The following is a 226,299-nucleotide window of genomic DNA, read 5'->3' on the forward strand; positions in this document are numbered from 1 at the left end:
AAGCCGACGAACAGCACCGGCAGAAGCGCATGTCGTACCGGCTTCATGGCCAGTCCTCGTTTCACGGCCAGTCCTCGGATCACGTCAGTGTTCGATCACACAGAGTATCAAGATACCGGGGTGTGGTGCTGCCCGTCGCCGTCGTGCCGGTCCCCGTCCGGCGACCGGTCGTGCGGTCACCGGACAGGGCCGTCGGCTCCGTCCTACAGGTCACGCCAGTAGACGAAGTTGTTGAACACGGACTCGGTGATCCGCGGTCCGCTGTTGTGGTTGTTGTTCGGCGCGCCGCTGCCGTGGAGGCCGTGCGCGTGCACCGCCACCGCGCAGGGGCCACAGTCGGTCACGGAATATGTGTAGACAGGTCCGCCACTGTTACCGCCGACCGTGTCGTGAAGGTAGAACAACTCGGTGGACTGGGTCGCCCGGATCTGGTCGGAGCTGGCCCACTGGGTGCCGAAGGTCTTGTCCCCGCTGTAGCCCCGGTTGTAGGTCGACGTGCCATTCTGGCTGGCGGAGGTCCACATGAAACCGAAGGTTCCGGTGCTGTTGCCGACCGTGCAGTTGAGTTTCATCGCACCGTAGTCGTAGCCGTTGGTGAAGCTGTTCACCCACCCCCCGACCGAGTGCAGACTGGCCACGGTGCACGAGCCGTACGGCGTGGAACTGCCGTCGCGTCCCGGCCAGACCCTGAACTCGTTACGCGGGTACCACGCGGTGCCGTTACGGGGGTAGACGCAGTGCCCAGCGGTGATCAGCGTGTCGGCACCGATCATCCAGCCGGTGCAGTGCCCCCGGGTGACCCCACCGGAGGTACGGGTGATCTGGACCGTGGAGCTCGCCGGCCACCAGTTCGCCGGGGTCGTCTGGTACCGGCTGTCCGTACCGATGATGCTGCTGATGCCGATCTCGCCCGGCTCGGTCTTGCCTTCGACCTGACCGGCAGGCGCCCGGTCCGTCCCGTCGGCGCCGCGTCGCAGCGCCGGACCGGTGGCCCGGACCATCGTCTCGTCGATCCGCTCGGCGAGGACCGCCGGGTTGATGGTTACGCCCGTGTCGGAGACCGGGGTGACCGGGTCGACAGTGCCGGTGGGTGTGGCCGCAGCGGGTGTCGCCGCGGCGGCCAGCGTCAACGCCGCCGTCGCGACGAGGACGCCGAGCGTCCGGCGCGCCTTGTTCTCCATGGAACCTCCCGATGATGAGGTGGGCGTCCGGTGATCTCCACTCGAACGTATTCCCGTAGGTGAATCTTCATCGCCTTCTGCCCGCTGGCGAGACTTCTGTCCATGAACCAACAGTTATTCGACCATCATCGATAAGATCATCGGGCGGCAGCCATCGACGTTGCCTGGCCGAACCGGAGGCAGTTGAATCCACTGCCCGCCCGCCAGGTCGCCGCGTACGTCACCGAGGTGCTGCCGCTGTCATCGACCGGGAGCACGAAAATCCATTGCCGGGCGTACGGCGGCCGGCCTTAGCATGAGCGACTATGACTGACACCTCTGCGGGCTTCGCCGTGCCGTCGGCACCGTCGTTGAACGGGCTGGAAGACAAGTGGGCGCGTCGCTGGGAGCAGCAGGGCGTATACCGGTTCGACCGGTCCGCCGACCGGGCCGGGGTGTACTCCATCGACACTCCGCCGCCCACGGTGAGCGGGTCGCTGCACGTCGGTCACGTCTTCTCGTACACCCACACCGACGTCATCGCCCGCTATCAGCGGATGCGCGGCAAGGCGGTGTTCTACCCGATGGGCTGGGACGACAACGGCCTGCCCACCGAGCGTCGGGTGCAGAACTTCTTCGGGGTGCGCTGCGACCCCTCCCTGCCATACGACCCGGACTTCACCCCACCGGAGCGGCCAGGGAAGTCGGAGATCAGTGTGTCCCGGCGCAACTTCATCGAGTTGTGCGAACGGCTGACCGTCGCCGACGAGCAGGTGTTCGAGCAACTGTGGCGGCGGCTCGGGCTGTCGGTCGACTGGCAGCTGACCTATCAGACCATCGACGCCGACGCCCGGCGGGTGTCGCAGCGGGCATTCCTGCGCAACGTGGCGCGCGGTGAGGCGTACCTGTCCGAGGCGCCGACGCTGTGGGACGTCACGTACCGGACCGCCGTCGCGCAGGCGGAACTGGAGGACCGGGAGCGGCCCGGCGCGCAGCACCGGGTGGCATTCCACCGGCCGGACGGCAGCCCGGTCCACATCATGACCACCCGACCGGAGCTGCTGCCGGCATGCGTGGCACTGGTGGCGCATCCGGACGACGAGCGGTACCGCGACCTGGTCGGCACCACCGTCCGTACCCCCTTGTTCGGGGTCGAGGTCCCGGTCACCGCGCACCGGCTCGCGGCGCCCGACAAGGGCACCGGCATCGCCATGATCTGCACGTTCGGCGACCTGACCGACGTGCTGTGGTGGCGCGAGCTGCAGCTGGCCACCCGGCCGGTCGTCGGCCGCGACGGCCGCGTCCTGGCCGACCCGCCGCCCGGCCTGGACGACCCGCAGGGACGTGCGACCTACGCCGAGCTGGTCGGGGCCACCATGCACACCGCCCGGGAACGGGTGGTGGAGCTGCTGCGCGCCTGCGGGGACCTGGTCGGCGAGCCGGAGAAGATCACCCATCCGGTCAAGTTCTACGAGCGCGGCGACAAGCCGCTGGAGATCGTCACAACCCGGCAGTGGTACCTGCGCAACGGGGGCCGCGACACCGACCTGCGGGAGGCGCTGTTGGCCCGGGGCCGGGAGCTGGCCTGGCAGCCGGAGTACATGCGGGCCCGCTACGACAGCTGGGTCGGCGGCCTGACCGGGGACTGGCTGGTCAGCCGGCAGCGGTTCTTCGGCGTGCCGATCCCGGTGTGGTACCCACTCGACGAGCAGGGCGAGCCGCTCCACGACCAGCCGATCCTGCCCGACGAGGCGACGCTGCCGGTGGACCCGAGCGTGGACGCCCCGCCGGGCTACCAGGCCGGGCAGCGGGGAACCCCGGGCGGCTTCGTCGGTGACCCAGACGTGATGGACACCTGGGCGACGTCCTCGCTGACCCCGCAGATCGCCGGCAAGTGGGGCACCGACGACGACCTGTTCCAGCGGGTGTTCCCGATGGATCTGCGCCCCCAGGCGCACGAGATCATCCGGACCTGGCTGTTCTCCAGCGTCGTCCGGTCGCATCTGGAGCATGACAGCCTGCCGTGGTCGCACGCCGCGATCTCCGGTTGGGTCCTGGATCCGGACCGCAAGAAGATGTCGAAATCCAAGGGCAACGTCGTCACTCCGCTGGCGCTGCTGGAGGAGTACGGATCCGACGCGGCCCGCTACTGGGCGGTCAACGGCCGGCCCGGCACCGACACCGCGTTCGACACCGGGCAGATGAAGGTCGGCCGCCGGCTCGCGATGAAGATCCTCAACGCCAGCCGGTTCGTGCTCGGCCTGGGTGCTCCGGTCGAGTCGGCCACGGTGACCGAGGCGTTGGACCGGGCGATGCTGGCGGACCTGGCCACCGTGGTCGACGACGCAACCGCCGCGCTGGAAAGCTACGACTACGCCCGCGCCCTGGAGCGGATCGAGCAGTTCTTCTGGCGGTTCTGCGACGACTACCTGGAGCTGGCCAAGAGCCGGGGGTACGGCGAACGCGGCTCCGCGCCGGCCGAGTCCGCCCGCGCCGCGCTGACCATCGCCCTGGCGACGCTGCTGCGGCTGTTCGCGCCGTTCCTGCCCTTCGTCGCCGAGGAGGTGTGGTCCTGGTGGCGCACCGGCACGGTGCACCGGGCCGCCTGGCCGACGGGTGACGAGCTGCGCACGGCGGTCGACGGCGCCGACGCCACCGCGCTGACCGTCGCCAGCCAGGTCATCGCCGCGATCCGCAAAGCCAAGTCGGAAGCGAAGCTGTCCATGCGGGCGGACGTCTCGAAGGTCCTGGTCCGTGCCGAGCCGGCGATGCTGGTCGCACTCGGCGGTGTCGCGGAAGATCTGCGGGCCGCCGGCCGGGTCGCGTCGCTCGACACGGAGAAAGGTGACCAGCCGGGCCTGAGCACCCTGGTGACGTTGTAGCAGCGTGTCCGCGTGCTGCACAACCGGTGCGGCGTCGAGGGTTACCGCGACCGTGACAGCCACCGTCGCACCCGCAAGCATTCGGGCTCTGCCGGAAGCGCCCGCCCGGGGCACGACGCAGCAGCAGCTGACACCGCAGCCGACCCGAGCATGATCACCTCGATCATCAGGACGTCATCGTGGTGCGACGCCGGGGCGTGACCATTGCGCGGTGGGGCGGCCGTCGAGACGCCACGGGTGCCCGGTGACCCGCGGCCAGCCTTCAGGCGAGTTTTCCCAGTTCTCCTGCCGGCCGTACACTGTGAGGTCCAGGGCGTGGTAGGTGGTCATCAACGCCTCCACACCCCGCCCGGTGGTCCAGTAGGTCTCGTAGACCTGGTCGCCGTCGCGCAGGTAGCACGCGATGAACCCGAAATTGCGACCGTCGGCCAGAGCCGCGTCAGAGTCTTTCGCCGAATACCAGGGGAACCTATAGCCCATGAACTCCGCGAACGGGGCACTTTCGTCGTAGGGCCCCTCGCAGAACACGGCGTAGGTGACGTCCCGAGCGTGCAGGTAGTCCAGCATCTGCATGTGACAGGTCGAGAAGGTACACCCCTCACACTGATGCTCGTACGGCTTGCCGTCGTGCCACATGTGGAAGTAGGCGATGAGCATCCGGCGACCCTCGAACACCTCCACCAGCGAGGTGTCCCCGCCAGGGCCCCGCACCGTCACCGCCGGCATCAAGGTCATCGGCAGCTGACGACGAGCAGCTGCGATCGCGTCTCCTTCGCGGGTATGGGCCTTCTCCCGGACCAGCAGTTCTTCGCGCTCGCGCAGCCAGGTCTCCCGGTCGACGACCGGAGGCGCGGCGGCGCTGGACGCGGGGGTTGCCGTCATGGCTGTCTCCTTCGTGGAGTGGGGATCGGTCACAGGTACAGACGACAGAGTCGGCGATCGTCATCGGTAACCGATGATGGATGGGTCCGCAGTCGTCAGTACGGTCGTGAGGACCACTCAGCTCCGGGGGAACCACATGTCCGACTCGTCTGACGAGCAGGCGATCTGGCTGCAGCGCGCCTTCGGCGAGCACCGGCGTGAGCTACACGTCCACTGCTACCGCCTCGCCGGGAACGTCACCGACGCGGAGGACCTTGTGCAGGAGACCTTCCTCCGTGCCTGGCGGGCTCGCGACCGCTTTGAGGGTCGGGCGTCAGCGCGCACCTGGCTCTACCGGATCGCCACGAACGTCTTCCTCGACAGCCGCAAGGCGGCCGGTCACCGGACAGTTCCGTACGGTGATCCGCTGGAATGGTCCACCGAGCTCGGCCCCTATCCCGACGCACTGCTCGCCGACGATCCGCAGACCGGACTCGCCGCCCGGGAGACCGTCGAGCTGGCCGTGATCGCAGCGCTCATGTACCTGCCGCCGCGGCAGCGGGCGGCCTTCGTGCTGCGCGACGTCCTAAGCTGGACGCCGCAGGAAATCGCCGCCGCGCTCGACACCGCCGTAGCGGCCGTAAACAGCCTCATCCAGCGGGCCCGCCACACCCTCCGGCGGCACGCTCCGTCGGACCCGGAGGACTGGCGCCGCCCACGGCTCACCAGTGAGGACGAGGAGGTCCTGCGCCGCTACGCCAACGCCAAGGACCCGGAGACGATCCGGGCACTGTTTGCCGAGGACGTACGGATCACGATGCCCCCCGAGCCGCCGGTCGTCGGGATCGACGCGGCTGCGGAGTTCCTCGGCCGACCGCTCGACTGGCGTACGTTCCCCACCTCCGCCAACGGGCGCCCGGCACTGATCAACTATCTCCGCCGGCCCGGTAGCCCGCGCTACGAGGCGTTGGTCGTCGACGTACTCCGGATCGAGAACGGGAAGATCGTAGAGAGCAACGCCTTCTGGGCTGTGTCAAGGATCTTGGACAGGTCTTCGTAGGTTTGCTGGTCAGGCGGCTATCAGGGCCTGGTAGCCGGTGAGGGCTTCGGCCGGGGTGCGGTAGTCAAGGCTGGAGTGCAGCCGTTGTCTGTTGTAGAACACCTCGATGTACTCGGCGACGGCGAACCGGGCGCGGGCACGGGTGTCGAAGCGTTCCCGGTGGTACATCTCGTTCTTCATGGTGGCGAAGAACGATTCGGCGGCGGCGTTGTCCCAGCAGACACCGGTACGTCCCACGCTCACCCGCACCTGGTTGTCGGCGCAGTGGCGGGCGAACCTGGCCGAGGTGTACTGCGCGCCCCGGTCGGAATGGAACACCGCATCCGGGCGGACGTGGCCGTGTCGGATGGCCATGGCCAGGGCGTCGACCACCAGGCTCGTGCGCATGTGCTCGGCGGTCTGCCAGCCCACGACCATCCGGGTGGCCAGGTCGATGACGGTGGCCAGGTACAGCCAGCCCTCACCCGTCCTCAGGTAGGTGATGTCGCCGACCAGGCGGGTGCCCGGGGTGTCGGCGGTGAAGTCCCTGTCGATCAGATCCTTCGCGGTGACCGGGTCCCGGCCGGGCACCGTGGTCCGCTTGTACGCCCTGGGTTGACAGGCCCGCAGGCCGAGCTCGCGCATCAGGTCGGCGACGAGCCCGACGCTGCACGCGACACCCTTGCGGTTGAGCGCGGCGGTCACCCGCCGGCAGCCGTAGGTGCCCCGGGAGGCGTCGAAGACCCGCCGCACGTGGTCGGCGAGGGTCCGACGTCGGGCGGCGGTGACCGTCTCGGCGCGTTCCCGCCAGGCGTAGTAGGTGGAGCGGGGCACGCCCAGCAGGCGGCACATCCAGGCGATCGGGTAGGTGGCCTTCTCCGCGTCGATCACCGCGCACCGCAGGGCTACGGGTGCGTCCGGGCGAAGAAGGCCGCGGCTTTTTTCAGGAACTCGTTCTCCATCCGCAGGCGGCGGATCTCGTCTTCCATCTCCTTCACACGGGTGTCCTCGGTCCGGTCGGTGTGCGGCGGTACGGGCGTGGCGTGTTCACGGCGCCAGGTGTTGACCCAGTTGCCCAGGGTGGCTTCGTGGACCTCCAGATCACGGGCCACCGCGGCGATCGGTCTACCGGTCTCGACGACCATCTGCACAGCCTCGGCCTTGAACTGCGGACTGTATCGACGACGTTGCTCGGACATGGATCCATCCTCTCAACTCGGAGGACATGTCCAAGATCCTTGGTACACCTCAGTAGGTGAATCGCGGCGGCACGCCCAACGCGGTAAGGGTGCGGATGGCCAGGGCGTTCTGCTCGCCGGTGGTCTCCTTGTTGAAGCGGTCCAGTATCGAGGTCACCCCCGATTCCACGCCGAACAGGCAGCGCCGCAGCTTCCGCTCGACCAGGCCCCGCCAGAGGTGACCGCGGTCAAGATTCCAGGCTCGGTCGCGGTCGGGGCGGACGACCTGGTCCACCCGGCAACTCGTCTCCCAGGTGAAGCCCGTCTGGGCGAGTATGTCCGCGACCTGCAGGGCGCGGTTGACAGCGTCATCGCCGCGTCCGATGAACTCCTCGTCGACCAGGTAGATCGTCCTGTTCAGATCCGGGTATCGGTCAAACACCGCCCCCATCTGACGCAGGAGCCAGGGCAACGCGTCGGGACGCGCCCCCGCCCATTGCCCCTTGTGCCCGCGGGGACAGAACGAACAGTAGTTGGTACAGCCCCTCGACGACTCGAGTTGGGCGACCCCACGGTGCGCGAAGGTGCGGTCAAGCAGATCCAGTTCCGGCCACATGTCGGTCTGCGACCGGTTCGCCACTGTCGCGGTCCGGCGCGAAAAATTGATCGGCAGCACGGTACGCGACCGCTCGGTGCCCCGGAAACCAATGCCGCGTATCTGCCCGACGTCCAGGTCGCCATGCCAGTGGGCCAACACGTCGGCGATCGTGGGCTCTCCCGCTCCCCTACAGATGAGCAGGTTCGGATAGCGGTCCAGCAAGATCTGCTCGTTGCGGACGGTTAGCGAGCCGCCGGCGATCACCAGAGGCGGCCGGTCGAGGACCGTGACTGCGTCCAGCAGCCGGACGGCGAGGTCATGCTGGCCGAAGGTCACCGACACGCCCAGCACCTCCACCCCGTCGCGGACCCGATCGACGATGTCGTCCAGTCCGAAACCGAGCTGCATATCCATCAACTCGACCTGTCCAAGCAGGGTCGACCGAGCAGCTCGGGCCAAATCGGAGATTGCCAGCGGAAACCGGGGAAGCGGGAAGTGCTCCGGGTGGTACAGCGACGCCAACAGCAGCCGGGGCCGCAGCAGCCGTCGCTGGCCCGCTGGAGTGAGTTGCGCGGTGGACAGCCAACTGTCCGGGTCGGTCACCGTCAAGTGGCCGGCGGTCCACGCCGGCCATGCCCGGCTGCCGTGCGGCTGCCCGGAAAGGTCGGCGGCTGTCCATTGTCCTGACGGTTGTTGGATGAGGACCAGCCTGCGGTCCAGGGTCCCGGTCACCACCGCAGTTCGCTCCTCGCCCATTGTCATGCTCAAGGCGGCGCGTAGGGCGTTCGGGTCCTCCAACGGTACCGCCGCCAACGGCTCGCGACGGGGCGGGATACATCTGGTGGCGTGAGCGCAGGCGTACAACAGCCGGTCGTGTACGGACGGGAGCAGGTCGCGCATGGAACACCTCCGTGACGAACAGGGGTTGGGCATGGGCATGCGTCGCCAGCCCTGTGACAGCGGCGGGAAAGGAGCGGTGAATGGTGTGGAAGGGCGCGCTCAGGGCGGCGTGGTGGATCTGGCCCCGCCGTGGTGTCGGACGGGCCAGCCGAGGAACCGGTCGAACAGGTCCGTGGCGTCGCCGGTAGCGCTCGGGTTGAGCCGGTGCAGGTCGTCGATGGCCTCATAGAGCCGGCCGGCCATATGGAGGAAGAGACCGATAGCGTTGTCGCGGTGCCCGGCGATCAGTGCCAGCCGCGCTTGTCCGCAGGGCCACGGCTGCCCGCAACGGCGGCACAGCCAGAGCGGACGCAGCGGCAGATGCTCCGTCGGTACTGCCCGGCCCAGTTCCGCCGGTCTTGCTCCGTTGCCGATCATCAGCGGTCGCGCTTCCGCGCCTGCTGCTCGAACACGATTCGCCAAGCGTGCGTCAGCAGCGGCAGATCGGCCACCGGCCGTTCCACCGGTTGATCGCGATCCGTGAGGTCCCGGGACAGTTCACCGGTCGCGGCATACCGCGAGATATACACGGTCATGGCCGACCCCGGACCGGCGCTGGCCCCGGTGCGTGGTGGGCTTGCCGGCGCGCCGGCAAGCCCACCACGGTCGGCCAGCGGCAGGGAGCGGACCGCCGGTCACCAGCCCTCGCAGCCTCGGTGGCAGTACGCGAACGGGGAGTCACCCGTGCGGCCGACGGGGTGCCGGGCGTGAGCACTTGCCGGTGCGTCGGGTCGCCTTCCGACCTGCCGCCCAATGGCACGTCCATCTGCATCTCCCTGGCGTGTGAGTGCCGCTGGCCCGTCGGCGTGCCATGGAGTCAAGGTGAACCTGGACCGGCCCGCCGACGTGTTCTGCGTTAACGATCGCTGGAATGTCAGGGCGGAAATAGACGCACGGTGGTGGGCCACGGTGCACCTCACCGTGTCTGAACTGGGCTGACGCCTAGGGGACGGGCGGCACACGTCCCCTAGACCTGGAAGGCTCGCTTCAGAGGATCCGCCACTGGCGCAGATCCGCCCCGTCGTCAACGAGGCCGGCAATCCGGCGATGCACTTCGTCGGCGGCCTCGGTTCCGGGGCGGGACTTTCGGGCGTTGGTAGCGATCATTTGCAGCTCGCGTAGCTGGCACAGCTCCTCGAACTGGGACCAGGAGGTGACATCCCAGCCGTAGGCGGCGGTGAAATCGGCGAAGGCTCCCTGGCCGGGCGGGTCGAATCGGCGGCAGTGAACAGCGACCGTAGCGATGTCCCACTCCCTGGGTCCGACGGCGGCGCCGTCCCAGTCAGCCAGTACGGGCGTGCCGTCGAAGCGCCGCAGCGCGTTACGGATCTGCGGATCAGACTGGATCAGGCTCGTACCCAGGGGAAACCGCATTGCTTCCCAGCTGACCGCCAGCGTCTCGAGCCGGCCCATCAGCAGATCCTGTTCCTTGCCGTTCAGGACCTCAGAACGGGCGACGGACCATTCGATGCTGCGGATCGGTCGCAGTACCGGCAGCGGCATCGGCGGAGCCGGCAGGGCGTGCAGAACTCGGAGAAGCGTTCCGAGCTCGGAGACGGTGATGGGGTTGTCGTGCGCCGCGTCCAGACGCTGCCAGACCGTGACGGCGTGCCCACCCACCCGCAAGGGCTGGGACAGTCCTGGGTGGAGGCCCACCGTGGGGAAACCGTGGTCCACCAGCCAGTCGACCGCAGCCACCATCACACGCACCCGTTCCAGGTCATGGTCGCCGGGGGCGATCTTGATAACCACGTCACCGACTGCGTAGACGGCGTTGGTGTGGTGCCGCAGCAGAGTCGCGTTCGAGTCGGGGTAGCCGAGGAGACGACATACCTCGGCGAGCACCGGCCGGGTGCGCGCCTCGACGAACATGGGGCTCCTAAGGACCGAGTGGGGCTGTGGTCCCAAGCCTACGGGCGCTTTCGCGGCACACCCGCACATAGTCCGTCAAGACGGCGACCTCACCACGATGGCTCTCGTCAGGGATCGCCGTTGCCACGTCGGTCGCCCTGGTCAAGATGATCTCCGTCCGCTGCGCCTCGGGCAGGTCCGCGACGGCATCACGCGCGGTCACCGCCGCCTCGGTCGCCCGCCGGTCCCGCGCAAGGCACATCGACCGGTCCAGGGCGATGAGCGCCGCATCGATCGGTACGGTCGGAGCGGCACCGTAGAGCCGCAGCGCCTCCTCCTGGACCCGATACGCCTCACCCGTGTCACCGAGCCAGGTGTACGCGCCGGAGAGGTAGAACAACAGCCGCTTCGCCGGAAACCTGAAGGCGACGTCGGTGTCCTCGTCGCCAGCCTGATCGAACAGCCGACGCGCCTGGCCGATGGCCGACCGTGCCTGCTCGGCGGCGCCGATCCGGGCCAGGGCACGCGCCCGACCTGCGGCTGCCAGGGCACCCGGCGGCGATGCGATCGATGTGACCGCCAAAGCCGCGTCAGCCAACGCCACAGTTTGGGTGGGATCGCCGAAGTAGTACGGCAGCATCGCCGCTTGGGCCCGCACGAGCACCCTGAAACGAGGCTCCCCGCTGTCGTCCGCCGCGTTGATTGCCGTGCCGTACCACCGCCGAGCCTCAGCCACATCTCCGAGCCGCATCAACGCATCAGCGCACATCGTCGCCAGCAACGCCGCCACCCCGGACAGCCGGGACTGGACCGCCGCCGGCTGCCGCCGCTGCGACAGCATCTGAACCTCGCGGCAGTCGGCAGCCAGAGACGACAGCATGACCTGGGGCGAAGCCGAGGGATAGACCCTCATGTGCTCGCTGGCGGACTCTTCGATCAACTCTAGTTGTGGAGGAGCGACGCTCGACGCCGCCAGAGCCTCGTCCAATCCCAGACGAAGTCTCACCAGATCGCTGACCTCCACGCTGGTACCCACACCGGCCAGCGACCGGTCCGCTCCACCCTCCACGGCGACACGGCCAAGGTCAACAGGCACAACCGCGTCCTCGTCGCGGCCGAGCCCCATCACCGGACGCGGAATGTTCAGACCGTCGGCTATCCGTTCCAACACCTCGTAGGCCGTGACCTGCCGGACGCCCTTGGCTATCTCAGCAGCGCGGTTGGACGAGACACCGACAAGAGCTGCGAGCCTGCCGTACGACACGCCCCGCGCGTGGAGGAAGCGGAAGACAGCAGTGATATCGCGCCGCCGCAGAGACTCGCTGATCGGTCGGCCGTTCCAAAATCCCGAGTTCCACCACTCAGGGTCCACCTGCACGGCCACGAGCACCCCCGATCAAACGACGGCCACTCGCCAGCACAGCGCATCCGCGCCGTCACATCAAGTCAAGGCGGCCAAGTCGACGGCATCCACCCCCAGTGTCGGCACATGCAGCAACTCCCGGAACACCCACGATGGGCCCTCACGATGTCGCCACCTGGGATCAAGCAATCAGCCTGCCCTACATCGAGCGCAGGGCCTCCTTGTTGGAAGAGATGAACTCGGTCAGCCCTTCCGGCTTTAGATCTACCGCAGGCAGCTCGTCGATCCTCATCCGGTCCAACTGGTAGCCACCACGCGACGGCTCAGCGAACTCCTGCCCCGTGCGGGCGTCCTCGTTGAGCCGAAGTAGCCGGCAAGCGAAGAAGTGCTGGACGGAAACGCCCTCACCAGCGGGAGCGGTGAACAGGAACACCTGAGCGAACCGATCGACCTCGGCACCGAGTTCTTCCTGCAACTCCCGACGAAGCGCAGCCTCCAGGGAGACATCCGTCGGCTCCACGCCACCGCCCGGCGTCGTCCAGTACGGCGCCTGGCCTGGCTTGATCCGCTTGATCAGCACGAGGCGGTCAGCCATTTGATCTTCGAGCCTGACTGCTGGCATCACACCGTGTCCGCAACGGTCCAGCGGCTCCCGAGCGCCCGGCGAGCACCCAGCCGGCCGTACGGCGTACGGCAAAAGGCCCCGACCGGGCGGAAACCGCCGGTCGGGGCCTTGTTGTCTGGTACGCCGCGTAGGACTTGAACCTACAACCCGCGGATTAAGAGTCCGCTGCTCTGCCAGTTGAGCTAGCGGCGCTCGCTGACAACGTCGGCAACCGTAGCACGGCGGCCCGCCCGTCTTCCAACCGGTTGCCGGGTACGAGCCGACTGTCCGGCCGACCTGCCCACGTGCACGGATCTGGCACCCTTCCGGATCAGGCACGAAGGGCGTAGCGGGTGATGCACGATGTCGGCAGGGACGGAACAAGGAACGGGGACTGGGATGGACAGGGTCAGGAGGCGTTGGTCGGTCGCGGTGACACTGGCAGTCATCGCACCGGCCGCACTGGCAGGGTGCGGAGCGGACAAGGAGGCACCACGGTTCGTCAGCGGTCAGGTGGCGTCGGCGAGTCCGACTCCGCCGCCGGAGCCGTTCGAGTTCGCCATCTCGCCGGAGGCTGACGCGAAGGACCTGCCGATCAGCACGGAGATCGGCACCTCGGTCAGCGGCGGGGAGGTGACCTCGGTGACGCTCGTCGAGGACGGCGGCGGCGAGGTCAGCGGCAGCATGCGCGACGACGGCACCTCCTGGGTGCCGGACAAGCCGCTGAAGAACAACAAGAAGTACACCGCGACGGTGGTCGCGACGAGCGCCACCGGGGACGAGGAGAAGAAGACCACCACGTTCAGCACGATGGGCAAGTCGGGATCGCAGACCGGCACCGGGCTCTACCTGTTCGACGGGCGTACGTACGGGGTGGCGATGCCCGTGGTGGTGGAGTTCTTCCCGGGCGTTCCGGAGAAGGAGCGGGCCAACGTGCAGAAGCGGATGTTCGTCTCGACGGACCCGCCGCAGCCGGGCACCTGGTACTGGGTGGCCAACGGCAGTCAGGCGTTCTACCGGGCACCGGACTACTGGCAGCCCGGCACCAGCCTGACCGCGCGGATCGCGCTCGCCGGGCATCCGACGGGTGACGGCCGGTACGGCGACCAGGACCGTGGTGCCACCGCCACGATCGGCGACAAGGTGACGATGGAGGTGGACAACGCCACCAAGCAGCTGTCGATGTTCAAGGACGACAAGCTGGTCAAGCAGATGCCGGTGAGTCTCGGCAAGCCGAGTACGCCGTCGTCGAGTGGCACGATGGTGGTGATGGACAAGCAGGCGCAGACCGTCTTCGACACCTTCGCGGAGCTGGGCCCGGAGGAGGGCTACCGGACGGACATCTCGTTCGCGCAGCGGATCACCTGGGGTGGCGAGTTCATTCACGCGGCGCCGTGGTCGGTCGGTGACCAGGGGGTACGTAACGTGTCGCACGGCTGCGTCAACCTGTCGATGGCGAACGCGGAGTGGCTGTTCAGTCAGACCAAGGTCGGCGATCCGATCACGGTCAAGGGGACCGAGCGCAAGCTGGCCGACGGCAACGGGTGGACGGCGTGGAACCTGACCTGGGAGGAGTTCGTCAAGGGCAGTGCGCTGCCGGTGCCGGCTGATCTCGCGCCGAAGCAGCGGTCCGGCTCGCCAGCGCCCTCAGGTGGGGGCACGCCGACCCCGGCACCCTCGGTGACGTCCGGATGACATCGGGGCGAGGTGTCGCAGTGAGGTATGACATCTGAACAAACGCAAACAACGGACTAATCTGACGTGACCGATCGAAAATGCCCCGAACAATCGGGAATTTCGGTCGGTCGTGTCAGTGTTTGAACCGTTCAGGCACGAACCCGGGAGTTGCCCTGCCGCGTCATTGATGGACGATGGGAGCCGGGGACCGAACTTTCCGTGAGGAGATCATGCGAGTGCGAGTCAGCCGCAATCAGGCACCGTCGGGCACCGGACGGGCGCGCCCACCCGTACCGCAGGCGCTCGTGGCCCTCGTGGCGACCGCCGCGCTCGCCCTGACCGGTGCCTGCACTGGCGGCGGCGACGCGCCCACCTGGCAGGGTGGCAGCGGCGTCGAGGCCGAGCCCAGTCCGAAGGCACAGGCGACGATCACCGGGCCGGCCGCAGACGCCACCGACGTGCCGGCCTCGACCGGGGTCACGTTCACGGCGACCGGGGCGGTCGAGACGACGGTCGAGTTGACCGACGCCGCCGGCAACGCGGTGGAGGGCGAGGTCACCGCCGACGGCGGCCAGTTCCTGCCGACCAGTCAACTTGCCTGGGACACCGCGTACACCGCGACGGTGACGGTGACCGGGGACGACGACAAGACGACCACCGTCAGCCACAGCTTCCGCACGATGGCCGAGCCGGCCAACCAGGTCCGGGTCTCCAGTTTCCTCGGCGACGGCAACGTGGTCGGGGTCGCGATGCCGCTGATCCTGCGGTTCAGCCGGGACATCCCGCAGGAGCAGCGCGACGACGTGCAGCGCCGGCTGAGCGTACGGACCGAGCCCGCCCAGGAGGGCGTCTGGTACTGGGTCAGCCCCACCGAGGTCCAGTTCCGGCCCAAGGAGTACTGGCAGGCCGGCACGAAGCTGTTCTACAAGGCGCAGACCGGCGGACTGCCGATGGGCGACGGCTGGTACGGCCGCAACGACCTGACGATCGACGCCGAAGTCGGCTCCGCGCTGGTCATGACCGTGGACAACGCGACAAAGAAGATGACGGTCACCAAGGACGGGCAGACGATCAAGGAGATCCCGGTCAGCCTCGGCAAGCCGAAGACCCCGTCGTCGAGCGGCACCATGATCGTGATGGAGAAGCTCAAGGAGACCGTCTTCGACACATACGAGGAGCTGGGCCCGGAGGAGGGCTACCGGACCGACATCGAGTACGCCCAGCGGCTCACCTGGGGCGGCGAGTTCATCCACGCCGCACCGTGGTCCGTGGCCGACCAGGGGGTACGCAACGTGTCGCACGGCTGCATCAACATGTCGATCGCCAACGCCGAGTGGCTGTTCAACCAGACCAAGGTGGGTGACCCGGTGACCGTCAAGGGCACCGAGGTGCAGCTCGCCAACGGCAACGGCTGGACCGTCTGGAACCTCAGCTGGGACGAGCTGGTGGCCGGCAGCGCCCTGCCGTACGAACCGCCGACGGCAGACCCATCCTCGACCGACACCGACACCGACACCGGAACCGACACCGACGGGGGCAGCGCGGCCGGGGACGGGCAGTGACGACCGCGAACGGATGACGGACAGCGAAAGGGCCGGTCAGGATCATCCTGACCGGCCCTTTGTGTTGGGGTGACTGAAGGGACTTGAACCCTCGACACCCGGGACCACAACCCGGTGCTCTACCTGCTGAGCTACAGCCACCATGAACCTCACCCGACAGACTGCCGCGTGCGGTGCCGCCCAATGATAGCCCTACCCGGGCGGTTCCCGTCGAGCGGGTTCACCCGGCAGGTCAGCGACGGGCCGGGCCGGGCACCAGGCGGGTCACAGGCCGGCGGCGATCGCCTTGGCCGCGTCGACGTCTGGGCCGGGCAGCGGTACGAAGATCGCCCGTCGGTAGTACTCCAGCTCCCGAATGCTCTCCTGGATGTCGGCCAGCGCCCGGTGCGACAGCCCCTTGGCCGGCTGGCCGAAATAGACCCGGGGGTACCAGCGCCGGCACAGCTCCTTGATCGACGACACGTCGATCATGCGGTAGTGCAGGTGGGCGTCGAGCCGCGGCATGTCCCGGGCCAGGAAGCCCCGGTCGGTGGCGATCGAGTTCCCGCACAGCGGGGCGGTCTTCGGCTCCCGGACGAAACTGGTGACGTACTCCAGGATCCGGTCCTCGGCCTCGGCCAGGGTGACCGCCGAACGGCGTACCTCCTCGGTCAGCCCGGACCTGGCGTGCATCTCGCGGACCACGTCCGGCATCCCGGCGAGCGCCTCCTCGTCGGCGTGAATGACCAGGTCGACGCCGTCGCCGAGCACGTTGAGGTCCGAATCGGTGACCAGCGCGGCCACCTCGATCAACGCGTCCTTGCCGAGGTCCAGCCCGGTCATCTCACAGTCGATCCAGACAAGAAGATCCGCCACGCCGACAGCCTACGCGCCGACGTCCAGCCTGCGCCCAGCCCACGACCGGCCCACGACCGGCCCACGACCGGTCACCGTCGCCGGACCGACGCGACCGCTAGGCTCGCGGTCGTGCCCGCCGACACCGTTCCGGACCGCCCTGCCCCCCACCCGGCCGGCGGCCGACCGCACACCGCCCGTCGGATCGGCGTCATCGTCGGCCTGGCCGCCGCCGTGGTCACGGCCCTGCTCTGGTACGGCAACCGGCACGACTTCTACGACCTGAAGATCTACCTGAACGCGATGCGCTGGTGGGCCGAGGGCAACCCGCTCTACGACTACGTCCAACCCGACGTCGTGCAGGGTGAGCTCTACTTCACCTATCCGCCGTTCACCGCACTGCTGCTGCGCCCGTTCGCGGCGCTGAGCGACGTGGACACCGCGACCGTGTTCACCGTCGGCTCCCTGCTGGCGGTGGTGGTCACCACGGTCTGGCTGGTCACCCCGATCGCCCGCCGCCGGGGTCTGCCGCGCTGGTGGCTGGCCGGTCTGGCGGTGCCGCTGGTGGTGCTGATCGAGCCGACCCGGGAGACGATCTTCCTCGGTCAGATCAACATGCTGCTGGTGGTGCTGATCCTGGCCGACCTGCTGTTCGCCGTACCGCAGCGGTCCCGCTGGGCCGGCGTCGGCATCGGGCTGGCGACGGCGATCAAGCTGTTCCCGGGCATCTTCATCGTCTACCTGCTGGTCACCCGGCGGTGGCGGGCGGCGCTGGTGTCCTGCGTCGCGGCGGCCGGCGCGACGCTGCTCGCGGCGGCGGTCCTGCCGGCCGAGTCGTGGCGGTTCTGGACCCGGGAGCTGTGGAGCACCGACCGGGTCGGCCGCAGCGACTACACCGGCAACCAGTCGCTGCAGGGGCTGCTGGGCCGCCTCGTCGCGCCGGACGAGCCGAACCGGCTGGTCTGGCTGGCGCTGGTCGCTGTCGTTGCCGGCTACGGGCTGTGGCGGGCCGCCCGGGCGGTACGGGCCGGCGACGAACTGGCCGGGCTGACCCTGACCGGGCTGGTCGCCGCGCTGATCGCGCCGATCACCTGGCCACACCACGTCTACTGGTTCGTCCCGGCGCTGATCCTGCTGGTCGACGCGGCGGTACGGCAGCCGCACCAACCTGACGCGACGCGACAGCCTGCCGCGCCGGCGGTCCGCAGCGGGGTCCAGGCCACCGGCGCGGCGCTGGTCGCGGCGGTCACGTTCGCGGTGCTGGTCTTCGGGGTGGTGTCGCTGATCGACTGGGGGCACGACAAGGTGCCGACCGACGACCCGGCGACGTTCCTGCTGCGCAACCTGTACGTGCTGACCGCCGCGCTGCTGCTGGTCAGTCTGCCGATCCGCCACCACTCGACGACGCCTCCGACGCCGGAGCCGAAGCTGTAACGGGCGCGGGTCGCCGGGTCCGGTCGAACGCCAGGCCACCGAGTGCCAACCCGCCGAGGCCGGCGAGCAGTCCGGCGAGGCCGAGCCCGAGCGCCACTGGGGAGTCACCGGTGTCGGTGCCGGGCTGTGCCTCGGCGGCCGGCGCCTCGTCGACGGTCTCCGCACCACCACCGGCCGCGGGGGCCTGCGCGCCCTCCGGCACCAGGGTCAGCACGCTCGCCGGGGTGGCCGGTTCGTCCTGGCCGGGAACCGGCACCTCGATCCACCGCACCACGGTGCCGTCGGAGTAGGTCTGCAGCGACTTGAACACCAGTTGCTCGGCGTCGGGCAGCGGGCCGAGGGAGACCGGGAACTCCAGGAACTCGCCCGGTTGGACCCCGGCCTGCGGGTCGTCGGCGGTCCAGACGATCCGGGCCACCGCCTCGGTGACCTGGGCGCCGTGCACCTCCAACGGCGGGTCGACCGGCTGGTTCTGCACCTGGGCCGTCCAGCCGGGCACCCGGGCCAGGGTGACCGACGCGATCGGCGCGTCCTCCGGCATCACCACCTCCACCTGGGTGGTGCTGTGCTCGTCGCTCTCGTTCGGCACCCGGAACGCCAGCCGGGCGTAGTCGCCGACGACCGCCTCCGACGGGTTGACGGTGATGTGCGCGGCTGCGGGAGCGGCCAGTCCGATGACGCCGGCGACGACGGTCGCGCCGGTGAGCGCCACGGCGCGGGCCAGCGTGCGTCGGTGACGGAGCATGAAGGAACCCTTTCTAGCTGATCGCCACCGTGGTGGACACGGTGGCCTGGTCGATGTCGGAGATCCGGACGGTGATCCGCAGCTCCCAGTCTCCCGCAGTCGGCAGACTGATCTCACCGGTGGCGTGGTTGTCGGTCAACGGCAGCAGCGGAATCTCGATCGGTTCCACCCCGCTGGCCGGCAACGCCGCCGTCGCCTGCCACTCGATGACCGGCTGTGGGCGGTTGTCCGGGGTGTAGGCGTACAGGTGGACCGAGTTGTTGCCGCGTCGGGCCGGATCCACCTCGATCTGCAGCGAGTAGATGTCGCTGGTCAGGGTGGTGGAGAAGTAGGTGCTGGTGGCCCGCAGATCGTCGGCGACAGCGGTCCGCGCCGGGGTGGTCTGCACCAGCACCGCGGTCACCGCCAGCACCACTGCGGTCACCGCCAACTCGGCGACGATCGCCTGGCGCATCCGACCGGGCTGCCCGGCGGCGGTCCGGTTGCGCACCAGCTGCCGCGAGTACGCCGCCACCGCCAGCACCACGAGGAACAGCCCGATCTTGGCCAGCAGCAGTCGACCGTACGTGGTGCCGACCAGCGCGCCGAACGTCCCGACCTCGATCAACGCCTGGACGGTGCCGGCCAGCAGCAGGCCGCACACGGCCAACGCGGCCCACCGCGACCAGATCGGCAGGATCGCGCCGAGCTCCCGCTCGTCGGCCTGACGCAGCAGGAACACCGCGAGCATCAGCAGCCCGCCGAGCCAGACGGCCATCCCGGCCAGGTGCACGGCGTCGACCACCACCGACACGGCGGGCACCGGGGAGGCCGCGGGGTGCCCGGCCAGCGGCCAGGTGAACGCGCCGATCACCGCCAGCACGCCGAGCAGGATCCGGTCGCTGCTGCCGTCCGTACCGGCCAGCAGGGGGCGGATCAGGACGGCGGCGGCGGCCAGCACACCGAGGCGGACCAGCATGGCCGCGCCGATACTGCTGCCCAGAACGTCGCGCAGGGCCGCGCCGTCGGCATCGGCCAGCCCACCGCCGGTGACGTACGGGGCCTGCAGCCAGATGGCCGCCAGGGTGGCCGCCGCGACCAGCCCGAGCCCGGCCCAGACCAGCCGCCCCGGGCCGGCCCGCGACAGCCGCCGGGGCCAGAGCATGGTGAGCACCAGCACCGGGCCGACGATCAGCAGCAGGCCGACGTACCCGGCGAACTTGGCGACCTGGATCAGCCGGCTGACCAGCGGGTCGGTCTCGGCGCCGCCGGAGTCGGTCGGCACCGCCGACGGCGCGCCGACCGAATAGGTGAAGCCGCCGGTGACCGGGTGGCCGTCGGCGGAGATGACCCGGTAGCTGACCAGGTACGTGCCCCGGGAGGTCTGCTGGTCGACCGTGACGCTGACCACTGCCCCGTTGAACACCGGCTCGCCCTGGTCGACCCGCTGCCCGTCCGGTGCGATCACCCGGACCCGGTCGGGCACCTGCCGCACCGACTCGGAGAAGGTGAGCACCACCTCGGCCGGGGCGTTCGGCAGCACCGCGTCGGCCACCGGGCTGGTGCTGACCAGTACGGCGTGGGCGCTGGCCGGGGTGGCGGGCAGCAGGACGACCGGCAACGCCGCCAGCACCAGTGCGGCGATGGCGGCGAGCCGGGAGGTCCACCTGTGGGAAGCGGCAGTCATGGGGAACATGCTCGCCGGTCCACCCCGGTCCGCGCGACCCGGCTCCGCCTCATTCGTTGTTGGTCGGTACGACGGGCGGAAAAGTTCCCGCCGGACCGGGTGTGACGAAGGACATCCGAGTTCCCGGTTTGTTGTCACATCCGCCGGGAACCCGGCGCCGGGTGGGAGGCGACCAATAGACATGACAGCTGGTACGGGCGGACGCTGGCCGGTGGTGGTGCCCTGGCTCGGCACCGCCGCCCGCCTGGGGCTGGCCGCCGTGTGGCTGTACGCCGGCGGGTCCAAGGTCACCGACCTGGCCGGTTCCGGCCGGGCGGTCAACGCGTACCAGATCTTCCCGTACGACCTGGCGATGGTGATCGGCGCGGCGCTGCCGCTCGTCGAACTGGCTCTCGGGGTGCTGCTGCTGATCGGGCTGGCCACCCGGCTCTGCGCGGTGCTGTCGGCCGGATTGCTGGTGGTCTTCGTCGCCGGAATCGCCTCGGCCTGGGCTCGGGGGCTGCGCATCGACTGCGGATGCTTCGGCGTCGGCGGTGAGCTGACCGCCGGGCAGGACCCCAGCTACGGCCCGGAGATCCTGCGCGACCTGGCGTTTCTCGCGCTGGCCGGGTTCCTGATCTGGTTCCCCCGGACGAGGTGGTCAGCCGACATGGCCATGTTCGACCGCAGATAGCGATGAACACCTTGATTGTCACTGATCCTCAGATCGGCGGGTGACGGCGATGAGCCGGCGAGTGGAGCAGAAGAAGGCCGCCCGGGTGGTCCGCGAACAGATCGCCCGGGAACGACGGCGCCAACGCGCCCTGTGGACGTCGGTCGCGGCCGCCGTGGCGGTGGTCCTCGCCGGGATGATCGGCTGGGCCGTCTACCAGACCCAGCGCAGCGGCGAGTACACCGCACCACCCGGCGTCGTCGCCAACGACTCCGGCATCCCGATCGGCGACGGCCCGGTCACCGTCGACCTCTACGCCGACTTCCTCTGCCCCGCCTGCCGGCAGTTCGAACAGCAGGTCGGGCCGACCCTGGACCAGCTCGTCGAAGATGGCAGGATCACCCTCGTGTTCCACCCTGTCGCGATCCTCGACCGGCTCAGCGACGACGCGTACTCGACGCGGGCGTCCGCCGCGTCCGGCTGCGCGGCCGCCGGCGGCAAGTTCAGCGAGTACGCCGCCGCGCTGTACGAGCAGCAGCCGGCCGAAGGTGGCCCCGGCCTGAGCACCGACCAGCTGATCGCCATCGGCGGAGACGTCGGCCTGGACACCGGCAGCTTCGGCCAGTGCGTCCGCGACGACACCTACCGGGGCTGGCCCGCCCACGTCACCGAGCAGGCCGGCCGGGCCGGCGTCAGCGGCACCCCGACCGTGCAGGTCGACGGCGAGACCGTCGGATCCAGCGCAGACGCCATCACCGCCGCAGTGGACGCGGCCGGCTGACCGTGCGGCGACCCGGGCGACTGGCCGTACTGGCCGCCGCGGCGAGCGCGGTGCTCGTCGGCACCGCCGCACCGGCCGCCGCGCACGGCGCGGACGCCCCCGCCGCCACCGACTACCGGATCGCGGTGACCGGCACCGTCCCGGCCCTCGACGCCGTCACGGTACGGGTCGTCGAGGCCGGCGCCCGCCTCGAACTGACCAACCGTGGCGACCGGCCGGTCGAGGTGCTCGGCTACGACGGGGAGCCGTACCTGGAGATCCGCCCGGACGGGGTCTACCAGAACCGCCGCTCCCCCACCGCGTACCGCAACGAGACCCTCGCCGGCGACACCCCGGTGCCGGCCGACGCCGACCCGACCGCGGCACCGGACTGGCGCCGGATCAGCACCGAGCCGGTCGTCCGCTGGCACGACCAGCGGACCTACTGGTTGGCCGACGGACCACCGGAGGCGGTGCGCGCCGCACCCGACCAGCCGCACCGGGTACGGGACTGGGTCGTGCCGCTGCGCGTCGGCGTCACCCCGGTCGAACTTCGCGGCACCCTCGACTGGGTGCCGCCACCGGACCCGTGGCGCTGGTGGGGCGGCACGCTGCTCGGCGCCGTACTCATGATGTCGGGTCTGCTGGCCGCGGCCCGGCGCGGACCGCGCACCGCGCACCGGCTGTCGGCCGTCGGGCTCGCCGTCGGCGGCGCGATCGCCGCCGGCTACGTCGTCACCCGCGCGGTGACCGCCGGCGCCGGCAGCGGGTTCGGCGGCGTCCTCGACGCGCTGCTCGCCGGGCCGGTCTGGGCGCTGGTCACCGGCGTGGCCGCGCTGGTCGCCGCCGGGTACGCGGTGCGCCGCCGCCCCGGGGTCGAACTGGCCCTGGCGCTGGGCGGCGCCTGCCTGGCGATCTTCGCCGGGGCGGCGAACGCCGCCGTCTTCGCCCGGGCGATCGCGCCGGTGCCCGGCCCCGGCTGGTGGCCCCGGGTCGCCGTCGCCGTCGTCGTCGCCGTCGGCGCGGCGGTCGCGCTCGGCGCGGTGCTGCGACTACGCGCCGAGCCCTCCATCGTCGGACCCGACAGTGCCTCGGGCGGCGGCGAGCTGATCGGCGGCGAGCAGCGGGTCGAAGCCGACCGGTAGCTCCAACCGGTGCCGGGCCAGCAACCGCTGGTCCGCCAGCAACTGCGCGGTCGGCCCGTCCGCCACCACCCGACCGGCGTCCAGAATGACCGACCGCTCGCACAGCTGGATCGCGTACGGCAGATCGTGGGTGACCATCAGGATCGTCACCGACAGCCCGTGCAGGATCTCGGCCAGCTCCCGGCGGGCCGCCGGATCCAGGTTCGACGATGGCTCGTCGAGCACCAGGATCTCCGGGCGCATCGCCAGCACCGTCGCCACCGCCACCCGCCGACGCTGGCCGAAGGACAGGTGCTGCGGCGTACGGTCCCGGTGCTCGGACATCCCGACGGCGGCCAACGCCTCGTCGACCCGCGCCGCGAGCTGCGCCCCGCGCAGCCCCAGGTTCGCCGGCCCGAACGCCACGTCCTCGGCGACCGTCGGCAGGAACAACTGGTCGTCCGGGTCCTGGAAGACGATCCCGACCCGGCGGCGTACCTCGGCCAGGGTGGCCCGCCGGTCGTCCACCGTCAGCCCGGCCACCTCGACCTGCCCGGACCCGCCCCGCAGTACGCCGTTGAGGTGCAGCACCAGGGTGGTCTTGCCGGCCCCGTTCGGCCCCAGCAACGCCACCCGGGCACCGGCGGGCACCGTCAGGTCCACGCCGTGCAACGCCGGGTGCCCGTCCGGGTAGCTGAAGTGCAGATCCCGTACCCGCAGCGACGGTGGGCCGGGCTGCTCGTCGCCGGCAGGCGGGCCGGACTGCTCGCCGCCGGCAGGCCGGCTGTCCGGGTCGCCGCCGGCGATCGTGGTCATCGCAGTACCGCCACGGCGGCGATCGTAGCCGCCGTGGCCGGCACCGACGCCGCCACCGCCCACTGCCGGACCGTCGCACCACCGGTGGCGTGCCAGGCGGCCGGCATCCGACCGGTGTAACCCCGGGAGATCATCGCCAGGTAGACCCGCTCGCCGCGTTCGAACGCCCGCAGGAACAGCGCCCCGACGCCGGCAGCGAAACCACGGACCTGCCAGAGGAAGCGGGGATCGTCGCCCCGGGAGATCCGGGCGATACGCATCCGCCGGGCCTCGTCGACCAGCACGTCGACGTAGCGCAGCATGAACGTGGCGATCTGCGTGATGATCGCCGGGCAGCGCAGCCGGTCCAGGCCGACCAGCAGGTCACGGCCGGTGGTGGTGGCCGCCAGCAGCAACGAGGCGAGCACCCCGAGGGTCGCCTTGGCCAGGATGTTCCAGCCGCCGTAGAGGCCCTCGACCGACAGGCTGAGCCCGCCGACGACGACCTGCTCGCCGCCGGCCAGCCACGGCAGCGCCACCGCGAAGGCCACGAACGGGACCTCGATCAGTGATCGGCGGGCCAGCCAGCCGGCCGGCACCCGGGCCAGGGCGGCCACCACCGCCACCAGTACGGCGTACCCGCCGAAGGCCCACAGCTGCTCGCGCGGGGTGGCCACCACCACCAGGGTGAAGGCCACCATCGCCGCGATCTTGGTCTCCGGGGCGAGCCGGTGCACCGGAGAATCCCGCTCCAGGTGCAGCACCTGTGAGTGCCCTGCGCCCACGGTGGACCCGGCCCCTACCGCTCGCCGGTCGAGGCGTCGGCGGGCTCCTGCGGCCGGCGGCTGCGGGTCAGCCAGAACAGGCCGCCGGCGACCGCGAAGGTGAGCAGCACCCCGACGACGCCGGCGGCCGCCGTGCCGAGGAAGGCGTTGTCCACGGCGGCCAGGCCGTAGTCGGCGAACGGGCTGTCGGACAGCTCATGCTCGCGGGCACCGGACGCCATGCAGGCCCCGCCGACGATCTCCTCGCCGTCGACCTCGCAGCCCTGGGTCGAGGCCGAGTCCAGCCCGTCGGGCGAGCCGGAGGCGAAGTTGCTCACCACCCCGGCGAGCAGCAGCGAGACGAGCAGCCCGGCCAGGATGAACCCGGTGTTGCGTTTCATGCGGCACCTCCGGCGGATGCGGGCTGGCTGGTCGTCGGCGTGGCCGCAGCGGCCGGGGTGGTGGGAGCAGCCGGCGGGCGCGGCGCGGTCGGGCGGCGCAGGCCGCGCAGGGCGTACACCAGGTCCGGGCGGGTCCGGGCGACGGTCAGTACGGTGACCGCGGCGATCAGCCCTTCGCCGATCCCGATGAGGGCGTGGGTGCCGGTCATCAGCGCCAGCACCTGGCCGAGGCCGAACTCCTGCAGGGCGGTGGTGCCGCCGAGGGCGTACTGCAGCACGAAGCTCAACGCGGCGGCGACCACACTGACCACCGACGCGACGAAGGCGGTCACCGCCAGGCCGGTCGGGGTGCGCGGCAGCACCCGCAGCAGGACGAAGATCAGCCCGTACGCGGCGGCGGTGCCGACCAGGGCCATGTTCGTGACGTTCGGGCCGATCGCGGTGACCCCACCGTCGGCGAACAGCAACGCCTGCACGATCAGCACGATCGACACGCAGAGCGCACCGACCCAGGGTCCGACCAGCAGCGCGGCGAGCGCGCCACCGAGCAGGTGGCCGCTGACCCCGGGCAGGACCGGGAAGTTGAGCATCTGGACGGCGAAGATGAATGCGGCGACCAGGCCGGCCATCGGGGCGAGCCGGTCGTCGAGGTCGCGGCGACCCCGGACCACGCAGTACGCGAAGGCGACCGCGGCGAGGACGGCGTAACTGATCGCTACGGGGCCGTTGAGCACCCCGTTCTGAATGTGGAGCGCGAGGGGATCCAGGTCCACTGAGTGCCTCCCGGCAGGGGAACGGTGATCGCCAGCTGAGCGTATTGCGACGTGGGCGCTCTTGCATAGAGATGGCAAGTGGCAGATGGTGGCGACGGCTCGCCGGCCGGGGCGGCGGGTAGGCTCCGGCCATGACCACCGCAGCCCACGAGGGCCCCGCCCGCCTCGCACCGGGCGATCCGGCCCCGGAATTCACCCTGCCGACCGACACCGGTGACCAGTTGTCCCTCAAAGAGCTACGCGGCCGCAACGTGGTGCTGTACGCGTACCCGTCGGCGATGACTCCGGGCTGCACCAAGCAGGCATGTGATTTCCGCGACTCATTGGCCTCGCTGCAGGCCGCCGGCTACGAGGTGGTCGGCATCTCCCCCGACAAACCGGAGAAACTGGCCAAGTTCCGGGAGCGCGACGGGCTGACCTTCCCGCTGGTGTCCGACCCGGACAAGGCCGTGCTCACCGCGTACGGCGCCTACGGCGAGAAGCAGCTGTACGGAAAGACCGTCACCGGGGTGATCCGGTCGACCTTCGTGATCGACGGTGACGGGCGCATCACCAAGGCGCTCTACAACGTCAAGGCGACCGGTCACGTGGCCAAGCTCCGCCGCGACCTCGGCCTCGACTGAGGCGTCACCGAATCCCGGCCTCCGGGGATGGAACCTCCAGCCCTCGGTCCTCGATCGAAGACAATGTCACACCCCACCGATAGCGTTCGGTCATGGGGAGGGAAAAATACACGCGTGAGCGACTTGCCGCTGCCGCCGCACAGTGCCGCAACGTCACCGATTTGCTGCGCCATCTGGGGATCCGGGTCAGCGGGGGCTCACACGCGCATATCAGTCGCCGCCTGAAGTTCTATGGCATCAATACGTCACACTTCACCGGCAGCGCCCACAATCGAGGTCAACGTGGCTATTACCGATTGACCCCACCGATGCTGTTGACCAGGCTCCCGAAAGGATCTCGACGGACACCGGGGTTTCGACTGAAGCGGGCACTGCTGTCGCTCGGCGTCCCGGAGCAGTGCGCGATCTGCGGGACCGGCCCCATCTGGCAGAACACCCCGTTGACGTTGCACGTGGACCACATCGACGGCGACTTCCTGAACAACGGCGCGGCCAACCTGCGGCTGCTCTGCCCCAACTGCCACAGCCAGACGGAGACCTACGCCGGATCGCGTCGCAACACGACGACACACGAGCCGCAGGACGCGCCCGCTGCGACCAAGCCGGAGGATCGAACGGTCGCTGGACCGCCCGAGATTCGACTACCGTATCCTCGGAGCGTAACCTAGAGGCGTTTGGGGCCGTAGTCCAATTGGCAGAGACACACGGTTTAGGTCCGTGACGGTGCGGGTTCGAGTCCCGCCGGCCCTACTCAGGAACGTGTCACCCAGGCCCGTACGGAGTCAGCAAATCGCAATGAGTTGCCCACCGTCCGTACAGCTGGGTTTCATCCTCGATCCGCCACTCGACGACGACCTGCGTGAGCGGATCATCGCGGTCTGGGTGGCGGCCACCAACGCCGGTGGGGCGGTCGGGTTCGTCGCCCCGGTGACCGCCGTGCAGGTCCGCCCGACCGCCGAGGCCGCGTTCGCCGGGGTGGCCGCCGGCATCGACCGGCTGCTCATCGGCGTCGACGCTGACGGGCTGGCCGCGTTCGTCTTCGTCACCAGCAACCGGTTCGGTCTGAAGGAGCACTGGCGCGTGCTCAAGCGGGTGGTCGTGGCACCGGACCGGCAGGGTCGTGGCTACGGGCTGGCCCTGATGGCCGAGGCGGAGCGGGTCGGCCGCGCGCTCGGCCTGGCGGCGCTGCAGGTCACCGTTCGCGACGGGCACGGGCTGTCCGCGTTCTACCAGCGGTGCGGCTACCGCGAGGTGGGCCGGCTGCCGGGGGCGCTGCGGGTGGCCGACGGCGACGACCGCGACGAGATCATCATGTGGCGGGACCTGACCGGGCCGGTGCCCGAGCGCCGCGACGTCGGACCGGCATCCGACTGACCGGGCCGGTGCCCGGCCCGCACCGGTCAGCCGCAGGCTGCTGACGGTGGGTCGGCCAGTGCGGCGACCGGCTCCACCGACGGGGTGGTCGCCGCGCCGAGCCCTGCTGTACCGGCGGCTGGCGTCGCACCCGGCGTGGCCGACCCGGTGGGCGTGGCACCGGGCGTCGGCGCTTCGGTGGGTGCCGTGGTCCGCGCCGCCGTCGACCGCTCACCGGAGTCGCCGCCTGACGATGACGTACCGGTCCGTGCAGGCGAGTCGGCACCGCCGGAGTCGCCGGCCGAGCCCGACCCGGAGCCGCTGCCGTACAGCCGTACGCCGGTCGTCTGGGTCTGCTCCGGGGCGAGCTTGACGCCGGAGACGCTGGCCTGGTTGCCGTACACGTCGGTGATCCGCAGCGTGTACGGGCCGGGGCCGAGCCCGCTGTCGGCGAGCCAGTAGTTGTAGTCGTGCCGGACCAGTTTGCGGTAGCCGGAGCCGACCTTCGCCTCGACCGCCGCCAACGGGTTGCCGAGGTTGGTGACCCGTACGGCGAACCACCATTGTGAGGAGCCTTCCTTGACCCGCAACGCCAGTGGCCCGGTCGGCGGGTCGACCACCGCCCGGTAGGTGACGGCGACGATGCCCTGCACCGGGTCGGCGATGCGGGCGAACGCCTCCCGGGACAGGTCGATGTGGCCGGTGGCGCATTCCGGGCACTGGTCCATGACGACGACCCGGACGCTGCCCCGTGGGCCGGTGACGTCGAGGTGTCCGCCGCAGGCGGCGGCGTCGGCGTACTCGCTCGGGCCGAGCGCGACGTACATCCGGTCGGCCGGGGCGCTGTCGAACGAGCAGTTGCCGCCCTGGCCCTGCGAGTCGTAGAAGGTCGCCTTGCCCTGGTAGGTGTTGCCGCCGGCCGGCGGTGCGGCGCAGGCCGGGCTGGCGCCGACCTGGGCGGCGAGCAGCAGGCCGAGCAGGGCGGTGCCGGTGGCGACGCCGCCGCCGGCGAGCCAGCGGCTCCGGGCGGTCCACCTGGACCAGGTGGTCCTGCGGGCATGGGAACCACGGCCGTCGTCGGTCACATCCGGTGATGCTGCCCTACTGCGACGTACCGGGGCAACGGTCCTAAGTGAGACCTAAGAGTCCGGGCCGGTCGCGCTGCTCACCGGGTCGGCGGGACCGGCCACCGGGTCGCCGACAGCGATCCGGCCGGTACCGTCCGGGATCAGGTTCATCCCGAACAGGACACCTTTCGGGCCGCGCCGGTGCTGGCCGAGGATCCGCAGCGGCTGCGGGCCCCGTTCGCCGGTGTCCTGGTCGGTGGTGGTGACGACGCACCGCGCGCAGGTCTTGGCCACCCGGAAGGTGACCGCACCGATCCGGATCCGCTGCCCCAGCCAGCCGTCCTCGGCCCAGGCCGGCGCTCCGGTGAGGACCACGTTGGGGCGGAACCGGTGCATCGGCAGGGGTGCCGCAGGGTCACCGGACCCGACGAGCCAGTCGTTCACCGCGTCGAGTGAGGCGGTGCTGGTCAGCAGCACCGGGTACCCGTCGGCGAAGCTGACCGTGTCGCCGGGTCGGCTGAAGTCGGGGTCGACCGCCCGTACCGTCGGGTCGGCGAGCCAGACCAGCCGGGCCGGGCGCTCGAGCAGGTCGCTGAGCCAGTCGTGCGCGGTGGGTGCGGCGAGCCGGGCCGGCACCGCGACCTTGGACCGGAAGACCCGGACCGGCACCGGTTCGCCGTCGACCGGCGCGGGCACGTCGAGCGTGGGCCGGCCGGCGCCGCGCAGGGTGAGGCCGACAGCGCTGGCCAGGTCGGAACCGTCGGCGGCGGGTCCGGGGTGGACGGTGACCAGGGCGGGGACCTCCCGCTGGGTGAGTCCGACGCCGTCGGGGTCGACGATCATCCAGCGTCGGTCGCCGGCCAGGCCCCAGGGTTCGACGCGGGCGGCGTCGTGGTCGAGGCGGCGACAACCCTTCACCGGGTACGTGTGCAGTGCAGCGACCCGCATGCCGGTAACGATAGCGGCCGCGTTGCCGACTGAATGATTTTATGCATACAGTACGCCCGTGAATAACAGCGACGTCGCGGCGGCCGGCTCGGCCGAACGGGTGCTCGACCTGTTCACCGGCGTCCGTCTCACCCCCACCCAACGACGGATCGCACACAGCCTGGTGCAGCACGCCGGATCCGCCGCGTTCCTGTCCGCCGCCGAGGTCGCCGAACTGGCCCGGGTCAGCCAACCGTCGGTCACCCGGTTCGCCATGGCGCTCGGCTACGACGGCTACCCGGCGCTGCGACGCCGGTTGCGTGAGTTCGCCACCGGCACCAGCGCCACCGGCTCCGACGGCGCCGGTGCCGGTGCCGGGCTGCCGACGCCGCGCGGCGGTGGCCGCCGGGGCACCCGACGGCCCTACGCCGCCGACAACGAGATGCAGCGAGCGGTCCGCGCCGAGGCCGACCACCTGAGTCAGCTGGCCGACCAGCTCGCCGACCGGGACCGGCTCACCGCCGCCGGCACGGTCCTGGCCGACAGCGTCCCGCTGCCCGTGCTGGGGCTGCGGGCCGCCGCCCCACTGGCGCACTACTTCGGCTTCTTCGCCGCCAAGGTCCGCCCCGACGTACGGGTTCTCGACAGCGGCGGCAGCCTACTGCCCGAACGCCTCGAACAGGCCCGGGAGGCCGGCGCCAGCGCGTTGCTGGCGATCGTGCTGCCCCGCTGCCCCCGGGAGGCGGTGGACGCGCTGGTCGAAGCGCGGGCCATCGGCCTGACCATCGTGCTGATCACCGACTCGGCGCTGAGCCCGGCCGCCGAACACGCCGATCTGGTACTGCCCGCCCCGGTCGGCGACCAGCTCGTCTTCGACCTGCACGCCGCGCCGATGGCGTTGGCGATGGTGCTGCTGCAGGCGATCTGCGACGCCGCGCCCGGCGAGGCGCAGCGCCGGCTGGAGCAGTTCGAACGCTCCGCCGCCGCGCGCAACGTCTTCATCGGCTGACCACCCGGAAGGGAACCGCGACATGGCTGAACTGATCCGCGCGGCGCGCGGCACCACCCGTACCGCCAAGGGGTGGCCGCAGGAGGCCGCGCTGCGGATGCTGATGAACAACCTCGACCCGGACGTCGCCGAACGCCCCGACGACCTGGTGGTGTACGGCGGCACCGGCCGGGCGGCCCGGGACTGGCCGTCCTACCACGCCCTGGTCCGCACGTTGACCGAGCTGGCCGACGACGAGACGCTGCTGGTCCAGTCGGGCCGGCCGGTCGGGGTGCTGCGCACCCACGAGTGGGCGCCCCGGGTGCTGCTGGCCAACTCCAACCTGGTCGGTGACTGGGCCACCTGGCCGGAGTTCCGCCGGCTGGAGCAGCTCGGGCTGACCATGTACGGGCAGATGACCGCCGGCTCCTGGATCTACATCGGCACCCAGGGCATCCTGCAGGGCACCTACGAGACGTTCGCGGCGGTCGCCGCGAAACTGGCGGCGGGCGCTGGCGGCGCGCCGACCGACCCGACCGCCCCGCCGCCCTGGATCGACCGGGTCGGTACGGCGTCGCTGGCCGGCACGCTGACCCTGACCGCCGGCTGCGGCGGGATGGGCGGGGCGCAGCCGCTCGCCGTCACCATGAACGGCGGGGTGTGCCTGATCGTCGACGTCGACCCGCAGCGGCTCGCCCGTCGGGTCGCCACCCGCTACCTGGACACCGTCGCCGGTTCGCTGGACGAGGCGGTCGCCCTGGCCCGGGCGGCCCGCCGGGACCGGCGGGCGCTGTCGGTCGGCGTGGTCGGCAACGCGGCGACGGTCTTCCCGCAGCTGCTCGCCGCCGGCGTCGAGATCGACATCGTCACCGACCAGACCAGCGCCCACGACCCGCTCAGCTACCTGCCGGAAGGTGCCGAGCTGGCCGACGCGGCCGGTTACGCCCGCCGGGCACCGCAGGAGTACACCGAACGGGCCCGGGAGTCGATGGCCCGGCACGTGGCGGCGATGGTCGGCTTCGCCGACGCCGGTGCGGAGGTCTTCGACTACGGCAACTCGATCCGCGACGAGGCCCGCCTCGGCGGCTTCGACCGGGCGTTCGACTTCCCCGGTTTCGTCCCGGCGTACATCCGGCCGTTGTTCTGCGCCGGCAAGGGGCCGTTCCGGTGGGCTGCGCTGTCCGGTGACCCGGCGGACATCGCCGCCACCGACCGGGCGATCCTCGACCTGTTCGGCGACAACGAGGCGCTGGCCCGCTGGATCCGGCTGGCCGGTGAGCGGGTGGCGTTCCAGGGGCTGCCGGCCCGGATCTGCTGGCTCGGGTACGGCGAACGGGAACTCGCCGGGGTGCGGTTCAACGAGATGGTCGCCCGCGGTGATCTGGCCGCCCCGGTGGTGATCGGCCGGGACCATCTGGACTGCGGGTCGGTGGCGTCGCCGTACCGGGAGACCGAGGCGATGGCCGACGGCTCGGACGCGATCGCCGACTGGCCGCTGCTCAACGCCCTGGTCAACACGGCCAGCGGCGCGTCCTGGGTGAGCATCCACCACGGCGGCGGGGTCGGCATCGGCCGGTCGCTGCACGCCGGTCAGGTCTGCGTCGCCGACGGGTCGACGCTGGCCGGGCAGAAGATCGAACGGGTGCTGCGCAACGACCCGGCGACCGGGGTGCTGCGCCACGTCGACGCCGGCTACCAGTTGGCCGGCGACGTCGCCACCGCGCACGACCTGCCGGTGCCGATGAGGCAGCGATGAGCGCCGACGGCGATCCGCTGGTCGCACGGTTCCGGGCGATGTGGGCGGAGCTGGCCGGCATCGGCCGTGATCCGGCCACCGGCGGCTACCTGCGGTACGCGTGGTCACCGGCCGAGCTGGCCTGCCGGGAGTGGTTCGTCGCCGAGGCGACCGGTCGGGGGCTGGTGGTGCAGGCCGACGGCAACGGCAACCTGTGGGCCGACTGGGTGCCGCCGGGGGTCGACCCGGCCGCCCCGGCGGTCGTCACCGGCAGCCACTTCGACTCGGTGCCGTACGGCGGCGGCTACGACGGCCCGCTCGGCATCGTGTCGGCGCTGCTCGCCGTCGACGTCCTGCGGGAGCAGGGGGTCGTGCCGGCCCGGCCGGTCACCGTCGCCGCGTTCGTCGAGGAGGAGGGGGCCCGGTTCGGCCTGGCCTGCCTCGGGTCGCGGCTGCTGACCGGCGCGGTACCACCGGATCGGGCGCTGGCCCTGGCCGACGCGGCCGGGGTGACGCTGGCCGAGGCGATGCGGGCGGCCGGTGCCGACCCGGCGGCGGTCGGGCCGGATCCGACGCGGCTGGCCCGCATCGGGGTCTTCGTCGAGTTGCACGTCGAGCAGGGTCGGGCGCTGGTGGACCTCGGTGTCCCGGTCGGGGTGGCGAGCATGATCTGGCCGCACGGGCGGTGGCGGCTGGAGTTCACCGGTGCCGGCGACCACGCCGGCACCACCCGGATGGTCGACCGCCGGGATCCGATGCTGACCTGCGCGCACACGGTGCTCGCCGCCGACGCGCAGGCCCGGCGGCGCGGCGGGCACGCCACCATCGGCCGGGTCGAGGTCCGGCCGAACGCCACCAACGCGGTCCCGGCCCAGGTGCACGCCTGGTTGGACGCGCGGGCCGCCGACCCGGCGACCCTGGCCGAGCTGGTCGAGGCGATCACCGCCGACGCGGCGACGCGGGCCGCGGCGGACGGCACGACGGTCACCGTGACGGCCGAGTCGGACAGTCCACTGGTGGCGTTCGACCCGGCGTTGGCCGAGCGGGCGCGTACGGCGGTCGGGTCGGGGCTGCGCGTCGACGCGCCGGTGCTGCCGACCGCCGCCGGGCACGACGCCGGTGTTCTCGCCGGGCACGTACCGACCGCGATGATCTTCGTACGGAATCCGACCGGGGTGTCGCACGCCCCCGGCGAGTACGCCACCGACGACGACTGTGCCGCCGGGGTCCGGGCCCTGGCGGCCGCGCTCGCCGAACTGGCCGCCGGATGAGCGGGCCACACCGGGTGCACGGGGGCGCGGCATGAGGTGGTACGCCGAGTACGCGTGGCTGGGCGGGCCGGGCCCGGCCGCCGGGGTGCTGATCGAGGCCGAGGGGGGCCGGTTCACTGCGGTCACCGCCGACGTCACGCCGCCGCCGGGCGTGCCGAGGCTGGCCGGGGTGACCCTGCCCGGCCTGGCCAACGCCCACTCGCACGCCTTCCACCGGGCGCTGCGCGGGCGGACCCACGACGACCGGGGCAGTTTCTGGACCTGGCGGGACCGGATGTACGCGGTCGCCGGCCGGCTCGACCCGGACAGCTACCTGGCGCTGGCCCGCGCGGTCTACGCCGAGCTGGCGCTCGCCGGGGTGACCTGCGTCGGCGAGTTCCACTACCTGCACCACGACCCGCAGGGCCGACGGTACGCCGACCCGAACGTGATGGCGGACGCGCTGGCGCAGGCGGCCGCCGACGCCGGGGTGCGGATCACGCTGTTGGACACCTGCTACCTGACCGCCGGGGTGGACGGCGCCCCGCTGGCCGGGACGCAGCGCCGATTCGGCGACGCCGACGTGGCGGCCTGGGCCGACCGGTCCGGCAGCTGGCGGCCGGCCGGTGCGCACGTCCGAGCGGCGGCGGCGGTCCATTCGGTACGGGCGGTGCCGGCCGCCGAACTGCCGGTCGTCGCGGACTGGGCGGCGCGTCGGCGGACTCCGCTGCACGTACACCTGTCTGAGCAGCCGGCCGAGAACGCGGCCTGTCTGGCCCGGTACGGCCGGACCCCGACGGCGGTGCTGGCCGACGCCGGGGCGCTCGGCCCGGCGACGACGGCGGTGCACGCCACCCACCTGACCGACGCCGACGTGGCGCTGCTCGGCGACGCCGCGACCGGGGTCTGTCTCTGCCCGACGACCGAGCGGGACCTGGCCGACGGGATCGGCCCGGCCGGGCCGCTGTCCGCCGCCGGGGTCACGCTGAGCGTCGGCAGCGACAGCCACGCGGTGATCGACCTGTTCGAGGAGGCGCGGGCGGTGGAGACGCACGAGCGGCTGCGCACCGGCCGGCGCAGGCACTTCTCCCCCGCGCAGCTGCTGGCCATGGCGTCGCAGGCGGGGCACGCCGCGCTGGGCTGGGCCGATGCCGGTCGGATCGCCGTCGGGGCGCGCGCCGACCTGGTCACCGTCCGGTGCAACAGCGTCCGTACCGCCGGGGTCGACCCGGCCGGGCTGGTCTTCGCGGCGACCGCCGCCGACGTCACCGACGTGGTCGTCGACGGCCGGCCGGTGGTCGCCGACGGCCGGCACCTGCACGTCGACGTACCGGCCGAGCTGGCCGCCGCGATCCGGGCGGTGACGGCCGGATGACGGGCGCGATCCGGGCGGTGACCGGGTGACGACGGCGGCAGGCACCCTGCTGGTGACCGGCATCGGCGAGCTGGTCACCAACGATCCGACGCACGACGGCGGCCCGCTGGGGCTGCTGACCGACGCGGCGGTGCTGGTCGACGGCGACCGGATCGCCTGGGTGGGGCACGCGGCGCAGGCCCCGGCCGCCGACCGACGGCTCGACGCCGACGGCCGGGCCGGGCTGCCGGGTTTCGTGGACAGCCACGCGCATCTGGTCTTCGCCGGGGACCGGGCGGGCGAGTTCGCCGCCCGGATGGCCGGAGTCCGCTACGACGGCGGCGGCATCCGGACCACGGTGGCGGCGACCCGCGCCGCCGACGACGCGACGCTGCGCGCCACCGCCGGGCGGCTGCGCCGCGAGGCGCTGCGCCAGGGCAGCACCACGATCGAGATCAAGAGCGGGTACGGGCTCAGCGTCACCGACGAGGCCCGATCGTTGCGGGTGGCGGCCGAGTTCAGCACCGAGACGACGTTCCTCGGCGCCCACGTGGTGCCGGCCGAGTACACCGATCGCCCGGACGACTACGTCGACCTGGTCACCGGGCCGATGCTGGCGGCTGCGGCCCCGTACGCCCGGTGGGTGGACGTGTTCTGCGAGCGTGGCGCGTTCGACGGCGACCAGGCCCGCGCGGTGCTCGCCGCCGGTGCGGCGGCCGGTCTGGGGTTGCGGGTGCACGCCAACCAGCTGGGGCCCGGACCGGGGGTGGCGGTTGCGGTGGAGCTGGGGGCGGCCAGTGCCGACCACTGCACCCACCTGTCCGACGCGGACGTGACGGCGCTGGCCGGGTCGTCGACGGTGGCGACGCTGCTGCCGGGGGCGGAGTTCGCCACGAGGTCGCCGTACCCGGATGCCCGCCGGCTGCTCGACGCCGGGGTGACGGTCGCGTTGGCCAGCGACTGCAACCCGGGGTCGTCGTACACCACGTCGATGCCGTTCTGTGTGGCGCTGGCGGTGCGCGAGATGGGGATGACCCCGGCGGAGGCGGTCTGGGCGGCGACCGCCGGCGGCGCGCGGGCGTTGCGCCGCACCGACGTCGGCGTGCTGCGCCCCGGTGCCCGCGCCGATCTGCTGCTGCTCGACGCGCCCTCCTATCTGCACCTGGCCTACCGGCCGGGCGTGCCACTGATCAGCCAGGTCCTGCACGACGGGGAGCCACAATGTCCACTGTGATCATCGAACCGACCGGGATGACCCCCGAGCAGGTACGGGCGGTGGCCCGCGACGGCGCGCGGGCGCAGCTGCACCCGGCGGCGCTCGCGGCGATGACCCGCAGCCGCGACATCGTGGAGTCGATCGAACGCGACGGCCGACCCGTGTACGGCGTCTCCACCGGGTTCGGCGCCCTGGCCAGCAGTTTCGTCGCGCCGGACCGGCGTTCGGAGCTGCAGCACGCGTTGATCCGCTCGCACGCGGCCGGGATCGGCGACCCGATGCCCGACGAGGTGGTCCGGGCCATGCTGGTGCTGCGGGTCCGGTCGCTGGCGATGGGCCGCTCCGGGGTACGCCCGCTGCTGGCGCAGGCGCTGCTGGACCTGCTCAACCACCAGGTGACGCCGTGGGTGCCCCGGCACGGTTCGCTCGGCGCCTCCGGTGACCTGGCGCCGCTGGCACACTGCGCGATGGTGCTCCTCGGCGAGGGCTGGGTGCGGGATCCCGACACCGGGGAACGGATCGACGGTGGGGCGGCGCTGCGTCGGGCCGGGCTGACCCCGGTCGAGCTGGCCGCCAAGGAGGGGCTGGCGCTGATCAACGGCACCGACGGCATGCTCGGCATGCTGCTGCTGGCCATCGACGACGCCCGGCACCTGTTCACCATGGCGGACGTGACGGCGGCGCTGGCGATCGAGGCGATGCTCGGCTCGGACCGGCCGTTCCAGGCCGAGCTGCACACCATCCGGCCGCATCCCGGTCAGGCGGTGTCGGCCGGCAACATCCACCGGCTGTTGCAAGGCTCGGCGGTGATGGACTCGCACCGCGACGACCTGATGCACGCGGTGCAGGACGCCTACTCGATGCGGTGCGCGCCGCAGGTCGCCGGCGCGGCCCGGGACACGCTGACGTTCGCCGGCACGGTCGCCGGCCGGGAGCTGCGGTCGGTGGTGGACAACCCGGTGGTGCTGCCGGACGGGCGGGTCGAGTCGACCGGCAACTTCCACGGCGCGCCACTCGGCTTCGCCGCCGACTTCCTGGCCATCGCGGCCGCCGAGGTCGGGTCGATCAGCGAACGCCGGGTGGACCGGCTGCTGGACGTCAACCGGTCCCGTGGCCTGCCGGCGTTCCTGTCCCCGGACGCCGGGGTCAACTCCGGGCTGATGATCGCCCAGTACACCGCCGCCGGCATCGTCGCGGAGAACCGCCGGCTGGCCTCGCCGGCCTCGGTGGACTCGGTGCCCACCTCCGGCATGCAGGAGGACCACGTGTCGATGGGCTGGGCGGCCGCCGTCAAGCTGCGTACGGTGCTGGACAACCTGACCAGCCTGCTCGCCGTGGAGCTGCTTTCCGCCGTACGCGGCCTGCAGTTGCGCGCCCCGCTGCGGCCGTCACCGGCCGGGCAGGCGGCGGTCGAGATCGTCGACAAGCTCGCCGGCGAGCCCGGGCCGGACGTCTTCCTGGCCCCGGTGCTGGAAGCCGTCCGGGGGGTGGTGGCCGGCCGGGAACTGCGTGCGGCGATCGAGGCCGAGATCGGCCCGCTGCGCTGACCGAGGTCGATGACCGATTCGTACGCCGAGTACGCAGTCTGCCAATCGCGGACGTTCTGGTCTGCCAATCGCAGGCTGCGTTTCCCCCGCTTTGCTGGAGCGGTGGTTACCTGCTGGCGTACACCTGCCAAGCTGCCTCGTCAGATTCCCCGGCCGCGCCGGTGCAGGCTGCGCAGTACGGTGTCCGGGCGCACGGCCCGGCTGGCGACGGCGAGCGCCAGGTAGGCGCGGGGCTCCTTCGGATTGCGGGCCAGGGTGTGCCGGGCCCAGCGCAGCGCGTCCCGCCGGTGCCCGGCGGCGGCCTGGGCGAAGGCGATCTGCCCGGCCACCCGGGCCTCACCGGCCGGCTGGGTGGCGAACTCGGGGTAGCGCTCCAGCAGCCACTGCAGGGCGGTGGAGATGGTGTCCCAGCGTTGCGCGAAGTAGGAGCGCTTGTGCCAGCGGACCAGCACGTACGGGGTGCGAAGGTTACGCAGCGGGGCGCTGCGGGCGGCCCGCAGCAGGAACTCGTAGTCCTCGGCGTAGCTGCCGGGGATCTCCTCGTCGACCAGACCGAAGCCGTCGACCAGAGCCGACCGGCGGATCAGGAACGTGGACGGGTGCAGCTCGGTCATCCGGTCGCGCAGCAGCGCGTCGAGCGGCACCGTGTCGCGGTCGAGCACCCGGTCGGTGGTGGCACCGTCGTAGCTGACCGTGATGCCACAGCTGACGAACTCGGCCTCCGGATGCCGGCCGAGCTCGGCCACCTGGGCGGTGAGCTTGCCCGGCAGCCAGCGGTCGTCGTCGTCGCAGAAGGCGACCAGCTCGCCGGTGGCGACGAGGATGCCACAGTTGCGGGCACCGGCCAGGCCGGCGGACCGGTCGTTGACGACCACCCGGACCGGCCGACGGGGGTCGTCGTCGGCCAACTGCGGGTCCGGAGTGGACTGGTCGTAGACCACGACGATCTCGATGGTCCCTGGGTAGTCCTGCCCACGGATCGCCTCGACGGTGTCACGCAGCAGTTCCGGACGGTCCCGGGTCGGCACCACCACGCTGACCGTCGGCACCGACCCGGCACCTGCCGGGTCGACGGCGGACCCGGCGGCTACCGGGTCGACGGCGGTCATCGGGCCCGCCGGGCAAGGGTGCGTCGCGGGTGCGCCGACGAGATCAGCCCTTCGATGATCTCGCCGACCCGGGCGACGGCCGCCAGCCGGGCGGTGTCGGAGCCGGGCTCCGCGCCGATGCGGAACCTGGCCGGCTCGCGCAGTCCGGCGTCCAGGGCGGCGGCCAGCTCCGCCGGCGACTCGCAGAGCCGGACCAGCCCGGCGGCGGCCAGCCGTCGGGCGAACAGCATCTGGTGGTCGTCGACGTGCTCGCCCAGCGTGGGATCGCGCGGCACCACGATCGGCAGGTGCCGGTGCCGCCGTGCTTCGAGGATGGTCGCCGGCCCGCCGTGGCAGACCACCAGGCTGGCCCGGGCCATGGCCTGCTGCAGCGCGTCGTGGTCGAGGAAGGCGGTGGCGCCGGCCAGCGCCGGGGTGCGGCTGTGCCCGTACTGCACGATCAGCTCGGCCCGGTCGGCGACCGCCGGGTACCACTCCTCCAGCCAGCCGATCAGCCGGTCGAACCGGTGCCGGTCGGTCCCGACCGCGACCAGGACGGTGCCGGTACGCGGCGCGCTGCGCTGCCGGGGAATCCGGACGGTCGCGTGCACAGATCCGGATCTTGACAGGGCGGATTCCACCACGACCAACTCCCTGAATCAACTGCCACTTGTTTGTTTCGCCAATATGTCATTGGCATGTACGAATACGTTTGTTTACAGCAGGTTACCAACGACGGTGGCCTCCGGGTACTGTCGCCGCTGCTCCTCCCACTGCACGAGCATCGCGGAGAGAAATGGCCGACACAGGCGCGCGGTGAGGGTCGGGGTGTCGATCCGGTCGTACACCTCGATGTAGACCGCCGGCACCCGACGCAGCCAGGCCAGGACCACGAAGGGAACGGCGACACCGGCCCCGGTGGTCACCACCGCCGCGACGCTGCGCCGTCGGAAGATCCGCACCGCCAGCCAGGTGTTGCGCACCAGGTTACGAAGGTTGCGCGTGGTGGGATGGTGTGCCCACAACACATCCTCGCCGCGCAGCAGCGATGTGGCGTCCGGGGTGTCGAAGGTCACCCAGCACCGTCGACGGTCGCCGTACCAGGGTTCGAGCGCGAGCAACTGCGCGAGGTGGCCGCCGCTGGAGCCGACGAGCAGGACAGTGCGCTCCGTGTCGCCGCCGTCCATATTGTTGGCCACATGCGCCCCCAGAGTTCACTAGCCGGCCAACCACTGTTTGGATAGCCAATATATAAGACCTCGCCAGGAAAGAAAATTGGCGACCGTCGCTTACCGCGACCACGGTGGAGCGCCTGACCTGCGACCACCCTCGGGCATCGACCCGTCACTACACCGCCGCACCGCCGCGACTTCGATGATCCAGCGGCACCGATATCACTTTCCGCACACTCCGGACGTGAAACATTTTCTATCGCCCCAGTAGGATTAGTGGGACTCAAGCAACGGTATCGGTCCACGCTGGGCAGGCAGTCTGGTCCGCGACCCTCCGCCGGTCAGCCTTCAGACACACTTCTCCCATTCTGCGGGATGCCTACGCACCTCCGTCAGTCAACGCTGCGTCGCTCGATCTCGTCGAGCAGATGCGGATGCAGGGCGGGGTTCCAGCCGGCCCCGCCCACCGCCAGCCGCCAGGTCCGCAACCACATCTCAATCAGATAACTCTGGACGATCATCCGACGCTGGGTAGGCTCCACAGCCAACTCCGCCGCCACCAGGTCCAACCGATGATCCACTGCGGCCGCCGCAGCGGCCGCTGACGCGCCGCCCAGCACCAACGATCGCTGGAACGCGTCGTGTGCCAGGTCGAAACCGAGCGGTACGTCGGGGCCACTGTGCTCCCAGTCCCAGGCCACCAGCTGTCCGGCGTGCTCACCGAGGTTCCACGGTACCCAGTCGCCGTGCCAGTGCCCGAACTCGACGGACACGTCGCCGAAGCGATCCGCCAGCCGCTGCACCGTTGCCACCGCCCGTCGACCGGCCGGCAGGTCCATCGCCGACGCGGCGAACTCCGGCGGCCCGGCCGTCCCGAGCGGCCCGGCGTCCGCAACGGCCCCCGTCCCGGCGGCAGCAACGACCCCCGTCCCGGCGGCAGCGGCGGCCAGCCGGCGCAGCCGGTCGAGAAACGCCGAACCGGCCAACGGGCGCGCTGCCGTCGGCGGACCACCCCGCCGGGCGATCGCCGACGTCGCCGCCACCCGGGGCGGGTCACCGGTGCCGACGCCACGCACCCGGGCCGGCAACGGCTCGACCACGGTGACCGCCTGCCCGGACCAGTCACCCGCCATCAGCACCCCCGGCACCAACGGGTGGTCGCCCACCGCGCTCGCCGACGCGGCCCGCGCCAACGCCGCCGCCTCGGCCCGGGCCAGATCCCGGGTCGCGCCGTTCCACCCGATCTTGGCGTAGCCACGCGGACGACCCGCGGCGTCGAACAACTGCACCGTCGGCTTGTGGTTCGGATCCGGCGGCCGGACCCCGATCGCCGCATACCAGCGGCCGCCGCCGAGACGCGCCGACACGTGGTCGACAAGCGTCAGATCCTCCTCCGGTACGCCGTCCACCGGCGCCGACACGGTCAGCGTCCCGGGTCGCGTCGCCCCCAACGCCCCCACCCGGGCGGCCAGGCCGAGCAGCGCCCGGGGCAGCCGTACCGGCACCGGACGCAGCGCGTTGTACGCCCAGACCGACGCGGCGGTGACCCGGCGCGGGCCCAGCGGCAACAGAAACCGGGCGGCCGCCGCCGACGGCACCACCGCGTACCGGGCCAGCAGCCGCTCCCCCCGCGCCGGCTCCGTCCGCTGCGGGCCGTCGGTCAGCGTCAACCGCAGCCGTTCGTCCGGAAAGACCGCCCGCGACACCCAGCCGAGTCCGTCGTCACGCCCCCGAGGGTCGAGACCCACGCTCACCGCTGCGACCCGGCCCAGTCCAGCCGCAGCCCCAGCCGCTGCGCGAGCGCCTCGTTGTGCGGCCGGTAGTAGTCGGTCAGCTCGGCCCGCAACTGCTCGTCCATCGGCGCCGACCGGCGGTCGTTGTAGACCTTGAAAGTCGGCAGCTCGTGCTGCGGCAGGCCGAGGAACTCCAGCGTCCGCAGGTAGGCGGCGCGGGTGTCGCCGTAGAACTCCTCGCTGGTCAGGAAGAGGAACTGGGACCGGTCGAACCGCTCCAGCCAGGGGTCGAGATGCTCCAGGTAGCGGCCCCGCGCCCGGTAGGTGTACCAGTCGTACGGCTCGGAGAAGTAGTTCGGGTCGGCGATCAGCCGCTCCCGCTCCCCCGCCGTGCGCTCCGCCTCACTCGCCAGGGCCTGCGCGAAGTCCAACGGCTCCGTACCCTCGGTGCGGCGTTCCTTCCAGTGCGAGTACGCCCGTTCGACCGGATCCCGCAGCAGCACGATCAGCCGTACCTGCGGCAGCAACGCCTGCACCCGGTGCGCCGCAGTCGGGTGGAACATGTACAGCGGCGCCGCCTCGCCGGCCCGTACCGGCCCGCCGTGGCGGGCGGCCAGCGCGTCGCGCTGCCGCTGGGTGGGGAAGTGCGACCGGTACCACGCCTCCCCCCGGGACCAGTGCTCCTCGAAGTAGTGCGTGGCCTTGGTGTTCCAGGCCGGGAAGAGCCGGGGCACCAGCGGATGCTGGATCAGGTAGTTCCACAACGACGTGGTGCCGCCCCGTTTGGTGCCGATGATCAGAAAGTCCGGCAGCGGGCGACGGCCGCTGGTACGCACCCCGTAGTGCACCAGCGACTCGCGTACCCGGTCGGTCACCTGGACCGGCACGGCCTTCTTGATCCGGTCCCTGATGGACGCCATGGTCGACTCACCCACCTCTCTGTCTGACAATTCGCCACAACCGGCGCTGCACCCCGGGCAGCGCCAGCCCCACGAGCACCGCCAGGGCGATCAGCCCCAGCGCGACGCCGAGGCCCGGCACACCCCGGCCGGCGGCCAGCACCCCGACCCCGCTGGCCGCGCCGACCCCGGCCAGCACCGCCCCGGCGGCCAGCAGCACCGACCGGTCCACCAGCGGATGGCCGACCACGACCCGGGCGGCGGTGACCGCGATCAGGTTCTCCACCACGATCCCGGCCGCCCAGGCGACCGCCACCCCGAGCACGCCGTGCCGGGGCGCCAGCCACAACGCCAGCGACACCGTCGTCGTCAGGTTCGCCGACGCGGCCAGCAGGTGCAGTCCGCTGCGGCCGCTCATCAGCAGCAGGGTCTGTACGTTGCCGACCGCGATGTTCACCAGCATCGCCACCGCCAGCACGGTCATCGCGGTGGCGCCAGCGGCGAACTCGGGGCCGAAGATCGCCAGGAAACCCGGCGCGAAGACCGCCAGCAGCAGGTACACCGGCCAGGACAGGGCGATCGCCCAGGTGGTGGTCTGCCGGTGCACCGCCGCCGCCTCCGCCGGACGGTCCTGCCCCAGCAGCCGGGACAGCTGCGGCGCGACCGCCACCCGCAGGCCCTGCAGCGCGAGCTGCCCAGCCAGGATGTACCGGCCCACCGCGCCGAAGATGCCGGCCTCGACCGGCCCGGCCAGCGCCACCGCGAGCAGCACCCCGGTCCACATGCTGCCGGCGTCGATCGCCGCCGACCCGGCCCGGGGCAACGCGAACCGCCAGAAGGAGGTCCAGTCGGCCCGATGCGGCCGCCACCGCGCGCCACGGCCGGCACCGAGCGGCCCGGCGACCAGGACGCCGCAGACCGCCACCGCCACCAGGGCCGGCACCAGCCAACCGGCGAGGCCGAACAGCACCGAGGCACCGACGAACGCAGCCGCGCCGACCAGCGCCGGCCGACCGATCGGCAGCAGGAAGAACTGCACCGCGACGTACGGACCGATCGACCGCACCCCTCGGACGGCGGCCAGCCCCAACCCGGCGGCGACCAGAACGGGCAGCCCGACCGCGCACAGCCGCACCAGCCGTACGCCGTCCATGGTGGTCCCGTCGAACAGCACCTCGGCCAGCCACGGCGCGGCCACCAGCCCGACGGCGGCCAGTCCGAGCGCGCACAGCAGCGGCGGCAGTACCGCCACCGGTAGCACCCGGGCGGCGTCGCCGGCCGGGCCGGTCCGCCGCCGGGGCAGCGACCAGAGCAGGCCCGTCTCGGCGCCCAGGGTGCAGATCGCGGTGACGACGGTCAACAGGCCGACGGCGGCGAAGAACACGCCCGCGCCGGCCGGGCCGTACCCCCGGGTGACGACGACGGCCAGAACGAACCCGAAGAGGCCGCTGACGGCGGCCCCGGCCAGGCCGATGACGCCGCTGCGGGCGCTGCGCCGGGTCTCCGACCGATCAGCCGGGCCGATGCCGGACGGCGGCCGCGCGGTCGCGTCCGTCGGGCCGGTCACCGGACACCGCCGAGCACCGGTCGGGGCGCGGCCGGCACCGGCGGCGCGGTCAGCGCGACGCCCCGCCGTTCCCGCTCCACGGCGACCAGGGCCACCGCCGACACGAAGAAGACCGCGGTCAGATTCTGGTTGACCAGTCCGTAGAAGGGCAGCTGGACCAGCGCGATCAGCGGCACCACCGACAACCACTGCGCCGCCGCCGAGCTCGCCCGCCAGCAGACGGCGGCGACCAGCACGAACCAGCCGACGAAGCAGATCAGCGCCGGGACGCCGTGGCTGAACAGCACCGTCCACACCTGCCCCTGGGTGCCCAGCGGCGCGTCGGCGGAGACGGTGTCCACCTGCACCGGCGTGCCGAATCCCAGCAGCGGGGAGCGCTGCACCCAGCGCAGCACCTCGAGGTAGAGCGACATCCGGTCGACGTTGGTGTTGCTGGAGCTGACCCGCTGGTCGATCAGGTCACCGATGGGGATGAACAGGGTCGCCAGCCCGCCGATCACCAGGACCCCCAGCATCGAGGCCAGCACCCGCAGGTTGCCCCGGATCGCGGCCCGCACCCCGAGAACCGCCAGCCCGACGCCGAGGCTGAGGAACATCCCCCGGTTGAGGGTCAGGAACGCCGGCGGCAACGACATCGGCAGCGCGACCAGCAGTACGGTACGGGCCGGGCCGCGTACGCCGAGCAGCAGGCAGGCCACCACCGCCGGCAGGGTGATCGCGTAGGTGCTGCCGAAGGTGTTGGTGTACGCGAACGGCGCGGACGGTCGATAGATCGGGTTGAGCGACCGGGCGCTGTACTCGGTCGCCTCGGCGTGCACCATGTCCCGGATGAACGGGTTGCCGGCCAGCCCGCCGGGCAGCAGCACCTCGAAGGGTGTGGTCATCGAGAACCGGGGCATCAGCACCCCGAGCCAGCCGAGGACGACCAGCGCGACGAAGAAGGCGCACAGCGGGCCCAGCACCACGGTGAGCGAGGCCCGCTCCCGGGCGACGCTGTACACGTAGCAGCAGACGATCAGCGCGGTGAGGTAGAAGGCCAGCCGCAGGCCGAAGGTCAGCAGGCTGGACGGTCCGGGCAGCTGGGTGGCGCTGGCCACCACCAGGGCGAGGAAGGCCAGCCAGATCCCGCTGCCGGCGGGCAGCGGAATCCGCCCTCTGATCATCATGATCAGCAACAGCAGGGTGCCGAACAGCGGCCAGCCGAAGTAGAACAGTCCACTGATCCACCAGAGCGGAACCAGGCCGAACATCAACCACAGCGGCCAGACCGGCAGCGCCGTGGTGGGCCGGGTGGACTCAGCCACGGCCGCTGCCGAGCAGCACGAAGCCGAGCGGCTCGGCGCCGGAGGCACGCAGCCGGTCGGTCAGTCGACGCAGGTCGGCCAGTCGGGTCCGGTCCCGTTCGACCACGACGATGGCGGTGCCGGCGCGGGCCTCCCGCACGCCGCGTTCGTCGGATTCGGCCGGTGGGGCGTTGAACAGCACGATGCTGCCGTCGCGCGGCGCCTGGGCGTACAGCCCGATCCGGACCATGCCGGCGCCAACGGTCAGCGCGTCGGCCGGCAGCGTCCGTACCGGGATGGTGCCCACGACCGAACCGCCGGCCGCCCGTTCGCCCGCCGGGTGGGCACCGCCGGACCGGTCGCCGTCGGTGTCGGAACGGGCCGGTGGGCCGCTGGTCGGCGAGGGCCGGGGCGACGGTCGACGCGGTGCGGCCGGGCTGTCCGCCGATTCGGTGACCCGGGGCAGGATGACGGTGTGGTCCTGGTCCGCCCGGGGCAGCGAGAAGATCAACGTACTCTCCGGGTCGCCGTCGACGCCCGGGTTCCCGCCGGTGCCGGACGGGTTCGGGGCTCCCGACGGACGGGTGCCGCCCGACGTCGGTGCCGGCGGACCACCGGGTGGCGGGGTCGGGCCGCCGCTGGCCGTCGCGGCCGACTGCTCGGGCACGAACGGACCGGACGGCACCCGCCGCCGGTCGGCGAGCAGCGCCTCGCGCAGCGCCGCGACCCGGTGGCTGTCGTCGCCGACGTAGACGTCCTGGCCGTCGGCGGCGAGCGCCACGGCGAGACTGGCGGTCATCGGGGTGGTGTCCTCCCGGTTCCGGGAGGAGATCACCACCACCGGGGTGCGTACCGCCTGACGCAGTTGCTCCGCGATGGCCATACCGACGTAGCGCACGTCGGCGTCGACGGTCCGGGCGTCGACCCGCAGCCCACGGCGCCGTACGGTGCCGAGCAGCGGCAGCCCGGAGGCGTCGAGCGCGTCCGACTCGCTGCGCACCCGGCGGTCGGCCGACTCCCGCAGATAGGTCAGCAGAATCCCCAGCAGGGCGCCGGCCAGCAGCCCGGCCAGCAGGTAGACCACCCGTGGCTGGCCGGCGGTGGACAACTGCTGCTGGGCGCGCTGGGTGATCCAGCCCGGGGTGACGTCGATCGCCGCGATCTCGGTACGGGCACCGTTGAGCTGGGTGAGCTGATTGCTCAGCGAAGCGAACTCGGCAAGCGCCGCGTCGGCCGCCGGCCCGCTGGTGTCCGAGTCGGCGGCCCGCCGCCCGGCCGCCGCCTGCTGCTCGGCGACCGTGGCGATGCGCTCGTCGTACGAGGCCAGCATGTCGGCGCGCTGCCGCTCGTACATCTCCTGACGCACCTGCAGGTAGGTTGCGGCGGCGAGGTTGACCGACTCGACGGCGGAGTCGATCGAGTCGGCGGAGTAGGTGAACCGCAGAACCTGACCGCCGGTGGGTACCTCGATCTCCAGGGCCCGCCGGATCGCCACCACGTCGACCGCCCGGGACTCGGCGATCCGCGACAGCACGTCGGTGCTGGTGGCGATGCCGCTCTCGACGTTCATGTTGATCGACCGGTCGGCGCCGGCACCGGGGGTGGTGAACGCGTCGGTGACCACCGGCCGGATCGCGACGACCGCGGCCGCGGTGGCGGCGGGCGGGGCCACCACCAGGTAGCCGATCGCGAGCAGGCAACCGGCCACCGCGCCGCCGGCGACCAGTTTCCAGCGCAGCAGCGGGATCCGCAGCAGCTCGGTGAGGGTCACGGTCCGCTGTGGTTGCTCACTCATCGAATCGCTTCACAATCTGTTGCGGGTTGCCGATCACCACGACACCGTCGGGTACGTCGGTGCGGACGATGGTCCCGGCACCGACGACACTGTCGCTGCCGATCCGGACCCCTTTCATCACCAGGACGTGCGCACCGATCCAGACGTTGTCGCCGACGACGATCGGAGCCCTGGTCGCCGGGCTGGCCGGGGCGTGCCGCAGCGCCGGCGCGAGGTTGTGGAAGTCGTTGTCCATCAGCTCACAGTCGGACAGCAGACAGCGGTCGCCGACCTGCACGGTCGTCCAGCAACCGATCCAGGTGGCGTTGAGCAGGCAGTCGGCACCGACCTGAACCTCGCCCGGACCGGCGAACCGGACCAGTTTGTTGAGCCGGGTACGGTCGCCGATCGTCACCCGTACCCCGCGGCGCAGCCGCACCCGGCCGCGGATCTCGACGTCGCGGCCGAGCCGCAGGCCGGGATAGCGCAGCTGGTAGTAGCGGCGCTTGACCGCGAAGACGGTCCGCAGCAGCAAGCCGTGCCGGCGCGTGGTCGACAACCCGCCCGCCTTTCCATCGATTGGCGTTCAACCATACAAAATGGCCGGTGGGCCGGCAGCAGCGCAGCCGGCCCACCGGGGATACCAGGTTGGTGGTTTCCGCTTCGTTACTCGGCTGCGAAGAACATCGAACGGTTGGTCCAGTCGAGTGCCGGATCCGGTTCGGCCAGGACGACCGCGGCTGTCCCGTCCACCGCGAAGTCCGCCGTGGGATCGAACGGAATGCTGCGCAGCCGACCGTCGGTCGAGCCGTAGACGATGTTTCCGCCCACCCAGGCCATGCCCCGTACGCCGGTCCAGGTGACGCCGCTGGTCGGCAGGGCGAACTCGGTGGCACCGAGATAGTTGCCGTCGAGCTCGAAGTACCGGTAGAACAGCTGGTTGCTGCCGGAACCGGTGCGGGTGTAGTAGAGCCGGCCGTCGAGGTAGAACGCCCCGGTCAGCGACAACGCGTTGAACCACTCGTTGTAGCCCGAGCTCTCCCAGGGCGCACCGACCGTGTTGCCGTTGAACAGCGAGATGTCCAGCCGGCTGCCGGTCGTGGTGCCGGTGACCGGTCGGGCCCAGAAGATCCGGTCGTGCACCCGCCAGACGGCGCCGGCGTCGACCAGGTTGGGCTGGTTGGTCACCGCCGCCGCCCCGAGCGTCGACCCGTCGAACGGAATCTTCGTCAGGTCGCCGGTCGCCGACGGCAGGTAGAGGTAGCCGGTGGTGTCCGTCGGCGGGTTGCGCGGGATGATCGTGCGCCCGCCGGCGTGCGGGAACATGCCGAGCCGGCCGTGGTACTCGTTGCCCATGCCGTCGGAGTTGTGCCCGAAGTAGAGCCCGTCGGAGCCGATCCACAGCACCGGCACGGCCGAGCCCCAGCTGAGCGCTCCGGCCGGCAGGGCCGAGCCACCGCTGCGGCGCGGGTTCCAGTTGACCGGCATGCCGGTCGCCACCGAGACCGCGCCGATGCCGAGCCGGTCGATCGCGCCGTTGCCGGCGTTGTCGCTGCGGTTCGGGTTGTTCAGCCAGCGGAAGTGCCCGCCGGTGTAGGCGATGCCGTCGTGGACCACGACCGAGGTGATCGTGTCGTTGCCGGTGAAGTTGAGCCAGGTGCCGTCCAGGTTGGTGCCCCGGCTCGCGGTCTCGTAGCGGACCAGCGCGTCGCAGTACGCCACCGGCCAGCCGGTGCCGCCGTTGGTGCCGACGACGAAGAAGCTGCTGTCCTCGGCGAAGCTGAGGTCCTGCACGTAGTGGGTGAACGATCGGGAGGAGCAGCCCGGCGCGAACCGGTGGTTGCTGTCCCAGTCGACCAGCGTCGGCGTACCGGTCAGGTCGACCATCGCGAGCTGCTCGCGGGGCAGCCCCTCGACCTCCCGGAAGTTGCCACCGAAGACCAGCGTCGTGCCGTCCGGCGAGACGTCCAGGGTCCACACGTACGGGGAGACCTCGTGCCGGCCGACGGCGATGTCGATGTCGAAGGTCGGGTCGATCGCCCCGGTGGCCACGTCGAGCCGGGCAACGCCGGCGTGCGCCGTACCGTTGACCCAGTTGAACGCGCCACCGATGTAGAGCCAGTCGCCGCTGACGTCCATGTCGCGGACCACGCCGCCGTCGGAGCGGCCCTCCCAGCCCGGCACGGTCGCGCCGGTGGCCGGGTCGAGCGCCACCAGGTTGCGGCGGGCCTCGCCGTTGACGTTGCGGAACACGCCGCCGACGATCAGCTCGCCGGCCGGGGTGACCGCGAGCGTGTTCACCGCGCCGTCGAGAACCGGCTGGAAGCCGGCGACCGTGGCCCCGGTGGACCGCTGGTACGCGAACAGGTACGGGCGGGCCTCCCAGGTGGCCGAGCTGACCGGTCGTACCTCGGTGAAGGTGCCACCGACGAAGATGACGCCGCCGATCTCGGCGAAGGCGCGCGCCTCACCGTTGCGGGCATGTGGGGTGTGGTCGGCCGGGTTGGTCGAGACCAGCGTGGCCGTACCGGGTACGGGCATGACGGCGGCCGTTGCCGCGGTGGCACTCAGTGCCAGGGCCGTCGCCGCCACGCCGGCCGTCAGAGCTGTCGTCCATACACGACGCCGGCTGGGCAGGGACCAGCCAGGCTGAGATTGGTTCACGCTTCCCTCCAGATGGGAAATTATCTCAGACAGCGTGAACCAACCTCAGCCGGGTCGGGCATCCACCGATCGGTCGGCGGATTATCTGGTTCCTATCAGTTACCGGTCGGATCTCCTCAGTGTCCGGTCAGCGGTTGACCGGGAGCGGTTGGTTGAAATAGGGGTCCTTGCCGGCCCGGGTGAACCCGGTCAGGGCGGACGGGGTGTGGTTCATGGTCATGTTGCAGGTCGCCGAGGTGGTGGTCGACCCGGCGGAATTGAAGTAGATCACCGCTTTGATCTTCGGGTGGGCCTTGATCGCCGCCGGGAACTGCTCGAACCACCGTTGCTTGGCTCCCGCGTCGGCCGGGTCGAAGTTCGTGCCGTACTCCGCCAACATCCGTGGCTTTCCGACGCCGATACGGTTGTCGTCGAGCCAGCGGTAGAAGCCGTTGACCGTGGTGTGCGGGTCCTTCCAGGTCTTTCCGCCGTTGCAGGCGTAGAAGTTGTACGGGTCGTAGCTCACCCAGTCCACGTAGGCGTCGCCCGGGTAGAGGCCGGCGTACCGGTCGTAATGCCCGGACCAGCCCATCATCACCCAGACCCAGACGGCGTTGTCCGCGCCGGCCTTGGCGAACCGTTCGTAGACGTAGCGCCAGGCCCGGACGAAGTCGGCGTCGCTGCCCTTCGCCGGCTCGTCCTCCGGCTCGTGGTCGAAGCCCATGAACACCGGCACACCGGTCGCCTTGATCCGGCCGGCCACATCGTCGATGACCGAGTCGTACCGGCCGCTGTAGACGTCACGCCAGGTCAACGTCGTGCCGGTGGAGAAGATCCGGGACTCCCAGGCGAAGAACATCAGCCGGCCTTCGCGCATCTGCTGCTGCTCGAACTCGTCGGGGAACGCCCCGTTGCTGCCGGTGTTGGAGAAGTCGTGGTAGCGGTGCACCAGGTCGAACTTGCGCCCCACCTGTGCCTCCACCTCGGCCACCGCGCCGCCGTGGTTCCAGCCCTTGGCGGCGCTGGTCGGCGAGTACATCCCCCACCAGGCACCGCAGGACGGCACCAGCAGGTCGGACACCGCGCCGCAGCCGACTCCGGACGCCGGCGGCGTGGCCGACGGACTCGGTGGTGCCGTCGGTCCGGCCGTCGGCGACGCCGTGGCGGCCGGCGTGGTCGGCACCGGAGCGCTCGGTGGCGGTGTCGGCGCGGCGGTCGGCGACGCCGGCGGGCTGGTCGGGGCGGCAGCGGCCGCCTCGTAGCTGATCACCAGCCGGGGTCGGATCGACGGGTCCCGGTACTCCGTCGACGGCCAGTACACCCGCTGCGACAGCTCCTGCTGACGCAGCGCCAGGGTGTACGTGCCGTTGCCGGTGACCAGTGCGGACAGGTCCCATTCGTTGTAGCCCTTGCGGACCGTCGGCACGGTCGCCAGTGGCTCGTCGGCGGCCCCACCAGTGCCCGAGGTGGCCAGTGGCGGCCGGGCGGCCCGGGCGTCCAACGAGGTGGAATGCACCGCTACCCGGGCACCGAGGTCCTGCCAGGAGTACATCTGCAGGCGGACCCGCACGTCACGGGCACCGGCCGGGATCCGGTCCACGACGAACTCCACGACCGCGTCCCGGGCCCCCCTCGGGTTGCGCTCACACAGCGCGGGACAGGTGGCCAGGGTCGCCTTGACCGCGTTGTCACCGTCCTGTGGAACGTCGGTCGCGGTGGTGTCGGCGACCGCGACGACGGCGATCTCGTCGTCGGCGAACAGCGGCAGTGCGGTCACCACCATGCCGGCCAGCAGCGCGGCGCTGACCCCGCCGACGATCAACCGTCGCCGGCCGGAACCGGTCCGCGCGACGACCTTGCTCAATCTGTGTCTACTCAAGATCCAGCCCCCCTGTGGCACGAGCTTGCGGCGCGAGCGTATCGGGGGTCAACTCAGATGTACGCCGAGTAACCGGAGATCTAAGCACTAATTAAATCTACCGGCGTCATCCCAGCGTCTTGGCGATCACCTTCGCCATCAACCGGAAAGCCTTTCCACGATGGCTGATCGCGTCCTTCTCCTGCGGACTGAGCTCGGCGTTCGTCCGCTCCTGCCCGTCACCGAGGAAGATCGGATCGTAGCCGAACCCGCCGTCGCCCCGGGCGGCCCGCAACAGCCGGCCGGACTGGCGTCCCTCCACCAGGTGCTCCTTGCCGCCGGGCAGCACCAGTGCGGCCGCGCAGACGAACGACGCCGCCCGGTGCTCGTCGGCGACATCGGTCAGCTGGGCCAGGACGAGGTCCAGGTTGGCCTGGTCGGCGCCGTGCCGACCGGACCATCGGGCGCTGAACACCCCGGGCATCCCGCCGAGCGCGTCCACTGCGAGACCGGAGTCGTCGGCGACCGTGGGCAGGCCGGTCCACCGGCACCCTTCCCTCGCCTTGAGCAGCGCGTTCTCACCGAACGTGAGGCCGGTCTCGGGTACCTCGTGGTACGGCTCCAGGTCGGCCAGCCCGACCAGCTCGATGCGCTGGGTGCCGAGCGCGGCGTCGAGGATCCGCTGCAGTTCGGCGAGCTTCTTGCCGTTGCGGGTGGCCAGCAGCAGCCGGGTCCGCCCGACGTGACCCGCGCTCACCGGTCGAGCGCCTTACGTTGCGCGGCGGCCAGCTCGGCGCAGCCGGCGACCGCCAGGTCCAGCAGGGCGTCCAACTGGTCGCGGGCGAACACCGCCGCCTCACCGGTGCCCTGCACCTCCACGAAGTCACCGTCGCCGGTGCAGACCACGTTCATGTCGACGTCGGCCGCGACGTCTTCGAGGTAACACAGGTCGAGCCGGGGTTCGCCACCGATGACCCCGACGCTGACCGCCGAGATCGACCGGCGCATCACCTGGTCCGGTTTGCCGGCCAGGGCCTTGCGGCCGGCAAGCCAGCTGACCGCGTCGTGCAACGCCACGAATCCGCCGGTGATCGCCGCGGTGCGGGTACCGCCGTCGGCCTGCAGCACGTCGCAGTCGAGCACGATCGAGTTCTCGCCGAGTGCCTTCAGGTCGACGGCTGCCCGCAGGCTCCGTCCGATCAGCCGGGAGATCTCGTGGGTGCGGCCGCCGAGCCGGCCCTTGACGCTCTCCCGGTCCGACCGGGTGGTGGTCGCCCGGGGCAGCATCGCGTACTCGGCGGTGACCCAGCCCAGACCGGACCCCTTGCGCCAGCGGGGCACCCCCTCGGTGACGCTCGCGGTGCAGAGCACCTTCGTCTCGCCGAACTCGACCAGCACCGATCCTTCGGGATGCATGCTCCAGTTACGGGTCAACGTCACCGGTCGTAGCTGCGCGTGGGTACGTCCATCGGGTCGTGCCATGCGCAGAGCCTATGTGCCACGCCGGGCCACGACGCTGCCGGGGCGGTGCCGCAACGCTGCCGGGGCGGTGTCGCGGCACCGCCGGGGCGGTGTCGGGCTGGATTGGCCTCAGGCCGCGACCGGCAGCCGGGCGACGACGCCGGGGCAGTCCTGTACGGCACGGTAGTGCTCGATCAGTTCGTCGCCGATCGCCGCCCAGGTCCGCCCGGCCAGTGCCGCCCGCGCGGCCCGGCCCAGCCGCGAGCGCCGCGCCGGGTCGGCCACCAGGTCGGCGACCGCCGCCGCGAGCGCCGCGCCGTCGCCGGGCGGCACCAGCAGTCCGGTGACGTCCGGCGCCACCAGGTCGATCGGGCCGCCGGCCGCCGGGACGATCACCGGTACGCCGCTGGCCTGCGCCTCCTGCACGGTCTGCCCGAACGTCTCGTGCGGGCCGGTGTGGGCGAAGACGTCGAGGCTGGCGTACAGCCGGGCCAGATCGGCTCCGTGCCGGGCACCGAGGAACCGTACGGCGGGCAGGGCCCGCTCCAGCTCCCGGCGGGCCGGCCCGTCACCGACCACCACCACCCGTACGCCGGGCAGTCGGCTGGTCTCGGCGAGCAGGTCGACGCGCTTCTCGGCGGCGAGGCGGCCGACGTACCCGACCAGCACCTCGCCGTCGGGCGCCAGCGACCGGCGGGTCGACTCGCAACGGTGGGCCGGGTCGAAGCGGACCGGGTCGATCCCCCGACCCCAGATGCGTACCCGCTCGATGCCGTTGGCGGTGAGATCGGCCGCCGCGGCGGTGGAGGGCGCCAACGTCCGGTCGGCGGCGTTGTGGATCTCGCGCAGCCAGCGCCAGACGGTCGCCACGCTCCACCCCAGGTGGTAGGCGCGGGCGTAGGCGGCCACGTCGGTCTGGTAGACCGCGAGGGTGGGCAGCCGCAGCCGGCGGGCCACCGTCAGACCGCGCGCGCCGAGCACGAACGGGCTGGCCAGGTGGACGACGTCCGGGGCGTGGTCGGTCAGTACCTCGGTCAGCCGCCGGCTCGGCAGGCCGAGCCGGAAGCTGCGGTACACCGGCACCGGCAGGCTCGGCACCCGCACCACCGGGTACGGGTGCCGCTCCACGGCGGTCCGGCTGGCGGCGGCCGGGGCGGGTGCGATCACGAGTGGCTCGTGCCCCCGGGCGACCAGGTGTTCGGCGACCCGGACGACGGAGTGCGCCACCCCGTTGAGATCGGGTGGGAAGGACTCGGTGACGACGGCGACGCGCATGGGTGTCACGGTCGCGCCCATCCGGGTGGGTGAGGCTACACCGCGTTGACCAGCGGGCGAACTCTACGGCAAGAGCGGACACCGCCGGTGCGGGTGCTCAGATCTCGTAGCGGGCCCCGGCCCGGACGATCTCCACCGGGCCGTCGAAGCTCGCCGCCGCCGATTCGAACGTCGACGCTTCGCTGCCCCAGGCGGTCACGAGGTGGGTCAGCAGCAGCCGACCGACGTTGGCCTTCGTCGCCGCCTCACCCGCTTCCCGCCCGGTCAGGTGCAGGTCCGGAGGGTTGTCGACCCCGTCCAGGTAACTCGCCTCGCAGAGGAACACGTGCGCGTCCTGGGCCAGCCGCAGCAACGCCTCGCACGGCGCGGTGTCCGAGGAGTAGGTGAGCACCCGGTCGCCGTGCTCGACCCGAACGCCGTAGGTCTCCACCGGATGGTTGACCCGGTCGACGGTGACCTGCAGCGGGCCGATCGGGAAGCTGCCGGGTTGCAGACCGTAGAAGGTGTAGACGTCGTCGACGGGTGCCCCGTCGGCGCTGTACGCGGTGGCGATCCGGTCCGGCGCGCCGGCCGGCGCGTAGACCGGCAGCGGTGGGTACGGCCCGTCCGGGGCGTAGCGGCGGACGACCACGTACGTGCAGGCGTCGAGCATGTGGTCGCAGTGCAGGTGGGTCAGCAGGATCGCGTCGACCGCGTGCAGTCCGGCGTACCGCTGCAGGGCCGACAGCGAGCCGGAGCCGAAGTCGACCAGCAGGCGGAAGCCGTCCGCTTCGATCAGATAGGCCGAGCAGGGGGATTCCGGGCCGGGAAAACTACCGGCGCAGCCCAGGACGGTCAGACGCATCAACTGTTCCAATGGTCACGGTGGGACACCGGCGTCACGCCGACCATGCCATCGAAGATCTCCATCAGCGGCTCTGCCACGCTGGGCAGCCTACGCCGCAGCCAGCGACGGAACGCAAGATCCGCTGCAACTTGTCGCGAACGTGACACAGAAGCGCGAACAACTGGAGCGACTTCGACAACCCGGTTGAGGTGCGCCCATAGCGCAACCAATCATTTGCACCGGAACAGCTGGACCGCCGGTGGTGGCCAGCGGTCGGTCAGGCCCAGAGTTGGCCGTCGAGTGCCTCCTCTGCGTCGGCCAGCGTCCCGCCATAGGCGCCGGTGGAAAGGTACTTCCAGCCCCCGTCGGCGACCAGGAACGCCACGTCGGCCCGACGGCCGGCCTTGACCGCCTCGTGGGCGACGGCGAGCGCGGCGTGCAGCACGGCCCCGGTGGAGAAACCGACGAACAGCCCCTCGACCTCGACCAGCTGCCGGGTCCGCAGCACGGCGTCACGGGTGCCCACGGAGAACCGGCGGGTCAGCACGCTGGCGTCGTACAGCTCGGGTACGTAGCCCTCGTCGATGTTGCGCAGCCCGTACACCAGCTCGCCGTAGCGCGGCTCGGCCGCCACGATCTCGATGCCGTCGACCTTCTCCCGCAGATAGCGTCCGGTGCCCATCAGGGTGCCGGTGGTACCGAGCCCGGCGACGAAGTGGGTGATGGTCGGCAGGTCGTGCAGTAGCTCCGGCCCGGTGGTCTCGTAGTGCGCCCGGGCGTTTCCGCCGTTGCCGTACTGGTAGAGCATCACCCAGTCGGGGTGTTCGGTGGAGATCTGCTTGGCGGTGGCGACCGCCTGGTTCGAACCGCCGGCGGCCGGCGAGAAGATGATCTCGGCACCGTACATCCGGAGCAGTTGCACCCGCTCGGTGGAGACGTTCTCCGGCATCACGCAGACCAGCCGGTAGCCACGCAGCTTCGCCACCATGGCCAGCGAGATGCCGGTGTTGCCGCTGGTGGGTTCGAGGATCGTGTCGCCGGGCCGCAACCGGCCGGCCTCCTCGGCGGCCCGGACCATGAACATCGCGGCCCGGTCCTTGACGCTGCCGGTGGGGTTGCGGTCCTCCAACTTGGCCCACAGGCGCACCGGTGGTGCCCCGTCGGGCACCACCGGGGAGAGCCTGGGCAGGCCGACCAGCGGCGTACCGCCGCATGCGTCGAGCAGGCTGTCGTAGCGCGCCATGGGTGCGCTCAGCCGATGGTCGGCGCGCCGGCCATCGGGTGGCCCAGCAGCGCGGCGGCCGCGGCGAACCCGAGCGCCCCACCGGCCACGGCCGGCAGGATCGTCACGGTGTCCCCGTCGGAGAGTTTGGCGTCGAGGGCGCCGAGGAACCGGACGTCCTCGTCGTTGACGTAGATGTTGACGAACCGGTGCAGGGTGCCTTCGGCGGTGACCAGCCGGCCGCGCAGCCCGGCGTGCTGCGCGTCGAGGTTGTCCAGCAGGCCCGCGAGGGTCTCCCCGCTGCTCTCGACGACCTTGGCGCCACCGGTGTAGCTGCGCAGGATGGTGGGAACGCGAACTTCGATAGCCATTGACGTGCTCCTATGACGGCGGTGGGATCGGATCAGACTGCGGGTACGAGGTGCCGGCGCTGGTGGAGATCAGCGGTCGGACGAACACTCGTAGTCGACCGTCGTCGGGGTCTGCCCGAACAGGTACGACTGCACCGCGTGCGGATCGACACCGGCGTCACGCATGTCCACCGGCTCCTCGGTCACCACGCCGTCGACGATGCGGAACGAACGGATCTCGGTGACCTGCGGATCCCGGGTGGAGACCAGCAGATAGTGGGCCTCCGGCCAGCCGGCGATCGCGGCGTCGGTCCGGGACGGGTACGCCTCGGTCGCGGTGTGCGAGTGGTAGATGACCACAGGCTCCTCGTCCCGGTCGTCCATCTCCCGCCACAACCGCAACTGCTCCATCGAGTCGAACTCGTAGAACGTCATCGAGCGGGCCGCGTTCTGCATGGGGATGTGCCGGGTCGGCGTGTCCGAACCAGCCGGCCCGGCGACCACGCCGCACGCCTCGTCGGGGTGGTCCCGGCGGGCGTGGGCGACGATCGCGTCGATGATCGACCGGTCGATGCTCAGCACGACGCCAAGCCTACCGCCTTCTCCGGGCCGGGCAGGCCGTGGCGGTCGTCACGCCAGCGACCGCGGCTGGTCGATCATGGCGAACAGCAGGGACTCCTGCAGATAGCCGAGGTACGCGTAGACCGACAGCTGGAACAGCCGGCCCGACGCCGGGTCGTCCTGCTCGGCGGCGGCCAGCTCGGCACCGAGGTCGGTGTCGGCCTTGACGTCCAGCCGTACCCCCATCGCCAGCCGGGCGTCGTTGAGCGCCCGCAGCCACGCCTCGGCCGCCTCGTCGTCCAGCCGGACCTCGCATCCGCCGTCGTCGGCGTCGTCGGGCAGCGCGGCGAGCACCGCGCCGGCCTGGTCGATCTTGGCGGTCTTCAGGTCGCTCTCGGTGTACCGACGAAACTCCGTCGAACTCGCCGGGTCGTCCGGGTAGGTGTCCGGGAAGAGCCGACCGACCACCGGATCGCCGTGGTCGAAGCCCTCGGTGAGCAGGCCCACCACCTCACCCGCGACCTTGCGCAGCACCTTGACCTCGTCCGGGGAGAAGGACGCGACGAACCGTCCGCCCCGGCGCCGGAACATGCTCATGCCCGGTCCACCGTCGCCCAGAGCCCGTAGGCGTGCAGCCGGGAGGCGTCCAGCTCCATCCGTTCCCGGGCGCCGCTGGACACCACGGCCCGACCCTTGTGGTGCACGTCGAGCATCAGTTCCTCGGCCTTCGCGTGGCTGTAGCCGAACAGTTTCTGGAAGACCCAGGTCACGTAGGTCATCAGGTTGACCGGATCGTCCCAGACGATCGTCACCCACGGCCGTTCGTGCCCTGGCATCTCGTCGACGTCCGGCGTCTCGACCGGAGCAACCTGTGGAGCCGCCATGCCCACCATCGTGCCACCGGTCCCGGCCCGACGAGCAACAGCGGCCCCGCCGTGGCGAACGGCACCGGCCCCGTCACCGTGCCGGATCACCGGTGTCGACGACGTCGCAGAGCAGGCTGGACAGGCCACGGCGTACCGCGGCGAACCGGACCGTGAGCTCCCGCGACAGCTCGATCTCGACGGCCCGCAGGATCTGCTGGGTCCACGTCCTCGCCTGGTGCGGCGCCATCCCGGCCGGACCGTCGTCGCGGTGCCAGCAGTCGGCGGCCAGCGCGAGGCCCAGCGGCGGCAGCGCCGACCGCGACCAGGATGCCGGGTACGCCGCGAAGACGTCCACCTCGGCGGCGCCGAGCACGTCGTCCGGCGCGTCGGTGGCCGTGACCCGCTGCACCTGTCCCGCCGCCATGGCCAGCAGGCCCACCGCGACCGGCGTCGGTGGCGGGTCGACGGCGATCCGCCGCCGCAGCAGTTCCCGCAGGACGTGCCGCAGCGCCGTGGGCTCGGCGGCGAACAGATACCCGGTCATGTCGTCGACGATGTCGTCCACCGCCGCGGCGCAGCCGTGACCGGCCCGCAGCGACAAGGCCAGCAACTCGCGGTCGAGCAGGTCCGGGGTGCCGGCCGGGCCGCAGCCGAAGAGGATCTCCTGCACCGCGGCCAGATGCAGGTTGGCCAACTCGATGGCCAGGGTCTGGCGGACCCGTTGCCCCGCCCGCCGTACGGTGCGGTCCAGGTGCCGGGACCAGTCTCCCTCCGGGCCCGGCGCGGGCGGCCCGTCGCCGTCCGCCGGTCGCGACCGGTCGGTACGCAGCGTGGGCGGCTGGTCGAGGCCGGTCAACGCGGCCAGTCCGGCTCCGGCGCGGTGCAGTGCCGTTCGGTCCGCCCAGTCGATCAGCTGGCGACGCAGACCGGTGACGGACCCGGCGTCCGGCTCGCCGACGAACCACGGGGCACCGGCGAGATCCGGTACGGCGGCCAGCAGCGCCGCCCGGTGCGGCGCCTCGCCTTCGCTCTGTACGCCGCCGGGGGTGACCACGACGAACACCGCCGCACCCGCCGCCACCGCCTGCCGCAGCAGGTCGTGCTCGACCGGCCCCGGTGGTGGGCCGGCACCGATCACGAACACCAGTGCGCCGGCCCGGGCCACCGCGTCGACCAGGACACGCGTCCCGGCCGGGCCCAGCGGACCGAGGTCGGGGGTGTCCACCAGGCTCAGGTGACGCAGCAGCTGATCGGGACGACGCACCTCGACCCGGCGGGGCGGCCGGGGCAGGTCCAGTCCGGCCCCGGTGCGGGCCGCGCGGGTCGGGACCGGCCAGGGGTGCGGCCAACCGGGCAGGAACGCCGCGATCCGGGCCGCCGGACCGTGCCGGACGAGCAGGAAGCTCTCCGGCGGCCGGCGCACCGGCAGCGGTGCGCCCAGCAGCGCGGCGACGACCGCGCCACGGCTGTCCCGGCCGGCCCCGACGACGACCGCCCCGACCGGTTCGTCGGCCGGCGGGGTGACGCCGCGTACCGACCCGGCCAGCGGTGGCCGCCGCGCCGACCGTGCCGCCGCCGGGGTCGGCGCGGTGCGCGATGGCGGCGACGCGCCCGGTGCCGGTGCCACCGGGCCCGGTCCGGCGTCGGATCGCTCCGGCTCTTCGCCGGACGGCGCTGCCCAACGCCGCGCCGGCCCCCGTTGCCGGGGGACGATCGCGGCGGGTCCGGTGTCCAGCGGGCACAGCGGTGCTGTCACAGGCTCCATGCCGAGCTCCTTCGGATGCTGGTCTGGACGGGCACCAGCAGCACCGACGCTACGTGCACGATCACTTACGCAACGAGAAGCGTCCCTACTCAACTGATCACGCACTTCATACTCAAATGCGGTCCGTCACCGGGCGTTCCCCCTGGGCGATCGTTCTATATGCTGCCCTGCCATGGGCCTGTGGAGCTTCGTGGGACGGGCCGAGGAGCTCGACCGACTGTCCACCGCCGCCACCAGCGGAGGACGCGGGCTGATCCTCAGCGGTACCGCTGGGATCGGCAAGAGCCGGCTGCTTCGCGAAGTCGTCGACCACCTGCCGACCGAGACGTACGCGGTCTGGTTCGCCTCGGGCAGTCTCAGCGCGGCCGGCCTGCCTTTCGCCGGCCTCGCCCAGGTGCTGCCGGCGGAACAGCCACCGGGGCTGTCGCCCTCGGCCCTGCTGCGCTGGGCGGTCGAGTCACTGCGCCAACGGGCCGCCGGCCGCCCCATCGTGCTCGCCATCGACGACGCCCACCTGCTCGACCCGACCTCGGCCGCGGTGACCAACCTGATCGCCCGGTCCGAGCGGGCCACCGTGCTCGGCACCCTGCTCAGTGGCGAACCCGTACCGTTGCCGATCCGGGCCCTGTGGGCCGACGACCTGGTCGGGCACGAGGAGCTCGCGCCGCTGGGCTTCGCCGACACCACCGGGCTGCTGGCCGAACTGCTCGGCGGCGAGCTGGACCCGGCCTCGGCCGAGCGGCTCTGGCGACTGTCCGAAGGCAACCCGCTGCTGCTCCGCGAGCTGATCATCGCGGCGCAGTCCGGACAGGAGCTGACCCAGACGTACGGGGTCTGGCGGTGGACCGGTCGGCTGGAGCTGGCCCCGAGCCTGACCGACCTGATCGACACCCGGATCGGCCAGCTGAGCCCGCAGGTACGCGGCGTCGTCGAACTGGTGGCCTTCGGCCAACCGATCGGGCTGCGGCTGCTGCTGCAGGCCTGCCGGCACGCCGACGTGGAGATCGCCGAGGAACGCGGTCTGATCCGGGTCGACGTCGACGACCGGCGGCACGACGTCCACATGGCCCACCCGTTGTACGGCGAAGTGGTCCGCCGCCGCTGCCCGGTGACCCGGTCACAGCGGCTGCAGGCGCAGCTGGCCACCCTGGTCGAGCAGACCGGTGCCCGCCGCCGCGACGACCTGCTGCGGGTCGCCGTCTGGCGGCTGGAGTCGGACACCGCCGACGACCCGGCCGTCCTGCTCGCCGCCGCCAGCCAGGCTTTCGTGGGCTACGACATTCCGTTGGCCGACCGGCTCGCCGGCCGGGCGCTGGCCGTCGGCGGCGGCTTCGACGCGGCCGAACTGATGGCGACCATCCTGATGTTCCGCGACGAACCGGACCGGGCGCTGGCCACCCTGACGGCGGCCCGCGCCGAGGTGACCACCGACGAACGGCGCAGTCGTTGGCTGATGGTGCTCGGCCTGGTCGCCTACTGGGGACTGGGCCGCGAATCCACCATCGACGACCTGGCGGTCGGCGCCGGCGACCTGGCGGACCCGGCCGACCGGGCCCGGGTGAACTCGTTCGAGGCGATCATGCGGCTGCACCGCCTGGAGTGCGACGCGGCGCTGCGGCTGGCCCGGGCCGTACTGGACCGGCCGGCGGCCAGCCACGCGGCGCGCGGCCTGGCCCAGTGCACGATCGCCCACCTCCAGGCGGCCCAGGGCGATCTGACCGGCAGCGGACGGGCCATCGCCCGGGTGGAGACCGACGCGCCCCGGTGGCGAACCGAACTGCCGTACCTGCAGCTCGCGCTGGAGCTGGCCCGGGGCACCCGACTGGTGCTCGCCGGGGACCTGACCGGCATCGACGCGATCGTCGCCGAGGAGTTCGCCGACCTGGCCGACGCCGGCGACTTCCGGCTCGGCTCCGGCTACCTGTCGGTCGTCCGCGCGCAGGCGGCCAGGATGCGTGGCCGGCTCGACGAGGCGCTACGGCACAGCCTGCAGGCCTGCGCGATGCTCGCCACCGGTCGGGTCTTCGCCGGGCTCGCCCACGCCGAACGGGCGCACGCCGCCGCGCTGCGCGACGAACCGGCCACCGCCGTGGCGGCGATGACCGACTCGGACCGGGCGCAGGCACCCGGCATGGCCATCCTCTACCCGTGGCGGGAGCAGGCACGCTCCTGGGTGACGGTCGCCGAGGGCGACGTCGCCGGGGCGGTCGGCATGCTCCGCCAGCTGGCGGCCCGGCTGCGCACCGACGGGTTCGCCGGTCACGAACTGACCGCCCTGCACGACCTGGTCCGCCTCGGTCGGGCCGATCTGGCGGTGGACCGGCTCGCCGAACTGGCGTCGGTCGTCGAGGGCCCGCTGCCCGGCCTGATCCTGCGCCAGGCCCGGGGGGCGACCAACGGCCCGTACGGGGAGCTGCTGCGCGCCGCGAACGGCTTCGCCGAGAACGGCCTGTACCTGTTCGCCGCCGAGGCCGCCGCGATGGCGGTCCGCCGACTGCGGCTGGCCCGCTCCCCGCTGGCCGGGCAGACCAACGTGCTGCTCGGCGAGTTCATGGCGCACTGCTCCGACGTGCACACCCCGGCGTTGCGGGCCGGGCAGCCGAACCTGACCGACCGGGAACACCAGGTGGCGAAGCTGGCGGCGGCCGGGGTGGCCAGCCGCGACATCGCCGAACAGTTGTACCTGTCGATCCGTACCGTCGAGAACCACCTGCAGCGGGCGTACGGCAAGCTCGGGGTGACCGGGCGGGGCGAGCTGGCCGGTGCGCTGCGGGCACTGCCGGACGGGGCCGCCGCCGGCGTACCGGGCCAGGCCGGCCCCGGCCGGGCCGGCGGCCGTACAGTAGCCGGGTGACCAGCTCCAGTCCCGCGCTGCTGACCGACCACTACGAGCTGACCATGCTGGCCGCCGCGCTGGCCGACGGCAGCGCGCACCGGCAGTGCGTCTTCGAGGTCTTCGCCCGCCGGCTGCCGACCGGGCGACGCTACGGCGTGGTCGCCGGCACCGGCCGGCTGATCGACCTGATCACCGAGTTCCGCTTCGACGAAGGCACCCTCGGGCACCTGCGCGAGCGGGGCGTGGTCGACGCGCAGACCGCCCGGTGGCTGGCGGACTACCGGTTCACCGGCGACATCGACGGGTACGCCGAGGGCGAAATGTTCTTCCCGAACTCGCCGATCCTCACCGTCTCCGGCACCTTCGCCGAATGCGTGCTGCTGGAGACGCTGGTGCTGTCGGTACTCAACCACGACTGCGCGATCGCGGCGGCGGCGGCCCGGTCGGTGACCGCCGCCCGCGGCCGCGCGGTGATCGAGATGGGTTCGCGACGTACCCACGAGCAGGCGGCGGTGGCGGCGGCGCGGGCGGCGTACCTGGCCGGCTTCACCGCGACGTCGAACCTGGCCGCCGGCGAACGGTTCGGTATCCCGACGGCGGGCACCTCGGCGCACGCGTTCACCCTGCTGCACGACGACGAGCGGGCCGCGTTCGCCTCCCAGGTGGCCACCCACGGGCGGGACACGACCCTGCTGGTCGACACGTACAGCATCAGCGACGGCATCCGCAACGCGATCGCGGTGGCCGGGCCGGAGCTGCGGGCGATCCGGATCGACTCCGGTGACCTGTCGGTGCTGGCCCAGCAGTCCCGGGAGCTGCTCGACTCGCTGGGTGCCACCGAGACGAAGATCATCGTCTCCGGCGACCTGGACGAGTACGCGATCGCGGCGCTCGCCGCCGAGCCGGTCGACTCCTACGGTGCCGGCACCGCCGTGGTGACCGGCTCCGGCGCCCCGACCGCCGGGCTGGTCTACAAGCTGGTCGAGGTCGACGGCCGGCCGGTGGTGAAGCGGTCGGAGAACAAGGCCACCGTCGGCGGCCGGAAGGTGGCGGTACGTCGGCACAAGCCGACCGGCACCGCAGTCGAGGAGATCGTGGTCTCGCAGGGCGTACCGGACCGGGTCAACGGCGACCGGGTGCTGCAGCGCTCCTTCGTCGCCGCCGGCGAACCGTTGGACCGGCCCACCCTGGCCGACTCCCGGGAGCACCTGCGGCGCTGCCTGATCTCGATCCCGTGGGAAGGGCTGAAGTTGTCCGCCGGGGATCCGGCGGTGCCGGTCACCATCGTGCCGGCCGACTGACGCCGGACCCACTGACAGCGGGCGGAACAGGAAGGACAGGTATGCACCGGGCACTGATCATCGTCGACGTGCAGAACGACTTCTGTGAGGGCGGCTCACTCGCCGTCGGTGGCGGCGCGGACGTGGCGGCGGGCATCTCCCGCACCGTCGCCCAGGCGCCAGCTCAGCGCTGGCGGCACGTGGTCGCGACCAAGGACTACCACGTCGACCCGGGCGCGCACTTCGGCGATCCGCCGGACTACGTCGATTCCTGGCCGGCGCACTGTGTGGTGGGCACCGGCGGGGTCGACTTCCATCCGGGGCTGACCACCGAGCGGATCGAGGCGGTGTTCCACAAGGGCGAGTTCGCCGCCGCGTACTCCGGTTTCGAGGGCCGCAGCGACGACGGCGTCGGCCTGGCCGACTGGCTGCGCGAGCGCGGCGTCACCGGGGTCGACGTCGTCGGCATCGCGACCGACCACTGCGTACGGGCGACCGCGCTGGACGCCGCCCGTGCCGGGTTCGACACCACGGTGCTGCTCGACCTGACCGCCGGCGTGGCCCGGGAGACCACCGAGGTGGCGTTGGACACCATGCGCGCCGCCGGCGTGACCCTGACCGGTGCCCCGGTGCTGCGGCCGGCCTGACCCGTCGGCGGGTCGTCGCGCGGAAACTGACTGGCCGGATGTCGTACCCGGCGGGCATGATGCCGGCCGGAGGTAACACCGCCGATGACCCTGACCCCTTACCGGGAGGCGCTGGCGCTGCCCGGCGTGGCCCGGCTGCTGGCGCTGTCGGTGCTGGCCCGGATGCCCAACACCGCCGCCGGTGTGGCGCTGACCCTGTACGTCGTGCTGGAGCTGCGCCGGGGCTATGCGGCGGCCGGTCTGGCCGGCACCGCGTTGACCGTCGGCGCCGCGATCGGTGCGCCGATGCTGGGCCGGCTGGTCGACCGGCACGGGCTACGCCCGGTGCTGGCCGGCTCGGTGCTCGCCCAGGGCACGTTCTGGGCGGTGGCGCAGGCGCTGCCGTACCCCGCTCTGCTGGTCGCCGCGGTCGTCGCCGGCCTGCTCAGCCTGCCGGTGTTCTCGGTGATCCGGCAGTCGCTGGCCGCGCTGGTCCCGGCCGCGCAGCGGCGGCCCGCGTACGCCCTGGACTCGATGTCGGTCGAGCTCTCCTTCATGATCGGCCCAGCGCTGGCCGTACTACTCGCCACCGCGGTCTCCCCCCGGGTGGCGATGCTCGCGGTCGGTGCCGGCCTGGTCGCCGCCGGGTCGGCGCTGTTCGTCGTCGACCCGCCGATCCGGGCCCGGCACGAGGAGCCGGTGCGGGCCGGTGTGCGCGTCGCCCGCCGGGACTGGCTCACCCCGCACCTGCTCGGCGTGCTGGCGGTCGGCGCGGCGTCGACCCTGGTGCTGGGCGGCACCGACGTGGCGTTGATCGCCGCCCTGCGCGCCAGTGACGAGCTGGTCTTCAGCAGCGTCGTGCTCGCCGCCTGGGGCGCCTACTCCCTGGTCGGCGGGTTCGCCTACGGCGCGGCCCGGCGCGGGGTGCCGCCGGTCGGGCTGATGGTGGCACTGGCCGTCGCCACGATCCCGGTCGGGCTCGGCGCGGGATCCTGGTGGACGCTGGGCCTGGCGCTGGCCCCGGCCGGCCTGCTCTGCGCGCCGACGATCGCCGCGACGTCCGACGCGGTCAGCCGGCTGGCGCCGGCGGCGGTACGCGGCGAGGCGATGGGCCTGCACGGGTCGGCGATGACCGTCGGGATGGCCGTCGGCGCGCCGCTGACCGGCGCGGTGATCGACGCCAGCAGCCCGACCTGGGGGTTCGCCGCCGTCGGCAGCGCCGGCCTGCTGTTGGCGTTGCCGCTGCTGGCTCTGCGCCGTCGACACGGGCGCAGCCGCCGACCCAACCGCAGCCGTCGACCCAACCGCAGCCGTCGACCCGACCGCGCCCGCCGGTCAGGGCCGCCGCAACCGCACCCGGTCGGGGTGCCTCCGCTCCAGGTCGGCGGCGACTCCGAGGACCGTGTGGTCGGCACCGGGATGCCCGGCGAGCTGGAGGCCGACCGGCATCGCGTCGTCGTCGAGGCCCCAGGGCAGGCTCACCGCCGGCCCACCGGTCACGTTGAACATGCCGACGAACGGCGAGATCGTGAAGATCTGCTGGAACAGTTCGGCCGCTGACCGGTCGGTGTGCAGCTCACCCAGCCGGGGAGCGGGGCAGGCGGTCGTGGGAGTCAGCACGAGGTCCACGGCCGCCAGGGCGGCGGCCAGTTCGCCGGCGAGTCGGCGCAGCTCCAGCGTCGCCCGTACCTGGGTCACCGCGTCGGCCCGCCGCCCCCGCTCGATCAGGTCGAGCACCGCCGGTTCCACCGTGTCCGGCCCGGCCTGCCGACCGGTGGCCCGCGCCAGATCGTCGACCATCGCCGCGACGTGGCCGGCGATCACCGTACCGAGCACCGGCCCGAGCCGGCCGGCGGCCGACACGGCTGGCAGCGGCACGAGCCGGTGGCCCAGCGCGGCCAGCGCGGCGGCGCACTCGTCGACCGCCCGCCGGTACGCCGGTGCGACCGGGTCTCCGGACGGGGTGTCGACCAGCACCCCCACCGTCAACGGATGCGGGTGGGCCCGGTCCGCCGGTACGCCGTACGGTTCGCCGAGCGCCGGTCCGGCGGTGACCGCCAGCAGCAACGCCGAGTCGGCAACCGTCCGGGTGATCGCGTGCTCGTGGCTGAGCCCGCCCCAGTCGTCGACCCGGTACGGCCCGGCCGGGTTGCGGCCACGGGTCGGTTTGAAGCCGATCAGCCCGCACCACGCCGCTGGAATCCGGATCGACCCGCCGCTGTCGCTGGCATGCGCGGCGGGCACCATCCCGGCGGCGACCGCCGCTGCCGCGCCGCCGCTGGAGCCGCCGGCCGAGCGCCGCGGATCCCACGGGTTGCGGGTGGCACCGTACAGCACCGGTTCGGTGCTGATGTTCAGGCCGAACTCCGGTGAGCTGGTCCGCCCGATCACCAGCGCGCCGGCCGCTTCGAGCCGGGCGACCAACGTCGAGGTGCCGGCCGGGGGCAGGCCGGCGAACAGTCGGCTGCCCCGGGTCAGCGGCAACCCGTCGACCTCCGCGTGCAGGTCCTTGACCAGGTACGGCAGGCCGGCCAGCGGTCCCGCTGGTCGCCGGCCACGACGCAGCCGGCGCAGCGCCCGGTCCGGGTCCAGCAGCACGACCGCTCCGACGCCCGGATCACGCGCCTCGATCCGGGCGGCGGCGGCCTGCACCAGCTCGGCCGGATCCACCTCACCGGCGAGCACGGCGGCGACCAGGTCACCCACCGACCCGTCGAGCAGCCCGGTCACCGCTCAGCCCACCCGCCCGGCCGCGTCGAGCGCCTGCGCCAACGCCGCCGGATCACTGAACATCACCTCGTGCGAGCCTGGCAGCTCCACCAGGCGGAACTCGCCGAGGCGACCGGACTGGCCGGGATGCCAGGTGAACTCCTGCGCCGGGAAGGCGATGTCGTTGGTGGCGTACACGTAGCTGCGCGGCACCGCCAGCCCGGTGAACCCGGGCAACGGCAGCGGCTCGGCCGAACGCGCCAGCGGCTCCGGGGTCAGCTGGGCGTACGCGGCCCTGGCGGTGGCCTCGTCCGCATCCTGCAGAAAGGACGCACGGAACACCTCGTACGGCAGCATCAGCGTGCCCTGCTCGGAGGCCAGGGTCTGGAAGGCGCTCGCCGCCGACGGCGGCACGTGCTGGAACACGCTGTCCCCGTCGCCCAGGACGTACGCGTTGTGGAACACCAGGCGGGCGAGCCGCTGCGGCACCGCGACGGCGACCGCCTGGACGACCGCCCCGCCGAAGCTGTGCCCGACCAGCACCACGTCCCGCAGGTCCGCATCGACCAGCAGGTCGGTCACGGCGCCGACGGTCTGCGCCATCGTCACCGTCGGATCGCCGCCGACGCCGTTGCCGGGCAGCGTCGGCGCGTGCACCTCGTGCCCTGCCGCGACAAGATGCCGGCGCACCCCGTCCCAGCAGCCGCCGTCGTGCCATGAGCCGTGTACCAGGACGAACCGCATGATGACCTCCTCCTTCGGGAGGCTTCACGCTAGGTCGGTCGATCCGGGCGGTGATATCAGCGCGGCGCCGGATCCCTGTCAGCTGCGCGCCACTGCCCCGGGCTCGTCCCGTACCGCTGGCGGAACAGCACGCCGAGGTGCGAGGCGGACGAGAAGCCGTACCGGTGTGCCAGCTCGGTGACCGTCGCCGACGACTCGCGCAGCGCCCGGGCGCAGGCCGCCAGGCGACGCTGCCGTACGTAGTCGGCGACCGTGCCGCCGGAGGACTCGAACGCCCGGTGCAGCTGCCGTACGGAGACCGCCAGCCGGGCGGCCAGATCCGACACGCCCAGCTGCGGTGGCGCGCCGTCCGGCCGGGCCAGCTCCTGCTCCACGAGCCGTTCGACGGCCACCCGCAGGGCCAGCAGCGGCTGCCCGGTGGTGTCCCCGATGGTGCGCCGCAGCGTCAGGTGCAGCAGCGCGTCGAGGATCCCGGAGAGTTCGTCCGGTTGGCCGGCCGTACCGGCGTGCTCGGCGGCCGACATCAGGTGCGGCAGTTGCCGGATCAGCGCCGCGGCCACCGGTTCCACCGCTGCCGACCGGATCGGGCCGTCCAGCAGCGGATACCGGGCGGTGACCACCGGCTCCGGCAGCACGACGAAGATCACCCGCGCCGCCGAGGCGTGTTCGACGGTGAACTCCTCGGCACCGGGTACGACGACCAGCCGGCCCGGCACGATCGCCTCGTGTCCGTGGCGGTGCCGGATCTCCCCCTGTGCCCGCAGGCTCAGCAGCAGGAACACCCCGGCCGCTGCGGTCGTCGCCGCGGCCGTACGCTGCGCCCGGATCGGGTCGAGCGCGGCGGAGACCAGCCGCAGCCGGCCGATCTCCACGTCCGTCATCCGGGCCTGGAAGGCCGCCGGGTCGCCGACGGTGATCGTCTGGGGAACGAGCGACTCGCGGACCACCTGGCTGAACCCGGCGAGACCGGCCGCGCCGGTGAACCGCTGGTCACCCATTTCCCCAGGTTAACCGGCAGCCCGGCCGGGGTCGGTCAGCGCTTGTCGACGTTGGTCGCGGTGTCTTCCTGGTAGGTGGCACCGCCGTCGGATTCGCTGGTCAGCGGCTTGGCGCCGCCCTCCGGCGGGCCCGCCACCGACTGGTGGCCGGCGGCCAGCTCCGGGAACTTCAGGTCGAACGCCGGCCGCTCGGACCGGATCCGGGGCATCCGGTCGAAGTTGCGCAGCGGCGGCGGGGAGCTGGTGGCCCACTCCAGGGAGTTGCCGTGGCCCCACGGGTCGTCGACGTCGACCAGCGGACCGGCCTTGTACGACTTCCACACGTTGTAGATGAACGGCAGCGTCGAGATGCCGGTGACGAACGAGCCGACCGTGGAGATCATGTTCAGCGTGGTCCAGCCGTCGATCGCCTGGTAGTCGGCGTACCGGCGGGGGAAGCCCTCGGCGCCGAGCCAGTGCTGCACCAGGAAGGTGGTGTGGAAACCGACGAAGGTCAGCCAGAAGTGGACCCGGCCGAGCCGCTCGTCGAGCATCCGCCCGGTGAACTTCGGGAACCAGAAGTAGATGCCGGCGAACACCGCGAACACGATCGTGCCGAACAGCACGTAGTGGAAGTGCGCGACGACGAAGTACGAGTCGGAGACGTGGAAGTCGATCGGCGGGCTGGCCAGCAGCACGCCCGACAGGCCACCGAAGAGGAAGGTCACCAGGAAGCCGATCGCCCAGAGCATGGGCGTCTCGAAGCTGATCTGGCCCCGCCACATCGTGCCGATCCAGTTGAAGAACTTCATGCCGGTCGGTACGGCGATCAGGAAGCTCAGGAAGCTGAAGAACGGCAGCAGCACCGCCCCGGTGGCGAACATGTGGTGCGCCCAGACGCTCATGGACAGCGCGGCGATCGCGATGGTCGCACCGACCAGACCCTTGTAGCCGAAGATCGGCTTGCGGGAGAAGACCGGGATGACCTCGCTGATGATGCCGAAGAACGGCAGCGCGACGATGTAGACCTCGGGGTGCCCGAAGAACCAGAACAGGTGCTGCCACAGCAGCGGGCCGCCGGTCTCCGGGGCGTAGACGTGGGCGCCGAGCATCCGGTCGGCGGCGAGGGCGAACAACGCGGCGGCCAGCAGCGGGAAGACCATGATCACCAGCAGGCTGGTGACCAGGATGTTCCAGGTGAAGATCGGCATCCGGAACATCGTCATGCCGGGGGCGCGCAGGGTCAGGATCGTGGTGATCATGTTGACCGCGCCGAGGATGGTGCCGAGGCCGGAGATCGCCAGGCCGACGATCCACATGTTCGCGCCGACACCGGGCGAGTGCTCGACGCTGCTCAACGGGGTGTAGGCGAACCAACCGAAGTCGGCGGCACCACCGGGGGTCAGGAAGCCACCCATGGCCAGTGTGCCGCCGAAGAGGTACAGCCAGTAGGCGAAGCTGTTCAGCCGGGGGAACGACACGTCCGGAGCGCCGATCTGGATCGGCGTGATGTAGTTCGCGAAGGCGAACACGATCGGCGTCGCGAAGAACAACAGCATGATCGTGCCGTGCATGGTGAACAGCTGGTTGTACTGCTCCGGCGAGAGGAACTGCATCCCGGGCTGGGCCAGCTCCGCCCGCATGATCAGCGCCATCAGGCCGCCGATCATGAAGAACACGAAGGCGGTGATCATGTACATGATCCCGATCTGCTTCGCGTCGGTCGTACGCAGCAGCCGCGCCATGGCCGAGCCCCGGACCGGCTGGTGGACCGGGAAGGGCCGGGTCGCGATCGGCTTCGGTGCGACGGTGGTCACGAATGGCCTCCGGTTCTCGTCAATCCCACGGCGCCCGCGCTGGTGCTCCGCTGGCCGTGCCTCGCAGGCAGGATAGTCCCCGTTCACGGTGGGTCCGCACGCCGGGTGCCCGCACCCGTGGCCGGGTCACCATCGGCCGGGTGGCACCGTGGCCACCGGGCGGAGCGACCGGGCAGAGCCGCCCGGCCTGTCACACCGGATCGACGAGCAGCCGGTAGTGGTCGGCGAGGATCCGGGCGCCCTCGGCACGCAGCAGCCGGTCACGAAGGTGCGGTGCGACGTCGCGGGTCCGGTCCCGGTCGCGGGTCCGCTCCAGCACCCATCGGGTACGCGGCCGGCGGCGGCTCTCGTAACCGGCCAGCGCCTCGACCACGGTGGGTCGGTCGCGGACCAGCTCGGCCAGCACCAGCGCGTCCTCGAACGCCATCGCCGCCCCCTGTGACAGGGTCGGCGCGGTGGCGTGGGCGGCGTCACCGACCAGCACCACGTTCCCCCGTGACCAGCTGCCGAGCTCGACCTCGTCGGTGACGGCGACCTGCACCTTCTCCACCGCGTCCAGGACGGCCGGGACCGGGCCACGGAAGTCGGCGAGCAGCTCCCGCAGCCGCAGCAGCGGGTCGGCCGGTGGCGCCGACCCGGCCGGCAGCCGTTCGTCGGCGTACAGATAGGTCCGGCCGTAGCCCATCGGCGTCAGCACGACGCCGCAGCGCCGGCCGAGCAGGGCGGTCCACTCGGTGATCTCCGGGCCGCCGGTGACGACGCTGCGGTAGGCGATCTGGCCGACCGGATGCGGTGCGCCACCGAGCTCGGCCAGTTGCCGGACCGTCGACCGGCGACCGTCGGCACCGACGATCAGGTCGTACTCGGCGAACGAGCCGTCGCCGAACGCGACCTTGGTGGTCTCGTCACCGAGTTCCAGCTCCCGGACCTCGGTCCGGTGCCGGACCGCACCGCCGGCCCCGGTGAGCAGCACCCGGTGCAGGTCGGCCCTTGGCAGTGCCCGGCACTCGCCGACCCCCTGCCAGAGCCGGTCGAGGTCGACGGCGCACAACTCGGTACCGGCGACGTCGAGGAACCGTTGTCGACGCACGACGGCTCCGAGCGGGCGCAGCGGACTGTCCAGGCCGAGGTCACGCAGGGCGCGGATCGCGTTGCCGGGCAGGAAGATGCCGGCCGTGGGCACCACGGTCGGGTCGAGCTTCTCCACCACCTGGGGCCGCAGGCCGGCCAGCCGCAGCGCTCGGGCCGCAGCCAGGCCGGCGACACTGGCACCGACGACGAGCACGCGCATGGGTGCTTGAGCCATGGTCCGCGCCGCCTCCGGGGGAATAGACACTCATCGGAGCCAAGAGACTACTGCCGGCAACACCGCCTGCGGTAGGCCTATTCCGCCCTGTTTGTACGCGCCGGTCCGTGAATCAGATCGATGGGAAATATCCACCGATGGAAATCTTAACCGGTGCGGCGGGCCAGCGGGAGTCCACGCTCAACGTTGCACCCGCGCACCGCCACCGCCGACCAGCGCCTCCACCTCCTTGAGACTGGCCGTCGAGGTGTCACCGGCCGTGGTCATCGCCAGTGCGCCGTGCGCGGCACCGTACTCGACCGCCGTCGCGAGGTCGCCCTTTTCGAGCAGGCCGTAGACCAGCCCGGAGGCAAAGCTGTCGCCCCCGCCGACCCGGTCCAGGATCTCCAGTCCCGGCCGGTGGGTGGCCTGGACGAAGCCGGTCGCGGCGGACCAGGCGATCGCTCCCCAGTCGTTCACCGTCGCCGTGCGGACCGTCCGCAACGTGGTGGCGACCACCGCGAAGTTCGGGTACGCCCGGGTGACCTCGGTGATCATCCGCTGGAAGTTCGCCACCTCCAGCTCGGACAGGCTGTCGTCGGTGTCCGGTACGGCGAACCCGAGGCTCGCGGTGAAGTCCTCCTCGTTGCCGATCATGACGTCGACGTAGCCGGCCAACCGCCGGTTGACCTCCTGTGCCCGGGACTGGCCGCCGACAGCCTTCCAGAGGCTGGGCCGGTAGTTCAGGTCGTACGAGATGATCGTGCCGTGCCGACGGGCGGCGACCATGGCCGCCTCGATGGTCTCCGGGGTGGTCTCGGACAACGCGGCGTAGATGCCGCCGGTGTGCAGCCAACGAACGCCGAGCGTGCCGAACAGGTGGTCCCAGTCGACGTCGTCGGGGCGCAACTGGCTGGCGGCGCTGTGCCCCCGGTCGGAGGTGCCGACCGCGCCCCGGACCCCGAAGCCCCGCTCGGTGAAGTTCAGTCCGTTGCGCACGGCGCGGCCGGTCCCGTCGTAGGGCAGCCAGCGCACGTACGAGGTGTCGACGCCGCCGGTCAGCACGAGGTCCTCCAGCAGCCGCCCGACCTCGTTGTCGGCGAACGCGGTGACCACCGCGGTCCGCAGACCGAAGCAGCGACGCAGGCCCCGGGCCACGTTGTACTCGCCACCGCCCTCCCAGACCCGGAACGAGCGTGCGGTGCGGACCCGTCCCTCGCCCGGGTCGAGCCGCAGCATGATCTCGCCGAGCGAGACCAGGTCGTAGCGACACTCGGCGGCCGGTCGGGGGCGCAGCGACGCCGCCCCGGCGGTGGGCTGTCCGGACATCTGTTGGCTCCTTGTCAGGATCGGGTGGCGGCCCGGGCCGCGGCGACGGCGGCGGCGGTCAGCCGGGTCACTTCGGCCCAGTCGCCGGCGGCGAGCAGGCGCGGGGCGACCATCCAGGTGCCGCCGACGGCGAGGACCGCCGGGTGGGCCAGATAACCGGCGAGGTTGCCGGTGGTGACGCCGCCGGTCGGAATGAACCGGACCGAACGGAACGGGGCGGCGAGGGCGGCGACCATCCCGATGCCGCCGAGCTGCTCGGCCGGGAAGAACTTCACCGTGTCGAGGCCGGCGTCGAGCGCCATCTGGATCTCGGTGGCGCTGGCGACGCCGGGGAAGACCGGCACGCCGCGCTGCTGGCAGCGGCGGACAACGGCGGGCCCGAAGCCGGGGCTGACCACGAACCGGGCACCGGCGTCGACGGCCCGGTCGACCTGCTCGGCGGTGAGCACCGTGCCGGCGCCGACCACCAGGTCCGTCCGGGTGGCCATCGCCGCGATCGCGTCGGCGGCCGCCGGGGTCCGGAAGGTCACTTCGGCGGTACGCAGCCCGCCGGCGGCCAACGCCTCGGCCAGCGGCGCGGCACCGGTCGGGTCGGCCAGCACCACCACCGGGACGATCCGACCGGCACCGATCACCGACGTGACGTCACCAGCGGCGACCGGCTCGGGTGTCTGTTCGTCATCTTGAACGTTGGTCACATACGTGACGATACTCAAGGCATCGATGCTGTCAACCCGGCTACAGTGACGGCCATGACGGTGCGCGATGGATTCCAACCGGTGAAGTCCGCCGGCCGCACGCTGGAGGTGCTGGAGGCACTGGCCGCCGCGCCCGGTCAGCAGTCCCTGGGCGACCTGGCCCGACTGCTGGAGATCCCGAAGAGCAGCCTGCACGGGATCCTGCGCACGATGCTGCAGCGCGGCTGGGTGGAGACCGATCCGACCGGCACCCGGTTCGGCCTCGGGGTACGCGCGCTCCAGGTCGGTGCCGCCTACCTCGCCGCCGACGACGCGGTCAGCCTGCTCGACACCGTCCTGGACGAGCTGGCCGGGCAGTTCGGCGAGACCGTCCACCTCGGTCGACTGGACGGGCCACACGTCGTCTACCTGGCAAAACGCGAGTCGATCCACCCGTTGCGGCTGTACAGCGCGATCGGGCGGCACCTGCCGGCCCACGCCACCGCGCTGGGCAAGGCGCTGCTCGCCGAGCACCCCGACGACACCGTCGACCGGTTGCTGACCTGGCCACTGCGCCGGATGACCCCACAGACGATCGAGGATCCGGCCACCCTGCACGCCGCACTGGCCGAGATCCGCGACCGCGGTTACGCGGTTGATCGTGCGGAGAACGCCGAGGGCATCGTCTGCGTCGCGATGGCGATGCCGCTGCGCCGGCCGGCGACCGACGCGATCAGCCTTTCCATCCCGTCGGCCAGGTGGGACGACGCGGTCGAGGCCCGGATCGTCGAGGCGTTGCGGGCGGCCGCCGGGCAGGTCCGCGCCGCCCGCACCCTGGTCACCCACTGATCCCCGGCCGTCGACCCGCTGACGGGCGTCCGGGCGTCCGCCAGCGACGTTCGACATGATGAACGGCATTCCGCCATCACCTGCGGGTAGCCGGCTGGCGGTCCGGATCGCCAGCCGGCCCCGGCCACCGGCCGGCATTGCCGACTCTTTTCATACATGTAAATGTGTCATAGCTTTGTGGGAGCGCTCCCGTCACGTTGAACCCTCCTATCCGCACCCAGCACGGACACCGAAGGAGTGCAATGAGACGTCCCATCCGCCGCGCCGCAGCGGCCGCAGCGGCGCTCCTCGTCGGCGGAGTTCTCGCCGTCGTCACCGCCGCCCCCGCGCAGGCGGACACGGTGATCTGCGAGCAGTACGGCAGCACCACCATCCAGGGCCGCTACGTGGTGCAGAACAATCGCTGGGGCACGACCGCCCAGCAGTGCATCAACGTCACCAGCACCGGGTTCTCGGTGACGTCGCAGCAGGGCAGCTCACCCACCAACGGGGCGCCCGTGTCGTACCCGTCGGTCTTCCTGGGCTGCCACTACACCAACTGCTCCCCCGGCACCAACCTGCCGATGCAGGTCAGCCGGATCAGCAGCGCGCCGACCAGCATCAACTACACGTACGTGGGCGGAGGCACCTACAACGCGTCGTACGACATCTGGCTGGACCCGACGCCCCGCACCGACGGGGTCAGCCAGATGGAGATCATGATCTGGTTCCACCGGCAGGGCTCCATCCAACCGATCGGTTCACCGGTCGGCACCACCACCATCGCCGGCCGCAGCTTCCAGGTCTGGACCGGCAGCAACGGCAGCAACAACGTGGTGTCGTACCTCGCCCAGTCGTCGTTCAGCAGTTGGAGTTTCGACGCGATGGCCTTCATCGCCGACGTGCGCAACCGGGGCCAGATCACCAACTCGTGGTACCTGACCAGCATCCAGGCCGGCTTCGAGCCGTGGAACGGCGGCGTCGGGATCGGGGTGAACTCGTTCTCGGCGGCGGTCAACACCGGCGGGGCACCGCCACCCACGACCGCGCCGCCGCCGCCCACCACGCCGCCGCCGGGCAGCGGCGCCTGCCGGGTCAGCTACACCCCGAACACCTGGAACAGCGGCTTCACCGCCGAGGTGCGGATCACCAACACGGGTAGCGGCACCGTCAACGGGTGGACGTTGGCGTACCAGCTGCCGGCCGGGCAGTCGATCACCAGCTCGTGGAACGCGACCGTGTCGCAGAGCGGTTCCTCGGTGACGGCCCGCAACATCGCCTGGAACGGCACCCTGGCGCCGGGCGCGACCGCCTCGTTCGGCTACCAGGGGACCTACAGCGGGTCCTACTCCTCGCCGACCAACTTCACGCTCAACGGCACCTCCTGCACCACCGGCTGACCGCGGCACGGACCGAGCCACCGTCCGGCGCGGAGCGCACCGGACGGTGGCTCAGTCCCGCAGCTGGTCGATGGCGGCCATCTCGTCCGGGGTGAGGCGGAACCCGAAGACGTCGGCGTTGGCGACGATCCGCTGCGGCGTCACCGACTTCGGGATCACCACGATGCCGTGCTGCAGGTGCCACCGCAGCACCACCTGGGCCGGGGTGACGCGGTGCCGCCCGGCCACCTCGACCAGCAGTGGATCGTCCAGGTCGGTGTTGCGGAACGGGCTGTACCCCTCCACCACCACGTCCCGTTCCTGGTGCTCGGCCAACGTACGGCTGTCGTGCATCGCCGGCGCCCACGGCACCTGGTTGACCGCCGGGCGTACCCCGGTCTGCTCGATGAGTTCGTCGATCTGGGCCAGGCTGTAGTTGCTGACCCCGATCGCCCGCACCACCCCGGCGTCGCGTTGGGCGATGAACTCCCGCCAGGTGGGTACGGCGGCACCACCGCGCGGCGGCCAGTGGATCAGCCACAGGTCGACGTACTCCGTCGCCAGCGCGGCCAGGCTGGCGGCGAGGGTCTCCGCTTCCTGGCCGAGGCGCTCGGGCGGGAGCTTGGTGGTGATGAAGACCTCCTGCCGGTCCAGCCCGCTGTCCCGGACCGCCCGGCCGACCTCGGCCTCGTTGCCGTACATCGTGGCGGTGTCCAGGTGCCGGTAACCGGCGTCCAGCGCGGCCCGTACCGCCCGGTAGCCGGACTCCCCCGTCGCCTGCCAGGTCCCGAAGCCCAGCATCGGCATGTCCACGCCGGGTCCCAGAGACACCCCGAGCTGCTCACCGTGGGTCGCCATGCTCGCCGACTACCCACGCCGACCTGTGCCTATACCTCGGCCGGACGACGCATCGGCCAGTGGCCGACCGACCCTACCGTCGGGCCGGGCCGACACCACATGCTGTTCACCGCGCGTACATTCGTCGTCACCCACCCGGTCGCCGGGTGGGCGGTCCGGGCACGCGCGCCCGCCGACCGGAAGCACGGACCAGAAACGGGAACGGAACCACATGAGCATCATCGACACCACGACGTCGGCCGTACCGCCGGTCGCGCCACCCGCCGAGGCCGAGCCGGGCGGCGGTGGCCGGCACGAGCTGTGGCCGGCGGCCCGGGCCGTGCTCGAGGCCAACTGGTCCGGTCGCCACACGGTGCCGTCACGCACCCTCTACCCGCACCAGTGGAGCTGGGACGCCGCGTTCATCGCGATCGGGCTGGCCCGCCTCGCCCCGGACCGGGCGTGGCAGGATCTGCGCAGCCTGTTCCTGGCGCAGTGGCCGGACGGCCGGGTCCCGCACATCGTCTTCGATCCCGGCATCGCCGAACGGGACTACTTCCCGGGGCCCGGGTTCTGGCAGGTGCCGCTGCGCCGACCGGGCCACCCCGACGGTACGGGCATCGTCCAACCACCGGCGCACGCGCTGGCGGTCTGGGAGCTCTACCAGCGGGCCCCCGACGCCGTCGGCCTGGCCCAGCTCCGGTGGTTCTACCCCCGGCTGGTGGCGGCGCAGGACTACCTGCTGGGTCGCCGCGACGCCGGTGGCGGCGGGCTGGCCGCCATCGTGCACCCGTGGGAGTCGGGGCTGGACAACAGCCCGGCCTGGGACACGGCCCTGGCCGCCGTACCGGCCGACCTGACGGTCCTCGCCGGGCGGCAGCGACACGACAACCGGGTCGCCGCGGTGGCGCACCGGCCGACCGACGAGGACTACGCCCGGTTCGTGGCGCTGGCCCTAGCGTACCGCGACCACGACTACGCCGACGACGCGCTCGCCGACCGGCACGGCTTCGTCGTCGAATGCCCGACCTTCAACGCGCTGCTGGGTGCCGCCGAGCGGGCGCTGGCCGCGATCGCCGGCGTGGTCGGCGCCGATCCCGCCCGGCACCTGGCCCGGGCCGGGCACATCACCCGCGCGATCGACGATCGGCTGTGGAATCCGCGCACCGGCATGTACCACGCGCGTGACGTGCGGACCGGCCGGCTCAGCCCGGCCCGGTGCGTGAACGGACTGGTGCCGCTGATCCTGCCGGACCTGCCGGCCGACCGGGTGGCGGCGCTGGTGGCGGTGCTCGGGTCCGACCGGTTCGGGATGTCGGCGGCCATGCCGGTGCCCAGCTACGACCGGACCGCCACCGACTTCGACCCGGTGCGGTACTGGCGGGGTCCGGTCTGGATCAACATCAACTGGCTGCTCTGGCGTGGACTGCGCGCCCACGGCTGCGCCACCGAGGCCGACAGGCTGCGGGCGGCCATGATCGACCTGGTCGGCAGGTCCGGCTACTACGAGTACTTCCACCCGGTGACCGGGGCCGGGGTGGGCGCGGCGGCGTTCAGTTGGACCGCCGCCCTCCTGCTCGACCTGTTGGCCGATGGCGACTGAGCACACGATGGACACCCCTGATCACACGACGGGGCCCCACCCGCCGTTCTCCGGTCACTCAGAACGTGTCGACCAACGCCGATCCGACACTCCGCCTGATACCAATACCCATTCGGCGGGCCACCCGCACATGCCGTTGATTCTCTCATAAAGGACATATTTCCCGGAAATCGTTTGCAGGACAGAGAAATGTTGCAGCAGGTGAACATCTGAACACGGAGAGATGACATCCACCGTACGGTGCGCGACTGAAGGCCTCACGGATGGTTCCGGCCTGCCAGGCTCGCCATCTATCTTTCCGTGCCGGCGGGGCACCGACGACACGGTCGACATCAGACCGTCCAGAAGGCAGCCCGGCAATTCGCGGCGAACCGCCAGGGGGGTGGGCGATGCAACCTGCACACGAGACCGTACGCCGGAGGCGACGGCTCGATGGACCACTGCTGCGATCGGCGGTCACCGTACTGGTGCTGGTGCCGGTCTGCGTGCTCTTCGTCCAACTGTGGCGCGGCACGTCGGCCGACGTCGCCTTCGCGCAACGGGAACGAGAGGGCGTGGCCTACCTGGCCGCGCTCAACGAGCTGACCATGGCGCTGGTCGACGCCCAGTCGGCCGCCGTGGCCCGGCAGCCGGTCAACGCCGAGGCGCTCACCCGGGCGTTGGACGCGGTGGCCGAGGTCGACCAGCGCGTCGGCGCCTCGCTGCGGGTCCAGCAGCGCTGGACGTCACTACGGGCGGCCGTCGAGGCGTTGCCGGACCGACGTTTCGACGAGCCGACGGCGGCGTTCGACGCCTACCGGCAGACCACCGACCTGCTGCTGGCGCACTACGACCGGATCCGGGAAAGCTCCAACCTGGTCCGTGACCCGGAAGGCGACGCCTACCACCTCTCCGACGGCGCGGCTGAGGAACTGCCCGAGGCGCTCATCGCCACCGGGCGGTTCGCCGACCTCGCCGTCCTGCTGCCGACCCGGCCGGCGCAGGAACGGCCGTTGGCGCTGGTCGAACTGATCGGTGCCACCAGCGACATCCTCTCTCCCGCCGACGACCTGGCCAGCAACGTCCAGGCTGCGGTGGAGAGCACCGACAGCCGGACGATGAGCAGCAACCTGCTGACCCAGGTGGACCGGTTCCAGCGCAGCATGGACGCCATCGCCGCGGCGGCCGCCATCCTGAACACCGCAGCCGCCGAACTGGCCCGGGCCGCGCAGTCCGAGGACGACTCCGGCGACGGCACGGGCAGCGACGGCGGCAGCGGCAGCGACGGCGGTTCCGGCGACGACGACCGGGCCACCCGCGCCGCCGCTGTACCGGACCTGGGACAGCTGGTCGCGCTGCGGGGGGAGGCGCAGTCGGCGGGGGCTGAACTTGCCGGCACGATGCTGGCCGAGCTGGACGGTCTGCTGGCCGACCGGATCAGCGGGTCACAGCGCGACCAGTGGCTGTCGGTCGGCGTACTGATCCTGGCGGTCTGCCTGGTCAGCGTCCCGGTGCTGCTCGCGTACAGCGCGGCGGCGGGGCCGCGCACTCCACCTGTCGGCACCGGACCCACCGACGGCCCGCCGGCGACCGGCGGCCGGGCCGGGCCGGCCGACGACGCCGACGGGGTCACATCGGACAGCCGACACTGGGAGCCGACCGTTGCTGCTCGATAGACTCCGCATCCGCGGGAAACTGGCGCTCCTGGTCATGATCCCGCTGATCGCCGTCGCCGCGCTGACCGTGCCGATCGTCGTCGACCGCGTCGCGCTGGCGGCCCGGGCGGCGGACACCGTACGGACGGTGCAGGTCGGCGGGCGGATCGGCTCGCTCGTCCAGGACCTCCAGCTGGAACGGCTGCTCGCGGTCGGTCACCTGGTCGGCGCGGTCGACCGTTCCCGGCTCGTCCTGCACGAAGCCGCGATCACCGACCGGATCGCCGACATCCGGGCCGACCTCGGAGCCGGAATCGGCCCGGAGCTCGACGCGGCGGTGGCCGCGGTCGACGACCTCGCCGAGACCAGGGCCGGCGTCCTGGCGCGCACCGCCGACAGCGACCAGGTGATGACCACGTACGGCAATCTGATCGTGCGGCTCATCGACGCGTTGCACCTGGTCGACACGGCCGACGTGGCCACCGCCGAGGGCCGGCAGATCGTGGCGTTCGACGCCGCGCTGCGCCTCGACGACGCGATCAGCTCCGGCGCGAGCCACATGCTGCTGGTCGTCGCCGAACGCAGCCCGCAGGCGGCGACCCGGTACGCGATGAGCCTGGTCTCCACCCAGGAGAACGCCGCCCGGTTCAGTCGCTTCGCCTCCGCCGACCAGGTGGCGCTCTACACGCTGGTCGAGCAGGCCGTCGACGAGCGGCTCGGCAGTGGCTTCACCGACGACTCACGCAGCGGTGCCCGCGACGGGTTCACCGTCGACCCGACCGAGGCACTGGCCGGGCTGTCGGTCGACGCGCTCTTCCCCTCGTTGGAGTCGCTGATCGCACTCGGCCGGTTCGTCGAACGCAAGATCGTCATCGACGTCACCGTCGACGTCACCGAACGACAGAACCAGATCCTGCTGACCGCGTACGGCGTGGCCGCCGCCGCCGGGCTGGTGCTGCTGTCGGTCGTCGCGCTCAGCCTGGTCGTCGCCCGCTCGGTCGCCCAGCCGTTGGCGCGGTTGACCAGTTCGGCGAACCGGGTCGCCCGGCTCGCCGAGGCCGAACTGGTCCGGGTCGCCGACGACGAGACCGAACGGCCCGACCCGGTGCGACTGGATCCGGTCGAGGTGACCGCCACCGACGAGATCGGCGACCTGGCCCGCGCTTTCGACCGGGTCCAGCGCACCGCCGCCCGACTGGTCGAGCGGCAGGTCTCCGGCCGGCGCAACGTGGCGCAGATGTTCGGTCACGTCGGCCGACGGACCCAGAACCTGGTCAACCGGCAACTCGCGGTCATCGACCGGCTGGAACGCGAGGAGACCGATCCGAAGCGGCTGCAACATCTCTACCGGCTGGACCACATCTCCAGCCGACTGCGGCGCAACGCCGGCAGCCTGGTGGTGCTCTCCGGGTCGACCGGAGCCGAGGAGCACATGGCGCCGCTGCCGGTGTCCGACGTCATCCGGCTCGCCCTCGGCGAGATCGAGGACTACACCCGGGTGGACGTACAGGCACCGGCCGGCTTCGCCATCGTGCCCTCGGCCATCGCGGACCTGGTGCTGCTGCTGGCCGAGGTGATGGAGAACGGGACGGTCTTTTCACCGCCGCACACCAGGGTGACGGTCGGCGCGGCGGCACGCGGCGACGGCCTGCGGATCAGCGTGGTGGACAGCGGGCTCGGCCTGTCGGCACAGCGGCTGGCCGAGGAGAACGCCCGACTGACCCACCGGGAACGTCTCGATCTGGTCCCCACCGAACTGCTCGGACTGTTCGTCGTCGGTCGGCTCGCCCGCCGGCACGGCATCGCGGTCGCGCTCGACGCCACGGCGGGTGGCGGGGTCACCGTGACCGTCGACCTCGGGCCGGAACTGCTGGTGCCGACCGTCGCCTCGACGCCGGCCCCACCGAGGCGGATGCCGCCGCCGGGGCCGGTCCCGGCGCGGCCGTCTCCGGTGGGCACGGCCCCGGTACGGCCGGCCCCGGCCACCCCACAGCCCGACCGGCCGGCGACGCGGACGTCGGTCGGCACCGTCGGCGACGTCGGGGCGGATCCCCGCTTCGACCCGGCGGCACTGCACCGGGCCACGACATCGCTCGACACCGGTACGCCATGGAACGCCTTCGGCACCGCCGCACCCGGCAGCTCCGGGGCACCCGGCGGTGCGGACAGCGACCAGGCCACGGGCGCAGCCGGTCCCGCCGGGTCGGTGCCAGCCGCGACTGAGCCGGCCGCGACTGAGCCGGCCGAGTCGGCCCCGGCCGGGCGCGGCCCGCTGCGGCAACGGGTCCCCGGTGCCCAGCATCCGGTCGGCACCGGCCCGGCGGCGGTCAGCGACACCCCGACCGACCCCGGGGCCGCGCGGGCCCTGCTCGAAGAGTTCGAAGCCGGCGTACGGCGGGCGCAGCAGCAGGTCGCGCGGGATCCGGCCGCGCAGGATCCGCAGGTGGCCGGGTCGGCGCGGCTGACCCAGCGCGTACCGGGCGCCAGCCTGCCCGACCGACCGACGGCCGCACCGACGGCCAGCGCCTCCTGGCCACCGGACCCGCAGGCCGCGAAGGACTCGTTGGACGCCTTCGAAAGCGGCGTCCAACGGGCACTCACCGAGATCACCGGACACCCTCAGCACGGCAAAGGACCAGACCGATGAACAGCCCGTACACACCGGACACCGCCGAGCGCCCGACCCCGACCCCGGCCGGGACCGCGAACGGCCCGCTCAGCGCCGAGGCGCAGACCTTCAACTGGTTGCTGGACTCGTTCACCTCCAGCACCGCCGGCGTCCGGGAAGCCATCGCGGTCTCCTCGGACGGCCTGCTGATGGCGATGTCCGCGATCCAGGACCGGGCCAACGCCGAACGGTTGGCGGCGATCGTCTCCGGGATGACCAGCCTGGCCGGGGGTGCCGCCAACTGGTACTCCCTCGGCACCTTGAACCGGGTGGTGGTGGACATGGCCGACGGCTACCTGCTGGTCAGTTCGATCAGCAGCGGATCGGTACTGGGCGTGGTCGCCGACCGTTCGGCCAGCCTCGGCACCGTCGCGTACGAGATGACGTTGTTCGCCGGGCGCGCCGGTGGCGCGCTCACTCCCCGGTTGATCGCCGAGTTGAAGAACTCCGTCCAGTCGTGACCCGGTCGCCGTTCGGGGCGGACGATCCGGCCGAGCCGCCTGTGCGGATCCGCCCCTACCTGCGTACCCCGCCGGTCGACGGAGCCGGACCGGACGACGGTCGTGGTGGTACCGGGCATCCGGTTCCACCGCCGGCCGCCCCGGCTGGCGCGGGAGCCGGCCCGACCGGCGCCCCGACTGCGGCGTCCGGGCTGCGGCCGTTCGTGCTCACCGCCGGCCGGGTCGCCGGCGCCGACCCGGACATCGGGTTGGAGACCCAGGTCACCGCGCGGGTGCCGGACATGTTCGCGCCCGCGGCACCGCTGCACAGCCTGGCACCCGAACTTCAGGCGATCATCGCGCTCGCCGCTGACCCGATCTCCGTGGCGGAACTCTCCGCCCGGCTGGGGCTGCACCTCGGGGTGACCCGGGTGCTGGTCGGTGACCTGCGGGCAACCGATCATCTCGACGTGCACGTACCCGACGTCGAGGCCCCTGCCGATGCCGACACCATCCTGCGAGTGATCCGTGGACTTCGTGCCATCTCCTGACCCGTTGGCCGCCGGCCTGCCGATGCGGACCCGGCGGCGGCCCGCGCCCCGGCCGGCGACCCGTACCGCGCCGATCCCGGTGAAGATCGTGATCGCGGGTGGCTTCGGCGTGGGCAAGACCACCACTGTCGGGGCGATCTCCGAGATCGCCCCGCTCACCACCGAGGCGGAGATGACCGCCGTCTCGGTCGGCGTGGACGACCCCGGTACGGAGTCCGGCAAGACCACCACCACGGTGGCAATGGACTTCGGATGTGTCACGATCGACCGGAGCCTGAAGCTCTACCTGTTCGGCACCCCGGGTCAGACCCGTTTCGGCTTCATGTGGGACGACCTGGCGCGGGGTGCACTCGGCGCACTGGTGGTGGTGGACAGCTCACGTCTGGACGACTGCTATCCGGCGGTCGACTACTTCGAACGGGCCGGGCTGCCGTTCGTGGTAGGAGTCAACACCTTCAACGGACGGCTGAGTCACAGCATCGACGAGGTCAGGTGGGCGTTGGCGACGGACCAGAAGGTCCCGATCGTCGCCTTCGACGCACGGGACCGGCTGTCGGTACGTGACGCCCTGCTGGTGGTTCTTGACCGGGCTCTGGACCGCGCGGTAAGGAGTCAGCCATCCTGAGACGATGACAACGGGAGGTCGAAGATGCGTGGTGACCTGGACGACGCGCTCGCCCGGCTTGCCCGACGGGACCAGCTGCACAAGCGGGTCAACCAGGGCACCGACCGGGCCACGTCGGCGGCGGAGGAACTCGCCGCGGCCGTACGGCAGGTGGTGGAGCGACACCCGGGGCTGGCCGTGGTCGTCCGACTCACCGATGGTGACCAGTCGGTCGACCTGTCGGTGAGCCACCACGGCGGCCGGGTCGAGGTACACCTCGCCGGTCCCACGACGGCCGGCACCGCCACGGCCGGCCCGGCCACCCCGGCGAACCGTCGCACCAGTGACGGGCCCCGGCACGGGCACAACGAACGGCGGGACACCGGCACCGGCGCTCCGACTGTGATCACCGGCACCTTCAGCGAGCCGCCGGCGGTCGGTGTACCGACCGCCGGCGGACCACCCGACTGGCCGCCGCGTGCCGAGCCGCCGGCCGGCAGCCCGGCCGCCCGGCTGGCGGAGCTGATCCGCCAGGACCCGTCGCTGCTGGGCGGCACCGCCGACGGCTGACCGACGGCCCCCGGGGGTCAGGAGTTCGGCGGCTCGTCCTGGCCGGACTCCTCGGCCGCGTCGGCTTCCTCCTTGGTGTGGTGGACGGCGCCGTCGGCGTGCTCCGGCGGCCCGTACACCGTGTAGAGGACCAGCGGGTTGGGCCCGGTGTTGCGGAAGTTGTGCTTCGTACCGGCCGGGACCGCCACCAGGTCGCCCTGGGCGACCTCCCGGCGCTCACCGGCCACCAACGCCTCACCGACGCCGCTGACGAAGGTGAGGATCTGGTCGATCTCGTCGTGGACCTCCTCGCCGATCTCGCCGCCCGGCGGGATGGTCATGATCACAAGCTGGGAATGCTCACCGGTCCAGAGCACCCGCCGGAAGTCCGGACTCTGCTCAGCGACGGTGGCGATCGTGAAGTGCTCCATACGGTTCACCGTACCCACGGCGACCGGCTGTCACGCCTGTTGTCACGCACACCACGCCCCGCGCAGGTCACCCGACGCGGAGGTGCCGGACAGCCCGGCCCGGGGCGCAGGTCAGCCGGTCAGTTCCCGGACCGCCTCGACCAGCAGCCAGCAGCCGAACAGCACGAACAGGGCGGCGGCGCCGTAGGCGACGACCCGCTCGGGCAGTCGCCTGCCCAGCATCCGGCCAACCACGATGGCCAACGCGTCGGCCGCCACCATGCCGAGGGTCGACCCGAGCCAGGTACCGAACCAGCCGTGCCGGGTGGCCAGGGTGATGGTGGCGAGCATCGTCTTGTCGCCCAGCTCGGCGAGGAAGAACGCCGTGAACACGGCGATGATCGCCGACCGGGTGGTGCGCTGCGCCCGCCGGGACTCCTCGTCGGTGAGCGAGTCGCCGCGCAGCGTCCAGAGCGCGAACCCGAAGAACGCCACCGCCGCGACCAGGGAGATCCAGCCGGTGGGCAGCGCCACGCCGAGGCCGTACCCGATGCCGACGGACACCAGGTGCACGACGGCGGTGGCCGCGGTGATCCCGATCAGGACCGGCCACATCTTGAACCGGGTGGCGAAGGTCATCGCCATCAACTGGGACTTGTCGCCCAGCTCAGCTATGAAGATCACGCCGAAGCTGATCGCGGTGGCGGTCAGGAACCCGTCCATGGTGCCTCTCATCCGGTTCGGGCCGGATCGTGGGCACGCGGACCTCGACCCGGCTTGGACAGCCTGAGTCGAAGGTCTCGCCCACCTGACGACAGATCGTCAGGTCGCCGCGGCCGGGTGCGCAGCACCAGTGTGTCGACCGCGATGTTGGGAGCTACTCCCCCTCGCTGGGGCTGAGCGTAACGCGTACCGCAGCCGAATCCACCGGGAGTGACACAACACACGGGGGCGGCTCCGGCCGCCTCGGCAGTTTCCGTTACGTTCACCATCATCCGTGGCGAACGGCGCCCATCGCCCAGGGTGGACGCGGCGGCGGCGCTCGCGGACACTATGCCGGAGCTTCCAGAGATATCAATCGCCGAAACCGTGGTGAGGGCTTGACAATCCTCCCCGCCCTAATGGATGGGGATTCCCTGGGTCACCCCAGGGGGTTCCTGCTTCGCCGACGACCGCCCCGTCCGAGAGGAGGACTCCCGGTGAGGTCTTACACCGCCTCCACAGGCAGTCACGGAGAGCCCCTCCGCGAGGATGTTGCGGGCCGCGTTGACGTCCCGGTCGTGGGCCTGCCCGCACCGGCAGGTCCACGACCGCACCTGCAACGGCATCCGGTCAGCCAGTACGCCGCAGGCGGAGCATCGTCGGGTCGACGGGAACCAGCGGTCGACTACCACCAGGTCCCGGCCGTACCAGTCCGCCTTGTAGGCCAGCATGGTGCGGAACTGCCGCCAGGCCGCGTCGGAGATGGCGCGGGCCAGACTGTGGTTGGCCATCATGTTGCGGACGGTCAGGTCCTCGATCACGATCGTTTGGGTGTCACGAACGAGCCGAGTGGTGAGTTTGTGCAGGTGGTCGTGTCGGCGGTCGGCGATCCGGGCATGGATGCGGGCGACCTTCAGCCGTGCTCTGGCCCGGTTCGCCGAGCCTTTGGCCTTGCGGGCGAGGTTGCGTTGGGCGCGGGCCAGCCGATCGCGGTCGCGGCGTTCGTGCCTCGGGTTGGGGATCTTCTCCCCGTCCGAGAGGGTGAACAGGCTGTCGAGCCCGGCGTCGACCCCCACCACCCCCGACGCGGCCGGGGCCGGTTCGATCCGGTCGTCGCAGAGCAGGGAAACGAACCAACGGCCCGCCGCGTCCTGCGACACCGTCACCGTCGACGGCACCGCACCCTGCGGGAGTGGCCGGGACCAGACGATGTCCAACGGATCAGACATCTTCGCCAGGGTGAGCCGGCCGTCGCGCCAGCGGAACGCGCTCGTCGTGTACTCCGCCGACCGCCGCGACCGCTTCTTCGACTTGAACGTCGGATACCGGGCGCGTTTCGCCCAGAAGTTGGTGAACGCGGTCTGCAGGTGCCGCAGTGCCTGCTGCAGAGGGACGCAGGAGACGTCGCCGAGGAACGCGAGTTCGTCGGTCTTCTTCCACCCGGTCAGCATCGCCGACGACTGGTTATAGGTGATCCGTTCCTGGCGTTGGGTCCACGCCTCGCTGCGGGCGGCCAGGGCCTTGTTGTAGACCAGCCGGACACAGCCGAACGTCCGGGCGAGCTCTGCGGCCTGCCCAGGGGTCGGGTAGAAGCGGTACCTGAACGCCCGCTTCACGGTCCTGGACACAGTCCACAGTCTAGCGATCCGGTCGTGAGCCGTGGGGCAGCGTGTGTAATGGGCGCCGATCCGCCCCGGCGGCGGATCGACTTTCCCTGTCCCGCTCCGCGGGAGTTCCGATTCCTCCCCGGCCTGAAGGCCGGGGTATCCACGGAAGGAATCCGATGACCTTGACCGAGCCGAACCTGGTGGTCGACGTGGGTGCATCGGGTACGCGGGTGGCGCTGGTCGTCGCAGACCAGACAACCCTGGTCAAGGAGCCGGCCAGTGGTGCCGCGAGCTGGCCGTCCTCGGTCTGCCTGGCCGACGAGGGCTTTCTGGTCGGCACGCCGGCCGAGGTGCGCAAACGCGCCATGCCACGGCGCTACATCGACGGGCCGCGCCGCGCCGTCGACGCCTCCGCCTCCATCTGGCTGGAGCACCGGGAGGTCACCGGCCCGGAAGCGCTCGCCGCCTACCTCACCGTCGTCGGCAACGAGACCCGGCAGCTGTTCGGCCTGGGGCCGATCGACCGGCTGACGCTGACCGTACCCGCCGACTACCTGCCCGGCGACCCCCGGCGGGACACGATGATCGCGATTGGCGAGGCGGCCGGCTTCCGCGACGTCGAACTGATCGGCGGCGCGGTCGCCGCCGCCCTGGATCCCCGTACCGACAACCTGCCGGCCGGTGCGCTGGTGCTGGTATGCGACCTCGGCGCGACCTGGACCACCGCCATAGTGCAGGTGTACGGCAGCCACACCGTCCAGCTCGCCCAGGAGAGCAGCCCCGCCGGCCAGGAGTTGGACGCGCTGCTCATCAACGACCTGCGGACCCAGGGGCGCACCTGGCTGGAGCCGTTGCTCGCCGCACCCGGTGACGCCGGGCTGCGGGCCTACTACGAGGCGATCGACTTCGTCCGTCGGTTGAAGCACCAGCTCGTCGACTCCGACGAGGTGGTCGACCACCTGACCCCGCTGTCGCCGCCGTACCGGCTCACCCGCGACTGGCTGGAGGCCTTCGCGGCGCCCGCCCTGCGGTGGCTGGTCGACAGCGTCCACGGCGTGCTGGGCACGGTCGGCGCCACCACGGCGGACCTCGCCGCGGTGGTGGTCTCCGGTGGCGGCGCCCACCTGTCCGCCGCGCACGCCGCGGTGCGCTCCGGCCTCGGCTACGAGCCGCCCGGCGGTGCCCACCGGGCAGCGGCCCCCGAGCCGCTGCGGGTCGCCGCGGAACCGGAGCTGGCGGTCCTGCGTGGCGCGGCCCGGTTCGCGGCGGGCGCCGCCGGACGGGTCGTCACCGCCGACCCGCCCCGGTGGCGGGTCGAACCGACGTCCTGGGAGATCCCCGGCGGCCGGGCCCGGCTGGCCCGCTGGTGCGTACCGCCGGGCGAGCCGTACCAGGCCGGGGCGGTGCTGGCCCACATCCGTACGCCCGACGAACGTGTCTTCGAGCTCACCGCCGCGCAGCAGGGTCGCCAGCTGGGGCAGCAGGTGGCCGTCGGTGACCTGGTCGGCCCGGTGCTGGTGGTGGCCGCCGCCAAGGACGCGACCGCGCTGCAGGGTCAGCCCCCGCCCCGGCGCCGGCACCTGGAATCGACCGGCAGCTGGCTGCTCACCCCCGACGGTGAGCACCTGGTGGAATGCGACCGGGCCGCGCGGCTGATCCGACTTCGGGCGATCGCCGACGACACCGTACGGGCGGAGTTCCGCCCCGACCACGGACCCGGCGGCGACCCACAGGGCCGGGTGTACCTCGACCCGGAGGGCCGGCTGGCGGTGGTCACCTGGGACACCGACGGCTTCCTGTCGGTGTGGGACATCGAGACCGGCAAACTCACCGTACGGTTCCGCGACCCCGGCGAACCGCACCGGGTGCTGGTCGACGAGACCGGCTGGCGGGCGGCGGCGGAAGGCCGCATCAGGGCCGTCGGCCGGTACCGCCGGACCGTCGTGACGCTGTGGGATCTGCGGACCGGCGAGCGCATCGACCGGATCACCGACGACGCGTGGCAGCAGCACCTGCCCGAGTTCGCCGAGCAGAGCCAGCTGGGTGGCTTCGGCGCGAGCGTGGTCAGCGCCGACGGGCAACTGCGGGCCAGCGTCGCCGACAGTCTCGACGGCATCACCGCGATGCTGCTGCAGGACACCGTGACCGGGCAGGAGCTGTTCCGCGTCCTGGGCGGCACCGGGCAGCGGCTCCGGGTCGGGTTCAGTGCCGACAGCCGGCACCTGCTGGCCAACTGGGAGTCCAACGAGCGGAGCCTGATCGATGTCTGGGATGTCTGAGCCGCCGGTCCTGGTGGTCGACTTCGGCACGTCGTCGTCGGCGGCCGCGGTCGTCACCGGCGACGTCGTCACGCCGGTGCCGGATCCGGTGACCGGTGCCCCGGCCTGGCCCTCCGCGGTGCACTGGGACGGCCAGAGCATGCTCGTCGGTGCCCTGGCGGAGCGGCGCAAACGCTCCGAGCCGACGGCCTACGCCGCCGAGTTCAAACGCGGGATGGCCGCGGACGTGCCGGTGCTGCTGGGCGACCGCCGGTTCCGGCCGATCGAGCAGGTGGCGGCCCTGCTGACCGCGCTGCGGGCGGAAGCCGAACGGCGCTGCGGCCACCCGGTACGCCGGACCGTGGTAACGATCCCGGCGTCGTACGCCCCGGACGACCCCCGGCGGGCCCAGATGATCGCCGCCGCCGAGGCCGCCGGGCTGGGCCCGGTCGAGCTGCTGCCCGAGCCGGTCGCCGCCGCGTTCGCCCCGGTCGCCGGCCCGGCACCGGTCCCCGGAGAACTGGTGCTCGTCTACGACCTCGGCGGCGGCACCTTCGACACCGCGCTGGTGCGCATTGACGAGCGCTGGCACGAGGTACTCGGCCACGCCGCCATCGACGACTGCGGCGGCCGGGACATCGACGCGCTGCTGGCCGAACGGATCCACGCCGACGGCCAGCAGTGGCTGACGCCGCTGCAGGCGACGGCGGCGGCCGACCAGTCCGCGCCGGCGACGTTGCGGCTGCAGATGGCGGTCACCGACTTCGCCAAACGGATCAAGCATCAACTCAGCGACACCTCGACCGTGGAGGACTTCCTGCTGCCGGACACTCCGGCGTACCGGCTGGGTCGGGCGGACCTGGCGCAGCTGGTGGCGCCGCTGCTGGACCGGACGATCGCCTGTTGCCGGCAGCTGCTGGCCGACCTGGCGGTGCCGCCGGCCAGCCTGGGTTCGGTCCTGCTGGTCGGCGGCGGCGCCCGGATGCCTGCGGTGGCCGACGCCGTGCACCGGGCGTTCCAGCGTCCACTGCGCCAGGTCGAGGAGCCGGAGCTGGCCACCGTGCAGGGCGCGGCCCGGTGGCTGCCCCGCAGCGGACCCCGGGTGATCCGCGCGTCGACCGAGACCACCCGGATGGTCCCGGTGTCGTTCGCGATCCCGGGCGGATCGGCCCGACTGCTGCGGTGGCTGATCGTCCCGGGACAGCCGTACCCGGCCGGGACGCCGCTGGCCCGGGTCCGGCTGCCCGGGGGCGCGCTGTGGGACCTGGCAGCCGGTGCACCGGGCAGCCTGGACCGGCTGCTGGTGCCGCCGAACGCCGAGGTCGCCAGCCACCAGTGGCTCGCCCTGGCCACCCCCTGACCCGGCGACGACCCGTGACCCGGTGCCGGGCGTCGGCGTTGTCAACGCGTGCGCGCCGAGGAACCAGCAGTGTCCAGCGGACCGGCCGAGCCGCCCTCGGACCCGTCGACCGAGCCGCCCGTGGCCCGGTCGGCCGGGGCGGTGCCGGACCGGCTGCCGGTCCCGTCGCGGGTGCGGCCCGGCACGCCGACGCAGCGCCACTACGACCGGCTGGTGCGGGTGGCGTACCTGGTGCTCGCGGACTCGACCGAGCCGCTGGCCGGCCCCGGTCGCCGCGCCACCGACCAACGGATCGCGCGGGCGCACCGGGTGGTCCGCTGGTCGCTGCCGTGGCGCCAGGTGACCGACGACGAGTACCTGTGGCTGCTGGCCCGGGTGGTCCGCCGGGCGGCCAACCCGCCCCGGTTCACCGTCGCCCTGCCGGGGCACTGGGGCCGGCCGGTGCCCGAGGAGGACGACCCGCAGTCCGACCGGCTGCTGGCCGCCCTGACCACCCTGCCGACCCCGGTACGCGCGGGATACGTCCTGCTGGTCGTGGAGCAGCTGCCGCCCCGGGACGCGATCGGGGTGCTGCACGAGGCGGGCTGGCCCGACCCGGTCGTCCACGTAGCCGCCGGGGCCGCCGAACGGCAACGGCTCGCCGACACCGAGGGCATCACACCGGCCCGCCAGCGGCACCTGCTGACCGGACCGCTGACCGACCCGATGACCGTCCGGCTGCGGCCGCCGGACCAGCGTACGGTGCGGTGGGCCCGGCTGGGCCGGCTCGCCGCGCTGGCGACGGTGCTGCTGGCGACGGTCGCGGTGACCGCGACGCTGTCCCCCCGGCTGGCGCGGTTCCCGCCCGAGGTGGCCGGACCGGCGGTGGACGGTACGGGCGCACCGGCGCCGGACGGCATCCGCCGCGTCGGCGACCAGGCCTGGCGTGGCGCCGCCCGGCTGAGTCTGGCGTCGTGGCCGACCCGGGGTTCCCGGACCGACGACACCGCCCTGGTGACAGCGGCGCTGGACAGCTGGCTGGCGCTGGCCGAGGCGACCGCCGGGGACCCGGCGGCGCGTACGGCGGCCCACGGCGCGACCGACCCGGACGGTGCCGCCGCCGGGCTGGCGGTGCGGACCGGGACCGGGGTGGTCACCGCCTTCGCCGCCCCGAAGGTGCCGGTGACCGCCCCCGTCGGGGCCGCCCATCTGGTGTACGCCGGTGAGCTGACCGGTGCCGGAGGGTCGACGGCAACGGTGGCCGTGCTGGCCGACGTGAGCCGGGTCGCGGTGTTCCGTACCGCTGGTGCCGACCGGTCGGTGCGGATCGAGCCGGCTCCGGCGGCGGACGCCCGCGCCGCCAGCGCGATCCGGCTCAGCGCGCCGACGGAGCCGGCCCGGTACCTGGTGGCGCCGTGGGTCCGGCAGGTGCAGTCCCGCAGCCTCGCCGGTGGTCAGTGGCACGAGCTGGCGGTCCGGTCCGGAGTGACCGACCCGGTGCCGGCCGGGCACCACGCGGCGGCCGACTCGGGCGGCTGTTGGGCGGGGCCGTTGCTGCGGATGCAGGTCACCGAGGCGGGGGTCGACCGCCCGTTCACCCTGGCCGACCTGGGGCGGGTTCCGCTGAGCCGGCTGAGCTACCTGTCGCCGCAGCGCGACCCGGGGCAGAGCGTCGACGACGCGGACACCCCGGCCGGCGCGCGGGCCTGGTCCGGGCTGGGCTGCCTGGCCGGCGAGCTGTCCGGGCACGCGCCGCATTCGGTGCTGGCCTGGGAGGTCTGGGCGGGGACCCTGCCGGGGCGTGCCGACGAGGTCCGGCTGACCTGTGTGCGGGCGGAGCTGCCGCGGGACGCGAACCTGGTGGCGGCGGTCCTGCTGGTGCCGGACGCGCCGGCACGGGCGGTGGCGACCGCCGCCGACACCCGGCTGTGCAGTCCGCTCGCGCCGGCGGTGGCGGTGGCCTGGTGGTGGGAGTCGCCGACCGGTGGGTGGCATCACGTGACGACCAGCGGCGGCGCGGTCGCGCAACTGGAGGTCACCATCCGGGGGCAGCGGCAGCAGGGCACCGGGCTGCTGGTGTCGGCGGCGCATCCGGACGGCCCGGTGGGGCCGGTACGGGTCCGGGCGACCGACCAGGCCGGCCGCGCCGTCGCGGTACTGGACTGACGCCGGTCCGCACCGCCTCGACCGTCCGGTCGGGGCTCATCGCCGGCGGCGACCCCGGTCGGCCCGGTCGGCGTTGTCGGCGGCCTCGGCGGCCTCGACGGCAGCGGCGACGGCCTCGGCGGCCAGTGCCCCGGCCGCGACCTCGGCGATCCGGGCGGTGTCGGCGGCCCGCCGGGCGGTGGCGGCGAGTACGTCGTGTTCGCGCCGGGCCGCATGGTCGGCGGCCCGGTGCTGGTCGACGGCGCGGTCGAGCGCGTCGCGCAGGTCGTGTCCGGCCGGGTCCGGGTCGCCGGCCCGCCGCCACAGTTGCCGCAACTGCTGTACGGAGATCTCGCCGCGCCGGTACGCGGTCAGCGCCGCCCGGCTGACGTCGCGTTGGTGCTGCGCGGGCACGGTCGGTGTCCCGGCGGTGGCCGGGCGGCGCTGCCGGGCCGACCGCAGCGCCTGCTGGTAGCGGGCGCCGGCGGCCTCCTGCCGCTGCCAGGCCGCGTCGCGGTCCTGTTCGGCGGCGATCGCGACGCGGCGGGCCTGCTCGGCGCGGGCGTGGGCGACGGCGGCGGCCTCGGCGATGGCGGCGGCCTCGGCGGCCAACTCGTCGGCCTCGGCGCGCAGCGCCCGACGGTCGACGCCCGGCTGCGGGTCACGGACCGCCAGCGCGGCGAGGGCGAGCAGGGCGAGCAGCACCAGACAGCTGGCGAGCAGCAGGCCCCACATGCCGGCGCCGGTCACCACGCGCTCTCCCAGGGTGGGTCGGACCGTCCCGCGCCGACTATAGACCTCAATGGATACGGCAGGCCACTGTCCGTACCCGGGCGGTTGCGCGACGACCAGCCCGGCAGGGACGGATGCCGTGGTGAGTAGGGTGTGGGCGTGGCTGGGGCAGTTGAGGCGGAGCGCGGATGAACGGGCCGCTCGCCATCGTGGTCATCGTCGGCGCGTTGCTGGTGGCCGGCTGGGCGTTGCTCTGCGCGGCACTGGACCGCCCACCGGGCCTGGTCCAGTACGGCGGACTGGCGGCCGTCGAGGTGGCACTGCTGGCGTTGACCGTCGTCGCCGTGGTGGCGGTGGTCGGCGGGCACCGCCCCGGTGACCCGCCGGTCTTCGCCGGCTACCTGATCACCACCCTGTGTCTGCCGCCGATGGCGGGAGTCCTCGGTCGGATGGAGCCCACCCGGTGGGGTTCGCTCACCGTCGGCGTCTTCTGCCTGGTCATCCCGGTGCTGGTGGTGCGGTTGCAGCAGACCTGGACGGCGGTGGCCGGTGGCTGAGCAGGAAACCCGGGACGGCCGGGCGGCGCGGGACGGCCGGCCGGGCCGGACCAGCAACGGCCCCGGCCGGGTACTGATCGGCGTCTACATCTTGTTCGCGATCGCCGCCTCGTCGCGGGCCGGGGTGCAGATCGCCACCCGGTTCGGCGAGGCCCCGGTGGCGTACCTGCTGTCGGCGATCGCCGCACTGGTCTACCTGGTGGCCGCCGCCGGGCTGATCGTCGACGGCCAGGTCGGCCGGCGGATCGCGTACGTGTGCTGCAGCGTCGAACTGGCCGGGGTGCTCGGCGTCGGCGCGGCGAGTGTCGCCGTACCGGCTGCGTTCCCCGACGAGACGGTCTGGTCCGGGTTCGGCAGCGGATACGGCTACATCCCGCTGGTGCTGCCGGTGATCGGGCTGTGGTGGCTGTTCAGCCGCAGCCGGATCCAGCGGTAGCCGAACCCGTCGAGGTCGAGGGCGTCGAGCTTGCCGACCGGCGGGTAGTCCTGGTCGGCCAGCACCTCGGTGGGCAGCTCAGCGTCGTCGTAGAGGTCACCGAGGTCGACCGTGGCCGGCTCGGTCCCGAGGTTGTGCAGGAAGAGCATGGTGCCGCTGTGGTCGTCGGCGCGGTGCACCAGGATCCCGGGCGGGGTGGGGACGTCGACGTGCGTACAGGAGCCGGCGCCGACCTCCGGGGCCTCCCGCAGCGTACGGATCATGCGCTCGAACCAGCCGAGCAGTGAGCCGCGGTCGCGGCGTTGCGCGGTGACGTTGACCGTGCCGTAGCCGTACTCGTCGTCGTCGATGATCGGGCGGACCAGGTCGGCCGGGTCGGCAGTGGAGAAGCCGGCGTTGCGCAGCGACGACCACTGCATCGGGGTACGGATCGCCTCCCGGCCGTCCAGCGACAGGTCCTCGCCCATGCCGATCTCCTCGCCGTAGCGCAGCACCGGGGTGCCGCGCAGGGTGAACTGCAACGAGTACGCCAACTCGATGCGCCGCCGGTCGTTGCCGAGCATCGGGGCGAGCCGGCGGCGGATGCCGCGCCCGTACAGCCGCATGTGTTCCTCGGGGCCGAACTGGGCGTACACCTCCTCGCGTTGGGCGGCGGTCAGCCGGGACAGGTCGATCTCGTCGTGGTTGCGCAGGAACGTCGCCCAGGAGGCACCGGCCGGCAGCGCCGGGGTGTCGCGCAGCGCCTCGATGACCGGCTCCGGATCCTGGCGGGCCAGGGCGAGCAGGAGCCGGCCGTTGAGCATGAAGTCGAAGAGCATGTGCAGCCGGTTGGCCGAGCCGCCGGCGTCGGCGAAGTAGTCGACGAGCTCGTCCGGTTCGACATTGGCCTCGGCGAGCAGGACCGCGTCGCCGCGTCGCCACTGGACGTGCTGGCGCAGGTCGGTGAGGACGTCGAAGTCCTTCGGCGACGACGGCTGGCCCGGGGTGGTGTGCTCGATGATGAACGGCACCGCGTCCATCCGGAACCCGGCGACGCCGAGCTGCAGCCAGAACGACATGATCTTCTTGAGCTCGGCGCGGACCTGCTCGTTGCGGATGTCGAGGTCCGGCTGGAACCGGTAGAACCGGTGGTAGTACCAGGCCTTGGCCCGCCGGTCGTAGCTCCACGTCTCGTGCTGCTCGCCGGGGAAGACCATGCCCTGGTGCCGGTCGCTGGGCTCGGTGTCGGACCAGACGTACCAGTCGCGGTACGGCGAGTCCGGCGACGAACGGGCCGACTGGAACCACGGATGCTGGTCGGAGGTGTGGTTGACGACCAGGTCGATGATCACCCGGATGCCCCGGTCGCCGGCCTGGTGCAGCAGTTCGGCGAAATCACCCAGAGTGCCGAAGCGCGGGTCGACGTTGTAGAAGTCGGTGACGTCGTAGCCGTCGTCTCGGCCGGGCGACGGGTGGACCGGGTGCAGCCACAGGCAGGTCACGCCGAGCCGGGCCAGGTAGTCGAGGCGACCGATCAGCCCCGGGATGTCGCCGATCCCGTCCCCGTTGGAGTCGGCGAAAGTGTCGATATCCAGACAGTAGACGACCGCCTTGCTGAACCACCGGTCGTTCATGCCCGCACTCCGTCGCCGCCGACCGCACCGGAGGAACCGCTGTTCACGCTCTGCCTGCCCATGACCGGTCAGCTTCTCCAGCGGCCGCGGTCGGCAAACTCTCCGGCGGACCATCGCGTGACAGGTGGCAATTGCCCGACCTGGCCGGCCGTCGCGCTCCGTACCCGGTCTGTAATCATCGTGCGGGTTCCGTGGTCGACCCCGGCGGTCGACGACAGGTGAAGAGGGCGAGGACATGGCGACCATCTACGACGTCGCGCGACAGGCGAGGGTCTCCCCGGCCACCGTGTCCCGGGTCGTCAACGGCCACGCCAACGTCGACCCGGTGCTCGCCGACCGGGTCCGGCAGGCGATGCGGGAACTGGACTACCGGCCGAACGCGCTCGCCCGCAACCTGCGGCGCAGCCGGACGACACTGTGGGCGGTGCTGATCAGTGACATCGGCAACCCGTTCTTCACCGCCCTGGTCCGTGGCGTGGAGGACGTCGCCCAGCAGGTCGGCTACTCCGTGGTGCTGTGCAACACCGACGAGGATCCCGCCAAGGAGGCCCGCTACCTCAACGCCGTCCTCGCCGAGCAGGTCGCCGGGGTGCTCATCGCCCCGTCCGGCGCGGCCGGTGACCTGGACCGGCTGACCGCGCTGCGGGTGCCGTTCGTGGTGATCGACCGACAACTGCACGGCGGGCGGATCGACACCGTACTTGTCGACAACGAGCACGGTGCCCGGCTCGCCACCGCCCACCTGGCCGAGTCCGGCTACCGGCGGATCGCCTGTATCACCGGCCGGCGGGGCGTCTACACGGCCAGCAGCCGACTGGCCGGATACCGGCTGGCCCTGGCCGACGCCGGGCAGCCGTACCGGGAGGACCTGGTCCGGTACGCCGACTTCCGCGCCGACGGCGGCTACCAGGCGATGGCCGACCTGCTGCGGATGTCGCCCCGGCCGGACGCGCTGTTCGTCGCCAACAACCTGATGACCGTCGGCGCGGTCGAGTGCCTGGTCGACCAGGGCGTCGACGTGCCGACGGAGATGGGCGTGGTCGGCTTCGACGATCTGCCGTGGGCGCATCTGGTCCGGCCGGCGTTGACCACCGTCACGCAGCCTACGTACGAGTTGGGTGAGGCCGCCGCCCACCTGCTCGCCGCCCGGATCGCGGACCCGGACCGGGCCGCGACCACGGTGACCCTGCCGACGAAGCTGCAGGTACGGGAGAGCTCGACCCGCGCCGGGGTGTGAGGCGGGCGGCCAGCGGGTACGGCAAGGACCCGCACGAGCACCCGGGAGCGCCATGGCCGTCACCGTCGACACCCCACCTGAGCAGGCGGGTGGCCTGACCGGCTGGGTGGCCGGCGTCATCGAGCGCCTCGGCGAGATCGGCGTCGGACTGCTGGTGGCGCTGGAGAGTGTGATCCCGCCGATCCCCAGCGAGGTGGTCCTGGCGATGGCCGGCTACCTGGCCAGCCAGGACCGGGTCGACCTGGTCTGGGTGTGGCTCGCGGCGACCGCCGGGTCGCTGGCCGGCGCGCTGCTGCTCTACTGGCTGGGCGCGGCGATCGGCGAGCCCCGGCTGCGGCGCTGGTTGGACAAGCTGCCGCTGGTCGACCCGGAGGACCTGGACTCCGCCGACCGTTGGTTCGACCGGTACGGACGCTGGGCGGTGCTGTTCGGGCGGATGGTGCCGATCGTCCGGAGCCTGGTCTCGGTGCCGGCCGGCGCCGACCGGATGCCGTTGACCCAGTTCAGCGTCTTCACCACGCTGGGCAGCGGGGTGTGGAACGCGTTGTTCGTCGGCGCCGGATTCGCTCTCGGCTCGCAGTGGCAGCAGGTCGAGCGGTACAGCCGCTGGTTCGACATCGCCGTGATCGTGCTCCTCGGCGGGTTGGTCGTGCACTGGGTGGTCGGGCAGGTACGACGGCGGCGACGCCGGGCCGCCGACCGTGACCGGGCGTGCTGAGGACTGGAGCTCACTGGCCGGTCAGGGTTACTGGCCCCGGACCTCGCCGCACTTGTCGGTCGGCGTCCGGCGGTCATGCACAGCGATCCGCCGGTATTCCTGTGAGGAATAATTATTCCTCACAGGAATACCGGCGGATCCGAGTTACCGTCCCGGCGGGGCAGCGTCGCGGTCAGGGCAGCATCGCGGTCAGGGCAGCGTCGCCAGGTGCGGCTTGACGGTACGGGCGAACGAGTTGCCGTTGCTGACGTCCCAGTTGATCGACCAGGTCATCGCACCCCGGATCCCGGGGTAGGTGCGAGGCGGCCGGAAACTGCCGCAACCGGTGCCCCGGGCCAGGCAGTCGAGGGCCTGGTTGACCATGGTCGGGGCGACGATGCCGCCGCCGGCCGCCCCGGGGCCGGCGGGTAGACCGAGCGCCACCTGGTCGGGCCGCAGGCCGGCTTCCAACTGCAGGCAGGCCAGGGCGGTCATGAAGTTCACCGTGCCCTGGCTGTAGGCGAAGGTCTGATCGCAGCCGAGCATCGAGCCGGAGTTGTAGAACTGGGTGTGCACCACGGTCAGGATGTCGCGGATGTCCAGGGCCAGCTTGAAGTAGGACACCGACGGTGACTGCATGTCGATCGTCTGCGGCGCCATCGTGATGATCAGCCCCGGCCCGGTACGGCTGCGCAGCGTCCGCATCGCCTGCGCCATGTAGGTGGGGTTGAGCCCGTTCTCCAGGTCGATGTCGACGCCGTCGAAGCCGTACTGCTGGATCAGCCCGTACAGGCTGTCGGCCAGCGCCGACGCCGACGCCGCGTCGTTGACCGCGACCCGGCCGGTCTCTCCACCGATCGAGATGATCACCTTCTTGCCGCGCTGGTGCAGTGTGGCGACGTCGGCGGCGAACTGGGCGTCGGTGTAGCCGCCGAGCGCAGCGGACAGGCCCGGGTCGATGCCGAAGGTGACCTGACCAGGGACGCTGGTGGCCTCGGCGAAGGCGACCGCGATCAGGTCGTACTCGGCGGGAACGTCGCGCAGCCGCAACTCCACGGCCGGGTTGTCGAAGTTGTGCCAGTAGCCGGTGAGGAAGTGTTTCGGCAACCCGTCACCGGTAGGGGGTGGGGTACTGGGGGGTGGGGTCGTCGGCGGGGCGGTCGTGGGCGGCGCGGTGGTCGGTGGCGCGGTGGTCGGTGGCGGCTGCTGGCCGCCGCAGGCCGCCCCGTTGACCGTGCAGTTGAGTGGAGCCCCGGGGCCGCTGCCGAGGAACCCGAAGGAGACCGACGCGCCGGGTGCGACGCCGCCGTTCCAGCTGCGGTTGGTGAAGGTGAACCGCTGGCCGGAGACGGTCAGCAGGGCGTCCCAGTAGGTGCCGACCGTACTGCCGGCGGGCAGGTCGAAGGCGACGGTCCAGCCGGTGAGGGCCGCCGTACCGCCGTTGGTCACGGTGATCCGGGCTTCCCAGCCGCTGCCCCAGTCGGAGGTCTTGACGAAGGTCGCGGTAGGTCCGGCGGCGAGCGCCGGCCCGGCCGCCCAGACCACCCCGGCGGCGGCGAGGACCGCCGCCAGCACCGGGGCCACTATCCGTACGGGTCTCATCGACGTCCTTCCCTCGAAGCACCAGTGCCGGCAATTATTAGGACTCTTAACAGTTTTGTAAACACCTCACTCCGCAGAAGTTGGTCGCCGGGCCCCGTAGGTCAGGTACGCAGCAGCTGCTCCCGCAGGATGTCGGCGTGACCGCAGTGCTGGGCGAGTTCACGCAGCACGTGCAGGTACACCCAGCGCAGCGGCAGCGGCCCCCGCCGGTTGCCGCGCAGGATGTCGTCCAGCCCCAGGGACGACGTCGCCCGGCGGGACGCTTCGCAGGCGTCCCGGTGGGCCCGCTGGACACTGGCGATCGTGTCGTCGTCGCCGAGGATGAACGACTCGTCCGCCGTCGCCGGTAGCCCGAGTTCCGTACGCGGTCGACACGTGACGGCCTCGTCGAACCAGACCTTCTCGACGAAGGTCACGTGCTTGACCAGACCCAGCAGGGTGGTCCGGGAGAGCACCAACGATCGACGTGCCTGTTCCTCGGTCAGCCCGTCCAGGCAGCTGTTGAGCGCTGCACGGTGCTCGTCGAGGAACGCCTCGAACTGACGGCGCAGCGGCTGGGCGACGACCTGCTCGGCGAAGGTCGGTGGGTAGGTAGGCATGCCCGGAGCATCCCAGCTGACTCGGGTGACCGACCGGCCGGTCCTGTGCCGGTACCCGACGGGGAGCCCGGCCGAGCCGGGCTCCCCGTCGAGGGTCAGCGGCGGAAGTGGAACCAGTTGACGTTGACGAAGTCGTTCGGCTGGCCACTGCTGAAGGTCAGGTAGACCGTCTGCCGGCCGGTCACCCCGGAGACGTTGCCGGGCACCGTACGCCAGGTCTGCCAGCCGCCGGTGTCACCGACGGCGAAGCTGCCGATCGGCGTGGCGGTCGGACTGCCGATGCGGACCTGGACCAGTCCGCTGACCCCGGCACCGGCACCCGAGGCGACCCGGGCGACGAAGTCACGCGGCGGCGACGAGCCGAAGTCGACGTTGTCGTAACGCGCCCAGTCGCCGTTGGCCAGCCAGCCGATGTTACGGCCGCCCTCGCTGCACTCCTCGGTGCCGACGCCGCTCTGCGCGTTGAACGCCTCGGCCTGGATCGTGGCGTACGCGTTGACCACCCCGCCCGGTGGCGGGGTCGTGGGCGGCGGCGTGGTCGGCGGCGGGTTCGACCCGCCGCGGGTGTAGACCGCGACGTAGTCGACAAGCATCGGTACGCCGGAGACGGTGGCCGCCGTCGGCGTGGTGGAACCGGCGACACCGTTCGGGAAGGCACCACCCATCGCCACGTTGAGCAGGATGAAGTAGCCGGCGTGGGTGGTCATGTTGGACCAGTGCGGCTCGGGGATCTGCCCCTGGGTGACCGTGTGGTAGTGCTGCCCGTCGACGTACCAGCGCAGTTGCTGCGGGCTGACGCTGGCGTCCCACTCGAAGCGGTAGGTGTGGAACGCCGACTGGCAGGAGGCACCGGGGCAGGCCCGCGATCCGCCGAGGCCGTTGAACTCGTCGCACGGTCCGCCCGGGGCGACGCCGCAGTGCAGGACGCCCCAGACGTTGTTCAGTCCGTTGACGTTCTCCATCACGTCGAACTCGCCGATCGCCGGCCAGTTCTGGTAGTTGCCCCGGTACGGCGACCCGAGCGCCCAGAACGCCGGCCAGTAGCCGGAGGCGGCGGCCCCGGTCACGTTCGGCACCTGGATCCGGCCTTCGATCGCCATCACGCCACCGGACGGCGGCTTGAAGTTGCTGCGTACCGTCTCGATCCGGGCGGAGGTCCAGTTGCCGGCGCCGTCGCGGATCGGGGTGATCCTCAGGTTGCCGTTGCCGTCGTGGCGGACGTTGGCGGTGCTGTTGGTGTAGGTCTGGATCTCGCCGGTGCCCCACTGCGGCGGTCCGCCGGGGTAGCTGGTGCCGGTGTCGATGATCCAGTTGGCCGACGAGGGCAGGGTGTTGGCGGCACCGGTGAAGTCGTCGCTCCAGACCAGGTTCCAGCCGCTGGGGGTCGGCGGAAGCGCGGCGTTGGCGTGCGCGGTGACCGAGGCGACCAGGGCGGTCGCGGTCAGCGCCGCCGCGACGGCGACGACGCGGGTACGGGGACGACGGCGTGTGCCGCGCGGGGGTGCGGTCATCATGTGCCTCTCTGCTGGGGGTGAGAGCGTTCTCTGCGGAGGGGGTGCCGGATGTTGCTCTCAGGGCATCAGGACTGATCAGGACGGATGAACCTCGCCCAGACGAGCTGAGAGAGCGCTCTCAGGTGTTGTACGTCGCCGGACCACACTTGTCAACCACCGTCGATGTCGGCGACCACTGCGGGGTCAGCCCGCCCGCTGTGTCAGCCAGTGCCGCAGTGCCGTCTGCTCCAGCACCGTCCAGGTCGTCGTGGTGGCCAGGTAGAGACCGGCGGCCAGCGGCACCACCAGCGCGACCAGCACCGTGCCGTACGGCAGCAGGGGCAGCAGCCGGCCGGCAACCGCCATCGGCGACGGCTCAGCCGACCCGCCGGCTGCGGCCCGGGCGGCCTGCGCCGAGCGGCGCATCCGACGCGACGTCGCCCACGCGGCGACCGCCAGCAGCGCCAGTACCAGGCCGAACACCCCGGCCTCGGCCAGGCCGGACAGCTGCGGCGCGGAGGTGCCCAGCCCGACTCCGAACAGCGACCCGGCGAGCAGGCCGTCGGCACCGGACGAGCGGGTCACCAGGTGGTACATCAGGATGAACACCGGTGCTGCGGCCAGCGCCGGCAGGCACCCGGCGAACGGTGACGCACCCGCCGAGCGGTACAGCGTCATCGTCTCGACGGCGAGCCGTTGCGGATCGTCGACGTACCGGCCGCGCAGCTCGGCCAACTGCGGGGCGAGCGCGGCCCGGCGGACCTCGGCACGGATCTGCAGCCAGGTCAGTGGGCTCAACAGCAGCCGCACCACGACGGTGACGGCGATGATGGCGACAGCGGTGGCGTTGACTCCGGCCAACGGGGTGAACGCCACCGCCAGCCCGGTGACGAGGTCGGTGGCGTACGCCACGACCGGCGCGAACGGGCCGGCGTCGGCGGGTACGGCGGACAGGACAGCAGTCATCGACAGGATTCCCTTGCACGCGGGTGGAACCCCACCCGGGGCGTCGACCGGTGTCGGCGACGCGCGGCCCGGGCCGGGCAACGGTCAGGCGGTGACGAAGGGCCTGCCGGGTGCGCGGGGACGGGGCCGGCCCGGTGCGTCCGGGTCTGCCTGACGGGGAACGTGCCGGCCGTCGCCGGGCCGGTGGGCGCCGGGACCGGGTCGGCCCGGCAGCTGACCGACGGCCGGGACGCCGCAGACCAGCCGAACGGCCAGGACGGTCGCGATCACCACGGTGACCGACGCCGCGGCGGCGGCGAGCAGGTGCGTCGGTGGCACGCTGGAGACGGTGATCAGCGACAGGGCGTACGCCCAGATCCCGATCAGGCTCAGCGGAAGCACCGGCACGCAGGCCATGCTAGGAGGCGGCCGCAACCCGGACCGGGCGACGGACCGCGACCCGGACCGGGCGACGGTACGGCGATGCGACAGCGAGGAGTGGTAGTCAGGGTGCGCACGTCCCACGGAGCACGTCGGTGACCGGCTGGTTCGAGCGCACCATCGTCTCGACCGGCCGGCTCCCGCTGTTCTGCTTCTTCGTCGGGGTGGTCCTCGGCTTCGCCTTCATCCGCTTCTCGGTGCGGATGATCAGGGCCCGGGTCCGCTGGTGGCCCGGCAACATCACCCCCGGTGACCTGCACATCCACCACGTCGTGTTCGGGGTGGTCTTCATGCTCGTCGCTGGGGTCGCCGGGCTGGTGATCCCGGTGGAGCTGACCGTGTGGCGGGCGGTGGCGGCGGCGCTGTTCGGCATCGGCGCGGCCCTGGTGCTCGACGAGTTCGCCCTGCTGCTGCACCTGAGCGACGTCTACTGGTCGGAGCGGGGCCGCACCTCGATCGACGCCGTCTTCGTCGCCGTCGCCGTCTCCGGGCTGCTGCTGATCGGCCTGCGGCCGTTGGGGGCCAACGAGTTCCTCACCGGTGAGACCGATCCGGCGCAGTTCGCCGGCGCGGCGCTCATCGTGATCAACCTGGTGCTGGCCGCCGTCACCCTGCTCAAGGGCAAGATCTGGACCGGGCTGCTCGGCCTGTTCCTGCCGGTGCTGCTGATCGTCGGCGCGCTGCGGCTGGCCCGGCCGCACGCGCCCTGGGCGCGCTGGTTCTACCGGGGCGACAGTCGCTGGGCCGAGTGGCGCCGGACCCGGGCCGCCGACCGGGAACGCCGCTACCGGCAGCCGATCATCCTGGTCAAGATCCGAATTCAGGAGCTGATCGCCGGCCGCCACGACCTGCCGCTGCACCGCCCACCCCGCCGCTGACCGGTCGTCACCAGCGACGCGCTGCCGACATTCGTACCGCGACCGGCGCCGGAAGGCGCAAGATGGTCACGACGACGACCGGCCCGGGCCGGCAACCCTGGGCCCGGACCACCGGGCCGGTCACGTTTGCCCCACCTGACCGGTGGGGTATGCGATCGCCGGCGCGCCGAGCGGCGGCGTGCGACGACAGGCGGTGTCCAGATGACCAGCAGTACCGTCGCCGAAGCGCCGTCGCGACACCTGCCCGACGAGTTGACCGTCGGCGTCGAGGAGGAGTTCCTCCTCGTCGACCCGGACACCGGTGTCGCCGCCCCGGCGGTCGAGTCGGTCCTGGCCGAGGTCCCGCCGGAGCTGCGCGGCCAGGTGCAGCGCGAGTTCCAGACCAGCCAGATCGAGATCGGCAGCCCGCCGGGCCTGGACCTGCGGGCGCTGCGGCGGACCCTCGGTACGCTGCGCGGCGGGGTCGCCGACGCCGCCGAACGGGCCGGGGTGCGGCTGCTCGCCGTCGGCACCGCGCCGATCGCCGGGCCACTGCCGGCGGTGGTCGACGACCCTCGGTTCCACCGGATCGTCGAACGGTACGGCATGCTGGTGCCCGGGCCGGGCAACAACGGGCTGCACATCCACGTCGGCGTACCGGACCCACGGATCGGTGTCGAGGTGCTCAACCACCTGCGGCCATGGCTGCCGGTGCTGCAGGCGGTGACCGCCAACTCGCCGTTCTTCGACAGCGTCGACACCGGGTACGCCAGTTGGCGGTCGATCATGTGGCAACGGTGGCCGGCGGTCGCGCCGACGCCGTGGCTGCGCTCGCACGAGCACTACCTGTCGTTGATCGACGACCTGATGGCGACCGGGATCATCCTCGACGAGGGGATGCTCTACTGGTACGCCCGGTTGTCGGCGCACTACCCGACCGTCGAGGTCCGCATCGGTGACGTCTGCCCGAGCCTGGACGACACGATCCTGCTGGCCGCTCTGGTGCGCGGGCTGGTCGGCACCGCGTTGGCCGCCGTCGCGCAGGGCCGGCGCGCGCCGGAGGTGGCGCACCATGTGCTGGCGGCGGCGCACTGGCGGGCCGCCCACGACGGGTTGGAGGGCCGGGCCGTGGACCTGACCGACGGCTCCCCCGCCCTGCGCCCGGCCTGGCACCTGCTGCGTCGCCTGGTCGATCAGATCCGTCCGGAGCTCGACCGGCACGGCGACGTCGGGCTGGTGAACTCGCTGCTCGGCCGACTGCGGTCCCAGGGCAGCGGGGCGGCCCGACAACGGGCGGTCCACGCCGGCACCGGTGAGCTACGGGACGTCGTCGGCTACCTGGCCGGCCAGACCCGCAGCGTATCGATCATCCCGGCACCGGCGGGCGTGGCCCGCGACCGGCTGCCGGCAGCGAGCGACCATGGATCGGAGGGAGTCTGACGTGGTGCACCGGATGGTGGTGATCGGCGGTGACGCGGCCGGGATGTCGGCCGCCTCGCAGGCCCGGCAACTGCGTGGCCCGGACGACCTGTCGATCGTCGCGTTCGAACGCGGCCGGTTCACCTCCTACTCGGCCTGCGGAATCCCGTACTGGATCTCCGGCCTGGTCGACGACGCGCAGGAACTCATCGTCCGCGACCCGGAGACGTTCCGCCGCGACCACCACGTCGACGTGCGGGTCCGCCACGAGGTGACCCGGATCGACCTGGACGCGCGCGAGGTGGTCGCCACCTCGTTCGCCGACGGCGGGCGCGAGGTCCGGGAGCCGTTCGACACCCTGGTGTACGCCACCGGAGCGGTGCCGGCACAACCGCCCTGGGCGAAATCGGCGGCGTTCGGGGTGTTCGGGGTGCAGACCCTCGACGACGGGGCGGCGCTGCGGGAGTGGCTCGACCAGGACGATTCGCCGCGCCGGGCGGTGGTGGTCGGCGGCGGCTACATCGGGGTGGAGATGGCCGAGGCGATGATCCGCCGTGGGCTGGCGGTGACCCTGGTGGAGCGCAGCGCACAACCGATGTCTACTGTCGACCCGGACATGGGGGCGCTGGTCCGGTCGGCGCTGGTCGGGCTCGGCATCGACGTGCGTACCGGGGTGTCCGTCACCGGACTGCACGAACGGGACGGACGGGTCTGCGAGGTACTGACCGACGACGGGGCGCTGCCGGCCGACGTGGTGGTGCTCGGGCTCGGTGTACGGCCCAACACGGCGCTCGCGGAGCAGGCGGGACTGCCCATCGGCGTCACCGGGGGAATCCGTACCGACCTGCAGATGCGGGTGATCGGGGTGCCCGACGTGTGGGCGGCCGGCGACTGTGTCGAGACGTACCACCGGGTGAGCGGCCAGCCGGTGCACGTGCCGCTGGGTACCCATGCCAACAAGCAGGGCCGGGTCGCCGGCATCAACATCGGCGGCAGCTACGCCACCTTCCCCGGGGTGATCGGCACTGCGGTCACCAAGGTCTGTGATCTCGAGGTGGCCCGGACCGGGCTGCTCGAGCGGGAAGCCAAGCAGGCCGGATACGACCACGTGACCGCGACCGTGGAGTCGAGCAACCGGGCCGGCTACTTTCCCGGTACCGCCCCGATGACCGTCAAGCTGATCGCCGAACGGCACACCGGGCAGTTGCTGGGGGCGCAGATCGTCGGCACGTCGGAGGCGGCGAAACGGATCGACGTACTGGCCGTGGCGGTGTGGAACCGGATGTCGGTGGCCGAGATGACCGCGCTCGACCTCGGCTACGCCCCGCCGTACTCGCCGGTCTGGGATCCGGTGCTGGTCGCCGCCCGCCGGGCCAACGACACGGTGGCCCGGACCGACTGACCCGGTCGCAGACGCGTCGCGGCGGGCCGGGCAGCGGTCAGGCGCTGGTCGGAGGCGGTTAGGCTCGGCAGGGTGGACCCGGCGACGCACCCCAGCGATGACCACCTGCGTGTCTCCGACGCCGAACGGGAGCAGGTGGTGGAGCTGCTCGGCCAGGCGACCGCGGAGGGTCGGTTGACCCTCGACGAGTACGCCGAACGGGTCACCGAGGCGCACAACGCCAGGACCCGCGGCGAGCTGGCCCGGCTCACCGCGGACCTGCCGACGGACCCTGCCGGCCAGCTGCACGGCAGCGGTGGCGCGATGGCGGTACGCGGCCCGGGCGGCACGCCGCTGCCGATCGGTGGGAGCGCCTCCCCGGCTCCGGTGGAACGGATGGTGGCGATCTTCGGCGACGAGGTCCGTAAGGGCCACTGGCTGGTCCCGGACCGGTTGGAGGCGCGGGCGGTGTTCGGCGACTGCAAGATCGAGTTGCAGGACGCTCAGCTGCAGCATCACGTCACCACCATCGAGGCGACGTCGATCTTCGGGTCGGTGACGGTGTACGTGCCGGAGGGCGTCGACGTCCGGATGAGCGGTACGGCGGTGTTCGGCGACAAGAAGTCGAAGCTGACCGCGCTGCCGCGACCAGGCGCTCCGGTCATCGAGGTGGTCTGCAACGTGATCTTCGGCTCCGTGGTGGTCCGCCCCCCAAAGCGCAAGTGGTGGTGAGCGCACTACCCCGCCCCGCCCCGCCCCGCCCCGCCCCGATGATCTTGCAGTTATCGCGAGCTTTTGTCCACTTTGCTCCACGATAACTGCAAGATCGTCGCGATCTTGGTCAGCTGGGTTGGCAGGTTTGGCACCAGTAGCTGTTGCGGGCGGCCAGGGCACCAAGGACGACGGTGTCACCGCAGCACAGGCAGGGGCTTCCGGTGCGGCGGTAGACGTACACCTCGCCACCGTGCCGGTCGGCGCGCGGTGGGCGACCCGTCGCCTCTGGTAGGTGTTCTTCGCGGACCGTGTCGATGCGGCCCAGCTGCGCCCCGATCCGCATCAGGTCGACCAGGTCGCCCCAGATCGCCTGCCACTGGTCGGCGGTGAGCCGCCGACCTGGTCTTGTCGGGGCGATCCCGGCCCGGAACAGCACCTCGGTGGCGTAGACCAGGCCGACCCCGGCGACGATCGACTGGTCGAGCAGCAGCACGCCGAGCGGTCTGGCGCTGCGCCGGATCTTCGCGCCGGCGGTGTCCGGGTCGGCGTCGTCGCGCAGCGGGTCCGCGCCGAGCCGGCCGCGCAGCGCGTCGACCTCGGCCGGGGTGAGCAGTTCGCAGGCGGCGGGGCCGCGCAGGTCGGCCCAGTGCCGTCGGCTGACCAGCCGAAGTCGGACCTGCCCGACCGGTGCCGGCGGCGCGCCGGCCCCGTCGGTGACGGTGCCGTAGAGACCGAGGTGCACGTGCAGGATCCCGCCGCCGTTGCCACCGTCGTAGTGGTGCAGCAGATGCTTGCCGTACGCCTCGGTTGCCGTGAGGGTGGCGCCGGTGAGCCGCTGCGCGCCGGCCGCGAACCGGCCCTGCGGGCTGGTCGCGACGATCTGCGCTCCACCGAGTATGGCGTAATGGCGTGCGGCCAGCCGGTGGATCGTGTGTCCCTCGGGCATGGCGACAGAGCCTATCGGCCCGAAGATCATCGTCGGCGGAACGCCCGCATGATAGGGGTGTGTGACGGACGGGACGTCTGGGTATCCCGGGAGAAACCGCCGGCGCACCTACAGCGGAGCCGGCGCACCGATAAGGAGGATGGTCTGATGGTCAGGATTCCCTCGCTGACGCGGCGTACGGAGCCGACGGCGTCGGCCGAGACCGCGCCGCCACCCGGCGGCACCACTCGGACCGCGCCCCACAACAGCCCGGCCGACCCGCCGACCGGTGACCGGACGCCGCCGAAGGCCACTGCGCCGCCGCAGACCACGACGCCGCCGAAGGCCGCGACGCGGACCGACACCGCAGGCCGCGACGACACGGTACGCCGCAGCGACACCGCCGTCACCGACCCGGCCACCCGGCCGACCGCCCCGGGGCCACGACCGGAACCGCCGACCCGGGAGGAGACCACCGGCCGGCCGACTCCCCCGCCGGCTCCGGCCGGCCCGCGCCCCCGGGCCAGCATGCTGGCCACCCTGAGCCTGATTACCGGTCTCGTCGGCGCGTTGTTCGTCCTCTCCGGCCCGCTCGCGCCGTACGGGATCGCGATCGGCGTCGTCGCGCTCGCCCTGGGCCTCGGCGGGATCTCGGCCACCGCCCGCCGGCACATCGCCGGGCGGACCGAGGCGCTGATGGGGATCGTCCTCGCCCTCGGGGCGATGCTCGTCGGCAGTTTGGCGCTGACCGGTTCGCTGACCTGGCTGACCACCGAGACGGACATGGCGCAGCAGGTACGGCAGTGGCTTGATTCACAGTTTGCCGGAATCTTCTGACGGGCAATTGTGAGCCGGGACGGTGGTTCACCGCCCCACCGGCCCCCGAACGAGCGGTGGTTCACCGCAGGGGCGCCGAGAGCACCGGTGGTTCACCGGGCACCGCATCTTCGGGGGGCGACAGCGTGGTCGCCCCCCGAAAGCATGTGTACGCAACGTTCCGTTGTCCATCCCCGGTAAGCACGCAACGATTCGCCGCCACAAGCAACTCACAGCAGTGGTTTCTGCTGATCTGAGCTTCTAGCGTGGAGACAAGCGCCAGCCCACGGCCACCGCCGGGGCGCGCCTTCGACCCCAGGAGCCAGACACATGACGATGCACGCCACCCACCGGCACTACCTGATGTGCCGGCCGACGTACTTCGCCGTGGAATACGCGATCAACCCGTGGATGGACCCGACCCGCCCGGTCGACCGGGAGTTGGCGATCGCCCAGTGGGAGCAGCTGCGCGACACGTACCGGGAGCTGGGTCACACGGTCGAGGAGATCGCACCGCTGCCCGGTCTGCCGGACATGGTCTTCGCCGCCAACGGCGCCACCGTCATCGACGGCCAGGCCCTCGCCGTGCAGTTCCGGGAGCCGCAACGGGCCGACGAGGCGCCCGCCTACCGCGACTGGCTGGAGCAGGCCGGCTTCGCCGTGCACGAGGCCAAGCACGTCAACGAGGGCGAAGGCGACTTCCTGGTGGTCGGCGACCACCTGCTCGCCGGCACCGGGTTCCGCACCTCACCCGCCGCGCACGCCCACGCCCAGGAGGTCTTCGGCCGGCCGGTGGTCACCCTGCAGCTGGTCGACCCGTGCTTCTACCACCTGGACACCGCACTGGCGGTGATCGACGAACGGACCATCGCGTACCTGCCGGAGGCATTCTCCCCCGGCAGCCTCGCCGCGCTGCGGCGGCTGTTCCCCGACGCGATCGCGGCCAGCCTGGCCGACGCGGCGGCGTTCGGGCTCAACGCGGTCAGCGACGGCCGTAACGTGGTGCTGCCGGTGCAGGCCGAAGGGCTGGCCACGGCGCTGCGCGAGCGCGGCTACCAGCCGATCGGGGTGGACCTGTCCGAGCTGCGCAAGGCCGGCGGCGGGGTGAAGTGCTGCACGCTGGAGCTGAGGGGGTCCGGCCGATGATCGTCGACGGGATGCTGCGGACACCAGGCGCGCTGCTGCGGACACCGGGGGCGCTGCGCGACGCCGAACGGTGGACCGCGCACAACTACCACCCGCTGCCGGTGGTGCTCCGTGAGGCCGCCGGTGCCTGGGTCACCGACGTCGACGGAAAGCGGTACCTGGACTGCCTCGCCGGCTACTCGGCCCTCAACTTCGGCCACCGGCACCCGACGCTGATCGCGGCGGCCCACGCCCAGCTGGACCGGCTCACCCTGACCAGCCGGGCGTTCGTGCACGACCAGTTCGCCGACTTCTGCCGCGAGCTGGCGGCGCTGTGCGGCAAGGACATGGTGCTGCCGATGAACACCGGCGCCGAGGCGGTGGAGACCGCGATCAAGGTCGCCCGCAAGTGGGGCTACCAGGTGAAGGGCGTACCGGACGGGCAGGCCACCATCGTCGTGGCCGACGGCAACTTCCACGGCCGGACCACGACGATCATCAGCTTCTCGACCGACGCCGAGGCCCGCGCCGACTTCGGGCCGTACACCCCGGGGTTCAAGATCGTGCCGTACGGCGACCTCGCCGCGCTGGCCGACGCGATCGACGAGACCTGCGTCGCGGTGCTGCTCGAACCGATCCAGGGCGAGCAGGGCGTGGTGGTGCCACCGGACGGCTACCTGACCGGGGTACGCGACCTGTGCACCCGCAACGACGTGCTGTTCCTCGCCGACGAGATCCAGTCCGGGCTGGGCCGCACCGGGACCACGTTCGCCTGCGACCACGAGGGCGTGGTGCCGGACATGTACCTGCTGGGCAAGGCGCTCGGCGGCGGCATCGTGCCGGTGTCGGCGGTGGTCGCCGACCGCTCGGTGCTCGGCGTGCTGCGCCCCGGTGAGCACGGGTCGACGTTCGGCGGCAACCCCCTCGCGTGCGCGGTCGCCACCGAGGTGGTCCGGTTACTGGCCACCGGCGAGTACCAGCGGCGCTCGGCCGAACTGGGTGCCCGGCTGCACGCCGGGCTCGGTGCCCTGCGTGACGCCGGTCGACTCACCGCCGTCCGGGGTCGCGGCCTGTGGGCCGGGCTGGACCTGGCCCCCGGCCCGCTCACCGGCCGGCAGGCGTGTGAGCGGCTGGCCGACCGGGGCGTGCTGGCCAAGGACACCCACGGCGCGACGATCCGGCTCGCCCCGCCGCTGGTCGTCGAGGAGTCCGACGTGGACTTCGCCATCGAACAGCTTTCCTTCGTGCTGCGCTGAGCACACCGGCCGGCCGGGGGGCGATGCGCCGCCCGGCCGGGGGCCGGCCGTCCACGGGCACGGTCAGTGGAACACGATGGCCCGGCCGCTGGCGATGCTCGCCCGGCACGCCTCGTGCAGCGTGAGCCAGGTCTGCGTCTCGACCGCGAAATCGGCGTCGTCGGGCAGCGCGAACAGCCGGGCCGCCTCGGTGTCCGGCAGGTCACCGGCCGGATCGAGCCGTACGCCCAGCGCCGTCGCGCAGCGCCGCAGCTCGGCGAGCAGGCCCTGGCTCGAACCGACGATGCCGCCGCCGGTGACGCCGGTCCCGGCCGGCAGGAACAACGGGTCACCGAGATCGACCGGGACGTAGTAGCCGGCGCTGTCGGAGTGGCACAGCAGGTGCGACTCCAGCAGCGCCGCCCGGTCGTCGATCAGCTCCCGGTCGGCGGCGAACCCGGCGGCGTCGGCGACCGGGGTGACCGGCGTGGCCGAATCCACCAGGGCCAGCACCCGACGCAGCCGGTGCAGGGCACTGGCGGGAAAGCCGCGCAGGTGCGGCCGGGTCGACGGCACCGCCACGTCGTAGGGCTCCTGCCAGGCGACGCCCTCGGCGGCCAACGCGGCGCTCAACTCGTCGAGGGCGGCGCGGCTGCGCGCCGCCCCCTCATCGTCGATTCCGGACAGTGCCGTGGTGATGCCGACCGTTACCGCGAGACTCATGCGGGGCAGGGTAGCCGCACCGTCCGACAGGCCGTCAGTCAGCAGGTGGCCAGCATGCCGGACAGGGCGGACTTCTCCGCGCTGTCCACGGTCAACCCGTAGTACCACTTCACCTGGATCCAGGCGCGGGCGTACGTGCAACGGAACGATGCCAGCGGCGGCTGCCAGTCGGCCGGGTCCTTGTCGCCCTTGGCCTGGTTGACGTTGTCGGTCACCGCCCACAGCTCCGGTCCGCCGAGATCGTTGGCGTACGCCTGACGCCGGGCGGTGGTCCAGGCGTGGGCACCGGAGCGCCACGCCTCGGCCAACGGCACCATGTGGTCGATGTCGACGTCGGAGGCGGCGGTCCAGGTGGCCCCGTCGAACGGGCTGTACCAGGTACCGGAGGTCGCGGCGCAGCTGCTGTTGACCACCACGTTCGTGCCGTCGCGCTTGAGCACCTGCTCGCGGGTGTTGCAGGAACCGGTGATCGTGATCCAGTGCGGGAACAGCGAACGGTTGTAACTGGACTGGTTGGTCTCGGCGGCGACGGTCAGCGAGTTCAGCCGACTGAGCGCGGTGCTGTAGGACGGGATGTTGGGCGGGGTGGCCTGGGCGGGGACGGCGGTCAGGGTGAGGGCGACGAGTGCGGCGACCGTCGCGGCGACGGCGGCGGCAATGGTACGGCGGGCCATGCGGGGCTCCCGGTGTCGCTGCCCGCCGCGGCCGGGTCGGGTGCTCCAGCCTGGGGGGACGGCGAGCAGGTCGATACCGGAAATCTAAGCTGCTCAATCGCCTTGATCAGGACTGTTCGATGAACGTGACGTAAAGTCCCGCGCTCGATCAGGGTGGCTCTATCGTTGTCCACGTGCCGAGCTTCCCCGCCGCCGCGAATCCGCCGACGACCCTGCCCCGACTCGCGGTGGGCTGCGCGATGTGGACGCACAAGCCCTGGCAGGGCCGGCTGATCGCGCACCCGCTGCCGCCGGCAGAGCGGCTGCGCCACTACGCGGCCTGGTGCACCGCGGTGGAAGGCAACACCACCTTCTACGCCACCCCGAGCCGGGAGACCGTCGCCACCTGGGCGACGCAGACCGACCCCGACTTCCGCTTCGTCCTCAAACTGCCGAAAACCGTCACCCACGAACGCCGGCTCACCGACGCCGACGGCCCGCTGGCCGCCTTCCTCGACGCGATCGCACCACTCGGACCGCGTACCCATGCGCTCTGGGCCCAGCTACCGGCGTCGTTCGGGCCCGACGACGTACCGACCCTCGCCCGGTTCCTACGCCGACTGCCCCGCGACCATCGGTACGCCGTCGAGGTCCGCCACCCGGCGTTCTTCACCGAGCCGGCCGCGACCCGACTGCTCGAAGGGACACTGGCCGACGTCGACGCCGAATGGGTGCCGTTCGACACCACGGTGTTCTTCGCCGCCGGGCCGACCAGCGACGCCGAACGTGAGGCGTGGGTCAAGAAGCCACGTACTCCGTTGCGTACCCGGGCGCTGACCGACCGGCCGATCGTGCGTTACCTCGGCCGCGACGACGTCGAGCAGACCGTCGCCGGCTGGCGGCGCTGGGTCGACGCGTCGGTGGCCTGGCTCCGGCAGGGCCGCTCACCGACGGTGTTCATCCACACCCCGGACAACGCCGACGCGCCGACGCTGGCCCGCCGCTTCCACGACGAGGTACGGGCCGCGCTTCCTCAGCTCACCCCGCTGCCCGAGCCGATCCCGGCGCAGCCGCTGACCCTGTTCTGACCGCCGGGTCGGAGTGCCGGCCACCACCTTGCCCTGACCGGGCAGCCGGCCGGTCCCCGATCCGAAAGATCGCATTCACCGTGCCCTGCCCGGCCGCTGCTCGCACCGGCAGGTCCCGCCACTGTGGGAACTACTCGTCGACGAGCGCGCGGACGGTCGTCACCGGCACGCCAACTGGCCCGCCGGTGGCGGATGATGGGCCGATGCCTGTGGTCGAAGCAGCGGTAACCGTCCCCGTACCAGCGGATCTCGCCTTCGCGGTGTCCCAGACCACCACGCCGGTCCGGCACCGCTGGGACCCGTTCATCCGGGCACAGCACTTCGTCGACGGGGCCACCCGCCCCGGCAAGGGCGTCCGCACCTTCACCCGGTCCCGGCACGGCCTGACGATGATCAGCGAGTACGTCTCGTACGCTCCGCCGACCAACGTCGGCATGAAAATGGTGCGTGGTCCCTGGTTCTTCGAGATGTTCGCCGGCGGCTGGCGGTTCGCCCCGGCGGCCGAGCCCGGTCACACGGTGGCGACCTGGCGGTACAGCTTCCGCTGCCGGCCGGCACCCCTGCGCCCGGTCGCCGACCGGATCGGGTTGTGGCTGCTGGGCCGCGACATCCGCCGTCGCATCGCCGGCTACGCGGCCGGTTGCGCCGATCCGGAGGTTGTCGCCGCCGCCCGCCGGTCACTGTCCGACTGATCCCGGTCGACTCTCAGCGCCTCGGGGCCCGCCGCAGCGTGAGGGCCGGACCCCGGGTACGGGGTCCGGCCCTCACGCTGAGCGTGGAGGTGTTCCGGGTCAGCTGTTCCAGTGCTGGGCGACGAGTTCGGCAGCCTGGGTCTCCCACTGGGCGTAGTGGTCGGGGTAGGCCGACACCTGCACCGTCTGGGCTGCCTCGGTCAACGGCATGTCCTGCCAGCCGTCGACGGCCTTCAACCCGTTGAGGAACGCGGTGGTGGAGTACTCGACGTCGGTGATCTGCTCGACGGTGCCCCAGCCCGACGACGGCCGCTGCTGGAACAGGCCCTGCGAGTCGTGGTCGTTACGGTCACCGAGGTGGCCGAGGTTCTCCAGCTTCGACTCCTGCAGGGCGGTGGCGATGGCGACCACGGCGGCGCGTTCGTCCATGCCGGCCTTCTTCGTGGCGGCGATGATGCCCTTGACGTTGTCGGTCTGCTCGTCGGACAGGGTGATGCGGGACTGCTCGCCCTGCACACCGTGCGGGATCAGCTTGCTCGTGTCGACGCTGCCGCTACCGCTGGTGGCGGTGACCGGCGTGGTGGTCGCCGATGCGGCGGCGGTCGAGGCGGCCTGTACGCCGGGGGTGTGCTGGGCGGCCAGGGCCGGGGCGGCGATCGCGCCACCGGCCAGGGTGAGACCGGCGATGCCCAGGGCGGCGGTGCGCAGGCTGGTGGTCAGGGTACGGCTGATGATCGTGGTCATGGGGGGTCCACCTTCCGTTTTCCGAGGGGGCACACCCGTCACCCGGCCCCCGAACGTGCGGGGCGGGTGGTGCGTGGGGTGTGCGGTAAACGGTCATCCGGGTGGTACGGGGACGCCACGGCGGCTACCCGCCCGCGCTGGCGGCTCTCCGCCGGCTCCACGGGCTTCCCGCCGGTCTCGGCGGGGCGGGCCTTCCGTGCGTCGCGACCATGTACAACCACGCCCGCCGACGGATCATTCCGGGTCGCCGGCCCGCTCGGCGGGCCACTGCCGGCGGGCCACTGCGTCAATAGCCGGCTCAGCGGCTCACTGCGCCACAGCGGCCCACAGCGGCCCACATGTCACTGCCGGTGACGAGCCGGGCAACGGATACCGCGCCGAACGATATTCCTCAGAGGTATGAATATTCCTCACAGGAATACCGCGCTACGGCGTTACCGGTCCGCAGTGCCCGTCCGCAGTGCCCGTCCGCAGCACCGACGCGCGGTACCGATCCGCGAACCACGCACAACGGACCGACACGCACAACGGACCGACCGAGTGGATCACCCGGCAGGTCAGGCCCACGGATCGAAGGGGATACCGCCCGGTTTCGTCCTGTTCAGCAGGTTTCGGAACCGATCGTCCTGATCGGTGATCTTGATGCTGGCGGAGCCGAAGTTGGCGGCCATCAGCCGGTCCCGCAGCGCGGTGCTGGGCCAACCGTTCCAGTCGACGATCGGCGGGTACCGCCAGGTGCCGTAGTGGTTCTCCGGCGGGTCGTCGTTGCTGTTGGCCAACCGGAAGTTGTGCGAACCGAAGGCGCCTTCCTTGTGGTAGACGACCTTCGGATGGGTGCCGTCGAAGCGCACCGAGGAGCGCGGATAGGTCTGCACCTCGCCGTGCACCGTACGGGACACGAAGTCGACCTGGTGCGCGGCCTGGTTGACCCAGGAGACGACGTGCTCCCAGTCGTGCCGGTGACCGCAGCAGCCCTGCACGGTCTGGTCCTTCTCGAAGTAGCTCGCGTACACGATGGCGCACCAGCCGTTGTTGCACTTCGACCGGGCGTACGTCTGGGTGCGGTCGAGATCCTCCCGGTCCCGACAGTTGCCGTTGACCGCGCCGGTGGTGTTCAGCCCGCCGTTGAGGGTGCCGTCGGGGGCGATCGCCGCCACGGGGTAGCACCCGTCCCCGTCGTAGTCGTACGCCGGCGAGAAGGTCAGCTCGTAGCCGCCGGCGGACTGGGGCAGGTTGGGCAGGTTGGCCGCCAGTGCGGCGGTGGCCGGGGCGATCACCAGCACTGTGGACAAGGCGGCGGCCCCGATCCAGTTCCGGCGGCGAACCACCGTACGGGACGGGGCGGTGACGTGACGCAAGGCGGCCTCCCTGGACGACCGAGGTGACCAGATTAGTGTGGTCGACGTCGATATCCAAGGAGTTGACTATCGATGGCCGTACGGTGGACGGCTGAGCTACTGCTCAGCCTGGACGCGACGCCGCCCGGTCGCTGTGACCGAGGCTGAGGTCGGGCGCGATGCGGTCCCGGACCAGTCGCTTCAGCTCCGGGATGTCCGGGAAGCCGGTCTCCGCACGCGACCAGATCGTCTCGCCGTCGAGCCGGACCTCGAAGATCCCGCCGGTACCCGGCACCAGGGCCACCTCGCCGAGTCGCAGCGCGAAGGTGGTGAGCAGCTCCTGTGCCGTCCACGCCGCCCGCAGCATCCAGCGACACTGCGTGCAGTACTCGATCTCCAGCCGGGGCTGTTTCGTGGTGGTCACCAACCGAGTATGCCTGCGCCGACCACCGGGGCGGCAAACTTGTCGCCATGGGCGACGACCGCGATCACCTCGACGACCTCGACCTCGACCGGGCGCTCGATTCGGTCGGCCCCCGGCTGCGGGCGCTGCGCAGGCAGCGCGGCACGACGCTCGCCGAACTGTCGGCCGCCACTGGCATTTCGGTGAGCACCCTGTCCCGGCTGGAGTCCGGTGCCCGCCGCCCCACCCTCGAACTGCTGCTGCCCCTCGCCCGGGCCCACGGAGTGAGCCTGGACGAGCTGGTCGACGCGCCGCCGACCGGCGACCCACGCATCCACCTGCGCCCGGTCACCCGACATGGGATGACCGTCCTTCCGCTCACCCAGCGGGCGGGCGGCATCCAGGCGTACAAGCTGATCATCCCGCCGCGCAGCCCACGCCGGGTGCCGGAGCTGAAGACCCACGAAGGCTACGAATGGCTGTACGTCCTCGACGGGCGGCTGCGCGTCCTGCTCGGCGAGCACGACCTGGTCCTCTCCCCCGGTGAGGCGGCGGAGTTCGACACCCGGGTGCCGCACTGGTTCGGCGCGGTCGGCGACGAGCCGGTCGAGTTCCTCAGCCTCTTCGGGCAGCAGGGTGAACGCGCCCACCTGCGGGCCCGCCCCCGGGCCAGAGCGGGATCCGGGGAGAGTCCCCGGTCCAGCGGCGGGTCCGGGGAGGGCGGGACGCCCTGAACCGCGTACGCACCTGGGCCGCGCTCGGCTTCGTCTGCGTCGCGGTCGGACTGTCGACCGCGATGGCTTCGCCGTACCTGACCCTGTTCCTCGACGACGCGGTCCGGGCCAGCGCCGGGCAGATCGCGCTGTGCCTGGTCGCCGCCCCGGTGTCGGCGGTGGTGATCGCCACCGTGGTCGGGCGGCTGTCCGACCGGCTGACGAGCCGCCGGTGGCTGCTCGTCGCCGCCGCATCGGCCGGGTGCCTGTCCAGCGCGCTCACCTCGGTCGTACGGGACTTCCCGGTCTTTCTGCTCATCACGGTCACGCTGACCGCGTCGGCGCAGGTGCTGGTCCCGCAGATGTTCGCCTACGCCCGGGAGGCGCTGGCCGACTCCGCGCGGATCGCGATGGCGATGAGCACGTTCCGTACGCTGTTCTCCATCGCCTGGGTGGCCGGCCCGCCGCTGGCGTCGCTGCTGCTCACCACCGGCGGGTTCCGGCTCACCTACGCCGCGTCCGCCCTGGTGTACGCCGTCGCCGCCGTCGCCGTCCTACTCGCCTTGCGGCACCGTCGTCGCCCGGACGCCGGCGGGGCGTCGGACACCCACCGGTACGGGGCGGACGCCCCCCGCCGGACCATCTGGTTGAGCGTCGCCGCGTTCGTGCTGACCTGGGCCGCCAGCAACCTCGCCATCCAGGCGCTGCCGCTGCACGTCACCCGGGACCTGGGGGCCGGTGTCGGGGCCGCCGGGCTGCTGCTGGGCCTGTGCGCCGGCCTGGAGATCCCGCTGATCCTCGGCTTCGGCTGGCTGTCCACCCGGCTCCCGGTGCACCGGCTGCTGCTCGTCGGAGCCGGCTGCGGAGCGGCGTACATGACGGTCGTCGCCGTCTCGGACCAGGTGTGGCCGCTGCTGGTCGGGCAGCTGCTCAACGCGGCGTCGATCGCCGCGCTCGGCGGTCTCGGCATCACCTACATGCAGGACATGCTGCCCCGGCACCAGGGGCGGGCCTCGACCCTCTACTCGAACGCCATCCCCACCGGGGCGCTGCTCGCCGGCCCGGTCCTCGGCGCCGCCCAGCACACTGGCTACCGGATGCCGTACGCGGTCGGTGCCCTGCTCTACGTGGGAACGCTCGGATTGCTGCTGCTCGCCCGCCGCCGGCCCGACCCGGCAGTACCCGTCACCCAGTGAGGCGTCAGGCCGGGGACGACGTCAGCCCGGGGACGACGACGTCAGTTCGCGTACGTGGCGAGCAGTTGCAGCCGTTCGGCGTCGGCGCTGCCCGGCGCGGCCGTGTAGACGATCAGGATCGGCCCGGAGCGCCCCGGCGGGGTGTAGGCGTCCCAGTCCAGCCGCAGGTCACCGACCAGCGGATGTGGGAACGTCTTGCTGCCGCTGACCGACTCGCGTACGTCGTGGCGGGCCCAGAGCTGGCGGAACTCGTCGCTGCGGATACTGAGCGTGCCGACGATCTCCCGGGCGCGCGGGTGCTCCGGGTCGGCGGCGACCGCCGCCCGCAGGAAGCCCAGATAGTCCAGCACGGTCTCCTCCCAGCCGAGGCAGCGGCCGTGCGCCTGCGCATGGTCGAACATGTCGATCAGCGCGTTGGTCGGCCCGATGCCCGGGTAGAGGGCGGCGGCCATGGCGTTCCAGGCGAGCAGATCCAGGTGGCGGCTGACCACCACGGCCGGGGTGTGCAGGCTGTGCAGCAGCCGGCGGGTGCTCTCCGGCACGGTCACCCGGGTGGGTCGGCGCGGGGCCGGCGGCTGCTGCGCCCGGCGGGCCAGGGCCCGCAGGTGCCGGGTCTCCTCGGCGTTGAGCGCCAGGGCGCGGGCGATGCCGGTCAGTACGTCGTCGGAGGGCCGGACGTCGCGCCCCTGCTCCAGCCGCTGGTAGTAGTCGGTGCTCACCCCGGCGAGCAGCGCCAGCTCCTCGCGGCGCAGCCCGGCGACCCGACGGCGTGGGCCGGGGGCCAGTCCGATCTCCTCCGGCCGCAGCCGGGAACGTCGGTTGCGTAGGAAGTCGGCCAGTTCGCGGGCGTAGACGGTGCTCGTCACACCATCGAGTGTGCCGGTCGACGCACCCCGCAGGGTAGGTCCCGTGGTCCCAGGTTGGTCAGGTCTGCCCGGCGGCGCGTCCGGCCACCTAGCGTCGGCGGTCATGCAGGACATACGGAACTGGACCGCAGAGCAGATCCCCGACCAGCATGGCCGCCGCGCGGTGGTGACCGGCGCGAACTCCGGTGTGGGGCGGGTGACCGCGCTGGAGCTGGCCCGGCACGGGGCCGCCGTCGTGCTGGCGGTACGTAACGTGCCGGACGGCGAGGAGGCGGCCGGCGTGATCCGGCGCGAGGTGCCGGGCGCCGACGTCGAGGTACGGCGACTCGACCTGGCGTCACTCGACTCGATCCGGTCCTTCGCCGCCGACTTCACCGGCGGGCTCGACCTGCTGGTCAACAACGCCGGGCTGGTGCTGACCGGCCCGCGACCGCCGCTGACCGTCGATGGGTTCGACCTGCAGGTGGGCACCAACGCGCTCGGGCCGTACGCGCTGACCGGGCTGCTGCTGGACCGGTTGGCCGCCGGGAAGGAGCCCCGGGTGGTGACCGTGTCGTCGATCGTGCACAAGCAGCGCAACCTGGACCTGAACGACCTGATGATGGAGCGTTCCTACACCGGCAACCGGGCGTACGCGTTGTCGAAGCTGGTCGGCACGATCCTCGGCCTGGAGCTGGACCGGCGGCTGCGGGCCGGCGGGTCGCCGGTGGTCAGCGTGCTGGCCCACCCCGGCATGACCCGTACCAACCTGACTCCGCGCGCGATGGCCGACCGGGGCCGGCTGATGCGCGCTGGCGGCCGGTTGCTGTCGCTGATGGTCAGCGGGGTCGAGTCCGGGGCCCGGCCCCAGCTGTACGCGGCGACCGCTCCCGGCGTGCGGGGTGGGCAGTTCTTCGGGCCGGGCGGGTTCCAGGAGATCCGTGGCCCGGTCACCGAGGTGCGGGCCAGCGCCCAGGCCCGGGATCCGGGCAACGGCCGCCGGATGTGGGCGGCGGCAGCCCGGCTCACCGGCGTCGCGTACCTCTGACGCGGCGCGGCGCGCACGTCACGGCGGCGCCGCCGGCCGGGACGCCGGTGCCGGCAGCCGCAGTTCACCACGCGGGCCAGTCGGTCGGCTCAGTCGAGGTCGAGCAGGTCCCTGATGTCGGCGGCGGACAGTTGCGCGGAGGCGAACTCGCCCCCGTCGAGCACACTGCTGAACAGCTCGGCCTTGCGCTGCTTCAACGCCATGACCTTCTCCTCGATGGTGTCCTTGGCGACCATCCGGTAGACCATGACGTTCGACGTCTGGCCGATCCGGTGAACGCGGTCGACGGCCTGGGCCTCCGTCGCCGGGTTCCACCACGGGTCGAGCAGGATGCAGTAGTCGGCCTCGGTCAGGTTGAGACCGAAACCGCCCGCTTTGAGGCTGATCAGGAAGACGTCGACGTCGCCACGTTTGAACTCGGCGATCACGGCGGCCCGACTGGTGGTCGACCCGTCGAGGTAGCCGCAGCGGACGCCGGCGGCGACGAGCCGGTCACGCGCCGCGCCGAGGAACCGGGTGAACTGACTGAACACCAGCGTACGGTGGCCTTCGGCGACCAGGTTGGTGATCTGGTCGGCCAGCACGTCCAGTTTGGTCGACGGAACACCCTCGTGTCTCGGGTCGACCAGGGCGACGTCGAGACTGGCCTGGCGCAGCAACGTCAACGACCGGAAGATCTCGAACCGGTTCTTCTCCAGGTCCCCGAGCAGGCCGAGGACCTTCTGCCGTTCCCGCTGCAGATAGGCCTGGTAGATCCGGCGATGTTTGCGGTCGAGGTCGAGCTCCAGCACCTGTTCCTGCTTTTCCGGCAGGTCGGCGGCGACGTCGGCCTTGCGGCGACGCAACATCAGCGGCCGGATGCGGCGGCGCAGCTGGGCGAGCCGGTCACCGTCGCGGTCCCGCTCGATCGGCCCGCGGTAGTAGTCGGTGAACCGGTCCAGCCGGGGGAACAACCCGGGGGCGGTGATCGAGCAGAGCGCCCAGAGTTCGAGCAGGTTGTTCTCCATCGGCGTACCGGTGATGGCCAGCTTGAACGGCGCGGTCAGCTGCTTGGCGCAGCGGTGGCTCTGCGACTGGTGGTTCTTGACGAACTGGGCCTCGTCGAGGATCAACCCGGCCCAGTCGAGCGCCTGGTAGTCGTCGAACTCCAGCCGCAGCAGCGTGTACGAGGTGACGACGATGTCTGCCCCGGTGGCCGCCTCGGCGAGAGCCACGCCGCGCCGTGCCGAGGTCTGGGTGACCGCCCGTACGGTCAGGTCCGGGGTGAACCGCGCGGCCTCGGCGACCCAGTTGTGGATGACGCTGGCGGGGGCGACGACGAGGAACGGTACGTCGGCGCGGGCGTGCCGGATCAGGGCCAGCGTCTGCAGGGTCTTACCGAGACCCATGTCATCGGCGAGGATGCCGCCGAGCTGGTGCTCCCGCAGGGCGGCGAGCCAGCGGAACCCGTCGAGCTGGTACGGGCGCAGCTCCGCCCGTACCTGCGAGGGAACCTGGTGGTCGACGGCGGCGCCGGCGGTGGCCAGCTCGCGGACCGCGCGCTGCCAGGCGGCGGCCTGGCCGGTGATCTCCCCCAGTTCGGCCAGTTCGGCCCAGAGGCCGGCCTGGAACCGGCCGACGCGCAGCACGCCCGGCGGCCGGTCCTCCAGTGCCCGCGATTCGTCGATCAGCTCGCGGAGCTGGGCGAACTCGGGGCGGTCGAGGCTGAAGTACGTGCCGCTGGGCAGGATGAGGTACTGCCGGTCCTGCGCCAGCGCGGTGAACAGCTGATCGAAGATGACCTGTTCGCCGCCGACGCTGACCTGCACTGACAGGTCGAACCAGTCGTGTTCGCCGGGATGGTCGGTGCCGGCGAACCGAATGACCGGCGTCTCGTCGGATTCCCGGTAGTCCGGTACAGGCTCCGCTGCCGATTCGACCACCTCGACGCCGTCGAGGTCGGCGAGCCGGGGCAGGACCTCGCTGAGGAACCGGATCATGGCGTCGCCGGTGAGCGTGGTCAGGGCGGCGAGTCGCGGGCCGTTCGGAGTCGACTCGATCGCCTCCGGTACCGCTTTGGCCGTCGCCTCGGTGACCTGGTCGACGACGGCGTCACGGGGGTCGGCGTGCCCACGTGAGTCGGCGTGCCCGCGCGGACCGGTGGCCCACAGCGGCTCGGTCTGCCGGTGCGCGCCGACCGCGCGGACCCACTGCCAGTGGATCGACAACGCCTGTCCCGGCATCGGTGTCATGGCCAGGGTCAGGGTGGGAGGCAGCACCGGTGGCAGGTGCACCGCCGGTCCGGCGGCGACGACCTCGACCTGTTTGAGCAGCTCCGGGTAGAACCGTTCGAGAAACCGTGCCTCGTCGGCCGCCGGGACGCGGATCGCGGGACCGGCCAGGGCCTTCGCCGCCGCCGACACCGCGCCGGACAGGGGCGCCAGCCGCAGCACCCGGTCCCGGGGCTGCGGCTCGACGCCGCCGCGCTCGGCCCACCAGGCGATCCCGTGCGCCGGTCGGCCGACGAAGACAGAGAACTCGGCGGCGACGGGTACGCCGTCGGCCAGCAGCACCGGCTGCACGATCAGCTCGTCGTCGGCGCGGTCGACCTGCACCGACAGCCGGGCCGGCCGCCGGCCGACGACCACCGGCCGGCCGTACTTGCCGGGTTGGACCAGCGGTAGCCCGGCGTCGTCGGCCTCGGCCAACAGGTCCCAGATCCGCCGGCTCTGAAACGCCTCCAGGATGATCACCGCCGGGGCGCCGTAGTAGCCGTACCGGTCGGTGTCCACCGTCGACAGTTTCAGGATCTCACCGAGCAGCTGGCGGTGCCGTTTGGACTCCGGCGACCGGCCGTAGCTGGCGTACTGCACGTTCGACCAACTGATGCCGGAGCGGACCCAGCCGTTCTGGCCGGGTACGACCGGACGCAGCGCGATGCGTCCGGCGGGCCCGCCGGCGCCGGCCGCGCCCGGTTTGACCAGCTCGAACTGCAGGCCGACGGTGGCCCGGGCCGGCGCGGCGGTGACGACCGGGGCGACGTCGGAGACCAGCGCCGACAGGCTCTTCTCCCAGTCCGCCGTCGGCGCGTCCGGTGCCTGCCGCTGCTGCGGGACCGTCGGCGCGGCACCGACGACGGCCTGCAGCACCAGCGCGTACGGGTGGCCGCAGGACCTCTCGCCGCAGGAGCAGGCACCGTCGACCGTGGCGACGAGGCCGTCGGGGTCGGTGGTGACCGCCGCCGTCACGGTGCCCCCGCGACCAGGGTCCAGTCGGCCCTGGGCGTGCCCGGTCGTCGGATCCCAGCGGGCGTCGGTCAACTCGCCGTCCGCGAGTTGCGCACGGGCGCGCAGGAACGCCCGTACGCCGACGATCTCGCACAGCGCCGCTTCTTCGACGGTGAGTTCCAGCTTCGCCACTGTTCGTCGTCTCCCGAATAGGCCGCGTCGCGACGTAGGTTAGCCGGGTGTCAGCGCAACGATTGATCGCCGGTCCCGGTGACGCGCCGTGACCCGTACCGATTCGGCAGCCCGGGTGGTGGCCGCGCCGGCCGCGCGCGTCTACGCCGCCTTGGTCGACCCGGACGCGCTCACCGTGTGGCTGCCGCCGCAGGGGATGACCGGCCGGTTCGAGCGGTTCGACGCCCGGCCCGGTGGCGGGTACCGGCTGGTCCTGACCTACGCCGACGCGACGACCGCGCCGGGCAAGGCCACCGCCGACTCCGACATCGTCGAGGCTCGCTTCGTCGACATCGTCCCCGGCGTACGGGTCGTGCAGGCCGTCGACTTCGTCGCCGACGATCCGGCGTACGCCGGCACGATGACGATGACCTGGGAAGTGACCGCCGTCGACGGCGGCACCCGGGTGGCGATCCGCGCCGAGGACGTACCGGCCGGCATCAGCGCGGCGTACCACACCGCCGGCCTCGCCTCCTCGCTGGCGAACCTCGCCACGTACGTCGAGCGGTAGCCTGCGCCGGCTCCGCTGCGGCTACTTCGGATTGCCGAGCGGCGCACGGGTTGATCAAGCCGGATGGCTGGCCGCCGGGATGGCGTATTGATGGATATAGTCATCAAGCTCCAGAAACCCGAGAAGGGCCTGCCTCATCCCCTCCATGTCGGGGCCACCTGTGCTGCACGATGCGACCTGAACCCTCTCGGCCACCTCCACTAGGCCGGTGAGCTGGGCAACCGTATGTCCGGTCGCCCAGGCAATCGTGACGATGTCCGGCATCTTTGCCACCTGCTCGCCGACGATGATGCGCGACAGCGCAGTCGCCAGCTCATCCGCCTGGGCGTGACACACCAACTCGCTGGCGTTCTGCCGAATCTCCCGCAGCTCGATCTCCCGCACCCAACGTTTGTAACCCGTCGAGCTCGATCCGCGGCCCGGCGGCACGCGGTGGTGGGAGACTTGTGGCAGCATCCGTCAGGAGGTGAGTCTGCCGATGAGCGTTGCCGCACTTGATCACCCCGAGCCGTGGACCGAGTCCGAGTACTTCGCGCTCGGGGAGACCCGAAACCGGATCGAGTTGATCGACGGAGGACTGTGGGTGAGCCCCGCACCGAACAGGCCACATCAGGACATCTCGTTCCTCCTCCTGACCGCGATCCGGCCGGCCGCGCGGTCGGCGGGTCTGCGCGCACACGAGGCGGTGAACGTACGACTGGCCGCCAACCGGATCGTGATCCCGGACCTGGTGGTGGCGAAGGTCGGGCGACTCGGCGGCGTCGCCGACGCACACGAGGTCGTCCTGGCCGGCGAGATCACCTCGCCGAGCAGTGTCGCCACCGACCGCGTACAGAAGATGCAGTTCTACGCGGCCGCGCGGATCGGCTGGTACCTGCTCGTCGAGCCCGACATGGTCGAGTACGAAGCACTTACGCTGCGACTGTTCCGGCTTGAGGGCGAGCACTACGTCGAGCATGCGGTTGCCGCAGACGGGCAGCGGCTGACCTCCGACCTTCCGTTCCCCATCGACATCACGACCGACGCCCTACTCGACTTCTAGCGCCGCTCAGGTGACCCGGTCAGTCATCGGCGCAGCGTGTCGAAGCTGAGGCAGATATCCGCAGGTACGCCCGGCACCGACGCCACCTCGGATTGGCGCCAGCTCGGTCCGACCGCGTCGGTCGCCACCCGCTGCCAGAACGGCTGCGCTCCTGGGTTGTACGCCTGGAATACGATCCGCCACCGGCCCGGCCATTCGGCGATGACCTGGCCAGCGGCCACACGTCCCACCCCGGTCCGCCGCAACGGCCGGACCACGAAGAAATCGTTGATCGAGGCGATCTCATCCGCCCGGCCCGCCATGACGAATCCGCCAAGCTCTCCCGCCACTGTGATCAGCCACGCCCGAGTGTCCGGATCCGCGCCGGCCAGAAAGCGGTCGAGACGGCGATTGTTGTAGGTGCCGTCCGCGTTCGGCAGGTGACGGTACGCTTCGGCGAGGTCGTACCGGTAGAGCTGCCCCAGGTTGCCGAGCACCGCACGGTGCGACCGGTCGACCGGCGTCAGGCCGACCGGCGTTAATGGAAGCTCCGGCGGGCGCATGCCGGCCCCGGTGGTCAGCGTACGGCTGACGGGGTGTGGGCGACGAAGGCGGACCAGGCGGCCGGCGCGAAGGCCAACGTGCCACCGGCCCGGTCCTTCGAATCGCGCACCAGCACCCGGCCCGGCAGATTGTCGGCGACCTCCACACAGTTGCCACCGTTCGGGCTGCTGCGGCTCGACTTGCGCCAGATCGGCTCACTCGTTTTCATCGATCATCCTCACGTTCAGATCGCGGTGCGGCCCCGGAGAGCTGGGCCCGGATCCGAGCCTGCCAGGCGCCGAACCGGTCACGCAATGCGGCCACATCGTTGGCGTCGAGCCCGTAGTCGATGAAGTCCTGGTCATCGAACCGTGCGATCGAGCCGAGCATCTGTGCGAAGAGCTGCTGGTCGAAGCCAGCATCTGCGGCTGTCGCAAGTGCGCAGAGCTCGTCATGGGTGTACCGGCCACGTGTTACGGCGGCGTCGATGTCGAGGAAGTCGCGTGCTGCCGCGCGGTTGTAGAGCGCGTCCATCTTGCCTGCCATCACATCGTCAGGGTGGAGCACCGGGCCGATCTGCATCTCAACGGGCGGTTGCGCGCGCCAGTTCGCGACAAGTTCGACGCGGTGCTGCTCGCCCGGGGCATCGCCGTGACTGATGTGCAGTCGAGCGAAAGTGTCCAGCCGAAGATCGACGGTGACGTTGAATCCTTCGGCTTCGTAGGCAGCGATGAGGACGTCAACAGCTTGGGGAAAGTCGGCGCGACGCTGCCAGTCGGAAAAGAGATCGACGTCTTCACTCGGCCGATCGAGGATCCCATGCGCTGCCACCGCATGGCCGCCGGCCAACGCGAAGCCGAAGGGTCCGCCCGCTCGCAGACCGATTTCAGCCAGTTGTCGATGGAGTGGGTGAGTCTCGTGCGGCACTACGCGGCGGCCTGCCGCGCATGCGCGAGAACCTGGTGCTTGGACTCCCACACCTGCCGGACCTGTGGAGGCAGGACCAGCGTAGGCCAGATGCGGACCAGCGTCGGGCCGTCCAGCCATTGAATAAGGTCATCCACTGTCGTCGCTTCGCGGAGCACTGTCTCGTACATGCTGGCGAGCCTGCGAGGGTTGGCCAGGTCGTACTGCGCCCGCCCCGACCAGTCCAGACTTCTACTCAACGTGACCTGCCCACTGACCGGGCCATGGAGATCGTCCAGGTTCTCGCTGACCACGTACGGACGCTGGTCGGCGTAACGCGACCCGCTTGGTGCGCCACGCCCCGCCCTGCCGAACTCGTCCACGTCCCAGTCCCCGATCCTGGCCAACACATCGTCAACTACCACGAATCATAACGACGGCGGGCTCGGCTCACCGCCAGCGCGCCGTCAGCCCACGCTGCCACACCAGCATTGTCCCGCCACCGGTCACTCGATGGTGTCCGACCGGCTCGCCCGCTGATGAGATGGGGGCGAGCCGGTCGGCTGAGCGCACATGCCCGAGGGCGGGTGGGGCGGCGTTGGGGGTGGGTCAGCGTACGGCTGACGGGGTGTGGGCGACGAAGGCGGACCAGGCGGCCGGCGCGAAGGCCAACGTGCCACCGGCCCGGTCCTTCGAATCGCGCACCAGCACCCGGCCCGGCAGATTGTCGGCCACCTCCACGCAGTCGCCGCCGTTCGGACTGCTGCGGCTGGACTTACGCCAGATCGGCTCACTCGTGCTCATCGATCATCCTCCCGATCAGATCGCGGCTCTGGCTGACGGTGAGCGCCAGTCCCGACACAGCATCCCACGACTGTTCCAGGTCGAGCACGTCCTGAGCCTCGGTGACGATCCGGCCACCGAGATGGTCGTCGAGGTAGCCGATCCGCCGGTCGTTGGGGAGCACGGCGACGACGAACGCGCCGGCCAGCCCGACGTGCATGCCGACGTCGGCGGGGAGCACCCGGATCTGCACATCCGAGCGGTGGCCGATGTCGACCAGGTGCTCCAGCTGATCCTTCATGAAGGCGCCCGGCTGGCGCAGCACCGCCTCGGCGATGATCGAGGTGAACTGGATGTCCTCGTCGCGGTCCAGCGTGGCCGACTGGCGTTCCAGTCGGACGGCGATCGCCTCGTCGAGCCGCCGCCGGGTGCGGGTGCCGGCGGTGAGGACGGCGCGGGCGTACGCCTCGGTCTGCAGCAGCCCCGGGATCACCAGCGGCTGGAACGAGCGCAGCACCAGCGCGCGGCGCTCACTCTCCAGCCAGGAGCGCAGCCACAGGGCCTGCGCGTCCTCCCGGGCGGTCCGGGACAGCCGCTGGATCTGGTTGCCGGTCTCGTAGATGCGGTCGAGGTCGACGGCGGTGTCCGGCAGCGGGATCGACTTGCCGGTCTCGAACGCGCCGATGAGGGAATTGCTGACCCGGATGGCCTCACCCACCTGAGCCTGGGTCAGGTTGCGCTTGAGGCGCTCACTGCGTAACAGATCTTGAAGCTCGCTCATCTCCTGGCCTCCATTGGAATCCATTGGTACGCGCTGGAATGGCTGACGCATGGCAATCGGTGAACTGAGTATTCCGTGTCGAGGTCGCACAGTCCAGGGTGGAAATCACCAGAGGCGCTTCGACGGCGGCAAGGGAGACCACGTGGTACGCAACGACGGGATCGGCGGCACACCCCGCCTCGCCCGCTACACCTCGATCGGCACGCCGCCCGGCGGAGAAAAGGATCATGATCCGACGCCGAACCGACCGCCACTTCCCCGGCGGAATCCCGGCGAGACCGACCTCGAACACGATCCACGGTTCCGGCTGGTCGGCGCACGGGCATCCGCCCCGGCACCGAAACCGGACAGCGGCCGACTGTCAGTTGATCATCCGGTGGTACGGCGCGCCCGGGAAATCGTCAGCACGCATCTGCCGAGCCGACTCGCCGAATGCCGGGTGTGCAATTCCGCCGCACTCTGCGAGCCGTTCACGAAGGCGCTCGCGGTGCTGCTCCGGCACGATCCGGGAAAGGCCCGGCGGGTGATGGCCGTGCTCTATCTCGCCGGCCTGTGGCCTCCGGTGACCCCCGACGATGAAGCCGATGGGAATGGGGATGGTGACGATGTCGCGTAACGAACTGCTCCGTGTCGGCGACACGCTGCGCCTCGGCAAGGCCGACTGGGTGTACGCCGACCGGTCGATGATCGTCCGGGTCGCCGACATCCGCTACGGCCTCGACCAGGAGCACTCGCAGGTCGTCGGGATCATCGGCACCGTCGTCGCCGGTGGCCGGGACGGCCGGATGGTGGCGATCGCCGTCTACAAGACCGCGCTGACCCGCCCCGGTGTCGTCGAGCGCCCCCGCCCCGTCAACGGCGTTGACCACTACAATGAGGCGCATGAGCGCTGAGGCCGTCGGCATGCACATGCCTGCCGTTGTCACGCTCGACGACGCGGCCGCGATGAACTCCGCCGACCCGAACGGCCACCGCTACGAGACCAGCCCTGAAGGGGTCCTGTCGGTCATGCCCCCACCCGACTCTGAGCACGCGGTGACCGCTAGCCGGCTGTGCGCCTGGTTCATCATGGCGGGTTGGCCGGCCGAGCAGGTGCTGCAGGCGGCGGGGGTTCGGATCCCCGGGCCGGACGGAGACGGTGGCAGAATCCCGGACATCAGCGTCTGGCAGAAGCCCCCGCCGAAAAGCGTCTGGTCGGCGGCGATCGACATCGCGCTCGTGATCGAGATCGTCTCGCCCGGCTCGGAAGGCATCGACGCGGTGACGAAGGTCCGAGAGTACGCGGCGGCGGGCATCCCGCAGTACTGGGTTGTCGACCGGGACGGTGCGCAGACCGTCGCCCTGCACCGGCTCACCGCGTACGGCACCTACCAGGAGAGCGCCAAGATGCCGCTGGCCTGGCTGCTGCAGACGTCCCCGGCCGACCACCTCGGCTGAGAGCGACGGGTCAGGAGCGGTCCATCATCCGCATCGCCATGGTGGGCGCGTCGGCCATCACCGACGTCGGGTTCGACACCCCACCGGTGGCCCAGACCTTCGAGCGGGCGATGTGCACCCCCGGGTACAGCTCGACGACGTCGGTGGGCTGCAACGGCCGGGCCTGGCGTTTGACCGTACGGCGCTCCTCGTCGTCGGTCGAGCCACCCGGCCGTACGCCGGTGCCGTTGGTGCTGATGTCCTGCAGCACCAGCTCCTTGCCGTGCAGCTCGAACCGGACATGGCTGCGGCTGATCCAGCGCCGCGCCTCCTCGGTGAGCCACTGGCCGAGCATGATGCCCTCGCCGCGCTCGGGTGCCCGGCCGACCACCACCGGATGGTCGGCGGAGACCACGAACCGCTGCCGGACCATGCCGTCGATGCGGATCGACAGCACCTCGGCCGGTGGGCGGGCCCCCGCCTCGGTGAGCCGCTCCCCGTGCCGGGGGCAGGTCGGCTGCCCGGTACGCAGCGTCGGCGGCGGCTGCCCGCCGGGGCGGCCGACCCGCATCCGCCCGAACAGGGCGCACTCCGGGTCGGGGCAGCTCCAGAGCCGGACCAGCAGTTGCGCGCCGGCCGGCGACGGCTCCGCGACCGCCGGGGCGGTGTCGCCGCCGACGCGGGCGGTCAGCACCGGACCACCGTGGCCGGGCAGCGGGGCGAGCAGCCGGCCGGGCTGGCCCAACCACTGGTAGCGCCCGCGCAGCCCGTCGAAGCGGTTGCGGCTGAGCACCGGCAGGCCGAGCAGTTCGGCGACCTCCAGGACCCGGTCGGCGGGCTCGGCGAGCACCTCCACCAGCCCGTCGTCGGCCCATCGGCGGGCGACCATCCGCTCGTTGGAGGTCAGATCGGCGTCGGAGAGCAGACCCCGGTGCACGACGACGTAGACCGGGACGTTCTCCTCGGCGACGCTGCGGCCGAGGGCGTCGATGAGTTGCCCGAGCCGCAGCATGTTGGCCGGACGGCCGTTGTCGAAGTCGGCGTACCGCACGACCTCGGCCAGGTCCACGACGGCGCGTGCGGTCGCCGGGTCGGTGCTCAACCGGCGCTCGATCGCGTCGAGCACCTTGCTGACCTCGAATCTCACCGCGTACCTCCCCGTTCCCCGTTCAGCCCTGCGCGGCGACGATCTCGTCGATGCGGCGGGCCAACTCTATGTCGAGGGCCGTGGTGCCGTGTGCCGAGTGGGTGCTGCAGCGGAAGGTCAGGGTCCGCCACCGGATGTCGATGTCCGGGTGGTGGTCCATCTCCTCGGCGGTCATCGCCACGCGGGTCACGACGGCGATCGCGTCGGGAAAGGTCGCCAACGAGACGGTACGGGTGATCGCCGTCGCGTCGCCGGACCAGTCGGTCAGCCCGGTGAGTGCGGCCTGCACCTGGGCGGTGTCGAGCACCTCTGCCATGCCGCTGACCTTACCTTCTGCCGGCCGCCGAGAGGTCAAGTCGCGGTGGCGTTGCGGGCGAGGCCCCGGGGCGAGGCCCCCGAGCGGCGGTGCCCGAGGCGGCCAGGGCAGGGGCGCCGGCAGCGGCCGGGGAGGAGCCACCCCCTGCGCCCCGGTAACGGACGGTGACGCCGCCACAGACCGAAACGGATTCCGACGGTATTCCTGTGTGGAATAATTATTCCACACAGGAATACCATCGGAACGCACTCGGTGTCCCCGGTGACGCGGTGACGCGGTGACGCGGTGACCCGGTGTCCGGGTGGCGTGCAGTCTCGCACTCAGCACAATCGACTTGCGGGTGCCGGTAGTCTGACCCGGCATCGGCCGGCGGACCCGACTGTGCGCCCTACGCATCCGGCACGCCTGCGCGCTACCAGCTGCGGCGCCACCCGCACGGCCACCACTCACGAGGGATGGAAGTTTCTATGCGCATTCGACGGTTGACGACCGCCGGCATCGGCGTCGTCGCCGCGCTCTCGCTCGCGGTCTCCGGCTGCGGCGGCACGGCTGACACCGGCTCCCCGTCCCCCGACAGCAGCGCCGAGTCGGCCGCCGACGACCGGAGCGACGCCAAGGAGGCGCTCGCCGCCGCCGTCGCGAAGAACGCCGAGGGCAGCGCCCGGCTCACCATGAGCCTGGGCACCGAGGCCGACGGCGTCCTGATGGAGATCGTCGGTGACCTCGACCCGGCCAGCGAGAAGTCCAACATCGAGATCAACCTCGGCGGCGAGGGCGAGGCGATGACGATCGTGCTGCGCCAGCTCGGTGCCGACGTCTACATGCAGCTCGGCGGGGCCGACATGGCCGAGCTCGCCGACGTGTGGATGAAGGGTGACACGTCGAAGCTGCCGGAGAACGCCGCCTTCAGCATGATGCCGACCGGCGACCCCGCCGAGATGGTGGCCAGCGTCGCCGAGGCGACGTGGAGCAGCGACACCGAGATCACCGGCACCATCGACATGACCAAGTCGGCGGAGGCCGACGCCGAACTGACGGCGGAGATGGGCGAGGCCGCGAAGGCCGTACCGTTCACCGCGACCCTCGACGCCGAGGGCCGGCTCGTCGAGATGGTCATCGACGCGGAGAGCGTGTCGTCGGAGGCCGGCGTAATCACCATCAGCTACGCGAACTTCGGTGAGCCGGTCGCCGTCGAGGTCCCGACCGGCGAGATCATCGACATGTCGGACGACATGCTGGACATCTTCGACAGCTGATCGGCAGCGTGTGCCGGCCGGTGCGGCGGTGACCACGACGGTCACCGCCGCACCGGAGCGGGTCAGCGCAGCGGGCGACCGACCGCGTGCAGGTGGCGCAGCGCCTCGGCGTACGACGCGGTCAGCCCGGCCTCGGTGTACGGCAGGCCGAGCTCCCGGCAGTAGCCGCGCACGATCGGCTGGGCGTAGCGCAGATGCGGCCGCGGCATGCTGGGGAACAGGTGGTGCTCGATCTGGTAGTTGAGCCCACCGAGCAGCACGTCGACGAACCCGCCGCCGCGCACGTTACGCGAGGTCAGCACCTGCTTGCGCAGGAAGTCCAGCTCGTCGTCCGGGCCGAAGATCGGCATCCCCTTGTGGTTCGGCGCGAACGCACAACCCATGTAGAGACCCCACAGCGCCTGGTGCAGCACGATGAAGACCACCGCCCGCAGCGGCGAGAGCACCGCGAAGACCAGACCGAGGTACGCGGCGGTGTGCACCGCCAGCAGCACCCCTTCCACGGCCCGGCGCTTCACCGGACCGTTGATCACCGCCTGGACGCTGGAGACCCGCAGCGCGAGACCTTCGAGCAGCAGCATCGGGAAGAACAGGTACGCCTGCCGGCGGGCAAGCCAGCGGCCGAAGCCCCGGGTCGCGGCGGCCTGCTCCTCGGTCCAGACCAGTGCACCCGCCCCGACGTCCGGGTCGGAGTCGACGTGGTTCGGGTTGGCGTGGTGACGGGTGTGCTTGTCCATCCACCAGCCGTAGCCGAGCCCGACCGCCAGGTTGCCCAGCAGCAGCCCGGCGGTCTCACTGGCCCGCCGGGTACGGAACATCTGCCGGTGCCCGGCGTCGTGGCCGAGGAACGCCACCTGGGTCGCGGTGACCGCGAGCGCCACGGCGGTCAGCAGCTGCCACCAGCTGTCCCCGCCGACCAGCAGCACCGCCCAGCAGGCCAGGTAGGCCCCGACGGTCAGCCCGATCCGGGCGGCGTACCAGCCGGGGCGGCGGTCGAGCAGGCCGGCCTCGGCGACCCGGCGCGACAGGTCGGCGAAGTCACTGCCCCGGCGGGGCGGGCCGGTACGGGCGGGTGCGGCAACGGTCATCGGCGGCTTCCTCATGAGCGGGGGTGGGTGGGGTGACGCAACAACGAGTCTGTACGGGCCGGCACCGCCGAGCCATCAGGCATGCCGCCGATCCGTGGTGAGGTTAACCCCCCTACCTGTGGGTCAGCTCATCCGGCCGACCGCACCGCGCAGCCGGCGCAGATCCCGCAGCCGCCGTTCGTAGGTGACCGCCAGGGTGATCAGCGCCAGGCCGCCGACGGCCAGGAAACTCCACCGGGGCAGCAGGTCCCACACCGCGACCACCTCCCGCAACGCCAGCACCGTCAGCACCACGCCGCCGATCATCACCGGCGCCTGTCGGCGGTACGCCGCTCCGGCCAGCACCACCACCAGCGCCCCGGCACCGAGCAGCAGCCGGCGGACCGGTTGCCCGTCGGCGACCAGCACCGACGCGAGGCTGGGCAGCAGCGCAGCGGTCAGGCCAGGGGCGTAGCAGATCCAGCTGGACCGCTGCGGGTGGGCTCGCAGGGTGAACCAGCCGACCGCCAGCGCGGCGAGCGCCGCCGGCAGGGTGTACGCCTCGGTCAGCGACACCTGGGTGGTCGTCAGCAGCAGCCACCAGGCACCGACCTCGCTGGCCAGCGCGGCGACGGCCAACGGCCATGCCCGCTGCACCACCGCCGGGGCCGGCGCGCCCGCCGGCTGCCCGACCGCCGCCGGCTGCCCGACCAGCGACGCGCTGCGGGTCAGCAGGGCGCGGGCACCGAGCACGACACCCCAGAGGGTGCAGATTCCGGCCGCGTACCGGGCCGAGCCGACCGTCATCAGCAGGGCCGCGCCAGCGGCGGCGTGCCCGGCGACCTCGACGCCGATCGACTCGGCCCGCCCCCGTACGCCCCCGGCGGCTGACCGGAGGGTCAGCACCGCGCCGACGGCCAGGGCCAGCGCGGCGACGGCGAGGACCGCGTACCCGCCGACCCGGGCCGGCAGGTCGGCGGCGCGCACGGCGGTCGCGGCGAGGACACCGCCGGCGACCACGGCGACGACCCCGCCGACGACCCGCACCGCGGTACGGCGACCCGCCGCGCCGATCCCGGCGGCGCAGGCCACCACGGCGGCCAGCCCGGTCAGGGTGGCGAACCGGGTGGGCAGCAGACCGGCGAGTCCGGCCCCGGCCAGCGGGGCACCGACCAGCAGGGTGACCGCCACCTGCGGCGCGGCGGTGGACCGGGCGGCGACCACCAGCCCGGCCAGCCCGGCGGTGAGACTCAACGCCGGCACCACCGGCCACGGCGTACCGGCGCTGGCCAGGGCGGCCAGCCCGGTGAGCAGGGCGACCGGGCCACCGGCCAGCACCGCGTACCGCGCCCGGTGGCCGGCCAGCGCGGCGACGGCGGCGAGCAGGGCCAGGGTGACCGCCCCGGCGGCGGGGACCGGGACCGGCAGCGCCGGGCTGAGTCCGACCCCGGCCGGTACGCCGGCCCAGCTGGCGTCCAGCCAGCGGTACGGGGTGAGCAGCAGCGCCGCCAGCACCGGCAGGGTGCTGACCGCTGCTGGCAGGGTCAGCGCTGCGGCGACGCCGGTGAGCAGCAGCCGCAGCCCGCGCAGCGACAGCCGGTCCAGGCACAGCGCGGGCACCGGGGCCGGAGCCGCTGCCGGGTCGGCCGGGCCGTTCACCGCCGGGTCGGCGGGGCCGAACCGCAGCACGCCCCGGGGGACGAGGGTCGCGGCGACGGCCAGCAGCAGCGCCCCGGCGGCGGCGTACCCGCCGGTGGACTCCCCTGGCACGTACGGCACGGCACCGGTGGCCGGGGCGACGAGGGTGGCGACGACGGTGACCGGCAGCGCCGCTCCGGCGTACCAGAGGTATCCGGGCCACCAGCGGCGGACCGCGACCAGCGCGACCGGCAGCCCGATCGCGGCCGCTGCCGCGGCGCGGGCCGGCCAGCCCGCCGGGGTGTCGAAGGTGTGCACGGCGAGCGCGACGAAGGCCGGCCAGCCGGCGACCGCGACGGCGACACCGGTACCGCCGATCGGGGCCTGCCACCAGCGGACGTCGGGCCGCCGCAGGGCGCGGCGGGCGACAGCGACGACGGCGAGCGCGGTGCCGACGACGACCGCCATGGCGGCCGTGGCGACGCCCGGTCGACCGGCACTGACCAGCAGCGCGTGGGCGGTCAGCAGGGCGGCGACGGCCGCACTGGGCAGCGCGACGACGGCGTGGCGCGACCCGGCGGCCCGCACCGCCGCAGCGGACCCGGCCACCAGGCCGGCAGCGGCGACCGCCCACCACGGCACCGGTACGGCGGCCGGCGCGGCCAGTAGTCCGACGGCGGCCCCGACGGTGAGCAGCATCGGCCGGACCACCCGGGGCAGCAGCAGGAGCAGCGCGCCGGTGACCGCGACGACGGCGAACGGCAACTGCCAGTCGCCGGGGGCGTCGACCGGTCCGGTGCCGGCCCGCCACAGCGGGCGGGCCGCCACGATGCCTTCGGCGGCGACGGTCAGGGCGGTCATCAGTACGCCGATCCCGAGCAGCCCGGTCACCAGCAGCGCACCCGCCCATGGCCCGGTACGGACCACCGCCGGTAGCCGACCGCGCAGGTACCGGCCGGCGGCGGCGAGCCCGACGGCGGTGCCGGCAACGATGGCCAGGGCCAGCGACGGCGCCGGTACGGTGCCGGCCAGGAGCACGGCGATGGTGACCGCCGGGGCCAGCCCGGCCAGGCTGATCGCCAGCAGCGCCGGTACGCCGGTGAGCCGGCCGGCGACCACCACCACGGCGGCGACGGCCAGCAGCGGCAGCCCGGCCAGGGCGGGGGCACCGGACGGGTGGCCGAGAATGGCAGCGGCCAGGGCGGCGATCCCGGCGGCGGTCAGCGCCGCCCCGACGGCCACCCAGCCGGTGACCCGCAGCGCCAGCCGGGTCGGCGGGGTGAGCGCGATCATCGCCAGAGTGCCCAGGGCGGTGCCGAGCAGCAGCAGGGTCGTGCCGGCGGCGTCGGCGCGCAGGTCGACGGCGAGCAGCGGCAGCACCGGCTGCGCGGCGAGCAGGGCGGCGAAGCGGGCGGCGGCCAGGCCGGTGAGCAGGTGGTAGCCGGCGGCGACCAGACCGGTGAGCGCGAAGGTCGCGGCGGCGTACCGGGCACCGGGCAGGTCGGCGGCGCCGAACAGGTCGACGTAGCGGGCGGCGTATCCGTCGAGCAGCACCAGCAGCAGGCCGAGTGCGGCGAACGTCTCGGCGGTGCCGCGCAGGCCGCGCCAGGCCGCCAGCAGCGGCAGGGCGAGCAGTACGGCGGTGACACCGGTCAGGATCGCGGCCCGGCCGCCGACGCCGACGCTGGCCCAGGCGACTGCGGTGAAGACGATCGCGGCGGTGCCCAGCAGCAGTCCACCGAGGATGAACAGAATGTTCTGCACCGTACGGGTGGAGGCTTCCCGCCGTACCGGCGGCGTCGACGGACCCGGCAGCGGCACCGGGCCGGCGACCGACGCCGGGAGCGGGCCGGCGGCGACCGGCCGGGCAGGCGGTACGGTCGTCGCCCGTACCGCCGCCTGGACCTGGCTGGCGAGCTGGTGCCGGCGGGTCTGCGCGGCGCGCAACTGGTGGGTCGCCGCCAGCCACGCCACCCGGGTCTGCTCGACCCGGGCGGCCAGCCCGGCGATCTCGCCGTCGAGCCGGATCACCTCGGCGGCGACCGGGTCGGGTGCCCGCCCGCAGCCTGGGCAGCCGGCGGTCAGATTCGCCGGCGTGCCACAGGCCGGGCACGGATAGCGGGTAGCTGCGGTACTGCTCATGACGGCATCGTCGGTGATGCCGGGATACGCGGGACAGAGTGCGGATACTCAGTCCGGCAGGTGGACGACTCAGGGACGGGTGTGTTCGAATACCCACCGTGCGTAGTCGGGGTTGCCGGCGTCGATGACGGCGACCAGGACTTCAGGAATGTCGTAGGGGTGTGCGGTGCGTAGATAGGCGATCAACGGATCGCTACGATCGATGGCGGTCTTGAACTGCACCGACCACTCCTTGGTGGTTTCCACCCGCCCCTGCCACCAATAGGTGCTGGCCAGCGGTCCACCGATCTGGGCGCAGGCGGCGAACCGACCGGCGACCGCCGAGGCGGCGAGCACCTCGGCGACCGAGCGGGCATCCACCACCGTCGTCACAACGGAGATCTGATCCACGGGGCGAACCCTACGCCCTCCGAGTGTCGGAATGGTTCTTCTCGATCCACAAATCGATCCGCGCCCACCAGTCGTAGAGCCATTCGATGCGTTCGTCCCGTCCCGTCGGAATCTGCTCCGGCGGCACCGACCAGAAGCGCATCACGATGCGCTTGTCCATCGGTAGTTCCCGCCACACATCGGCCACGGTCAGCATCCGGTCCAGGCCGGTGTGCGCGACGAAGATGACGCCCGCGTCCGGTGCCGCGTCCAGCGCCGCGAGCAGTCCACCGGGCCGGGGTGCGAGCACGTGTCGCATCGACTCGGCGCGGGCCGCCATGCCGTGCAGGCCGAGGGCGTGCAGCCGGTCGATGGCCCGACTCCGCCGGCCCGGGGTGAAGTTGCCGCCCTCGGGGAAGATGACGAAGGCGTCGTTGGCGTCCAGCCCGGTGGCCAGGTGCGCGATCTGGGTCTCGACCGGGTCACTGCGCGGGTCACCGGGGGCGATGAACCGGTTGGGCAGCCGGTTGAGCAGCACGTCGATCGCCGGATCCCACTGCAGGGTCTCCTTCAGCACGATCCGTGGCTCCCGGTCGAACCAGTTGACCAGGCCGTGGATCAGGATGAACGAGTCGCCCGGTCCGGCGTGCCGGCACACCACCAGTTCGGGCCGGCCGGGCAGCGCGGTGTCCGGGTCGGTGCCGACCACGTCGATGCTCAGCCGCAGCGCCCAGCGGGCGTGCCAGAAGAAGAACGACAGGAACCAGCCGGTCAGTACGTAGTGGGCACGTTGGAACGTCGGGCTGCGGATCTTCCAGCCACAGCCTGCGGCGAGCCAGAGTCCGAACAGGGCGATCAGCGCCGCCGCGTCCCAGACCAGATAGACGACGAAGACCCAGAACAGCCGCAGCACCCGCAGCCGGCCCGGCACCAGCAGCGACGCGGCGGCGGCGAGGAAGACCCACACCGGCAGGGTGGTCAGCACGACGACGGTGAGCAGCAGTACGGCGGGGCCGAGCAGCACCCGGCGTACCCATCGGGGTGGCAGCGGCATCAGTAGCCGGTCACGTTCGTCTTGAGGTAACGCCGCGACGCCGTGTAGGCGCGGCTGATCCGGCGGCCGACGGCGGCCATGTCCCGGTACGCCCAGGGCGTGTCATCGCGTGGTTCTCCCCCACCGGTCGGCAGCACGTGCACCTCCACATCCTGACCGAGCGACGCCAACTCCCTGGCGAACCGGTGCCGGCGGGCGATCTCGAACGCCACCTGGGCGATCTCCCAGGGGCGGCGCGGCGGACTGAGCGGCCGCTCGATCCGACCCACCTGCAGGACGAAGATCCGCCGCGCCCCCGCCTCGACGGCCTTGCCGATCGGGATCGAGTTGACGATCCCGCCGTCGATGAAGTGCTCACCGTCGATCTCGGTCGGCGGCAGCAGCCCCGGTACGGCGGCCGAGGCGAGCACCGCCGGCACCAGTGGACCGGTGTCGAACCAGTGCTCGGCGGCGCGTTCGATGCTGGCGGCGCAGCAGTGGAACGGCACCCGCAGGTCGGCGAAGGTGCTGGTGTCGCCGAGTTCGCGTTCCAGCAGCCGGCGCAGCGGCCGGGGCGAGTGCAGATGGGTACGGGCGGCGAACCGGCGCAGTTGGCGGGCCATCGAGTCGCCGTACACCTCGCTGGCCTCCGGGGAGGCCCAGAGCCGGACCAGCCGCAGGGTCACCGCCTCGGTCGGGTCGGCGGCGACCAGTACCCCGTTGACCGCGCCGATCGAGGTGCCGACGACGAGATCGGGGGTGATCCCGGACCGGAACAACGCGCGCAGCATGCCGACCTCGACGGCGCCGAGGACGCCGCCGCCGCCGAGCACGAACGCGACCGGGCCGTTGACCATGGCGTCCATCCTGGCACGGCCACGATGCGGGGAAGATCATCACCGTCTGACCGGAAATACCGACAAATGTTCACCTGTTTAACGTGCCGTTGACAGGACGTTCCGATTCACGCAGCCTGATACGACCTCCACCCCATCAGGCAGGTGCGACAAACGATGGCATCGCTGCACGCGGGCGAACTGCTTGCCCGCAGGTACCGCCTCATCGACCGGATCGGTGCCGGCGGCATGTCCGTCATCTGGCGTGCCCGCGACGAGGTGCTCGACCGGGTCGTCGCGATCAAGGTGCTGGCCGCGTCGCTCGCCGCCGACGCCCGGTTCCGCAGCCTGGTCCGCGAGGAGGCCCGCTCGGCCGCCCAGCTGATCCACCCGCACGTCACCGCCGTGCACGACTACGGCGAGGCGGTCGCACCCGACGGCACCGTCACCGCGTTCGTCGTGATGGAGCTCCTCTCCGGAGAGGAACTGGACGCCCGGCTGACCGCCGGCCCGCTGCCCTGGCCGGCCGCGGTGGAGATCTGCGCCCAGGTCGCCGAGGCCCTCGCCGCCGCCCACCGGCTCGGCATCGTGCACCGCGACGTCACACCGGCGAACATCATGATGACCGCGATCGGCGCCAAGGTGCTCGATTTCGGCATCGCCACCCAGGTCGGTGCCCCTGACGAGGACGAGGAGGGCGAGACCTTCGGTACCCCCGCCTATGTGGCACCGGAACGGCTGGACGGACGGCCCGCACAGCCCGCCACCGACGTCTACTCCCTCGGCGTCCTGCTCTACGAGACGCTGAGCGGACGGGTGCCCTACCCCGCCGACACCTGGGAGGACCTCAATCAGGCGCTGGCCGGGGAGATCCCGCCGCTGACCGTGACCGGGCTGCCGGCACCGGTGGTCGACATCTGTCTGCGCTGTCTGTCCCGGGATCCGCTGCGCCGGCCGACCGCCCACCAGATCGGCGCAGCGCTGCGCGACCAGCTGCTCCCGGCCGACCCGCAGGCGGCCACGATGCTGGCCCCGACGATGACCCTGCCGACAGTGGACGATCCCGCAGCGACGGCCGGTCGGCCCGCCGACGACAGCGGGAAATCCCCGGCGGCCACCCCCGAGCGCCGCAGCGGCCGCCGGGCCGCCGTCGTCGGCATCGCCGTGGGCGTCGGCGCCGCCCTCGCCACGACAGCCATACTGCTGCTGGCTCTGGACCTGCTGCCGTACCGCACCACCGGTGACACCGACGGCACGCCGCCGGCCGCTGTCGGCCACCCGCCGACCGGATCCCCGGTTCCGCCGGCCAGCCCGGCTGCCGAGGCGACCGCCACGGCGACGGCGCCGTCGGCGGACCCGACGGACGGTGCTCCCACCGCCCCGGCCAACAGCGGTGCGACACCGACGACGCCACCGACCGTACCGACGATCGACGAGGCGATCGGGCAGCTGAGCCAGCTCATCGACGAAGGACTGGCCGACGGCGCGATCCGCCGCGACGCCGGGCTGGACCTGCAGAACCTGGTCCAGAATCTGCGGGTCTCCCTGGCCAACGGTACGGCCGACGTCGGGCGTGAAGTCGAATTCCTGCGGTCGAAGGTCGCCATCCGCGCCACCGAGGGGGCCATCACCTTCGGCTTCGCCGACCGCCTCGACGCCGCCCTCGACCAGCTCGCCGGCAGCGCGACCTGACTGAACGTGACGGGCAGCCACCGGGATACCGGTTCTGGCGGTATTCCTATGAGGAATAATTATTCCACACCCAGGAATACCGCTCTACGGCATTACCGGCCCCAGGACCAAGCGGGACGGGACGCTGGCGGGTCAGCTCAGCCGGATCCGGTCACCGGAGTGGTCGAACAGCAGCAGCCGGTCCAGGTCGACCGCGACCGTCACGGAGTCACCCGGCCGGGCCGATGCCGGCATCGGCACCCGGACCACCAGATCGCCGTCGTCGGTGTCCGGCCCGGCCGGGTCCGGCTCGTACACCGGGTAGAACCCGTACTCGGTCCGAGCCGTCGCGGGCGGCTCCCGACGGCGCTGCTGCGGGATGATCCGGCCGATCGTCTGGCGCAGCTGCCGGGGCGGCGGATCCTCGGCCAACAGCTCCGCCAGGCGTACGTCCGGGTCGGGCAGGTCCAGCTGCGACTGCGCCGCGGCACCGGGCAGCCCGCCGGTCGTCACCCGTACCAGGGCCTCGTGGCCCAGGTTCTCGACCGCCCGGACGGTACCGCGCAGCGTCGCAGTGTCCCCCGCCGCGACCAGCCGCACCGCGTCGGCGCGCAACGCCACCACCACCCGTTCGGTGTGGTGCGCCGCGAGGCCCGCCACCCGGGGGTCGTCCACCGGCAGGTCCAGGGTCTGCCCGCCGAGGTCGACGACGATCCGGTCCGGCTCGGCGTACACCGCACCCTGCAGCAGGCTGGTCCGTGGCGTGCCGAGGAACGCGGCGACGAACAGGTTCACCGGATCGCCGTACACCTGGGCTGGCGGCCCGGCCTGTTGCAGCCGGCCTCGGCGCAGCACCGCCAACTGGTCGGCCATGCTCAATGCCTCGGTCTGGTCGTGTGTCACGTAGACGGTGGTGACCCCGTGCCGACGGGCCAGCCCGGTCACGTCCGCCCGCAACTGCGCCCGCAGCCCGACATCCAGGTTGGACAACGGCTCGTCGAGCAGGAACGCCTTCGGCTCGCGGATGATCGCCCGCGCCATCGCGACCCGCTGCCGCTGCCCACCGGACAGTACGGTGGGCGAGCGGTGCAACTGCTCGGCGATGCCCAGCTCGGCGGCGACCGCGCGGATCCGCTGCTCACTCACCGACCCGTGCCCCATCCGTAGCGGAAAGACGATGTTCTGCGCGACGGTCAGGTGCGGGTACAGCGCGTAGTCCTGGAAGACCATGGCGACCTGGCGGCGCTGCGCCGACCAGTGGTCGGCGATCTCGCCGTCGATCAGCACGTGCCCGGAGGTCGGCGTCTCCAGCCCGGCCACCAGCCGAAGGATCGTCGACTTGCCACAGCCGGTCGGGCCGAGCAGCACCATGAACTGGCCCGGCTCGATCGCGAAGCTGACCCCGTCGACGGCCACGGTGCCGTCATCGAAGACCTTCGTCAACCGGTCGGCGGCGATGGCGACCACGGCGATCACCTCCTGCCCCTATCGTCAGGGCAGGCAGGCATCGGCGCCAGTCCCTGTCGGCAGACGGACGGACAGCACCGGCGAGCGGTAACGTCAGCGTAGTTCCTCCGGCAACCGCAGGTTGTCGCCGAGCAGCCCGCCGCCGACCGGCGGAGTGGCCGGCGGGCCGACAGCGGCGGGCGGGGTCGGTGTCGACGGTGCCGGCTGCGCCGAGGGTGGCTGCTGAGTGACGCTGCGGTCGAGCCAGCCGTCACCGTCGTCGTCGTAGGCGACTGTCTCGAAGTGGCCGTCACCGTCGACGTCGTAGGCAGCCGACTCCACCAGGCCGTCGGCGTCGTCGTCGCGGCCGACGAAGTCGACCCGGCCGTCGCCGTCGTGGTCGACGAGGATGTCCACCCCGCCGTCGGCCCGGCCCCGCACCAGGTGCTGGTCCCATTCGCCGTCACCGTCGACGTCGACCCGGGTCCGGTAGCCCTCCGGGACCGCCGGCTCGACCGGCTCGACCGGCGCCGACCCGAACCCGGCGGGCTCCACGGGGGCCGCGCCGAACTCAGCGGAGGGCACCGCCGGTGCCGGGCCGAGGCCGCTGACCGCCGGGTCCGCCGCGCCGAACCCGCTCGCCGGTGGTTGTGCCCCGCCGAACCCGCTCACCGCCGACCCGATGTCGCCGAAGCCGTCCAGCATGCCGGTGAGCGGGCTGAAAAGGCCGAAGGCGCTGGACTGGTTGGCCCGGGTCTCCACCGCCGCCGTCGCGCCGGGCGCGGCGTCACCGGCCTGGGTCGCCAGCAGCTCACGTTCGTCGGCGGTCAGCTGGTAGCCGGCGAGCGCGCCGACCGGGTCGGCGGCGAGCCGGGCCGCGAACCCGGCGTCGGTGAGCAGCCGTTCGAGCACGGTGTCGAAATCACTCATCAGTCCAGCTCCGGCATGGGTACGGGCTGCGGCCGGGGCCGGCAGGTGCCGCACTGCAACGCGTCCTCCACCACCAGGCCCTCAGCCCGGCCCCGGCGTTCGGAGCGGTGCACCTCCAGCAGGTACGGGCCGAAGCGGGCGTGGTCCTCACACACGCCACGGCCGCAGAACCGGCAGCCGCCCCGCGCCGGCTTCGGGCAGAACCAACACAGCACCTGTCATCTCCACTCAGCTGAGGTTCGTCGAAGCCGCCGTCGCCGAGCAGCCGGCGACGGTGACTGTTGCAGACAGTGTCGCCCTACGCCCGCTCTGGTCAGTCGCCACCGCCTCGATGTCGAGGGGCCCACCCTCGTTCGGCTTGCCGGAGTACCGGAACGGGCCGACCTCACCGTAGTACGTGTCCCCGTCCCGCTGCATGGGCGTGCCCCCGGACACGAAGCCGGTCCACGACAGCGCGACAGAAACCCCTTCGACCTGGCCGGACACCCGCACGGCGGCGAACGCGATGGTCGAGTTCGGCCCTCCGCAGGGATTACCATCGGCCGCCTGTCCGATCTCCCCGCGCGGCTGGTTGACCCAGGCGATCTCGAGTGACGGCGGTGGCGGCGTAGTCGGCGGTGGCGACGAGGGCGGTGGGCTGGACGGTGGCGGGCTGGTGGACGGCGGTGCCGACGTCGGCGGCGGGCTGGACGGCGGGCCCGTGGTGGGCGGCGGAGCCGGCGTCGACGGGCGGGGCGTCGGGCTGGCCGTCGGCGTCAGACCGGGCACCGGAAGCTGACTGACGGTCGGGCTCGGCGCCGGGGTCGGTACCGGCTGGCTGGTGGCGGAGAGATCCGGCGACGGGCTCTGCACCGTCGGTGCCTCCGGTGTCGTACTGCCGCCGGGCACCGGGGCGCTCGGGGTACCGCCGGGTGGGTCGATCGGGGGGCCGTCGCCGCAGCCCAGCTCCTCACCGGTGGCCCGCTGCCGGACGCCGTCACGGCGGACCTCGCCGGCCGAGGTACGGACGGTGCCGGCGTTCACCGCGAACCAGGCCTCGCCCCGGTTGGCCACGATCGTGCCGCCGCTGTCGATGGTCAGCGCCAGCGGTCGGAAGGCCCCGGAGGTGCTGGCGGTGTCCGCGAGGATCCGGCCCCGGTCCAGGGTGAGTTCCCCGCTGGGCGCGACCGGTTGGGTCCCGCTGCTGACCAACGTACCGATCTGTGCCTGCGACCCCGCGCACAGCACGCTGGCCGCGCCGCCCCGGAAGACCAGCTCCCCGGCGGACCGCGACTCGACCTCGACGCGGTCGCCGGCGGCGACGTACGTGGCCGCACCGTCGCGCAACGTGACGACCCGGCCGGTCACGGTGTGCACCTCGACGGTGCCCCGCTCGGCGCGCAGCAACGCCCGGTCGGCCGGCATCTCCGCCCACGCCGGGCCGGGGACCAGGTTGCCGCCGGTGATCAGCAACGCGAACAGCAGCAGGAGCAGGACCAGCCACCAGAGGCGGCGTTCGAACCGACGGTCGATCCGGTCGTCGACGGTGGTCGGCGGCGGCCCCGGCGGTGCGGCCAGTGGCGGGTAGTCGGCCGGCGGGTGGGCCCCGCTGGCCGGGGCGCCGCCCCGGACCGCCGCCGCGCCGCTTGCCGCCACCTCGTCGGGTGCGGCGCCGAGCAGCAGCGGCAGCCCGGCGACCGCCGGCAGCTGCCACAGCCGCGCCGGTGTGCGGGTCGTCGCGACCACGTCCGGTGGTTCGGCGCCGACCGGACCGATCATCGTGCCGCGCCGCAGCTCGGTGCCGTCCATCAGGGCGATCACGCCCGATTCGAGGACCACCGCGTCGTACGGGCCGGACAGCCGCACCGGCGCGCCGGGCGGCAGCGACACCGGCCGGGCCCGGGACACCAGGCCGAGCCGGTCCTCCATGGTCAGGTCGGCCAGCGCGGGTGTCTCGGCGAGCAGCGCCTCGGCGGCGGCCCGGTCGGCTGGCGGCGGCCCCGGCAGTGGGCCGACGACGGTGGCGACCGCCGACGACGGCACCGCGAGCAGCGTGGTGCCGGCGGTGTGCCAGGTGAGCGTGGCTGGGGTGCCGGTGAGCGCGCCGGCCAGGCCGACCAGCCCACCGGGGCCGAGTCGTTGCCGTACGGTGCCGGCCGGGTCGCCCGGCGCGCGGCCCTCCACCGCGCCGTCGACGACGACGAACACGGCGGGCTGGGCGGCACCGGCGACGACCAGTTGCTCACCGGTGCGCGGATGCACCCAGCGGGCCTGCGCGGCCAGCCGGTTCAGCGCGCTCGGTGACAGGGTCCGCAGGGCGCTGGTGCGCAGTGCGTCCAGCCGGCGCGGCAGGTCCGCTGTCTGCCGTCGCTGCGCGAGTGCGCGCCGCAGCCGCCGTCCGAGCCGGGCCAGCCCGCCGAACGCCAGGTAGACCAGTGGGGCGGCCAGCCCGGCGAGCACCGCCGCCAGCAGCAGCCGGGCCGGCCAACCGGAGCGCCACAGCCCGAGGACCAGGCCGGCGACCCGGTCGGTCCAGATCCGCCAGAACAGGTTGACCGCGATGACCAGCCAGAGCACGGCGAGCATGCCGTACAGGGCGACCAGTCGGCCTTCCCGGTCCAGCGTCGCCCAACGCGGGCCACGGCGGCGCAGCCGCCCGATGACGTACGCCAGCCCCCGGGCCCGCAGGTTGGGGATCTCCAACCAGTCCATCAGCAGGTAGTAGCCGTCGAGGGCGAGGAACGGGTTGAGGTTGAACAGGGCGTTGAGGTACCAGGCGAAGGCGAGTTTGAACGTCCACGGCGCGGCGGCGGGGAACAGGACGCCGACGAGTCCGGCGACGCCGGCCAGGACGAGCCCGGCGGCCGGGCCGGCGGCGGTGGTGATCAGCCGGGACCGGCGGCCGGCCATCCACACGTCGGTGGTGTCGACGAAGACCGACGGGATGCCGAAGTAGATCAGGAAACCGGCGGCGGGCACCCGCCGGCCGGCGTGTCTGGTGGCCAGCGCGTGGCCGAGTTCGTGGCAGGCGAGGGCGACGACGTTGAGCCCGAGCAGCACCGCCGCGCCGGCCACGTACGAGCCGTTGGTGAGGAACACCGCCTGCTCGCCGCGCCACCAGGTCCAGCAGAAGGCGAGGAACCCGGCGAGCGCGACGACCGCGAGCACGCCCGCCGCGACGCGGGTGAACAGAAACCGGCCGCCGCCCCGGTAGAGGGCACCGATCAGCGGGTCGACGTCGGCCAGCACGGTACGTCGGCCCCGCGCGACGGCCAGCAGGGTCCGGCCCAGCCGCAGCGGCCAGGGGCGACGGTGCACCCGGTCCAGCGGGCGGAACGCGTCCACCGGCAGCTCGGCGAGCATCCGGTTGCCGGCCAGGTCGGCGACGACCCGGGTGACCTGGTCGGGGGCGAGCCGGCCGGCGATGCGGGCGAACTCGGCGACCAGTCGGGCTACCGTACGGGTGCCGTCCATCAGCTGGGCCAGCTGCCACTCGTGCGGGGTGAGCCGCAGGTAGCAGGCACCGCCGCCGCCGTCGGGCGAGCGGAGCATCACGTACGGCATGCCCCGGACCGAGACGAGTTCGACGTACTCGATGCCGGTGCGCAGCACGGGCCTGGCGCGAGCCGGGTTGAGCCGTTCGACGACGGCGGCCCACAGGCCGGCGTCGGCGGGGGCGACCGGCTGGCCCGGCGCCCGACCGGCCAGGGCCTCCCACACGCTCATCCGGGTCTCGACGACCGTCACTGCCTGCTCCTCCGCGGGTCTTCGCGGCTGCAGGCTAGCCCGCCCGGCCGGCCATGCGCGACTACTGGACCGCTGTGGGACAGCATGTCCTGCGGAAAAAGTCTCGTCGATCGACTACGCGGGGTCAGCGACTCATCCTTTCGGTCAATGCCCGCGCCCGGAACATCTGCACCCGCTTGGCCGTCCGCACCACATAGGATCGCAGCAGAGTGGGCATCCGGAGACTCACTGTCACGTTTACGACGGATCCGGCGTCGGCCGGCTCGACGTCGAACACGAAGCGGACCGACACCCGGGCCGGGCTGCGGACCTCCATCACCAGCTGACGGCCCGGCTCGGTGACGGTCTGACGTACGTGAAGAATGTTGTCGTAGCGCAGTGGACCGACGATGCGGAAGCGCTCCACCGCGACGAAGCTCAGGACCGCGCGCCCGGCGTCGTCGGTCCCGGCCGTGATGTCGCGGACCGCGACGATCAACGGGGACAACCCGATGTGGTTGGTCGGCTCGGCCAGGTGAGCGTGGACCCGGCCGGCGGCCGCCGCGACCACGAACCGGTCGGTGAAGGTCTCGGTACGCATCGACATGGATGGTAGCCAGCGGACGAAACGAAGCGGCGGGCGACGTGACCAACCCCCTTGGTCACGCCGCCCGCCGCTTCTTCTGGGGAGGCAAGTTCGATGTCGTCGGTGCCCCGCGCCGGGCCGGTGTCGGTGCGCCGGCGCGGGTCAACGCCCGACAGGTGTCACGGCGCCTCGGCCAGGGTCGCCGTCACGGTCTGCTCCTCGCCGTCACGCTGGTAGGTGATCTCGATCTGGTCGCCGACCGCGCCGGCCTGCACCGCCGAGACCAGGTCGTCGGCGTCGTTGACGATCGTGTCGCCGACCCTGGTGACCACGTCGCCCTGGGCGATGCCGGCACGGTCCGCCGGGCTGCCCTCCTCGACCGCCGCGATCATCGCGCCGCCGCCGTCGGCGACGGTCACGTTCACCCCGAGGTACGGGTGGCTGATCTCTTCGCCGGCCATCAGCGCCTCGGCGACGTCCTTGGCCTTGTTGCTGGGGATCGCGAAGCCGACGCCGATGTTGCCCTCGCCCTGGCCGGAGGTGGCGATCGCGGTGTTGATGCCGATCACCTCGCCGTTGGTGTTGACCAGTGCGCCGCCGGAGTTGCCCGGGTTGATCGGGGCGTCGGTCTGCAACAGTCCGGACATCGAGGTGACCTGGCCGCCGCCACCGCCGAACGGGTTCTGCTGCTGGCTGCCACCGACCTGGATGGTGCGGTCCTGCGCGCTGATGATGCCGGCGGTCACCGAACCCTGCAGGCCGAGCGGGCTGCCCAGGGCGAGCACCGTGTCACCGACCCGCATGCTGCTGCTGTCGCCGAACGTCGCCGGAGACAGCCCCTCGGTCTCCTCGACCTGGATCACCGCCAGATCGGTCCGGGCGTCGGTGCCGATCACCCGACCCTGCGTGGAGCTGCCGTCGGCGAAGTAGACCTCGACCGCCCCGCCCTGGGCGGACTCGACGACGTGGTTGTTGGTGAGGATGAAACCCTCGGTGTTCAGCACCACGCCCGAGCCTTCGCCCGACCCGGTGGAGATCGACACGACGCTGTCCTGGACCGCGTCGGCGATCTCGGCGAGCGACGACCGGTCGACCACCGGTGCCGCTTCGCCGCTGCCACTGGTGCGGACCGTCGGCGACGACGAGCTGCCGTCGAAGGCCGCGACCACTGCCCCACCGACGACGCCGGAGCCGAGCATCAACGCGAGGACGACCGCCGCGCCGGCGACGATCCGACCGATCCGGCGGGGCCGTCGGCCGTCGGCGGCGGCCTGCGCGGCTGCGCCGGGCGGTGGTGTCCAGATGGTGTGCCCTGCCTGTCCGTAGCCGTGGCCGGCGTACGGGTGGCTCTGGTTCCACTGCTGCCCGTAGATGACCTGGGCGTACCCGGGGGCGTAGGGCCCGGCGGCCGGTGGTCGGCCGGCCGACGGCGTCGCCTGCCCGGCGGCCGGCGCCTGCCCGGCGGGCGACGACGGTCCGGCGGCCGGCGGGGCGGTGACCGGGTGGTCGGCGACGGCGTCGGCCGGTGGGGCCTGCTGGCCGGCGTACGGCTGGTTGGTGGGCGTCCAGTCGCTGGACTGCCGCTCGGCGGCACCCGCTGCGGCACCGGCGGTAGCGCCGGCGGCGGTGCTACCGGGCTGCCCGGCGGCGGGGGCCTGCCAGGGGCTGGCCGGCGGTTGAGCCTTGTCCGACGGCTCCGCCGGCGGCGTGGTCTCGTGCTCGCTCATAGGTTCAGCTTGCCCCTCGGCTCTTTGCTCCACCTGTTTTCCCGCTGAGCCTTTGCTGAGAGTCATGATTCGTCATCGTCGATCAGTCCTCCGGTCGCCAACGGTAGCCGTACCCGGAAGGTGGCCCCTTCGCCCGGCGTGCTCTCCACCTCGACGGTGCCGGAATGCGCGGCCACCAGGGCGGCCACGATCGCCAGCCCGAGGCCGGTGCCGGACGGCCGCTCCGCGCTACGGGTCCGGGCGGCGTCGGCCCGGTAGAACCGCTCGAACACCCGCTCGGACTGCTCCGGGGTGAGCCCGGGACCGTCGTCGGCCACCTCGACGGTGGCGAAGCCGGGCTCCTCGGCCCGCAGCCGCAGGGTGACCGTGGCGTCGGCCGGGGTGTGGTTGATCGCGTTGGCCATCAGATTGCCGATCACCTGCCGCAGCCGGGCGTCGTCGCCGAAGACCACCAGCGTGCCGGCTCCCGGCCCGATGTCGAGCTCGACCCGGCGCTGCGGGTCCACCACCCGCGCGGCCTGGACGGCGTCGCTGGCCAGCACGGACAGCTCGACCGGGGCCAGGTCGAGTGGCCGTTCCCGGTCCAGCCGGGCCAGCAGCAGCAGATCCTCGACGAGCAGGCCCATCCGGGCGGCCTCGTCCTCGATCCGGCGGACCAGCCGGGCCGCGTCCTGCGGCGAGGCGGCCGCCGCGCCCTGCCGGTACAGCTCGGCGAAGCCGCGGATGGTGGTCAACGGGGTCCGCAGCTCGTGCGAGGCGTCGGCGACGAACTGCCGCATCCGTTCCTCCGACCGGCGCGCCCGGGCCTCGGAGTACTGCGCGGCCACCGCCGCCTCCCGCGCGGCCGACTCGGCCATCCGGGCCGCCCACTCGGAGTTGGCCCGTGCGGTGAACGCCGCCTCGATCTGGGTCAGCATGGCGTTGAGGGTGCGTGACAGCCGACCCAGCTCGGTCTGCGGCACCTGCGCCCCCGGCTCCGGATCGGGCACCCGCCGGGTCAGATCCCCGGCCGCGATCGCCGACGCGGTCTGCTCGATCTCCACCAACGGTTTCAGGTTGGTCCGCACGATCGCCGCGCCGGCCAGCGCCAGCAGCACCAGCACCCCGCACCCGACCATGGTGTCGATCCAGACCAGCCGGCCGACGGCCTTGTCCACGTCGGCCAGCGACTGCCCGACGGCGATGACCTGGCCGGTCGGCAGCGACGCGTACAGCATCCGCCACCGGGGCGAGCCGTCGCGGGCGTGCGCGGTGAACGGATCGCCCCGCAGCTGTTCGAAGCCGGCCAGGTCGGCGGGCCAGCGCGGCAGGTCGCTGCGGTCCAGCCGGTCGACGTCGTACCACGGGCTACTGGCCAGACCGTCACTGTCGGTCACGATGACCAGGTAGTCGCTCGGCGGCTGGACCTTGAGCGTCTCCGGCTGCTGCCAGTACGGCAGATCCTGCAGCAGGTCCTGCGCGTTGCCGATGTCGGCGCGCAGTTTCGTCACGTAGTCGCGCAGATCCGCGTCGATCTGGTCGATGAGGTGGCTGCGCAGGAACACCGCAGTGCTGACGCTGATCACCAGCAGCGCCGTGAAGACCAGGCTGAGCACGGCCGCGACCAGCTTGACCCGCAGCGGTACGCCGCGCAGCCAGCCCATCATCGGCGGCGGCGGTTTCACGCCGCCGGTTTACGCAGGACGTAGCCGACGCCGCGCAGCGTGTGGATCAGCCGTGGCTGGGTGTTGTCGACCTTGCGGCGCAGATACGAGATGTACGACTCGACGATGTTGTCGTCGCCCCGGAAGTCGTAGTTCCACACGTGGTCGAGGATCTGCGCCTTGGACAGCACCCGGTTGGCGTTGAGCATCAGGTACCGCAGCAGCTTGAACTCGGTCGGCGACAACTGCACCCGGTTGCCGGCCCGGTGCACCTCGTGGGTCTCCTCGTCGAGCTCCAGGTCGGCGAAGGTCAGCCGGGAGGTCGCCTGGTTGCCGCTGCTGGTGCGCCGCAGCACCGCCCGGATCCGGGCGGTCAGCTCCTCCAGGGAGAACGGCTTGGTGACGTAGTCGTCGCCGCCCAGGGTCAGCCCACGGATCTTGTCGTCGGTGGCGTCGCGGGCGGTGAGGAAGACCACCGGGGTCCGCGTACCGGCCTCGCGCATCATCCGGATGACCTCGAAGCCGTCCAGGTCGGGCAGCATCACGTCGAGCACCACCAGGTCGGGCCGCCGCTCGCGGGCGGCGTTGAGCGCCGCGCTGCCGCTGGTCGCCGTGGTGACGTCGAACCCGGCGAAGCGCAGGCTGGCGGAGAGCAGCTCGAGGATGTTCGGGTCGTCCTCGACGACGAGCAGTCTCGCCTCGGTCTGCGGTGCGCTCATGAGCGCATCATCCCCGACCGGCCTGGATCTGGCCTGCAGGACGGCTGACAATCAGCTGTGAACCAGCTCGGCGCCGCGCCGGCAGGTCCACGCCGCGTCAGCCGACCAGGTCCAGGTCCGCGCGGTCCGGGCGGCCGACGCGGTCGGACAACCGGGCAAGGGTACGCCGGTGCGGTGCCCACTGCGGCGGCACCGGCGCGGCCACCTCGACGGTGACGGCCAGACCGCGCAGTCCCAGCACCCGCCGGACCGACGGCCACAGCGCCTCGTCGCCGATGAACGCCGCCACGCTGGTCGGCACCGGGTCATCGGCGGCCGGCCCGGCCGCACCGACCAGGTGGTACGTCAACCCGACCGGCACCACCGGCACCCCGGCGTCGAGCGCCGCCTGGAACAGCGCCGGCCGGAACGGCATCACCGACGCCGTACCGGCACTGCACCTGCCGCCGCCCGAGGCGGTGCCGCCAGCCAAGGTCAGACCGGTGGTCCCGCAGGTCGTGGTGGCCTGTGGGAAGACCGCGACCTGCCCGCCGCAGCGCAGTACGGCACCAACGGCGGCGACGGTGTCCGGCAGGGTCCGGGGGCGCTCCCGGTCGATGAAGATGGTCCCACCGGCGCGGGCCAGCGCGCCGACGACCGGCCACCGCCGGACCTCGACCTTGGCCAGCATCCGGGCCGGGGACACCGCGAGGATTGCCAGGGTGTCCAGCCAGGAGACGTGGTTGACGGCCAGCAGCGCCGCCGTACGGGGTCGGGCGCCGACCAGCCGCAGCCGCACGCCGAGCGCCCGCAGCAGGCCGCGCGCCCACCAGTTGCCGACGGTCGGCCGCCACCGTCGGGGCGACACCGGCAGCCAGAGCAGCAGGGCACCGCCGACGGCGAGCATGGCGAGGACCCCGGCCAGCCGGACGGCCCGACGGGGCACACCGGCGGCGGGTACGGAGCGCGGCGGTGGCAGGCAGCCGTGGCCACAACCGGAACGGGGCCGCCAGAACGTGCCCGGGCCGCTCACCGTGACTCCAGGAAGTGCCGCAGGTAGCGGGGGTCCATCCGGTCCAGCGACAGCAGCACGTACAGGTCGGCGACGCCGAACACCGGGTCGTGGGCCGGTTCGCCGCAGACCCAGGCACCCAGACGCAGGTAGCCGCGCAGCAGCGGCGGCATGACGGTACGGGGTCCCCGGGCCGGCACCGGCGCAAGCGCCGCCGCGGCACCCGCCGGGGCCGTCACCCGTACCGTCGCGGGTTCGGTTTCGGCGAGCCACGGTCGGCGCGGCCGTACCCGCAGCAACGGCGGGCTGAGATGGGCACCGCGGACCTCCCGCCAGGCGGCGTGCGCGGCCAGGCCGCCGTCGGCCAGCGGCACCGAGGCGCAGCCACCCAGCCAGCGCAGGTTGCGCGACCGCAGGTAGCGGGCGATCCCGGACCAGATCAGGTTGATCACCGCGCCACCCCGGTGGTCGGGGTGTACGCAGGACCGGCCGGCCTCGACCAGATGGTCGTCGAGCAGCCGCAGCGGCCGGGTGTCGAACTCGGCGTCGGCGTAGCGGCGGCCGAGTAGCCGGGCCCGGTCCGGCGGCAGCAGCCGGTACGTGCCGACCACCGCCCCGGTACGGATGTGCCGCACGACGAGGTGGTCGCAGTGGTCGTCGAACTCGTCGACGTCACGGTCGGGGTGCGTGCCGACCGACCCGGCACCGAACTCGGCGGTGAACACCTGGTGCCGCAGTCGTTGCGCGGCGGCGACCTGTTCGGCGTCCTCGGCGAGGGAAACGGTGTATTCGCTGGTGGCGACGGGTGCGGTGGCAGTCGACAACAGTGCCATGAGATCTGTGTAAGGGGTGCCGGAACCGGCGGCGTGTCGCCAGCGGATGGCAGCGGTGTCGATCCGGTGAACGCCGGTGGCGGCCGGCTGCGAGGATGGGCCGGTGATCGTCCCTGCCCGGTTCAACGGGCCGCCCGACTCGGCCAACGGCGGGTACGCCGCCGGGCTGGTGGCGCAGGTGGTGCTGGGTGCCGACCCGGCGACGGTGGTCGCCGACCGCGCCGTCCGGGTGACGTTGCGCCGGCCGCCACCGCTGCAGACCGAGTTGCGGGTCGACGCCGACGCGACCACCGGTGCGGTGCGGGTGACCGCCGGTCCACCAGCCGGCGCGGTGCTCGTCGCCGAGGCCGAACCCGTGGTCGGATCCGACCCGTCGACCGGGCCGCTGCCGCCGCCGGTCGACCTCACCGCCGCCGAGGCGTCGAGTACGGCGTACCCCGGTTTCGTCGCGCACCCGTTCCCCAGCTGCTACGTCTGCGGCCCGCAGCACGCCGACGGGCTGCGGATCTTCCCCGGCCCGACCGGTCCCGGCCGCACCGCCGCGCCGTTCGTCGTGCCGGCCGACCGTACGGTGCCGACGGTGTGGGCGGCACTGGACTGCCCCGGTGGCTGGACGGTGCTCGCGCCGGGTCGGCCGTACCTGCTGGGGCGGATGAGCGCGACGGTGGCCGCGCTGCCCGACGCCGGCGCGCGGTGCGTCGTGGTCGGCGAACTGGTCACGACCAGCGGGCGCAAGGCCGAGGTCCGCACTGCGCTGTACGACCCGGCGGGTCGACTGCTCGCGGCGGCGCAGGCGACCTGGATCGCGGTGGCGGCCGGCGGGGTGGGCGAGCCGGTTTGACCTGACCCGGCGCAGCCGTGACGCAGAGCGACGCCGACCCGGACCGGGGTGTCCGGGCGGCATCACGATGGAAGGAGCCAGATGTCGGACGGACGCATCGTCGTCTCCGGGCTGACAAAGCAGTACCGCAACGTGCGGGCGGTCGACAACCTGTCGTTCACCGTGGAGCCCGGTCGGGTGACCGGATTCCTCGGACCCAACGGCGCGGGTAAGACGACCACGCTGCGGATGCTGCTCAACCTGGTCACCGCGACCAGCGGTACAGCGACGATCGACGGTCAGCGCTACGCCGACCTGTCGGAGCCGCTGCGCCACGTCGGTGCCGTGCTGGAGGCCTCCAGCGCGCACAAGGGCCGGACCGGGATCAACCACCTGCGGGTCATCTGTGCGGCGGCCGGGCTGCCCCGCGAGCGGGCCGCGCAGACCCTGGCGATGGTCGGGCTGGAGCCGGCGGCCAAGCGCAAGTTCAAAGGCTATTCCCTAGGGATGCGCCAGCGGTTGGGCATCGCCGCGGCGATGCTCGGCGACCCGAAGGTGCTGATCCTCGACGAGCCGGCCAACGGGCTCGACCCGGAGGGCATCCGGTGGATGCGCGATCTGCTCAAGTCGTTCGCGGCACAGGGTCGTACGGTGCTGGTCTCCAGTCACCTGCTGGCCGAGATGCAGCTGCTCGCCGACGACGTGGTGATCATCGCCGCCGGTCGGCTGGTCCGGCACGGCCCGGTCGCCGAGGTGATGGCGTCGATGTCCGGTGCGGCGGCCGTCCGGGTCCGTACCCCGCACGCCGACCGGTTGACCCCGGCACTGACCAAGGCCAGCGCCACGGTGACGCCGACGCCGGACGGCGCGCTGCTGGTCACCGGGGTGGACGCGCCGACTGTCGGGCGTACCGCGCTGGCCGAGGGCGTGGAGTTGCACGAGCTGACTACCGAACGGCCCGACCTGGAGCGGGTCTTCCTGGAACTGACCAGCGCGAAGGCGGCCATCCGATGAACCTGGTACGGAGTGAGCTACTGAAGATCGGCACCACCAGCACCTGGTGGATCTTCGGCCTGATCTCGCTGCCGCTGTGGGGGCTGACCCTGCTGGTCAACTACGTGCAGACGACCATCCTCGCCGACCCGGCCAACCGCGCGCAGGTGACCGGCGACAACGCCGAGGTCCTGGAGGCGGTCAGCGACGGGCCGGTGCTGGCCGCCAACCTCTACACCAACGGTCAGTTCTTCGGGCTGTTGATCGTGATGCTGCTCGGCGTGATCGTGGTGACCAACGAGTACTTCCACCAGACCGCGACGACCACCTTCCTGACCAGCCCACGCCGTACCGAGGTGATCCTGGCGAAGCTGGCCGCCGCGTCCCTGCTCGGGCTGCTGTTCTGGCTGGTCACCACGGTGATGAACCTGATCGTCGGCGCGCTGCTGCTCAACGTCCTCGACGTGGGCACGCAACTGGGCACCGGCACCGTCTGGGAGGCGGTCGGGCTGAACGCGCTGGCGTACCTGCTGTGGGCCAACTTCGGGGTCGGGTTCGGGGTGCTGATCCGCAGCCAGCTCGGTGCCACGGTCTCGGCGATCCTGCTCTACCTGGGCGGCTACCTGGGCGCGGCGATCATCCTGACCACCCTCGCCGCCCGGTTCGGCGACTGGATCAACGACCTGCAGCTGCTGGTGCCGTCGCTGGCCTCGCAGTTGATGGTCGCCGGGACCGACCTGCCCGGCAGCCCGCCCCGTTGGGCGGGCGCGCTGATATTGATCGGTTACGCGCTGTTGACCGGCATCGTCGGCACAATGATCACCCGGCGGCGCGACATCTCCTGATCCGGCCGGGCGAGCCGCGACGCACCACGGTGTGCTCGCCCGGTGCAGCAGGTCCGACCTGCGTCGCGGCTGTCCCGACGGGCTGTCGGGACAGCCGCGACAGCAGGGACCAGCGCTGTGAAAAGTGACACGAGCCGCGTGCGACAATGCCGCCCGTCGTGGTACGGCGTAGCCTGGAAGCCGTCTTCGACCAGCGCCCCCAGCCAGGTGGCGTCCCCGCGTGACAACCGACCCGCGTGAAAGAGGCGATTACCGGCCGTGTCGACCCAGCAGACTTCGCAGAACAATCCGCTGGCGGGTTTCGGCCCGAACGAGTGGATCGTCGATGAGATGTACCAGAAGTATCTCACCGATCCCGGCAGTGTCGATCCCGCTTGGCACGACTTCTTCGCCGATTACGACCGGGCGCGGCCCGCCTCACCGACCGAGGCGACCGCCGCCACCGCCACCGCCACGGCGGCGCGGGCCGGCACCGACGCTCCGGCCGCCCAACGGTCGGTCGATCGGCCCGACACCGGCACCGACCGACCGGCGGCCCCGGCGGCCACCGGTGGCCGCAGCGGTTCGGCTGCCAAGGCCGCCGGCGCCGCCCGCACCGACACGTCGAGCACCCCGGCGGCCCCGGCCAAGGGCGCGACGAAGGGCACCGAGAAGGCGCCGGCCCGGGCCACCACCACCGCGACGAAGTCCACCGCCAAGGCCGCCCCGGCGAAGGGCGCCGGCACGAAGGGCGCCACCGCTGACCCGGCTGCCGGGGCCGGCGGCAGCCGGCAGACGCCGCTGCGCGGTGTCGCCGCCCGGATCGTGCAGAACATGGACGCGTCGCTCACGGTGCCGACCGCGACGAGCGTCCGCGCCGTCCCGGCGAAGCTGCTGGTCGACAACCGGATCGTGATCAACAACCACCTGGCGCGGGGCCGCGGTGGCAAGGTCAGCTTCACCCACCTGATCGGGTACGCGCTGGTCCGTGCGCTGGCCGAGCACCCGGAGCTGAACAACTCGTTCGCCGAGGTCGACGGCAAGCCGCACATGGTCGCCCCGGAGCACGTCAACCTCGGCATCGCCATCGACCTGGCCAAGCCGGACGGCTCCCGTACCCTCGTGGTGCCGTCGATCAAGGCCTGCGAGCAGATGGACTTCCGGCAGTTCTGGCAGGCGTACGAGGACGTGATCCGCCGCGCCCGCCGCAACGAGCTGACCATGGAGGACTACGGCGGCACCACGATCTCGCTGACCAACCCCGGCGGGATCGGCACCGTGCACTCCCAGCCCCGGCTGATGACCGGCCAGGGCGCGATCATCGGGGTCGGCGCCATGGAGTACCCGGCACCGTACGCCGGGATGTCCTCCGAGACCCTCGCCGACCTCGCCGTCAGCAAGGTCATCACGCTGACCAGCACCTACGACCACCGGATCATCCAGGGTGCGCAGTCCGGCGAGTTCCTCAAGGTCATGCACGAGCTGATCCTCGGTGAGCACGGCTTCTACGACCAGATCTTCACCTCGCTGCGCATCCCGTACGAGCCGGTGCGCTGGATGCGCGACGTGGCGGTCAGCTCCGAGGGGCAGATCAACAAGACCGCCCGGGTCAACGAGCTGATCCACGCCTACCGGGTGCGCGGGCATCTGATGGCCGACACCGACCCGCTCGAGTTCAAGATCCGCAAGCACCCGGACCTGGACGTCCTGCAGCACGGCCTGACCCTGTGGGACCTGGACCGGACCTTCCCGGTGGACGGGTTCGCCGGCAAGCAGCGGATGATGCTGCGGCAGATCCTCGGGGTGCTGCGCGACTCGTACTGCCGCCGGGTCGGCGTCGAGTACATGCACATCCAGGATCCGGAGGAGCGCCGCTGGATCCAGGAACGCATCGAACGTGGCTACGAGAAGCCCGACGCCGGCGAGCAGAAGCACATCCTCAACCGGCTCAACGCGGCCGAGGCGTTCGAGACCTTCCTGCAGACCAAGTACGTCGGCCAGAAGCGGTTCTCGCTCGAGGGCGGCGAGTCGCTGATCCCGTTGCTGGACGAGATCCTGCAGTCCTCGGCCCGCGCCGACCTCGACGAGGTCGTGATCGGCATGGCCCACCGGGGTCGACTCAACGTGCTGGCCAACATCGTCGGCAAGCCGTACGAGAAGATCTTCTCCGAGTTCGAGGGGCACCTCGACCCGAAGTCCACCCAGGGCTCCGGCGACGTGAAGTACCACCTCGGCCAGGTCGGCAAGTTCACCACCCCGGACGGCGAGCACGGCATCACCGTCTCGGTGACCGCCAACCCGTCGCACCTGGAGGCGGTCGACCCGGTGCTGGAGGGCATCGTGCGGGCCAAGCAGGACCGCATCGACCTCAAGCTGGAGGGCTACACCGTCCTGCCGCTGCTGGTGCACGGTGACGCGGCGTTCGCCGGGCAGGGTGTGGTCGCCGAGACGCTCAACCTGTCGCAGCTGCGTGGCTACCGTACCGGCGGTTCGGTGCACGTCGTGGTCAACAACCAGGTCGGGTTCACCACCGCGCCGGAGTACAGCCGTTCGTCGCTGTACAGCACCGACGTGGCCCGGATGATCCAGGCGCCGATCTTCCACGTCAACGGCGACGACCCGGAGGCGGTGGTCCGGGTCGCCCGGCTCGCCTTCGAGTACCGCCAGGCGTTCAACAAGGACGTCGTGATCGACCTGGTCTGCTACCGGCGGCGCGGCCACAACGAGGGCGACGACCCGTCGATGACCAACCCGCTGATGTACGCGATCATCGACTCCAAGCGCAGCGTCCGCAAGCTCTACACCGAGGAGCTGATCGGTCGCGGTGACATCACCGTCACCGACGCCGAGGAGCTGCTGCGTGACTACCAGACGCAGCTGGAGCAGGTCTTCAAGGCCACCCGTGACGCCGCCGCGTCGGCCACCAGCCGGATGCCCGCCCGCCAGCCGGAGCCGGAGCCGGAGGTGGCGACCGCCGTCGACGCCGCCGCGATCGCCGCCGTCGGCGAGGCCCACGTCGACCTGCCGGAGGGGTTCACCCCGCACAAGCGGATCCAGCAGCTGCTGGAGCGGCGGGCCAAGATGGCGGTCTCCGGCGACATCGACTGGGGTTTCGGCGAGATCCTCGCCTTCGGCACCCTGCTCGCCGACGGGGTCACCGTCCGGCTCGCCGGCCAGGACTCCCGCCGGGGCACCTTCGTGCAGCGGCACGCCTCGGTGGTCGACGCCCGCACCGGCAACGACTACCTGCCGTTGGCCAGTCTGGTCACCGACGAGTCCCGCTTCTTCGTGCACGACTCCCTGCTCAGCGAGTACGCGGCGATGGGCTTCGAGTACGGCTACTCGGTGGAGAACCCGGAAGCGCTGGTGCTCTGGGAGGCGCAGTTCGGCGACTTCGTCAACGGGGCGCAGTCCATCGTCGACGAGTTCGTCTCCTCCGGTGAGGTCAAGTGGGGGCAACGCTCGGCGCTGACCCTGCTGCTGCCGCACGGCCACGAGGGGCAGGGCCCGGACCACACCTCCGGCCGCCCCGAGCGCTACCTGCAACTGTGCGCCGAGGACAACATGCGGGTGGCGATCCCGTCCACCCCGGCGAACTACTTCCACCTGCTGCGGCGGCAGGCGCTGTCACCCAAGCGCAAGCCGCTGGTCGTGTTCACCCCGAAGTCGCTGCTGCGGCACAAGCTCTGTGTCTCCAGCGTCGCCGACTTCACCACCGGCACCTTCCAGCCGGTGCTGCCCGACCCGGTGGCCGCCGGCCGGCCGGAGGCGATCAAGCGGGTGCTGCTCTGCTCCGGCAAGGTCTACTACGACCTGTTGGCAGCCCGGGCCGAGCGGCACGCGGTCACCGGCGGCAACGGTCAGCTCGACACCGACACCGCGATCATCCGGGTGGAGCAGTTGTACCCGCTGCCGGTGGAGCAGCTACGGGCCACGTTGGCGGCGCTGCCGAACGCCGAGGACTTCGCCTGGGTACAGGAGGAGCCGGCCAACCAGGGTGCCTGGTCGTTCGTGGCGCTCAACCTGTTGGAGCACCTCGACGGCGTACGGCTGCGGCGGATCTCCCGCCCGGCGGCGGCGGCACCGGCGGTCGGCTCGACCAAGCTGCACGACGTGGAGCAGGCGGCGTTGATCGACGCCGCGCTGCCGCGCCGCTGACCGGGGAGGCGGCATGTACTTCACCGACCGGGGCATCGAGGAACTGGCGCAGCGCCGTGGCGAGGAGGAGGTCGCGCTGACCTGGCTGGCCGAGCGGCTGCGCGACTTCGTCGACCTGCACCCGGAGTTCGAAACGCCGATCGAGCGGTTCGCCACCTGGCTGGCCCGTCTCGACGACGAGGACGAGTAGTCAGCGACGAGACCGGATGATCAACATCTGACGGTGGTCCCACCCGGGCCGGGACCAAGGTCACCAGACTCCGACCGCCTCCGCCTTGTACGTTGGGGCGGTGGCGCGAAGTGTCTACGTGGCCGGTCTCGGCCCCGGTGGTGGCAAGTCCACCGTCGCGCTCGGCCTGGCCGAGCTGTTGTCCCGTCGGGTCGAGCGGATCGGGGTGTTCCGTCCGCTGGTCGCCGGCTCCGGCCCGGACGCGACGCTGAGCCTGCTGCGTGAGCGGTACCGCATCGACCTGCCCGACGAGCAGCTCTACGGGGCCAGCTACGCCGAAGCCGCCGGGCTGGTCGCCGACGGCCGCCGCGAGGAGCTGATCTCGCGGATCGTCGGCCGCTACCGGGAGCTGGAGCGGCGCTGCGCGGCGGTGCTGGTGGTCGGCAGCGACTTCGACGACACCGGTGACAACGGCGGACTCCCCCGCGAGCTGGCCTTCAACGCACGGCTGGCCACCGAGTTCGGCAGCGTGGTGGTGGCCGTCGTGGACGGCATCCACCGCGACGGTGCCGAGGTCGCCGGCGCGGTACGCAGCGCGTACCACTCGCTGACCGAGCTCGGCACGACGGTGCTGGCGGTGATCGCCAACCGGGTCGGTGCCGAGGTGAACGCGCCGGCGTTGCCGGTGCCGACGTACGTCATCCCGGAGGTCCCGGCGGTGTCGGCGCCGACGGTGGCCGAGGTCGCCGCCGCACTCGACGCCAGTGTGCTGGCCGGCGACGAGACCGCGACCAGCCGCGACGTGCTGGACTTCGTGGTCGGCGCGGCGCACGTGCCGGTGCTGCTGGACCATCTCGTCGAGGGTGCCCTGGTGATCACCCCCGGGGACCGGGCGGATCTGCTGGTCGCGGTCAGCGCGGCGCACGCCGCCGGGCTGGTCTCCCTGGCCGGGATCGCGTTGACCCTCGGCGAGCAGCCGGACCCGCGGGCGATGCGGCTGGTGGAGCGGCTCGGGACGAACCTGGCCGTGCTGTCGGTGCCGGCGGACAGCTTCCACGCCGTCGCCGCCGCCGGGCGGATCTCGGCGCGGCCCAGCGCCGCGAACCCGCGCAAGGTCGAGGCCGCACTCGGCGCCTTCGAGTCCAGCGTGGACAGCGCCGAGCTGGCCCGCCGGCTCGACGTGACCCGCTCCCCCCGGGTCACCCCGATGATGTTCGAGTACGCGCTGATCGACCGGGCCCGCGCCGACCGGCGACGGCTGGTGCTACCGGAGGGCACCGACGAACGGATCCTGCGGGCCACCGAGATCCTGCTGCGCCGGGGCGTCGCCGACCTGACCCTGCTCGGCAACCCCGACGACATCGCCCGGCGGGCCCGCGAACTCGGCGTACAGGTCGACGCGGCGCGGGTCGTCGACCCGGCGACCAGCCCGTGGCGCGACGACTTCGCCGCCCGGTACGCGCAGCTGCGTCGGCACAAGGGGGTCACCCTTGAGCTGGCGCACGACGTGATCGGCGACGTCAACTACTTCGGCACCATGATGGTGCACACCGGGCACGTCGACGGCATGGTCTCCGGGGCGACCCACACCACCGCCGCCACGATCCGCCCGGCGTTCGAGATCATCAAAACGCTGCCGGAGGTCTCGGTCGCCTCCAGCGTCTTCTTCATGCTGCTCGCCGACCGGGTGCTGGTCTACGGCGACTGCGCGGTCAACCCGGACCCGGACGCCGCGCAACTGGCCGACATCGCGGTCAGCTCGGCGCAGACCGCAGCCCGGTTCGGCATCGAGCCGAGGGTCGCGATGCTGTCCTACTCCACCGGCACGTCCGGCAGTGGCGACGACGTCCGGAAGGTGGCCGCCGCCACCGACCTGGTCCGCAAACGGTGCCCGGACCTGCTGGTGGAGGGGCCGATCCAGTACGACGCGGCGATCGACCCGACCGTCGCCGCCACCAAACTGCCCGGCAGTAAGGTCGCCGGCCGGGCCACCGTCTTCGTCTTCCCCGACCTGAACACCGGCAACAACACCTACAAGGCGGTGCAGCGCTCGGCCGGCGCGGTCGCCGTCGGCCCGGTCATGCAGGGTCTGCGGCGGCCGGTCAACGATCTGTCCCGGGGCGCCACCGTGGCCGATATCGTCAACACCGTGGCGATCACCGCGATCCAGGCCGCCGCGCGATGAGCGGCCCCAGCCGAGTCCTGGTCCTCAACTGCGGTTCGTCGTCGCTGAAGTACCAGCTCTTCGACGGCGAGCAGGTGGTCGACAAGGGCGTCGTCGAACGGATCGGCGAGGCCGGCGGCGGGCCGGCCGACCATGCCGAGGCGCTACGGACGATGGCGCAGCGGACCGACCTGACCGGGCTCGCCGGGGTCGGGCACCGGGTGGTGCACGGCGGCGTCCGGTTCGCCGAGCCGACTCTGATCACCGACCAGGTGGTCGACGAGATCGAGCGGCTGGTGCCGCTGGCCCCGCTGCACAATCCGGCCAACCTGACCGGCATCGCCCAGGCCCGCCGGCTGCTGCCGGACGTACCGCAGGTCGCGGTCTTCGACACCGCCTTCCACCGCACGCTGCCGCCGGAGCAGGCCAACTACGCGATCGACACCGACACCGCACAGCGGTACGGCATCCGCCGGTACGGGTTCCACGGCACCTCCCACGCGTACGTGTCCCGCCGTACCGCCGCCCTGCTCGGTCGGGATCCGGCCGAGGTCCAGGTGATCACCCTGCACCTGGGCAACGGTGCCAGCGCCTGCGCGGTGGCCGGCGGACGCAGCGTGGCCACGTCGATGGGGCTGTCCCCGCTGGAAGGGCTGGTGATGGGCAGCCGCAGCGGCGACCTCGACCCGGCGGTGGTGTTCCACCTGGAACGGGTCGCCGGCTGGTCCACCGCCGACGTCGACCGGCTGCTCAATCAGCGCAGCGGGCTGGTCGGCCTCGCCGGGGCCGGTGACATGCGCGAGGTGCTGCGCCGGCGCGACGCCGGAGACCCGGGTGCCCGGCTCGCCGTCGACATGTACTGCGCCCGCATCCGGTTCTACGTGGGCGGCTACTACGCGCTGCTCGGCCGGGTCGACGCGGTCACCTTCACCGCCGGGGTCGGCGAGAACGCCGCCGCAGTCCGGGCGGCGGCGCTCGCCGGGCTCGACGGGCTCGGCATCGCCGTCGACCCGGACCGCAACGGCAGCGGCGGCGGCGAACGGCGGATCTCCCCGGACGGTACGCCGGTCGGAGTGTGGGTGGTCCCCACGAACGAGGAGTTGGAGATCGCCAGTCAGACCCGAGCGGTGCTGGCCGACCACTGAGTGTCGGTCAGCTCAGCCGACCGGTGACGGCCGGGGCCCGCAGCTGACGCGGTCAGACCAGCAGCCAGACGGCGATCGCGAGGACGACCGCCACCACGCCGGCGATGCCGATGCCGATGATCAACGGCAGCCGGGACGGCTGGTCGGCGACCGGCGACGGGGTCGTCTGGAAGGCCCGGAAGGCCTCGGTGTTGCCGCTCGGATCGACGTACTCGTCAGACATGACGACGACCCTAGCGAAATCGGGCAAGTGCCGCCACGACCGACCGACGCGTCCGGGTGGCCGACCTGGCTGCCGCGCGGTAACAATCGTCTGATGCGTGTTCGTCGTCCGGCGGTGGCCGGCCTGCTCACCGCCGGTCTGGTCGGTGCCCTGCTGGCCGGCTGCGGATCCGCGCCCACGCCGCCGCCGGTGTTCAACGCACCGGCGTCGGTACCGCCCACCCCGGCCCCCGGCCGGGCGGCACCGGCCGGTCAACTCGACGTCGCGACCCGCACCCTCGACCTCGCCCGTGGTGACCGGCCGCTGCCGGTGACCGTCTGGTACCCGGCCGACGACGCCGGCCCGTTCCCGGTGGTGCTGTTCAGCCACGGCCTGGGCGGCGAGCCGGCGGACTACCAGGCGGTGCTGGCGCAGTGGGCGGCGGCCGGGTTCGTGGTCGCCGCCCCGACCTACCCGTTCACCAGTCAGGGCGGCTCCGGCGGCAACGCCCTGGACGTGCTGAACCAGCCGGCGGACGCCTCACACGTCCTCGACGAACTGCTGGCGCTCGACGGACGCGACGGCGACGAGTTCGCCGGCCGGCTCGATGTCGAACGGGTCGCCGCCGCCGGGCACTCGGCCGGCGGGATCACCACCGTCGGGCTGTTCACCGCGGCCCGCGACGAACGGCTCGACGCCGGCGTGGTGCTGGCCGGCAGCGCCCTCGGGGTCGGTACGGCGTTCAGCGGTGCCGCCGCCCCGCAACTGTTCATCCACGGTGAGCTCGACGAGGTGGTGTCGTACGCGTCGGGCAGGGCGGCGTACGACCGGGTGCCCTGGCCGAAGGCGATGCTCAGCCTGCCCGACGGCGACCACGGGCAGTCACTGCTGCGGCCGGGCGACCCGGCCTACGACGTGGTGATCGCGACCAGTACGGACTTCCTGCGCTGGACCCTGTACGGCGACGGTGCCGCCCGGGAGCGGCTGACCGAGGCACCTCCGGCGGGGGTGGCGGTCTTCGACGACCAGCTCTAGCGCTGGTGGTCCAGCACCAGTTTGCCGAAGGCGTCCCCGCTGTGCAGCCGGGCGAAGGCCGCCGGGGCCTCGCCGAAGCCGTACACGGTGTCGACCACCGGGCGGATGCCGCGTGTGTCGCACAGCTGCAGCAGGCCGCGAAGCTCGTCGGCGGTGCCCATCGAGGTGCCGAGGATTTCCAGCTGCATCGCGAAGACCCGGCGCAGGTCGACCGCCGGCAGGTGCCCACTGGTGGCGCCGGAGACGACGATCCGGGCACCCGGTGCGGCGGATTTCAACGAATGGTCGAAGGTGGCCGCGCCGACGGTCTCGATCACCACGTCGACCCGTTCGGGCAGCCGGGCACCGGGTGCCAGCGAGGTCGCGCCGAGCGTGGCGACCCGCTCCCGCTTGGCCGGGTCCCGGCTGGTCGCATAGACCCGCTTGCCCAGGGCGACGGCGATCACCACGGCCGCCGTCGCGACTCCCCCGCCCGCGCCCTGGACCAGCACCGACCCGGCCTGGTCGAGCCGGCCCCGGGTGGTCAGCATCCGGTACGCGGTCAGCCAGGCGGTGGGCAGGCAGGCCGCCTCGGCGAAGCTGAGCCCGGCGGGTTTCGGAACGAGGTGCGAACGCGGTACCGCGACCCGGTCGGCGAACGTGCCCGGGTAGCGTTCGGACAGGATCGACATGCCGCGCGGGTCCGCCGGATCGGGCACCACCGGGTAGACGACGACGTCGTTGCCGGCGGCGTCGACCCCGGCCGCGTCGCAGCCGAGGATCATCGGCAGCCGGTCGGCGGGCAGCCCGACCCCGCGCAGTGACCACAGGTCGTGGTGGTTCAGCGAGCTGGCCCGGACCTCGACGACCGCCCAGTCCGAGGCGGGCAGGTCCGGTTCGGGCAGCTCACCGACGCGCAGCGCGGCAAGCGGATCGTCGACGTCGATGGTCGAGGCGTAGACGGCGCGCATGCACCGCACGCTAGCAGCACCGCACGCTGCCAGCACCGCTGCGCGCAGGACCGCACGCTGGCAGCGCCTCAGCGCAGCAGCATCAGTGCGGTGAGCACAACCAGCGCGACCCCGGCGATCAGGAACGCCACCAGCAGTTGGTGCACCGCCGCCGGCTCCGATCCGGCCGGCTCCGCTGGCAGGTCCGCGAGGACGGCGGCCAGTTCGCCGTGCGTCCGGGCGTGCACGGTCCGCTCCACCCGGTCGGCGTGTTCGTCCAGACTCAACCGACCGGCCGAGGTGTGCCGCTCCAGGCAGCGCACGACCCGCTCGCGGTCCGCGTCCGAGGCACGCAGGTCGGGGCGGTTCATGTGCTCAGCCTAGGCGTGTCCACATCGGTGTGGGAACCCGTACGGGGCGGTGGGCCGCCGCGCCAGCCGGTACGGTGCAGCCGTGTCGACCCTACCTGTCGGTGGCGATGCCGCCCCCACGACGAAGCAGCTCATCATCGAACGGATCCTCCGCGACCGGGACGGCATCTGGCAGCAGATCGTCGACGAGCGGGGCCTGCGTCCCCTGATCGGCCAGCTGGTCACCAGCTCCACGCTGAGCCTCGCGATCTACGGGGCGGTGCTCGGTGCCTCGTACGGCTGGCAACAGATCATCTCCTCGCTGATCAAGCTGCCGTTGCTGTTCCTGGCGACGCTGGCCATCTGTCTGCCAACCCTATACCTGTTCAACCTGGTCTTCGGCGCGCGGCTGTCGATGATCCAGGCGGTCGCGCTGATCCTGGTGTCGATCACCGTGACCGCCGCGCTGACCCTGGCGTTCGCGCCGGTCAGCCTCTTCTTCCTGGTCACCGCACAGAGCTACCAGTTCTACAAGCTTCTCAACGTGGCGATCCTGCTGCTTTCGGCGATCGTCGGCCTCCGGTTCCTGGTGGCCGGCATGCAGGCGCTCAACGACCATCAGCAACGGTCGGCCAAGGTGCCCGCGCCGGCTGGCGCGCCCACGCCCACCCCCGCGCCCGGACCTGCCGCACCCGTACCAGCGGCTCCTGCCGCGCCCACGCCGGTCGGGACGGGTGCGATGGTCGATGCCATGACAGACCGGCCGCAGCTGCCCGCGCGCCCACAAGCGCATTTCGGTCAACCGCTCGGCCCGCCGGCGCAGCGGCCGGCCAGCATGAGTCTGCTCTACATCTGGATCCTGCTCTTCGGGTTCGTCGGCACCCAACTCGCCTGGACGCTGCGGCCCTTCTTCGGCGACCCCGACGCGCAGTTCGGGGTCTTTCGCGAGATCGAGGGCACCTTCTACGCCGACCTGCTGCGTTCCATCGGCCAACTGCTCGGCGGCTGACCGCTCGCCATCCTTACGGCACCTCGCTCGCCGGACGCCGGCCGGCCCGGGACCGGGCCGGCCGGCACCTGCGGATCATCCGACGCGGTCAGCGGCGGGCGACGCCGTCGCGGCGGGCGGCGGCGGCGACCGCCGCGGCGACCGCCGGTGCGACCCGGGGGTCGAGCGCGGACGGCACGAACGCCTCCGGCTGCAGCAGGTCGGCGACCACGGCCGCGATGGCGTCGGCTGCGGCCACCTTCATGCCCTCGGTGATCCGGGTGGCGCCGACCTCCAACGCGCCCCGGAAAACCCCGGGGAAGGCGAGCACGTTGTTGATCTGGTTCGGGAAGTCGCTGCGGCCGGTGGCGACCAGGGCGGCGTACCGGTGGGCGATCTCCGGATGCACCTCCGGCGTCGGGTTGGCCAACGCGAAGATGATGCCGCCGGGTGCCATGCCGGCGACGGCCGACTCTTCGATCCGGCCGCCGGAGAGGCCGATCAGCACGTCGGCGCCGACCAGCGCGTCGGCGATGCCGCCGGCGCAGGCGGCGGTGAGGGCGGCGAGTTCGGCCTTGACCCCGTTGAGGTCGGCCCGGTCGTTGTGGATGATGCCCCGCGAGTCGCAGACCACGGTCTTCGCCGGGTCGACGCCCCCGGCGATCAGCATCTTCGTCACCGCGACGCCGGCGGCGCCGGCCCCGCTGACCACCACCCGCAGGTCACCGAGTCGGCGGTCGAGCAACGTGGCGGCGTTGCGCAGGGCCGCGAGCACCACGATCGCGGTGCCGTGCTGGTCGTCGTGGAAGACCGGGATCGGCAGCGCCTCGTCGAGGCGGCGTTCGATCTCGAAGCAGCGGGGTGCGCTGATGTCCTCCAGGTTGATCCCGCCGAAGGAGGGTGCCAGTGCGGTGACGGTGGCGACGATGGCGTCGATGTCGCGGGTGTCCAGGCAGATCGGCACGGCGTCGACATCGCCGAACTGCTTGAACAGCACCGCCTTGCCCTCCATCACGGGCATCGCGGCGCGCGGACCGATGTCGCCGAGGCCGAGCACGGCGGTGCCGTCGGTGACCACGGCGACGGTGTGCGACACCCAGGTGTAGTCGTCGACGAGGGTCGGGTCGGCGGCGATGGCCTCACAGACCCGGGCGACGCCCGGGGTGTACGCCAGGGAGAGGTCCTCGCGGTCGGTCAGTGCGACGGTCGGCGTGATCGCCATTTTGCCGCCCCGGTGCAGGTCGAAGACCGGGTCAGAGATTGCCACTGTAGACATGGTGACTCCAGAGCCGTTGAGCGTGCGAAAGAGCCGCCGGCTCGGCGCGAGGTCAGCGTTGACCGGCGAGGCGCTGCGGGGGTCACCCGGGTTACGTGTCGAGCATAGTGTCCCACGGGCTGGTTTCCCGCCAAGTAGGTCATACCCGCCGGTAACAAAATGACCGCGGTCGCGGCCAGTAGCGCAACACTGCCCTTCCGTGCACGTCGGCCACCCCGTACGCCCGCGAGTCGTCGGTCACGAGATCGTTGTCGCCACGCAGCCACCAGCCGCCGTCACAGGCCCGCACTGCCCGCTTGACCACCAGCAGGTCGGGCCGGGCACGGAAGGTGGCGACCACCACATCGCCCGGACGGACCGCCCGGCCGCCCCGACGGATCAGCAGTGCGTCGCCGTGGCGCAGCGTGGGAGCCATCGATGGACCGTGCACCAGCACGGTAAACAGAGGCGGACGCACTTGCACCTCGTCAGGTCAGCGGGCCCGATGCGCGATAGGGTCGGCAAGGAGGATCTTCCTCCACCTTACGCGTGCCGGCGATCGTGCCGCCGGCCAGTCAACGGAGGGTCCTGATGCGACTTCCACGCATTCTTACTCCGCGCACGGTGGTCAGCGCCCACTGCGATCTGCCGTGTGGCGTGTACGACCCGGCGCAGGCCCGGATCGAAGCAGAATCGATCAAGGCGATCGCCGAGAAGTACCAGGCGAACACCGACCCGGAGTTCCGTACCCGTGCCCTGATCATCAAGGAGCAACGGTCCGAGCTGGTCAAGCACCACCTGTGGGTGCTCTGGACCGACTACTTCAAGCCGCCGCACTTCGAGAAGTACCCGCAGCTGAACCAGCTGTTCAACGAGGCCACCAAGCTCGCCGGTGGCGGCGGCGGGACCAAGGCCTCGGTCGACCCGGCCAAGGCCGACGAGTTGCTGCAGAAGATCGACGAGATCGCGAAGATCTTCTGGGAGACCAAGCAGGCCTGAGGCCTCAGGTCCGGCCGGCACGCCCGTCGTGCCGGCCGGACACCCCGCCACCGCCGAGGTCGGCGGTGAACGACGCCGGGAGCCGCGTCGGCGATGGAACCGGACAATCGGCGGAGCGGAACAATTGGTCACGGATGCCACCGGGAATCGACGTCAACCGGTAGAGTCCACGCGGGGGTATGCCGGATGAGTCCGCTGGTCACACAATCCGAGCCGACGGTCGACGACGACGTCGTGCTCCTCACCGTGCCCGCCGACGGTGGTTACCTGAGCGTGCTGCGGACCGCGACGGCCGGTCTGGCCGCCCGGTTGCACTTCGCGTTGGACGAGATCGAGGATCTGCGGATCGCGGTCGACGAGGCGTGCGCCATGCTGCTCGCCGTCGCCACCAGACCCGCCGACCTGGAGTGTCGCTTCTCGGTGACCGACGACGCACTGACCGTCGAAGTCACCGTCGCCACCGCCCGCGGTGCCACGCTTCCACCGGAGTCGTCGTTCGCCTGGAAGGTGCTCCGGGCGCTGACCACCTCCGCCTCGGCGACCGCCAGCAGCGGCCGGGCCAGCATCCGGTTGCTCACCCGGCGTTCGGGCGGCCGCTGAGGCCCAGGCTCAGTCGAGCCCGAAGGCCCGCGTCGTGGCCGGGGTGACCAGCAGGAACACCACGCCGAGCCCGAGCGCGATCAGCGGTACGCCGAGCCAGGCCAGCCCACCGACGCTCATGTAGTAGCCGACCGGCAGCAGCATCAGTTGCAGCACGATGGCCGGTGCCCGGGCTGCCGCCCGCCGCCGGTGCAGGCCCCGGGCGAGCAGCGCGAGGGCGACCGCGCCGCCAGCGGCGAAGCCGGTGACGAACAACGCCGAGACGAGGTCGGTGGCCCGCCCGGCGAAGTCCTGGTAGGCCAGGTACCCGGCCAGCAGCCCCAGGGCCACCGCCTGCGCGGCGAGCACCCGTACGGCCCACCGCAGGCTCGCCGGCAGGGACGGTGCGGCAATGGTCACGGCGCCACGATACCCGCGTCCGGGCGCGATACAGTGCCGCCCATGCGGGCCCTTCTGGTGGCCAATCCCAAGGCCACCACCACCAGCGAGCGCACCCGGGACGTGATCGTCCGGGCGTTGCGCAGCGAAGTCGACCTGACGGTCGAGTACACCCATCGGCGCGGGCACGCCGTGGCGTTGGCCCGGCAGGCCGCGCAGGAGCGGTTCGACGTCGTGGTGACCCTCGGCGGCGACGGTACGGTCAACGAGGCCGTCAACGGGCTGATGTCGGCGCTGCCGGCGACCGACCAGTCGTCGACGGCGACGGCCCGACGGTTGCCCGCGCTGGCCGTCGTACCGGTCGGCTCGACGAACGTCTTCGCCCGGGCGGTCGGTCTGCCCCCGCAGTGGCCGGAGGCGACCAGCGTGTTGATCGAGGGGCTGCGGACGGGTCGGTTCCGGACCATCGGGCTGGGGCGGGCCGACGACCGCTATTTCACCTTCTGCGCCGGGCTGGGGCTGGACGCGGCGGTGATCCGGCAGGTGGAGCGGGCCCGGCTGCGGGGTCGACGGTCGACGGTCGGGCTCTACCTGCGGTCGATGGTGAGTGAGTACTTCATCGGCATGGACCGGCGGCACCCGGCGATCCGGCTGGAGCAGCCGGGCGAGCCGGCGCACGAGGAGCTCGCGACTGTGGTGATCCAGAACACGGCGCCGTGGACCTTCATCGGCGACCGGGCGATCAACCCGAACCCGTTGGCCTCGTTCGACCTCGGGCTGGACGTGCTGGCCGTACGGCAGCTGCGGGTGCCCAGCACGACCCGTACGTTGGCTCAGGTCGCGGCTCGTACGCCGGATCCACGTGGGCGACAGGTCGTCCGGCTGCACGATTTGTCCGAATTCACGATATCCGCAACTCGCCCTCAGGCCTTCCAACTCGACGGCGACTATCTCGGCGAGCGGCTGAAAGTCCGTTTTACGGCGGTCCGGGAGGCCCTGCGGGTCGTCCACTGACACGCTACGTAACTGAACTTCGACTGCGGAGCGTGACCAGGCCCACGAAGGACACGTGGCTGAAATGCCTGCAACGCAGGCCGGACCGTACTACATTGATTCCTGACTGTCGCACTCCGGGTGTCGGTGAGCGCCAGAAAAGGGACATAAGGGTCGTGACGTTGCTCACCCAGTTGTACTTTTTCTGATCGCTACTCTTGACATCGCAGGAGTTCGTGAAAGTATTCACAAGCGGACCGATTCACCCGGGACGTTGCCTGGATGCGCTCGCCACGCGGCAGCTCGGAGCAACGTTCCACAGGCACACGCCTGCTCACGCGCTGCCGATCCGACGGATGCAATCCGTCGTATTGACTGCGCGGGCGCATAAAGAAAGACCGGAGCATTTCACCGCCACCGATCCAGAATGAGGAGTGTTGCCGCCATGGACTGGCGTCACCATGCTGTCTGCCGCGACGAGGACCCGGAGCTGTTCTTCCCGATCGGGACGTCCGGCCCCGCGATCCTGCAGGTCGAGCAGGCCAAGGCTGTCTGCCGGCGCTGCTCCGTGACCGATCAGTGCCTGCAGTGGGCACTCGAGTCCGGGCAGGACGCAGGCGTCTGGGGCGGGATGAGCGAAGAGGAGCGGCGCGCAGTCAAGCGCCGCGGCGGACTGCGCGTCCTGCGCGCTCACACTGCCTGACCCACTAACCACCACGCGACGTCCGTTCGGCGCCCCGGAGTGTCACTCCGGGGCGCCGTGCATTGCCACTCACAACTGTTTGTCGAACGGTCACCATTTCGTGACCGGTTGCCATTCGATCACCCGGTGAAAGCGCACCGTCGCACCGCCGGATCATGAAACCGTCGGCCGCGGTCACACCGGCACCGCGACAGCGACCTGGTCGACCCGGCGCAGCACCAGCCGGGCGATCTCCGACGCGCCCGCGAGCGGAGCCGCCACCGCGACCACCCCCGCCTGCCGGGCCGAGGTCACCGCCGTGTCGTAGAGCAGCCCCGGTGCCAGAAAGTAGCCGGCCAGCCCGACCCGCCGGGCCCCCGACTCCCGCAGCGTCCGGACCGCCTCACCGGCCGTCGGTGGAGCCGCTGAGGCGTACCCCGCCAGGCAGGGCAGCCCCAGGTCGGCACCGAGCGCCGCAGCGGCCAGAGCGACCGTCTGACGGGCCGGCGCGCTCCGCGTACCGGCCGCTGCCAGCACCACGGCGTCGCAGTCGGCGCCCGCGGCGGCCAACCGCCGACGCAGCCCGGCGACCAGCAGCGGATCCACCGTCGGCGCGGCCAACGGCGGACCGATCACGTCGGTCAGCGCCACCGGGATCCGCAGGCCGTCGCGCCGCGCCACCCGGACCACCTCGGGCAGGTCCACCCGCCCGTGGAACGCCTCGGTCAACAGCAGCGGCACCACGGTCGCCGCCGGGTAGCCGGCGGCCTGCAGGTCGGCCAGCACCGCGCCGGGACGCGGGCCGGCGTGGTCGAGATAGGCGGCCCGCACGTCCACCCCGGGCCGGGCAGCGGCGACCGCCCGCACCAGCGCCCGGGTGGCGGCGGCGGCCCGAGGGTCGCGGCTGCCGTGCGCCACCAGGACGATCGGCGCGGCCTCGACCGGGACGGCCCGGTCGGCGGGCCGCGTCGACCCGGTCACTGGTGCAGACCGCACTCGGTCTTTTCGAACATCGCCCACCGGCCGGCCCGCGGATCCTCCCCGGCGGTGGTCCGCCGGGTGCACGGCCAGCAGCCGATCGAGGTGTAGCCCTGCCGGAACAGCTCGTTGACCGGCACGCCCCAGCGGGAGACGTAGGCGTCGACGTCCGCCTGGGTCCAGGCGGCGATCGGGTTCACCTTGACCCGTCCCCGGCGGGCGTCGAACCCGACGACCGGGGTGTTGGCCCGGGTCGGGGACTCGTCACGGCGCAGCCCCGCCGCCCAGGCGTCGTAGTCGCCCAGGGCCCGTTCCAGCGGTTCGACCTTACGCAACGCGCAGCACTCGTCCGGGGCCCGGTTGAACAGCCGGGGGCCGAACTCGCCGTCCTGCTGGCCGACGGTCATCCGGGGCCGGATCGACCGCAGGTTGACCGGCATCGTGGCGGCCACCTGGTCGCGGACCCGCAACGTCTCCGGGAAGTGCAGCCCGGTGTCGAGGAACACCACGTCGACGCCGGGGGCGACCCGGGAGACCAGGTGCGCCAGCACCCCGTCCGCCATCGAACTGGTCACACAGAACCGGTCACCGAAGGTCTCCACCGCCCACCGGGCGATCTCCTCCGCCGGCGCTCCGTCCAGCTCCCGGCCGGCCTGTTCGGCGAGCTCGCGCAACTGGGCGGGGCTACGGCGGGTCGGCGGGCGGTCGGCGTCCGGGCCGAGCCGGATCAGGTTCAGGTCGGCGGCGAGGACCGGGCTCATCGGTTCACCTGCCGGGCGAGCAGGCCGGTGAACCGGACCGTGAAGACCCGGGCGCAGGCGTGGCACTCCCAGGCGGTGTGCGCGTCCGGGTGCGGGCGGAGGTTCTCCTCCCCGCAGTACGGGCAGTAGAGCGGAGCCGTGCGTGTCTCGGTGCTCATCGCACCTCACCTCGCTCGTTCATCGCAACTCCTCCTCGTCGGCGCGGACGACCCACTGGGCGAACGACTCGCCCTCGGTACGACCGGCCAGGTAGCGGCGGACCACGCGTTCGACGTACTCGGGCAGCTCGTCGGCGGTGGTCTTCAGACCCCGCACCTTGCGCCCGAAGCCGGCGGTCTGCCCCTGGGCCATTCCCAGGCCACCGCCGAGATGGATCTGGTACCCCTCGACCTGCCGGCCGTCGGGCCCGACGACCAGCTGGCCCTTGAGCCCGATGTCGGCGACCTGGGTCCGGGCGCAGGCGTTCGGGCAGCCGTTGATGTGGATCGTGATGTCGGTGTCGTCGGTGAGCCCGGCCGAGGCCAGCCGCTGCTCCAGGTGGGCCACCAGCTCCTCGCCCCGCCGCTTGGTCTCGACGATGGCGAGCTTGCAGAACTCGATGCCGGTGCAGGCCATCGTGCCGCGCCGCCACACCGACGGCCGGGCCTCCAGGCCGATCGCGCGCATCCCGTCCACCAGCGAGTCGACGCGGTCCGGCGCGACGTCGAGGACCAGCAGCTTCTGGTACGGGGTGAGCCGTACCCGGTCCGAGCCGTGCGCGGCCACCAGGTCCGCCAGGGCGGTGAGCTGGCTGCCGGAGACCCGTCCGACGACCGGGGCGGCACCGACGTAGCGGCGACCGTCGGCCTGCTCGTGTACGCCGATGTGGTCGATCGGCTTGGCCGGCAGCTGTGGCGGCGGCCCGTCCAGCAGCGCCCGGCCGAGGTACTCCTTCTCCAGCACCTCGCGGAACTTCTCCACGCCCCAGTCGGCGACCAGGAACTTCAGCCGGGCCCGGTGGCGCAGCCGGCGGTAGCCGTAGTCGCGGAAGATGCCGACCACCCCGGCCCAGACGTCCGCGACCTCGGCCAGCGGCACCCAGACACCGAGCCGCTGGGCGATCATCGGGTTGGTGGACAGCCCACCGCCGACCCACAGGTCGAACCCGGGGCCGTGGTCGGGGTGGTCGACCCCGAGGAACGAGATGTCGTTGACCTCGTGCGGGGTGTCGGCGAGCCAGGAGATCGACGACTTGAACTTGCGGGGCAGGTTGGAGAACTCCTTGCTGCCCACGTATCGGCGGACGATCTCGTCGATCGCCGGAGTGGGGTCGATCTTCTCGGCGGCGGCGACCCCGGCGACCGGGCTGCCGAGCACGATCCGCGGGCAGTCACCGCACGCCTCGGTGGTGTGCAGGCCGACGTCCTCGAGGGCCTTCCAGATCGCCGGCATGTCCTCGACCCGGATCCAGTGCAGCTGGATGTTCTGCCGGTCGGTGATGTCGGCGGTGTCCCGGGCGTAGCGCTGCGAGATGTCGGCGATGGTGCGCAGCTGGGCCAGGTTCAGCTGACCGCCGTCGATGCGCACCCGGAGCATGAAGAACTCGTCCTCCAGCTCGTGCGGCTCCAGTACGGCGGTGCGCCCGCCGTCGATGCCCGCCTTGCGCTGGGTGTAGAGGCCCCACCAGCGGAACCGGCCACGCAGGTCGGCCGGGTCGATCGAGGCGAACCCGCCGTGCGCGTAGATGGTCTCGATCCGGGCCCGGACGTTGAGCGGATCGTCGTCCTTCTTGGTCCGCTCGTTGGGGTTGAGCGGCTCGCGGTGCCCGAGCGCCCACTGCCCCTCGCCGCGCCGGCGGCCGGGTCGGGTCGGGGTGCTGCTGCGCGCCATCGGGGCGTCCTCCGTGTCTGCGGGTGGTCACTCGGTCGGCGGCGGCACGCAGCGCTCGGGGCCATCGACGATGGTCTGGCCAGATCGAGGAGGCCGGCGCGGATGCCGCCCGGAACACAAAAAGGTCGGGCGTGCTCAGCCAGCCGGACAGATGGCGCTGCGGACGCGACCGTAATCGACGTGGCGGCGGGCCACGAAGCGGCGCTCAACGGCAGCGGTCATGACCTGGATGTTGCCACATCCGTACCGGTCAGACCAGCGCACCGTAGCCGATGTCCCACATGACGGGCGGGCTGTGGCCCGACTCACCCGCTACCGGTCGGCGGCGGACCAGCTCCCACCGGTCGGCGGCGGACACCCACCGGCGCTGTTTCAGCGGCGGGCCAGTGGGACGACCAGCACCGCCTCGGTGCCGCCGCCGTCGCGGTCGCGCAGCTCGATGGTGCCGCGCAGCTCGCCGGTGGCCAGGGCCCGGACGATCTGCAGCCCGAGCCGGCTGCCGGCGTCGGCGTCGAAGTCGGCCGGCAGGCCCCGACCGTTGTCGGCCACCGTCACGTGCAGCTGTTTGCGTTGCCGGTGCACCGCGACGACCACCTCGGCGACCGGCGGCGGCGCCGCCGGCACCGGGGCGTCGTCGTCCGGCTCGGGAAAGCCGTGCTCCACGGCGTTGAGCAGCAGCTCGTTGAGGACCATCACCAGCGACGTGGCGATCTCCGCCGGCAGCACCCCGAAGCTGCCGTCGCGGCGCATCGTCACTGGCACCGCGGTCGCCGCGACCTCGGTGGCCGCGCTGGCCACCCGGTCGACGATGCCGTCGAACTCGACCGCCTCGTCGCTGGACATGGCGAGGGTCTCGTGCACCAGCGCGATCGACGCGACCCGGCGTACCGATTCCTCCAGCGCCGCCCGGGCCGCCGGCTGCTCGACCCGGCGGGCCTGCAGCCGCAGCAGCGCCGCGACCGTCTGCAGGTTGTTCTTCACCCGGTGGTGGATCTCCCGGATGGTGGCGTCCTTGGTGATCAGCGCCCGGTCCCGGCGTCGGACCTCGGTGATGTCGCGGACCAGCACCAGGGCCCCGATCGGCACCCCGGCCGGCATCAGCGGCAACGCCCGGGTCAGCATGGTCGCGCCGCGCGCCTCGATCTCCTTGCGGGGCGGTGCCTCACCGCGCAGCGCCACCAGCATCCGGTTGGCCGCGTCGGTGCCCTCCAGCGGGTCGTCGGCGAGGCGGTGGGACAGCGCGGCGAGGTCCTCGCCGACGAGGTGGGCGGCGAAACCCATCCGGCGGAACGCCGACTGCGCGTTCGGGCTGGCATAGGTGACCTTGCCGCTGGCGTCCAGCCGGATCAGCCCGTCGCCGACCCGGGGCGCCGAGGTCGTCTCGCCGGGGTGGCGCACCGGCGGGAAGGTGCCGTCGGCCACCATCTGGGCCAGGTCGTCGGCGGTGGTCAGGTAGTTGAGTTCGAGCTGGCTGGGGGTGCGGGCGGTGGACAGGTTGGTGTCCCGGCCGATCACCGCGATGATCCGCCCGGACTCGCCGTCGGCCGCGCGCAGCCGCACCGGCATCGCCTCGTGCCTGGCCGGGGTGTTGCCGTACCAGACCGGGTCGCCCTCCCGCCAGATCCGACCCTGGCGGTACGCGATCGTCAGGTGGGCGACCTCCGGGCCGTCGACGGTCCGGCCGACCTGGTCGTCCTGGTACGCCGTCGGGGCGGTGGTGGGCCGCACCTGGGCCACGCACAGGAACGTCCCGTCGTCGTCGACCGGCACCCAGAGCAGCAGGTCGGCGAAGGACAGGTCGGACAACAGCTGCCACTCCCCGGCGAGCCGGTGCAGGTGGTCGATGTCGACCGGACGCAGGGTGGTGTGTTCCTCGACGAGATCACGCAGGGTCGACACGCTCGTAGCCTGCCATGCCCGGCCAGGGCACGGACACCCCTCACCGGGTGGCGGTGACCTTGGCCAGGCCACGCGGCGCGTCGGGGTCCTCGCCACGGGCGACCGCCAGGGCCAAGGCGAGCTGCTGCGCGGGCAGGATGTCCAGCAGTGGGGCGTACCGCTCGTCGACGTCGGGCAGCACGATCGCGGTGGCCGGGCCGCCGTCGCCGGCCGGGCCGCCGTCGCCGGCCGGGCCGGTTCGGCCGGTGTCGGCACCGGCACCGGCACCGGCACCGGCACCGATGGTGAGCACGTCGGCGCGTCGCTGGCGGAGCCGGTGCAGCACCTCCCGCATCGACTCGCCACCGGGACCGGAGCCGACCACCGCCAGCACCGGCACGTCGGGGTCGGTCATCGCCAGCGGGCCGTGCAGCAGGTCGGCGCCGGAGAAGGCGAGCGCCGGCAGGTAGCAGGTCTCCATCAGTTTCAGGGCGGCCTCCCGCGCGGTCGGGTAGGCGTACCCGCGCCCGGTGGTGACCAGCCGGGCCGCGAACCGGTAGCGGTGCGCCAGCTCGGTGGCGGTCGGATCGGCGAGGACCTGGGCGGCCAGCGCAGGCAGGGTGTCCAGCACGGCCCGTTCGGCCGCCGGCAGCGTCCCGTCGCCGGAGCGGACGCCCTCGACGAGCATCAGCAGCGCGAGCAGTTCGGCGGTGTACGTCTTGGTCGCGGCGACCGCACGCTCGTGGCCGGCGGCGATGTCGACGGTGAGTTCGGCGGCCGCCGCCAGGGGCGAGTCGGGCGCGTTGGTGACCGCGACGGTCGACGCGCCCTGCTCCCGGGCCACCCGCAGCACCTCGGCGAGGTCCGGTGAGCCACCACTCTGACTGACCCCGACGACCAGGGCGTCGCGCAGGTCGGGCCGGGCGCCGAACAGGGTCACCGTGCTGGGCGAGGCGAGCCCGGCGGGCAGGCCGAGGCGGATCTCGGTGAGGTACGCCGCGTACAGGGCGGCATGGTCGGAGGTCCCGCGGGCGGTGAAGACCACGTGCCGGGGCCGGCGGCGGACGATCGTCGCGGCGACGTCGGCGATCGCGGCGACGTGGTCGGGCTGCAGCAGCCGGGCGTAGCCGGCCGGTTGCTCGGCGATGTCGGCTGCCATGCCACGACCGGCCGGACCAGGCCCGCCACCGGCCGCCAGATTTCCGTTGGTCATCGCATGCCTCCCCAGTTCTGCGCGAATCAGCGTGAAGCGTGCTCATTCTTGCACGATTTGGGCGTCGAAGGCAACGAAACGATCAGCACCGCGCAGGGTACGCCGTTTGGTGCCGCGTGCCCTAGGCTCCCGGAGCCAAGGGGAGACGATCACGACACGAGGATCGGGAAAACGTGTCCGAGGGACTGCACGACCCACGGCTGGCGGCCGAGGGTGAGCTGGCACTGGCCCGGATGGCGCTCGACGAGGGTGACTACCGGCACGCCGCCGACCACGTCGCCGGCGCCATCACGCACGCGCCGACCATGCCGGAGGTGCACGAGATGCTCACCCGGCTGGCCGCCCGCACCGACGGCGCACTCGACCTGTTCCCCCTCGACGAACACGTCTTCATCGGCACCGTGGTCGCCCGGGCGCACCTGCTGGCCGCCGCCGGGCGGGCCGGCGAAGGGTTGGAGCTGCTGGCCGCCGCCACCGGGCACGCCCCCACGGTGAACTGGGCCGGGGTTCCCTGGGTCGGTGCCGCCGACCTGCCCGCCCGCCTGGACCCGGACCAGATCGCCATCGTGCTGATGCAGATCTGCGCCAGCGTGCCCGATCCGGTGCCCGACGTCGACCGCCCGCCGCTGCTGCCGTACCTGCGACTGGCCGAGCACGCCACCACCGCGCACGCCGACCACGGCCTGCTGCTCGGCGCCAGCTCGGCCCTTGCCCGTCGGCTCGGTGAGATCCCCACCGCACTCGACTGGGCCACGCAGGGGGTACGGGCCGAACCGTCCAAACTCGCCGAGGTGTGGCTCGGGTACGCCTACCGCAGCGCCGGGCGCACCGCCGAGGCGGTCGCCGCGCTCCGGCGGGCCAGCGCCCACGACCCGGACGACCTGTCCATCTACGCCGACATCGCCGGCACCCTGGCCGACTCCGGGCGCCTCGACGAGGCCATCGACTGGATCGAACAGGCACTCGCCCGCAACCCGACGTTCGACTGTGCCGTCCACACGGCACACCGGCTCCGCTACCGCCGCGACGGCGAACTACGCCACCTGGTCGCCCTCGCCGACTTCGTCCGGGACCACCCCGACGACTCACACGAACACCACGACCTGGCCGAGTGCTGCCACGACCGGCCCTGGCTGGCCCGGCTGCCCGCGGCTGGCGGCACCGTGGTCGCCACCATCGAACGGGCCCTCACCCGGGGCCTGGTGCCGACCCGGCTGTCCCTGCGCCAGCCCGAGCCCCCCAGCGCCATGCGGCTGCTCGGCACCGAACTACCCGGCCTGCCGGTCACCGTGCAACGCACCCCGAGCCCCGACCCCCGCCAGCCACGACGTGCCCCGGTCCGACAGCTGTGGCGCTACGCCGGCTGGCAGGCCGACCCGGTGCTGGACCGGCCGTCGACCAAGGCAAGCCAACGGATCCAGCAGCTCGCCCAGCCGGTCTGGCACCATCCGCCGGCGGCCTACGACAGCGCGGTGGTGCTCGCCACCCTCGACCTGGACGACCTGCTCGGGCTGCTGGTGCACCCGCCGTCGACGCCGGACGAGGTCGGAATCGACCCGGCCGGCTGGCTCCGCTGCGTACAGGTGTGGGCGTGCCTCGGCATCCTGCACCACCGTACCGACGAGGCATGGCCGGACTCGACCCGCCGCCGGGTGCTGGTCGACGTCGCCTGGGGGGTGGAGGACTGGTCCGCCGAGGCCGCGCTGTTCGCGCTGGTCACCGCCGCGTGGGTGGACCCGGCGGTACGCCCGGACGTGGCCCGGGTGGTGGCCGAACGGCTCGCTGACGCGGTCGACGTCGCCGGGCACCGGACCGTACCGATCCTGTGGTCCCTGGCACAGCTGGCACTGGCCACGCCGGACCTCGACGCCGCGACGACCGCCACGGCACGGCGGATCGCCGGCCGGTCGGCGCGGGTGCCCCGGCAACGCCGGCCGGGACTGATCCGCCGGCTACTGGGCCGGGACTGACCGGCGCGGCGCGCCTACTCGATGACCGCGATCAGGTCACCTTCCTGCACCACGTCGCCTTCGTTGACAGCCAGCCGTGCCACCACGCCGTCCGCCTCCGCGACCACCGGGATCTCCATCTTCATGGACTCCAGGATCACCAGGGTGTCACCGTCGGAGACGGTGTCGCCGGCGGCGGCCACCACCTTCCACACGTTCGCCACCATCTCGGCCCGGATCTCCTCGGCCATCTGCCGGCCCTCCTTCGTACGTGCCGAACGCGACATGCGGAAGGTATCCCACCACCTGCCCACCGCGCATGCCGGTGACCGGGCCGGCCTAGCATCAACAGGGTCAGCTCCCGAACTACGGGAGTCACCGTCCGACGGGAGGACACATGGCCAAGAAGGCTCGCAAGAAGAAGGCACGCAAGAAGAGCGCGGCCAACCACGGCAAGCGCCCCAACTCCTGATGCCGCCGGCCGCCGGTCGGGGCCGCCGTGGCCCTGACCGGCGACCGCAGTGCTGACCGCCAAGCTACCGGGTCTAATCCGGCAGGAACTCGCGGGTTTCGGCGTCGAAGACGAACTCACTGAGCTTGGCCCGCAGGCGGTCCCGCAGCTCGGCCGGTGCGGTCTCGTTGCCGCAGCAGCGGGCGACGAGCGCCTTGACCTCCTGCTCGACGCCGTACTCCCGCAGACACGGGGAGCATTCGTCGAGGTGGTGCCGGATCCGCTGCCGCCGCTCCTCGGCACACTCCAGGTCCAGGTAGAGGTAGACCTCGGCGAGCACCTGCCGGCAGTCCTGGTCGAACGAGTCACCGCCTTGCACGATCGTCACACCTCCTGGCCGGCTGCGGCAGGCTTCGTCGACCGGGCCCGGTGCAGGCCACGGTCGGTGGCGTAGCGCTCCAGCATGCCACGCAGGTTCCGCCGGCCCCGGTGCAACCGGGACATGACCGTCCCGATCGGAGTCCCCATGATGTCGGCGATCTCCTTGTAGGAGAAGCCTTCCACGTCGGCGAGGTAGACGGCGAGCCGGAACTCCTCCGGCAGTTGCTGCAGCGCGTTCTTGATGTCGCTGTCCGGCAGGCGCTCCAGGGCCTCGGTCTCGGCCGACTTCAACCCGCTGGACGTGTGCGACTCGGCAGCGGCGAGCTGCCAGTCGGTGATCTCCTCGGTCGGGGCCTGCACCGGCTGACGCTGCCGCCGACGGTAGGAGTTGATGTAGGTGTTCGTCAGGATGCGGTAGAGCCACGCCTTGAGGTTCGTGCCCTCCTCGAACTGGTGGAACGCGGAGAACGCCTTCAGGTAGGTCTCCTGCACCAGGTCCTCGGCGTCGGCCGGGTTGCGGGTCATCCGCAGGGCGGCCGCGTACAACTGGTCGACGAAGGGCAGCGCGTCACGCTCGAACCGCGCCCGCCGCTGCTCTGTCTGCTCTGATCGGGTCAACCGCTCGTCCCCCCTCGACTGTCCCGCCGAGGATACGCGCACCGACCGACCGGAAACCGTGGTTCGGTCAGGTGTGCCCGTGCTCACCAGTCGTGTGGCAGGCTGTCCGACCGCCCGTACGCCCGTCGCCCAGTGCTCCGGTGACCAGTCGGCGGACCCGGGCAGCCGACCACCGGCAACCCGTCCCGCCGCCGCCCGCGTCCCGCCCCGTATGTCGGTTCGCACCCGCTCCACCCTTCGTCGCCGCTACTTCCGAGGGATGTAACGCCAGGTGGGTGTCCGGGCATTCCGGCAGCGCGCCAGCGGCGGGTGTCGGGGACCGGTGCGGCGCCCGTCCCGGCTCCGGTGCCGATGATGGGCACCGGAGCCGAGAGGGGCCTGGGAGTTTCCCGCGGTGGTGTCGCCCCCGCGGCATCGCCGGACGCCGGCTCGGCGCTACGGACATCCGATGCAACGACGGCACGACGGGGCCGGACACGGTCGACGCGCCGACGCCACACCTCCGCCCCGGCCGGGCCGCTCGGGGCGGGCCGGAGCCGAGCTGGTCGGTCAGGGGCGGGCCCAGCCGTGCCCGGCGAGCCACCGGACGACGATCGTGGCCGTACCGGCGGGGTCGCCCTTCAGGTCGTGCCGCTGCCCCGGTCGGACCACCACGTCGCGGTCGGGGGCGGGCGCCGGCACGCCGAACGGGTCCCGGTCGCCGTTGACAACCAGGGTCGGCCGGCCGGTGTCCAGCTCGGCGAGGCGGGACCGCTCCGGCCGGCCGGGCGGGTGCAGCGGGAAAGCCAACGCGACGACGCCGGACGCGCCCAGCGCGGCCGCCGTCCGACAGGCGACCCGGGCACCGCTGGACCGGCCCCCGACGATCAGCGCCGGCGTGGTGTCGAAGCCGGCCAGCAGGTCGGCCACGACGGCGTGCCAGGCCTCGTCGAGGTGGCCGGCCGGGGCCGGGGCCCGCCGGCCGGCGACCCGGTAGGGCTGGGTGACGCGGGCCACCGCCACCGCTGCCGTGGTGGCGGCGGCGGTGAGCGCCGACAGATCGGGGGCGGTGACGTCGCCGCCGGCCCCGTGGCCGAGCACGAGCAGACTGGTCACGGCCGGATCCGGGACGACCAGGTCGACCCGGGCGGGCCCGCGCGGGGTCGACACGGTCCGTTGCTGGCCGGTCAGCTCCGGTACGGCGGCCGCCGGTGAGGTCTCGGTCACCGGCCCATTGTGCCGGTGACCCGCCTCAGCGCAGCGGCACCAGGCTGAGCAGCCGTTCGTGCACCGGCTCGACGTCGACCCCGGCATCGTCGGGATCAGCGCCGCCAGGCCCGGCGTGGTGGGGACCGGTGCCGTCGAGTCCGGTGCCGGCGAGTCCGGTGCCGTCGAGTCCGGTGCCCCCAGGGTCGGCGTCCCCGGGGCCGGCATCGTCCGGGTCGGCGGAGCCCTGCCAGGCCACCAGCATGGCCCGACGTTCCCGGGGAGTGGTCGCTCCCCACACCCCGTGGCTGTCGCCCGCGTCGAGCGCCCAGGCCAGACACGGCCCCTGCACCTGGCAGGTACGGCAGAGCGCCACCGCTGCGTCGGGCGGCTCGCTCGGCGCGGGGAAGAACGTCTCCGGGTCGACGCTCTGGCAGACACCGCGGGTCCGCCACGCCTCGTCCAGACGGCGTTCCGCCATCGCCCTGAGCAGCCTGGGGTCGCGGCGTGCCGCAGCGACCTCGTGCGGCCGGGGCATTCGCGCCCGTGTCATTTACCCACCTCCCCCGTGGGATCACAGACATTGATCAAAGTCGTTTGCTTGGAGTGAATCCAAATCCACTGTCGGCGCTGGTTTCTATCGCACTTCGCCACACACGTACAAGGGGCTGGATCGATTCTGGGGAAAATTCGATCCGGCGTTTCGGTCGCAACTCTGGCAAACCTCCACGTCAGTGGCCAGATGAACACCAGGAGTCACGACGGTTGATGCCGCACGCGGGTGGGAGCGGTACCATGGGGTGACAGTCAGAACAGGCTGGCCTGCCCGGGCCCGCCCACCTCGCCCTGCTCGCCGACCAGTGGGACCCGTCGGACCAGTTCAACCCCGTTGTTGCGCACGTTGCCGACCGCCGGGCCGACCGGACGGATCTCTATACCGCCGAGGTAATCGTCATCCGGTGGGGTCAGCAACGCGGTACCGTCCACCTCCGGGTCGAGCCATTCCGACCAGCGGTCCTCCGGCAGCAGCAGCGGCATCCGATCATGCACCTTGGCCAGCGGGCCCAGGGCGGCGGTGGTAATCACGCTACTGGTGATCATCGGCTCGGGCCGCGACCAGACCGACCAGATTCCGGCGAACGCCAACTGCCGGCCGTCGGCGGGCGTCATGAAGTACGCCTGCGCCGCACCGCGCCGTGCGCCGGGCGGGCGTACCCACTCGTACCAGCCGTCGGCCGGCACGAGGCACCGCCGGCGGGCGAACGACGGGGCGAACGCCCGGCTCGTCGCCACCGACTCCGCCCGCGCGTTGATCATCCGGGCCCCGATCCTCGGATCGGTGGCCCACGGCGGCACCAGCCCCCACCGGGCCAGGCCGAGCACCCGCCGCGCCGGCGGCTGCCCCGCGTCGGCCCCCTCCCCGGCCGGCGCGGCCGCCTCGGCGGCCCGGCGGGACAACCGCACGATCGGCACCGCGTCGGTCGGAGCGACGTTGTAGTCGGCCGCCAGCGGTTCCGCCGTGTCGTCCAGCGCCTCGAACAGCGCGCTGAGGTCCGCCGCGCTGCGTGTGGTCGCGTACCGCCCGCACATGGCGCCCAGGCTAGTCGGTCCGGCGGGCACCGGGTTGGCACACTGTAGGGGTGCCCGAACTGACCACGCCCCCACCGCCCCGGCCGTGGAGCGCGCCGACCGCCGCCGGCGGCGTCCGTACCGCCCTGCGGTTGCCCGGATCGAAGTCGATGACCGCCCGCGCCCTGGTGCTCGGCGCCGTCGCCGCCGGACCCGGCACCGTCACCCGGCCGCTGCGGGCCCGGGACACCACGCTGATGAGTGCCGCCCTCGGCGCGCTCGGCGTCGACCTGGACACCTCGTCGGCGCAGCGGTGGACCGTCCGACCCGGCCCGCTGCGCGGATCGACGCAGATCGACGTCGGTCTGGCCGGCACCATCATGCGCTTCCTGCCGGCCGTCGCCGCGCTCGCCGACGGCCCGGTCACCTTCGACGGCGACCCGCACGCCCGGACCCGGCCACTCGGTCCGCTGCTGGCCGGCCTTCGGGCACTCGGGGTCGACATCGACGCCGCCGACGGCGACCTGCTGCCGATCACCGTGCACGGCACCGGGCAGGTCCCCGGTGGTGCCGTGACGGTCGACGCCACCAGGTCCAGCCAGTTCGTCTCCGGCCTGCTGCTGGCCGCGCCCCGGTTCACCGACGGCGTGACCGTCCGACACGTCGGTGCCGCGCTGCCGTCCACCCCGCACGTGCGGATGACCGTCGAGATGCTGCGCGCCGCCGGCGCCGTCGTCGACGACTCGGTGGCCGACACCTGGCGGGTCGAGCCGGGCGAGCTGGCCGGCCGCGACTGCGTGGTCGAACCGGACCTGTCCGGGGCGATGCCGTTCTTCGCCGCCGCGCTGGTCACCGGCGGTACGGTCACCCTGGTCGGCTGGCCGACACACAGCGTGCAGCCGATCCGGCAGCTGACCGACCTCGTCGAGCAGCTCGGTGGCACCGTGACCGTCGGCCCGGCCGGACTCACCGTGACCGGCACCGGCACCATCCACGGCCTCACCGCCGACCTGCGGGAGGTCGGCGAACTCACCCCGGTGCTCGCGGCGCTCGCCGCGCTGGCCGATTCGCCGTCGCGACTGACCGGTGTCGCGCACATCCGGGGGCACGAGACCGACCGGCTGGCCGCCCTCGCCGCCGAACTGACCGGCCTCGGCGCCCAGGTCACCGAGCTGCCCGACGGGCTGGAGATCGACCCGAAACCGTTGCGCGGCGGCACCTGGCGCACCTACGACGACCACCGGATGGCGCACGCGGCGGCCGTTCTCGGGCTGGTCGTGCCCGACGTCGAGCTGACCGACGTCGGCTGCACCTCCAAGACGCTGCCCGAATTCCCGACCCTGTGGTCGGCCGTGGCCGCCGGCGACCCGGGCGAACTGGCAGACTCGTGACCAGCCGGTGGCGCGGACACCGGCATCCGTAGAGGGGAGCACCGTCCTGGCCGGTCGGCGCAGGGAGTACGACGAGGACGACGTACGGGTCCGCCCGCGCCGGTCCTCCCGCCCGCGTACCCGGACCCGGCCGGCGCACTCCGACGCGGTCGACGGGTTCGTGGTCACCGTCGACCGGGGCCGGTACGGCTGTGTGCTCGCCGACGCCGCCCCGGACTCCCCCGACGGGCCGCCACCGGTGGTGACCGCGATGCGGGCCCGGGAGCTCGGCCGCCGGGCGGTGGTGGTGGGTGACCGGGTCGGCCTGGTCGGCGACGTCTCGGGCGACACCGGCAGTCTCGCCCGGATCGTGCGCATCGACGAGCGGGTGTCGGTGCTGCGGCGTACCGCCGACGACGACGATTCCACCCCGGAGGGGCGACTGGAGCGGGTGGTGGTCGCCAACGCCGACCAGTTGGTGATCGTGAGCGCGCTGGCGGATCCGCCACCCCGGACCGGGTTCATCGACCGGTGCCTGGTCGCCGCGTACGACGCCGGGATCGCGCCGCTGCTGTGCCTGACCAAGGCCGACCTGGCCGGCCCGGAACAGGTCGTCGACTACTACCGCGATCTCGACCTGGCGTACGTGCTGTGCCGGCCGGGCAGCGACCTGACCGAGCTGCGCGAGCGGCTCGCCGGCCGGTTGTCGGTGCTCGTCGGGCATTCCGGGGTCGGCAAGAGCACCCTGGTCAACCGGTTGGTCCCGGAGGCGTTGCGGGCCGTCGGCACGGTCAGCGCGATCGGCCGGGGCCGGCACACGTCGTCCAGCGCCGTCGCGCTGCGGCTGCCCCGGCGGCCGGCGGCCAGCTCCGGCGACGGACCAGGCGCGGCCAGCCGTGCCAGGGCGGGTGCCGACCGCGACGCCGATCCGGGGTGGATCGTCGACACGCCCGGGGTGCGCAGCTTCGGGCTGGCCCACGTGTCGGCCGACAGCCTGCTGCACGGATTCCCCGACCTGGTCGAGGGCAGTCTCGACTGCCCGCCGAACTGCGAGCACACCGGCGGGGCCGAGCAGTGCCGGCTGGCGGCCTGGGTGGCGGCCGGCAACGCCGACGCGCGACGGCTCGCGTCGTACCGCCGGTTGCTGGACTCGCGCGCCGGAGAGGCCGACCAGGGGACCTCCGACCATCGCGTGCGGTAATCCGATACCTTTCCCGCCATGGCCCGGTACGCCGACGATCTCTCCCTCGCCCACCTGCTCGCGGACACCGCAGACTCGATATCGATGGCCCGGTTCCGGGCACTCGACCTGAGTGTCGAAGCCAAACCGGACCTCACCCCGGTCTCCGATGCGGACACCGCCGTGGAGAAGGCGTTGCGGGCCACCCTCGCCCGGACCCGCCCCCGGGACGGGGTGCTCGGCGAGGAGTTCGGTGCCTCGGTCGCGGCGGCCGGTCCGGGCAACCGCCAGTGGGTGATCGACCCGATCGACGGCACCAAGAACTTCATCCGCGGGGTGCCGATCTGGGCCACCCTGATCTGCCTGATGGAACGCGACCAGCCGGTGGTCGGCCTGGTCTCCGCGCCGGCGCTGGGGCGCCGCTGGTGGGCGGCGGTCGGACACGGCGCGTACGCCGGACGGCACACCGCGGCCGCGACCCCGATCCGGGTCTCCGGGGTCCGCCGCCTCGCCGACGCCAGCTTCTGCTACTCGTCGCTGACCAGCTGGGAGGAGTCGGGACGGCTGGACGCGATGCTCGACATCATGCGCTCGGTGTGGCGCAGCCGCGCGTACGGCGACTTCTACGGCTACATGCTGCTCGCCGAGGGGGCCGTCGACGCGATGGTGGAGCCGGAGCTGTCGCTGTGGGACCTGGCCGCGCTGATCCCGATCGTCACCGAGGCCGGTGGCACCTTCACCGACCTGACCGGTAAGCCGGGGCCGGCCGGCGGCAGCGCCGTCGCCAGCAACGGGAAGCTGCATTCGGACCTGCTGCACCGGCTCAGCTGACGGTCGGTCGTCCGGTTCGTCGCCGACCGTGTCGACGACTGCCAGATCGCCGGGATCACGCCGGCCTGCACGGATGTGAGCGAAGCCACCGTCTATCCTCGCCGGGTGACGTCGACCGGCTGGTGTTTCCTCGCGGCGATGGTCGCCACGTACGGCGTCGCACATCTGTTCCAGGCCGTCGCCGCAGCCCGTACGACTGTCCGGCACTGCTTCGACCCGGGCCTGCTGCTGCGCCTGGCCCGCCAGCGGGTCTATCTGGTCGGGGTCGGTTGCCAGATCCTCGCCTTCGTGTTCGCCTTCTTCGCCCGCCGGGACCTGCCGCTGTTCCTGGTGCAGGCGAGTGTCGCCGCCGCGCTCGGGGTGACCGCGCTGCTCGGGGTGCTGACCCTGGGGTGGCGGCTGCCGGCGGCCGAGGTGGCGCTGCTGGTGCTGCTGCTGATCGGGGTGACCGCGCTGGTGGTCTCCGCCCGTCCGGCACCGGCGCATCAGCTCGGCCCCCGCGCGGTGGCGGTGATCGCGCTGTCCACCGTGGTGATCGCCGCGTTGGGGGCGCTCGCCGCCCGGTTCACCGGGCCGTCGGCCTCGGTCGGGCTCGGCCTGCTCGCCGGGTTCGCGTTCTCGGCGGCCGCGGTCGCGTCCCGGCCGCTCGCCAGCGCCGACAACTACCAGGACCTGCTCACCGAGCCGCTGCTCTACCTGCTGATCGCGCACTCCGCGATCGGCCAGTGGCTGATCGGGCTGGCGATGCAGCGCGGCTCCGTCACTGCCGCGATCGCCGCGATGGACGCCGCCGGGGCGGTGCCGGCGGCCATCGTCGGTCTGCTGCTGCTCAACGACAAGATCTGGCCGGGCCGGGAGTGGCTGGCGGCGGTCGGTTTCCTGATCACGCTCGCCTCGGTGGTGGGTCTGACCCGGTACTCGGCGGCGCAGCACAGCGGTGCCGTACCGGCGGTCGCCGCGCCCCGACCGGCGGTCGCCGGACCGGCCGCCCACCCCGGGGGCGTTCCGGCCGCCCACCCCGGGGGCGTTCCCACGGCCCGTGGCGAGGTCGGGCCGACCCGCGTCGGCGGGGGTCAGGCGGCCCGGACGGCAGCGGCGGTCGGGGCCGGCTCGATCGCGTCGGCGTCGATCGCCGTCAGGTCCAGTTCCACCTCGACCGGTGCGACCGACTCGCCGTCGGGCGGCACCACGGCGACCGTCGACGCCGCCTCCGGCGTACCCCGCAATCCGAGCACCCGCTGATACAGCCGTTCGACGGCGGCTGCGGTCCGTTCCCAGCTGTAGCGGCACCGGACCCGGTCGATCCCGGCATGGCCGAAGGCGAACCGCTCGGCCTCGTCGGCGAGCAGCCGCCGTACGGTGACGCCGAGGGCCCGGACGTCGCCCACCGGCACCAACCGCCCGGTCACCGAGTCCACCACGCAATCGGCGACGCCGCCGTGGGCGTACCCGACCACCGGGATGCCGCAGGCCATCGCCTCCAGCGCCACGGTGCCGACCGGGGCGTACCGGGCGGCGCAGACGACCACGTCGACCGAACGGTACAGCTGCGGCATCTCCTCGGCCGGCACCGCGCCGGCGAGTTCGACCCGGTCGGCGACCCCGTACCGGTGGGCCACCTCGAGCAGCCGGCGGGCACCGGGGTCGTCGGCCAGTTCGGCCCGGGACGGCCCGCCGACGATGATCAGATCGGCGTCGCCGACCAGCCGCAACGCGCCGAGCAGCGCGTCGTGGCCGGAACCGGGGACGAGGTCGCCGACGGCGAGCAGCCGTCGACGCCGCCGCCGGGGCGGGTCGGGATCCGGGGTGAACCGGGCGGTGTCCACGCCGGGCGGGATCAGCACCACCGACGCCCGGTCCCGACCCAGCCGGGCGAGTTCGTCGACCTCCTCGGTGCACTGTGCGACCGCCGCGTCGACGACCCGGCCCAGCGCCCGCTCCAACGCGATCCGGACCTGCGGGCCCCGGTACCCGCTGCCGAGCATGCGCTGCTGATGACTGCCGATGCTGTGGAAGGTCTGCACCAGCGGGATCCGGCCGTCGGCCACCGCGCTGGCGGCGGCGAGCCCGCCGGGCCAGAAGTGTCCGTGCACCACGTCCGGCGTCCACTGGCCGGAACCCCACTGGCCGGCCAGCATCCGCCCGAACTCCGGCAGGTACGCCAGCAGGTCCGCGGTGGGCAGCCGGGTCGGTGGCCCGACCGGGATCCGTACCAGTTGGTAGCCGTCGCGTTCGACGGTGTGCGGCTCGTCGGGGTCGGTCCACCGCTGGTGTACGCGTACCTCGTGACCGAGGGCCGCCAGCTCGCGGGCGAGCCGGGCGATGTGCGCGGCGGTGCCGGTCAGCGGCTGACCGGCCGGGTTCACGTCGGCGGGGCACCGGGCGGGGTCCCGGTCCGGGCCGGCACGGCGCAGCGACGCTCCACCGTGTGCGGACACCAGAGCGACCCGCATCGTCACCTCCGTGGGTTCGTCACCGTTGGTAGTGGTTCTTTCTAACCTCTGCCGTACGGCCGAACACCCGGTTCCGGGCAGCACCACCCTGGGGTGAGGCCGGGATGAGGTGCGACAACGCACACCGGCGGTATGACCGGAGCAAACCGGGGTACCAGTACGTATGGCAGCGACCAGGACGCGGAGCAGCCGCATCCGCCCACCGGGTACGTCACCGCGCCGCGACGCCGCCGGACCGTCCGGTGACGTACCGTCCCGGCGGCGCACCGCCGTGGATCGGCCCGACGAAACGCCGCGTACCGCCGCCGTGCGACTGTCGTCACAGCCGATCGTCCGGCTGGTCGGCGAGCTGACCACCGACACCGTGGGGCAACTACGTGACGCGCTGCTCGACTGCCTGGCCGACCGGGCCGCCCCGCTCGGGGTCGACGTCTCCGGGCTGCACGTCGCCGAACCGACGGCGCTGCTGCGCCTCGCCGACGTCCCGCAGACGGTCGCCGACTGGCCCGCCGGCGGCCTGGTCTGCACCGCCCCGCCACCGGGGGCCGGGTCGCTGTGGGCGGCCGCCGGGTTCTCCGTACTGCCGGATCGTCAGCTGGCGTGCGCCCTGCTGGCCGGGGCGCCGGCGGCCCGCGCGCTCGGCGTCGAGCTCGAACCGGTCGCGGGCGCGGCGCGCTCCGCGCGGGCGTTGCTGACCCGCGCCTGCCGACAGTGGGACGTCCCGCAGCTGATCGATCCGGCCGCCCTCGCGTTGACCGAGCTGGTCAACAACGTCGTGGTGCACGCCGGTACGGCGATGTCGGTGCGGATCGGCTACCGCGACGGCTGTCTGCGGCTGTCGGTCCGGGACGGCTCCCCCGGCGCACCGCGACCCGGTTCGCCGGTGTCGCCGACCGCACTCGGTGGGCGGGGGATGTGGCTGGTCGAATCGGTGGCCCGCCGGTGGGGCTGCACCGCACTCGCCGACGGAAAACTGGTCTGGGCCGTGCTCGACCCGGCGGACCGTTCGTGGGAAGGAGCCTGAGGTGGGACGTGTGGTTTCCGGTCCGGCGCGATGGGCGTTGCTGGTGGGTGGCGCGGCGGTGGGGTACCTGATCGGTCGACGGGCCGCCGGTGCCGGGCGCGAGCGCCGTCGCGGCCCGGCGACCGGCCGGGCGGCCCCGGCACCCGGTACGGTCACCGCCCCGGCGTCCGGTTCGGTCGCTCCGGTCCGCCCGGCTGTCGCGCCCGCCGGGCAGCGGCCCGGCGCCGACCTCGGCTACCGCCCGGGCCGCCCGGCCGACGAGGACTTTGCGGCGGACGTGGTCAGCGGCGCGTCGGCGACGACGGCCTCGCATCCGTACGAGGTCCGACCGGGCCGCACCACGGCGAGCCCGGTGGCTCCCGTCGGTGACCCGGTGGTGCCGACCGGCAGCGACGGCGACGGTGGTCCGCCGCCGCTGCGCCGCCGCCCGGACCGGTCCAGCCAGTCCGGGTACGGCGAGTCCGGGTACGGCGAGTCCCGGTAGGGCGAGTCCGCACCCGGTGTGTGACCCGCACACCGACGGGTATTGGGACGGCATGCGTGAAGACGACTTCCCCCGGCCGGTTTCCGACACGGAGTCCGAAGGGATCCCCGAGATCGCCGACGACGACTCGACCGCGTACGACGACGTGGCCAGCGGCCGGGAGGCCGACGGCCCGGACCCGGCGAGCATCCCGGGCGACGTGCCGGTGGCGGTGGACCACTTCGGCAACACCGCGCAGGAGCAGCGCGACGGCGAGTCGTTGGACTACAAGATCGCCCGGGAGTCGTTGCCGGAGCCGGTGACCGATCCGCTCGCCGGTCCGGTCGACCGGGCGCTCGGTGACGAGGCCGACAGCGAGCAGGCCCGTACCCAGGCGCAGCGCGACGCCGATGTGCTCGACCCCGGTCCCTACTCGGATCCCGACTCGCCGGTGTCGGTGTACGACCACGGCCGGCTCGGCGGTGCGGCCGGGGACGGCCTGGTGGGTCGACTGGTCGCCGGCGACGAAGGTGCGCCCACCGACGACGAACCGGACTCGGTGGCGACGGATGCCGGCGCGGCCGGCGGCGGAGCCAGCGCCGAGGAGCTGGCCATCCACGAGACCGAACCACCGGCGGACCGGCCGATCGCCACCTGACCGGAGTGCCGGCCTGTGCTGACCGTCGCCGCCCGCAGGCCGGCTGACCGTCGCCGCCCCGCAGGCCGGCTACTCGTCCAGGCCGCGTTCGATCGCGTACCGGGTGAGTTCCACCCGGTTGTGCAGTTGCAGCTTGCCGAGGGTGTTCTGCACGTGGTTCTGCACCGTCCGGTGGGACAGTCCCAGTCGGGCGGCGATCTGCTTGTACGACAGCCCCTTGGCGACCAGCCGCAGCACCTCGGTCTCCCGGTCGGTCAGCCGTGGTTCGTCGCCGCCGGGTTCCGGGGTGGCGGCCAGCCGGCGGTACTCGCCGAGGACCAGACCGGCCAGCCCCGGGGTGAACACGGCATCACCGGCGGCGGTCCGCGCCACCGCGTCGAGGAACTCCGCCGGGCTGGCGGATTTCACCAGGTAGCCGGTGGCGCCGGCCTTGACCGCGTCCAGCACCGACTGCTGCTCGCCGCTGGCGGAGAGCATCAGCACCCGGACGCCGGGTCGCGCGGCGTGCAGGCCCCGGATCACCTCGACCCCGGAGACGTCGGGCAGCTGCAGGTCCAGCACGACCACCTGGGGTCGGGCAGCCGCGCAGATCCGTACCGCCTGCCGGCCCTCCCCGGTGGTGGCGACCACGTCGTAACCGGCTTCGGCAAGGTCGCGGGCGACGCCTTCACGCCACATCGGATGGTCGTCGACCACCATCACCCGGACCTGTGCCGTCGCCTGCTCCTGCTCGTCGGCTGTCATTCGCCGCGCTCCTGTCCCACCACCGTCAGCCGGGCACCGGGGCCGGCACCCGCAGTTCGATCTCCGTGCCCTCGTCGGGCGCGGAGTGGATCCGTACCGTGCCGCCCACCTCGACGATCCGCCCCCGGATCGACTGGCTCACCCCGAGGCGGCCCTGCGCGGCGGCCTCGGCGAGCCGGCCGGGGGCGATGCCACAGCCGTCGTCCCGGACCGACACGGTAACGGCATCGGGCTCGGCCTCGATGAGCACCCAGGCGCGGGCGTCGGGTCCGCCGTGGCGCAGCGCGTTGTCCAGGGCCGCGCCGACCGCGGCGGCGACCTCGGCGGCGAGGTGTCCGGGGAGCAGCACCGGTTCGGCCGGGGCGGCTACCGAGACCCGGGGGGCGGCGTACCCGGCGACCATGGTCCGCAGGTCGGTCGCGGCACCGGACGGTGCGGCGGCGTCCGCCGCTGGTGCCCCCGCTGGTGCCGTCGGCGGTGCCGTCGGCGGTGCCGTCGGCCGGCTGGTGACCAGGGCCCGCAGCGCCGACTCCTGCTCCCCCGCCAGCCGGGCCAGCTCGCCGGCTTCGCCGTCGAGATGCGCGCCGCGCCGGGCGACCATCGCGAGCACCTGCAGCACCGAGTCGTGGATGTCGCGGGCCAGCCGTTCCCGTTCCCGGGTCGCGGCCGCCAGTTCCCGCGTCGCGGCCTCCAGCTCGACCGCCCGCCGCAGCCGCTGCTCGGCAGTGGCGATCAGCCGGGCGACGTGCCCGACCGCGATGCCGGCCAACAGCATCAGCACCCCGGGCGTCACGGACGACTCGTTGAGCCGGTCCCGTACCGCCAGGTCGGTGGCGGCCAGGACCACGGCGGCGGCGACCCCGAGCCGGCGGCCACCGGTGACCGCCCAGGCCAGCACCGGGCCGGCCAGCCAGGCGACGGCGATGGTAGGCACCCCGTCGGCGAGCGCCGGCCGGCCGATCAGCCACGGGCTGACCAGCAGGGTGGCCAGCGCGACGGCCAGGTCGGTGGCGAGCAGCGGCCAGCGACGCAGCTGACGCCGGGGGTACGCCCAGGTCGCGGTGATCGTCCAGACGATCATCCCGAGCAGTACGGGTGCCGCGAGGAACGGGTGCGCGTAGTCCGCCGCGTTGCGGGCGTAGAGCACCAGCACGTAGCCGAGGGCGGCGAACCGGAAGACCGCGATCGCCCGCCACAGTGGCACGCTCAGGGTTCCGGTGGGGGCAGGGCTGTGACGCACGTGACGACGATGGCACACCTGACCGGGCCGGGGCGGTGTGGGCGGACACGCCGGGTGCGAGATGCAATTCCGAACCGGTCAACGTAGGGTGAGAACGCCGCGAAAGCACCGTACGACCAGCAGCCGGATGGGCCATGACCGACGCAGATCCCCCATCATCGCGTACGGTCGTGCCTATCGACCCGATGGATCTGCTGAGCGAGACCTTCGACCGGGGTCAGGTCACTGACCTGCGGCATCACGTGGCATCGTGCGCCACGTCGGCTGGTATGCGCGGGCAGCGCCTGGACGACTTCGTGCTCGCGGTCAACGAGTTGATCACCAACGCGGTCCGGCACGGCGGCGGCCGGGGGTGGCTGCGGATGTGGCGCGACGCGCAGTCGATGTTCTGCGAGGTCTCCGACAACGGGGCCGGCATCGGCTCGGACCGGCTGCGCCGCCGGGACCGTCCCGCCCCGAACACCGCCGGCGGCTGGGGGCTGTGGCTGACCGAGCGGCTCACCGACACGATGGCCGTCGCCACCGGTCCGGAGGGCACCACGGTACGGATCAGCCTCGGGCTGTCCGACACCGGCGCCGACGCTGACGATCCGGTCAGCCGAACAGGGCGCTGACCTCAGCCGAACAGGGCGCTGACCGATTCGCCGTTGTGGATCCGGCGCATCGCCTCGGCCAGGGCCGGCGCGACCGACAGCACCTGCAGCTTCGGCACCCGCTTGCCCGCCGGGATCGGCACCGTGTTGGTGCAGACGATCTCCAGTACGCCGTCCTGGCTGCTCAACCGGTCCAACGCCCCGCTGGAGAACAGCCCGTGGGTGCAGGCGATGCGGATCGACCGGACCTTGAGGTCCCGCAGGTGGTCGATGAGTTCGATCACCGTACTGCCCTTGGCGATCTCGTCGTCGAGGACGATCACGTCGCGGTCGACGACGTCGCCGATCACCGCGCTGATCTGCACCCGGTCGTCGCTGAACCGCTGCTTGGCGCCGGCCGCGACCGGGGTGCCGAGCATCCGGGCGAACGCGGCGGCCTCCTTGGCGTTGCCCAGGTCCGGCGAGACGACCACCGTGTCGGTCAGGTCGTGGTTGCGGAAATGCGCGGCCAGCTCCCGCAGCGCGTGCAGGTGGTCGACGGGCACGCTGAAGAAGCCGTGCACCTGCGGGGAGTGCAGGGTCATCGCCAGCACCCGGTCGGCGCCGGCGGAGACCAGCAGGTCGGCGACGAGCCGGGCACCGATCGAGATCCGCGGGGCGTCCTTCTTGTCGGACCGGGCGTACGCGTAGTGCGGCAGCACCACGGTGATCCGCCCGGCCGAGGCGCCCCGGGCGGCGTCGAGCATCAGCAGCAGCTCCACCAGGTGCTCCTGCACCGGCGGCACCAGCGGCTGGATCAGGAAGACGTCCCGCTCTCGGCAGTTGGCCTGCAACTGCACCTCGAGGCAGTCGTTGGCGAACCGGGAGACCCGCACCGGGTGCAGCGGTACGTCCAGATGGGTGCAGATCTCCGCAGCCAGCTCGGGGTGGGCACTGCCACTGAACACCGCGATGTCACGCACCAGGTGATCGTAGGTCAGGCCGGGCGGGCGTGCCCGACGCGACCCCGGGCCGGGCTCGGCCGAGTCGATGCCGGGCTCAGCCGACTCGTTTGCCGGGCTCAGCCGAGCTGTTTGCGGACGAACTCGATCGACAACTGGTCGAAGTGCGCCCGGCCGCCCTCGTGGCCGTCCCACTCGTACACCTCGATCTCCTTCGGGCCCGCGTACGCGTGGTAGGCGGCGAAGACCGTCGACGGCGGACAGGTCTGGTCCATCAGCGCCGCACTGAACAGTGCCGGCGCGCTCGCCCACGGCACCAGGTGGGCGGCGTCGACGTAGTCGACCGTGGCGAACGCCGCCGCCGCCCGCTCCGGCTGGATTCGGCAGAACCGGACCAGTTCGTTGTACGGATCCGCGTCGGTGATCGTCACCGCCCGCCGGATCTGGCACAGGAACGGCACCCGGGACACCACCGCGCCGACCCGGTCCCCGGCGAGCGCGGCGGCGGCCAGCGCCAGCCCGCCGCCCTGGCTGGTGCCGACCACGGCAAGCCGGGAGCCGTCGACGCCGGGCAGTTCGGGGGCGATCTCCACCGCCCGCGCCGCGTCGGTGATCAACCGCCGGTAGTAGTAGCCGGCCGGATCCAGCACGCCCCGGGTCAGGTAGCCGGGGGTCGTCGGCCCGGAGCCGTCCGGGCCGGCGTCCGGGGTGTCGCCGCCCCGCCACGACCCGCCCTGGCCCCGGGTGTCCATCACCAGGTGGGCGAAGCCGGCACTGGCCCAGAGCAGCCATTCGAGTGGGCGGCCACGGCCGCCGCCGTACCCGATGAACTCGACGACGACCGGCAGTGGCCCGGCGGCGCCCGACGGGACGTTGAGCCAGCCCTTGATCTCCTGACCGGCGAAGCCGGTGAAGCTCACGTCGTACGTGTCGATCATGCGCAGCGGGGTCGCCACCTGGGTCACGACCGGCGGCGCCGCCATCGACCGGGCGTCGGAGAGCGTGTCGTCCCAGAACGCGCGCAGGTCGGCCGGTGGGGACAGCTCGGGCTGGTAGCGCCGCAGCTGATCGAGGGGAAGATCGAACCAGGCCATGGCCGGCACGCTACCAGCGCCAGCGGGGCGGGTGGGGTGCGCTGGCCACGGCCATACTGGCGGGATGACCGCGCAGAGCAGCCCGGCCAACGCCGGCCGGTACATCGCCGCCATCGACCAGGGCACCACCTCGTCGCGTTGCATCGTGTTCGACGCCGACGGCGCGATCGTCACGATGGCCCAGCGCGAACACCGGCAGATCTTCCCCCGCCCCGGCTGGGTCGAGCACGACGCCGAGGAGATCTGGGTCAACGTCGAGCAGGTGGTCCGGCAGGCCCTCGCCGACGCCGGAGTCAGCGCTGGTGGGCTGGCCGCGATCGGCATCACCAACCAGCGGGAGACCACCGTGGTGTGGGACAAGGCCACCGGCCGGCCGGTGCACCACGCCATCGTGTGGCAGGACACCCGCACCGGGCCGCAGCTGCAGCGGCTCGGCGCGGCCGTCGGCGAGCAGCGGCTGCGGGAACGCACCGGACTGCCGCTGGCGACGTACTTCGCCGGGCCGAAGGCGATGTGGCTGCTGGAACACGTCGACGGGCTGGCCGAGCGGGCACGGCGCGGCGAGGTGCTGTTCGGCACGATGGAATCCTGGCTGATCTGGAAGCTCACCGGCCGGCACGTCACCGACGTCACCAACGCCAGCCGCACCCTGCTGATGGACGTGCACACGCTGCGCTGGGACGAGGAGATCCTGTCCGCGGCGGGCATTCCGGCCGCGATGCTGCCGGAGATCGTTGCGTCGGCCGCGATCTACGGTACGGCGGACGCCGACGTCGCCGGCGGGGCGCTGGCCGGCGTACCGGTGGCCAGCGCCCTCGGTGACCAGCAGGCAGCCCTGTTCGGGCAGACCTGCTTCCAGCCCGGCGAGGCCAAATGCACCTACGGCACCGGCAGTTTCCTGCTGCTCAACACCGGTACGAGCGCGGTCACCTCGCAGCACGGGCTGTTGACCACGGTGGCGTACCAGATCGGTGACGCCCCGGCGCACTACGCGCTCGAAGGGGCGATCGCGGTGACCGGGTCGCTGGTGCAGTGGCTGCGTGACAACCTGGGCCTGATCTCCAGCGCGGCGCAGGTCGAGGAGCTGGCCCGCAGCGTCGACGACAACGGCGGCTGCTACATCGTGCCGGCGTTCTCCGGACTGTTCGCCCCGCACTGGCGGGCCGACGCCCGGGGCGTGGTCGCCGGGCTGACCGGCTACATCACCAAGGGCCATCTGGCCAGGGCGGTGCTGGAAGCCTCGGCGTGGCAGACCCGCGAGGTGGTCGACGCGATGAACGCCGACTCGGACGTGGCGCTGCGCCGGCTGCGGGTCGACGGTGGGATGACCGCCAACGGGCTGCTGATGCAGTTCCTCGCCGACGTGCTCGACGTGCCGGTGGTCCGCCCGGCGGTCAGCGAGACGACCTGTCTGGGGGCGGCGTACGCGGCCGGGCTGGCGGTCGGCTTCTGGCCGGACCTGGACACGTTGCGCGCCCAGTGGCGGGCCGACGCGCAGTGGCGGCCGGCGATGGACCCGGCGCACCGCGACCGCGAGTACGCCCAGTGGCGCAAGGCCGTCACCCGCACCCTCGACTGGGTCGACGACCCCGACTGATCCCCCGTCCTTTCTCGGCGATCGGCATCCACGCGCCCGCCCCGGAGACAACCATCACCGTCAACCCGACGAGCGGCACACGCGCAGGCGTTGAATCACGCGTCCCACCTCGCACGCCCCTGCCGAAATCATGATCAACAATCATCACATCGACAGACTTCAGAGTGTTAGTGCGGCACACCTATACAAGATCACCATTCAGTCAACCCCCCATGTGCACAAAAGTTAAGATACGACAAGCTCCCAAATTGCCCAATTGTAGACAGTGAACCTTGCTCAGGTGTGCGATACTCCCTTTAGGAGACAAGCCTACAACGCAAACAACCAATCGGGAATAACTAGATGATCGGCACAATACCCACACCTCATCGCATAGCCATCAAGCTCATCAAATGGACCCTGGTGAGCCTTCTAATTGGCATGCTTCCGGTCCTCTTGAAGGCACTTTTCGTCTTCGCCGACAACCAAGCCTTGACGAAGGCCTCAATACTCGGCAGCGGCGAGCTATTCCTGGTGGCCGCAGGACTAACCGCCAGTGGAGTCGGGGAGATTGTCTTCGAGCTACACTCTCCCGACAGGCCGATGATAATCAACTTATACGTACAGATCACTCGCGCCGCAGCAATAATTATATCGATCGTTATCGTTGCCATTGGTGCCGCCGTCTACGGAAGCGCCAATGGAGCCGAGAGCGTGACGGACAACTACATGAATCTTTCCTGGGGCGTACTTATTGCCGCCTCCCTCTCCAGCCTATCCTGCGTGATTGTCGCCGAACTGAAGTAGGGGAGTCCGACATGGAGCCATTGATGGCCACGCTACTGGCCCTGTCGGCCGCCAGCGTCGCCAACGCCGTCGGCGCGTTCGCCTACTCACTCCGCAAGATGCGGCGCCTAGTTGAACAGCAAAAATACCTCGTGGTCCCAGCCAAGCAGGTACCTCATGACGTGATCCTTTTTGAGGAGCTACGCACCCAACTGTTAAAGAATGCCCTAGACAACGGCATAGGTCCCAAACAGGCGGAAGCCGTGGTATCGGCCACCCTCCAATCGCTCACCGAGAACGCCGACCCGACGGAGGATTCAACCCGTCAAGGCCCAACTGAACCGCCCACATCAAATCGATAGTTTGCCCGAGAGAAGGTCGATCTCGGCCACGTCTCCCGCCGCCACTGGCGCAGCTTGCGGTAGGGCACCTCGTCGACCTCACGGAGGCCGGATAACGGGCGTTGCTCGACGAACACTACAAGATGAAGCCGACGGATAGCAGTTCTCCCAGGAACGTTTCCAGCGACACCTGTTGATAGTGGATTGACGGTGCGCAACCGGCCATCGGAAAATTCACCCAATCGTCGGTGAAGTTGGTCCAGCGACCTGAAAATTGCACCTCTGCCGCTTGCCCGGCCCCGGCGAGTAGACGTGCTGCTGTCCGGCGCGGCGTTCCAGCTCCCACACGTACGACTCGATCTCGTGGCGGGCCGCCGCGCCGGCCGGCAGCCACAACGGCAGGTCACCACCGAACCGTTCGCGATGGACAGCGGCCGGCGGGATGCTGTCGGAATGCCCACCAGCACCGCCTACGAAGACGAGCTCGGCGACCACTTCGCCAGACACGCCGACACCAGCCCGTACAACGCCTACGTCGACCGACCGGCGATGCTCGCCCTCGCCGGAGACGTCGACGGGCAGCGAGTTCTCGACGTCGGTTGCGGGGCCGGGCACTACGCGACGGAGCTGCTGTCGCGCGGTGCCGAGGTCGTCGGGATCGACGGCAGCGCGACGTTGCTGGCGCACGCCCGGCGCAGGTTGGGCGACCGGGCCGAACTGCACCGGCACGACGTCGAGGATCCGCTGGACTTCATCGACGACACGTCGTTCGACGGGGTGATCTGCGCGTTGATGCTGCACCACGTCGCCAACCGACGACAGTTGCTCGGCGAGCTACAGCGGGTGCTGCGGCCGGGCGGGTGGCTACTGGTCTCCACGACCCACCCGACCGCCGACTGGCGGCACTTCGGCGGCTCGTACTTCGCCGACGACTGGGTCGATCTTCCACTGGCCGGCGGGCAGATGTCGATCCACTATCAACGGATGACGCTGGAGACGTTCCTGGGCGAACTGCTGGACGCCGGCTTGCGCCTGGAGCGGTTCGTCGAACCACGCCCGGTGCCCAGCCTGCGTGACGTCGACGAGGCGGCCTACCACAAGCTGCACCAGTCGCCGTCCTTCGTCGCCGTCCGACTCCGCCGGCCCTGACCGCCAGGCGGTGGTCCGGTGCCCCGCTGGTCGCGGGGCACCGGACGACACCGTCGAGGGTCAGGGGGCGAGGCGGTGCAGGTCGCGCGGGAAGAGCGTGACCTGCCGGATGTTCGGTACGCCGAGCAGCCGGGCCACGAACCGCTCCAACCCGAACGCGAAGCCGCCGTGCGGTGGCATACCGTACCGCATCGCGTCCAGATAACCGGCGTACGGGGTCAGGTCGGTCTCGCCCCGCTCGGCGAGCGCGTCGACGTAGTCGCCGTACCGGTGCAGCCGTTGCCCGCCGCTGACCAGCTCCACGCCCCGGAAGATCAGGTCGATCGCACGCGAGTAGCCGGGCCGGCCCGGGTCCGGGTGGGTGTAGAACGCCCGGTGCCGGGTCGGGTAGCCCTCGACGAAGACGAAGTCGCTGCCGTGCTCGCGCAGCGCCCACTCCCCCAGCCAGCGTTCGTGCTCCGGGGCCAGGTCCGGCTCCCCGGTGACGTCCCGGCCGGTCGCCGCGCTGATCATGTCGAGGGCGTCGGCGAAGTGCACGATCACCGGCTCGGCCGGCAACGCCGGCAGCCGTACGTCGAGCAGCTCCAGCGCCGGCCCGGCGCGCTCGGTGACCGCCGCCAGCATGCCGGCGACGGTGGCGTGGCAGGCGGCGATCACGTCCCGGTGGTCGTCGACGAAGCCGAGTTCGGCGTCGAGCGACGTGTACGCGGCCAGGTGCCGGGCGGTGTCACTCGGCTCGGCCCGGAACACCGGCCCCACCTCGAAAACCCGCTCGAAGACACCCACCATGATCTGCTTGTAGAGCTGCGGGGACTGGGCAAGATAGGCCCGGCGGCCGAAGTAGTCCAGGGCGAAGACGTTCGCGCCGCTCTCGGTCGCCGTACCGACGATCTTCGGGGTGTGGATCTCGACGAACCCCATCGTCGTGAGTGTTTTTCGGAAGCCGGCGACGGTGGCGGCCGCGATCCGGTGCGTGGCGGCCAGCTTCGGGTGCCGCAGCGCGACCGGCGCGTGGTCCAGGATCGTCGGCAGGTTCGCCCGCAGGTCCGGCCGATAAAGATCAAACGGTACGGGTGCCGCCGGGTCGGACAGCGGCGTGATCGTCGGACCGGTCACCTCCACGCCACCGGGGGCGGCCGGCTGGGCGGTCGCGGTGCCGGTGACGGCGACGACGGTTTCCTCCGGCAGTTGTTCGAGCTGGGCCCGTACCGCCGGGTCGGTGACGACGACCTGGGCGAGCCCGGCGGCGTCGCGCAGGATCAGGAAAGCGACGGATTTCAGCAGCCGCCGCCGGTGAATCCAGCCGGCCAGCCGTACGGGCTGGCCAACGTGGGCTGGTAGATGAGCGGAAAGGATGCGTTGCATGGTGGTGACCTCCTCCGGTGTGCGCAACGCGTCCCCAGAGAGGCGTGGGCGAGCGGGATCCTCGCGGTGCCACCACACCTTCGCCGCACCGCGTGGTGAACGCGGCACAGCCTTCGCTTACCCGTGACGTGGGCGAGGCGGCGGGAGTCTACTGAGCCCGACGCTGCCGCCGGGCCGTTCTTTCCCGCAGCTCAGGAGGGTCTTCACGGCTGGGCCGGAGTCCGCCCTCTCAGCTGTGGGCGGCTCTCTGTCACTCCGGTGGGCGCAACCGCTACTCGGCTCCGTCGTCGCTGTTGCCCACAGACGCTAGCGGTACGGCGTCCGCGTCCGCATCCGGATTCCGACCGGTCAGACACGGTCCGCACGTCGGACCCGCAGCCCGGTCACCGCCGCGATCGTGTCGAAGTCGTTGTCGATGTGTAGAACGGTCAGACCCCAGGCTTGCGCGGTGGCAGCGATGAGAAGATCGACTACCGACGGCCCTTTGTGGTTCCCAAGGTTGACCAGCTCGTGTTGGGTACGTTCGACGAAGCCCCAGGCGCTGTCCGGCACGGGATGCCAGGCGAACAGTGAGCGGAGGGTGGCCTGCAGTTGATCACGGTCTGCCTTGCTGGCCACCGCCCGAGTCAGCTCCGCCTCGACAGGAGGACAGACCGCGACGAGGCCAGCACGGACCGCGTCGAGCCACTGCGGAGCGATGTCCTGTCTCCGTCGAAGGCGGACCACCATCGAGGTGTCGGCCAGGTAGGTCACGCCGCGATGTCCTTGTGACCGTCAGCCTCGTCCTGCTCGATGAGGTCGACATCGAGCCGGCCGAGTAGCTCACGGAAGGACTCCAGCAACTCGGCACGACGGTTGGCATCGACAGCGGCGGCCAGCTCAAGCGCGGCGTTCACCGTGTCCCGCTTGGTGGTGGTCCGCAGGGCACGCTGGGCGCGGAGCAGCATCTCGTCGTCGACGTCGATCACAGTGCGACTCATATATCTCACCCACCTGCTAGATATCGAGGTATCAGCCTAGCATCGTCTCCATCGTCGGTGTTGCCGCTGGCCGTAGCCGCCCGTTATACGGCACGCCCGGGTCGTCAGCCATCTCCAGAGCTGCTACGTAGCCGGCTTGCGCCAGACAGATACGTGTTTCTCGCTGTCGGAGGTGAACGGCGAGCCGTCCCAGTCCGCTACCCGCCGCTCCAGCACCAGGCCGGCAAGTTTGGCCATCAGATCGCACTCGGCCGGCCAGATGTAGCGGAAGTTGCTGCACCCGTAGCTGGCGCTGCCGTCGTCGCTGCGTCGGTAGTGGTGCGAGGTGCCCTGCTGGGTGACCATGTCGTAGGTGTCGAAGCCGACGTGCCGGTCCGTCACCTCGAACGGCACCGCCGTCTGCCCTGGCGGGAACCGCCGGATGCCCGGCACCCACAACTCGATGACGAAGCGCCCGCCGGGCGTCAGGTGCCGGGCGGCGTTGCGGAAGCATTCCACCTGCTCGTCCTGCGTACGCAGGTTGCCGATGCTGTTGTAGACGACGTACACCAGGGAAAACCGCCCCGGAATCGTCGCCGTCGCCATGTCACCGACGACAACCGGCAGGTCTTCGACCAGCGGGACCTTGCGGCGCAACTGATCGACCATCGGCTGCGACAGCTCGATCCCGCTCACCGCAATGCCCTTCGCGGAAAGCGGGATGGCCACCCGGCCGGTGCCGATCGCGAACTCCAGCGCCGGGCGGCCTGCGCCGGCCAGCTGCGCCAGAAACTCCACCGTCGGCGCAAGCACGTGCGGAGCGAACATTTCTGCCGAAGTGCGGTCGTACCCCTGGGCTGTCTGCTCGTCCCACAGGTCGCTGCTCGTCATGGGCGCGATCCTGCACATGCCTGCCGGCTCCGCGCCAACCATTTACGATGTTTGATCAACACCGAGGTGACGCTGGCGCACCTCAAAATCGCGAAATGAGGTACGTCAGCGTCACCTCGACGCAGCGGGACAGTGCCCCGGTGTTCGCGGGGGTCTGGGTAGGGTCGGCGTCGTGACCGTAGCGCGCTCCCTCGTCCTGTTCGTCTTGGCCGCAGTCGCCGAGATCGGTGGGGCCTGGCTGATCTGGCAGGGCTGGCGGGAGCACCGTGGCCTGCTGTGGATCGCCGCCGGGGTGATGGCGCTCGGGCTGTACGGGTTCGCGGCGTCGCTGCAGCCGGATCCGAACTTCGGCCGGATCCTCGCCGCATATGGTGGTGTCTTCGTCGCCGGTTCACTCGCCTGGGGCGTCGTCGTGGACAAGTTCCGGCCGGACCGCTGGGACATCACCGGCGCGGCGATCTGCCTGATCGGCGTCGCCGTCATCATGTACGCCCCACGCGGCTGAGCCAGCGCTTCTTCTTGAGTCGGATGCGCGACTGGACCGGCGTACCGGACGGAAAACAACGACGGCGACAGGGCAAGCTGCTGCGATGTCCCGCCCCGCCACGGTGCCCCGCGAGCTGAGCTTCGAGCCGTTCTCCGGCAGCCGCGCCATCGCCGCCGGCCTGATCACCCGACGGATGCTCAACGGGCCGTCCTGGCGCCGCATCCTCCCCGACGTATACGTACACGTTGACTCGTACGACCCCGACGACCACCGGATGTGGTGCGTGGCCGCCGCCGCACGGCTGCCGCCCGACGCGGCGATCCACGAGCTCAGCGCGGCCTATCTGTGGGGGATCGACCTCCTGCCGCTAAGCGGTCCCGGGCAGGTGGTGGTGCCGGTACACATTGCCCTGCCGAAAACGGCCAGGCGGTACTCACACCCCAGGATAAGATCCACATACCGGACGCTCACCCCTGACGACATCACGTCCTTGACCGGACTCCCCTTGACCACTGGAGTCCGTACCGCGTTCGACCTGGGTCGCTCGCTGCCGCGCGCCGACGCGCTCGGCGCCCTCGACGCCGTCCTGCGCCGCCGCGTCGTCACGCGTAGGCAGCTCGCGGCGTACATCGACACCCGCCCCGGGCTGCGCGGCCTGCACCAGGTCCGGGAACTCCTCGCCCTCGCCGAGCCGTTGAGCGAATCGCCGATGGAGAGCCGACTCCGCCTGCTGCTGCACGACGCCGGCCTGCCAAAACCAACGTCGCAGTACGAGGTGCGAGACGCCCCGCTGGGTAGGCAGGGGCGTTTTATCGCGCGGGTCGACCTGGCTTACCCGCAGTGGCGGATCGCCATCGAGTACGAGGGTGACCACCACCGGGAGCGGGCGACGTTCCGCAAGGACGTGTACCGCTTCAACGCGCTCCGGGAAGCCGGATGGCTTGCGCTCCGCTTCACCGCCGACGACGTCCTCCGACGAAAAGAACAAGTGGTGCGAAAGGTCCGGGACGCGATCGCCGAACGCACCACCTGACCACATCGCGCCCGTCGAGGTGACGCTGACGCACGCTATTTTCGCGTTTTAGCGTGCGTCAGCGTCACCTCGACGGCGGAGCGCCGTCACGAAGCCAGACCAGGAGTCGCTAGAAAAGGACAACACCGGACCGTACGGATCCTTCGAGTCCCGCACCGCGACGCCGAGTGCACCAGAGACACCATGATCAGCCACGCCAGCCACCTCGACACAGTTGGAGTTGGAACCGCTGCGGCTCGACTTGCGCCACGCCAAGTCCACTGGCAGGTCGGCTGCGTTCATCCTCGCCTCACTCACGCTCGTGTTCTGCCGCGAGCCGGGCCACCAGGTCGATCGACTCGGCAGGGCTCAGCGCCACCGTGAGCAGCCTATCCACTTCATCGCGAAAGAAGATCACCTGCTCGGGCTCCTCCAGGAACAGCCCGGAGATCTTGTGCTCAAGGTGCACGACCGTCTGGCTGCGCGGGAAGTCGAGGATGGCGAACGCGCCGTCCAGTCCCGTGTAGCCGCCGACCGACGACGGCACGACCTGCAGGGTGACGTTCGGGCGGTCGGCGGCATCCACGAGATGTCGCAGTTGCCGACCCATCACCCACGGACCGCCGAGCGGCCGACGAAGCGCCGACTCGTCCAGGATCGCGTGCAGCGCCGGTGGTTCGGACCTCGCAAGGATGGCCTGGCGTCCGAGCCGAGCGGTGACTCTGGTCTGCGCGTCGGCCTCCGGAACGCCACAACCTCGCAATACCGCCCTGGTGTAGTCGGGGGTCTGCAGCAGCCCTGGCACGAGCAGCGGTTCGAAGTCGAAGATCGCTGACGCCTCGGCCTCCAGCTGGATCAACGTCCGGGACTCGGCCGGAAGGCCTCCCAGCACCTCCCACCAGCCGGGCTCGGAGCGCTCCGACATGGCGAGCAGCCGCTGCCGTTCCTCACCGGCGACACCGTAGATGACCAGCAGGGATGCGACGTCCTCCAGCTTGCTGCCCTGCCGACCGGTCTCCATCCTGGACAACTTCGACGCCGGCCAGCCGAGACTCGCCGCCACCCCACGAACGCTCAGCTTCCGACTCCGCCGCAGCGCGCGTAGTTCGCCAGCGAGTCCACGAATGGCGATGGTGGGCGGCGTCGGCTTGGTCATCGAAATCCTCCTGTCCCCAACCTCTTGACACGAGGCTACCGCCGTAGCCATCTTGAATGCAACGTTGCTTTCCAGAGAGCCACAGCCTGAGCGAGGTGAGCCTGTGATGTTGGTGAAGGTGCGGGCGTACGACCCGGCGGACAGCCCCGGGCCGATCCCGTCGGTGATCGACCACTTTCGGCCTGGCCCGGAGCTGCCCGAACAGCTCAGCGAGGCGGAGCACACCGCAGCCCGCTACACGGTGATCCTGGTGCCGCCGAAGGAGGCGGAGATTCTCGACCTCGGCCGGGAGAACCCGGGACTCAAGCTCTACCTGGACCACCACTGGGAGGCGGACGTATCCGACCTCGACGAGGCTGCGACGCTGATCTCCGAGCACTGCGGCAAGCCGGTCACGCTGGTCGAGCACCGGGCCGACCTCTGCTACTGGACGGCGTACGTGGAGCTGCCCTACGCCGACGGCGAGAGCTGACGCGCCGCCCGGCAGGCGAACCGCGTACTGACGAACGGCTGCCGGGCTGGCCGTGATCGGCCAGCCCGGCAACGTACAGCGCTGTTTCTCAGGGCGACGGCGTGCGGTGGGCCCGGACGACGAAGTCGTGGATGGTCAACTGCTTCGAGTCATGGTGCACGTCACGGGTACGGGACTCCGCGACGGCCACCTCCCACTGGGCTTCGGGGAGAGAGCCGATAACGGCGTCCATACCGATCGACGCGGCCTTCGGGGCGTGGGCCGCCGAGTGGGTGTCGGCGTGGTCGTGGCCGACGACCAGCAGCGTCCCGCCGGGGGCGACGGCGGCGGCCAGCCGTGCCACGAACTGGTCGAACGGCAGGTCGGGGTGCACGTACTGGCTGGTCACCAGGTCGTAGCGCTGCGACGGCTCCCAGCTGGTCAGGTCGGCGGTGAGCCAGGTGATCCGCTGCGCGACGCCCGGTTCCTGCTGCGCGGCGAGCTTCTGGGCGCGGCCGACCGCTGTCGACGAGGCGTCGACTGCGGTCACCTGCCAGCCCCGGCCGGCGAGCCAGATCGCGTCGGCGCCGGTGCCGCAGCCCGCGTCGAGCGCCGTACCGGGGGGCAGGTCCGCAACCTCGGCGACCAGCTGCGGTCCTGGCGAGACGTGTCCCGTCGGGTGTGCCTGATAGTGCTGCTCCCACCAGTCGGCACTGAACGCGGGATGGCCCGCGTGGGTCTCGTTGGTCATGCTTCGACGGTAGTGAGCCTCCCGGTAATCGGAAGAGTTCATGCGGTTTCCGCAAGAAGGCGCCGTACATCGGCAGGGCCCGCCGCCGGACGCGCCTAGCATGGTGGGCGTGTCAGGGGTCGAGCTTTCCGACGTGGTCCGGCAGCGCATCCGTGGCCTGCGGCAGGCGCGCGGGTGGAGTCTCGACTCCCTTGCCGCCCGGTGCCACCTGAGCCCGTCCACGCTGAGCCGCATCGAGACCGGCCACCGGCGGATCGACCTCGACCAGCTCGTCGCCCTGGCCCGGGCGCTCGACACCACGATCGACCAGCTCGTCGAGCCGGTCGACGATGCCGACGTGATCATCCGGCCGATGAAGCACCAGGAGCCGGGTCTGGCCACCTGGGTGTTGTCGCGCGGCTCAAGCCAGCCCGGCGGCAGCATGGTGGCGAAGATGCGGATCACTCCGGAGCGCCGTACCGGTCCGGGGCATCTGAGCGTGCACCCCGGGCGGGAGTGGTTCTTCGTACTCAGCGGCACCGCACTGCTGCACCTGGGTGAGCGGCAGATCCCGGTCGGCCAAGGGAACGCGGCAGAGTTCTCCACGATGATCCCGCACTCCATCGGCGCGGTGAACGGGCCGGTGGAGATCCTCACCATCTTCGACCAGGACGGCGAGCGGGCACACGCACAGTCGTCGGGCGACGCCCCAACCAGTTAGTCTTGCCATTCCTGCAAGCCTTGGTGCCGATTGAGCAAGCCGGGGTTAGCTTTCCCGCATGACCTCTCCAAGCCTGTCTCCGCAGGTGACAGCCGTGGCGGAAGCCGCCGCGGCGGATTCCGACCCGACGATCCACGATCCGCGTCGACGCCGCGCCGTCCTCGTCGCGGTCTGCATCGCACTGATGGCGGTGATCGCTTCCGTCTCCGGGCTGAACGTCGCCCAGCAGGAATTCGCCGTCGCGTTCGGCGCTTCGCAGAGCACCGTCCTGTGGATCATCAACATCTACACGATCACCTTGGCCGCGCTGCTGCTGCCGCTCGGCGCGGTCGGCGACCGGTGGGGCCGCAAGCCCGTACTGCTCGCCGGGCTCCTCCTCTTCGGGACCGCCAGCGCCGCCGCCGGCCTCGCCACCTCGACCGAGATCATGATCACCGCGCGACTGCTCAGCGGCATCGGCGCGGCGATGATCATGCCGATCACCCTGGCCGTGATCACCTCGACCTTCCCGGAGAAGGAACGGTCCCGGGCGATCGGTGTCTGGACCGCCGTCGCCGGCGGCGGCGGCCTGCTCGGGATGTACCTGTCGGCCTTCCTGGTCGACGTGGCGGACTGGCGCTGGTTGTTCGCCCTCCCGGTCGCGCTGGTCGTCGTGGCCGCCGGCATGACCATCCGGTACGTCCCGAACTCCCGCGAGGAGTCGAGTCACCCGTTCGACACCATCGGTTCGCTGTCGTCGGTGCTCGCCGCCGTCGGACTCATCTTCGTCCTGCACGAGGGCCCGGAACACGGCTGGACCGCGCCCGCCACGCTGGTGGGTCTGCTCGTCGGTGTCCTCGGTGCCGTCGTCTTCGTCGCCTGGGAGCTGCGTCGGCGCGCGCCACTGCTCGACGTCCGACTGTTCCGCCACCGGGGGCTGTCCAGCGGCTCGGTGTCGCTGCTCGCGGTGTTCGGCGTGCAGGCCGGCATCTTCGTGGTGCTCTTCCCGTACTTCCAGGCCGTCCTCGGCTGGTCCGGGCTGCGCTCCACGCTGGCGATGATGCCGATGGCCCTGCTGATGATGGTCGCCTCGGGCCTCGCCCCACGGGTGGCCGCGCTGGTCGGTGCCCGCGCCACCATGGCGGCCGGCATCTTCCTCGGCGGCGCGGGTCTGGCCCTGATGGCCAGCTTCGTCTCGGTCGACGGCGGCTACCTGTCGGTGCTGCCCGGCATGCTCGCAATGGGGCTCGGCATGGGCCTGTCGATGACCCCTTCCACCGAGGCGATCACCAGCGCCCTGCCTCGCTCCCGGCAGGGCACCGCGTCCGCGCTCAACGACGTCACGAGAGAGTTCGGTGCCGCGCTCGGTGTCGCGCTGCTCGGGGCGATCGTGTCCGCCGGCTACCGCAACGCCGTCGACCCTCGGCTCGACGAGCTGGCCGTCGACGCGCCCGACGCCGCCCGGGAGGGTATCGCCACGGCTCTCGCCGCCGCCGACGACGCCGGCCCGTACGCCGACGAGCTGGTCCGGGCCGCGCAGCAGTCGTTCGTCGACGGCTGGCAGCAGGCGATGTGGGTGGGCGTCGGGGTGATGGTGCTCCTGTTCGGCTACGTGCTCGCCCGGGGTCCGCAGCGTCGGCCACGAGCCGAGCAGCCGGAACCGTCGCCAGGGGATCCCACGAAGGACGCGGTCGCCGGCTGAACGCGCATTGCGTCAGGTCGTCGTGCTGGTGGTTGGTGCCCGTGGTTCATCTGGGCACCAACCACCAGATTCACCGAACGCTCGAACTCACCCCGTTTCGGTTGCTACACTTGCTGCACATATTTCGACTGCCCTCCCGGAGGTGATCATGACTCTCGCGGTCAGTCCGGTCACGCCTGATCCGCAGTCGGTCGAGGTAGCAGCTGAGGCGCTGCCCCGGGTGCAGGCCTACCTGCGCACCCACGAGGAGGCTGCGGCAACCGTTCGACTCGTGGAGGACGGCGCTGGCGACACACTCGTGGTGCCCCGTGGAGCCATCGAGTTGTTGGCGCGCGTTCTGGCCCACATGGCGAACGGCCACAGTGTCTCGGTCGTCCCGGCTCACGCGGAGCTGACAACTCAGCAGGCAGCCGAGCTGCTCAACGTTTCCCGCCCATATCTGATCGGCCTGCTGGAGGCGGGTGAGATCCAGTTCCGCAAGGTGGGCACCCACCGGCGGGTACTCGCCGGATCGCTGCTGGCGTACAAACACCGGGACGACGCCCGTCGTCGTGCCGCAGCCGATGAGCTGACCCAGCTCGCCCAGGAGATGGACCTCACCTGAGTCAAGACCTTCGTTGTCATCTATGCCGCGAGCGTGTTGTACCCGAGCACGCTACGGGATTTACTGCTGCGAATCGCCCAGTCAGGTCTGGTCGACGCCAAATGGACCGAACAGATTCTTGATGAGGTTCTCGCCGCCCTACGCCGGCAGCGACCAGACCTCGACGACGCCAGACTCGCACGGACACGAAGGTTGATGGGCACTGCCGTCCGGGACTGGAAGATCACCGGCTACGAGCCGCTCGTCGACTCGCTCAAACTGCCCGATCCTGACGACCGTCACGTACTTGCCGCCGCGATCCGGGCGCGGGCTCAACTCACTGTCACCGCCAACCTCCGACACTTCCCCGCCGATGAGCTGACCGGCTGGGACATCGGCCCGAAGTCACCTGACGAGTTCGTTCGCGATCAGATCAGTTTGGACCGCAGCACGGTACACGCCGCAGTGCAGCAGATCGCCGACTCGTGGCGCAACCCGCCTGGGAGCTTTGACGACGTACTTGACCGCCTCGAAAGATCCGGACTCGCGGTCAGCGCCGCCGAGTTGCGCGCTCGGCGGTAGCGGCGAGGAACCGGGGCTCACCAGGTGCGGCCGGTGATCCGTTCGTAGACCTCGACGTAGCGGGCCCGGGTTACCTCGACGATCTCGGCCGGCACCTCCGGGGCCGGTGGGCGCTTGTCCCAGCCGGTGCCGGCGGCCCAGTCCCGCACGTACTGCTTGTCGAAGGAGAACTGGGCGCGGCCCGGCTGGTACGCGTCGGCCGGCCAGAACCGGGAGGAGTCGCTGGTCAGCACCTCGTCGGCGAGGACCAGGGTGCCGTCCGACGCCCAGCCCAGCTCGATCTTGGTGTCGGCGACGATCAGGCCGCGTTCGGCGGCCAGCGTCGCGCCGCGCCGGTAGACGTCCAGGGTGATCTGCCGCAGCCGCTCGGCGGTCTCCGCGCCGACCTGGGTGACGACGTCGGCGTACGTGATGAACTCGTCGTGCTCGCCGACGGACGCCTTGGTCGTCGGAGTGAAGATCGGCTCGGGCAGCTTGGACGCCTCGACCAGGCCGGGGGGCAGCGCGACACCGGAGACCGAGCCGGACTTCTCGTACTCCTTCAGGCCCAGTCCGGTGAGGTAGCCGCGGGCGATGCACTCGATAGGCACCATGTCCAGGCGGCGACAGCGGATGGCCCGGCCGGCGAACTCGGCCGGTACGTCGGTGGCGGAGACGACGTGGTGGGGCACCAGGTCTGCGAGCTGCTCGAACCACCACAGTGACAGCGCGGTGAGCAGTTTGCCCTTGTCCGGGATCGGGGTGGGCAGCACCACGTCGTAGACACTGATCCGGTCGGAGGCGACGAGGATCAGGTCGTCTCCGTCGGCGTACACGTCCCTGACCTTGCCCGAGTGCAGCAGCTCCACGCCGGCAAGTACATCACGACGGCGGGCCGGGACCGCCGGGTGCCCGTCCGCCTCCCGGGCTGACAGGCGGACGGGCTGGCCAGGCTGGGCGGTGCGGAGGTCCTGGCCGGGGCCGCCGCACCGCCGATGATTCCCGGGTTGGCGGCGCGGCGGGGTCGAGGTGCGCCCGGACTACAGTCGGGCGCCGAGGTGGGGTTGGCCGATCGGGTGCAGAAACGGTGACGTGGGGACGGCGCCGTCAGGGCGGCGCGGCCCGGTGATCGTCGCCGGGTCGGTGCTGACCAGCGACGCGTCGGTCCAGGTGCCGCCGATGTTCCACGAGTTGACGCTGCCGGTCGACGAGCCCAGCGACACCGGGGTGGGATTGCTGGCGGCCAGGTTGCCGGTCAGCACCGACGACGACCTGTTGACGGTGAACCCGTTGCGGCCGTTGTTCCAGGCGGTGTTGCGGTCGAAACGGTGCGCGCCCGGGTTGCCGTTGTCGATGAAGCCGTCGACGGCGTTACCGAACGCGATGCTGTTGCGGACGGTGTGCGGCACAGCGTCGGGGATCCCGCCGCCCATCTTGAAGCCGTTGCCGTCGCCGCCGAAGTCGGGAAAGCCCCACCGGTTGACGCCGTTGCCCCAGGCCACCGAGTTCTCGATGAGGATCGGTGACCGGAACATCCAGGCGTCGAAGCCGTCGTCGGCGTTGTTCCACAGCCGGGCGCCCCGCACGACGTTACCGACGCCGGAGCCTTCCTTGATGGCCAGGCCGTCGGCGCTCTCGCCGTTCTTGCGCGGGTCCCGGTTGCCGTACGCGTCGAGGTCGATGACCTGGTTGTACGTGGCGTCGCCCTGGATCTGCAGGCCGGATTCGTAGTTGTCGCGGGTGGTCAGGCGCTGAAACACGTTGTGATGACAGGTGCGGCAGTAGACCCCGTACGGGCCGTTGGCGATCTCCAGGTCGACGAGCCGCCAGTACGAGGCCTGCATGTGGATGGCGCCGCGTTCGATGTTGGGGATGCTGCCGCCCAGTGGTGCCGGGGTGTGCGGCATCTGTTCGCCGTCGATGAGCACGGGTTCAGTGCGGTACCGGGTGAGGGTGATCGGTGCGTCGGCGGTGCCGGAGGTGAGGATCCGGATGTTGGTGGTCGGGGCGTACCGGCCGCCGCGCAGCCGGATGGTGGTGCCGGGGACGGCCAGATCGACAGCACGTTGCACCGTGCGCAGCGGCTGAGCGAGGGTGCCCGGGTTCGCGTCATCGCCGGTGGTCGCGACGATCAACTCACGCCCCGGTCCGGACGTGGGCGGCGCCGTCGTCGGTGGGGCGGTGGTCGGCGGGACCGTCGGTGGCGGGCTCGCCGATGGCGAGGACGTCGGCGGTACGGAGGGCGACGGCGTCGGGGGCGGGCCGGCCCCGACGGTGCTGACGGTGACGTCGTCGAAGGCGGCGGTGGCACGGTCGGTCTGCACGCCGATGCGACCCTGGTCGCGTTGGCTGGTGCCGGTGCCGATCAGGGTGCCGTCGACCCAGCCCCGGACGGTGTCACCGGAGACCTCCAGGGTGAGCGTCGCCCAGGTGCCGGCGGGCACCGGCCGGGTGACGGCGCCGAGGACGGTGACGGTTCCGCTGCGTACGGCCTGCAGTTCGACGCGCCCGTCGAGCAGTGCCAGCCGGTCGAAGCTGGTGGCGCCCGGCGAACGGGCGGCGAGTCCAGCGAATCCGCCGGCCGAGGTCCAGCTCAGCGGCTTGACGCGGGCCTGGACCTGGTAGTCGGTCCAGCTGGACGAGCCGGCGAACATCCGGGCGAGGCCGGCGTCGGTCTTGGACTGTCGAAGGACCCGGGAGCCGTCGGTGACGACCGTCCAGGTGCCACCGGACTTCGACCAGCCGGCGGCGTCGCCGTCGTCGAAGTCGTCGCTGAACAGGGTCGCCGCCCAGGCTCCGGTGATGCCGGTGGCGAGCAGGGCACCGGCGATGAGCAGCACGGTGCCGGTGACCGTGAGTGCGGCGAGGGCGGGGGCGCGGGGCCGGCGACGGCGGCCGGCACGGTCGGGATGGTGCCACATGGCGGTGCCTCCCGGAGGCGGACGGTACGTGGACGGTACGCGGACTGGACACGGAGGAAAGCGCTTTCCGATGCACTGAACGGTACGATGGGGCGGAACGCATGTCAATATTTCGATTTATGACGCGGCAATGACCGTCCGGTCGGACCGTTGACATCCGCCCGGATCGCTTGTGTAAATGATCGGGCCGCCGACCGGCGAACCCGGCCCCGATCAGGAGAAACTCGTGTCACCATTCGCCCGTTCGACACGCGGAGCCCGCACCCGAGCACTCGCTGTCGCACTTGCCCTCGTCGTCGGCGTCACCGCCTGCGGCACCGGCGACAGCGACCAGGACACCACCGAGGACGGGCCGGTCAACCTGTCCATCTTCTGGTGGGGTGCGGAGCGGCGGGCGGAGCTCACCCAACAGGCTCTCGACGTGTACGCCGGCCGCCACCCCGGCGTCACCTTCACCGTGACCTGGCAGGGCAACACCGGCTACTACGACAAGCTGTCCAGCCAGGCCGTCGGCGGCAACCCTCCGGACCTGTTCCAGATCGACGACAACTACCTGACCGAGTACGCCGAGCGGGACGTCGTGCTGGACCTCACCCCGTACGTCGACAGCGGCGAACTAGACCTCTCCGACTTCCCGAGCAGTCTGGTCCAGTACGGACAGATCGCCGGCCGTACGGTCGCGGTGGCGGCCGCCGCGAACACCCCGGGCATGGTCTACAACAAGACTTTGCTGGCCGAGCTGGAGGTGGCGGAGCCGACCATCGGGATGAGCTACGAGGAGCTCATCGACTGGGCCAGCGAAATCACCGCGCTCACCGACGGCGAGGTGGCCGGGACGATGGACCCGTCCGGGGACTACAAGGCACTCTGGCTCTGGCTGCGTACCCAGGATCTGGAGCTGTACCAGGGCCGCCGGATGGGTTTCAGCGCCGCCGACCTGACCAGGTGGTTCGCGCTGTGGGAGCAGGCCCGCGCCGCCGACGCCACCCCGGACGCCGCGCTGATCAAGTCGGCGAACAGCGGCGACGTGACCCAGCAACTGGTGGCCACCGGCGACGCGGCCACCTCCTTCATGTGGTCGAACCAGCTGGCCGAACTCCAGAAGCACACCAGCGACGACCTCGGCGTGGTCTCGTACCCGGGTGATCCGAAGGGTCAGTGGGCGCGGGCCTCGATGTACTGGGCGGGGTACCGCGGCACCCGGCACCCCGAGCTGGTGGTGGACGTGATCGACTTCCTGGTCAACGACCCGCAGGCCGGCCGGATCCTCGGCACCGAGCGGGGTCTGAGCTCCAACTTGAAGGTACGTCAGGCCGTGCAGGCGACCCTCGCGGACGAGAAGATGAAGGACTCCCTCGCGTTCGAGCAGCAGATGGCCGAGCGGTTCGGGCCCGCGCCGGTGCCGCCGCCGCCAGGGCACACCAAGGTCCGGGCGTTGCTGATCACCGCCGCCGAGAGTGTGCAGGGTGGCGACGCCACCGGGCAGGAGGCCGCCGGGGAGTTCATCCGCGCGGCCAACGCCGCTCTGACCAACGGCTGAGCAGGCAGCTGAGCAGGCACGCCGGCACCTCCACGACACCCCGCGACGCCCCCACGGCACCGGCACGATGATCGGTGTCGGACACCACCAGGCGAGACAGGCGTAACAGGAAGTTACATTGGTCGACGTCACGGCGTTCGATCCGTACCGTCGGCATGGGAGGTGTCCCCGATGCCGGAGGACTACATCGGCCTGCGGGTCGCGCGGTGGCGCGACATCGCCGGCATGACGCAGCAACAGCTCGCGGCCGCGATCGGCGTGAGCCGCGAGTACGTATCCATGATCGAAAACGGCAAGCGCGCCGTGACCAAACGGTCCATGCTGATCGCGCTCGCCTCCGCCCTCGGCGTATCCACGATGGATCTCACCGCCCAGCCGTACCTGCCCCGGTCCCGCAACGACCTGGCGCTGTGGGCGGCCGTACCGGCGATCCGCAAGGCGATGGACGACGACGAGCCGGCCGTCGCCCGGCCGCCGGCCCAGCTCGCTGCCGAGGCCGACCGGGCGATGCGGGCCCGGATGGCCTGCGACAACCCGACGCTCGGGATTCTCCTACCCCGCCTGATCGCCGAGATCCGGACCACCGCCAACGCCGAGAACGACCCGGCGGCCCTACGGATCGCCGTACAGACGCTGGTCACCGGCTCGCTCGCACTCAAGCCCCAGGGCCATGTCGACCTGGCGATGCGGCTCGCCGAACGCGCCGTCCGGGCGGCCGCGCTCTCCGAGGACCCGGCCTGCGAGGCAGCCGCCGACTTCGCGCTCGCTCAGGCGGTACTCGCCACCGGCCTACGTAAACGCTCCTGGACCCTGGCCCGGACGGCCGCTGACCGGATGCAGGACCACCTGGGTACGGACGAGGGCCGGGCCTGGTACGGCATGTTGCACCTGCACGCCGCGCTCTCTGCGGCCAGCCTCAGCCAGCACGAGATCGCCGAGGAGCACGTCACCGAGGCCGAGGAGGTGGCCCGCCGGACCGCCGGTGACCCGTGGCGGATGGAGTTCACCCCGGCCAACGTCGCGGTGTGGCGGGTCGGCGTGGTGCTGGAGAACGGTGAACCGGGTAAGGCTCCGGAGCTGGCCCGCAAGGTGGACCAGAGCGCGTTACGGACCCCGCAACGGCGGGCCAGACTGCACATGGACGCCGGCCGCGGCTTCCACGCCGCGAAACGCAACGACGAGGCGGTCCGGGCGTTCCTGCGGGCCGAGACGATCGCCCCGCACGAGACTCGCAGCCGGGCCACCGTACGGGAGATCATCGCCCACATCGTGCGCGACTCGTCGCCTCGCGGTGGCTCGGACGAACTGCGCAGCCTCGCCGTCCGGATGGGGATCGATCCACTCTCCCCAGAGGACCACGCAACGTAACCGGTCGTTACACACAATCCACGTCGGAGCTTCTACCGTCATAGGTACGGGGTGCGGCGTCGGGTGTCAGTGGAGAGCCCCCGGCGTCGCACCCCGGCTGTCGTGCCGCGCCCGTACCGTCGGTTCGTCGCGCCCACCGTCGTGAAGGGAGTGAACGTGGTCTCGTACGACGAGTATCTCTTCGCCGTCGCGGCGACACTGGCCCGCCGGCACCGCCCGCAGTGGTCGTGGCGACACTGGCGGCGGACCTGCCGGTGCGGGGCCGAACTACCCTGTCGCGTCCTGCACCGGGTGCCGATCAACCGGGGCCACTGGCCGCGATGACCGACCGGGCAACCGAAATCGTCCGGGTCCACGTGTCCGGTCCCGACGGCTGCTGCCAGGGCTGTCTGGCCTGGTGGGGTCTGCTGGTGCCGTACCCCTGCTGGCAGGCCCGGTGGGCGCTGGAGCTGACCACCGGCCACCGGACGCCGGACCCTGCTGAACCTTCCTCCGACGCGCCGGGTGCCGGTCGCCCGCCCTCCGGTCAGGTCCCGGCCGGCGGGGGGCGACCGGCACCCGCACCGGGACCCTCGCCGGAACCCACGCCGGGGCCGACGGCGACGTCCGCGCCGGCATCCGGCGTGACGACCGACACTGCGTCGGTCCGGGTCCAGCGGTGACCGAGCAGGCCGGCGACGACCACCAGCAGCGCGGCGGCGGTCAACGCCTGCGGCAGGCTCGCCCCGCCGGACCGCTCCGACGCGGCCCCCTCATCGATCGGCGGTGCCGGTGCCAGCACCGCGTTCGTGGCGATCAGCGAGGGAGCGGGGCGCTCGGCGTCGGCCCGGGTGTCCGCCCAGTCGTAGCTGTCGCCGTCGGCGCAGCGCTGCACCGCCGGGAACCAGAACGTCTGCCCGACCGTGCCGGTCAACCGGACCAGTACGGCGAACTCGGCGACGCCGGCCGCGATCTGCTCGTCGCCGATCGGCGGACCCGTCCAGGTGACCTGCCGGGGCGTGACCTCGGCGGTCCAGCCGTCCGGCTGTCCGACGGCGGTGCCGACGATCGCGCCGTCGGGCATCTCGACGGTCAGCTCGGTGGTGTCGGCGTTGGCGCAGCCGTGGTCGAAGGTGAAGGTCAGCGTCGTCGCGCCGGCGCCGTTGGGCGCAGCCCCGGCCAGCTGGGTGTGGGCCAGGGCCGGCGTCGCCACCCCGAGGTTGGCCAGCCCGAGGGCGACCAGACCGAGCGTCGACCCGGCCAGCACTCGCACCGCCCGGGTGCGGAAGGTACTCACCGGATCTCCACCGGAATCGTCGCGATCGGGCTGTCGAACCGGGAGGTCCGGGCGTTGATCTCGACCTCCCAGGCACCGGGCAGCGGAAAGTCCGCGATCGCCTCGTAGCGACCGGTGCCGACCTGGGACAGCCGGCGGTCCAGCGGACCAAGGTCGTACTCCGGCAGGCTGACGGTGACCGTGGGCAGTGCCACCGGTTCCAGCGGCTGCCCGGCCGCGTCGAACAACGCCACCTCCAGTGCGTTGATCCCGGTGGCCCCCGGGGTGATCCGGATCCGTACCTGGCCGTCGCCGAGTGCCGCCTCGGCGTCGACCGCCAGCTCGGCACCCTCCGCCGAGGTGCCGTCGGCCGAGCTGGTCGGGTCGGTGTCGGCCGGTGGCGCGGTGGGGTCCCGGGTCACCAGTACGCCGGTCACGGCGAGCACCGCGACCAGCAGCACCGCTTCGACCCGTACGGTGCGACGCAGCGCGCCCAGCGCGGCGGCCTCGCTGCCCGGCCGGGTGGTACGGGGCACCAACCGGTACCGGTTCCATGCGGCGATCCCGATCAGCACCGCGACGGCCGCCACCTTGGCCAGCAGCGCCAACCCGTACGCGGTGCCGAACAGGGTCGACCAGGAGCCGACGATCCGCCAGCCGAGCAGCACCCCGGCGACCCCGAGCAGTGCCACCAGCACGGCGGCGACCTGGGAAAAGGCAGCCACCACGGCGGCCCGCTCGGCGGCCGGTGGCGCGTCGGATCCGGAGTCCGGCCTGGCGTCGGACCCGGCGTCGGACCCGGCGTCCGGCCTGGCGTCGGACCCGGCGTCCGGACCGGACGGCGGTGCGGCCCGCCGGGACAGCAGGTGGGCCAGGCCCAGGATGCCGCCGAGCCAGACCGCGGCGGTCGCCAGGTGCAGCAGGTCGCTGCCGAGCACCAGCCAGGCGGGGCCGAAACTGCGGGTGTGTCCGACGATCAGCAACGCGCCGAGGGCCAGGCCGGCCCCGGCGAAGACCGCCGTCGCGACGGCGCGTCGTCGCCCACCGCTGACCCGGGTGAGCAGGTCGGTGCCGGCGAGGACCACGGCCACCCCGATGCCGGCGAGAACGGCGGACAGGCCCAGGTCGGCGCCGTACCCGGTGCGCCAGGCGGCGACGGTGGCCAGCGCGCCCACGTCGGCGGCGTCCTGCCAGGCGGCGGTGACCGGCGGCATCACCACCAGCGCGGCCAGCGCGGCGACACCGAGCAGCTGGATCGTCCGGCGCGGGGCCGGGCGGCCCGGCAGGAACAGCAGCGCGAAGACGGCCAGTCCGGCGCTGCCGAGCACCCCGAGATAGACCACCGCCTCGGTGACGGGCCGCAGCACCTGCAGGGCGGTGTCCGGCGTACTGACCGGGATGACGACGCTGCCGGTGGAGGGTGCGCCGATCGCGAAGCTGAACCCACCGGCCACCGGGTGACTGTCGGCCGAGACGACCCGCCAGCTGACCACGTACGTCCCGTCGGCCATCGCGGCGGGCAGGTCGATGACGACGGTGCGGTCGACGGAGCGGGCGGCGGCGTCCACGGTGGTGCCGGCCGCGTCGAGCACCTGCACCCCGCCGGGGCGCAGGGTGACCGGCTCGTCGAAGGTGAGGGTGACCGTCGACGGCGCCTCGGCGAGCAGCGCGCCGTCGGCCGGGTCGTGGCTGAGCAGGGTGGCATGCGCGGCGGCCGGGCTGGCACCGGCCAGGGCGAGCACCACTCCGAGCAGCATCCCCGGTACGGCCAGGAGACCCGCCCGCCGGGAACGGGACCGTCGCTGTGCCGGACGTGCACCACGCGACGTGCCACGGACCGGCTGCGCCGGTGGGCGCAGCCGGTGACGCGATGGCACAGCTAGGCTGCCTTCCTCGTCCGGTGCAGGGCGAGGGCGCCGGCGATGAACCCGAGCAGGCCGAGGATCAGGCCGATCCAGCCGAGCAGTGAGGTGGGACCGCTGTCAGTGGCGGAGTCCGTGGTGGTGAGCGCGGCCGGAACGGTGTCGTCGCCGTCGGCGGCCGGCGCCTCCTCGGCAGCGGTGATCATGAACCAGGGTGCCGGGTGCTCCAGGTCCTCGCCGTCCTCGCCCTCGGCCGGCACCTGGGCCCACGCCGTCTCGCCCTGCTCGCAGGTCTGGATCGACGGAAAGACCAGGCGCTCACCGGCGGCGTCGGGCAGCTTCAGGGACAGCTCGAAGACGTCCCGGTGCCCTTCGGGCAGTGGGGTCTTGGCGGTGTAGACGATCTCGGCCACCCGCTGGGTCAGTTCGTTGCCGTGGCTGTCGGTCACCGGCGGGTCGAGGTCGGCCATCACCTTCTCCACGGTCCAGCCCTGGTTGATCGTCGGCGTCACCGCGTTGATCAGCTCGGGGATCTGGATGGCGACCTTGGTGGTCGCCGAGCCGTCGCAGCCGTGCGGCACCGACACGGTCAGCACGGTGTAGGAGTCGGCGGTGGTCACCGTCGGGGTGACGGTGACGTGGGCGGCCGCCGGTGCGCCGGCGAGCAGCACCGCGCCGCCGGCGAGGGCGGCGACGGCACCGAGGCGCGCGACATGACGAAGGGTGGGGTGCATTGGACGGGCTACCTCTCAGTGTGCGGACGCCCAGGTGCCGTGGGCGCAAAGGGGCTCGGTGCATTGGTCGGCCGCCCGTACCGGCTGGTTCCCGACAGTTGCCGGGATTTTCGCCAGGGTCGGAGGTCACTGCGGAGCGGGCCGATCGTCCCCGCGACGGGGTGCGCGCCACATCGGCCACATCGACGGGCCGTCAGGCAGCAGGATCGGCTCGGTGGCGACGTAGCCCTGGCGTTGGTAGAGGCCCCGGTTGCGGGGCGTGGTGGCTTCCAGGTACGCCGGTTCGGCCGCCGTGTCCAGGAGCCGGTGCTGGTGACACAGCAGCGCGCTGCCGATACCCCGCCCCTGCAGCCACGGGGTGACCCCGAGGTACGCGAGGTAGTGGTGCGGCGTCTGGGGCCGGTGCCGTTCGAGCAGGGTGTCCAGCGCGGCGACCCGGTGCTGCCAGATCCCGGCGGCGAGCAGCATCCGCCGTTGGTGGACGGTGACCTGGCCGGACGGCACCGGCTGCTCCCGGTGGTACCAGATCGCCACAGCGCTCAGCGGCCCGGCGATGTGCACCGTGGCCCCGGCGTCGAGGGCGTGTTCCAGTTCGAGGGTGAACAGCGTCCGGAACGTGGTGACCCGGGCGTCGATGTCGGTGACGAGCCACTGGGACACCGGTGCGATCAGGAACGCCTCGGTGAGCAGCGTCGCCGCCTGTGGGATGTCGTCGGGTGTGGCGTCGCGGACGGTCGGTGCGGGCATGGTGGCGTTCATCGGGCACACTCCAGACAGGTGAGGCGGATCTCGGATCGCTGATGCGGGTCTCGGATCGCTGATGCGGGGGCCGGTGGAGCCGGTCAGGCGCGGCCGGACATGACCGCGTTGCCTACTGCCGCCCCGGTGTGGCGCAGCAGACCGCGCAGGTCCGGGCGCAGGTTGCCCAGCAGGCCGGCGAGGTGTCGGCGCACCTCGGGTTGGGCGCCGTCGAGCAGGTAGGTGTCCAGGCCGGTCTCGACCGACAGACCGGCGAGGAACAGGTCCGGTTCGGTGAGTGGTTCACCCCGGCGTAGCCGCATCGACAGCCGGGCCCATGGCCAGGCGGCGGTGTTCATGTCCATCGGTACGTAGACGGTGCGGCTGCGCAGCAACCGGCGGCTCTGCTCGGCGCGGACCACTCCGGCGGCGGCGAGGCGCTGCGCGACGTGGGTGGGGGCCCGTTCGGACAGTACGGTCAGCCAGGTCCGCACCGCGGTGTGCTCCGGTTCGTCGAGCAGCAGCCGCAGTGCGGATCGGCCCAGGGCATCGGCCGGCGCGTCCGGGTTGACCACCCAGAGCTGGCCGGCGTCGACCGCCGCCGCTCCTACGGTGACGAGTTCGGCGAGGACCGCACTGGCCAGGCCCAGCCCGACCGCTCGCGGGTGCAGCCGGGCCCGGCCGGTGATGTCGTGGTGGGCGAGCAGGAAGAACTCATCGGCGAGCAGCACCGTCCACCACCTGCTCGCCGGGCAACGCGGCGCACCGGAGGGCGGCGACGCTGACCAGCGCCTGCTGGCACGGCTGGTGGTCGGGGCGGCAGTCCAGATGGTGGCCGTCGACCCAGACCCACTGGCCGTCGTAACTGGCTGCCGAGGTGGTCCGCACCTTGGTGATCAGCAGTTCGAACGGCTCCCCCACCACGGTACCCAGGCCGTAGCGCCACTCGCTGACGGCGAACCGGAGCACGGTTCCTGGCGGCGGATCCGGGACACATGAGATTTCAGCATCATATTTCATTTGAATTTGTCCAGCCCGAATCGTCGATCCCGTGTCGCGGACGGGATCGTCCGGTCGGCTCAGCCGATCCGGATGGAGTGTGATTTCGGCGATGTCTGTCGGGGGAGAGCGCTTGACGGGCAAGGTCACGTGGACCAGATGAATTCCAGTTCATCCACGGCTCCGCCTATCCTGACCTCGGCCAGCACCTCTCGAAACACGCTGGACGGATCAAGCGAGGTTGAGCCGGCGAGGAGCTCCGGGTGGCGCGCTTCGACGGCGTTGAAGACGAGTCGCTCGACGGTGAGCGCGTCGACCGGGCTGAGCCGGCAGCCGCACGGGGCACCGTAGGCCCGACCGTTCAGCCTGGACATCACGATCATTTGCCGTTCGCAAGTTGCACAGTAGAGCAGCCCGGACAGCGGAGATCGCAAACTACCAAGGGACACATTGGGCGCAACGACCCGAACATCATTCAACTCGGCACCGTCAGTGATCTCACGGCGCGCGCCACGGCTTGGGGCCATCGCCAACTCCTCACCCTGGATCACCATCAGGCAGCCACCATCGGCGGATGCAGATCGAGTCTGCCAGGGCACCCACAGTGGTGCAATGCTTAACGCGCCGATGAAACCGCAACGAAAGTTTGAAAACCCGAAATACATGCGGGTTCACCCGCCGATCACCA

General features: G+C 71.9%; 217 protein-coding genes, 3 tRNA genes and 4 pseudogenes. 94 read left to right on the plus strand and 130 right to left on the minus strand.

Annotation, left to right across the window (positions count from 1 at the left end):
* Window positions 1-203: 203 nt before the first annotated feature.
* Window positions 204-1,181, minus strand: coding sequence for a trypsin-like serine peptidase (locus ACN28F_RS08180; RefSeq protein ID WP_289207447.1), 978 nt, complete (start codon window positions 1,179-1,181; stop codon window positions 204-206).
* Between the two features lie 305 nt (window positions 1,182-1,486).
* Here ACN28F_RS08180 and valS point away from each other — a divergent pair, with 305 nt between their 5' ends.
* The gene (gene valS / locus ACN28F_RS08185) at window positions 1,487-4,042 is read left to right on the plus strand and encodes a valine--tRNA ligase (RefSeq protein WP_289207446.1); all 2,556 of its coding nucleotides are present in this window, start codon (window positions 1,487-1,489) and stop codon (window positions 4,040-4,042) included.
* Between the two features lie 174 nt (window positions 4,043-4,216).
* Here the strand turns inward: valS and ACN28F_RS08190 are convergent, their stop codons facing one another.
* On the minus strand, window positions 4,217-4,924 hold the full coding sequence (locus ACN28F_RS08190; RefSeq protein ID WP_289207445.1) for a DUF899 family protein: 708 nt from the start codon (window positions 4,922-4,924) through the stop codon (window positions 4,217-4,219).
* Window positions 4,925-5,060: 136 nt separating this feature from the next.
* On the opposite strand from ACN28F_RS08190, the gene ACN28F_RS08195 reads away from it, so the two are divergent.
* Window positions 5,061-5,963: an RNA polymerase subunit sigma-70 gene (locus tag ACN28F_RS08195; RefSeq protein WP_421357377.1), complete on the plus strand. Its 903-nt coding sequence runs from the start codon at window positions 5,061-5,063 to the stop codon at window positions 5,961-5,963.
* Between the two features lie 9 nt (window positions 5,964-5,972).
* Here the strand turns inward: ACN28F_RS08195 and ACN28F_RS08200 are convergent.
* The 8 genes from ACN28F_RS08200 to ACN28F_RS08235 form a co-directional block, all read right to left on the minus strand.
* Window positions 5,973-7,141, minus strand: a protein-coding gene (locus ACN28F_RS08200; RefSeq protein ID WP_421357131.1) for an IS3 family transposase whose coding sequence is annotated in 2 segments (ribosomal slippage) — window positions 5,973-6,886 and window positions 6,886-7,141 — 1,170 coding nt in all. Because the reading frame shifts where the segments join, the coding sequence is not laid out codon by codon here.
* Window positions 7,142-7,190: 49 nt separating this feature from the next.
* A complete protein-coding gene (locus tag ACN28F_RS08205; RefSeq protein ID WP_421357378.1) occupies window positions 7,191-8,618 on the minus strand; it encodes a B12-binding domain-containing radical SAM protein in 1,428 nt (475 codons plus the stop codon).
* 99 nt (window positions 8,619-8,717) lie between these two features.
* Complete coding sequence (locus tag ACN28F_RS08210) at window positions 8,718-9,035, minus strand: hypothetical protein (protein ID WP_421357379.1); 318 nt, start codon at window positions 9,033-9,035, stop codon at window positions 8,718-8,720.
* Window positions 9,035-9,193: a multiple cyclophane-containing RiPP AmcA gene (amcA, locus tag ACN28F_RS08215; RefSeq protein ID WP_421357380.1), complete on the minus strand. Its 159-nt coding sequence runs from the start codon at window positions 9,191-9,193 to the stop codon at window positions 9,035-9,037. Before amcA ends, ACN28F_RS08210 begins: the two co-directional genes overlap by 1 nt.
* Window positions 9,194-9,644: 451 nt before the next feature.
* Window positions 9,645-10,529: a phosphotransferase gene (locus tag ACN28F_RS08220; RefSeq protein WP_421357381.1), complete on the minus strand. Its 885-nt coding sequence runs from the start codon at window positions 10,527-10,529 to the stop codon at window positions 9,645-9,647.
* A gap of 7 nt (window positions 10,530-10,536) precedes the next feature.
* Window positions 10,537-11,898: a hypothetical protein gene (locus tag ACN28F_RS08225; RefSeq protein ID WP_421357382.1), complete on the minus strand. Its 1,362-nt coding sequence runs from the start codon at window positions 11,896-11,898 to the stop codon at window positions 10,537-10,539.
* Between the two features lie 172 nt (window positions 11,899-12,070).
* The gene (locus ACN28F_RS08230; RefSeq protein ID WP_289207452.1) at window positions 12,071-12,466 is read right to left on the minus strand and encodes an NUDIX domain-containing protein; all 396 of its coding nucleotides are present in this window, start codon (window positions 12,464-12,466) and stop codon (window positions 12,071-12,073) included.
* 146 nt (window positions 12,467-12,612) lie between these two features.
* Window positions 12,613-12,688 (minus strand) — tRNA-Lys (locus tag ACN28F_RS08235).
* A 186-nt stretch (window positions 12,689-12,874) separates the two neighbouring features.
* Here ACN28F_RS08235 and ACN28F_RS08240 point away from each other — a divergent pair.
* Window positions 12,875-14,170 (plus strand): Ig-like domain-containing protein, encoded by a 1,296-nt coding sequence (locus ACN28F_RS08240; protein ID WP_421357383.1) that lies wholly within the window; start codon window positions 12,875-12,877, stop codon window positions 14,168-14,170.
* Window positions 14,171-14,388: 218 nt separating this feature from the next.
* Window positions 14,389-15,714 carry a L,D-transpeptidase gene (locus tag ACN28F_RS08245; protein ID WP_289211072.1) on the plus strand — a complete coding sequence of 442 codons (1,326 nt, stop codon included), beginning with the start codon at window positions 14,389-14,391 and terminating at the stop codon, window positions 15,712-15,714.
* A gap of 65 nt (window positions 15,715-15,779) precedes the next feature.
* Here ACN28F_RS08245 and ACN28F_RS08250 read toward each other — a convergent pair.
* A tRNA-His gene (locus ACN28F_RS08250) sits at window positions 15,780-15,855 on the minus strand.
* A gap of 123 nt (window positions 15,856-15,978) precedes the next feature.
* Window positions 15,979-16,569 (minus strand): oligoribonuclease, encoded by a 591-nt coding sequence (gene orn / locus ACN28F_RS08255; protein WP_289207454.1) that lies wholly within the window; start codon window positions 16,567-16,569, stop codon window positions 15,979-15,981.
* 111 nt (window positions 16,570-16,680) lie between these two features.
* Here orn and ACN28F_RS08260 point away from each other — a divergent pair, with 111 nt between their 5' ends.
* A complete protein-coding gene (locus ACN28F_RS08260; protein ID WP_421357384.1) occupies window positions 16,681-17,982 on the plus strand; it encodes a glycosyltransferase 87 family protein in 1,302 nt (433 codons plus the stop codon).
* On the opposite strand, the gene ACN28F_RS08265 is transcribed toward ACN28F_RS08260, so the two are convergent.
* On the minus strand, window positions 17,924-18,727 hold the full coding sequence (locus tag ACN28F_RS08265; protein ID WP_421357385.1) for a YcnI family protein: 804 nt from the start codon (window positions 18,725-18,727) through the stop codon (window positions 17,924-17,926). The genes ACN28F_RS08260 and ACN28F_RS08265 overlap by 59 nt on opposite strands.
* A gap of 13 nt (window positions 18,728-18,740) precedes the next feature.
* On the minus strand, window positions 18,741-20,402 hold the full coding sequence (locus tag ACN28F_RS08270) for a copper resistance CopC/CopD family protein (RefSeq protein ID WP_289207456.1): 1,662 nt from the start codon (window positions 20,400-20,402) through the stop codon (window positions 18,741-18,743).
* A gap of 172 nt (window positions 20,403-20,574) precedes the next feature.
* Here ACN28F_RS08270 and ACN28F_RS08275 point away from each other — a divergent pair, with 172 nt between their 5' ends.
* From ACN28F_RS08275 to ACN28F_RS08285, 3 genes are read left to right on the plus strand one after another with little or no spacing between them, the layout of a single operon-like run.
* Window positions 20,575-21,066: a MauE/DoxX family redox-associated membrane protein gene (locus ACN28F_RS08275; protein ID WP_421357386.1), complete on the plus strand. Its 492-nt coding sequence runs from the start codon at window positions 20,575-20,577 to the stop codon at window positions 21,064-21,066.
* A gap of 49 nt (window positions 21,067-21,115) precedes the next feature.
* Window positions 21,116-21,826, plus strand: coding sequence for a DsbA family protein (locus ACN28F_RS08280; protein WP_421357387.1), 711 nt, complete (start codon window positions 21,116-21,118; stop codon window positions 21,824-21,826).
* A gap of 2 nt (window positions 21,827-21,828) precedes the next feature.
* Window positions 21,829-22,950: a hypothetical protein gene (locus tag ACN28F_RS08285; RefSeq protein WP_421357388.1), complete on the plus strand. Its 1,122-nt coding sequence runs from the start codon at window positions 21,829-21,831 to the stop codon at window positions 22,948-22,950.
* Here the strand turns inward: ACN28F_RS08285 and ACN28F_RS08290 are convergent.
* From ACN28F_RS08290 to ACN28F_RS08305, 4 genes are read right to left on the minus strand one after another with little or no spacing between them, the layout of a single operon-like run.
* Complete coding sequence (locus ACN28F_RS08290; protein ID WP_289207460.1) at window positions 22,858-23,745, minus strand: energy-coupling factor ABC transporter ATP-binding protein; 888 nt, start codon at window positions 23,743-23,745, stop codon at window positions 22,858-22,860. The genes ACN28F_RS08285 and ACN28F_RS08290 overlap by 93 nt on opposite strands.
* Window positions 23,742-24,509 carry a cobalt ECF transporter T component CbiQ gene (gene cbiQ / locus ACN28F_RS08295; protein WP_421357389.1) on the minus strand — a complete coding sequence of 256 codons (768 nt, stop codon included), beginning with the start codon at window positions 24,507-24,509 and terminating at the stop codon, window positions 23,742-23,744. Before cbiQ ends, ACN28F_RS08290 begins: the two co-directional genes overlap by 4 nt.
* 14 nt (window positions 24,510-24,523) lie before the next feature.
* Window positions 24,524-24,889 carry a PDGLE domain-containing protein gene (locus ACN28F_RS08300; RefSeq protein ID WP_289207462.1) on the minus strand — a complete coding sequence of 122 codons (366 nt, stop codon included), beginning with the start codon at window positions 24,887-24,889 and terminating at the stop codon, window positions 24,524-24,526.
* Entirely contained in the window at window positions 24,886-25,656 is a 771-nt protein-coding gene (locus ACN28F_RS08305; RefSeq protein WP_289211074.1) for an energy-coupling factor ABC transporter permease, read from the minus strand. The genes ACN28F_RS08300 and ACN28F_RS08305 overlap by 4 nt, the downstream gene beginning before the upstream one ends.
* Window positions 25,657-25,793: 137 nt before the next feature.
* Here ACN28F_RS08305 and bcp point away from each other — a divergent pair, with 137 nt between their 5' ends.
* From bcp to ACN28F_RS08325, 4 genes are all read left to right on the plus strand, one after another.
* Window positions 25,794-26,285 carry a thioredoxin-dependent thiol peroxidase gene (gene bcp, locus ACN28F_RS08310; protein ID WP_289207463.1) on the plus strand — a complete coding sequence of 164 codons (492 nt, stop codon included), beginning with the start codon at window positions 25,794-25,796 and terminating at the stop codon, window positions 26,283-26,285.
* A gap of 92 nt (window positions 26,286-26,377) precedes the next feature.
* On the plus strand, window positions 26,378-26,953 hold the full coding sequence (locus tag ACN28F_RS08315; RefSeq protein ID WP_289207464.1) for an HNH endonuclease signature motif containing protein: 576 nt from the start codon (window positions 26,378-26,380) through the stop codon (window positions 26,951-26,953).
* 8 nt (window positions 26,954-26,961) lie between these two features.
* Window positions 26,962-27,035, plus strand: a tRNA-Leu gene (locus ACN28F_RS08320).
* Window positions 27,036-27,080: 45 nt separating this feature from the next.
* Complete coding sequence (locus tag ACN28F_RS08325) at window positions 27,081-27,659, plus strand: GNAT family N-acetyltransferase (RefSeq protein WP_289207465.1); 579 nt, start codon at window positions 27,081-27,083, stop codon at window positions 27,657-27,659.
* A gap of 26 nt (window positions 27,660-27,685) precedes the next feature.
* Here ACN28F_RS08325 and ACN28F_RS08330 read toward each other — a convergent pair whose 3' ends face one another.
* The gene (locus tag ACN28F_RS08330) at window positions 27,686-28,723 is read right to left on the minus strand and encodes an expansin EXLX1 family cellulose-binding protein (protein ID WP_421357390.1); all 1,038 of its coding nucleotides are present in this window, start codon (window positions 28,721-28,723) and stop codon (window positions 27,686-27,688) included.
* A gap of 54 nt (window positions 28,724-28,777) precedes the next feature.
* The gene (locus tag ACN28F_RS08335; RefSeq protein ID WP_289207467.1) at window positions 28,778-29,653 is read right to left on the minus strand and encodes an MOSC domain-containing protein; all 876 of its coding nucleotides are present in this window, start codon (window positions 29,651-29,653) and stop codon (window positions 28,778-28,780) included.
* A gap of 58 nt (window positions 29,654-29,711) precedes the next feature.
* Between ACN28F_RS08335 and ACN28F_RS08340 the strand changes: the two genes are divergently transcribed.
* From ACN28F_RS08340 to hutH, 6 genes are read left to right on the plus strand one after another with little or no spacing between them, the layout of a single operon-like run.
* A complete protein-coding gene (locus tag ACN28F_RS08340) occupies window positions 29,712-30,641 on the plus strand; it encodes a MurR/RpiR family transcriptional regulator (protein ID WP_289207468.1) in 930 nt (309 codons plus the stop codon).
* Between the two features lie 22 nt (window positions 30,642-30,663).
* On the plus strand, window positions 30,664-32,376 hold the full coding sequence (locus ACN28F_RS08345; RefSeq protein ID WP_289207469.1) for a urocanate hydratase: 1,713 nt from the start codon (window positions 30,664-30,666) through the stop codon (window positions 32,374-32,376).
* Complete coding sequence (locus tag ACN28F_RS08350) at window positions 32,373-33,626, plus strand: allantoate amidohydrolase (RefSeq protein ID WP_289207470.1); 1,254 nt, start codon at window positions 32,373-32,375, stop codon at window positions 33,624-33,626. The genes ACN28F_RS08345 and ACN28F_RS08350 overlap by 4 nt, the downstream gene beginning before the upstream one ends.
* 31 nt (window positions 33,627-33,657) lie before the next feature.
* Window positions 33,658-34,980, plus strand: coding sequence for a formimidoylglutamate deiminase (locus ACN28F_RS08355; protein WP_289207471.1), 1,323 nt, complete (start codon window positions 33,658-33,660; stop codon window positions 34,978-34,980).
* Window positions 34,981-35,005: 25 nt separating this feature from the next.
* Window positions 35,006-36,193 carry an imidazolonepropionase gene (gene hutI, locus ACN28F_RS08360; protein ID WP_289207472.1) on the plus strand — a complete coding sequence of 396 codons (1,188 nt, stop codon included), beginning with the start codon at window positions 35,006-35,008 and terminating at the stop codon, window positions 36,191-36,193.
* Window positions 36,181-37,722, plus strand: coding sequence for a histidine ammonia-lyase (gene hutH / locus ACN28F_RS08365; RefSeq protein WP_421357391.1), 1,542 nt, complete (start codon window positions 36,181-36,183; stop codon window positions 37,720-37,722). The genes hutI and hutH overlap by 13 nt, the downstream gene beginning before the upstream one ends.
* A gap of 140 nt (window positions 37,723-37,862) precedes the next feature.
* Here the strand turns inward: hutH and ACN28F_RS08370 are convergent, their stop codons facing one another.
* The 21 genes from ACN28F_RS08370 to ACN28F_RS08470 form a co-directional block, all read right to left on the minus strand.
* A complete protein-coding gene (locus ACN28F_RS08370; RefSeq protein WP_289207474.1) occupies window positions 37,863-38,831 on the minus strand; it encodes a glycosyltransferase family 2 protein in 969 nt (322 codons plus the stop codon).
* Window positions 38,828-39,421, minus strand: coding sequence for a glycosyltransferase (locus ACN28F_RS08375; RefSeq protein ID WP_421357392.1), 594 nt, complete (start codon window positions 39,419-39,421; stop codon window positions 38,828-38,830). Before ACN28F_RS08375 ends, ACN28F_RS08370 begins: the two co-directional genes overlap by 4 nt.
* A 105-nt stretch (window positions 39,422-39,526) precedes the next feature.
* On the minus strand, window positions 39,527-39,997 hold the full coding sequence (locus ACN28F_RS08380; RefSeq protein WP_289207475.1) for a UDP-N-acetylglucosamine--LPS N-acetylglucosamine transferase: 471 nt from the start codon (window positions 39,995-39,997) through the stop codon (window positions 39,527-39,529).
* A gap of 377 nt (window positions 39,998-40,374) precedes the next feature.
* The gene (locus ACN28F_RS08385; protein ID WP_421357393.1) at window positions 40,375-41,736 is read right to left on the minus strand and encodes a hypothetical protein; all 1,362 of its coding nucleotides are present in this window, start codon (window positions 41,734-41,736) and stop codon (window positions 40,375-40,377) included.
* On the minus strand, window positions 41,733-42,635 hold the full coding sequence (locus tag ACN28F_RS08390) for a sulfotransferase domain-containing protein (RefSeq protein ID WP_421357394.1): 903 nt from the start codon (window positions 42,633-42,635) through the stop codon (window positions 41,733-41,735). The genes ACN28F_RS08385 and ACN28F_RS08390 overlap by 4 nt, the downstream gene beginning before the upstream one ends.
* Window positions 42,636-42,642: 7 nt before the next feature.
* Window positions 42,643-44,181, minus strand: coding sequence for a lipopolysaccharide biosynthesis protein (locus ACN28F_RS08395; protein ID WP_421357395.1), 1,539 nt, complete (start codon window positions 44,179-44,181; stop codon window positions 42,643-42,645).
* Window positions 44,178-45,485, minus strand: coding sequence for an O-antigen ligase domain-containing protein (locus ACN28F_RS08400; RefSeq protein ID WP_421357396.1), 1,308 nt, complete (start codon window positions 45,483-45,485; stop codon window positions 44,178-44,180). The genes ACN28F_RS08395 and ACN28F_RS08400 overlap by 4 nt, the downstream gene beginning before the upstream one ends.
* The gene (locus ACN28F_RS08405) at window positions 45,478-47,259 is read right to left on the minus strand and encodes a lipopolysaccharide biosynthesis protein (RefSeq protein ID WP_289207479.1); all 1,782 of its coding nucleotides are present in this window, start codon (window positions 47,257-47,259) and stop codon (window positions 45,478-45,480) included. The genes ACN28F_RS08400 and ACN28F_RS08405 overlap by 8 nt, the downstream gene beginning before the upstream one ends.
* A complete protein-coding gene (locus tag ACN28F_RS08410; protein WP_289207480.1) occupies window positions 47,252-47,797 on the minus strand; it encodes an acyltransferase in 546 nt (181 codons plus the stop codon). Before ACN28F_RS08410 ends, ACN28F_RS08405 begins: the two co-directional genes overlap by 8 nt.
* Window positions 47,798-47,904: 107 nt before the next feature.
* The gene (locus tag ACN28F_RS08415; RefSeq protein WP_421361315.1) at window positions 47,905-49,779 is read right to left on the minus strand and encodes a hypothetical protein; all 1,875 of its coding nucleotides are present in this window, start codon (window positions 49,777-49,779) and stop codon (window positions 47,905-47,907) included.
* A 250-nt stretch (window positions 49,780-50,029) separates the two neighbouring features.
* Window positions 50,030-51,745 (minus strand): glycoside hydrolase family 26 protein, encoded by a 1,716-nt coding sequence (locus ACN28F_RS08420; RefSeq protein ID WP_289207481.1) that lies wholly within the window; start codon window positions 51,743-51,745, stop codon window positions 50,030-50,032.
* Window positions 51,746-51,866: 121 nt separating this feature from the next.
* A complete protein-coding gene (gene rdgB / locus ACN28F_RS08425; RefSeq protein WP_289207482.1) occupies window positions 51,867-52,496 on the minus strand; it encodes an RdgB/HAM1 family non-canonical purine NTP pyrophosphatase in 630 nt (209 codons plus the stop codon).
* Entirely contained in the window at window positions 52,493-53,221 is a 729-nt protein-coding gene (gene rph / locus ACN28F_RS08430; RefSeq protein WP_421357397.1) for a ribonuclease PH, read from the minus strand. Before rph ends, rdgB begins: the two co-directional genes overlap by 4 nt.
* Window positions 53,222-53,329: 108 nt before the next feature.
* On the minus strand, window positions 53,330-54,475 hold the full coding sequence (locus ACN28F_RS08435) for a glycosyltransferase family 4 protein (protein WP_421357398.1): 1,146 nt from the start codon (window positions 54,473-54,475) through the stop codon (window positions 53,330-53,332).
* Between the two features lie 97 nt (window positions 54,476-54,572).
* On the minus strand, window positions 54,573-55,319 hold the full coding sequence (locus ACN28F_RS08440; protein WP_289207485.1) for an MBL fold metallo-hydrolase: 747 nt from the start codon (window positions 55,317-55,319) through the stop codon (window positions 54,573-54,575).
* Between the two features lie 259 nt (window positions 55,320-55,578).
* Complete coding sequence (locus ACN28F_RS08445) at window positions 55,579-56,544, minus strand: PLP-dependent cysteine synthase family protein (RefSeq protein WP_282225913.1); 966 nt, start codon at window positions 56,542-56,544, stop codon at window positions 55,579-55,581.
* An 8-nt stretch (window positions 56,545-56,552) separates the two neighbouring features.
* Window positions 56,553-56,894 (minus strand): MoaD/ThiS family protein, encoded by a 342-nt coding sequence (locus ACN28F_RS08450; protein WP_289207486.1) that lies wholly within the window; start codon window positions 56,892-56,894, stop codon window positions 56,553-56,555.
* Between the two features lie 69 nt (window positions 56,895-56,963).
* On the minus strand, window positions 56,964-57,455 hold the full coding sequence (locus tag ACN28F_RS08455; protein WP_289207487.1) for a M67 family metallopeptidase: 492 nt from the start codon (window positions 57,453-57,455) through the stop codon (window positions 56,964-56,966).
* A gap of 48 nt (window positions 57,456-57,503) precedes the next feature.
* Complete coding sequence (locus ACN28F_RS08460; RefSeq protein ID WP_289207488.1) at window positions 57,504-58,031, minus strand: DUF2017 domain-containing protein; 528 nt, start codon at window positions 58,029-58,031, stop codon at window positions 57,504-57,506.
* Window positions 58,028-58,318: an ATP-dependent Clp protease adapter ClpS gene (clpS, locus tag ACN28F_RS08465; RefSeq protein ID WP_289207489.1), complete on the minus strand. Its 291-nt coding sequence runs from the start codon at window positions 58,316-58,318 to the stop codon at window positions 58,028-58,030. Before clpS ends, ACN28F_RS08460 begins: the two co-directional genes overlap by 4 nt.
* Window positions 58,319-58,391: 73 nt before the next feature.
* Window positions 58,392-60,065 (minus strand): hypothetical protein, encoded by a 1,674-nt coding sequence (locus ACN28F_RS08470; protein ID WP_421357399.1) that lies wholly within the window; start codon window positions 60,063-60,065, stop codon window positions 58,392-58,394.
* A 172-nt stretch (window positions 60,066-60,237) separates the two neighbouring features.
* On the opposite strand from ACN28F_RS08470, the gene ACN28F_RS08475 reads away from it, so the two are divergent.
* From ACN28F_RS08475 to ACN28F_RS08490, 4 genes and pseudogenes are all read left to right on the plus strand, one after another.
* Window positions 60,238-62,919, plus strand: coding sequence for a LuxR C-terminal-related transcriptional regulator (locus ACN28F_RS08475; RefSeq protein WP_289207491.1), 2,682 nt, complete (start codon window positions 60,238-60,240; stop codon window positions 62,917-62,919).
* Window positions 62,916-64,202, plus strand: a complete 1,287-nt coding sequence (locus tag ACN28F_RS08480) for a nicotinate phosphoribosyltransferase (protein ID WP_421357400.1) — start codon at window positions 62,916-62,918, stop codon at window positions 64,200-64,202. Before ACN28F_RS08475 ends, ACN28F_RS08480 begins: the two co-directional genes overlap by 4 nt.
* 41 nt (window positions 64,203-64,243) lie before the next feature.
* A complete protein-coding gene (locus ACN28F_RS08485) occupies window positions 64,244-64,828 on the plus strand; it encodes an isochorismatase family protein (protein ID WP_289207493.1) in 585 nt (194 codons plus the stop codon).
* Window positions 64,829-64,912: 84 nt separating this feature from the next.
* Window positions 64,913-66,091, plus strand: a pseudogene (locus ACN28F_RS08490) (MFS transporter); the annotation flags it as partial.
* A 51-nt stretch (window positions 66,092-66,142) separates the two neighbouring features.
* Here ACN28F_RS08490 and ACN28F_RS08495 read toward each other — a convergent pair.
* The 7 genes from ACN28F_RS08495 to eda form a co-directional block, all read right to left on the minus strand.
* Window positions 66,143-67,537 carry an amidase gene (locus ACN28F_RS08495; protein ID WP_421357401.1) on the minus strand — a complete coding sequence of 465 codons (1,395 nt, stop codon included), beginning with the start codon at window positions 67,535-67,537 and terminating at the stop codon, window positions 66,143-66,145.
* 3 nt (window positions 67,538-67,540) lie between these two features.
* Window positions 67,541-68,260, minus strand: a complete 720-nt coding sequence (locus ACN28F_RS08500; RefSeq protein ID WP_289207494.1) for an alpha/beta fold hydrolase — start codon at window positions 68,258-68,260, stop codon at window positions 67,541-67,543.
* Window positions 68,261-68,316: 56 nt separating this feature from the next.
* Window positions 68,317-69,258, minus strand: coding sequence for an AraC family transcriptional regulator (locus ACN28F_RS08505; protein ID WP_421357402.1), 942 nt, complete (start codon window positions 69,256-69,258; stop codon window positions 68,317-68,319).
* Window positions 69,259-69,293: 35 nt separating this feature from the next.
* Window positions 69,294-71,054, minus strand: coding sequence for a cytochrome c oxidase subunit I (gene ctaD, locus ACN28F_RS08510; RefSeq protein WP_421357403.1), 1,761 nt, complete (start codon window positions 71,052-71,054; stop codon window positions 69,294-69,296).
* Between the two features lie 190 nt (window positions 71,055-71,244).
* Window positions 71,245-72,360 carry an FAD-dependent monooxygenase gene (locus ACN28F_RS08515; RefSeq protein ID WP_421357404.1) on the minus strand — a complete coding sequence of 372 codons (1,116 nt, stop codon included), beginning with the start codon at window positions 72,358-72,360 and terminating at the stop codon, window positions 71,245-71,247.
* Window positions 72,361-72,540: 180 nt separating this feature from the next.
* A complete protein-coding gene (locus ACN28F_RS08520; RefSeq protein WP_289207498.1) occupies window positions 72,541-73,668 on the minus strand; it encodes a sugar kinase in 1,128 nt (375 codons plus the stop codon).
* 14 nt (window positions 73,669-73,682) lie between these two features.
* On the minus strand, window positions 73,683-74,366 hold the full coding sequence (gene eda / locus ACN28F_RS08525; RefSeq protein ID WP_421357405.1) for a bifunctional 4-hydroxy-2-oxoglutarate aldolase/2-dehydro-3-deoxy-phosphogluconate aldolase: 684 nt from the start codon (window positions 74,364-74,366) through the stop codon (window positions 73,683-73,685).
* Window positions 74,367-74,420: 54 nt separating this feature from the next.
* Between eda and ACN28F_RS08530 the strand changes: the two genes are divergently transcribed.
* A complete protein-coding gene (locus ACN28F_RS08530; RefSeq protein ID WP_421357406.1) occupies window positions 74,421-75,194 on the plus strand; it encodes an IclR family transcriptional regulator in 774 nt (257 codons plus the stop codon).
* A gap of 242 nt (window positions 75,195-75,436) precedes the next feature.
* Window positions 75,437-76,573 carry a GH12 family glycosyl hydrolase domain-containing protein gene (locus ACN28F_RS08535; RefSeq protein ID WP_421357407.1) on the plus strand — a complete coding sequence of 379 codons (1,137 nt, stop codon included), beginning with the start codon at window positions 75,437-75,439 and terminating at the stop codon, window positions 76,571-76,573.
* 51 nt (window positions 76,574-76,624) lie between these two features.
* Here ACN28F_RS08535 and ACN28F_RS08540 read toward each other — a convergent pair whose 3' ends face one another.
* A complete protein-coding gene (locus ACN28F_RS08540; RefSeq protein WP_421357408.1) occupies window positions 76,625-77,383 on the minus strand; it encodes an aldo/keto reductase in 759 nt (252 codons plus the stop codon).
* 238 nt (window positions 77,384-77,621) lie between these two features.
* On the opposite strand from ACN28F_RS08540, the gene ACN28F_RS08545 reads away from it, so the two are divergent.
* The 7 genes from ACN28F_RS08545 to ACN28F_RS08575 all read left to right on the plus strand — a co-directional run bounded on the left by ACN28F_RS08545 (window position 77,622) and on the right by ACN28F_RS08575 (window position 85,459).
* A complete protein-coding gene (locus ACN28F_RS08545) occupies window positions 77,622-78,992 on the plus strand; it encodes an MGH1-like glycoside hydrolase domain-containing protein (protein WP_421357409.1) in 1,371 nt (456 codons plus the stop codon).
* 389 nt (window positions 78,993-79,381) lie between these two features.
* A complete protein-coding gene (locus ACN28F_RS08550; RefSeq protein ID WP_289207503.1) occupies window positions 79,382-80,647 on the plus strand; it encodes a hypothetical protein in 1,266 nt (421 codons plus the stop codon).
* A gap of 34 nt (window positions 80,648-80,681) precedes the next feature.
* Window positions 80,682-83,273: a nitrate- and nitrite sensing domain-containing protein gene (locus tag ACN28F_RS08555; RefSeq protein ID WP_421357410.1), complete on the plus strand. Its 2,592-nt coding sequence runs from the start codon at window positions 80,682-80,684 to the stop codon at window positions 83,271-83,273.
* Window positions 83,270-83,755: a roadblock/LC7 domain-containing protein gene (locus ACN28F_RS08560; protein WP_289207505.1), complete on the plus strand. Its 486-nt coding sequence runs from the start codon at window positions 83,270-83,272 to the stop codon at window positions 83,753-83,755. Before ACN28F_RS08555 ends, ACN28F_RS08560 begins: the two co-directional genes overlap by 4 nt.
* A complete protein-coding gene (locus ACN28F_RS08565) occupies window positions 83,752-84,285 on the plus strand; it encodes a DUF742 domain-containing protein (protein ID WP_289207506.1) in 534 nt (177 codons plus the stop codon). The genes ACN28F_RS08560 and ACN28F_RS08565 overlap by 4 nt, the downstream gene beginning before the upstream one ends.
* 22 nt (window positions 84,286-84,307) lie before the next feature.
* Window positions 84,308-84,910 (plus strand): GTP-binding protein, encoded by a 603-nt coding sequence (locus tag ACN28F_RS08570; RefSeq protein WP_289211080.1) that lies wholly within the window; start codon window positions 84,308-84,310, stop codon window positions 84,908-84,910.
* A 24-nt stretch (window positions 84,911-84,934) separates the two neighbouring features.
* Complete coding sequence (locus tag ACN28F_RS08575; RefSeq protein WP_289207507.1) at window positions 84,935-85,459, plus strand: hypothetical protein; 525 nt, start codon at window positions 84,935-84,937, stop codon at window positions 85,457-85,459.
* 17 nt (window positions 85,460-85,476) lie between these two features.
* Here the strand turns inward: ACN28F_RS08575 and ACN28F_RS08580 are convergent, their stop codons facing one another.
* The 3 genes from ACN28F_RS08580 to ACN28F_RS08590 form a co-directional block, all read right to left on the minus strand.
* Window positions 85,477-85,869: a cupin domain-containing protein gene (locus tag ACN28F_RS08580; protein WP_282225890.1), complete on the minus strand. Its 393-nt coding sequence runs from the start codon at window positions 85,867-85,869 to the stop codon at window positions 85,477-85,479.
* Between the two features lie 111 nt (window positions 85,870-85,980).
* Entirely contained in the window at window positions 85,981-86,571 is a 591-nt protein-coding gene (locus tag ACN28F_RS08585) for a TMEM165/GDT1 family protein (protein WP_289211081.1), read from the minus strand.
* A 395-nt stretch (window positions 86,572-86,966) separates the two neighbouring features.
* Window positions 86,967-88,178 (minus strand): RNA-guided endonuclease InsQ/TnpB family protein, encoded by a 1,212-nt coding sequence (locus ACN28F_RS08590; protein ID WP_421357411.1) that lies wholly within the window; start codon window positions 88,176-88,178, stop codon window positions 86,967-86,969.
* A 155-nt stretch (window positions 88,179-88,333) separates the two neighbouring features.
* Here ACN28F_RS08590 and ACN28F_RS08595 point away from each other — a divergent pair, with 155 nt between their 5' ends.
* The 3 genes from ACN28F_RS08595 to ACN28F_RS08605 all read left to right on the plus strand — a co-directional run bounded on the left by ACN28F_RS08595 (window position 88,334) and on the right by ACN28F_RS08605 (window position 93,920).
* Complete coding sequence (locus ACN28F_RS08595) at window positions 88,334-90,436, plus strand: hypothetical protein (RefSeq protein ID WP_421357412.1); 2,103 nt, start codon at window positions 88,334-88,336, stop codon at window positions 90,434-90,436.
* Complete coding sequence (locus ACN28F_RS08600) at window positions 90,420-91,775, plus strand: Hsp70 family protein (protein WP_421357413.1); 1,356 nt, start codon at window positions 90,420-90,422, stop codon at window positions 91,773-91,775. The genes ACN28F_RS08595 and ACN28F_RS08600 overlap by 17 nt, the downstream gene beginning before the upstream one ends.
* A gap of 69 nt (window positions 91,776-91,844) precedes the next feature.
* Complete coding sequence (locus ACN28F_RS08605) at window positions 91,845-93,920, plus strand: hypothetical protein (protein ID WP_421357414.1); 2,076 nt, start codon at window positions 91,845-91,847, stop codon at window positions 93,918-93,920.
* A gap of 36 nt (window positions 93,921-93,956) precedes the next feature.
* Here the strand turns inward: ACN28F_RS08605 and ACN28F_RS08610 are convergent, their stop codons facing one another.
* Window positions 93,957-94,652 carry a hypothetical protein gene (locus ACN28F_RS08610; RefSeq protein WP_289207512.1) on the minus strand — a complete coding sequence of 232 codons (696 nt, stop codon included), beginning with the start codon at window positions 94,650-94,652 and terminating at the stop codon, window positions 93,957-93,959.
* Between the two features lie 167 nt (window positions 94,653-94,819).
* Here ACN28F_RS08610 and ACN28F_RS08615 point away from each other — a divergent pair, with 167 nt between their 5' ends.
* Both ACN28F_RS08615 and ACN28F_RS08620 read left to right on the plus strand, forming a co-directional pair.
* On the plus strand, window positions 94,820-95,188 hold the full coding sequence (locus ACN28F_RS08615; RefSeq protein ID WP_289207513.1) for a hypothetical protein: 369 nt from the start codon (window positions 94,820-94,822) through the stop codon (window positions 95,186-95,188).
* Entirely contained in the window at window positions 95,181-95,624 is a 444-nt protein-coding gene (locus tag ACN28F_RS08620; protein WP_289207514.1) for a hypothetical protein, read from the plus strand. Before ACN28F_RS08615 ends, ACN28F_RS08620 begins: the two co-directional genes overlap by 8 nt.
* On the opposite strand, the gene ACN28F_RS08625 is transcribed toward ACN28F_RS08620, so the two are convergent.
* Complete coding sequence (locus ACN28F_RS08625) at window positions 95,555-97,237, minus strand: alpha-amylase family protein (RefSeq protein ID WP_421357415.1); 1,683 nt, start codon at window positions 97,235-97,237, stop codon at window positions 95,555-95,557. The genes ACN28F_RS08620 and ACN28F_RS08625 overlap by 70 nt on opposite strands.
* Before the next feature lie 235 nt (window positions 97,238-97,472).
* Here ACN28F_RS08625 and ACN28F_RS08630 point away from each other — a divergent pair, with 235 nt between their 5' ends.
* Both ACN28F_RS08630 and ACN28F_RS08635 read left to right on the plus strand, forming a co-directional pair.
* Entirely contained in the window at window positions 97,473-98,474 is a 1,002-nt protein-coding gene (locus ACN28F_RS08630) for a LacI family DNA-binding transcriptional regulator (RefSeq protein WP_289207516.1), read from the plus strand.
* 52 nt (window positions 98,475-98,526) lie between these two features.
* Window positions 98,527-99,192 (plus strand): DedA family protein, encoded by a 666-nt coding sequence (locus tag ACN28F_RS08635; RefSeq protein ID WP_289207517.1) that lies wholly within the window; start codon window positions 98,527-98,529, stop codon window positions 99,190-99,192.
* Window positions 99,193-99,381: 189 nt separating this feature from the next.
* Here ACN28F_RS08635 and ACN28F_RS08640 read toward each other — a convergent pair whose 3' ends face one another.
* The 5 genes from ACN28F_RS08640 to ACN28F_RS08660 form a co-directional block, all read right to left on the minus strand.
* Window positions 99,382-100,773, minus strand: coding sequence for a chitinase (locus tag ACN28F_RS08640; RefSeq protein WP_421357416.1), 1,392 nt, complete (start codon window positions 100,771-100,773; stop codon window positions 99,382-99,384).
* Window positions 100,774-100,874: 101 nt separating this feature from the next.
* Entirely contained in the window at window positions 100,875-101,372 is a 498-nt protein-coding gene (locus tag ACN28F_RS08645; RefSeq protein ID WP_421357417.1) for a DinB family protein, read from the minus strand.
* Between the two features lie 95 nt (window positions 101,373-101,467).
* Window positions 101,468-102,883 (minus strand): carbohydrate-binding protein, encoded by a 1,416-nt coding sequence (locus tag ACN28F_RS08650; RefSeq protein ID WP_421357418.1) that lies wholly within the window; start codon window positions 102,881-102,883, stop codon window positions 101,468-101,470.
* Between the two features lie 186 nt (window positions 102,884-103,069).
* On the minus strand, window positions 103,070-103,831 hold the full coding sequence (locus ACN28F_RS08655; RefSeq protein ID WP_421357419.1) for a YidC/Oxa1 family membrane protein insertase: 762 nt from the start codon (window positions 103,829-103,831) through the stop codon (window positions 103,070-103,072).
* Between the two features lie 84 nt (window positions 103,832-103,915).
* Complete coding sequence (locus ACN28F_RS08660) at window positions 103,916-104,218, minus strand: DUF6412 domain-containing protein (RefSeq protein ID WP_289207522.1); 303 nt, start codon at window positions 104,216-104,218, stop codon at window positions 103,916-103,918.
* Between the two features lie 128 nt (window positions 104,219-104,346).
* On the opposite strand from ACN28F_RS08660, the gene ACN28F_RS08665 reads away from it, so the two are divergent.
* The 4 genes from ACN28F_RS08665 to ACN28F_RS08680 all read left to right on the plus strand — a co-directional run bounded on the left by ACN28F_RS08665 (window position 104,347) and on the right by ACN28F_RS08680 (window position 108,640).
* On the plus strand, window positions 104,347-105,129 hold the full coding sequence (locus ACN28F_RS08665; protein ID WP_289207523.1) for a hypothetical protein: 783 nt from the start codon (window positions 104,347-104,349) through the stop codon (window positions 105,127-105,129).
* Between the two features lie 201 nt (window positions 105,130-105,330).
* Window positions 105,331-106,548: a carboxylate-amine ligase gene (locus tag ACN28F_RS08670; RefSeq protein ID WP_421357420.1), complete on the plus strand. Its 1,218-nt coding sequence runs from the start codon at window positions 105,331-105,333 to the stop codon at window positions 106,546-106,548.
* Between the two features lies 1 nt (window position 106,549).
* On the plus strand, window positions 106,550-107,929 hold the full coding sequence (locus ACN28F_RS08675) for an FAD-dependent oxidoreductase (protein ID WP_289207525.1): 1,380 nt from the start codon (window positions 106,550-106,552) through the stop codon (window positions 107,927-107,929).
* A 72-nt stretch (window positions 107,930-108,001) separates the two neighbouring features.
* Window positions 108,002-108,640, plus strand: coding sequence for a DUF1707 SHOCT-like domain-containing protein (locus ACN28F_RS08680; RefSeq protein ID WP_421357421.1), 639 nt, complete (start codon window positions 108,002-108,004; stop codon window positions 108,638-108,640).
* A gap of 109 nt (window positions 108,641-108,749) precedes the next feature.
* Here the strand turns inward: ACN28F_RS08680 and ACN28F_RS08685 are convergent, their stop codons facing one another.
* On the minus strand, window positions 108,750-109,568 hold the full coding sequence (locus tag ACN28F_RS08685) for an Fpg/Nei family DNA glycosylase (protein WP_421357422.1): 819 nt from the start codon (window positions 109,566-109,568) through the stop codon (window positions 108,750-108,752).
* Between the two features lie 147 nt (window positions 109,569-109,715).
* Here ACN28F_RS08685 and ACN28F_RS08690 point away from each other — a divergent pair, with 147 nt between their 5' ends.
* The 3 genes from ACN28F_RS08690 to rocD all read left to right on the plus strand — a co-directional run bounded on the left by ACN28F_RS08690 (window position 109,716) and on the right by rocD (window position 112,744).
* Window positions 109,716-110,384 carry a hypothetical protein gene (locus ACN28F_RS08690; RefSeq protein WP_421357423.1) on the plus strand — a complete coding sequence of 223 codons (669 nt, stop codon included), beginning with the start codon at window positions 109,716-109,718 and terminating at the stop codon, window positions 110,382-110,384.
* Between the two features lie 315 nt (window positions 110,385-110,699).
* Window positions 110,700-111,509 (plus strand): dimethylargininase, encoded by an 810-nt coding sequence (ddaH, locus tag ACN28F_RS08695; RefSeq protein ID WP_289211082.1) that lies wholly within the window; start codon window positions 110,700-110,702, stop codon window positions 111,507-111,509.
* An 11-nt stretch (window positions 111,510-111,520) separates the two neighbouring features.
* On the plus strand, window positions 111,521-112,744 hold the full coding sequence (rocD, locus tag ACN28F_RS08700) for an ornithine--oxo-acid transaminase (protein WP_289207529.1): 1,224 nt from the start codon (window positions 111,521-111,523) through the stop codon (window positions 112,742-112,744).
* A 63-nt stretch (window positions 112,745-112,807) separates the two neighbouring features.
* Here the strand turns inward: rocD and ACN28F_RS08705 are convergent, their stop codons facing one another.
* Both ACN28F_RS08705 and ACN28F_RS08710 read right to left on the minus strand, forming a co-directional pair.
* Window positions 112,808-113,446, minus strand: a complete 639-nt coding sequence (locus tag ACN28F_RS08705; protein WP_421357424.1) for a hypothetical protein — start codon at window positions 113,444-113,446, stop codon at window positions 112,808-112,810.
* Window positions 113,447-113,484: 38 nt separating this feature from the next.
* A complete protein-coding gene (locus tag ACN28F_RS08710; RefSeq protein ID WP_421357425.1) occupies window positions 113,485-114,120 on the minus strand; it encodes an HNH endonuclease family protein in 636 nt (211 codons plus the stop codon).
* Between the two features lie 239 nt (window positions 114,121-114,359).
* On the opposite strand from ACN28F_RS08710, the gene ACN28F_RS08715 reads away from it, so the two are divergent.
* Window positions 114,360-115,187: a DUF72 domain-containing protein gene (locus ACN28F_RS08715; RefSeq protein WP_421361318.1), complete on the plus strand. Its 828-nt coding sequence runs from the start codon at window positions 114,360-114,362 to the stop codon at window positions 115,185-115,187.
* Window positions 115,188-115,390: 203 nt separating this feature from the next.
* Window positions 115,391-115,879, plus strand: a complete 489-nt coding sequence (locus ACN28F_RS08720; protein WP_421357426.1) for an SRPBCC family protein — start codon at window positions 115,391-115,393, stop codon at window positions 115,877-115,879.
* Between the two features lie 99 nt (window positions 115,880-115,978).
* On the opposite strand, the gene ACN28F_RS08725 is transcribed toward ACN28F_RS08720, so the two are convergent.
* The 3 genes from ACN28F_RS08725 to ACN28F_RS08735 all read right to left on the minus strand — a co-directional run bounded on the left by ACN28F_RS08725 (window position 115,979) and on the right by ACN28F_RS08735 (window position 118,384).
* A complete protein-coding gene (locus tag ACN28F_RS08725; RefSeq protein ID WP_421361320.1) occupies window positions 115,979-116,599 on the minus strand; it encodes a hypothetical protein in 621 nt (206 codons plus the stop codon).
* 581 nt (window positions 116,600-117,180) lie between these two features.
* The gene (locus ACN28F_RS08730; RefSeq protein WP_421357427.1) at window positions 117,181-117,981 is read right to left on the minus strand and encodes an NPP1 family protein; all 801 of its coding nucleotides are present in this window, start codon (window positions 117,979-117,981) and stop codon (window positions 117,181-117,183) included.
* A gap of 103 nt (window positions 117,982-118,084) precedes the next feature.
* On the minus strand, window positions 118,085-118,384 hold the full coding sequence (locus ACN28F_RS08735) for a SelT/SelW/SelH family protein (RefSeq protein ID WP_289207534.1): 300 nt from the start codon (window positions 118,382-118,384) through the stop codon (window positions 118,085-118,087).
* 47 nt (window positions 118,385-118,431) lie between these two features.
* On the opposite strand from ACN28F_RS08735, the gene ACN28F_RS08740 reads away from it, so the two are divergent.
* Window positions 118,432-119,097: a helix-turn-helix domain-containing protein gene (locus ACN28F_RS08740; protein ID WP_289207535.1), complete on the plus strand. Its 666-nt coding sequence runs from the start codon at window positions 118,432-118,434 to the stop codon at window positions 119,095-119,097.
* Complete coding sequence (locus ACN28F_RS08745; protein ID WP_421361321.1) at window positions 119,094-120,272, plus strand: MFS transporter; 1,179 nt, start codon at window positions 119,094-119,096, stop codon at window positions 120,270-120,272. The genes ACN28F_RS08740 and ACN28F_RS08745 overlap by 4 nt, the downstream gene beginning before the upstream one ends.
* Window positions 120,273-120,313: 41 nt before the next feature.
* Here ACN28F_RS08745 and ACN28F_RS08750 read toward each other — a convergent pair whose 3' ends face one another.
* The gene (locus ACN28F_RS08750; RefSeq protein WP_289207536.1) at window positions 120,314-121,138 is read right to left on the minus strand and encodes a helix-turn-helix domain-containing protein; all 825 of its coding nucleotides are present in this window, start codon (window positions 121,136-121,138) and stop codon (window positions 120,314-120,316) included.
* Window positions 121,139-121,241: 103 nt separating this feature from the next.
* On the opposite strand from ACN28F_RS08750, the gene ACN28F_RS08755 reads away from it, so the two are divergent.
* Window positions 121,242-122,165 carry an oxidoreductase gene (locus ACN28F_RS08755; protein WP_353850473.1) on the plus strand — a complete coding sequence of 308 codons (924 nt, stop codon included), beginning with the start codon at window positions 121,242-121,244 and terminating at the stop codon, window positions 122,163-122,165.
* An 89-nt stretch (window positions 122,166-122,254) separates the two neighbouring features.
* On the opposite strand, the gene ACN28F_RS08760 is transcribed toward ACN28F_RS08755, so the two are convergent.
* Window positions 122,255-125,563: an SNF2-related protein gene (locus ACN28F_RS08760; RefSeq protein ID WP_421357428.1), complete on the minus strand. Its 3,309-nt coding sequence runs from the start codon at window positions 125,561-125,563 to the stop codon at window positions 122,255-122,257.
* Between the two features lie 88 nt (window positions 125,564-125,651).
* Here ACN28F_RS08760 and ACN28F_RS08765 point away from each other — a divergent pair, with 88 nt between their 5' ends.
* Window positions 125,652-126,113 (plus strand): SRPBCC domain-containing protein, encoded by a 462-nt coding sequence (locus tag ACN28F_RS08765; RefSeq protein ID WP_421357429.1) that lies wholly within the window; start codon window positions 125,652-125,654, stop codon window positions 126,111-126,113.
* Window positions 126,114-126,167: 54 nt separating this feature from the next.
* Here the strand turns inward: ACN28F_RS08765 and ACN28F_RS08770 are convergent, their stop codons facing one another.
* A complete protein-coding gene (locus ACN28F_RS08770; protein ID WP_421357430.1) occupies window positions 126,168-126,497 on the minus strand; it encodes a transcriptional regulator in 330 nt (109 codons plus the stop codon).
* A gap of 94 nt (window positions 126,498-126,591) precedes the next feature.
* On the opposite strand from ACN28F_RS08770, the gene ACN28F_RS08775 reads away from it, so the two are divergent.
* Entirely contained in the window at window positions 126,592-127,155 is a 564-nt protein-coding gene (locus tag ACN28F_RS08775) for a Uma2 family endonuclease (RefSeq protein ID WP_123605193.1), read from the plus strand.
* 23 nt (window positions 127,156-127,178) lie between these two features.
* On the opposite strand, the gene ACN28F_RS08780 is transcribed toward ACN28F_RS08775, so the two are convergent.
* From ACN28F_RS08780 to ACN28F_RS08805, 6 genes are all read right to left on the minus strand, one after another.
* A complete protein-coding gene (locus ACN28F_RS08780; RefSeq protein ID WP_421357431.1) occupies window positions 127,179-127,697 on the minus strand; it encodes a GNAT family N-acetyltransferase in 519 nt (172 codons plus the stop codon).
* 14 nt (window positions 127,698-127,711) lie between these two features.
* Window positions 127,712-127,906 carry a DUF397 domain-containing protein gene (locus ACN28F_RS08785; RefSeq protein WP_421357432.1) on the minus strand — a complete coding sequence of 65 codons (195 nt, stop codon included), beginning with the start codon at window positions 127,904-127,906 and terminating at the stop codon, window positions 127,712-127,714.
* On the minus strand, window positions 127,903-128,604 hold the full coding sequence (locus ACN28F_RS08790; protein WP_421357433.1) for a nucleotidyl transferase AbiEii/AbiGii toxin family protein: 702 nt from the start codon (window positions 128,602-128,604) through the stop codon (window positions 127,903-127,905). Before ACN28F_RS08790 ends, ACN28F_RS08785 begins: the two co-directional genes overlap by 4 nt.
* Entirely contained in the window at window positions 128,604-128,966 is a 363-nt protein-coding gene (locus ACN28F_RS08795; RefSeq protein WP_289212303.1) for a hypothetical protein, read from the minus strand. The genes ACN28F_RS08790 and ACN28F_RS08795 overlap by 1 nt, the downstream gene beginning before the upstream one ends.
* Before the next feature lie 226 nt (window positions 128,967-129,192).
* Entirely contained in the window at window positions 129,193-129,387 is a 195-nt protein-coding gene (locus tag ACN28F_RS08800; RefSeq protein WP_421357434.1) for a DUF397 domain-containing protein, read from the minus strand.
* On the minus strand, window positions 129,374-130,147 hold the full coding sequence (locus tag ACN28F_RS08805; RefSeq protein ID WP_421357435.1) for a helix-turn-helix domain-containing protein: 774 nt from the start codon (window positions 130,145-130,147) through the stop codon (window positions 129,374-129,376). Before ACN28F_RS08805 ends, ACN28F_RS08800 begins: the two co-directional genes overlap by 14 nt.
* Before the next feature lie 142 nt (window positions 130,148-130,289).
* On the opposite strand from ACN28F_RS08805, the gene ACN28F_RS08810 reads away from it, so the two are divergent.
* The 3 genes from ACN28F_RS08810 to ACN28F_RS08820 are packed head-to-tail and all read left to right on the plus strand — an operon-like array spanning window position 130,290 to window position 131,584.
* Complete coding sequence (locus ACN28F_RS08810; RefSeq protein ID WP_421357436.1) at window positions 130,290-130,763, plus strand: hypothetical protein; 474 nt, start codon at window positions 130,290-130,292, stop codon at window positions 130,761-130,763.
* Complete coding sequence (locus ACN28F_RS08815) at window positions 130,753-131,040, plus strand: hypothetical protein (protein ID WP_421357437.1); 288 nt, start codon at window positions 130,753-130,755, stop codon at window positions 131,038-131,040. The genes ACN28F_RS08810 and ACN28F_RS08815 overlap by 11 nt, the downstream gene beginning before the upstream one ends.
* Entirely contained in the window at window positions 131,030-131,584 is a 555-nt protein-coding gene (locus ACN28F_RS08820; protein WP_289207547.1) for a Uma2 family endonuclease, read from the plus strand. Before ACN28F_RS08815 ends, ACN28F_RS08820 begins: the two co-directional genes overlap by 11 nt.
* A gap of 10 nt (window positions 131,585-131,594) precedes the next feature.
* Here the strand turns inward: ACN28F_RS08820 and ACN28F_RS08825 are convergent, their stop codons facing one another.
* Both ACN28F_RS08825 and ACN28F_RS08830 read right to left on the minus strand, forming a co-directional pair.
* Window positions 131,595-132,710 (minus strand): FHA domain-containing protein, encoded by a 1,116-nt coding sequence (locus tag ACN28F_RS08825; protein ID WP_421357438.1) that lies wholly within the window; start codon window positions 132,708-132,710, stop codon window positions 131,595-131,597.
* A gap of 22 nt (window positions 132,711-132,732) precedes the next feature.
* Complete coding sequence (locus tag ACN28F_RS08830) at window positions 132,733-133,026, minus strand: 4a-hydroxytetrahydrobiopterin dehydratase (RefSeq protein WP_289207549.1); 294 nt, start codon at window positions 133,024-133,026, stop codon at window positions 132,733-132,735.
* 467 nt (window positions 133,027-133,493) lie between these two features.
* On the opposite strand from ACN28F_RS08830, the gene ACN28F_RS08835 reads away from it, so the two are divergent.
* On the plus strand, window positions 133,494-134,282 hold the full coding sequence (locus ACN28F_RS08835) for a hypothetical protein (protein WP_421357439.1): 789 nt from the start codon (window positions 133,494-133,496) through the stop codon (window positions 134,280-134,282).
* Window positions 134,283-134,344: 62 nt separating this feature from the next.
* Here the strand turns inward: ACN28F_RS08835 and ACN28F_RS08840 are convergent, their stop codons facing one another.
* The 5 genes from ACN28F_RS08840 to ACN28F_RS08860 form a co-directional block, all read right to left on the minus strand.
* Window positions 134,345-135,370 (minus strand): fatty acid desaturase family protein, encoded by a 1,026-nt coding sequence (locus ACN28F_RS08840; protein WP_289207550.1) that lies wholly within the window; start codon window positions 135,368-135,370, stop codon window positions 134,345-134,347.
* Between the two features lie 123 nt (window positions 135,371-135,493).
* Window positions 135,494-139,129 carry an SCO7613 C-terminal domain-containing membrane protein gene (locus tag ACN28F_RS08845; protein WP_421357440.1) on the minus strand — a complete coding sequence of 1,212 codons (3,636 nt, stop codon included), beginning with the start codon at window positions 139,127-139,129 and terminating at the stop codon, window positions 135,494-135,496.
* Between the two features lie 69 nt (window positions 139,130-139,198).
* Window positions 139,199-139,519 carry a divalent-cation tolerance protein CutA gene (cutA, locus tag ACN28F_RS08850; RefSeq protein ID WP_289207552.1) on the minus strand — a complete coding sequence of 107 codons (321 nt, stop codon included), beginning with the start codon at window positions 139,517-139,519 and terminating at the stop codon, window positions 139,199-139,201.
* A gap of 10 nt (window positions 139,520-139,529) precedes the next feature.
* The gene (locus ACN28F_RS08855) at window positions 139,530-140,552 is read right to left on the minus strand and encodes a 1-acyl-sn-glycerol-3-phosphate acyltransferase (protein WP_289207553.1); all 1,023 of its coding nucleotides are present in this window, start codon (window positions 140,550-140,552) and stop codon (window positions 139,530-139,532) included.
* On the minus strand, window positions 140,552-141,388 hold the full coding sequence (locus ACN28F_RS08860; RefSeq protein WP_421357441.1) for a patatin-like phospholipase family protein: 837 nt from the start codon (window positions 141,386-141,388) through the stop codon (window positions 140,552-140,554). Before ACN28F_RS08860 ends, ACN28F_RS08855 begins: the two co-directional genes overlap by 1 nt.
* Window positions 141,389-141,544: 156 nt before the next feature.
* Here ACN28F_RS08860 and ACN28F_RS08865 point away from each other — a divergent pair, with 156 nt between their 5' ends.
* Window positions 141,545-143,059, plus strand: coding sequence for a serine/threonine-protein kinase (locus tag ACN28F_RS08865; protein ID WP_289207555.1), 1,515 nt, complete (start codon window positions 141,545-141,547; stop codon window positions 143,057-143,059).
* Window positions 143,060-143,191: 132 nt separating this feature from the next.
* Here the strand turns inward: ACN28F_RS08865 and ACN28F_RS08870 are convergent, their stop codons facing one another.
* The 10 genes from ACN28F_RS08870 to ACN28F_RS08915 all read right to left on the minus strand — a co-directional run bounded on the left by ACN28F_RS08870 (window position 143,192) and on the right by ACN28F_RS08915 (window position 155,609).
* Window positions 143,192-144,505, minus strand: coding sequence for an ABC transporter ATP-binding protein (locus tag ACN28F_RS08870; protein ID WP_421357442.1), 1,314 nt, complete (start codon window positions 144,503-144,505; stop codon window positions 143,192-143,194).
* 93 nt (window positions 144,506-144,598) lie between these two features.
* On the minus strand, window positions 144,599-145,414 hold the full coding sequence (locus ACN28F_RS08875; protein WP_289207557.1) for an Os1348 family NHLP clan protein: 816 nt from the start codon (window positions 145,412-145,414) through the stop codon (window positions 144,599-144,601).
* On the minus strand, window positions 145,414-145,569 hold the full coding sequence (locus tag ACN28F_RS08880; protein WP_233606460.1) for a hypothetical protein: 156 nt from the start codon (window positions 145,567-145,569) through the stop codon (window positions 145,414-145,416). Before ACN28F_RS08880 ends, ACN28F_RS08875 begins: the two co-directional genes overlap by 1 nt.
* Window positions 145,570-145,642: 73 nt before the next feature.
* A complete protein-coding gene (locus ACN28F_RS08885; RefSeq protein ID WP_421357443.1) occupies window positions 145,643-149,140 on the minus strand; it encodes a cyclic nucleotide-binding protein in 3,498 nt (1,165 codons plus the stop codon).
* A 124-nt stretch (window positions 149,141-149,264) separates the two neighbouring features.
* Window positions 149,265-149,720 (minus strand): SRPBCC family protein, encoded by a 456-nt coding sequence (locus ACN28F_RS08890; protein ID WP_289207559.1) that lies wholly within the window; start codon window positions 149,718-149,720, stop codon window positions 149,265-149,267.
* Between the two features lie 164 nt (window positions 149,721-149,884).
* A complete protein-coding gene (locus tag ACN28F_RS08895) occupies window positions 149,885-151,432 on the minus strand; it encodes a trypsin-like peptidase domain-containing protein (protein ID WP_421357444.1) in 1,548 nt (515 codons plus the stop codon).
* 62 nt (window positions 151,433-151,494) lie between these two features.
* Window positions 151,495-153,078: a sensor histidine kinase gene (locus ACN28F_RS08900; RefSeq protein ID WP_289211087.1), complete on the minus strand. Its 1,584-nt coding sequence runs from the start codon at window positions 153,076-153,078 to the stop codon at window positions 151,495-151,497.
* 14 nt (window positions 153,079-153,092) lie between these two features.
* Window positions 153,093-153,794, minus strand: a complete 702-nt coding sequence (locus tag ACN28F_RS08905) for a response regulator transcription factor (protein ID WP_421357445.1) — start codon at window positions 153,792-153,794, stop codon at window positions 153,093-153,095.
* 97 nt (window positions 153,795-153,891) lie between these two features.
* Window positions 153,892-154,806: a lysophospholipid acyltransferase family protein gene (locus ACN28F_RS08910; protein ID WP_421357446.1), complete on the minus strand. Its 915-nt coding sequence runs from the start codon at window positions 154,804-154,806 to the stop codon at window positions 153,892-153,894.
* Window positions 154,803-155,609, minus strand: coding sequence for a GNAT family N-acetyltransferase (locus ACN28F_RS08915; RefSeq protein ID WP_421361323.1), 807 nt, complete (start codon window positions 155,607-155,609; stop codon window positions 154,803-154,805). The genes ACN28F_RS08910 and ACN28F_RS08915 overlap by 4 nt, the downstream gene beginning before the upstream one ends.
* A 112-nt stretch (window positions 155,610-155,721) precedes the next feature.
* Here ACN28F_RS08915 and ACN28F_RS08920 point away from each other — a divergent pair, with 112 nt between their 5' ends.
* The 7 genes from ACN28F_RS08920 (at window position 155,722) to ACN28F_RS08950 (ending at window position 165,891) form a co-directional block, all read left to right on the plus strand.
* Window positions 155,722-156,459 carry a hypothetical protein gene (locus tag ACN28F_RS08920; RefSeq protein ID WP_421357447.1) on the plus strand — a complete coding sequence of 246 codons (738 nt, stop codon included), beginning with the start codon at window positions 155,722-155,724 and terminating at the stop codon, window positions 156,457-156,459.
* A gap of 81 nt (window positions 156,460-156,540) precedes the next feature.
* Window positions 156,541-157,452, plus strand: coding sequence for an ABC transporter ATP-binding protein (locus ACN28F_RS08925; protein WP_421357448.1), 912 nt, complete (start codon window positions 156,541-156,543; stop codon window positions 157,450-157,452).
* The gene (locus tag ACN28F_RS08930) at window positions 157,449-158,276 is read left to right on the plus strand and encodes an ABC transporter permease subunit (protein ID WP_289207565.1); all 828 of its coding nucleotides are present in this window, start codon (window positions 157,449-157,451) and stop codon (window positions 158,274-158,276) included. Before ACN28F_RS08925 ends, ACN28F_RS08930 begins: the two co-directional genes overlap by 4 nt.
* A 258-nt stretch (window positions 158,277-158,534) precedes the next feature.
* Entirely contained in the window at window positions 158,535-162,413 is a 3,879-nt protein-coding gene (locus ACN28F_RS08935) for a multifunctional oxoglutarate decarboxylase/oxoglutarate dehydrogenase thiamine pyrophosphate-binding subunit/dihydrolipoyllysine-residue succinyltransferase subunit (RefSeq protein WP_421357449.1), read from the plus strand.
* A 13-nt stretch (window positions 162,414-162,426) separates the two neighbouring features.
* Window positions 162,427-162,603, plus strand: coding sequence for a DUF6104 family protein (locus ACN28F_RS08940; protein ID WP_289207567.1), 177 nt, complete (start codon window positions 162,427-162,429; stop codon window positions 162,601-162,603).
* 100 nt (window positions 162,604-162,703) lie between these two features.
* Complete coding sequence (pta, locus tag ACN28F_RS08945; protein WP_421357450.1) at window positions 162,704-164,767, plus strand: phosphate acetyltransferase; 2,064 nt, start codon at window positions 162,704-162,706, stop codon at window positions 164,765-164,767.
* On the plus strand, window positions 164,764-165,891 hold the full coding sequence (locus tag ACN28F_RS08950) for an acetate/propionate family kinase (protein ID WP_421357451.1): 1,128 nt from the start codon (window positions 164,764-164,766) through the stop codon (window positions 165,889-165,891). The genes pta and ACN28F_RS08950 overlap by 4 nt, the downstream gene beginning before the upstream one ends.
* A 52-nt stretch (window positions 165,892-165,943) precedes the next feature.
* Here ACN28F_RS08950 and ACN28F_RS08955 read toward each other — a convergent pair whose 3' ends face one another.
* The gene (locus ACN28F_RS08955) at window positions 165,944-166,114 is read right to left on the minus strand and encodes a hypothetical protein (RefSeq protein ID WP_289207570.1); all 171 of its coding nucleotides are present in this window, start codon (window positions 166,112-166,114) and stop codon (window positions 165,944-165,946) included.
* A 93-nt stretch (window positions 166,115-166,207) separates the two neighbouring features.
* Here ACN28F_RS08955 and ACN28F_RS08960 point away from each other — a divergent pair, with 93 nt between their 5' ends.
* The gene (locus ACN28F_RS08960) at window positions 166,208-167,128 is read left to right on the plus strand and encodes an alpha/beta hydrolase family protein (RefSeq protein WP_289207571.1); all 921 of its coding nucleotides are present in this window, start codon (window positions 166,208-166,210) and stop codon (window positions 167,126-167,128) included.
* Here the strand turns inward: ACN28F_RS08960 and ACN28F_RS08965 are convergent.
* Both ACN28F_RS08965 and ACN28F_RS08970 read right to left on the minus strand, forming a co-directional pair.
* Window positions 167,125-168,078 carry a zinc-binding dehydrogenase gene (locus ACN28F_RS08965; RefSeq protein WP_421357452.1) on the minus strand — a complete coding sequence of 318 codons (954 nt, stop codon included), beginning with the start codon at window positions 168,076-168,078 and terminating at the stop codon, window positions 167,125-167,127. The two genes, ACN28F_RS08960 and ACN28F_RS08965, sit on opposite strands and share 4 nt — an antisense overlap.
* A gap of 68 nt (window positions 168,079-168,146) precedes the next feature.
* Window positions 168,147-168,428, minus strand: coding sequence for a DUF1707 SHOCT-like domain-containing protein (locus tag ACN28F_RS08970; protein ID WP_289207573.1), 282 nt, complete (start codon window positions 168,426-168,428; stop codon window positions 168,147-168,149).
* Window positions 168,429-168,510: 82 nt separating this feature from the next.
* Between ACN28F_RS08970 and ACN28F_RS08975 the strand changes: the two genes are divergently transcribed.
* Window positions 168,511-169,416, plus strand: coding sequence for a hypothetical protein (locus ACN28F_RS08975; protein WP_289207574.1), 906 nt, complete (start codon window positions 168,511-168,513; stop codon window positions 169,414-169,416).
* An 88-nt stretch (window positions 169,417-169,504) separates the two neighbouring features.
* Here ACN28F_RS08975 and ACN28F_RS08980 read toward each other — a convergent pair whose 3' ends face one another.
* Both ACN28F_RS08980 and ACN28F_RS08985 read right to left on the minus strand, forming a co-directional pair.
* Window positions 169,505-170,671: an NAD(P)-dependent malic enzyme gene (locus tag ACN28F_RS08980; protein ID WP_289207575.1), complete on the minus strand. Its 1,167-nt coding sequence runs from the start codon at window positions 170,669-170,671 to the stop codon at window positions 169,505-169,507.
* Between the two features lie 139 nt (window positions 170,672-170,810).
* Window positions 170,811-171,134, minus strand: a complete 324-nt coding sequence (locus tag ACN28F_RS08985; protein WP_421357453.1) for a S26 family signal peptidase — start codon at window positions 171,132-171,134, stop codon at window positions 170,811-170,813.
* Window positions 171,135-171,241: 107 nt separating this feature from the next.
* Here ACN28F_RS08985 and sodN point away from each other — a divergent pair, with 107 nt between their 5' ends.
* On the plus strand, window positions 171,242-171,649 hold the full coding sequence (gene sodN / locus ACN28F_RS08990; protein WP_289207577.1) for a superoxide dismutase, Ni: 408 nt from the start codon (window positions 171,242-171,244) through the stop codon (window positions 171,647-171,649).
* Window positions 171,650-171,835: 186 nt separating this feature from the next.
* On the plus strand, window positions 171,836-172,249 hold the full coding sequence (locus ACN28F_RS08995; RefSeq protein WP_289207578.1) for an ATP-binding protein: 414 nt from the start codon (window positions 171,836-171,838) through the stop codon (window positions 172,247-172,249).
* Window positions 172,250-172,258: 9 nt separating this feature from the next.
* Here ACN28F_RS08995 and ACN28F_RS09000 read toward each other — a convergent pair whose 3' ends face one another.
* Window positions 172,259-172,648, minus strand: coding sequence for a hypothetical protein (locus ACN28F_RS09000; protein ID WP_289207579.1), 390 nt, complete (start codon window positions 172,646-172,648; stop codon window positions 172,259-172,261).
* Between the two features lie 42 nt (window positions 172,649-172,690).
* Here ACN28F_RS09000 and ACN28F_RS09005 point away from each other — a divergent pair, with 42 nt between their 5' ends.
* The gene (locus tag ACN28F_RS09005; RefSeq protein WP_289207580.1) at window positions 172,691-173,641 is read left to right on the plus strand and encodes a diacylglycerol/lipid kinase family protein; all 951 of its coding nucleotides are present in this window, start codon (window positions 172,691-172,693) and stop codon (window positions 173,639-173,641) included.
* A 424-nt stretch (window positions 173,642-174,065) separates the two neighbouring features.
* Window positions 174,066-174,323 (plus strand): WhiB family transcriptional regulator, encoded by a 258-nt coding sequence (locus ACN28F_RS09010; protein ID WP_282225801.1) that lies wholly within the window; start codon window positions 174,066-174,068, stop codon window positions 174,321-174,323.
* A gap of 174 nt (window positions 174,324-174,497) precedes the next feature.
* Here the strand turns inward: ACN28F_RS09010 and ACN28F_RS09015 are convergent, their stop codons facing one another.
* The 6 genes from ACN28F_RS09015 to ACN28F_RS09040 all read right to left on the minus strand — a co-directional run bounded on the left by ACN28F_RS09015 (window position 174,498) and on the right by ACN28F_RS09040 (window position 180,947).
* The gene (locus ACN28F_RS09015; protein ID WP_289207581.1) at window positions 174,498-175,283 is read right to left on the minus strand and encodes a sirohydrochlorin chelatase; all 786 of its coding nucleotides are present in this window, start codon (window positions 175,281-175,283) and stop codon (window positions 174,498-174,500) included.
* Window positions 175,280-176,041: a phosphoadenylyl-sulfate reductase gene (locus ACN28F_RS09020; protein WP_289207582.1), complete on the minus strand. Its 762-nt coding sequence runs from the start codon at window positions 176,039-176,041 to the stop codon at window positions 175,280-175,282. Before ACN28F_RS09020 ends, ACN28F_RS09015 begins: the two co-directional genes overlap by 4 nt.
* On the minus strand, window positions 176,038-176,199 hold the full coding sequence (locus ACN28F_RS09025) for a hypothetical protein (RefSeq protein WP_289207583.1): 162 nt from the start codon (window positions 176,197-176,199) through the stop codon (window positions 176,038-176,040). The genes ACN28F_RS09020 and ACN28F_RS09025 overlap by 4 nt, the downstream gene beginning before the upstream one ends.
* Before the next feature lie 19 nt (window positions 176,200-176,218).
* Entirely contained in the window at window positions 176,219-177,910 is a 1,692-nt protein-coding gene (locus tag ACN28F_RS09030; protein WP_421357454.1) for a nitrite/sulfite reductase, read from the minus strand.
* Between the two features lie 372 nt (window positions 177,911-178,282).
* A complete protein-coding gene (locus ACN28F_RS09035) occupies window positions 178,283-179,809 on the minus strand; it encodes a histidine kinase N-terminal domain-containing protein (RefSeq protein ID WP_421357455.1) in 1,527 nt (508 codons plus the stop codon).
* A 40-nt stretch (window positions 179,810-179,849) separates the two neighbouring features.
* Window positions 179,850-180,947: an SIS domain-containing protein gene (locus ACN28F_RS09040; protein WP_421361325.1), complete on the minus strand. Its 1,098-nt coding sequence runs from the start codon at window positions 180,945-180,947 to the stop codon at window positions 179,850-179,852.
* 287 nt (window positions 180,948-181,234) lie between these two features.
* Between ACN28F_RS09040 and ACN28F_RS09045 the strand changes: the two genes are divergently transcribed.
* Window positions 181,235-182,971 carry a tetratricopeptide repeat protein gene (locus ACN28F_RS09045; protein ID WP_289211090.1) on the plus strand — a complete coding sequence of 579 codons (1,737 nt, stop codon included), beginning with the start codon at window positions 181,235-181,237 and terminating at the stop codon, window positions 182,969-182,971.
* A gap of 14 nt (window positions 182,972-182,985) precedes the next feature.
* Here the strand turns inward: ACN28F_RS09045 and ACN28F_RS09050 are convergent, their stop codons facing one another.
* Window positions 182,986-183,201, minus strand: coding sequence for a biotin/lipoyl-binding carrier protein (locus tag ACN28F_RS09050; RefSeq protein WP_282225795.1), 216 nt, complete (start codon window positions 183,199-183,201; stop codon window positions 182,986-182,988).
* Between the two features lie 146 nt (window positions 183,202-183,347).
* Between ACN28F_RS09050 and ACN28F_RS09055 the strand changes: the two genes are divergently transcribed.
* Window positions 183,348-183,422: a 50S ribosomal protein bL37 gene (locus tag ACN28F_RS09055; RefSeq protein WP_370461611.1), complete on the plus strand. Its 75-nt coding sequence runs from the start codon at window positions 183,348-183,350 to the stop codon at window positions 183,420-183,422.
* 73 nt (window positions 183,423-183,495) lie between these two features.
* Here ACN28F_RS09055 and rsrA read toward each other — a convergent pair whose 3' ends face one another.
* The 5 genes and pseudogenes from rsrA to ACN28F_RS09080 all read right to left on the minus strand — a co-directional run bounded on the left by rsrA (window position 183,496) and on the right by ACN28F_RS09080 (window position 187,175).
* The gene (rsrA, locus tag ACN28F_RS09060) at window positions 183,496-183,780 is read right to left on the minus strand and encodes a mycothiol system anti-sigma-R factor (RefSeq protein ID WP_421361328.1); all 285 of its coding nucleotides are present in this window, start codon (window positions 183,778-183,780) and stop codon (window positions 183,496-183,498) included.
* A gap of 5 nt (window positions 183,781-183,785) precedes the next feature.
* A pseudogene (locus tag ACN28F_RS09065) lies at window positions 183,786-184,451 on the minus strand (sigma-70 family RNA polymerase sigma factor); the annotation flags it as partial.
* Window positions 184,452-184,949: 498 nt separating this feature from the next.
* Window positions 184,950-185,606, minus strand: a complete 657-nt coding sequence (locus ACN28F_RS09070; RefSeq protein ID WP_289207587.1) for an alpha/beta family hydrolase — start codon at window positions 185,604-185,606, stop codon at window positions 184,950-184,952.
* 181 nt (window positions 185,607-185,787) lie between these two features.
* Window positions 185,788-186,138 (minus strand): annotated as a pseudogene (locus tag ACN28F_RS09075) (WhiB family transcriptional regulator); the annotation flags it as partial.
* A 254-nt stretch (window positions 186,139-186,392) separates the two neighbouring features.
* Window positions 186,393-187,175 (minus strand): SOS response-associated peptidase, encoded by a 783-nt coding sequence (locus ACN28F_RS09080; RefSeq protein ID WP_421357456.1) that lies wholly within the window; start codon window positions 187,173-187,175, stop codon window positions 186,393-186,395.
* Between the two features lie 50 nt (window positions 187,176-187,225).
* Here ACN28F_RS09080 and aroA point away from each other — a divergent pair, with 50 nt between their 5' ends.
* The 4 genes and pseudogenes from aroA to ACN28F_RS09100 all read left to right on the plus strand — a co-directional run.
* Complete coding sequence (gene aroA / locus ACN28F_RS09085) at window positions 187,226-188,545, plus strand: 3-phosphoshikimate 1-carboxyvinyltransferase (protein ID WP_289207589.1); 1,320 nt, start codon at window positions 187,226-187,228, stop codon at window positions 188,543-188,545.
* Between the two features lie 7 nt (window positions 188,546-188,552).
* Window positions 188,553-189,725, plus strand: coding sequence for a ribosome small subunit-dependent GTPase A (rsgA, locus tag ACN28F_RS09090; protein ID WP_421357457.1), 1,173 nt, complete (start codon window positions 188,553-188,555; stop codon window positions 189,723-189,725).
* A gap of 18 nt (window positions 189,726-189,743) precedes the next feature.
* Entirely contained in the window at window positions 189,744-190,535 is a 792-nt protein-coding gene (gene hisN / locus ACN28F_RS09095; protein ID WP_289207591.1) for a histidinol-phosphatase, read from the plus strand.
* Between the two features lie 138 nt (window positions 190,536-190,673).
* Window positions 190,674-191,502: pseudogene (locus ACN28F_RS09100) on the plus strand (hypothetical protein); the annotation flags it as partial.
* A 106-nt stretch (window positions 191,503-191,608) separates the two neighbouring features.
* Here the strand turns inward: ACN28F_RS09100 and ACN28F_RS09105 are convergent.
* Window positions 191,609-192,988: a glycosyltransferase gene (locus tag ACN28F_RS09105; protein ID WP_289207592.1), complete on the minus strand. Its 1,380-nt coding sequence runs from the start codon at window positions 192,986-192,988 to the stop codon at window positions 191,609-191,611.
* Window positions 192,989-193,151: 163 nt separating this feature from the next.
* On the opposite strand from ACN28F_RS09105, the gene ACN28F_RS09110 reads away from it, so the two are divergent.
* From ACN28F_RS09110 to ACN28F_RS09120, 3 genes are read left to right on the plus strand one after another with little or no spacing between them, the layout of a single operon-like run.
* Complete coding sequence (locus tag ACN28F_RS09110) at window positions 193,152-194,012, plus strand: ATP-binding protein (protein ID WP_289207593.1); 861 nt, start codon at window positions 193,152-193,154, stop codon at window positions 194,010-194,012.
* Window position 194,013: 1 nt separating this feature from the next.
* Complete coding sequence (locus ACN28F_RS09115; protein ID WP_421357458.1) at window positions 194,014-194,496, plus strand: hypothetical protein; 483 nt, start codon at window positions 194,014-194,016, stop codon at window positions 194,494-194,496.
* Between the two features lie 52 nt (window positions 194,497-194,548).
* On the plus strand, window positions 194,549-195,133 hold the full coding sequence (locus ACN28F_RS09120; protein WP_289207595.1) for a DUF5709 domain-containing protein: 585 nt from the start codon (window positions 194,549-194,551) through the stop codon (window positions 195,131-195,133).
* A gap of 69 nt (window positions 195,134-195,202) precedes the next feature.
* Here ACN28F_RS09120 and ACN28F_RS09125 read toward each other — a convergent pair whose 3' ends face one another.
* Together ACN28F_RS09125 and macS are read right to left on the minus strand one after the other, a co-directional pair.
* Window positions 195,203-195,877, minus strand: coding sequence for a response regulator (locus ACN28F_RS09125; protein ID WP_421357459.1), 675 nt, complete (start codon window positions 195,875-195,877; stop codon window positions 195,203-195,205).
* Between the two features lie 25 nt (window positions 195,878-195,902).
* A complete protein-coding gene (macS, locus tag ACN28F_RS09130) occupies window positions 195,903-197,117 on the minus strand; it encodes a MacS family sensor histidine kinase (protein WP_421357460.1) in 1,215 nt (404 codons plus the stop codon).
* Between the two features lie 134 nt (window positions 197,118-197,251).
* Here macS and ACN28F_RS09135 point away from each other — a divergent pair, with 134 nt between their 5' ends.
* Window positions 197,252-197,731: an ATP-binding protein gene (locus ACN28F_RS09135; RefSeq protein WP_289207598.1), complete on the plus strand. Its 480-nt coding sequence runs from the start codon at window positions 197,252-197,254 to the stop codon at window positions 197,729-197,731.
* A gap of 2 nt (window positions 197,732-197,733) precedes the next feature.
* Here the strand turns inward: ACN28F_RS09135 and ACN28F_RS09140 are convergent, their stop codons facing one another.
* Window positions 197,734-198,672, minus strand: coding sequence for a ribose-phosphate diphosphokinase (locus ACN28F_RS09140; RefSeq protein ID WP_289207599.1), 939 nt, complete (start codon window positions 198,670-198,672; stop codon window positions 197,734-197,736).
* A gap of 98 nt (window positions 198,673-198,770) precedes the next feature.
* Entirely contained in the window at window positions 198,771-199,745 is a 975-nt protein-coding gene (locus ACN28F_RS09145; RefSeq protein ID WP_421357461.1) for an acetylxylan esterase, read from the minus strand.
* A gap of 64 nt (window positions 199,746-199,809) precedes the next feature.
* On the opposite strand from ACN28F_RS09145, the gene glpK reads away from it, so the two are divergent.
* From glpK to ACN28F_RS09165, 4 genes are all read left to right on the plus strand, one after another.
* The gene (glpK, locus tag ACN28F_RS09150) at window positions 199,810-201,342 is read left to right on the plus strand and encodes a glycerol kinase GlpK (protein ID WP_421357462.1); all 1,533 of its coding nucleotides are present in this window, start codon (window positions 199,810-199,812) and stop codon (window positions 201,340-201,342) included.
* Window positions 201,343-201,684: 342 nt separating this feature from the next.
* Window positions 201,685-202,128 (plus strand): hypothetical protein, encoded by a 444-nt coding sequence (locus ACN28F_RS09155; RefSeq protein ID WP_289207602.1) that lies wholly within the window; start codon window positions 201,685-201,687, stop codon window positions 202,126-202,128.
* Between the two features lie 23 nt (window positions 202,129-202,151).
* Window positions 202,152-202,469, plus strand: coding sequence for a hypothetical protein (locus ACN28F_RS09160; protein ID WP_289207603.1), 318 nt, complete (start codon window positions 202,152-202,154; stop codon window positions 202,467-202,469).
* Between the two features lie 432 nt (window positions 202,470-202,901).
* The gene (locus ACN28F_RS09165) at window positions 202,902-203,597 is read left to right on the plus strand and encodes a class I SAM-dependent methyltransferase (RefSeq protein WP_421357463.1); all 696 of its coding nucleotides are present in this window, start codon (window positions 202,902-202,904) and stop codon (window positions 203,595-203,597) included.
* A 60-nt stretch (window positions 203,598-203,657) separates the two neighbouring features.
* Here ACN28F_RS09165 and aspS read toward each other — a convergent pair whose 3' ends face one another.
* The 4 genes from aspS to ACN28F_RS09185 all read right to left on the minus strand — a co-directional run bounded on the left by aspS (window position 203,658) and on the right by ACN28F_RS09185 (window position 206,854).
* Window positions 203,658-204,962: an aspartate--tRNA(Asn) ligase gene (gene aspS, locus ACN28F_RS09170; RefSeq protein ID WP_289207605.1), complete on the minus strand. Its 1,305-nt coding sequence runs from the start codon at window positions 204,960-204,962 to the stop codon at window positions 203,658-203,660.
* A 348-nt stretch (window positions 204,963-205,310) separates the two neighbouring features.
* Window positions 205,311-205,715, minus strand: coding sequence for a PIN domain-containing protein (locus tag ACN28F_RS09175; protein WP_289207606.1), 405 nt, complete (start codon window positions 205,713-205,715; stop codon window positions 205,311-205,313).
* Window positions 205,712-205,942 carry a type II toxin-antitoxin system VapB family antitoxin gene (locus ACN28F_RS09180; protein ID WP_421357464.1) on the minus strand — a complete coding sequence of 77 codons (231 nt, stop codon included), beginning with the start codon at window positions 205,940-205,942 and terminating at the stop codon, window positions 205,712-205,714. The genes ACN28F_RS09175 and ACN28F_RS09180 overlap by 4 nt, the downstream gene beginning before the upstream one ends.
* A 123-nt stretch (window positions 205,943-206,065) precedes the next feature.
* Entirely contained in the window at window positions 206,066-206,854 is a 789-nt protein-coding gene (locus ACN28F_RS09185) for a class I SAM-dependent DNA methyltransferase (RefSeq protein WP_421357465.1), read from the minus strand.
* Between the two features lie 130 nt (window positions 206,855-206,984).
* Between ACN28F_RS09185 and ACN28F_RS09190 the strand changes: the two genes are divergently transcribed.
* Window positions 206,985-207,317 carry a YnfA family protein gene (locus tag ACN28F_RS09190; RefSeq protein ID WP_289207609.1) on the plus strand — a complete coding sequence of 111 codons (333 nt, stop codon included), beginning with the start codon at window positions 206,985-206,987 and terminating at the stop codon, window positions 207,315-207,317.
* Window positions 207,318-207,402: 85 nt separating this feature from the next.
* A complete protein-coding gene (locus ACN28F_RS09195; RefSeq protein ID WP_421357466.1) occupies window positions 207,403-208,332 on the plus strand; it encodes a DUF559 domain-containing protein in 930 nt (309 codons plus the stop codon).
* A gap of 48 nt (window positions 208,333-208,380) precedes the next feature.
* On the opposite strand, the gene ACN28F_RS09200 is transcribed toward ACN28F_RS09195, so the two are convergent.
* Both ACN28F_RS09200 and ACN28F_RS09205 read right to left on the minus strand, forming a co-directional pair.
* Complete coding sequence (locus tag ACN28F_RS09200) at window positions 208,381-208,614, minus strand: DUF397 domain-containing protein (RefSeq protein WP_289207611.1); 234 nt, start codon at window positions 208,612-208,614, stop codon at window positions 208,381-208,383.
* 7 nt (window positions 208,615-208,621) lie between these two features.
* Window positions 208,622-209,467, minus strand: a complete 846-nt coding sequence (locus ACN28F_RS09205) for a helix-turn-helix domain-containing protein (protein WP_289207612.1) — start codon at window positions 209,465-209,467, stop codon at window positions 208,622-208,624.
* Between the two features lie 106 nt (window positions 209,468-209,573).
* Here ACN28F_RS09205 and ACN28F_RS09210 point away from each other — a divergent pair, with 106 nt between their 5' ends.
* The gene (locus tag ACN28F_RS09210; RefSeq protein ID WP_289207613.1) at window positions 209,574-209,939 is read left to right on the plus strand and encodes a hypothetical protein; all 366 of its coding nucleotides are present in this window, start codon (window positions 209,574-209,576) and stop codon (window positions 209,937-209,939) included.
* Between the two features lie 88 nt (window positions 209,940-210,027).
* On the opposite strand, the gene ACN28F_RS09215 is transcribed toward ACN28F_RS09210, so the two are convergent.
* Complete coding sequence (locus ACN28F_RS09215) at window positions 210,028-210,669, minus strand: class I SAM-dependent methyltransferase (RefSeq protein ID WP_289207614.1); 642 nt, start codon at window positions 210,667-210,669, stop codon at window positions 210,028-210,030.
* A gap of 109 nt (window positions 210,670-210,778) precedes the next feature.
* Here ACN28F_RS09215 and ACN28F_RS09220 point away from each other — a divergent pair, with 109 nt between their 5' ends.
* From ACN28F_RS09220 to ACN28F_RS09235, 4 genes are all read left to right on the plus strand, one after another.
* Window positions 210,779-211,369: a helix-turn-helix domain-containing protein gene (locus ACN28F_RS09220; RefSeq protein ID WP_421357467.1), complete on the plus strand. Its 591-nt coding sequence runs from the start codon at window positions 210,779-210,781 to the stop codon at window positions 211,367-211,369.
* Window positions 211,370-211,463: 94 nt separating this feature from the next.
* Window positions 211,464-213,050 carry an MFS transporter gene (locus ACN28F_RS09225; protein ID WP_289207616.1) on the plus strand — a complete coding sequence of 529 codons (1,587 nt, stop codon included), beginning with the start codon at window positions 211,464-211,466 and terminating at the stop codon, window positions 213,048-213,050.
* A gap of 148 nt (window positions 213,051-213,198) precedes the next feature.
* Window positions 213,199-213,654 carry a helix-turn-helix domain-containing protein gene (locus ACN28F_RS09230; RefSeq protein WP_289207617.1) on the plus strand — a complete coding sequence of 152 codons (456 nt, stop codon included), beginning with the start codon at window positions 213,199-213,201 and terminating at the stop codon, window positions 213,652-213,654.
* 33 nt (window positions 213,655-213,687) lie between these two features.
* Window positions 213,688-214,215 (plus strand): PIN domain-containing protein, encoded by a 528-nt coding sequence (locus ACN28F_RS09235; protein ID WP_421357468.1) that lies wholly within the window; start codon window positions 213,688-213,690, stop codon window positions 214,213-214,215.
* A gap of 17 nt (window positions 214,216-214,232) precedes the next feature.
* On the opposite strand, the gene ACN28F_RS09240 is transcribed toward ACN28F_RS09235, so the two are convergent.
* On the minus strand, window positions 214,233-215,063 hold the full coding sequence (locus ACN28F_RS09240; protein ID WP_289207619.1) for a phosphoribosylaminoimidazolesuccinocarboxamide synthase: 831 nt from the start codon (window positions 215,061-215,063) through the stop codon (window positions 214,233-214,235).
* A gap of 171 nt (window positions 215,064-215,234) precedes the next feature.
* Window positions 215,235-217,115 (minus strand): right-handed parallel beta-helix repeat-containing protein, encoded by a 1,881-nt coding sequence (locus tag ACN28F_RS09245; RefSeq protein WP_289207620.1) that lies wholly within the window; start codon window positions 217,113-217,115, stop codon window positions 215,235-215,237.
* 226 nt (window positions 217,116-217,341) lie between these two features.
* Between ACN28F_RS09245 and ACN28F_RS09250 the strand changes: the two genes are divergently transcribed.
* The 3 genes from ACN28F_RS09250 to ACN28F_RS09260 all read left to right on the plus strand — a co-directional run bounded on the left by ACN28F_RS09250 (window position 217,342) and on the right by ACN28F_RS09260 (window position 220,347).
* A complete protein-coding gene (locus ACN28F_RS09250; protein ID WP_421357469.1) occupies window positions 217,342-218,655 on the plus strand; it encodes an ABC transporter substrate-binding protein in 1,314 nt (437 codons plus the stop codon).
* A gap of 171 nt (window positions 218,656-218,826) precedes the next feature.
* On the plus strand, window positions 218,827-220,023 hold the full coding sequence (locus tag ACN28F_RS09255; protein WP_289207622.1) for a helix-turn-helix domain-containing protein: 1,197 nt from the start codon (window positions 218,827-218,829) through the stop codon (window positions 220,021-220,023).
* A gap of 102 nt (window positions 220,024-220,125) precedes the next feature.
* The gene (locus ACN28F_RS09260) at window positions 220,126-220,347 is read left to right on the plus strand and encodes a hypothetical protein (protein WP_289207623.1); all 222 of its coding nucleotides are present in this window, start codon (window positions 220,126-220,128) and stop codon (window positions 220,345-220,347) included.
* Between the two features lie 202 nt (window positions 220,348-220,549).
* On the opposite strand, the gene ACN28F_RS09265 is transcribed toward ACN28F_RS09260, so the two are convergent.
* The 7 genes from ACN28F_RS09265 to ACN28F_RS09295 form a co-directional block, all read right to left on the minus strand.
* Window positions 220,550-221,299 (minus strand): DUF1775 domain-containing protein, encoded by a 750-nt coding sequence (locus tag ACN28F_RS09265; protein WP_421357470.1) that lies wholly within the window; start codon window positions 221,297-221,299, stop codon window positions 220,550-220,552.
* Complete coding sequence (locus ACN28F_RS09270) at window positions 221,296-223,155, minus strand: copper resistance CopC/CopD family protein (RefSeq protein WP_421357471.1); 1,860 nt, start codon at window positions 223,153-223,155, stop codon at window positions 221,296-221,298. Before ACN28F_RS09270 ends, ACN28F_RS09265 begins: the two co-directional genes overlap by 4 nt.
* Window positions 223,156-223,157: 2 nt before the next feature.
* The gene (locus tag ACN28F_RS09275) at window positions 223,158-223,874 is read right to left on the minus strand and encodes a YcnI family protein (RefSeq protein WP_289207626.1); all 717 of its coding nucleotides are present in this window, start codon (window positions 223,872-223,874) and stop codon (window positions 223,158-223,160) included.
* Window positions 223,875-224,000: 126 nt separating this feature from the next.
* The gene (locus ACN28F_RS09280; RefSeq protein WP_421357472.1) at window positions 224,001-224,633 is read right to left on the minus strand and encodes a GNAT family N-acetyltransferase; all 633 of its coding nucleotides are present in this window, start codon (window positions 224,631-224,633) and stop codon (window positions 224,001-224,003) included.
* 83 nt (window positions 224,634-224,716) lie between these two features.
* On the minus strand, window positions 224,717-225,343 hold the full coding sequence (locus ACN28F_RS09285) for a GOLPH3/VPS74 family protein (RefSeq protein WP_289207628.1): 627 nt from the start codon (window positions 225,341-225,343) through the stop codon (window positions 224,717-224,719).
* Window positions 225,327-225,581, minus strand: coding sequence for a hypothetical protein (locus ACN28F_RS09290; RefSeq protein WP_289207629.1), 255 nt, complete (start codon window positions 225,579-225,581; stop codon window positions 225,327-225,329). The genes ACN28F_RS09285 and ACN28F_RS09290 overlap by 17 nt, the downstream gene beginning before the upstream one ends.
* A gap of 176 nt (window positions 225,582-225,757) precedes the next feature.
* Window positions 225,758-226,276 carry a zinc ribbon domain-containing protein gene (locus tag ACN28F_RS09295; protein ID WP_289207630.1) on the minus strand — a complete coding sequence of 173 codons (519 nt, stop codon included), beginning with the start codon at window positions 226,274-226,276 and terminating at the stop codon, window positions 225,758-225,760.
* Window positions 226,277-226,299 lie beyond the last annotated feature (23 nt).

Source organism: Solwaraspora sp. WMMA2101 (genome assembly GCF_049179175.1).
Classification (GTDB): Bacteria; Actinomycetota; Actinomycetes; order Mycobacteriales; family Micromonosporaceae; genus Micromonospora_E.

Coding starts and splice junctions, on each gene's coding strand:
- ACN28F_RS09010 (WP_282225801.1), top strand. CDS start 174,066: ATGGACTGGCGTCACCATGCTGTCTGCCGCGACGAGGACCCGGAGCTG.
- ACN28F_RS08275 (WP_421357386.1), top strand. CDS start 20,575: ATGACAGCTGGTACGGGCGGACGCTGGCCGGTGGTGGTGCCCTGGCTC.
- ACN28F_RS08845 (WP_421357440.1), bottom strand. CDS start 139,129: ATGAGCAGTACCGCAGCTACCCGCTATCCGTGCCCGGCCTGTGGCACG.
- ACN28F_RS08830 (WP_289207549.1), bottom strand. CDS start 133,026: ATGGCAGAGGTGCTCGACACCGCCCAGGTGCAGGCCGCACTCACCGGG.
- ACN28F_RS08635 (WP_289207517.1), top strand. CDS start 98,527: ATGGCCGTCACCGTCGACACCCCACCTGAGCAGGCGGGTGGCCTGACC.
- ACN28F_RS09245 (WP_289207620.1), bottom strand. CDS start 217,115: ATGTGGCACCATCCCGACCGTGCCGGCCGCCGTCGCCGGCCCCGCGCC.
- ACN28F_RS09080 (WP_421357456.1), bottom strand. CDS start 187,175: ATGTGCGGGCGGTACGCGACCACACGCAGCGCGGCGGACCTCAGCGCG.
- ACN28F_RS08805 (WP_421357435.1), bottom strand. CDS start 130,147: ATGAGCGAGCTTCAAGATCTGTTACGCAGTGAGCGCCTCAAGCGCAAC.
- ACN28F_RS09005 (WP_289207580.1), top strand. CDS start 172,691: ATGCGGGCCCTTCTGGTGGCCAATCCCAAGGCCACCACCACCAGCGAG.
- ACN28F_RS08390 (WP_421357394.1), bottom strand. CDS start 42,635: ATGGCGTCCATCAGGGACCGGATCAAGAAGGCCGTGCCGGTCCAGGTG.
- ACN28F_RS09215 (WP_289207614.1), bottom strand. CDS start 210,669: ATGACCAACGAGACCCACGCGGGCCATCCCGCGTTCAGTGCCGACTGG.
- ACN28F_RS09025 (WP_289207583.1), bottom strand. CDS start 176,199: ATGAGCACCGAGACACGCACGGCTCCGCTCTACTGCCCGTACTGCGGG.
- ACN28F_RS09230 (WP_289207617.1), top strand. CDS start 213,199: ATGACTCTCGCGGTCAGTCCGGTCACGCCTGATCCGCAGTCGGTCGAG.
- ACN28F_RS08860 (WP_421357441.1), bottom strand. CDS start 141,388: ATGGTCAACGGCCCGGTCGCGTTCGTGCTCGGCGGCGGCGGCGTCCTC.
- ACN28F_RS08470 (WP_421357399.1), bottom strand. CDS start 60,065: ATGGAGCCTGTGACAGCACCGCTGTGCCCGCTGGACACCGGACCCGCC.
- ACN28F_RS08875 (WP_289207557.1), bottom strand. CDS start 145,414: ATGAGTGATTTCGACACCGTGCTCGAACGGCTGCTCACCGACGCCGGG.
- ACN28F_RS08930 (WP_289207565.1), top strand. CDS start 157,449: ATGAACCTGGTACGGAGTGAGCTACTGAAGATCGGCACCACCAGCACC.
- ACN28F_RS09135 (WP_289207598.1), top strand. CDS start 197,252: ATGACCGACGCAGATCCCCCATCATCGCGTACGGTCGTGCCTATCGAC.
- rph (WP_421357397.1), bottom strand. CDS start 53,221: ATGGCACGACCCGATGGACGTACCCACGCGCAGCTACGACCGGTGACG.
- ACN28F_RS08380 (WP_289207475.1), bottom strand. CDS start 39,997: ATGGACGGCGGCGACACGGAGCGCACTGTCCTGCTCGTCGGCTCCAGC.
- ACN28F_RS08895 (WP_421357444.1), bottom strand. CDS start 151,432: ATGAGCGAGCACGAGACCACGCCGCCGGCGGAGCCGTCGGACAAGGCT.
- ACN28F_RS08615 (WP_289207513.1), top strand. CDS start 94,820: ATGAACGGGCCGCTCGCCATCGTGGTCATCGTCGGCGCGTTGCTGGTG.
- ACN28F_RS08715 (WP_421361318.1), top strand. CDS start 114,360: ATGTGGACGCACAAGCCCTGGCAGGGCCGGCTGATCGCGCACCCGCTG.
- ACN28F_RS08300 (WP_289207462.1), bottom strand. CDS start 24,889: ATGAAACGCAACACCGGGTTCATCCTGGCCGGGCTGCTCGTCTCGCTG.
- ACN28F_RS08720 (WP_421357426.1), top strand. CDS start 115,391: ATGCCTGTGGTCGAAGCAGCGGTAACCGTCCCCGTACCAGCGGATCTC.
- ACN28F_RS08865 (WP_289207555.1), top strand. CDS start 141,545: ATGGCATCGCTGCACGCGGGCGAACTGCTTGCCCGCAGGTACCGCCTC.
- ACN28F_RS08545 (WP_421357409.1), top strand. CDS start 77,622: ATGAGCATCATCGACACCACGACGTCGGCCGTACCGCCGGTCGCGCCA.
- ACN28F_RS09160 (WP_289207603.1), top strand. CDS start 202,152: ATGGCCACGCTACTGGCCCTGTCGGCCGCCAGCGTCGCCAACGCCGTC.
- ACN28F_RS08180 (WP_289207447.1), bottom strand. CDS start 1,181: ATGGAGAACAAGGCGCGCCGGACGCTCGGCGTCCTCGTCGCGACGGCG.
- ACN28F_RS08640 (WP_421357416.1), bottom strand. CDS start 100,773: ATGAGACCCGTACGGATAGTGGCCCCGGTGCTGGCGGCGGTCCTCGCC.
- ACN28F_RS08785 (WP_421357432.1), bottom strand. CDS start 127,906: ATGAAAACGAGTGAGCCGATCTGGCGCAAGTCGAGCCGCAGCAGCCCG.
- ACN28F_RS08585 (WP_289211081.1), bottom strand. CDS start 86,571: ATGGACGGGTTCCTGACCGCCACCGCGATCAGCTTCGGCGTGATCTTC.
- ACN28F_RS08580 (WP_282225890.1), bottom strand. CDS start 85,869: ATGGAGCACTTCACGATCGCCACCGTCGCTGAGCAGAGTCCGGACTTC.
- ACN28F_RS08190 (WP_289207445.1), bottom strand. CDS start 4,924: ATGACGGCAACCCCCGCGTCCAGCGCCGCCGCGCCTCCGGTCGTCGAC.
- ACN28F_RS08230 (WP_289207452.1), bottom strand. CDS start 12,466: ATGGCTGACCGCCTCGTGCTGATCAAGCGGATCAAGCCAGGCCAGGCG.
- ACN28F_RS09155 (WP_289207602.1), top strand. CDS start 201,685: ATGATCGGCACAATACCCACACCTCATCGCATAGCCATCAAGCTCATC.
- ACN28F_RS08710 (WP_421357425.1), bottom strand. CDS start 114,120: ATGGCCCGCCGTACCATTGCCGCCGCCGTCGCCGCGACGGTCGCCGCA.
- ACN28F_RS09020 (WP_289207582.1), bottom strand. CDS start 176,041: ATGAGCCCGGTCCTCGCCGCCGACCTGAACCTGATCCGGCTCGGCCCG.
- ACN28F_RS08460 (WP_289207488.1), bottom strand. CDS start 58,031: ATGAGCATGTTCCGGCGCCGGGGCGGACGGTTCGTCGCGTCCTTCTCC.
- ACN28F_RS09105 (WP_289207592.1), bottom strand. CDS start 192,988: ATGCGGGTCGCTCTGGTGTCCGCACACGGTGGAGCGTCGCTGCGCCGT.
- ACN28F_RS09200 (WP_289207611.1), bottom strand. CDS start 208,614: ATGAACGCAGCCGACCTGCCAGTGGACTTGGCGTGGCGCAAGTCGAGC.
- ddaH (WP_289211082.1), top strand. CDS start 110,700: ATGCACGCCACCCACCGGCACTACCTGATGTGCCGGCCGACGTACTTC.
- ACN28F_RS08890 (WP_289207559.1), bottom strand. CDS start 149,720: ATGCGTACCGAGACCTTCACCGACCGGTTCGTGGTCGCGGCGGCCGCC.
- ACN28F_RS08500 (WP_289207494.1), bottom strand. CDS start 68,260: ATGCGGTTCGTCCTGGTACACGGCTCATGGCACGACGGCGGCTGCTGG.
- ACN28F_RS08965 (WP_421357452.1), bottom strand. CDS start 168,078: ATGCGCGCCGTCTACGCCTCGACCATCGACGTCGACGATCCGCTTGCC.
- ACN28F_RS09145 (WP_421357461.1), bottom strand. CDS start 199,745: ATGGCCTGGTTCGATCTTCCCCTCGATCAGCTGCGGCGCTACCAGCCC.
- ACN28F_RS08440 (WP_289207485.1), bottom strand. CDS start 55,319: ATGCGTCTGACCGTCCTGGGCTGCGCCGGTAGTTTTCCCGGCCCGGAA.
- ACN28F_RS09050 (WP_282225795.1), bottom strand. CDS start 183,201: ATGGCCGAGGAGATCCGGGCCGAGATGGTGGCGAACGTGTGGAAGGTG.
- ACN28F_RS08595 (WP_421357412.1), top strand. CDS start 88,334: ATGACCTTGACCGAGCCGAACCTGGTGGTCGACGTGGGTGCATCGGGT.
- amcA (WP_421357380.1), bottom strand. CDS start 9,193: ATGACCGTGTATATCTCGCGGTATGCCGCGACCGGTGAACTGTCCCGG.
- ACN28F_RS08800 (WP_421357434.1), bottom strand. CDS start 129,387: ATGAGCACGAGTGAGCCGATCTGGCGTAAGTCCAGCCGCAGCAGTCCG.
- glpK (WP_421357462.1), top strand. CDS start 199,810: ATGACCGCGCAGAGCAGCCCGGCCAACGCCGGCCGGTACATCGCCGCC.
- ACN28F_RS08415 (WP_421361315.1), bottom strand. CDS start 49,779: ATGCCCGTACCCGGTACGGCCACGCTGGTCTCGACCAACCCGGCCGAC.
- ACN28F_RS08355 (WP_289207471.1), top strand. CDS start 33,658: ATGAGGTGGTACGCCGAGTACGCGTGGCTGGGCGGGCCGGGCCCGGCC.
- ACN28F_RS08840 (WP_289207550.1), bottom strand. CDS start 135,370: ATGACCGTTGCCGCACCCGCCCGTACCGGCCCGCCCCGCCGGGGCAGT.
- ACN28F_RS08290 (WP_289207460.1), bottom strand. CDS start 23,745: ATGACCACGATCGCCGGCGGCGACCCGGACAGCCGGCCTGCCGGCGGC.
- ACN28F_RS08835 (WP_421357439.1), top strand. CDS start 133,494: ATGCGCATTCGACGGTTGACGACCGCCGGCATCGGCGTCGTCGCCGCG.
- ACN28F_RS09255 (WP_289207622.1), top strand. CDS start 218,827: ATGCCGGAGGACTACATCGGCCTGCGGGTCGCGCGGTGGCGCGACATC.
- ACN28F_RS08820 (WP_289207547.1), top strand. CDS start 131,030: ATGAGCGCTGAGGCCGTCGGCATGCACATGCCTGCCGTTGTCACGCTC.
- ACN28F_RS08405 (WP_289207479.1), bottom strand. CDS start 47,259: ATGAGTGAGCAACCACAGCGGACCGTGACCCTCACCGAGCTGCTGCGG.
- ACN28F_RS09030 (WP_421357454.1), bottom strand. CDS start 177,910: ATGGCGCGCAGCAGCACCCCGACCCGACCCGGCCGCCGGCGCGGCGAG.
- ACN28F_RS09275 (WP_289207626.1), bottom strand. CDS start 223,874: ATGCACCCCACCCTTCGTCATGTCGCGCGCCTCGGTGCCGTCGCCGCC.
- ACN28F_RS08625 (WP_421357415.1), bottom strand. CDS start 97,237: ATGAACGACCGGTGGTTCAGCAAGGCGGTCGTCTACTGTCTGGATATC.
- ACN28F_RS08685 (WP_421357422.1), bottom strand. CDS start 109,568: ATGCCCGAGGGACACACGATCCACCGGCTGGCCGCACGCCATTACGCC.
- ACN28F_RS09295 (WP_289207630.1), bottom strand. CDS start 226,276: ATGTATTTCGGGTTTTCAAACTTTCGTTGCGGTTTCATCGGCGCGTTA.
- hutH (WP_421357391.1), top strand. CDS start 36,181: ATGTCCACTGTGATCATCGAACCGACCGGGATGACCCCCGAGCAGGTA.
- ACN28F_RS08315 (WP_289207464.1), top strand. CDS start 26,378: ATGGGGAGGGAAAAATACACGCGTGAGCGACTTGCCGCTGCCGCCGCA.
- ACN28F_RS08435 (WP_421357398.1), bottom strand. CDS start 54,475: ATGCGCGTCGCCGTCGTCACCGAGTCCTTCCCACCCGATCTCAACGGG.
- ACN28F_RS08550 (WP_289207503.1), top strand. CDS start 79,382: ATGCAACCTGCACACGAGACCGTACGCCGGAGGCGACGGCTCGATGGA.
- ACN28F_RS08195 (WP_421357377.1), top strand. CDS start 5,061: ATGTCCGACTCGTCTGACGAGCAGGCGATCTGGCTGCAGCGCGCCTTC.
- ACN28F_RS08655 (WP_421357419.1), bottom strand. CDS start 103,831: ATGACTGCTGTCCTGTCCGCCGTACCCGCCGACGCCGGCCCGTTCGCG.
- ACN28F_RS09180 (WP_421357464.1), bottom strand. CDS start 205,942: ATGAGTCGCACTGTGATCGACGTCGACGACGAGATGCTGCTCCGCGCC.
- ACN28F_RS08280 (WP_421357387.1), top strand. CDS start 21,116: ATGAGCCGGCGAGTGGAGCAGAAGAAGGCCGCCCGGGTGGTCCGCGAA.
- ACN28F_RS08940 (WP_289207567.1), top strand. CDS start 162,427: ATGTACTTCACCGACCGGGGCATCGAGGAACTGGCGCAGCGCCGTGGC.
- bcp (WP_289207463.1), top strand. CDS start 25,794: ATGACCACCGCAGCCCACGAGGGCCCCGCCCGCCTCGCACCGGGCGAT.
- ACN28F_RS09195 (WP_421357466.1), top strand. CDS start 207,403: ATGTCCCGCCCCGCCACGGTGCCCCGCGAGCTGAGCTTCGAGCCGTTC.
- ACN28F_RS08995 (WP_289207578.1), top strand. CDS start 171,836: ATGAGTCCGCTGGTCACACAATCCGAGCCGACGGTCGACGACGACGTC.
- ACN28F_RS08705 (WP_421357424.1), bottom strand. CDS start 113,446: ATGAGTCTCGCGGTAACGGTCGGCATCACCACGGCACTGTCCGGAATC.
- ACN28F_RS08650 (WP_421357418.1), bottom strand. CDS start 102,883: ATGACCGCACCCCCGCGCGGCACACGCCGTCGTCCCCGTACCCGCGTC.
- ACN28F_RS08505 (WP_421357402.1), bottom strand. CDS start 69,258: ATGGGTGACCAGCGGTTCACCGGCGCGGCCGGTCTCGCCGGGTTCAGC.
- ACN28F_RS08205 (WP_421357378.1), bottom strand. CDS start 8,618: ATGCGCGACCTGCTCCCGTCCGTACACGACCGGCTGTTGTACGCCTGC.
- ACN28F_RS08475 (WP_289207491.1), top strand. CDS start 60,238: ATGGGCCTGTGGAGCTTCGTGGGACGGGCCGAGGAGCTCGACCGACTG.
- ACN28F_RS08325 (WP_289207465.1), top strand. CDS start 27,081: ATGAGTTGCCCACCGTCCGTACAGCTGGGTTTCATCCTCGATCCGCCA.
- ACN28F_RS08670 (WP_421357420.1), top strand. CDS start 105,331: ATGACCAGCAGTACCGTCGCCGAAGCGCCGTCGCGACACCTGCCCGAC.
- hisN (WP_289207591.1), top strand. CDS start 189,744: ATGGCCCGGTACGCCGACGATCTCTCCCTCGCCCACCTGCTCGCGGAC.
- ACN28F_RS08755 (WP_353850473.1), top strand. CDS start 121,242: ATGCAGGACATACGGAACTGGACCGCAGAGCAGATCCCCGACCAGCAT.
- ACN28F_RS08570 (WP_289211080.1), top strand. CDS start 84,308: ATGCGGACCCGGCGGCGGCCCGCGCCCCGGCCGGCGACCCGTACCGCG.
- ACN28F_RS08925 (WP_421357448.1), top strand. CDS start 156,541: ATGTCGGACGGACGCATCGTCGTCTCCGGGCTGACAAAGCAGTACCGC.
- ACN28F_RS08555 (WP_421357410.1), top strand. CDS start 80,682: ATGATCCCGCTGATCGCCGTCGCCGCGCTGACCGTGCCGATCGTCGTC.
- ACN28F_RS08350 (WP_289207470.1), top strand. CDS start 32,373: ATGAGCGCCGACGGCGATCCGCTGGTCGCACGGTTCCGGGCGATGTGG.
- ACN28F_RS08560 (WP_289207505.1), top strand. CDS start 83,270: ATGAACAGCCCGTACACACCGGACACCGCCGAGCGCCCGACCCCGACC.
- ACN28F_RS08950 (WP_421357451.1), top strand. CDS start 164,764: ATGAGCGGCCCCAGCCGAGTCCTGGTCCTCAACTGCGGTTCGTCGTCG.
- ACN28F_RS08970 (WP_289207573.1), bottom strand. CDS start 168,428: ATGAACCGCCCCGACCTGCGTGCCTCGGACGCGGACCGCGAGCGGGTC.
- ACN28F_RS08485 (WP_289207493.1), top strand. CDS start 64,244: ATGCACCGGGCACTGATCATCGTCGACGTGCAGAACGACTTCTGTGAG.
- ACN28F_RS08905 (WP_421357445.1), bottom strand. CDS start 153,794: ATGAGCGCACCGCAGACCGAGGCGAGACTGCTCGTCGTCGAGGACGAC.
- ACN28F_RS08900 (WP_289211087.1), bottom strand. CDS start 153,078: ATGATGGGCTGGCTGCGCGGCGTACCGCTGCGGGTCAAGCTGGTCGCG.
- ACN28F_RS08335 (WP_289207467.1), bottom strand. CDS start 29,653: ATGCGGGTCGCTGCACTGCACACGTACCCGGTGAAGGGTTGTCGCCGC.
- ACN28F_RS09125 (WP_421357459.1), bottom strand. CDS start 195,877: ATGACAGCCGACGAGCAGGAGCAGGCGACGGCACAGGTCCGGGTGATG.
- ACN28F_RS08980 (WP_289207575.1), bottom strand. CDS start 170,671: ATGTCTACAGTGGCAATCTCTGACCCGGTCTTCGACCTGCACCGGGGC.
- ACN28F_RS09280 (WP_421357472.1), bottom strand. CDS start 224,633: ATGAACGCCACCATGCCCGCACCGACCGTCCGCGACGCCACACCCGAC.
- ACN28F_RS09210 (WP_289207613.1), top strand. CDS start 209,574: ATGTTGGTGAAGGTGCGGGCGTACGACCCGGCGGACAGCCCCGGGCCG.
- ACN28F_RS08220 (WP_421357381.1), bottom strand. CDS start 10,529: ATGTTCGTCGAGGCGCGCACCCGGCCGGTGCTCGCCGAGGTATGTCGT.
- ACN28F_RS08955 (WP_289207570.1), bottom strand. CDS start 166,114: ATGTCTGACGAGTACGTCGATCCGAGCGGCAACACCGAGGCCTTCCGG.
- aspS (WP_289207605.1), bottom strand. CDS start 204,962: ATGCAACGCATCCTTTCCGCTCATCTACCAGCCCACGTTGGCCAGCCC.
- ACN28F_RS08775 (WP_123605193.1), top strand. CDS start 126,592: ATGAGCGTTGCCGCACTTGATCACCCCGAGCCGTGGACCGAGTCCGAG.
- ACN28F_RS09185 (WP_421357465.1), bottom strand. CDS start 206,854: ATGGTTGGCGCGGAGCCGGCAGGCATGTGCAGGATCGCGCCCATGACG.
- ACN28F_RS08535 (WP_421357407.1), top strand. CDS start 75,437: ATGAGACGTCCCATCCGCCGCGCCGCAGCGGCCGCAGCGGCGCTCCTC.
- ACN28F_RS08815 (WP_421357437.1), top strand. CDS start 130,753: ATGTCGCGTAACGAACTGCTCCGTGTCGGCGACACGCTGCGCCTCGGC.
- ACN28F_RS09040 (WP_421361325.1), bottom strand. CDS start 180,947: ATGGCAGCCGACATCGCCGAGCAACCGGCCGGCTACGCCCGGCTGCTG.
- rocD (WP_289207529.1), top strand. CDS start 111,521: ATGCTGCGGACACCAGGCGCGCTGCTGCGGACACCGGGGGCGCTGCGC.
- ACN28F_RS09165 (WP_421357463.1), top strand. CDS start 202,902: ATGCCCACCAGCACCGCCTACGAAGACGAGCTCGGCGACCACTTCGCC.
- ACN28F_RS08240 (WP_421357383.1), top strand. CDS start 12,875: ATGGACAGGGTCAGGAGGCGTTGGTCGGTCGCGGTGACACTGGCAGTC.
- ACN28F_RS08645 (WP_421357417.1), bottom strand. CDS start 101,372: ATGCCTACCTACCCACCGACCTTCGCCGAGCAGGTCGTCGCCCAGCCG.
- sodN (WP_289207577.1), top strand. CDS start 171,242: ATGCGACTTCCACGCATTCTTACTCCGCGCACGGTGGTCAGCGCCCAC.
- ACN28F_RS08270 (WP_289207456.1), bottom strand. CDS start 20,402: ATGTTCCCCATGACTGCCGCTTCCCACAGGTGGACCTCCCGGCTCGCC.
- ACN28F_RS08210 (WP_421357379.1), bottom strand. CDS start 9,035: ATGATCGGCAACGGAGCAAGACCGGCGGAACTGGGCCGGGCAGTACCG.
- ACN28F_RS08450 (WP_289207486.1), bottom strand. CDS start 56,894: ATGGCTATCGAAGTTCGCGTTCCCACCATCCTGCGCAGCTACACCGGT.
- ACN28F_RS08575 (WP_289207507.1), top strand. CDS start 84,935: ATGCGTGGTGACCTGGACGACGCGCTCGCCCGGCTTGCCCGACGGGAC.
- ACN28F_RS08515 (WP_421357404.1), bottom strand. CDS start 72,360: ATGGCTCAAGCACCCATGCGCGTGCTCGTCGTCGGTGCCAGTGTCGCC.
- ACN28F_RS08520 (WP_289207498.1), bottom strand. CDS start 73,668: ATGTCCGGACAGCCCACCGCCGGGGCGGCGTCGCTGCGCCCCCGACCG.
- ACN28F_RS09045 (WP_289211090.1), top strand. CDS start 181,235: ATGGCGCTCGACGAGGGTGACTACCGGCACGCCGCCGACCACGTCGCC.
- ACN28F_RS08855 (WP_289207553.1), bottom strand. CDS start 140,552: ATGCCGCTGCCACCCCGATGGGTACGCCGGGTGCTGCTCGGCCCCGCC.
- ACN28F_RS08345 (WP_289207469.1), top strand. CDS start 30,664: ATGGCTGAACTGATCCGCGCGGCGCGCGGCACCACCCGTACCGCCAAG.
- ACN28F_RS08690 (WP_421357423.1), top strand. CDS start 109,716: ATGGTCAGGATTCCCTCGCTGACGCGGCGTACGGAGCCGACGGCGTCG.
- valS (WP_289207446.1), top strand. CDS start 1,487: ATGACTGACACCTCTGCGGGCTTCGCCGTGCCGTCGGCACCGTCGTTG.
- ACN28F_RS09205 (WP_289207612.1), bottom strand. CDS start 209,467: ATGACCAAGCCGACGCCGCCCACCATCGCCATTCGTGGACTCGCTGGC.
- ACN28F_RS08630 (WP_289207516.1), top strand. CDS start 97,473: ATGGCGACCATCTACGACGTCGCGCGACAGGCGAGGGTCTCCCCGGCC.
- ACN28F_RS09110 (WP_289207593.1), top strand. CDS start 193,152: ATGGCAGCGACCAGGACGCGGAGCAGCCGCATCCGCCCACCGGGTACG.
- ACN28F_RS08370 (WP_289207474.1), bottom strand. CDS start 38,831: ATGACCGCCGTCGACCCGGTAGCCGCCGGGTCCGCCGTCGACCCGGCA.
- ACN28F_RS08780 (WP_421357431.1), bottom strand. CDS start 127,697: ATGCGCCCGCCGGAGCTTCCATTAACGCCGGTCGGCCTGACGCCGGTC.
- ACN28F_RS08600 (WP_421357413.1), top strand. CDS start 90,420: ATGTCTGGGATGTCTGAGCCGCCGGTCCTGGTGGTCGACTTCGGCACG.
- ACN28F_RS08445 (WP_282225913.1), bottom strand. CDS start 56,544: ATGGCGCGCTACGACAGCCTGCTCGACGCATGCGGCGGTACGCCGCTG.
- ACN28F_RS08740 (WP_289207535.1), top strand. CDS start 118,432: ATGGGCGACGACCGCGATCACCTCGACGACCTCGACCTCGACCGGGCG.
- ACN28F_RS08265 (WP_421357385.1), bottom strand. CDS start 18,727: ATGCTCCGTCACCGACGCACGCTGGCCCGCGCCGTGGCGCTCACCGGC.
- clpS (WP_289207489.1), bottom strand. CDS start 58,318: ATGGCGGCTCCACAGGTTGCTCCGGTCGAGACGCCGGACGTCGACGAG.
- ACN28F_RS09120 (WP_289207595.1), top strand. CDS start 194,549: ATGCGTGAAGACGACTTCCCCCGGCCGGTTTCCGACACGGAGTCCGAA.
- ACN28F_RS08960 (WP_289207571.1), top strand. CDS start 166,208: ATGCGTGTTCGTCGTCCGGCGGTGGCCGGCCTGCTCACCGCCGGTCTG.
- ACN28F_RS08530 (WP_421357406.1), top strand. CDS start 74,421: ATGACGGTGCGCGATGGATTCCAACCGGTGAAGTCCGCCGGCCGCACG.